Here is a 230,686-nt window from a genome sequence, read left to right on the forward strand (position 1 = left end):
AGCTTGCGCAAGTGCCGTTTCGGTGCGGTGCTGCTCGGTGATGTCCTCATGGGTCGCGACCCAGCCGTTGCCGGGCATTGGGCGATGCCGGATGCGCACGATGCGGCCGTTTGTCAGTTCGACCGTGGTGTCCGAATCCTCGGTGATGACGGGAGAACTGTTACGCCAGACCAGATAGTCTTCCTTGGACATCCTGGGGGCGCTGCCCACGGCATAGCGCAGATCGACGATGTCGTTCAGCTTCATGCCCGGATGGACGGCGTCCGGATCGAGGTCGTAGATCTCCAGGTACTGCCTGTTGCAGACGATCAGGCACTGGTCCTCGTCGAAGAAGCAGAGACCCTGTGACATGTTGTTGAGCGCCCGGTCGAAGCGCTCGGCCACGGCCATCGCAGTCTTCTCCGCAACGCGTGCGCGGTCTCCTTCCTCGGCCAGTCGGCCGTGAGTTCCGACGAGTTGAACGAAGGATCGGAAATTGGTGCTGATCATCCGTCCGAGCAGGAGGAGCAGCAGCAGCAGATTGATTCCCAGCGAGATCATCATGCCATCGCCCGAGAGCAGCAGCACAGTCGCGATCGGGGTGCCGGCGATAATCATCGTCAGGAGCGATGCGGGCGGAAAGCTGCCGAGGCAGTAGGCCGTGCCTACGCAGCCCATGAACACGAGCAGCGCGACCGGCGCGCGGAGCTCCGGTTCGACGACACCGAACAGCGCCAGGATCCAGAGCACGAAGCCCGTGTTGAGGACGATCGCGACGACACGGGTTCTGACGAGCTCGCGATAGGCGTGCTCGGGGGTGAATTCGGCGCCGCTCAGGCGAAGCCACTGGATCAGCCGGACCATGCAGATCGCGAGCAGTAGGGCCGGGACCGCAAACCGGAGCCACGGCGAAACGTTCGACGGGAGCACTAGTCCCACGCTGATGCTGTCGATCAGCAGGACCGCGTAGAGAACCGGAACCTGCTTGCGCAGCACGCGGAATTGCTCCACGAGCAGCGAACGACCGAGCGGATCGGTCGTGCTGCCCACGGAGAAGGCGGCGCGCATTCGAGAGAACAAGTCCATCGGGAAATCCCCAGCAGATCAACAGGCTAGGGACCAAGTGTCGAACGACACGTAAAGGTGGCGACCGCCCGCCGGACTAGATGATGTTTTGGTGACGTTGGTCTTAACGCGTCTGGCGCAATTGCGAAGGAACCGCTTCGCGAGGGTTGTTTCGGGCGGGCTCATCGCGCGGCCGATGCGGCTGCTGCGCCCGCTAGTTGCTGATCGGGGTCGAGAATGTTCTGAAGACAGGGTAGGCGGCCGCCGCTATCTACCAGGAGCGAGAGGCTGATGCGCGCGACCACGCCGGTCCAGGCGCGCTCTTCGCTGGCTGGATAGTTGATAGTGACCAGGCGAGCCGAATTGCAGCGGTCGTACCAAACCTTGTCGCCCTTGTAGCTGGAGAGCGCGAAGAAACGCGACGTCACCCGCTTGTACTGGATGCGCGCAGGCGGCCCCTTTTTCTAAAGGAAGGCTGCCGGTGAATCGTTGGAGACGTTCGGAGCAGCCTGTATCGTGATGTTGGCCCGGCCGTTGAAGGTGGAAAAAAGCTGCCCGTATCCGTCCGGCTTGCTCTCGGCTTCGGTGAAGATCCGTCCTTATGCCAATTCGGAAGCCGCGGCCCGCAAACTGGTGGAGTTGGCGACCGGTGTCGCGCCGGTCCAGGACGGTCGCATTCATATCGAAAATCAACGCACATTCCTGTTCGCGCTGAAGGCAACAGGCAGCAAGTTCGGCGCCTGCCTCGAGTTCGCCGGCGAGCGAGGCTGGGCTCGAACTGCACGAGAGCGGCACCTACGTGCGGATACTACCGCCAAGCATTAATCTGTTTCCGCGTCAGTAAAGCAGCAGCACCGGTAGCCACGCTGCCAGCGACGCACAGAGACCGATACCCAGATAAGGCAATGCAAGGCGCATCGGCATCCCTCCGAGACGCCAAAATACATCGCCGCGAGCTTCGCACATTCGGCGGCGACCGGCCACGAATCTCCAGTTTGCGTCGACAACGTGGAACCACCGGCATCGCAGGCCGATTGATAACCCGCCGAGCATCGCCGCCGATGCTGGCGGAGCGGCCCCGGTCTACTTGCCCCCAAGCCCCCCAACCGGGGCCGACTCTCCGACCCTAAAGAGCGGCATGTGAGGACTGCTATGCCAAAGTATTTTTTCCACGTTCATCATGGCCACACCGAGCTAGACGAAGAGGGCGAGGAGTTGCCCGACAAGCATGCGGCATGGCGGGAGGCGACGGTGACCGCGGGACAGATTCTGCAAGGCCTCGACGGCAGATTGCGCCCGCAGGAGGACTGGAGCATGGAGGTCGTCGACGAGTTTCAGAACCCGCTCTACACCCTGCGCATCAGCGCCGAGAAGCCGAAGTGACGAAGCTTGTGATAGTAGCGGCGATCGTTCTCACGGCGCTCATCGCGTTTTCGGTGTGGGTGATCGCGCTATGACCTTCGAGACATCGAGTTCTTCCAATCCGGTCGCCTGCTGGCATTCGCATGGCATGCCCGCCCCGCACTGACATCCCTTCTCATCCCAAGGCTGGAACGGGTGGTTTTCGCAGACCCAGCCCAAACCGAAGCAGATCTGACAATCTGGATCTATCAGGTGACCAACTCCAGCGAGCGGTCGGCACAAAATTTCTTGTAATCTCTGATGGCCGTGTTCGAAAGCATCAATACCCGACGCTCACCGCGACGAACCAGTTTTTCCACCGACTCCAGCAGAACCTTGCTCGCGACCGACGGATCGCCGAGGTCACCGGTGCGCTCAAGATAATCCCAGGCGATCTGAATCGAATTTTCCATGACGACGGGCAAAGGTTCACTCATCGAAAAGAAACAAGTCCGAGGCGGGCATGTTCCTCGGGGCTCCCGATTTGAACCCAAAGCCGGTCGTGCAGCTAGGTTGTACGCAGCTGGAAGTCGAACCTCACAGGCGTGCGAGGATGTCGGACAGCGTCAATGCGAACATCGCGGCCAGGAACACCAATCCTGCCATCGCGGCAAGCCGGATCAGGGGTCTGGCGGAGGCCAGCTCCATGAACAGCAGGACCACGAGCATCGATTTGGCGATCGCGATCACGATGCCGCTCGCTGTCGTTATCCGACCCATGGGAATGTATGCGGAGACGAGGCTGAGTAGCAGCAGCGCCATCAGCGCGGCCCAGATCACCAGATTTCGCGTCCACAGGCGGCGGACGGTAAGGCCCGATTTGTCTGGCTCGCTCACGACGAACGTCCCGGTAGATAGATCAGCGGATACAGGAAGATCCAGACGATGTCGACGAGATGCCAGTACAGCGCGGTGACCTCGATCTCAGGATTCTCCGTCACCGGAAGCTCGCGGCGGAGCAACACCCAGACCAGGCGGCCGACCAGCGCAATGCCGATCGACAGGTGGATGGCGTGGACCGACGTGACCAGCCAATAGAATCCAAAGAACAGCTGCGCTGCTCGCTCCGGTAGCGCAAATCCAGCGCCCGGGACCAGATGCTTGTCCATGTCTTCTTTGTATTCGAAGCCCTTGATGACGATGAAGGCGAGGCCGAGCAGCGCGGTCACCACCAGGCATGCGATCACCAGCCGCCGCAGCCGCGCGTAGCTCTCCGCCCCTTGCGCTGCGACCGCAATGGTGAGGCTGCTGGTCAGCAGCACTGCCGTGTTGATCGTGCCGTACCAGATGTTCGTCTCGCGGCCGGCCGCCGCGAACGCCGCCGGATGCTCGATCCGGCAGACCGAGTAGGTCAGCATCAGGGCGCCGAAGAACAGCGTCTCGCTGGCGAGGAATACCCAGATGCCGAACTTGCCGGCTTCGCGCTGGCGGCTGAAATCGACCCAGGGCTCTCGCAGCATTGCGGTTTCGTCACTCATTGCGTCTCTTTCGCGTTCTGCATTTCCGGCGGATCGGTTCCCGCCGACATGCCCTCGGCGTGATAGTCGTAAGGCGCCCGGTCGATCCGGGGCTGCCAGTCGAAATTCTTCGGCGGCGGCGGCGAACTCGTGGTCCATTCGAGGCCGGTCGCACCGAACGGATTCCGGCCGGCCTTGCCGCCGTAGAACAGCGACCAGGTGAGGTAGAAGAGCGGCAGCAGATAGGCGATGGCGAGCACCGCCGCGCCGGCGGAGGACATGACGTTGTAGATCTGAAATTCCGCCGGATAGGTGTGATAGCGCCTGGGCATGCCGAGATAGCCTGCGAAGAATTGCGGCAGGAATGTCATGTTGAAGCCGGCATACATCAGGATCGCGGCGAATTTCGCCCAGCTCTCCGGATAGCGCCGGCCCGTCACCTTCGGCCACCAGAAATGCATGCCGGCGAAGAAGGCCGAGACCGAGCCGCCGACCATGATGTAGTGGAAATGGGCGACCACGAAATAGGTGTCGGTGACGTGGACGTCAACCGGGATCGACGCGAGGAACAGCCCGGAGAGACCGCCGGTGGTGAACAATCCAACGAAGCCGAGCGCGTACAGCATCGGGGATTCGAAGCTGATCTGCCCGCGATAGAGCGAGGCCGTCCAGTTGAACACCTTGATCGCCGACGGCACGGCGATGATGAAGGAGAGGAACGAGAACACAAGGCTGGCGAGCGGCGACTGGCCGGAGACGAACATGTGGTGTCCCCAGACGAAGAAGCCGATGCCGGCGATCGCGAGCATGGCATAGACCATGAAGTCATAGCCGAAGATCCGCCGCCGCGCGAAACAGGGGATGATCTCGGACACCACGCCCATGGCCGGCAGCACCATAATGTAGACCGCCGGGTGCGAGTAGAACCAGAACAGGTGCTGGAACAGGATCGGATCGCCGCCGCGCGCGGGATCGAAGATCGGCAGGCCGAACACCCGCTCGGCGATCACCAGCAGCAGCGAGATCGCGAGCACGGGCGTCGCGAGCACCATGATCAGCGACGTCGCGTAGATCGCCCAGACGAACAGCGGCAGCCGGAACCAGGTCATGCCCGGGGCGCGCAGCATGTGGGTGGTCGCGATGAAGTTGACGCCGGTGGCGATGCTGGCGAAGCCGACCACGAACACGCCGGCGGCGGCGGCGAACACGTGGGTGTTGGAGAACATCGAGGAATAGGGCGTGTAGAACGTCCAGCCAGTGTCGACGCCGCCGGCGACGAGGGCATAGACGGTGAACGCGCCGGCCGCGATGGTCAGGTACCAGCTGAACAGATTGAGGCGCGGGAAGGCGACGTCCGGCGCCCCGATCATCAGCGGCAGCAGGAAGTTGCCGAGGGTGTTGGGGATCGACGGCACCAGGAAGAACCAGACCATGATGATGCCGTGGAACGAAAACAGCTTATTGTAACTGTCCGAGGTCATCAGCCAGCCGTTCGGCTGGAACAGCTCGAGCCGCACAGCGGTGATCGCCGCGCCACCGAGGAAGAAGAAGATGGTGATAGTCACCGCGTAGAGGATCGCGATGCGCTTGTGATCGGTGGTGGAAAGCCAGGACCACACCGTCGATCCGTGGCGCAGGTAATCCGGGCGCGGCGGCAGCGGCAGCTCTCCGGCGAGCAGGGAATCAGTCATTGGGCGGCTCCTCCCCGAGCGAGCGGATATAGGCGGTCAGGCTCTGAATCTCGCCGTCGTCGAGCAGCCCCTTGAAGCTCGGCATGATCGGCTCGAAGCCGGCGACGACGTCGCGCTTCGGCTGCAGGATGGAGTCGCGGAGATAGGCGTCGTCGGCGGTGACAGTGCGCCCGTCGGCGAGCTGGACCGCGCGGCCATAGAGGCCGGCAAGGCGCGGCGCGTGGACATTGGAGGATGTGGCGTGACAGCCAGAGCAGCCCTGCGAGACGAACAGCTTGGCACCTTCATGAGCGAGGTCGTCGCCTTCGGGTTGGCGGGTCAGCCATTTGGCGTAATCCTCGGGCTGCATGACGACGATCTCGCCACGCATCGCCGAATGGTTGGTGCCGCAATATTCGGCGCAGAGCAGCGGGAAGGTGCCGGTCTTGCTCGCCTCGAACCAGATGTCGGTATCGCGTCCGGGCACCACGTCCTGCTTGACGCGGAACGCCGGCGCGTAGAAGGAGTGGATCACGTCCTGCGAACTCATCAGCAGATGCACCGGCTCGTGCAAGGGAACATGCAGCGCGTTGATCTCGCGGGCCCCGTTCGCGTGCTGCGTCTTCCACATCCACTGCTTCGAGACCACATGGATCTCCAGCGCATGCGGCGGCGCCGCGAGGCTACTGAGGTCGGCGGAGGAGGCCCACCAGAACAGGAAGGCGAAGGTGAGGAGCGTCGCGAGCGTCCAGCCGATCTCGAACTCGCGGCCGAGAAACTCCGGCATCGGACCGCGCTTGGCCTTCGATCCGCGCCGGTAGCGCACGGCGAACAGCAGGATCAGCCCGAATACCAGCACGACGGTCGCCCCGGACAACGCGAGCAGCAGGTAGAAGATGTGATCCACCGTGACGGCGTGCGTGCTGGCCTCGGGCAGGCTGAACAGCGAGTTCATGCCGAAGCTCCGCGTCGTCTGCCGCGCACCAGCAACAGCCCGATCAGACCCGCCATCGCGGCGACCGTGGCGCCGCCGAGAAGCTGCAGGATCACCGCGATCCTGCTGGTGTAGATGCCGTGCACAGCATCGAATCCGTAGCATAGCAGTGCGATTCGGCCGGGGAGGCCGCCGATGCGGCCGTTGCCGGCCTCGAGCAGCGCGAGACGCAGATCGGCGGGCTGCAGCGCAAGGCTGGAGAGCGAGCGGACGACCCGTCCATCCGGTGCGAGCGTGACGAAGGCTGCCGGATGCGCGATGGCGTCACGGCTGCGGTCGAATGCGGTGTGATAACCAATGCTGTCGAGCAGTGTGCGGACGCTGCCGGGCGATCCGGTCAACACCGATGTCCCGGCCTGGCCGATCTGTCCCTCCGTGAAGCGCCGTGCGTCGTCGCGGCTGTCGCGCGGATCGATCCCGACGATGACGAGGCTGTAGTCGCGTCCCGCTGCGAGCCCGCTCTGCTGCAAGGCAGAACTCGCGATCGTCAGCGCCGGCCCGCAGATCTGCCGGCAGGTGAAGTCGGCCGGGATCAGCAGCGTCGGACGCCCGGCGACCGCATCGCCGATCGACACGGGACGGCCGTCGAGACCGGTGAATTGCAAGGCGAGTGGGACATGCGCATCGGCTCGCGGATCGAAGGCGACGCGCCCGATCTCCTGCTCGGTCAATCCGGCCCGCGCAAGCGCTGGCCACAGCACCAGCGAAAGAACGAGGAGAGCCCGCCTCATGGCTTGCCTCCGTCGGCAGGGGGCGGTTGAGCGTCGTGATCCCCGATCGCATCATAGGCATGCGGGCCACGGCCGGCGATGAGCTGCATCGCCTGATCGATCGGGATGCGCGCCTTATTGTGGTCGCGATCCACCCAGGCATAGCCGGAGAACCGGGCCTGCTGCTCGGCCTCGAAGCGCGCGAGGTCGGCCTGCGGCGATGTCTGCAACGCCGGCGCCGGAAACCGCCGCTCCGTGCGCGGGAGGAAGGCGCTTGGCACTTGGGCGTTCAGAAACAGCAAAAGTCCAGCGATAGCAGCCGCCACGAACAGCAGGAAGCCGCCGACGACGGCCAGGACGACGCGGTTGTCAACATCGGCCGGTTGCGGCAGCGCGCGATGTCCCATCTCCTCAACCGGCATGGCGCTTGCCTCCGAATGCGAGGCCTCGACCGAACAGCATGGAAGACGCGGTCAGGATGACGAGCGAACCCAGGCCGGCCAGGGCGACGGCGGGTTGCCGGGCAAACGCGGGCAGGATCAGCCAGGCGAAGTGCAGGCCGGTCCCGAGCAGCAGGAGAACACCGACGGCACGCAGGCCGGCACGGCTGGCGCGTACGCCCGCGAGCAGAAGCATCGTGAACGGCAGAACTGCCCCAATGACGAAAGTTGCGATCAGCACCGCAGCCCATGTGTCGGTGCCGCGCTTGAGGAACCACGCCGCCTTGTGCGGCAGATCGCCATACCAGGCGACCACGAACGTCATGTAGGTGAGATAGACAACGCCCAGCAGCGTGAGCATCAGCAGCTTGCCGATGTCGCTCCTCGCCCGGCCTGCGACATTGGCGATCCCGACGACGGCCAGCACGGCGAGCGCCGCCAGCAACTGCTGGATGGCGATCATCGATGCGAAGGCGGTGGACACGTAGTGCGGCTCGACCGACAGGAACCAGTCGATCGCGACCACGCTGATGGTGAGCCCGAAGAAGGCGAGGCCGAGCCCGGACAATAGCCTTCCGCCGAGGCCGGACGCAAAGATCACTGCCAGAACCGACCATCCCGCCAGGGTGATCACCGCCCGCAGGATGAAGGATGCCTGACTCAGATACCAGGCCGCGACATCCGGCTTGATCTCGCCGGGATCCGCAGCCCAAGGATAGACTGCCGGCAGTGTGGCGAGCACCGGAACGAAGGCGATGGCAACGAGCGGCATCATGGCGGCGAGCGGACGCAGGACCGGTGCAGCAGCGATGCCCCAGACCCCGCCGGTCAGGCGGTGGATCAGCAGCAAATTCATGCTGCCGACCGGGGCGCAGCTCCAGATGGCGAACGCCAGCAGCCAGCCCTGCAGCAGGGGTGGATAAATAGCCAGGCGCCCGAGAACGAGCAACAGCGCGGCCGTGAGCGTCAGCAGCGCAAGCCCGGCCGCCGCATGCCGGTTGCCGAATGCCGACAGAGTCTGCCTATGCGATGCCGCGATCATGGCAGCTTGCTCCTCAGCTGCGGGACCTCGGTCATATCGGTCCGCTGCGACTGCTGAAGCGCGCGGATATAGGCGATGATGGCCCAGCGGTCGCGCGGCTCGACGCGCGCGGCATAGGAATACATCGCGCCGTAACCGTTGGTGATCACGTCGAAGAAGTGCCGGGCGTCGGCGGCGCGCAGCCGGCTCGAATGAAACGACGGCGGGGCGGGAAAGCCGCGCTGCACGATCATGCCGTCGCCATGGCCGGAGAGTCCGTGGCAGGGCGAACAGTAGATGCCGAAACGCTCGCGGCCGCGCGCCAGCAGCGCCATGTCGACGGGCGGCGGCGTCGCGACCTGCCGCGCGCGATCGAGCTCGCCCTGCGCGATGGCGCCCTTCGGCGGGACCTGGGCCTCGGTGCCGTCCCTGAACAGCGCCGCCTTCGTAAACGTGCCGTAGCGGTTCTGCTGCGTCATCGAGTGGTCGCCGCAGCCACCGAGCGCGGCGGGCAGCATCATCAAGCAGAGCAGCCGGCGGATCGTCATGGCGCGCGCAGCTCCGTCACCACGACCGCGCCGGCCTCGGTGAGTACCGTCCGCAAATCTCTGGGATCGGCTTCGGAGGCGGCGACCAGGATGTAGCGATCCTGGGTCGCGCGCTCGAAACCCGGGATTTCGAACAGGGCATCGTGCAGCCGCGGCAGGCGGCACGACCGCAGAAAGGCGATCACGCCGGTGAGGGCGGCGGCAAACACGCCAACCTCGAAGGGGACCAGCAGGAACACCTGCCAGGAATTGAGCGGCCGGCCCCCGCTGTCGATCGGATAGTCGATCACGGCGCTGTACCATTGCAGGCCGAACGCGAAAGCGGCGGTCGCGAGCCCGCCGATCAGCATCGCCACCCTTATCCGCGAGCGATCGAGGCCGAGCTGTTCCGCCAGCCCTTCGATCGGGTAGGGCGTGAAGGCGTCCAGTGCGGCATGGCCCGTGCTCTTCACGCGCCGCAAGGCCGCTTGCAGTGTTTCGGCGTCGAGGAACTGCGCTACCAGCGTCGCGGTCATGCGGCGGCCTCCTCGTGGGCGAGTTCGCGCATGTCGAACATCGACACGCTCGGGATCAGCCGCATGAAGAGCAGGAACAGGAAGGCAAAGAAGCCGAGTGGCGCGATCAGGAAGCTCCAGTCCCAGAAGGTAAAATGGAAACTGCGCCATAGCGAAGGCATGTAGTCGTGCGACAGCGTATTCCAGACGATGAGGATACGCTCGAGCCACATTCCGATGTTGATCGCGATGGCGACAAGAATGAGCACCGGCAACGAACGTCGCGCGAACGGCCACCACAGGAGCTGAGGCACGAGGCAGTTGCAGGTCAGGAGCGCCCAGTACAGCGGCGCGTAGGTGCCGGTGAACTCGAAGCGCACAACGGCGCGGTCGGCATGCTCGCCGCCATACCAGCCCATGAACCACTCGGTCGCATAGGAATAGAACATCACGATGGAGGCCATCAACAGGATGCGGGCCATCGCGTCGAAATGCCGGGGCGTAATGATGGCCTGGAGGCCGAGCCCCCATCGGATCCCCGCTGCGAGCACGACGACCATCGCGAAGCCGGAATACATTGCGCCGACCACGAAATAGGGCGGGAAGATGCTCTCCTGCCAGCCGGGCATGAGGCTGGCGGCGAAATCGAGGCCGACGATCGAATGGACCGAACAGACCAGCGGCACGCCGAGCGCCGCCATCGTGCTGTGCAGCGTCTGGAGCCGCGACCATTCCCGCGCCGAGCCGCGCCAGCCCAGCGCGAATGCGCCGTAGACGAGCTGGGCCCCTCGCCGCGGCGCGCGGTCGCGCAGGGTGGCGAGGTCGGGGATCAGGCTGACGTACCAGAACAGGATCGAGAACAGCAGATAGCTGACGATGGCCCAGAAGTCCCAGACCAGCGCGCTGCGCCATTGCGGCCACAGCGCCATCGTGTTCGGATAGGGCGCGAGCCAGTAGGCATAGATCGGCCGGCCGAGATGAATGATCGGCATCAGCCCGGCGATCGCGACCGCGAATAGCGTCATGGCTTCCGCAAAGCGGTTGATCGAGGCTCGCCATCGCTGCCTGGTCAGCAGCAGCATCGCCGAAATCAACGTGCCGGCGTTGCCGATGCCGATCCACCAGACGTAATTGGCGATGGCAACGCCCCACACGATGGTGGAGTTGATGCCCCAGATGCCGATGCCGCGGTAGAACAGCCAGACGATCGCGACCAGCAGCCAGAGCACGAAGGGCAGGGTGGCGAGCAGCGCGAGCCACCACCGCTTGCCGAACCCGGTGAACAGCGGGTCGGCGATGGCCTGGGTGATCGCGACGTCGTCGGCGCGCTCCGCCGAAATCCAGCGATGCGCGGGCGGCTGTTGCGGCACGAGGACTTGGCTCATGTCTACTCCTCCGCGGGATTGCGCAGGTCGGCCAGATAAGTGGTCCGCGGCCGCGTGCCGAGATGCCCGAGCAGGGCATAGTGGCGCGGATCGGCCTTATCGCGATTGATCTCGGCATCGGTGTGGTTGAGGTCGCCAAAGCTGATGGCGCGCGTTGGGCAGGCGTTCTGGCAGGCGGTGCGCACCTCGTCCGGACCGAGCGTGCGATTCTCGCGCTCCGCGCTGCGCCGCGCGCCGCTGATCCGCTGGACGCAATACGTGCACTTTTCCATCACGCCACGGGCGCGAACGGTCACCTCCGGATTTTTTTGCCCGCGATAGGAGTCCGCGCCGAGATTAGCGTATTCCTCGCCGTCGGCGTAGCCGAAGAAATTGAAGCGACGGACCTTGTACGGGCAGTTCGCTTCGCAGAAGCGGGTGCCGATGCAGCGATTGTAGATTTGCCCGTTCAGGCCTTCATGGTCGTGCACGGACGCCGCGACCGGACAGACCGGTTCGCACGGCGCATGCTCGCAATGCATGCAGGGTACCGGCTGGAAGCCGAGCGGCCTCCCGTTCGCCATGCCATGATCGTAGGCATCGACGCGCATCCAGTGCATGTCGCGCCCCATCGCGATCTGCTCCGGTCCGACGACGGGAACGTTGTTCTCAGCCTGGCACGACACCACGCAGGCGTTGCAGCCGATGCAGACCGACGTATCGATCACCATCGCCCAGGCATGACCATCGCTCGACTGGATGGTCCGCGGCATCAGGCTCGGCGTGTCGTCCAAGGCTGCCGCGGCCGGCGTATGGCCGAGCTGGTACAGCGGATAGAGTTCGCGGACATCGTTCGGCGTCCGCACCACGTTTTGCGTGGTTAGGATCGGCTCCCGGCGTCCGCTTCGCGTGACCGAGACGCTTGGAATGCGCCAGCGATGCTCTCCGGTTCGCAGCGCATAGGCATTTGCGCCGACGCCGTCACCGATTGCGCCCGCCTTGTGCCGGCCCGCGCCGATCGTGAGCGTGCCGACCCCGGCTGCGGTCCCGGGCTCGGTCAGAACCGGCACGTCGAGCGTTCGATCGCCGGCACCGATCGTGACGATATCGCCGGAGGCGACGCCGAGTCTCGTCGCGTCGTCGGGATGCAGCGCGAGCGCATTGCCCCAGACCTGCTTGGTCAGCGGCTTGGGGCACTCCTGCAGCCACGCATTGTTGGCGAAGGAGCCGTCCCACAGGCAGGGATCGGGGCGCAGGATGAGAGTGATGCCGTCGGCATGCGTGTCCTGTGCTTCGCCGCCCGGCATCGGCGGTAGTTGCGGCGCAGCCACGGCGACGGCGGCGGCGCCGGGCCCGGCGATGACGCCGTCGTGCAGCGCCTGCTTCCACCACGCCTCGAAATCGCCGGTGGCCGCGCTTTGCCAGGTCTGCCGCACCAGGTCGTAGGCGCTCGCATCCTGCTCCCCGGCGAGCCAGGCCAGCAGCTCGTGGACGCCGTAGCTGCAGTAGAGCGGCCGGATCAGCGGCTGGACGATGCTCGCAGTGCCGTCGCTGGCGCGCAGATCCGACCAGGCTTCGAGCGCATGATGCTGCGGAACATGCCAGGTTGCGAGTGCCGCCGTCTCGTCGACATACTCGCCCATATGCAAACGGAACGGCGCCTGCTGCAGCCGCGCCCCGAATTGCAGATCGGCCGGCGCGTCATAAACAGGGTTCGCGCCGACGATGACAAGCTGGCGCACGCGCCCCGCCGCGAGATCGCCGGCGAGCTGTTCGAGGGTGGCGGCCTGCTGGCCCGACGGCGTGCGATCGATCGGCTCGATGAGACGGACTGGTGCATCGATCTGCGCGTTGATCCAGTGAACCAGCGCATGGATCTCCTTCGACAGCGTCGGTCCCGCCATGACGAGCGCTGCGCCCTTGTGGGCGCTGAGGTCCGTCGACATCTTGCGCAGCAGCGCGCGCTCGCGCTCGGGGAGCTCCGTTGCCCCTCGAGCTTCACCGAGCTCCCCCGCCAGACTCATCGCGAAGCGTTCGATGGCCTCGGGTCGCAGTGCCAGCCGCTGGTCGGCCTTGGCGCCTGTCAGCGTGAAGCCGCTTTCGAGGCAATAGAGACGCGAGAAGCTGTTGGCATCGCTTCGGCCTTCGGCGAAGCCGCGGCCGTGCCGGATCTGGTCGGGCCCGTGCCCGATCGGATCGGCATCCAGCGCAACGATCACGCGCGCCTTGGCGAGGTCGGCTACGCCGCGAAGCGGCCGGCCATGCGCGAGCTGGCTTCCCTGGCGCGCGTTGTCGTCGTCGGTCGGGTCGTAGGCGTGCCACGCCGCGGCGGGGAACGCCTGGAGCAGGGCATCGATCTGGCGGAGCGCGGTCGGCGATGTGGTGCGGCCGGTCAATAGCCGCAGGCCGTCGCCCTGACGATTGCGGGCGTCGGCGAGCTGGCTTGCCAGCGCACCTTGCAGCGCTTCGCGCGACGCAATGGCGCCGTCATGAAGGATGGTGCGCGAGCGGTCCGGATCGTAGAGCGACAGCACCGCGGCCTCGGCGAACACGTCGGTGGCGCCGAGACTGCCGGGATGGCGCGGATTGCCTTCCACCTTGATCGGCCGTCCGTCGATCGCGGTGACGATGACGCCGCGCCCTAGTCCGGCAAGTCCGAGCGTCGTCGCGAATTTCAGCGGCTCGCCGGGAACGATCCGCTCCGGCATCCGGATATAGGGGAGGATCTGCTGGTCCGGCTTGCTGCAGGCCGCGAGGCTGCTGGCCATGCTGGTCGCGAGCAGGCTGAGGGCCTGGCGCCGGTTGAGCTTGCTGCGCCGCGCCGGTTCGGGCCGCGTCGGCAGTTCGGTCAGCGGTGGCATATCGTGCAGTCCGTCAGATGGTCTGTGTGGATGTGATAGGTGGCGGCGAGCCTCGCGCCGGCCTCGGCCTGGTCCTTCGGGGCGTGCCAGTTGGGGTCGAACACCGCCTCGGTGGGACGCAAATGCGGCGCGGGGTTGCGATGGCAGTCGAGGCACCATTGCATCGTCAGCGGCGCCGCTTGCCGCATCAGCCGCATCTGTCCGACCTCGCCATGGCAGGTCGTGCAGCCGACGCCCTTGGCGACGTGAACCGAATGATCGAAATAGACGTAGTCCGGCAGCCGATGGACGCGCGTCCATGCGATCGGCTGGCCTTTGGCGAGGCTCTCGCGCACCGGCGCCAGCATCCGCGCGTTGGTCCAGATCTGCGAATGGCAGGTCATGCAGGTCTCGGTCGGCGGCATGCCGGCAAAGCGCGCCTTCTCGACCGAGGTGTGACAGTAGCGGCAGTCGAGCCCGAGCCCTGAGACATGATGCTCGTGGCTGAACGGCACGGGCTGGTTCCGCGTGACGTTCTGGTCGGTCGCATAGGGCGAGCGCATCAATTGATAGGACAGGCCGACGGCCAGCACCGGAGTCGCTCCAATCGCCGCGATCACCAGCATGGCGATCGTGTTCGCGCCGGGACGAAAAAGCTGCATCCGTCGGCCCCCTGCCGTAGCCGTGCCGTCACGCGCGAATGCGAACCGGGACCGATTTTGCCGCCGGCGTCTTGGAGTGCTTGTCGTGGTGCGACAGCGGGATCAGCGGATTCATTTCCGGGTAGTAGGCGCCGACGCAGCCGTCCGGCAGCTTGAACGGGGTCACCTTGAGCGGTCCCACTTCGCGCGCGACGCCGTCCTCGGCGTCGCTGACCAGCGAGACCATCTGGCCGTCCTGCAGGCCGGCGCGCGCGATCTCGTCCGGATTCATCAGCAGCACGTCCCGCGTACCCTCGATGCCGCGCAGGCGGTCGCTGTAGCCGTAGATGGTCGTGTTGAACTGGTCGTTGCTGCGCATGGTCAGCAGCCGGTAGCGGCCGGGCGCATCGGAAAAGCCGGTCGAGGTCAGCGTGTCCGGCACGGTGAACTCGGCCTTGCCGCTTTCGGTCTTCCAGATCCGTTCGCGGGCCGAGTTGCCGCGGTAGAAGCCGCCCGGCGTGAACATCCGCGCGTTGAAATCGTGGAATTCGTCCGGATAGGTTTCGGCGATCTCGTTGCGGATCAGGTCATAATTGCCGACCCACGCATCCCAGGTCAGCTTCGGGTAGGGCCGCAGCGTCGCCTTGGCAAGACCCGCCACGATCGCGACCTCGGATCTGAGATGCTCGCTCGCCGGTTTGCGCAGCCCGATCGAGCCCTGGATGCAGCTGAACGTGTCCTCCATGGTGACGGCCTGCTGCCCGCTCGCCTGGACGTCTTCCTCGGTGCGGCCGAGGCAAGGCAGCAGATAGGCGGCCTTGCCATGGATCAGGTGGCTGCGGTTGAGCTTGGTCGCGATCTGCACCGTCAGCTCGAGGTCGCGCCAGGCCTGCTCCATCTTGGCGCGTTCGGGAATCGCACGCACGAAGTTGCCGCCCAATCCGACGAAGGCCTTGACCTTGCCGGCGAGCACACCCTCGCAGGTCTCCACCGTGTTCATGCCCTTGTCGCGCGGCGGCTCGAACCCGAACTGCTTGGCGTATTTGTCGAGCGGAACCAGTTCGGGCTTTTCCGAGATGCCGACCGTGCGCTGGCCCTGCACGTTCGAATGCCCGCGCACCGGCGAGATCCCGGTGCCGTCGCGGCCGATATTGCCTTTCAGCAGCAGCATGTTGACCAGCATGGCGACGTTCTGGAAGCCGTGCACGTGCTGGGTCAGCCCCATGCCGTAGATCCCGATGACGCGGTCGGCCTCGACATAGACCTGGGCGGCACCTTCGATGACCTCCCGGCTGAGACCGGAGGCAGTTTCGATCTCGCTCCACGGAGTTGCCCGGACCTTGGCCTCGAACGCCTCGAAGCCCTGGGTGTGCTGTTCGACGAAGGGCGCATCGATGACGCGTTTTCCCTGCTGTTTGGCCGCATCGTCGGCGGCGAAGACGTGCTTGCAGATGCCGACGATGACCGCGATATCGCCGCCGACTTTCACCTGGTGATACTGGCTGCTGATCTGGGTGCTGTGACCCGTCAGCATTTCGGTCGGGCTTTGCGGATTGACGAAGAACTCCAGGCCCTTCTCGCGAACCGGATTGAAGGTGATGATCTGCACCCCGCGCTTGGCCGCGTCCTGCAGCGGATGCAGGAAGCGCGGGCTGTTCGATCCGGTGTTCTGTCCGAAGAAGAACATCGCATCGCAATTGCTAAGGTCGTCGAACACGACGGTCCCGACCCCGGCGCCGATCAGCTTCTTGAGCGCGACCGACGTCGTCTCGTGGCACATGTTCGAACTGTCCGGCAGGTTGTTGTTGCCGTAGACGCGCGCGAACAGGGCGTAGAGATAGGATGTCTCCAGGCTGGCGCGGCCCGACGAGTAGAACACCACCGACTTGGGATCGAGCGCCTTCAATTGCGTCCCGATCGCCTGAGAGGCTTCCTCCCAGGAGCAGGCGACGTATTTGTCGGTCGCGCTGTCGTAGCGCAGCGGATGCGTCAGCCGGCCCTGCTGCTCGAGGTCGTAATCGCTCCAGGCGAGCAGGTCGCTCACCGTGTGTTCGGCAAAGAAGTCCGGCGTGCAGCGGCGTGAGGTCAATTCCCAGAGCGTCGCCTTGGCGCCATTCTCGCAGAATTCGAATGCGTGATAGTCCGCCGGCTTGGCCCAGGAGCAGGACACGCACATGAAGCCCTTCGGCTTGTTCTGCCGGCGAAGCGTATCCAGTGCGGTCGGCGAATCCCATTCCTTGCCGAAGATCCGCGCGATTCCCTTGAGAGACCCCCAGCCGCCAGCCGGGCCGTCATATTCGACCGTTTCCGTTGCGTCGTTACCAGCTTCGTTGGATTGCACCATGGTCATGCTTCTCGTCGGGAAGTCGTCAGCCGCTTCGCCAACGTATGTTGATGGCTGCGGTTCCTCGGCATGAACTTTCTCTGGCGAGGCCGCGCGAGGACAAAATCCTCAATGCGGTCATAGAGATCGTTCGGATCAAGGGAAATTCGTCGGCGTGCCGGAACGAAAGTTTGCGCGCTGCCGTACGTTGATACGCGCCTGCAGCCGGCGGGCTGCGCCGATCATTCGTTCAGATGGCGCGAGCAGGGGAACCGCACGGAACCTGTGCCGCGCGGCAACGTTCTTCATGCGTGTCAGCGCGTCGCTGTCAAGCGACGTGAGCGGCTGCTCGATACAGATGAGCTTTGCCTGACACGGAAATGGGCCGGCGCACCGAGACGCCAGTGTTGGAGCGCGCCATGGACGATCGCTGTAGCCTCGACAAGCCCGAGCTGGTGTGGCGCGGGCGCGAGCCTGTGGCGTCGTCGCGCAGCGTCGCCGAGGAGCGGCCGGTCGCCCTCACGTTCAACGGATCGACTTACGCGGTGATGATGGCCTCGCCCGCCGATCTCCTGGATTTCGGCATCGGCTTCTGCCTGAACGAAGGCCTGGTGGAGACGGCGCGCGACATCCTCAGCATCGAAACCGTCGACCTCGCGCTCGGTTGCGAGGTGCGGATCTGGCTCGCGGAGGCCCATGCCGAACGTCTCGCCAAAAGGCGGCGCGCGATGGCGGGGCCGGTCGGTTGCGGCCTGTGCGGGATCGAAAGTCTCGAGCAGGCCTGCCCGCCGCCGGCGCGCGTTGCAGCCCCCGCCAAATTCCGTCCCGGTGATATTCTGAGGGCAATGGGCGCGTTGCGGCCGCTGCAGCGGCATCACCAGGCGACGGGTGCGATGCATGCCGCGGCGTTTTGGGACGGCAACGCAATCCGTATGGTGAGAGAAGATGTCGGGCGTCACAACGCGCTGGACAAGCTCGCCGGCGCGATCGCACGAGCCGGGCTGACGACCTCGCGCGGTGCCGTCCTGATGACCAGCCGGGTCTCCGTCGAACTGGTGCAGAAGGCCGCGCGCATTGGTGTGCCTCTTCTCGTTGCGGTATCGGCACCGACGTCGCTGGCGATCGAGACCGCCGAGCGCGCCGGCCTCACCTTGATCGGGATCGCGCGCGACGATGGCTACGAGATATTCAGCCACGCCGGCCGCTTGAAGTTCGAAGCAACGGAGCCTAGGGCCGAGCTCGAACGGCTTGCCCGCTGAACACCATTCGTTCGGTCTCGTACCGACTTCGCGGCTCGACCGATCTCGCAAGCGGAACGACCGAGGCGCATCGGCGCTATTGCTGGCATCCCATCCACAACAAGGAGACAGCGATGAAAACGACGCTTCTGGCGACCTTCCTGCTCACCGCAGCCGTATCCAGCCCGGTGCTTGCTCAAACGTCCACCAACTCGACGAATGTTTCGCAATCCACCGCGAGTTCGAACCAGAACCAGGCGATCGAGAAGATCCAGGACGACTTGAAGAAGGCCGGCTTCACCGACATCAAAGTCGTCGCCGAGTCCTTTGTCGTGCAAGCCAAGACCAAGGACGGTAATCCCATGGTCATGACCATCGGCCCTCACGGCATGTCTGTGTTCGAAGCGATGAACACGACCACGACGGGGTCGGGCTCCGCGAATACCCACAGCACGACCGGCTCCAGCACCTCGAACAACGGCAATACCTCGAGCAGCGGTACGGCTTCGAAATAGAGCCGGCGCGCCGGGCGCATGTCGCGGCGTTGTGAGGGCCGCCTTGGCAGCCCGAGGGAACCCGCCCCAGGTGGCTGCGTACTCTCCTTAGTCCCTCGTGGCGAACCGTCGCGGGGACCGGGGAGCAGCGACGATGCAGGACGGTCAGGCGGCAAGTTTGCTTTCAGGGTCGACCGAGGCCCTGGAAGTCAGGCCGCGTGCCGCCCAGAACCGGCTGCTGAGGTGCATCCCGGATGGCGAATTGACATTGCTTCGTTCGATCGCGACCGAGGTTGAGCTGAAGCCGCGTCAGGTCCTGCATCACTGGCGATTGCCGATGGACCACGTCTACTTCGTGGAGCGAGGCTTGATATCCGTGTCCGCGAAGGTCGAAGCCAATCGGTTCGTCGAAGCCTGGCTGGTCGGCTCCGAAGGCATGATCGGCGCGCCCTGCGTTTTGGCGCCGGAGGATCCGACGCCGCCGCACCGGCGCATCGTGCAGGTCGCCGGAACGGCGCTGCGCATTCCGGCGCAGACATTCGTTGCGGCGCTCGACGACCTCACCGTGCTCCGCAGCGTGATCCTGCGCTACGTCAACCTCGTCCTGTTCCAGACCTCGCAGATCGGCGCCTGCAACGCGCTGCATTCGGTGAAGCAGCGGCTCTGCCGCTGGCTCCTCGTCGCGGCGGCGGCGATGGACTCGGACGATCTGCCGATCACGCATGCGGTGCTGGCGCAGCTCCTTGGGATACGCCGGGCCAGCGTCAGCGAGTGTCTCGAGAGCTTCGAGCAGGCCGGGATCATCCGCAACGCCCGCGCCGCGATCCGCCTGACCAACCGCAGCGGCCTTCAGCATGTCGCGTGTTCGTGCTCCGGACTGATCCAGCGCGAATACGACCGGCAAATCGGCCGATTGATCGTACCCTCCGGCGTCCGACACCCGGATGGAAGCTGAACCGGCGGACGCTGAAAGGACCGCGGCCAGCGCTCCCTCCGAACAAGAAGGACGACCATGATCCCCGACTGGCTTCACGTCGTGACGCAGGTCTGCCTGCTCGCCGGGATCGCCTGCGCGATCGTCATCGCGGTCGACCTCGCGCGCCATCCCCAGCGCATGTGGATCATGAACGTGGTCTGGCCGGTGAACGCTCTGTTCGGTACCGTACTGACGTTGTGGTTGTACTATCGCTTCGGACGGCTCGCATCGCGCGTCGTAGACGATAGGATGCGCGGCGACAAAGGACGAAAGACGCCGTTTCCCGTCATGGTCGCCAAGGGCGCCATGCATTGCGGGGCCGGCTGCACATTGGGAGATCTCATTGCGGAAGGCCTTGCGCTGGTATTTCCGGTGATTGCGATCTGGGCGGGATGGAAGAGCCTGTTCACGGAGAAGATCTACGCGATCTGGGTGGTGGATTTCGTGTTCGCTTTCGTGATCGGCGTCGCCTTCCAGTACTTCACGATCAAGCCGTTGCGAGACCTCTCGCCGGGTGAAGGAATCGTTCAGGCGGTGAAGGCCGACGCGCTGTCCCTCACGGCCTGGCAAGTCGGTATGTACGGCTTCATGGCCGTCGCGCAGTTCGCGATCTTCCGGCACGCTTTCGGCGCGAAGCTCGAGCCCGTCATGCCCGAGTTCTGGTTCATGATGCAGATTGCGATGCTCGCAGGATTTGCCACGAGCTATCCCGTGAACTGGTGGCTCATCGCGACCGGCGTCAAGGAGCGCATGTAGCGGCGCGCTGCAGCTTAAAACGCGTTCACGTTGCAACGTTCATCGTCACGCGACGTTTAAAGCGCGTAGGTCGGCTGATCTGGAGCACATGTCATGAATGTCAGCGAGTTCGTATGGCATCGCCTGTCCGAGTGGGGCTTGAACCGCGTCTATGGTTATCCCGGTGACGGCGTGGGCGGGCTCGATGTCGCGCTCGAGCGGGCCGGCGACAAGATGGAATATGTCCAGGTCAGGCACGAGGAAATGGCAGCGTTCATGGCCTCGGCGCATGCCAAGTTCACCGGCCAGGTCGGCCTCTGCTACGCGACTTCAGGGCCTGGCGCGATCCACCTCCTGAACGGGCTCTATGATGCGAAGATGGATCATGTCCCCGTGGTGGCGCTGGTCGGCCAGCAGGCCCGCAGCGGCCTTGGGGCCAGCTATCAGCAGGAAGTCGACCTGCAGTCGCTGTTCACCGACGTGACCGAATATGTCGCGCTGGCGAGCGTGCCGGAGCAGGTGCGCCATCTGATCGATCGCGCAGTCCGCATCGCGCACGTCAAGCGCGCTGTCACCTGCGTGATCCTGCCCAACGATCTGCAGGAACTCGACTACAAGGACCCGCCGATGGCGCATGGCGCGACGCACACCGGCATCGGCTACGCCGGGCCGGCGAAGCTGCCCGACGAAAGCCTGCTTCGCGCCGCCGCCGACGTGCTCAACGGCGGCGAGAAGGTCGCCATGCTGGTCGGAGCGGGCGCATTGGATGCCACCGACGAGGTCTTGGCGGTCGCCGAGCGCCTGCAGGCCGGCGTCGCCAAGGCGCTGCTCGGCAAGGCGGCGCTGCCCGACGACCTGCCCTTCGTCACCGGCTCGATCGGCCTGCTCGGCACCAAGCCAAGCTGGGACTTGATGAAGAACTGCGACACGTTCCTGATGGTCGGATCATCGTTTCCCTACAGCGAATTCCTGCCGAAGCCCGGGGATGCGCGCGGCGTGCAGATCGACATCGACGGCAGCCGGCTGAGCCTTCGCTATCCGATGGAGGTCAACATGGTCGGCGACAGCGCGACCACGTTGCGCGCCTTGCTGCCGCTGCTCAGCCAGAAGAAGGAGTCCGCGTGGCGGCGTGGCATCGAAAGCGGCCTGAAGGACTGGTGGCAGACGCTGGAGGCGCGCGCGATGACCTCGGCCGAGCCGCTCAATCCGCAGCGCGTGTTCTGGGAGCTGTCGCCGCGGCTGCCGGACAACGCGATCATCACGGCGGATTCGGGATCCGTCGCGAATTGGTACGCACGCGATCTGAAGATGCGGCTCGGCATGAAGGCCTCGTTGTCGGGCGGGCTGGCCTCGCTCGGCGCGGGCACGCCCTATGCGGTTGCCGGCAAGATGGCCTACCCGGACCGCACCGTGATCGCCTGCATGGGCGACGGCGCCATGCAGATGAACGGCCTCAACGTGATGATCACGATCTCCAAATATTGGCGGAAGTGGTCGAACCCGCGCCTGATCGTGCTCGTGCTCAACAATCGCGATCTCAACCAGGTCACCTGGGAGGAGCGGGTCCAGCTCGGCGTCGGCAAGACCGAATCCACCCAGAGCATTCCCGACTTTCCCTACCACCGCTATGCCGAGTTGATCGGGCTGAAGGGTATCTTCGTCGATCATCCGGATCGCGTCGGCGCGGCGTGGGACGAGGCGCTGGCGGCGGACCGGCCTGTGATCCTGGAGGCCTACACCGATCCCAACGTGCCGCCCTTGCCGCCGCACATCACGCTCAAGGACGCCAAGAACTTCGTCAGCATGATTCCCTCCGAGCCTGAACTCGGCAGTGTCCTCAAGAACAGTGCCAAGGAGCTGCTGGCGAACGTCCTGCCCGGAAAGGAATGATCGTGTTGTCCGGCGCTCGCATCGACGGCGTCCGTGCCATGGCCTTCAGGATTCCGACCGACAGGCCTGAAGCGGATGGGACCATCAGCTGGGATTCGACGACGCTCGTCCTCGTCGAGGTGTCCGGCGGCGGTCGGATCGGCTTGGGCTACACCTACGCGAGCGCATCGCTGGTCGGTCTGATCAAGGGCAAGCTCGCCTCCGTCGTGACCGGCCTCGACGCCCTGCATCCGCCGGCCGTCTACGCGGCGATGATGAGTTCGGTCCGCAATCTCGGCCAGAAGGGGCTCGCGGCGACGGCAATCTCGGCGCTCGACAGCGCGATCCACGATCTGAAGGCCCGCCTGCTTCATCTGCCGTTGTTCGTGCTGCTGGGCGGCCTGCGCGATTCGGTGCCCATCTATGGAAGCGGCGGCTTCACCTCCTGTTCCAACGAGGAGCTTTGCCAGCAACTGGCCGGATGGGTCGCGCGCGATGGCTGCGCCTTCGTCAAGATGAAGGTCGGATCGAATCCTGCGGAAGATCCGGAACGCGTCCGCCTCGCCCGCGCCGCGATCGGCCAACGCGCGGCCTTGTTCGTCGACGCCAACGGCGCCTATGGCGTACGGCAGGCGCTGCAGCAAGCATCTCTGTTCGCCGAGCAGGAGGTTGCCTGGTTCGAAGAACCGGTCTCTTCCGACGACCTCGCCGGGCTTCATGACGTTCGCCGACGCGCGCCGGTTGGAATGGACATTGCGGCCGGCGAGTATTCCTACACGATCGACGATGTGCGGGGCATGTTGCAGGCCAGGGCCGTCGATGTGCAGCAGGCCGACGTGACCCGCTGCGGCGGCATCACCGCGTTCCTGCGGATCGCGGCGCTGTGCGAGGCGTTTCACGTCGACCTGTCTGGACACTGTGCGCCGGCGCTGCATCTTCACGTCGCCTGCGCCGCGGCGCGCCTGCGCCATCTCGAATGGTTTCACGATCACGTCCGCATCGAACACATGCTGTTCGATGGTGCACCGGTGCCGGCCGCCGGCCGCATCCGCCCCGATCCGTCGCGGCCTGGAAACGGCCTGACCTTTAAACACAAGGATGCGGCGCGCTATGCGGTGTCGGAGGCGGCATGACCGAGTTCGATACCGATCGCGGATCCCTCAACGCGGGCCTGGCTATCGCGGGTCTGTTAGCCGGCTCGGTGTTGCTGCTCGCGGCCGGCCGCGCGCCTGCAAACGGACATCGGAACGGACGCGCCGCAGCGCTGCCTCCGCGGCGCAGCTCGCGGAAACGCCCGACCGTCGTTGCCGCGCGGCGCCTGAACCGTGCGGCCGGCGTTCTCGCCGCTTCGGTGCTCGCCGACAGCAGTGTCGAGCACTACCGGGGCTCGTTCAAGAACAAGGCGATGTACACGCCGCTGATCGTCTCGGCATCGACTCTCGCCACCAGCCTGCACGGCACCGCCGACGCGCGACCGGCCGCCCATTGGTTCAGGGATGCGACCTACTTGACGGCCGCGGTGAGCGGCCTGATCGGGACCGGCTTCCACATCTACAACGTCGGCAAGAAGGTGGGCGGGTTCAGCTGGCAGAATTTCTTCTACGGCGCGCCGATTGGCGCGCCCATGGCGATTCTGCTGTCCGGCCTGCTCGGCTTCTGCTCGGAGCGCGTGCGCGAGAGCAGGAAAGGGACGCGGCCCGAGATTTTCCAATTGCCGGCCGGACGAACCATGGCAGCGGTGATTGGCGCGGGCCTGCTCGGCACCAGCGGCGAGGCGGGCCTGCTGCATTTCCGCGGCGCCTTCCACAACCCGTTCATGCTGCTGCCGGTGACGCTGCCGCCGCTGGGTGCGGCGCTGCTCGGCCGGGCTGCGCTAGCCGGTCCAGGGCAGCAGCATCGCGCGACGCGCTGGTGGATGCGCGTGCTGGCGGCGATGGGATTTGCCGGCGTTGGATTGCATGCCTACGGCGTGTCTCGCAACATGGGCGGCTGGCGCAACTGGAGCCAGAACATCCTCAACGGGCCGCCGCTTCCGGCGCCACCGAGCTTCGCCGGCCTCGCGCTCGCCGGCCTTGCTGCGCTCGAACTCATGGAGGACCATCCCGATGCATGATCGCGGCCGCCCCGAACCTCGTTATCCCGGCTACGATGTGCTGACCAAGCGTCAGGGACCGTCCTGGAATGAGCAGACCCGCCGCGTCGTGTCGCAGCGCCTTGCCGTGCCTGCAGAACCGAGATTCTTCACGCCGGACGAATTTCGCACCGTCGCTTCTGTGGCCGCGCGGATCGTTCCGCAGCCCGACGGGCGTCCGCCCGTTCCGGTCGCGGCGCTGATCGACGAGAAGCTGTTTCGTGGCGCCTCGGACGGTTATCGGCCGGAGGGCATGCCGCGCGAGCGCGAGGCGTGGCGGCAGGGATTGCAGGCGCTCGATGCGGAGGCGAAGGCGGCCTATGGCGCGGCGTTCCACGCCATCGGCGCAGCACGGCAGGATGGTCTCCTGGCCCGCATGCAGAGCGGCGACATGACTTCCCCGGCCTGGGGCCGCATGTCGCCTCAAGACTTCTTCAAGCGGCGCATGGCGCGCGACGTCGTGCTGGCCTATTACGCGCATCCGACCGCCTGGAGCGAGATCGGCTGGGGCGGGCCGGCAAGCCCGCGCGGCTATGTGCGCCTCGATTTCGATGAGCGCGATCCCTGGGAGGCGGCGGAAGCCGGAAGCGGCGATGCCGTGGAGGTGCGCCGGATCAATCGCCATGTCGGATAATCCGCAGCACACCCCGCGGGCGCGGCGCGGACGGGCGCCGGACGTGTTCCGGCCCGGCGGCTGGGTGCCGATGCGCGAGTATGGGGAAGACGAGACGGTCGATTTTGCCATCGTCGGGACCGGGGCAGGCGGCGGCACGCTCGCCTGCAAGCTGGCGGAATACGGCTTCTCCGTCGTCGCGTTCGACGCTGGCCCGTATTTCCGCCCGCTGGAGGATTTCGCGTCCGACGAGTCCGAGCAGACCAAACTGTACTGGACCGACGACCGCATCGTCGACGGCGCCAATCCGCTCCAGCTCGGCAGCAACAACAGCGGCAAGGCGGTCGGCGGCTCGACCGTCCATTTCGCGATGGTGTCGCTGCGCTTTCGCCCCGAATGGTTCAAGTCGCGCAGCCTGCTCGGCTATGGTGCGGACTGGCCGCTCGACTGGCGCGAGATGTGGAACTATTACCGCGAGGTCGAGCAGGCGCTGAAGATCGCCGGGCCCGTCAACTATCCCTGGGGCCCGCCGCGGCCGCGCTATCCCTATCGTGCGCATCCGCTGAACGCCGCGGCGCGCGTGCTCGCCAAGGGCTGCGAGGCGCTGGGCATCGGCTGGACGGAAACGCCGCTGGCTACGCTGTCGGCGCCGCGCGGGCTGGCTCATCCTTGCGTTTATCGCGGCTTCTGCGTCGCCGGCTGCTCGACCAACGCCAAGCAGAGCGCGCTGGTGACATGGATCCCGCGCGCACTGGCGGCCGGCGCCGAGATCCGCGATCTCGCGATGGTCGGCCGGGTCGAGGTCGATGCGGCCGGGCGCGCGACCGGCGTGCACTTCCATCGTGATGGCACCTGGCATTTCCAGCGGGCGCGGCATGTCGTCGTCGCGGGCTACGCGATCGAGACGCCGCGGCTGCTGCTGAATTCGACCAACGGACAATTCCCGGACGGTCTCGCCAACAGCTCCGGCCTGGTCGGCGAGAATTTGATGGCGCAGTCGAACCAGGCCGTCTGGGGCCTGATGGACCAGGAGATCCGATCTTACAAGGGGCCGCCCTCGCTCGCGATCACCGAGCACTGGAACTACGAGGACAAGGGCAAGGACTTCTTCGGCGGCTACAGCTACATGAGCCAGGGTCCGCTGCCCCAGCTCTGGGCCAACACGCAGATGGCCGCGCGCGGCCTCTGGGGTGCGCGTTTGATGTCCGACATGCAGAACTACAACCATGTCGCGGGGCTGAAGATCGTCGGCGAAATGCTGCCGCAGGAGAACAACCGGGTCACGCTCGCCGATGAGGTCGATCAATTCGGGCTGAGGATTCCGAGGGTCACCTATTCCTGGTGCGACAATGACAAGCGCCTGATCGCTCATGCTTTGAAGTTCATGACGCAGGCTCTGGAGGAGGCCGATGCACGCGACATCTGGACCCAGGAAGACGACACCTGCCATCTCAACGGAACGGCGCGGATGGGCAGCGATCCCGCGCGCAGCGTCGTGAACGCGGATTGCCGGAGCTGGGATATCCCCAACCTCTGGATCTGCGACGGTTCGGTGTTCCCAACCGTCGGCGGCGCCAACCCGTCACTGACGATCCAGGCCATCGCCTGCCGGACCGCAGATCGCATCCGGGATCTGGCCGGACGGGGAGAGTTGGATCAACCTGCAAGGAGACGCTATGCAGCACAAACTGCTCAATGACGGGCATAGTCAACGCACATTCGCGGTGGTGCTGGACACCGGCGATGATGTGCTGAAATCCCTGCAGGGCTTCATCGAAGATCAGCGCATCGCATCCGCGCAGTTCACGGCGATCGGCGCCCTCAGCGATGTGGTGATTAAATATTTCGATTGGGACACGAAGGCCTATCGCGACATCGAGGTTCGCGAGCAGATCGAGGTCGCGTCGCTGGTCGGCGACGTGGCCACCGCACCGTCGGGCAAGCCCGCCCTGCACGCCCACATCGTCGTCGGAAAGCGCGACGGCACGGCCATGGCCGGGCATCTCGGCACGGCCCATGTGCGGCCGACCCTCGAGATCATCCTGACCGAGAGCCCCGCGCATTTGCAGAAGCAGATGGACCCAACCACCGGGCTCGCCCTTATCCGCATGGAGCAGTGACATGAACCGGCTGCGGGTGATGGCGATCACCGGAGCGTCCGCCGGCGTCGGCCGTGCCATCGCGCACCGGTTTGCGCGGGAGGGCTGGCGTATCGGATTGGTTGCCCGCGACGTCGGCGCCCTGGAGGCGGTCGCGCGCGAGGTTCGCGAACTCGGCGGTTCGGCCGTCGTCGCGGCCGCGGATGTCGCTGATCCCACGGCTTTGTTCGCTGCGGCCGAAGCGATCGCCAAACCTTTCGGCGGCATCGACGTCTGGGTCAACGATGCCATGGTGACGATGTTTGCGCCGGTCTGGCAGATGACGCCGGAAGAGTTTCGCCGGATCACCGAGGTCACCTATCTCGGCCAGGTTCACGGCACCATGGCCGCGCTGCGCCACATGCGGCCGCATGACCGCGGCCACATCATCCAGATCGGGTCGGCGCTGGCCTATCGCGGCATTCCGCTGCAATCGGCTTACTGCGGCGCGAAGCATGCGATCCGGGGCTTCACCGATGCGGTGCGGACCGAATTGCTGCACGAGGGCAGCGCGATCCGGCTGACGATCATGGAATTGCCCGCGGTCAACACGCCTCAATTCGACTGGGCGCGAACGCGGATGCCGCGGCAGCCGCGCCCAGTCGCGCCGGTCTTCCAGCCCGAGGTGATCGCGCGGGCCGTGTTCGAGGCGGTGCGCCAGCCGCGCCGCGAAGTCTGGATCGGCACCAGTACGCTAAAGGTAATCCTCGGCAACATGCTGCTGCCGGCCTTCCTGGACCGCTATCTGGCCAAGGTGGCCTTCAAGGGGCAGGAAACGGCGCAGCCGGTCGGATCCGATCGCGCCGACAATCTGATGACGCCGGTCGCCTCACTGCATCGGACCCGCGGACGGTTCGGCAAGGAAGCGGGTGATCACGCGGTGGTGACGAGCGGCGGGGTCGCGCGGATCGCGCCGGTGCTGATCGGAGGGTGTGTTGCGCTCGTTGCCGGGATGCTCGCCGCGAGTACGGCGCAAGGGCGCGGTTCGAAGCAAGCCTTCGTGCGGCGAACGGTGCGTGACCGCTAACAAAGGTTAGCTCTGCACGCCGATATAGGAACGCGCCGCGCGGGACCGGTTTGTTGATACGAACAGCCCGCGCGCCCTGTCGGCTTTCGCGACCTCGCGCCCGGACGCTATCCCCGAAGCAACAATCAGGAAGGCGCACCATGCAAACCAAAGTCCGAAATCAGATCTCGAAGGGCGTCGTCGCCGTCGCCGGTGTCTGTCTCATGACGATTGCAGGCGCATCCGCCGCGCCGCAAGGCAAGGCCAGCAAGCACGATCAGCATTTCCTGGTCGAAGCCATCCAGGGCGACCTCTCCGAAGTGAAGGTCGGCCAGCTCGCCCAGCAGAAGGCGCAGAGCGACCAGGCCAAGCAGTTCGGAAAGATGCTCGAGCAAGACCACTCGGACAATCTGAACCAGGCGCAGCAGCTCGCCGACGCGCAGGGCGTTCAGGCGCCGAGCGAGCCGAACAGCGAGCAGAAGGCGATCTACGACAAGCTGAACGGGCTGCCGGCGCGCAATTCGATGCCGCCTTCGCGCGTAGCATGGTGAAGGACCACGAGGAAGACGTGCGCAAGTTTCAGAGGGAAGCAAAATCGCAGTCACCCGTCGCCGATTTCGCCAAGCGGACGGTTCCGGTGCTGCAAAAGCATTTGGAGACGGCCAAGTCCCTTCAGAAGAGCGCGTCCCGGTAGAGCTGGAAGACGTCGCTGCGATGACGTGAATCGCGATAAAGTTCGGAGATTTTCGTGAGCAGAATTCTCGTTATCGCATGCGCCTGGCTTGCGCTTGCACGGTCGGTGCCAAGGCGCAGCCGGCCGGGGGCGCCCCCAGCGGACGCGGAAGGCCAACGGACTGATCCGACGCTCTTTCGGCGACGACGTCACGGCCGTCGCCAACCTGATGGGCGATCTCGTCGGCTCATCCTTCGTCCGCCCGGAGTGGCGACCTCCAATCTCAATGGGCCGCCGCTCGCGACGCCACTGGCATCGAAATCGCCGGGGATGGCTCAAGTCGTGGTCTCGCAAGTTTCATCGGAGGAACTTACCGCCAAGCTGCGCATTTCTTGGGCATCAATGTCTCAAGGAAGGAAGCTCCATGGCAGAAGGATTCGCACAGACGGCGGCAAAGGAGATCGTCGAACCGTCGGTTGCCGGCGTGTCATGGGCAGCCGTATTGGCGGGTGCCGCGGCTTCGCTCGCCATAACCCTCGTCCTGCTGTCCTTCGGCTTGGGCATGGGCTTCGCGGTCGTGTCGCCGTGGGGCAATTCGGGCGTATCGGCGACGACGTTCAAGATCGGCACAGGCCTCTATTTCATCGTGATGGCGATATTGTCGTCCTCGATCGGCGGCTATCTCGCCGGGCGTCTCCGGACGAAGTGGGTCGGCGTCCACACGACCGAGGTCCTGTTCAGGGACACGGCCCACGGCTTCCTGGCCTGGGCGGTCGCATCCGTCCTCGGAGCGATGCTGTTGGCCTCACCCGCCACTACGCTTCTCGGCAACGCTCTCGACGGCGCCGCTCAGGGCGCGGCGAGCGCCGCGAACTCCGGACCGATGGCCGGTTACGTCGACACGCTGCTCCGTCCCAACGATCCGTCCGCACAGCCACAGGGACAATCTGATCCGCGGCCAGAGATGGTGCGCCTGCTGACTACCGACTTCCGTACCGGAAGCGATGTGAACGCGAACGACAGGGCCTACATCGCCAAAGTAGTGGCCGCGCGCACCGGCCTCAGCCAGGCCGATGCCGAGAAGCGCGTGAACGACGTCGTGACCCAAGCCAAGGCCGACCTCGATGCCGCTCGCAAGGCCGCGATGCAAACGGCCATCTGGCTGACGCTGTCGCTGTTCATCGGTGCATTTTCCGCGACTCTTGCTGCCACGGAAGGCGGCGGACTTCGCGACGGGACATGGGGGAAGAAACGCTCCGCGACCGCTCAATCATCACTGGCAATAAACTGAGGAGATAGAACTATGCCCATTTTGCTTTGGCTCGTCGGCATTCCGATCCCACTCATCATCCTGATTATGCTGCTTCGGTGACGTCACGGCCGTCGCGCGCTTTAGGCGTGCGGCGGCCGCCCTGTCCCCCTCGGGGCCTGCAACACGACGGCCGACGTTCAACACACTCCACGCCAGCGCCTGCGCCGGTCGTGAGCATAGAAGCTCATTGAACTCGGTGGAGATACTTTTGGACTTAATCATCGGACTTAGCCGCTTACGCCCTGAGCCGTTCCTGAAGAGCTCCGGAACGGGTGCGAAACACAGGCGTTGCGCGGCTACTGGCATGGGCGCACGGTTGTGCACATCACAGCCCAGTTCTGGCTACTGGCTGTGATGAGAACGCCGATAGCGCTCTGCCCTCTCGAGCAAGGGAGCAGCGCCATGCTGAAGCGGCGTCGTTTCAAGCAGACGAAATCGTTGGAAGAGCGGCTTGCCGGAGAGGCAAAACGCCTGCGCGAACAAGCCAGATTGCTTCCAGACGGGCCCGCACGCGAGCAAGTCATCCGGAAGGCCCGGCAATGTGAGACTGGCTCGCATATGAGCGGGTGGCTGAAGTCGCCTGGATTAAAGCCGCCCGGTTGAGGCCACTGAACCCAGCAACTGTTGCTCCAAGGGGGCGTTGACCCTCATGCAGAATCGTTCGGTCAGGAGTTCACTCTCATAGAAGCGACCTCTGATGCGGGGTCCACAACCGAGATTTGGCTTGCCCTGGCTAAGCCAAATCAGGCTGTGACGCTGGTCCTCGCGGCAGTTCCGGAGGGCTGGACAGCGCAAATACTCCCAGCCGTGCTTTCCGAAAAGCAGCAAAGGATGTTCGAAGAAGTCGAGCTCAAGCCGGGCGAAATCTTTAGGCTCTCGCACGAGTAAGCACACTTCGCCACCGATCACAGCTACTCGACCCAGGATCGAACTTCAGTCCCGGTTGCTTGGCGCGGCGCGGGGCCGCCCCGGCACACGGCTGGCGGCACGGCTATCATCGATAAGAACCGGAAATAAAATATGTCCGACAAGAGAAGACCCCCAGAGAGCGAGCAACAACCGTCGATCACCATGTCCGACGACGACAAGAGATCGGTGGGCGAGATGAGTTCCGGGTCCGCGAAGGTCGTCCACGAGGTAGTACGGCTGCAGGGAGACGAAGAACTCAGCCGACCTCTTCAATCGCTGATACTTTCCGGCTTTGCGGCTGGCGTGGCGATCTCCGCGTCGCTTCTGGTCGAGGCGTCGCTTCACATGCATCTGCCGAAAGCCGAGTGGGCCGACCTGGTTGTCTTCCTCGGCTATCCGGTTGGCTTCATCATCGTCATTCTGGGCAAACTTCAGTTGTTCACGGAAAGCACGGTGACGGCGGTCCTGCCGCTCGCAACCCATCCTACTTTTCGCAATCTGCGACGCCTGCTCCGGCTGTGGATTGCGGTATTCGTGGCGAACATGGCTGGCACCATGTTCGTCGCCTTCTTGATCGCGCGATGCATCGTCGTCAGGCCCGATCAGCTTGTCGCAGCCATCGAAGTTTCAACACCGATCATGGCCCACGATTGGCTAACGACGCTACTACTCGCCACACCGGCGGGCTTTCTCATCGCATCGATCGCCTGGACACTGCCGAACGCACGCGGCAGCGAGTTCTGGGTCATCCTGATCGTTACTTACGCGATAGCGCTGGGAGGGTTTAGTCACGTCGTAGCGGGTTCGGCAGAAGCCTGGTTGCTGATGCTAACCGGGCAGGCCACGATCGCCGCAACCTGCGGCTTTATACTTCCGGCTCTCCTCGGCAATCTCATCGGCGGGACCGGCTTGTTCGCTGTCGTGGCGCACGGGCAGGTCCGCAACGAAATCGAAACGGGAACCTGATCCAGATCGCGCCTCGCGCTTCACAGGGCTAAATCTACACATTTTTTGGCGAGCGTGAGGGTAAAAGGAACGAAACATCTGGAGGCAGAATTAGTCGCTGGACGCCGACTTGCGGCGGCGGCAGGCGGCCCCCGGAAACCGTTCAGTATGGAACGCTCCATAGTTGCGGTACTGAAATGAAATAGCCTTCGCAGCCGCAGCCATCTTCTCGGGCTAAACTAGAAGCACTCTTGCGATGATCTGGATCAATGCACTTCGGTCAGAGCGTTCGGTGATTGCGCTCTCGGGCCAATCGGCCAACGGGGTGGTGTTGATGAGGGAACCTCGCCACTAAGCGGTTCTTCTCCCTAACCTGAATGTCTTTTCCGTCAATGTACTGACGCGCTTTTTCGATGGCCTCTTGACCGTCAGCACACTTCAGCGGTTGCGGCGGTTGATAGATGTGGCCGTCGGCATCAACAAAGTAGATGAGGTAGGCTGGCATAGCCAAACTCCCGAAGAAGGCGGGAGCGCTACACTCTCAGTCACCGATAGCGGCCTAGGATGGGCGGTGATACGAAAACTGTAACACAATTAGCGAAGTTTGGACGAAATTTGTGCACTCACCTCTTCGGAAACTTTGGCCGCATTCCGCCGCGCTTACCGTAGTTTGACGGATGCGGCCGATGGTCTGGCCGTCTTCGAGGACCGTGAAAATCGTCGGGATCGCCGATTGCGCGGAGGGTGAGCATGGTGATTTACGTCAATGCTGCGCGGAGTTTGACTGCTGTTCGGATACCATCATAGCCTCTCATCGTCGCCCATGGCTGCTGCTTTCGGGGCAGGGCAATTGAAAGTGGTCGGCAGGGTCGCTGGTCATTTTGGGCGGACGCTGGCGGCCCCCCCTTGCGCCTATGCCGGGCGGACGGCGGATGAACCCGACGCCCGGCTCTGGCCCGTCCTTGATAGAACAGCGCCATGGCTTAGGTGAAGGGCTGGGGCCGCCCGCTCGATAACCCCATCAAGCTGCGCGGCCATTGCTGGCTGGCGACGATGAGCAAGCGTGCCGACGGCGACGTGACACTGCGACATCTTGCCGTCACCAATTTGGGTAGCAGGCAGTGCGGCGTTTGACCTGTATCAAATGCGGAGGCCTGCGCGCGCCACTAACGTGCTCGGCAGTTGCGCAGGAGTGAAGATCAAGGTCCTCCCTTAAGTAGGACTACCCCGCCCTTCATTCCTTTTCGCCGCTCGCAACGAGACCGGCTCATTTCAGCCGAAAGGTCGCCGACGCCGCTCGTCCGCTAGTTGAAATTGCGATCTCGAACTGAAAACACGGCGCTGCTCAGGGCGCGTAGACCAGCGAGCAGGGTTTGGGCATCCTCTCGGGCTGGAAGCACTCTTGCGATGATTTGGATCAATGCACTTCGGTCAGAGCGTTCGGTGATCGCTCGGCGAGTTTGCGCGTCAGCCAACGGTCAATGTAGTCCTTGAGATCGCCGACGCAGCGGAGGGTCCGTTTGGCCGACGATACTGCCGTCGAACTCAGAGCGGTCGTCCAACAACTTTTACGCGCAGACGATGACAAAAATCTTCGAGCACCGTCTGTAAATTTTCGTGCGCCACGAGCAGATCTTCCGCTTGTTGGCGCTCCGTCGTGCCAAAGCGGTGGCTATTGCGCATGCTTCTGACGCCGCTCACCTTCTCTCGGCCCTCTGCGACTTTCTTCTCGGCAAAGTCAAGATGCTCTAGATCATGCGCGAGCTTATGCAGCTCCGCGACCAATAGCGCGGTGATGTCCCGTCTCTTGTTAGGCGTCAGATCACTGCTGCTCAGAAGGCCAATGAAGTGATCGACGTTGGCTTTGGCAACAAATCGGTGCAATCGGACCCCCTAGTCCAAGCTCCAACTTTAGGCCCCATTTTGCAGCGGCCCCGGACGGCAGGAAATATATTTCTCGCGTATTCTCGTGCGCGTGAAAACAAACGGGCCGTGCGGGTGGGTCAGGGATGCTGCCTACCAAAGAGGCTGTCTTCGCCCCTGCGCAGTCGGCCGCGGCCCCCGCTATGTCCGGCAGTACTACGGCGGGGACGACGGGTACGTGGTCCGCCGAAGCTACGGCTACTATGGCGGCCCGGGCTACTACGATCGTGGCTACGGCTACTATGGCGGTGGCCCGAGCATCGGCTTCAGCTTCGGCACCCGAAGCTGGTGATCTCGAGAAGGGGCCGCTCTCGGAGCGGCCCCTTCGACGTCATCCTCGCTTTCGCGGAGAAGAGAGATTGTCTGCTGTTGCGAAGCTCCTGAACCAGAAGGAGCAGTTGCTCACGCGACTCGACAACAATCCGGGCCTGAACGAGCGCGCCGAAATCCAGGCGTTTCTCGCGAAGATCGAGACGGGGCTGAAGTTGGTGGGCAAACCAGGATTCCGCTGCTGCCGCGGCCGACGAATAGTGCTCGGCGAGCGATTTCCCTGAAGCTTTTCCGAAGGGCATCCTGCCGGGGATGAAGTCGGCCCCAGCTCTGGGGCTAGGGGGGCTATGAGCTGGGGCCAGTACGGGGTTCGCCCTGGGGCAGGGGCACTGGAAAAACTTGGCGCTGGCGCCTTCGTTCCTCGGTTCGGAGCGAACATTCGGTTGCCCGAGCAGCTTTCCGTGGCTCAAAGCGTCACCGAATGAAACTTCAAGACGCCTTACTTGCCGATCTTGCCCGCGACCTCTCGCGCTAACCGCTCAGCTCTGAGACGTCTGTGGTTTTCTTGAAACTCTGGATCGGCCTGGCTGTCCGCGATCGTTTGCCGAGCGCCATTCGGGTTTTGGGCCTTTCGGTCCGCCTCGTCGGCGACCTGCTGCTGGGCGGAGCGTTTCCGTTCGGTCATTACTATATCCCTACCCCCTTGGTCGGGGTCGTATCGCCTTGCAAGACGGACGCGACAATTAAAGAAAGGAGTCTCGTGTCACTTGGCGTAACCCTGTGATCGGAGCCACGCGATCCGACGCTCGCCATTTATCCATTCGTCAATTTCGGCTTTGCTCGTGAAGCCGGTGATTTCTCGGGGTTCTGCCCCCGGATACTCGGCAATAATTGTCCAGTCGCCCTCTGAGTTACGGAGTGGTTTGAAGCTCACTTTTACTTTTGCCATGCCGAACTATGCAGGAAAAGGCGCGAAAAGGGAACCTCATGTAAGCATTCAAGCAACTTGCGGCCACGGCCGGCAGTTATTGTTCTGTCGTGCAAATGAGGAGGCGTTTGCATCTCCGAGCATCTCGGGTCGCTCCCGTGATCAGTCATCGGGTTTGACCGGCTCTTAGCTAAGGAACAAATACACCAACCATGATGAGAAGAACCGGCAGCTTCTTCTTGAAGTCTCTCAACTGCTGATGTATGATCTCAACATCGATACTGGCCGAACAACTGTTCCGCTTTCGCCTCAGTTCCTGACGGCGCGCACGTTTCAGACATTCTCCAAACATCGACTAACCGGAAAGCTGGCCGCAAGTCCGCGCGCCAGCTCCTGCGCGTATGCGAAAGGAAGACCTGATGAATACAGGTACAGTGAAGTGGTTTAACACCCAAAAAGGCTTCGGCTTTATCCAGCCGGAAAACGGCAGCAACGATGTTTTTGTTCATATCAGCGCGGTCGAACGCGCGGGTATGGGCACTCTGAACGAAGGTCAGACGCTGTCTTACGACGTCGTCGCAGACCGTCGCACCGGCAAGTCTGCTGCCGAAAATCTTCGTGCTGCTTAGTTAAGCGCACGACAGACCTGTCGCTCTAGCCACGGATGTACTGGCTGAGCTTGTGGTCCTGCCCCGCGCCTGAGTCATCAGGGGCGGGGTTTTTGCTTCGCCTTCAAGCGTCTGTAAGCGGGCTTGTCGTGGCTTCTTTTCGATCGTCGGCCCCTGTGATCGCCTGGCTAGTAGACGAACAGATTGAAAAGGTGGGACCACGAGGCGTCTCTGTCTCGGACCTCAATGGGCTAGATCGAATTTCGAAGTGGCTTAATTTGTCTTTCGGGCGCATAACCGTGCATGCTCGAATCTCATCACCGATCCTGTCGGTGCGGCGCCGTCTATAGCCGAACTGAGGCAATAGCCCCCGGTAGGCAGATCGCCAGCTTCGAATGCGCGGTTTGCGGAGCGACCCTGGAATCGTGGAACACTGCTTGTGTGCCCACCTACAGGTTGATTGTCGGCCCCGTTCGGCATTCTCCGTCCGAAGGATGATTCAACGGGCAAATGAACCAACAGCCGGCGATCGCATTGGCCGTTCATGGCAGAGTCATTTGGCAACTCCTTTACAATCGTTGAAGTGAGGTCGGACGATATATCGACGGAGCCGATAAAGCAGCTTTGGATTGCGTTCGCCAAGCCAAGCCAGGCCCTGACTTTGGTACTCGCAGCCGTCCCTGAAGGCTGGACAGCTGAACTTCTGGCCCACCCCCTCACGCAACAACAGCAAAGGTTGTTCGAAGATCTAAAACTTGGGCCGGGGGATATTTACAGACTGCCAGAGTAGTGCACCGGCCGCTGGCGCTCTCGACATGTGACGCTGCAGCCTGCTGAGCCATCCTGGTCCCGCCGGCACGCGCGTCATTCCTTTGGTGATATCGCTCACCCCTTTCACCGGTTTGTTCCAGCTCTACAGGAAGCCATTCGCGAGTGCATTGGGCGGCGGTGCATCCGAAGAACGTGTCAGCGCAACGCAGGAGATTCAATGAGCATTGTAAAGCGGCATCTCGCCGAGCAAGAAGAGCGCCTGGTTCTAATCGAGGAAATTTGCATCGATAAAGGAGCGCTTGTCTTGGATACCGTCACGGACGAGGTCTACTTCTCTGCAGACGAAGAGGCTTACAAGAACGCGTACGTGACCGTGTTTCAGGCCTGGGCCAAGGGCACGATCAACGGCACAGCGGAACAGATATTCGAGGCTACAAAATCCATTCTTGAGGACTAGAGTATCCTTATTCGATATAAGAGCCAGAGGCGGAGCGACATATGCGTTACGTCCCACGCTCTACGCTAGAGCAGCCGCAACCTTGAGGTAACACATGCCATACGCTTATAGGCTAAATGAAGAGGTTCGCCACCAACCCCAAGGTCCGCAAGGACGTGCCACCATTGAACCGCCAGTGATTTACACCATCATCCAACATATGCCGATCGAGTCCGATGGACGAGTTAGATACCGCATCAAGTGTAAGTCGGAGAAAATCGAGCGGGTCGTTACGGAAGATCAGCTTTCGTATTTTCAATGATCTTCTGACCCGAAACCAACAATCCGACGAAAATGCGGACGATGGTTCGAACCGGATAAGCTGCCTCGCACTTGCTATTGTCGACCGGCGTCCGGGTTACCCGCTGGCAGCGGATGAACGTTGGATTCGCTTGGCAGGGGTCAGGAGGAAACATCTTACGACGGCGCGGATGAAGCAGACCGAAAGGCGCAAAACCCCGTTTGGTGAGCGGCAAACGATAGCGGACAGCACGACGATCCCGAGTTCCAGCAAACGATAAACGTCTCAGGGCTGAGCGCCTGGCGCGAGAGGCCGGGCTCAAAAGCAAGAATTGACCCAACCCATTCGAGCGAAGGATCCGATCGAAAAAGATGACAAAATTAGTTGGTGAATACGAACCGCCGAAACCAATCAGTAAAGCGGAGCGTGAAGCACGCAAGGCCTTCCGCCAAGTCGACGCGGAGAAGGCCATGTCCGAGCACGCGCTCGCCCAGAGGGCCTTTGCTCAGAATCGAGAGCGACTGAAGGCCGAGCGGCTGGCACGGGAAGCCGTAGCGAGCCCGGTGCCAAAGAAGCAACCCAAGGCGAAGAAGAAATGAACCCGCACGGACGGCTACAGGAGTCGACCTTGCTGGACTCTCGCTGAAGCTTTCGGCGACTTGGCGCCCATGGCAACGAAAAGTACCTCCAAGGAATAGTGAACCCGCCAATGTCAGCGTGGCTTTCGACGTAACCGAACGAAATCGAGCACAGCAGCGGGTGAGCTATCTCGCGAGTCATGATGCCCTCACTGAGCTCCCCAACAGGGCCGCTCTGGACGAGCAGCTCGGCACCGCTGTCGAGCGCGCGCAGATCACCGACGGCGCCTTCGCTGTGCTTTGCATCGACCTCGATCATTTCAAGGAGATCAACGACCGTTTCGGCCATGCCGTCGGCGACGCCGTCCTTCGCGAAGCCTCAAGGCGGCTGCAGGAGGCCGCGCAAGGGGCGTACGTGGCACGCGTCGGCGGTGACGAATTCATCGGGATCGCCGATCAGTTGCCACTACCAGCGACCGCCGAATTGCTCGCCAGGCGCATGCGGAAACAGTTCGAGCAACCGATCGAGGTCGAGGGTCATGCGCTGAAGATCGACCTTTGTGTCGGCGTCGCCCTGTATCCGAGAGATGCGGACAATGCTGTAGCGCTGTTGTCAAACGCGGATGCAGCGCTTTATCGGGCCAAGCACGAGGGCAGGGGTGCCATTCGCCTGTTCACCAGCGCCATGGACCAACAGCTGCGCAACCGCCGTGCGCTGGAGCACGATCTGCGAGGCGCTGTTGAGCGGGGGGAGCTATACCTGGAGTATCAGCCGCAGCAGGACCGCAACGGCTCTCTGATGGGCTACTGGTTCGCTGGCGGCATCCGGTGCGCGGCGTCATTCCACCTGGAGACTTCATTCCGATCGCCGAACAGAGCGGCACGATCGCGCAAATTGACGACTGGGTCCTTACGGAGGCTTGCCTGGAGGCGGCTTCCTGGGATCAGCCGCTACGGGTCGCGGTAAACGTCTCGGCCGCTCAGTTCCGGCGCGAAAACCTCGATCGGCAGGTCCGCCAGGGGCATGGGCTCGGAGTTCCGGTTCTCGCGGAAGGAATCGAGACGAACGCTCAGATGGCTCTCCTGGTTCAGGAGGGCTGCGACGAGATGCAGGGATATCTCATTGGTCGGCCGCGGAGCCTTCTACCGACGAGACAAATGAGGAATGCTTCAAGTCAAGCGCATCGTCGTGCAGCCGCTGCTGAGTGAAGGTCGTTTGCTGCTTGGCTCGTAAGAGTCGGCCGTGAATCAAGGGGCCAACGCAGCTTCGCAAGACCAGGACAGGATCCTTTCCAATCGTGCCTTACACTAGGCCCGCTTTTTCTCTCCCCCTGCGGCCGAAATGACGGCGACGATGACGAGGCCGGTTACCAAGAGCCGGATGCCGGCGCTGACTCCAAAAGTGTTCAACATGGTCAGAAGCAGGACGAGGAAGAGCGCCGCGCCCCATAGCCCCGTGACATTGGCTTTGCCGCCGGCAACCGAGGTGCCTCCGATCACGACTACGGCGACAGAGGCGAGCAGATATTCATTGCCGATGTCGACGTTCGCGCCCCGGAAATAACCGGCCAGCAATGCCCCGTCGAGACCGCCAAGCGTGCCCGACAGCGCGTAGGTGGCAAAGCGCACCCATCCGACCTGGATTCCCGCGAGCCTTGCTGCCCGAATGTTCTGGCCGATCGCCAGCACCGATCGGCCATAAACGGAGCGCTGCAAAGCAATGCCGGCGGCCACAGTGAACACCACCGTGAGAATGGCGAGCAAGGGAATGCCGAGGATTTGGATGTTCGTGAAATCGGCAAAGCCCGGCGGTGGCTTGATCTGCAGACCGCGCCCGTAGCTGATGTCGATCGATTGGATGATGAAGCTCGCCGAAAGCGTCGCGATGATTGGTGGGATGCTTAGCGCGCGGATCAGGAGGTAGTTGACGACCCCGATGGCGAGCCCGCAGCCGAGTGCGGCGGCAAGGCCGAGGGCGATCAGACGGTCATCGCCGGCCATCACGGTCATCGCCACCGCGCTGGAAAGCCCGATATTGGCCGGCAACGACAGATCAACGTTGCCGGGACCGAGCGTGATGACGAACATCTGCCCGATGCCGACCACCACCGTGAACACCGCAAGCGACAGCGCCGCGATAAGCATGCCACCAGCGCCATAGCCGCGAGTGAAGGTAATCGCCGCGATCCACACGACGGCCGCGCCGAGATAGGACCACATCCAGGGATTCGTGGACAGCCAACGGCGCACCGCCATCATTGCTCGACCTCCCTGCGGCTGATCAAAGCGCGCGCGGCGAGCACCACGATCAGAATGGCGCCGTTGGCGGCGACCTGCCAGTCCGGCGGAAGATGCATGAAGGTGAGAAGCGGGGAAGCCGCCAGCGCCAGCGTCAGCGCGCCGATCACGGCGCCGATTGGGGATACCCGTCCGCCGACGAATTCGCCGCCGCCCAGGATGACGCCCGCGATCGACAGCAGGGTGTAGCCGTTGCCGATGTTGGCGTCGCCGGACGTCGTGATGCCGATCAATGAGAGCCCCGACAGCACGCCGAACAGGCCGGCGCACGCGTAAAGTACGATCTTAGCCTTCAGCAGCGACCAGCCGGCGCGACCGATCGCGGCGGCGTTGCCACCAGATCCGCGCAGGATAGCTCCATAGGATGTACGCATCAGGCCGAAATACGTGACCGCAGCGATGATCAGCGCGGCCAGCACCGGAAACGGAACCAAGGGCGGCTTGGCGCTCATCGACGCCAACAGCCAGTCCGGCGCCCGACCGCCGGGCTTGGGCAGCAGAAGTACGGCGAGACCTTGCCAGACGAAGTTCATGCCGAGAGTCACCACGATCGACGGCAGGTTGCGCCAATAAATCAGCGCACCGAGCGCCGCATATACGCCGACGCAGCCCAACAGCGTGAGGGTCCCCAAGATCGGGGTGTCGCGCAGCCAGGTCGCCGTGACGCAGCCGACGAAACCCACGAAAGCGCCGATCGACAGGTCGAGGTCGTTGCCGGTAATGATGAACATCTGCGCGACCGTCGCCAGCGCGATCGGGATCGCCAGATTTAGCATTAGGGTGAAGCCGAAATAGCTGATCGCGCGCTGGTTCAGCCAGGCGATGGCCAGCAGCACCAGCACCAGCGACAGGGCTGGCAGCAACGCGCGCAGCAGCCGCGGTGAATCGGTCTTGCCGAAAGGCATGAATGCTGGGCGGGCCGCGACAATCGACTTGGCCGTCATCTCGGGTCGGCCCCGACGAAGGAGGACTGGATCACCTTTTCCTCGGTCAGCTCATCGCGGGCGAGGTCGGCGACGATAGCGCCATTGCGGAACACGTAGACATGGTCGCACTTCTTCAATTCGTCGGTCTCCGTCGTGTACCAGATGAAGGTCCGCCCGCCGCGCGCCTCCTCGCGAATGAGATCATAAACTTCGAGCTTGGTGCCGATATCGACGCCGCGCATCGGGTCGTCCATCAACACAATGCGCGCCTCCGACCCAAGCGCGCGTGCAAACAGCGCCTTCTGCTGGTTGCCACCTGACAGTGATAGAATGTTATTGTGGATATCGGGAGTGCGGATCTTGATCCTGTCGCGCCAGAAATTGGCCAGCTTGTCCTCCAGCCGGCGCGAAATCAAAGCTCCCTGGCGCAGCTTGCGCAATGAGCATATGCCGATATTTTCCGCGATCGACCATAAAGGGAAAATGCCGTCGGCTTGGCGGTCGCCGGCCACCAAAGCAACCGTTGCGTTGACCGCGACGCCTGGGCACTGGCGCGTCGCAGCCGCGAAAATTGTTAGCAGCAACTCGGTCTGCCCGTGGCCGGCAAGCCCGGCAAGGCCGATGATCTCTCCCTCGTGGGCTACCAAGTCTGTGGACCCGCCCTGCTGCCGCGGGCGCGCGCGAACATGCAGGCGAGTTTTCCCTCGCGCCAAACGGTCGCTGGCGTTCGCCTCGGTCGGGCGCGGTTCTGAGCCGCCCATAGTGGCTACCAGCCGGTTGCGGTCGAAGGCCTCGGCGCGATCAGCCGCGATGGTCCGCCCGTCACGCATTACCACGATCCGGTCACTGTTTTGCAGGACCTCGCCGAGCAGGTGCGAGATGAAAATGCAGCTGATGCCGTCGGCGACGGCCCGCCGCATGAAGGCGAGCAGTTGCCCGGCAGTGTGACTATCGAGCGAGGAGGTCGGCTCGTCCAGAATCACGAGACGCACCGGCTCATCGGTCGCAGTGAAGGCCCGCGCCACCTCGACCATCTGTCGGCGTGCAATCGGAAGATCCTGGATCAGGTCGGAGGGGCCGACGCCGTGACCCGGGAAGATCTCGTCGAGCTTGCTTGTGATCAGCGCGCCAGCCTTGCGACGCCAGTTGAGGCCGGTCAGTGCCGGATGAAACACCCGCGCGTTCTCGGCCACCGTCAGGTTGGGGCAGAGCGACAGCTCCTGGAAGACGCACCGGATGCCGAGTTGCTTGGCCCGCGCCGGCGAGTAGACGCTCTGCTCGTCGCCGCCAATGACCACGCGTCCACGATCCGCCGCGACAGTCCCTGCCAGTATATGCATCAGCGTGGATTTCCCGGCGCCATTGTGTCCGACCAGGCTGAGGCACTCACCACTCCGGACTGTCAGATCGACGCCATCCAGCGCACGGACGGCGCCGAAATGCTTTTCGACGCCGCCCAGTCTGACGATATCAGATTCTTCGAGGGTCATTCACTGCCTGCGAGCAGCCGTCAGCCATGGCCTCATCACTTCATATTGGCTTTAATTGCGTCGATGGCGTCCTGTTGGGAGTATTCGTGACTCGCGACACTGCCCTTCGGGATCTTCGGCAGTTCGGCTTCGAAGTCGGCCTGAGTGAAGGCGAGATAAGGCACCAGAAGATCGTGTGGAACCTTCTTGCCATCCAGCACCTGCTGAGCGACCCAAAATGCCAATGTCGATACGCCCGGTGCGATCGAGCCGGACCATGTCGTGTAACCGTCCTTGGCCTTCTGCTCCTTCCACCATTCCAGCTCGTCCTGCCGGTTGCCCATGATGATGGTTGGCCGCGGCTTGCCAGCCGCCGCGAAAGCTTGGGCCGCTCCGTAGCCGTCGCCGCCCTGGTCGACCACGCCGACGACCTCAGGCAGCGAAGGCAGCACGGTAGCAACCGCCTTTTGCGCCGTGGTCTGGTCCCAATCGCCAGTCACCGATCCGACGATCTTGAACTCTGGATGATCCTTGACCCCCTCCAGGATGCCGTTGTGGATGGCTTCGTCAATGGAGGTGCCAGCGAGGCCGCGGATTTCCAGGAGGTTTCCGCCCTTGGGCTGGAACTTCGCCATCTGCGCCACTTCCTGCTTGCCCATGTCCTTGAAATCCACAACGACACGGTAGGCGCAGGGTTCGCTGACGATACCGTCGAAAGACACGACGACGATGCCGGCGTCGCAGGCCTGCTTGATGGCGCCGTTGAGGGCGTCCGGCGAAGACGCGTTGATGACGATCGCGTCATAGCCCTGCAGGATCAGGTTCTGGATCTGCGCGGCCTGGGTCGGCACTTCCTTGTCGGCGGTGGTGAACACGTCCGCCGCGGCGACGGCCTTGTCCGCGACTGCTTTCTTCGTGACGATGTCATAGCTCTTGAGCATCGCTTGGCGCCAGGAATTGCCAGCGTAGTTGTTGGAGAACGCGATCTTTTTGCCGCTGGTATCGGCCAGGGCCGATCCGGCGAGGATCGCGCTGCCGATAGCTGACATGGCCGCGAGTCGGATAGCAGGTTTCATGGTTTCTCTCCCAAGTCATTGTTTGATATCGAAGACGAGAGACTGCACACGAAAGGCTGGCGGAAAAGCAAGTCCCCGCCCGAGTTCGCGCTTCCCTGTTAGTCTCATTTTCAGTGATCCTCCGTCAAATGGTAAGTCCCCCGCAGTGCGGCAATAATTTTGAGGCTGCGCTACCACCCGACACGGTTTTATGCGCTCGCCTACGCTCCTCTACGACGCCGGTGAATTAAGCCCGCGGCTGTCTATCGGGAGTTGCTTACGTCAAGGCGCTTCCATGCGCGATAACGCGAGCGCCATGGCCAAGTGAATCTCGACAACAGGGCGTTGCTCAATCGGGCGTTTCAAGCTGCCCGTGACGCTCTTTTTCATTTGGAAACACCAACCAACCTATTGAAATGACTGGATCGGGAATCGACCATTTCTTCCAAATGCGCTTTGAAATCGTTGAATAATCAAGCAGGTTTTGATTCCGCCATTCTGAGTTCGCTCGAGCCAATGGTTGGAACTGAAATCGAGAACTTGCGGCCAGCGGTTGGAAGACTGGCATTTGGAAAGGCGCCACTCGACCGAGGAGCCGGCCTCTGGTCTCAGAACGAACCCCCAGCGGGTGGTCCTCGGTGCCTATGTCGAAGCGGTCATGCCGACAAAGGGAAAACCTTCTCGTAAATTTTACATCGACGCACGGGCATGCGTGGACCGCGTAAGAACGGCGGCTTCTGGCGGGCTATCAAGGCATGAGGTCGGGAGTTATGCTGCCCTCCGGTAAGAGAACAGCGCCTCCACAGTAGTGGGTTTAGCCATGTAGCGGTCCAGGGACTCGAACCCCCGACAATTGCACCGGGTAGTGTCCGTGGCCCCAGTAGAGTGACAACGCTACCCCGCGTTGGCCTTCAGCCCCGCCGCCTGGATGCCCGCAACCGCACAGGCCTCGTCATTGTCCGAGGTGTCGCCGGACACGCCGACGGCGCCGAGCAAGCTGGTGCCGTCCATGATCAGCACGCCGCCGGGGACGGGCACCAGGGCGCCCTTCGCAATCGTGTTCACCGCATCGATGAAATACGGCTGCTCCTGCGCGCGTTGGAATAGGGCGCGCGAGCCGAGGCCCATGGCGAGCGCGCCATAGGCTTTGCCGTGGGCGATCTCGGCGCGCATCAGGCTGGTGCCGTCCTGTGCGGCTGCGATCTTGAGCACGCCGCGGGCATCGAGGACGGTGACGACGAGCGGCTTGAGCTTTAGCTCGCTCGCCTTGGCGAGCGCGGCGTCGAGAATTTTTCGGGCGGTGTCGAGCGTGAGGTCAGCCATGGCTAGTTTCCTTTGCAGCTGGAGAAATGGAATTGGTGTCGGCGCGATCGAGGCTCATCGCCAGCACGCGGGCGACGTGAAGCGCCTCGCGGTTAGCGCCGTCGTAGATCTGGTGGCGGCAGGAGGTGCCGTCGGCGACGATGAGCGTGGTCTGATCAGCCTTCCGCACCGCCGGCAGCAGCGATAGCTCGGCCATCTCGATCGAGGCGTCATAGGTGTCGGCGCCATAACCAAAAGCACCGGCCATGCCGCAGCAGCTCGACTCGATGGTCTTGACTTCGAGGCCAGGCACGAGGCGCAGCACCTGCTCGACCGGCTTGAAGGCGCCGAAGGATTTTTGATGGCAATGGCCGTGCACGACGGCCTTCTCAGCGACGCTGCCGAGCGGCAATTGCAGCCGGCCGGCCTCGGACTCGCGCACCAGGAATTCCTCGAAGGTGAGCGCGTGGGCGCTGACGGCCTTGGCGTCGTTGTCCTTGCGCAGCGAAGCCAGCTCGTCGCGCAGCGTCAGCAGACAGCTCGGCTCAAGGCCGACGATCGGCACGCCGCGCGCGGCAAAGGGCGCGAAGGCGGCGACGAGACGGTCGAGCTCGGACCTGGCTTCATCGACAAGTCCGGCGGACAGGAAGGTGCGACCGCAGCAGAGCGGGCGCCTGCCGCTGGCGGGTTTCGGTAGATGCACGCGATAGCCGCCGGCCGCCAGCACACGCAGCGCGGCGTCGAGGTTCTCTCGCTCGTAGATGCGGTTGAAAGTGTCGGCGAAGAGAACGACTTCGCGGCCTGCCGCTGATCCGACGCTGTCGGCGGGCGGCGCGAACACGTCGCTTCGGAAGGCGGGCAGGGCGCGACGGGCGCTGATCCCGGCGAAGCGCTCGAACAGCTTTCGCAGCAGCGGGCTTTGGTTGCGCAAGTTCGCAAGCGGCGCGAAGCGCGCGGCGAATCCGGCATAGCGCGGGAGGTAGCCGACCAGCCGATCGCGCAAGCTCAGGCCGTGGGAGGCGGTACGTGCCGCCAACACCTCGATCTTCATCTTGGCCATGTCGACGCCAACAGGGCATTCATGGCGGCAGGCCTTGCAGGAGACGCAAAGCTTCAGCGTCTCCATCATTTCGTCGGAGGACAGTGCATCAGGGCCGAGCTGGCCTGAGATCGCCAGCCGCAAGGTGTTCGCACGCCCTCGCGTGACATCCTTCTCGTTGCGCGTGGCGCGGTAGGACGGGCACATCACGCCGCCCTCGAGCTTGCGGCAGGCGCCGTTGTTGTTGCACATCTCGACCGCGCCCTGGAAACCGCCGCCGGCGCCGGGATAAGCGGACCAGTCGAGCTTCGTCTTCAGCTCGCCGACGCGATAGTCGGGCTTGAAGCGGAACAGCGAGCGGTCGTCCATTTTGGGCGCATCGACGATCTTGCCGGAATTGAGCACGCCGTCAGGGTCGAAGCGGTGCTTAACCTCGCGGAAGTCGGCGACGAGGCGCTCGCCAAACATCGTTTCGTGGAACTCCGAGCGCACCAGGCCATCGCCATGCTCGCCGGAATGCGAGCCCTTGTACTCGCGCACTAGCGCGAAGGCCTCCTCGGCGATGGCGCGCATCGCCTTGACGTCCTTTTCGAGCTTGAGATTCAGCACCGGGCGCACATGCAGGCAGCCCTCGGAGGCGTGGGCGTACATCGTGCCGCTGGTGCCGTGTTTGGCGAAGACCTCATTCAGCCGCGCCGTGTAGTCGGCGAGATGGGGCAGCGGCACGGCACAGTCCTCGACGAAGGAGACCGGCTTGCCCTCCTGCTTCATCGACATCATGACGTTGAGGCCGGCGGCGCGGAAATCGGCGATGCCGCTCTGCAGCGCCGGCTCTGATATCTCGACCACGCCGCCCCATTTGCGCGGTTCGTTATTCCAGCCGAAGCCGAGATCGCCCATCAGCTCGGTGAGCTGTTTGAGCCGCAGAAGATTGTCGGCCTGGTCCTCTTCCGCGAACTCGACCACCAGCACCGCATCCGGATCGCCCTTGATCGCGGCATTGATGATCGGCTTGAACATCGCGATGTCGCGGCCGAGCGCGATCATGGTGCGGTCGACCAATTCGACCGCGATCGGCTTCAGCTTGACCAGATGCTGGGCCGCATCCATCGCCTCGTAAAAGCTGCCGAAATGGCAGACACCGAGCGCCTTGTTCCGGATCACGGGCCACAATTTCAGCTCGACCTTGGTGGTGAAGGCGAGCGTGCCTTCCGAGCCGACCAAGAGATGCGCCATGTTGTTGCGCGCGTTGCGCGGGGTCAGCGCATCGAGATTGTAGCCGCCAACGCGGCGCTGCACTTTTGGAAAGCGCGCGGCGATCTCGTCGGCCTCGCGGGCGCCCAGATCGAGCATTTCGCGGAACAGGGCGCGCATGGTCTCGCCGGCGTCGCTGTCGGAGAGATCGCGCGAGACCTCGCCAAAACGACTCAGCGTGCCGTCGGCGAGCGAAGCCTCCAGCGACAGCGTGTTGTCGCGCATGGTGCCGTAGCGAAGCGAGCGGCCGCCGCAGGAATTGTTGCCGGCCATGCCGCCGATGGTGGCGCGCGAGGCGGTGGAGACGTCGACCGGAAACCACAGGCTGTGTTTCTTCAGCTGCCGGTTGAGGTCGTCGAGCACGATGCCGGGTTCGACCACGCAGGTGCGGCCCGCGACGTTGAGGGAGAGAATCTTGTTAAGGTGCTTCGAGAGGTCGACCACGAGCCCGTCATTGACGGTCTGGCCGCATTGCGAGGTGCCGCCGCCGCGCGGGGTGACCTTGATCCCCTCATCGCGCGCGATCGCCAGGGCTCGCAGCGCCTCGTCCATGGTTCTGGGCACGACCACGCCCGTGGGCACGATCTGGTAGAACGAAGCGTCGGTGGCGTAGCGGCCGCGGCCGAAGCCGTCGAACAGGACATCGCCGGTCGTTTCCGCGCGCAGGCGTCGTTCGAGCGAGGAGGCGTTTGTCATCCCTGATCCCGGACTGCCCCAGCGAGGCCCGACCTTGCTGAGTTATTCATTATTAACCATGACCAATTATATTATGAATTCAAAATGAGCAAGCCGGGTTCCGTTAAGGGGCCGCCGGCGCGTCCTCTTGGGGCTCGCCGAGGTGTTCGATCGCCGCCATCCGCTTGTTGCGCAGGTGCTGGAACAGGATGTCGCTGAGCTCGCTGGCGGCGCGGCGGCGCAGGGCATCGAGGATTGCCTCGTGCTCGCGCATTGCCTCCCCCCAGCGCTGCCGCTTGCGGGCGAAATTGGCGGAGTAGCGGACGCGGCGAATGCGGCCGGCGAAGTTGGCGTAGGCGGTCTTCAGTGTCTCGTTGCGCGCGGCCGCGACGATGCTCTCGTGGATGCGCTGGTTGGCCAGGAAATAGCCGTGCATGTCGCGGTGCAGATAGTGGCCGTACATCTCGTAGTGCAACTGCTCGATCGCGGCGATCTCTTCATCCGTTATGGCCTCGCAGGCCAGGCGCCCAGCGAGGCTTTCAAGGCCTGCCATGACGTCGAACAGCTCCTCCAGGTCGCGCTGGCTGAGTTGGCGCACGCGCGCGCCGCGGTTCGGCAGCAGCTCGATCAGCCCCTCGGCGGCGAGCACCTTGAGCGCCTCACGGAGCGGCGTGCGGGAGATGCCGAACATCTCGCAGAGCTGGCGCTCGGGTACGCGGGCGCCATCGGGAATGTTGCCTTCCACGACGTAGTCGCGCAGCCGCAGCAGGATCTCGCCATGGAGCGAAGCCTCCTGACGGTCGCCGCCATTTGCGGCAGAGGGGGTGATCGGAACCCCGGTGTCGGGAATCGTGGATTTCATTTGCAGCACATTAGTTTGCCCGCGGTATCGCGTCGACGCCCGCAATCGAATACCAAATTTTGATTGAAAGGACAAAAAATGAATGCAAAATAGCCTCCGAGCCGGCCAGAATCCGTCGCCAGGGAGGTTTTCATGCATCAGGGGCGCCATTTCCTTCAGATTCCGGGCCCGAGCCCGGTCCCCGAACGCGTCCTGCGCGCCATGGACATGCCTGTCATTGACCACCGCAGCGCCGAGTTCGGCGGCCTCGGCCGGACCGTGCTGGAGGGCAGCCAGAAGATTTTCCAGACCAAGGGTCCGGTCATCATCTTCCCCTCGTCGGGGACGGGCGCCTGGGAGGCTGCGATCGTCAACACGCTGTCGCCAGGCGACAAAGTGCTGATGGTCGAGACCGGCCACTTCGCCACGCTGTGGCGGCAGATGGCGGGCCGCTTCGGCATCGAGGTCGATTTCGTGCCGGGCGACTGGCGTCGCGGCGCTGACCCCGCCGTCATCGAAGCCAAGCTCATCGACGACAAGGCACGCGCCATCAAGGCCGTGATGGTCGTGCACAACGAGACCTCGACCGGTGCAACCAGCCGCATCGCCGAGATCCGCGCGGCGATTGATCGCGCGTCGCATCCGGCGCTGTTGATGGTGGACACCATCTCCTCGCTCGGCTCGGTCGATTACCGCCACGACGAGTGGAAGGTCGACGTCAGCGTCAGCTGCTCGCAGAAAGGCTTTATGCTGCCGCCCGGTCTCGGCTTCAACGCGATCTCCGAGAAGGCGCTGGCCGCATCGAAAACCAACAAGATGCCGCGCTCCTATTTCGACTGGGCGGAGATGCTCAAGCCCAACGCCAACGGCTTCTTCCCCTACACGCCGGCGACCAATCTGCTCTACGGCCTGCGCGAGGCGATCGCGATGCTGCTCGAAGAGGGGCTCGACAACGTGTTCGCGCGGCATCAGCGCCTGGCTGCTGCAACGCGCGCCGCGGTCAATCATTGGGGGCTCGAAGTGCTCTGCCAGGAGCCTTCAGAGTTCTCGCCGGTGCTCACTGCGGTGCTGATGCCGCCGGGCCATGACGCCGATCAATTCCGCAAGATCGTGCTCGAGAACTACAACATGTCGCTCGGCTCGGGCCTGTCGAAGGTTGCCGGAAAGGTTTTCCGTATCGGTCATCTCGGCGAATGCAACGCCTTGACGCTGCTCGGTGCGCTCACCGGCGTCGAGATGGGCCTGTCGGTCGCCGGCGTGCCGCACCGCTCCGGCGGCGTCGAGGTCGCCATGAAGCTGCTGGAGCAGCGGCCGCAGGGCAATGCATCGCCGCATCTGAAAGTGGTCGGTATTTAAACCGCGCAGGGACACGCGGGCCGACAATCATAAGAAGCGATCAGGGAGGGTGGAAATGAAAATCAGGTTCAAGGCCACGCATGTCGTGCTGGCGATGCTCTGCGCGATGTATTTCATCACCTATGTCGACCGGGTGAACATCGGCACGGCCGCGAGCGAGATCCAGAAGGAGCTGGGTCTGTCGAACAGTCAGCTCGGCCTCGTCTTCTCCGCCTTCGCCTATCCCTATCTTTTGTTCCAGGTGATCGGCGGCTGGGTCGGCGATCATTTCGGCCCGCGCAAGACGCTGTTCTGGTGCGGCATGATCTGGGCGGTGGCGACCATCTCGACCGGCTTCGTGCATGGGCTGGTCGCATTGTTCGTTGCGCGCTTCGGGCTCGGCTTCGGTGAGGGCGCGACGTTCCCGACCGCAACGCGCGCGATGCAATACTGGACGCCGGCGAACCGCCGCGGTTTTGCGCAAGGCCTGACCCATTCCTTCGCCCGGCTCGGCAATGCGGTGACGCCGCCGGTGGTGGCGCTGCTGATCCTCTGGCTGACCTGGCGCGGCGCCTTCGTCGTGCTCGGTCTTGTCAGCCTGGTCTGGGGCGTGATCTGGGTCTGGTATTTCCGCAACGAGCCGAAGGACCATGCTTCGATCACGCAGGCCGAGCTCGCCGCGCTGCCGCCGCGGCCATCAGGCGAGCGGCCGCGCGTGCCGTGGGGGCCGCTGTTCGGGCGGATGTGGCCGGTGACGCTGACCTATTTCTGCTACGGCTGGAGCCTGTGGCTGTACCTGAACCGGCTGCCGCTGTTCTTCAAGAACAACTACAATCTCGACATCAAGAACTCGGCGCTGTTCGCCTCGGGCGTCTTCTTCGCCGGCGTGATCGGCGACAGCGTCGGCGGCGTGATCTCGGACAAGATCCTCGACCGCACCGGCAATGTCCGCTTCGCACGACTGAGCGTCACGGTAACAGGCTTTGCGGGGGCGCTGCTCTCGCTGTTCCCGATCCTGTTCGTCCACGACATCACCATCGTGGCGCTGTGCCTGTCGGCCGGCTTCTTCTGCGCCGAACTCGTGATCGGCCCGATGTGGTCGATCCCGATGGACATTGCCCCGAAATACTCCGGCACCGCGTCGGGGCTCATGAACACCGGGTCAGCCTTTGCCGCGATCGTCTCGCCGCTGGTCGCGGGCTTCGTGATCGACGCGACCGGCAATTGGTACCTGCCGTTCCTGATGTCGATGGGGCTGCTGCTGCTCGGCGGCGTCTCGGCCTTCCTGATGCACCCGGAGCGCCCGTTCGCAGACGCAGAAGCCAGGTTGCCCGCGGGCAAGGTGGTGGCGGCGGAATAGGAGCGGCGGAGGCCCGCCGCTTATGCATGGGAGGAGCCTTAAGGAGAGGGGACAAGCCGGTCAAATGGTGCTATTCGGCGGCCACCAAAACAAGGCTAGACCGGGAAGGACGCCTATGACCGTGCATACTGGAAGGCATTTTCTTCAGATTCCAGGACCGACCAACGTGCCCGACCGCGTGCTGCGGGCGATGGACATGCCGACGCTGGACCATCGCGGTCCGGAGTTCGCCGAGCTCGGTTTTGCGGTCCTCGCCTCGATGCAGCGGGTATTCCGCACCAAGCAGCCCGTGATCATCTTCCCCTCGTCGGGCACCGGCGCCTGGGAAGCGGCCATGGTCAACGTGTTCGCTCCCGGCGACAAGGTGCTGATGTGCGAGACGGGCCAGTTCGCCGTGCTGTGGTGCGGCATCGCCGACAAGTTCAAGCTCGACGTCGACTTCATCCCGAGCGACTGGCGCCATGGTGCCGACCTCGCCGAGATCGAGAAGCGCCTTGCCGCCGACAAGCAGCACGCGATCAAGGCGGTCTGCGTCGTCCATAACGAAACCTCGACCGGCTGCGTTACGCCGCCTTTGGAGGTGCGCAAGCTGCTCGATCGCGTCAAGCATCCGGCGCTGTTGATGGTCGACACCATCTCCGGCCTCGGCTCGATGGAATATGAGCATGATGCCTGGGGCATCGACGTCTCGGTCGCCGGGTCGCAGAAGGGCCTGATGCTGCCGCCGGGCCTCGGCTTCAACGCCGTCTCGGAGAAGGCGCTCAACGTTGCCAAGACCAATCCCGGCATGCGCTCCTATTGGGACTGGCAGGAAGTCATCAGCTTCAACAAGCTCGGCACCTTCCCCTATACGCCGGCTACCAATCTGCTGTACGGCCTGCGCGAAGCGGTGAAGATGATCGAGGAGGAGGGCCTCGAGAATGTCTGGTCCCGCCACAAGCGCCACAGCGCGGCGACGCGCGCCGCGGCCAAGGTCTGGGGCCTGGAGACGCAGTGCGTGGATCCCGCCGCGCACTCGCCGGCGCTGACCGGCGTGCGCGTGCCTGACGGCTTTGACGCCGACGCCTTCCGCAAGGTGGTGCTCGAAAACTTCGACATGTCGCTCGGCACCGGCCTGAACAAGGTCAAGGGCAAGGTGTTCCGCATCGGCCATATCGGCCATTTCAACGACCTGATGCTGATGGGCACGCTCGCGGGCGTCGAGATGGGCCTGGATCTTGCAAAGATTCCGCACCGGAGTGGCGGCGTATTGGCGGCCATGGACGTCCTGAAGGGACGTGACGCGGTGCCGATGACGCAGGTGGCCTGAACTGACTTGGAAAGTGAAAGCGCGATGAACGTACCGACGACGACTAACGAAGACCTGCTCTACTCCGTCACGGACGGCATCGCGCGGATCACCTTCAACCGCCCCCAGGCGCGCAACGCCATGACCTTCGCCATGTATGACCGCATGGCGGAGATCTGTCTGGAGATCAACGCCGATCGTTCGATCAAGGCGCTGATCCTCACCGGCGCCGGCGACAAGGCATTTGCGTCCGGCACCGACATTTCCCAATTCCGCGCCTTCAAGACGGCGCAGGATGCGCTCGACTACGAGGCGCGGATCGACCGCGTGCTCGGCACGCTCGAACAGTGCCGCGTGCCCGTGATCGCGGCCATTGCGGGGGCCTGCACCGGCGGCGGCGCCGGCATCGCCGCCTGCTGCGATCTTCGCATCGGCACCGAAACGACGCGCATGGGGTTTCCGATCGCACGCACGCTCGGCAACTGCCTGTCGATGTCGAACATCAGCCGCGTCGTCTCGCTGGTCGGTCCCGCCCGCACCAAAGACCTGATCTTCAGGGCGCGTCTGGTCGAGGCGCAGGAAGCATTGTCGCTCGGCCTGCTCACCGAAATCGTGCCTGATGTCGAGACGCTGCAGCGCCGCGCGGATGAAACCGCAAAGCTGGTCGCGAGCCATGCGCCGCTGACGCTGGAGACGACCAAGGAGGCGGTGCGCCGCATCCGCCCCACGCTGTCGCGCGAACAGGGCGAGGACCTGATCCTCAAGGCCTATATGAGCGAGGATTTCCGCGAGGGCATGGACGCCTTCCTCAACAAGCGCACGCCGGTCTGGAAGGGCAAGTAACGCGCACTTCGTCAGCCGAAAGTCATATGCGGCGGAATGTCCGCCCGCTTGAACTCGCGCTCCTTAGTAAGCACAATGCCTCGATAGATTTCCCGGCAGAATAAAGCCAATAAGAACCAGGGGACGAAACTCGTGCGAATGCCATTGAAAGCCGTCGGAGCTGCGACGGCCTTGTTGTTGAGCGCGCCCGCCTTTGCCGGCTGGGAACCCACCAAGCCGGTCGAGATCGTGGTGGCGGCGGGCGCGGGGGGCGCCTCCGATCAGATGGCGCGGATGATGCAGGCCGCGATCCAGAAGAACAATCTGATGAAGCAGCCCATGGTGGTCTCGCTCAAGGGCGGTGCATCGGGTGCTGAAGCGCTGATGTACATGAAGTCCAACGAGGGCGATCCAAACAAGGTGCTGATCGCTTATTCACTGATCTACATGCTGCCGCTCTCAGCCAAGATCCCGTTCAACTGGCGCGAGCTGACCCCGGTCTCAGTGATCGCGCTCGACCAGTTCGTGCTGTGGGACAACAGCGCCGGCCCGAAGACGGTGAAGGAATTCGTCAAGGCCGCGAAGGCCGCGAACTCGCCGTTCAAGATGGGCGGGACCGGCTCCAAACGCGAGGATCATGTGCTCACCGTCTTCCTCGAGCAGAAGACCGGCGCAAAATTTTCCTATCTGCCCTACAAGTCCGGCGGTGAGGCCGCGACCCAGCTCGTCGGCAACCACACCGAATCCAACGTCAACAATCCATCCGAAAATCTCGAGGTCTGGCGCGCCGGGCAGGTGCGTCCGCTCTGCGTGTTCGACAAGGAGCGCATCTCCTATGCGGCCAAGGTGACGGACACGCAGTCCTGGGCCGATATTCCGACCTGCAAGGAGGAGGGCGTCGACGTCCAGTACCTGATGCTGCGCGCGATTTTCCTGCCCGGTAAAGTAACGCCGGAGCAGCAAGCGTTCTATGTCGAGCTATTCCACAAGGTGACACAGACCGCCGAATACAGGGATTACATGGAAAAGCAGGCGTTGAAGCCGATCTTCCTCACGGGCAAAGACATGGTGCAGTTCCTTGAAGAGGACGACGCCACCAACAAGGCGCTGATGACGGAAGCAGGTTTCGTCGCGAAGTAGCGGGTCTTCACCTCGCCCGCTTGCGGCGAGAGGTCGCTTCGCAGAAGCTCAGAAGCGATGCGGGTGAGGGCGACTCTCCCCGAGTCCCGCTGTCACCGTCCCCGTGGAGACTCCCCCTCACCCGAACCCTCTCCCCGTGAGCCGGTAGAGGGGAATTGGTCAGAGCGTTTGTTGAAATCCAATGTCCCGAACCGATCATGAAATCGTCGTCGACGATCCGACCGCACCTGAAGACGATTCGCCTTCGGTCGTCTCGTCCGACACGGTCGAAATTGTCGTGTGCCTGCTGCTGCTCGCGCTGGCCGCCATCCTCGGTTACGACAATTGGCGAACCGGCGCGTCCTGGGATTCGACCGGGCCCGAGCCCGGTTATTTCCCGTTCTATCTCTCCGTCATCCTGGGCGGCGGCAGCCTCTACGGCCTGATTGCCGCGCTCCTCGTGCGCCGCGCGGCCTCCGAAACTTTCGTCACGCGCGCGCAGGCACGCCGCGTGCTGGCGGTGTTCGTGCCGACGCTGCTGTTCTGCCTGGTGACGCAATTCCTCGGCCTCTATGTCGCGAGCTTCCTGCTGATCGCGGGCTTCATGCGGCTGATCGGCAAGATCGCGCTGTGGAAGTCGCTGCTCACCGCTTTCCTGTTCACTGCGATCATGTTCGTCACCTTCGACGTCGCCTTCGACGTCATCATGCCGAAAGGGCCGCTCGAAGCGGCCTTCGGCTACTAGGCGGCCCCCCGATGGAAGCTTTCGGTCTCCTGCTTCATGGCTTTGCCGTCCTGCTGACGTGGAAAACGCTCGTGCTGATGGTGGTCGGGCTCGTGCTCGGCGTCTTCGTCGGCGTGTTGCCGGGCCTCGGCGGTCCCAACGGCGTTGCCATCCTGTTGCCGCTCACCTTCACGATGGATCCGACCTCGGCGATCGTGATGCTGTCCTGCATCTATTGGGGTGCCCTGTTCGGCGGTGCGATCACCTCGATCCTGTTCAACATCCCGGGCGAGGCCTGGTCGGTCGCGACCACTTTCGACGGCTATCCGATGGCGCAGCAGGGCAGGGCGGCCGAGGCACTGACGGCGGCGTTTACGTCGTCCTTCATCGGGTCGCTGGTCGCGGTGCTGCTAATTACCTTCCTCGCGCCGATGATCTCGTCCTTTGCGCTGAAGTTCGGCCCGCCTGAGTTCTTCGCGGTGTATCTGCTGACTTTCTGCTCCTTCGTGGGCCTCGGGCGCGAGGCCAAGCACAAGACCGTCATCTCGATGTCGCTCGGCCTGCTGCTGGCCGGCGTCGGCATGGACACGGTGTCGGGCCAGCTGCGCATGACCTTCGGCTCGTCCGAGCTCTTGCGCGGCATCAACTTCCTCGTCGCCGTCATCGGTCTGTTCGGGATCAGCGAGATCCTGCTGACGATGGAGGAACGCCTGGCGCTGCGCGGCCATGCCGCGAGCATCTCGCTGCGCGTGGTGCTGAGCGTGTGGAAGGACTTGCCGAAATACTGGGTGACGCTGCTGCGCTCGTCCTTCATCGGCTGCTGGCTAGGCATCACGCCGGGCGGCGCGATCGCGGCGTCCTTCATGGGCTACAATCTGGCAAAACGCTTCGCCAAGGATCCGGCGAGCTTTGGCAAAGGCCGTATCGAAGGCGTGTTCGCGCCGGAGACGGCAGCACACGCCTCCGGCACCTCGGCGCTGTTGCCGATGCTCGCGCTCGGCATTCCCGGCTCCGGCACAGCCGCGATCCTGCTCGGCGGGTTGATGGTATGGGGACTCAATCCGGGCCCCTTGCTGTTCGTCGAGCACAAGGACTTCGTCTGGGGCCTGATCGCCTCGATGTATCTCGGCAATGTCGTCGGCCTCGTGCTGGTGCTGACGACAGTGCCGATCTTCGCCTCGATCCTGCGCGTGCCGTTTGCGGCGGTGGCGCCGATGATCGTGGTGTCCTGCGCCATCGGAGCTTATGCGATCCAGAATGCGATGTTCGACATCTGGCTGATGCTCGGCTTCGGTGTCGTCGGCTACGTCTTCAAGAAGATCGGCATTCCCTTGGCGCCGTTCACGCTGGCGCTCGTCCTCGGCAACCGCGCCGAAGACGCCTTCCGTCTCTCGATGATCGGCTCAGGCGGCGACCTCAAGGTGTTCTGGTCGAACGGCCTGGTCGGTTCGATCACGACGCTGGCGATTCTGCTGCTGTTCTGGCCCGTCATCGACGGGCTGCTCGCCCGCGTCGGCTGGACGAGGCGGACCAGCGCGACATCACGCTGACGCGGCAAAACAATCTTCTTTGGAATCAAGGGTTTGGTGCTCCGGTGGGGAGGCCCTTTTGGCTCGATTGTTCCCGATTGTTGCAGGCGCGGCACAGTCATCAGGCGCTTGTGATAGGAATGGCGGCGGCGATGTCGCTGTTTGCAACCGGCGCAATGGCGGCCGACCTGGCGGCGAGGCCCTACGTCAAGGCGCCCCCGATGGTCGATCCCGCTTTCAATTGGAACGGCTTCTATGTTGGCGGCAATGTCGGCTACAGCTGGGGCCGCGAGCGTGACGATGGCACGCTGACGGGTACGCAAAGTGTGCAGGTGTTCCGCACCGCTGGCCCCACTCCTGTCGGCGGCCCAGTCGTGACACCGCTGGCGGCGCAGACGATCTGGGGACGCTCTAACGTCAACGGCGTGCTCGGCGGCGGCCAGTTCGGTTACAACTGGCAGCAGAGCAATTGGTCGTGGGGTCTTGAAGCCGACTTCCAGGGCAGCGACGAGAAATCGACGAACAATATCTGCTCGGCGATCGGATGCCCCGCGGGCTCGGTGCTGTTTCCGGCCAACTACAACCTCGATTGGTTCGGCACTCTGCGTGGTCGCGTCGGTTGGGTCGCAACTCCGCGCGTGCTTCTCTACGCGACCGGCGGTCTCGCCTACGGACATCTCGGCGCGAGCGCGCCTGCCATGGGTCTCAGCTGGTGCGGCACCAAGGCCGGCTGGACGGTCGGCGCTGGCGGCGAGTTCGCGATCGATCGCAATTGGTCCGTGAAGGTCGAGTATCTCTACATGGATCTCGGCTCGTTCAACGGGGCGTCGACGGCGACGACGACCGTAGCGAACGCGCTCAACACGCCGACACCCGGTTTCAATACCGTCACCACGACCACGACGACGGGCAGTTTCGGCACGCGCTTCACCGACAACATCGTCCGCGTAGGCGTGAACTACCGGTTCTCGGGGCCGGTTGTAGCCAAGTACTGACGCCAAGTACTGAGGGTCTTCGACAGACCATTTGGAGGCCCGGCGTCTGCGCCGGGCCGCTTTGCTTTCGGGCTCGGCGGACGACCTTGATCTCTAGACCACCTTGGCGGCCCTGAGCGCGGCGATCTCGTCGGCGCCGAAGCCGAATTCCTTGAGCACCTCGTCGGTCTGCTCGCCGAACTCCGGCGGGCGCGCCACCATCCTGCTCGGCGTGCGCGACAGCGTGACGGGCTGGCCGACCAGGCGGATGTGGCGGTCCTCGTCGTTGGGCACGTCCTGCGCAATGCCGAGATGCTTGACCTGCGCGTCCTCGAACATCTGGTCGATGGCGTAGATCGGCCCGCAGGGAACGCCGGCCTCGTTGAACTCGCGGACCCAGGTCTCGGTCGACTTGGTCACGGTGCGCTTCTCGATCTTGGCGTTGAGCGCATCGCGGTTCTTGGAGCGAGCAGGGGCCGTCGCATAATCGGGATGAGTGTAGAGCTCGGGCGCGCCGATCGCATGCGCGCAGCGCTCCCAGATCCGTCCGCCCGTCGTGGCAATGTTGATGTAGCCGTCCGAGGTCTTGAACACGCCGGTCGGGATGCTGGTCGGATGATTGTTGCCGGCCTGTTTTGCCACTTCCTTTTCCATCAGCCAGCGCGCGGCTTGGAAGTCGAGCATGAAGATCTGGGCCTGGAGCAGAGAGGTCTGCACCCATTGGCCCTTGCCCGAGACCTCGCGCTCGAGCAGCGCGGTGAGGATGCCCATGGCGCAGAACAGGCCGGCCGTGAGGTCGGCAACGGGGATGCCTACCCGCATCGGGCCTTCGCCCGGCGCGCCGGTGATCGACATCAGCCCGCCCATGCCCTGCGCGATCTGATCGAAGCCGGGCCGCTTGTGATAGGGGCCATCCTGGCCGAAGCCGGAGATGCTGCCATAGACGATGCGCGGATTGATCGCGGCAAGGCTCTCATAGTCGATGCCGAGCTTCTTCTTCACGTCGGGCCGGAAATTCTCGACCACGACGTCGGCCTTGGCGGCGAGGCGCTTGAACACGGCAAGCCCGCGCTCGTCCTTCAGATTCAGCGTCATGGCTCGCTTGTTGCGGTGCAAATTCTGGAAGTCGGAGCCCCGCCGCGGCCCACCCGGCTGCTCGCCGCCGGCATCTTCCGTGAGCGCGTCGATCTTGATCACGGTCGCGCCCCAATCGGCGAGCTGGCGCACGCAAGTCGGGCCGGAGCGGACGCGGGTCAGATCTAGCACGGTGAAGCGCGAGAGGGCTTCGGAAGCGTGAGGGAAGGGCATCTAGGGTGGCTCCGGCAACAAACTGCGGCCCCACCATAGGGCCGAAAGATCATGCGGCAAGTGTCTGCCGGCGCAGCCAGCCATGCGCCGACTTTGCGAATAGCGGAACGAGCATCTGCGCGCGCCGCGCTGCTCCTCGATGACCAGCCGCTCTGGATTCCGTCACATCGCCGGACTAGTGTTGTCCGCATGTGGAAGGAACGCACGATATTTGTCAGCGGGTGCGATCGCGCGTCCCGGCGCCGCGACGGACTGCTGCGGTGGGCCGGATGCATTGCCGCGGTATTGCTGCTTCTGCCCGCGACCCCAGTCCAAGGCCAGTCGCTCGGCCAAGGCCTGTCAGCCTACCAGCGCCAGGACTATGTGACGGCCTCCCGCATCTTCATCCCGCTTGCCGAGCGCGGCAACGCCGCTGCGCAGACCTATCTCGGCTTCCTGTTCGAGACCGGCCGCGGCGTGCCGCAGAACTACACGGAAGCGGCGATGTGGTATCGGCGGGCCGCGGAGCAGGGCGACAGCCGCGCCCAATATTCGCTCGGCCTGCTCTATGACCGCGGCTTTGGCGTGCCGCGGGACGTCGTCGAAGCCTCCAAATGGCTGAACCTTTCGACCGCGGCATCGCCGCCGCGGGTGCGCGAGTCCCGGGCCCGGATCCGCGACGCCGTCACCACCAAGATGACGCGTGGACAGATCGCCCAGGCCCGCCTGCGGGCGCTGGAATGGGCGCCAAGCCGCGAGCACTGATGCCTGCGTGCCTCGGGCGTTAGCCGGGCCAGCCGCCGAGCCAGTTCAGATACCAGCTCTCGCACAACCAGCCGATCCAGATCGAGGGCGCGAGGAACAGCCCGAACGGCAGGAAGGCTGTCCCGCGCAGCGGTTTTCTTTGCAGCGCGGCATTGACGACATAGGCGCCGATCGCGAGCAGGGCGGCGAACTCGATCACCGCGGCTACCGTTGCAAGATCCAGCCAGGCGCCGCAGACGGCCGCGAGCTTGACGTCGCCGAGCCCGAGCCCGTCGCGGCCGCGCCAGCGCCGATAGGCCAGCATCAGGAGCAGGAGCGGAAGCGCCACGGCGAGGGCGCGCGCGACCGGCCAAAGCAGCGCCACGGCGCCCGCATCGGGCACCGCAGCGGCGCCGCGGAGCAATGCGAGCGCGAAGGCGGCTCCGCTCAGCTCGTTCGGGATCAGAAAGTGGCGGGCATCATGGGCGGCGATGGCGAGCATCAAGGCGGCGAGGAACGCACCATAGATGCCCTCCGCGGCGGGTGCCGTCACCAGGCTGGCCAACACGCCGACGAGCAGTGCGCAGCTGAGGACCAGCCGGGCGCGGATCCCGTCCTGCGCGTCGTCCGCGGCCACGCCGTCAGCGCGCCGCCCTGGGCGGGCTCACGGTGACGACGGGATTGCTGGTCCCGACCAGGTGGCCGTTCATCTTGCTGCGCATCTCCTCGGCGATGACATGCGCGTCGACGCCGTCCTTGATGACGGTCGGGCGGATGAACAGGATCAGCTCGGTACGGGCGCGCGCCTTGGTCTGATGCGAGAAGGCATCGCCGACGCCGGGAATGGAATCCAGGACGGGAATGCCCTGGCGCTGCTTGTTCTCGGTCTCGCTGATCAGGCCGGCGAGCAGCACCGTCTGCCCGCTGGTCACCGCGATCGAGCTCTTGACGCGACGCTGCGAAATCGTCGGCGTCAACGAGTTGGCGCTGCCGGCGGCCACGCTCGAGATCTCCTGCTCGATGTCGAGCACGACATTGCCATTGGCGTTGGCGCGCGGCAGCACGCGCAGGATGATGCCAGTGTTCTTGTAGTCGATGGTGTTGACCACGGTGTTGTTGGCGGTCAGCACGGTCGCGGTGCCCGTGGAGAACGGCACCTGGTCGCCGACCTGCAACGTGGCGGCCTGGTTATCCAACACCACCAATGACGGGTTCGACAGCACCTTGACGTCGGTGACGCCGTGCAACGCGTCGAGAATGACGCGCGGCGAGTTCTCGGAGCCGACCAGGAAGTTGAAGCCCGGCAGGACACGTCCGAGCAGCGCGCCGCCCGCGGCGTTGACGGCGTTGGACGCCGCTTCGACCGCACCGCTGCCGACTGACGCGGCATTGCTGACACCGGAGATGGTGTTGGAGATCGAGCCCTTCTGGCTCGCCAGGAAGAACTGCACGCCGTAGTTCAACTGGTCGTTCAGCGTCACCTCGGCAATCGTCGCCTCGATCGCGATCTGGCGCTGGGGCCGGTCGATCTGGCGGATGGTCTGCTCGACGATGCGCTGCGCGTCCTGGTTGGCATAGACGAGGACGGCATTGTTGGTGACGTCGGCGGTGATCCGGACGTTCTGGAGGATGGTGGTGATGCCGGACTTCGAACTGCTTCCGCCCAGTCCACCGAGGCTGTTGTCCTGCGCCTGCGCAGGCGTTGCCGATGCAGCCGGAGCGGGGCGGGCCCCGAGCGCGGATCCCGCAGGTCCGGTCACGGGCGTCGCCACGCCCGCCGCGGCGGTCGGCAACGCGCTGAGCGCGGCGACCGGATTGCCTGACGTCGACGTCGAAAGCCCCGCGCCGGGTGCGACCTGGCTCGACGCGCTGTCGAGTGAGGTGTTGCTCGTCGCGCTCTGGTTAAACAGCATGTCGTTCAACATCGAGACGACCAGCTTGGAATTGCCGTAGCGCAGTGGATAGGACTTCAGGTTCACACCGTCGGTGTCGGAACGGTCGAGCCGCGCGATCCAGGTCTGCGCGCGCTTCAGATATTCCGGCTTCTGGCTGACGACGAGGATCGAATTGAGCCGTGCGATCGGCTGCATCTTGATGACGTTCTGGCCCATCCCGCCTTCGCCCGAGTCCATGATCTTCTCGATCTCGGAGATCACGGGCTCGGGTGCGGAATTGTGCACGGGGAAGACGCCGACGGATTGTCCGCGCATCCAGTCGGCGTCGAATGACAGAATTGTGTCGACCGCCGTCGCGCGATCGGTCCCGCTGCCTGACACGATCAGGGTGTTGCGCGCATTGTCGGCGCGCATGGTCGACGCCTTCACGCCGAAGGCATCGAGCAGCTTGAAGATATTTTGCGCCGAGGTGTAGCGCAGCGGCACGACGGTGATGCCCTGGCCGGCTTCGGTGCTCGCCGAGCGGTCGATGCCGCCGGGGCCGGCCTCCGGCGCCGGCAGCAGCCGATAGCCGGTACGGTCGCGCACCAGCGCGACGCCGGACATGCGTAGCGCATTCTCCAGCACATAGACCGCGTCCGCCTTGGGGACCGGCCGCACCGAGGCGAGCGTCACGGTCCCCTGTACGCGGGGATCGATGGTGTAGCCGACGTTGAGAACGTCACCAAGAATGACCTTTGCGACGGTCGCCACGGGTGCGTTTTCGAAATTGAGGTCGTAGCCGCTGCCGCCGCCATCGTCGCGCTCGGCCAGCGCACCACCTTGTGGCGTTGCACCATCGCTCAGATAAATCGCAGGCCTCGACGATTTCGGCTGAGAGATGCCGCTGCTTGCCGTATCCGAAGGTTGGCGCGGCTGCAGATCGATGCCGCGGATCTTGTCGACAAGATCCTGGGCGCGCGGATCCTTAGGGTCAGCTTCGACCGACTGATCGGCGGTGACGATGCAGCCCGTGAGCAGGACCGCCGTCGACAGCAGCACGATCGTTCCAGTCAACGCTGCGCGGCGGCGCAAAAGCGGTCGGGCCACTTCGAACAAGATACGCCTGCCAACTCTGGAAGTGACTGGAAACAGCATCCGATCCCCCTTGGTTCGGACGCGCAATAATTTGCGCCACGATTATGTTTTTGCTAAGAAATAAGTCAAGGGCAAAGGACCGTCCGTGCCCCTAGAAGCTGTTGCATTCAAGTAACAAGGTCAACGTTGTGAATGCGATGCGAGACCGTTCCGCCGAAAGCTTCCGGCAGCTCCTTCTGGAAAAATACTCACTGCCGCCGCGCGCGCATGTCCGTGTGGAAAAGACGGCCAATCCGGCGCTGATACGTCCGTTACGCGAGTTTTGGGAGGCCACCGATCTGTCGGCGGCCGAATTCGCCGACGAGGTGTCGGATTATTTTGCCCTGCCGCGGCTAAGTCTTCCGCAACTGCTGACGACGACGCCTCGCCTCGAAGGTTTTTCGCGCCGATTCCTGCGAGAATCCACCATCTTTCCGTTTGGCGCGCCGGACGGCGGATTTCGCCTGGCCGTCGCCGATCCCTCCGATACGGCCGCTATCAGGGCTGCGGAAATCGTCTTCGGAACGCCGGTCGATGTCGTCGTGGCGTCATATGAGGACATTACCACGGTCCTCGATCAGCGGGCCGATGCCGACGATGCGAATGCAGACCAGGGCACCGGCCGTGCGGTGCAGTCCGACGACGACATCGAGAGCCTGCGCGACCTCGCCAGCGGCGCGCCGGTGGTTCGCGCCCTCAACGATCTCCTGGAGCGCGCGGTCGACCTGCGCGCCAGCGACATTCACGTCGAGCCGTTCCGCGCCGGGCTGGTAGTGCGCATGCGCGTCGACGGTCTCCTGCGCGCGCTGCCGTCGCCGCATGGCATCCCGCCACAGGCGCTGATCTCGCGCATCAAGATTCTGGCCAGCCTCAACATCGCAGAACGCCGCCTGCCGCAGGACGGCGCGGCGCGCGTGCGCGTCGGACGTAGCGAGCTCGACGTCCGCGTGGCCACCATGCCGACGCAGCATGGTGAGAGCGCGGTCATCCGCCTGTTGCCGCGCGACCGCGGACTGCTGGAGATGAGCAAGCTCGGGCTCGGCGCGCGCGACGAGAGTGTGATGACGCGGCTGCTCGCCATGCCGCACGGCATGATCGTGATCACCGGACCGACCGGCAGCGGCAAGACCACGACGCTTGCCACCATGCTGTCGATCCTCAACGAGCCGACGCGGAAGATCCTCACCATCGAGGACCCGGTCGAGTACGAGATTCCCGGCATCAACCAGTCCCAGGTCAAGCCGTCGATCGGCCTGACCTTCGCCTCCGCCATGCGCGCCTTCGTGCGTCAGGACCCCGACGTCATCATGGTCGGCGAGGTCCGCGACGCCGAGACGGCGCATATCGCGATCCATGCCGCGCTCACCGGCCATCTCGTTCTGACGACGCTTCATACCGAGACGGCGGCTGCGGCCGTGCCGCGTCTGATCGATCTCGGCATCGAAGGCTTCCTGCTCAAATCGACGTTGCGCGCAGTCGTGGCGCAGCGGCTGGTGCGCATGCTGTGCGACCGTTGCAAGGTGCCGCACGCGCTGACCGAGGCCGATCTCGCCAGGGACCCGCGCTTTGCCGTGATCGGCTTCAAGTGCGGCGAGGTCGTGCACGAGGCCGGCGGCTGCGAACGCTGCGGCGGCACTGGCTATCGCGGCCGAAACGGCGTATTCGAGATCCTCGAAATGTCCGACGACGTGCGTGCACTGATCGGGCCGCAGACCGACTCGCACTCTATCGACGCCGCCGCGATGCGCGGCGGCATGACGACGATGCTGGAGGATGCGGTCGCCAAATGCCGGGCCGGACTGACGACGGTGCCCGAAGTCTTCCGCGTCACGACGGTGCGCTAGGCCCAGGAACGCTAGACATAATGCCGAACTATCGGTACCGCGCCCTCAATGCCAACGGCGAACTGGTCTCCGGAGCCATCGCCGCGCCGGCGCCGGGCGACGTGGCGTCGCGGATCGAGCGGCTCGGCCTGGTGCTGGTGGACAATGTCACCCCCGAGGAGGGCGGTGCGGCGGGCAGCGTGCTCAGGCTGTTCAACAGGCCGAAGCCGGAAGACGTCACCGTTCTCACGCGCGACCTCGCGCTGCTGCTGCGCGCCGGCGCCCGCATCAATGACGCGCTCGAGCTGCTTGCGGCCGATCCGGATTTCGGACGGTTGCTGCCTGTTGTCGCCGACATCCGCGCGCGGGTCGTCTCCGGCGAGAGCTTTGCCGAAGCGTTGGCGCGGCATGAGGGATTGTTTCCGCCGATGTATATTGCGCTGGTGCGGGTCGGAGAGGCGTCGGGGTCGCTGGACCAGGTGCTGGAGGTGTTGTCAAGCGAACGCGCGCGCGCCGAAGCGCTGAGGCGGCGCCTGACCGATGCGATCCGTTATCCGCTCTTCGTGCTCGGCGCGGCCGGCTGCGTGCTGCTGTTCTTCCTGACATTCGTGCTGCCGCAGTTTGCCAGCGTCCTGCAGGATTTCGGCGCCAAGGTCGATCCTGTTGTCGGCGTGTTCCTGAACATCTCGACCTTCCTGCGCGGCAATTCGGAGATCGTGCTGGCCTGTCTTGCTGCGACTGTCGCAACGTTGTGGCTCGTGCTGCGGCAGGAGCGTGGCCGCCGCGGCTTGACCAATGCGTTTGTCCGGCTGCCCGCCATCCGCAACGTGATGGGCGCGTATCGTACGGCGCTGTTCTGCCGCAATCTCGGCCTGCTGCTCGGGAGCGGCGTCAATCTCACCACGACGCTGCGCATTCTCATTGACATGATGGCGACAACAGGGGCGTCCACGGTCTGGAGCGACGCCGCCGACCGCGTCCGCCACGGCTCGAAACTCTCCGATGCGCTTGCGGAGACGGAGGCGTTGCCGCCCATGGCGGTCCGCATGCTGCGATTGGGTGACGAAACCGGCCAGTTGCCGATGCTGTCAGGCCGTGTCGCCGAATTCTACGAATCGAAACTGCAACGCACGCTCGACCGCGCGGTCGGCATTGCCGGGCCCGCGGCGATCATTGCGATCTCGCTCGTCGTCGGCGGTCTGATCACATCGGTGATGACCGCACTGATGTCGGTGAGCCAGATCATCGGTTAGAGAAGGGAATGGGAGGCATGAAGTGACCAGACATCCACCGTCGAGGCGTCGTCCGCGGAGCGAGGCCCGCGGCGAGGCCGGCTTCACCCTGGTCGAGATGCTCGTCGTCATCACCATCATCGGCATGATCATGGCGCTGGTCGGCCCGCGCGTGCTGAACTATCTCAGCGAGTCCAAGGCCAAGGCGGCGAAGATCCAGATCGAAAGCTTCTCCAGTGCGCTCGACCTCTACTACCTCGATCTCGGCCGCTATCCGACCTCGAATGAAGGCCTCGCCGGACTGACGCGGAGCAACAACCAGGCCGGCTGGAACGGGCCCTACCTGCGCGGTGGCGTGGTGCCCAACGATCCCTGGGGCCACGGCTACGTCTATCGGTCACCGGGCGCGAGCGCCCCCTACGACATTATCTCGCTCGGATCAGACGGGCAGGAAGGCGGCAGTGGAACAGCAGCCGACATCGTCAGCGGCGCGCGCTGAACCTGATGGTGATGTGCAAGGCTGCGATCAGCGGGGCTTCGCGCTGATCGAGATCCTGTGCGTGCTCGCGATCATCGGCCTGCTCGCGGCGATCATTCTGCCGGCGATCCCGCACGCGACGACCCGCGCCAAGCTCGAAAGCTATGCGGTCGAGACCGCGGCGCTGCTCAAATCCGATCGCAACTCCGCGCTGCGTCGCCAGGTCAGGGTTGCAACTCTCGTCGATGCGGAGGCGCGCGCGATCCGCTCCGGCGTCACCGGACAGACCATCCGCCTGCCGCGCGATGTCGTCGTGCAGGCGACGCTGGCCTCGCGCTGCGCCGATCGCGCGACCGGGCGGTCGATCGACTTCTTTCCGTCGGGCATGTCGTGCGGCGGGACGATCGCGCTGGCGCGACCCGGCATGGGCTATGAGGTGCGGGTCAACTGGCTGACCGGAGGTGTCGAGATTGTCCCGCAGAAGCTGCTCTAGCGGCGCCGCCGGCTTCACCTTGATTGAGACGCTGGTCGCGCTCGCGATCATCGCCATCGTGCTTGGAACCATCGGCTCGGTGATCTCGGTCACGGTCAGGGGCACGCGCTCGATCGACCAGCGTCTGGCCCTGTCAGGCACGGCGGAGACATTGCTTGCAGACTTGCCCGCGCGCGGACTTCTCAAGCCCGGCCGTCTGAACGGCCAGCTGGCCGGGAGCCGTTGGCGCGTCGACATCACGCCGATGAACGTCGCCGGCGGCAATCCCGCCACCGACCGTTTCGTGCCGTTTGCGGTCAATCTGCGCCTCCAGGGCGCCGACGGCAGCGCGATGCAGGTGACGACGGTGAAGCTGGTGCCAAGGTCGACGCAATGACCCACGCAATGACCTGCGCAACGAAACGAATGACGCAACGCCTGCGCCGCGTGGTCGCCTCCGAGGCGGGTTTCACGCTGCTCGAAGTCCTGCTGGCGACATTGCTGATGACCGTGATCTTGGCCGCGCTCGCGACAGTCACGGCGCAGTGGCTGCCGAACTGGAATCGTGGCATCGCGCGGGTGCAGCGCGCGGAGCGTCTCGCCACGGGGCTCGACCGCATCGTTGCAGACCTCTCCGTTGCCGAGCAGATGACCATCAATGGCGACGCCAAGGTGCCGCTGTTCGATGGTGCCGAACTGTCGGTGACGTTTCTGCGTACCTCGCTCGGCCCGAGCGCCCGCCCGGGCCTGGAATTCATCCGCTTCATCGAGAAGGCCGACGCACAGGGGTTGGCGCTGGTCCGCGAGCGCGCGCCGTTCCAGCCGATGCCCAGCGACGGCCAGATCCGCTTCATCGACCAGGTGGTGCTGATCCGCGCGCCGTTCCGGGTCAGCTTCGGCTATGCCGGTCCTGATAGGACCTGGCAGCCGACTTGGCGCGGCCAGTCGCAATTGCCTGAACGCATCCGCATCACGGTGCGGGACGGCGCCTCCGGCCAGGTGCTGGCGGTGTCGGCGGCGACGGTACCGCATATCAATGCGCCCGCCGAATGCGCGCGGGCCAAGAATCCGACGACCTGCGTGACGGGCCCAAGGCCGCAGCAGGCACAGAAGCAGGAGCCGCAGCTGTGAGCGGCAGGGCTCAGGATCGGGCTGCAATTGGCGACGATCGCGGCTTCATCGTCATCGTGGTGCTCTGGATGCTGGCTGCGCTCGCCACGCTCGCGCTGATCTACCTGACCTATGTCACCAACACGGCGGTGACGGTGGCCGTGAACACCGACCGATTGCAGGCCGACGCGCTGATGAATGCGGGGCTCGAGCTTACGGCCTATCGGCTTACCGCGCAGAGCGAGGCGACGCGCTCGACCAGCGGCACCTTCAACGCCCGCGTCGGGGCAGGCCTGATTGCCGTGACGTTCCGCTCGGAGGCTGCGCGCATCGATCTCAACGCGGCGCCGAAAGCAATCTTCATTGGCCTGATGACCGGGTTCGGCGTGTCGGCGGCGGATGCGCCTGATTATGCCGACCGGATCCTGGCGTGGCGGACCTCGACGGAGCCCGGCCAGGACAATCCGGAGGACTCCTACTACCGCACGCTCGGCGCGTCCTATTTGCCGCGCCATGCACCGTTTCAGCACAGTGACGAGCTGTGGCTGGTGCGCGGCATTCCCCCCAACGTGATCGACCGCATGCTGCCCTTCGTCACGGTGTTCAGCAACATGCGCACCGTGAACGTGCTCGACGCCGCGCCGCAGGTGTTGGCGGCGCTGCCCGGCATGACCCCGGAGACCCTGCAACAGCTGCTGCGCGACCGCGCCGATCCCAGGGTCGACCCGCAATCGCTGGTCGGGCTCGCCGGCAGCGCGAGCGCGACGATCGAGGGCGCGAAGACCTACCGTGTGACTGTTGCAGCGGAAGCGCCGTCGCACCGGCGGAGTTCGGCCGAGATCGTCATCCTGCTTCTCGAAAGCGGCGATGAGCCCTATCGTGTATTGTCGTGGCACAACGCCTTTGATGGTTCCGCCGGAAAGCCTCTGTGAGATGAGTTCGCTCAGTTCCGTTCGCAACATTTTCGATGCCTGGACCGGCACGGTGGCGGGTGCCGCGGTCTCCGGACTGGAGCGGATGGTGTCGCCGCGCCTGATACGGCTGGTCGAGAGCGAGAGCGGCGCGTTCGCGCTGGAGGCCTCGAAGCCGGAGAATGCGCCCAAGGAGGTCGCGTTCGAGGACGGCAAGTTCACCGGCGCCAATCTCGCGCCAATTGTCCGCGGCTGCCGCGTCGAGATCGTGCTGCGGCCGGCCCGCTTCCTGTTCCGCCCGCTGGAGCTGCCGGCGCGCGCGGCCGATTTCCTCGACGGCATCGTGCGGGCGCAGATCGACCGGCTGACGCCGTGGAGCGCCGCGGAGGCGGTGTTCGGTTGCGACGCGCCGGTGGCGCAGGGCAGCGAGAGCATCACCACGATGATTGCGGCGGCGCCGCGCCTGATGGCGATGGGCTATGTCGGGGCGCTGTCCGGCTTTCATCCGTCCGCGATCGCGGTCCTGACCGAGGCGGCTGAAGGCGGCCGCATCAAAGTGTTCGAGCAGAAATCGCGTGGCGCGATCGATCCGGTGCGGCTCAGCCGGACCCTGCAAGTGGTGCTGGCCGTCGCCGCGGTCACCGCCCTGCTCGGCTCAGTCGTCGCAGGCTATCTGGCCGACAGTCTGAGTGCGCAGGAGAGCGAGCTCGAGCAGCAGATCACCCAGCGCCGCGCCGCGATCCGTGGTGCCGACGGCGGCGAGCGCTCGCCGCTGGCGTTGCTGGAGCGGCGCAAATACGAGACGCCGGCGAGCGTGGTCGTGCTGGAATCGCTGAGCCGGTTGTTGCCTGACCACACCTACGTCACCGAGATGCATCTGGCCGGTAACAAGCTCCAGATCGCCGGTATCACCCGCGATGCGCCCTCGCTGATCCCGCTGATCGAGCAGTCCCAGCACTTCACCCGCGCGACCTTCTACGCTCCGACGACGCGCAGCCCCTCCGATCCCGGCGAGCGTTTCCACATCGAAGCGCAGGTCGAGGCGAGGAACGCGCCATGACCAGCGCAATGAAGAGCGGCGTGAGCAGCAACGGGATCGCAAGCGGAAACGCGCTGGTGCGGTGGCTGAGCTCGCCGCCGATCGCGGTCACGCTCTATCTCGCGGTGACGGGCGCGCTGCTCCTGATGGCTGGGCTGTCGATCGCCGACGTGATCGCCCATCGCCAGGCCCTGGCGCAGACCTCCGACCTGCTCGACCAGCTGCGCGGTCGCAAGGGCGCCGCCAAGAACGCCGCGGCCGCCCTGGCCGAGCATCCCGGCACGCCATTTCTGGAAGGGCCGACGGTGACGGTGGCGGGCGCCAATCTGTTGCAGCGGGTTGCGGCCGCCGTGGGCGATCAGGGCGGCTCGGTGCAGTCCTCGCAGGTGGACGTGTCGGGTGCGCAGACCAAGGACGGCTTCGTCGGCCTTGTCGTCAGCTGCGAGCTCGAGCAACCCGCGCTGCAGAAGGTGCTCTACGACCTCGAAGCCGGGATGCCGTTCCTGTTTGTCGATCAGCTCGACGTCCAGGTGCCGCAGACCACGGCACTGAGCGATGCCCCGAGCGGCCGCGTCAGGGTGATTTTGGGTGTTTCCGGCCAGTGGCAGGCGGTGAAGTAGGAAGGCAGCTCACCACGAGTACTTGAACACGCCCTTGCCGGAGTAGCTGGTGACGTTGCCGGAGAACTCGCCGTCGAAAGTGCCGGCGATCGAGAAGCCGTTCAGCCATTTCATCTCGGCGCTGGCGCTCACCAGCGCGGAATCGGCGTCGACCCTGGCGCCGTTGACGACGAAGCTGGTGCCGGGCAGCGTCTGGAACAGCGCGGTGACGGCGCGGCTCGGATTGTAGTCGTGCGCCCAGGCGGCGCGGCCGCGCAAGGTCAGCACACCGTTCTGCATCGCATAGGATTTGTCGGTGCGCAGGCCGAGCTCCGAGCGGGTATCGGTCAGCGATTGCGAGGCGTAGTTCAGCGCAAACAAGCCGCCGCCATTGAGGCTTACTTCGAAATAATTGGGCAGGTTGAAGTTCGTGACCTGTGCGGCCGCGTAGGGCGTGAGGCCGACCAGCGGCGTGGTGAAGCGATAGCCGCCCTCGAAGCGCGCGGAGAACGTGTCGGCCTTGAATCGGGCCTGGAGCTGGTCCGCGCCGATCACGGTGCGGTTGGTGGTGACGTCGTGCCAGCCATAGGCGAGGGCGGCCGAGATATAAGCGGGTCCGAAATTGTGTCGGCCGTAAGCGCCGGCCTGGAACAGGTCGGCCGAGCCCGTACCCATCGCGTTGGCAAGCGAGTAGTTCAGCCCGCCGCCGCCGAGCGCAAAGCCGACCAGCGTATCCATCGAAATCCTGTAGTCGGCGCCGGCCGCGCCGCCCCAGACCCGTGCCGTCAGATCCTGCGAGCCGACCGCGGCATTGCCGCCGACCTGCGCCGAGCCGCCATAGCCGGCCGTCCAGACGCTCCAGCGATTGATCGGCTGCGAAGACAGCAGCGGCGCCTTGGTCGCCATCGCAAAGGCCTCGCGCTCGCGCGCGGTGGCCGGGCGCATCGAGGCATATGCGGATTCGTCATCGCTCTCAGCGAATTGCGCGACGCTGCCCGCCTTGGTGAAGCCGCTCGAGCGGCCCGCGATGGTCGGATCGAGCATCAGGTTGAGGAACTGGCCGTCGGCATTGATCGCGGACTGGATGATGCCGGTGCCCAGCTCGCCCGAGACGGTGGTTAGCCTGGACGGCGTCAGCGCGACGAAGGCCGCCGGGATGCTGCCGGTGGAATTGAAGAAGCTGGCAAGCGTGTTCGCGACGTTCTGCTGATTGACACTGAGGCCGCCGCCGCTTGGCGTGAAGTCGACGCCGATGTTGAGGAAGACGTTGTTGCCGACGTAGCTCAGCGTCGCGTTGATCGTCGGCATGTTGGAGACGACGGCCGGATTGAAGGTGGGGCCGCCGAGGCCGCCGGCGGCGGTCAGGATCGTGTACTGCTTCTTGACGCTGCCGGAGCCGAAGATCGCGCTCACCGTCGCGCCGCCGAGCGTGGCCGCGCCTGTGACGTTGGTGAGGCTGGCAGTGCTGGAGGAAACCTGCACCATATAGGTCGAGGCGGCGGTGAAGCTCAGCGACCCGTTGACCGCCAGCGTGCCGATCGCGCCCGCGTGGCCCGGCGCCAGCGTGCCGCCGGTGACCGCGACGTTGCCGACGGTGCCGGTGCCTGCGAGCGTGCCGCCGGCATTGACGGTGCTGGCGCTGACGATGGTGCCGTCGACCTGCAGCCTGCCGCCGTTGACAGTGGTCGCGCCGGTGTAGGTGTTGGCGCCGGTCAGGGTTTCCGTGCCGCCGGCCATGGTGAGGCCGCCGCCCGCGCCGCCGTCGCCGATGATGCCGGCGAAGGTGCTGTTGCCGCCCGTGATGGTCAGCGTGTCGGCGCCGAGATTGACGTTGCCCGAGCCCGACAGCGATTTGATCGAGGTGCCCGCGGCGAGGCCCGAGATGTCGAAGATGCCGTTGGCGATGACATTGCTCGAGGTCGCAATGCTGCCGTCGCTGCCGCCGTTGGTGAGATCGAGCTCGCCGCCAGCGGCGATGGTCGTGGTGCCGGTGTAGGTATTGATGCCGGAGAGCTGCTGCAAGGCGCCGTTCGCGATGACGAGGTTGCCGCCGGTGCCGCCCGCGATGCCGCCATCCTGGATCACGCCGCCGTACAAGCTGCCGGTGGTGATCGTCAGCGTCTTCGATCCCAGCGAAACGATGCTGCCGCCGGTGGCGGAGACCAGCGCGTTCGCGGTCGCGCCGGAGGTCGTCTGCGAAATGTCGAATGTCCCGCCAGCGCCTGGCGTGAACGTGACGCTCGCCGAGCTCGCGATCGATCCGCTGCCTTTCAAGGCCAGCGTCGCGCCCGCGTCGATCTGCGTCGTGTTGGTGTAGGTGTTCACGCCGGACAGCGTCTGCGTTCCGCCGAAGACCTCCAGCCCGCCCGTGCCCTGGATCACGCCGGCGAACTCGGTCGAGCCGTTGATGATGAACAGGCCCTTGGTGCCCAAATTGACGATGCCGCTCGAGCTGCCGACCAGCGTCGTGATCGGAGCGAATGACGGGGTGATCGCCGAGATATCGAAGATCGCGTTCACCGTCACGACGCTCGATGACGAGATGTCGGCGAAGCCCGACAGCGCCAGCGTGCCCGCCGAGACCGTTGTCGCGCCGGTGTAGGTGTTGGCGCCGGTCAGCGTCAGCGTGCCGGTGCCGACCTTGGTCAGGCTGCCGCCGGTGCCCGAGATCACGCCGTCGACCACGGTCGAGGTGTTGAGGCTGCCGGTGGTCAGCGTGTTGGCGCCGAGCACATAGTCGCCTGCGCCTTCGATCGAGCCCGCGGTCGTCCCGCCATTGGTCAGGCCGGAAAAGTCGACCGTGCCGCCGGCATTGGTGATGAAGCGTGCGTTGCCACCGCTCGCCGTGCCGCTGAAGGTCGTGGTGGCGAGATTGTTGGTCGTGATGGTGGAATTGCCCGCGATGGCGGAACCGTCGAAATTCAGCGAGCCGCTGTTGGTGATGCTTGAGGTGCCAGCGGTGGTGTTGTTGTGGAAGTTCAGCGTCGCGGATGCCGCGTTGATGATGGTGGAGCCGGCGGCCGTCGCGTTGCTGAAGAAGTCGATCTGGCCGTTCGCGTTGTTGGTGATTTGTGAGGTGCTAGCCGAGGCGAAATCCTCGAACGTCACGAAGCTGTTGTTGATAAGGGTGACCGTGCCGGCCGTGCTGTTCTGGATGAAGTTGACGGTGCCGCCGGTCGCGTTGGTGATGATCACCGCACCGGTGCCGCCACTCGCGGTGCTGCTCTGCTGAAACACCAGATTGTTGCCGGAGGTGACTCCGAAATTCTGCGTGTTGCCGGAATTGTTGATGATGCCTGTGCCGTTGACGATGAACGGGTTACCGACAGTGACCGAATAGGCCTGAGCGGTGCCGACGAACAGGATCGTGCCGATGATGACGATGCCGTTATTGTTATCTACGGCGGCGCTTCCGGTGGTGCCGAAGGTTGCGGTTCCGTCCGGCACGGCGGAACTCGACCAGTTCGCCGGATCGGTCCAGTCGGTGGTGGCGCCAACCCAGGTGCCGTCGACCGCGTGCGCGGCGACGACGCCGAGCGCGGTGGTCGCCAGCAGGGTCGCCAACGAAAGCTTGATGACCGCGCGCAGCCGGCCATCAATTCTTCCAGGCGCCATGATCGAACTGGCCATCGGCTCTTCACAAATCGCGAAAGCAAATCAGGAGCGACCGCGCCCCGGGGTAATGATCCCACGGCGTCGCGACCGGCCGCAATGAACGGGCATCAATTTGCCGGAAGTTCCCGCCGGTTTACTTTGCAATTTCAGCAATCGTGGCCATTGGGCAACACTTTTGGCGCATCGCAATATGACGAGGGCAGGAACCGGCGCGGAGCGGGTTGATGGCGAGGCCCATCAGAACTAGGTTGCTGCGACAAGGTTGTCGCGGACTGTTGCGGCTGCAAGGGACTTTCGATGTCGGGATGGCTGAGGTCGACAGGGGTCGCCGCGCTCTGCGCGGTGTTTGGCGTTGCCGGGGCCATCGCTGCGACCTCCTCGCGCATGGACATCCTGCCCGACGATGCCGCCGGCAGCCCCGCCGAGAGCGTTGAGGTTGGCGCGGTCAGGCCGATCGTCCGGGCCGAGCCGAATGCAAGCAAGCCGGCCCCTCGCGGCAACCCGCTGTGGTCGGTGCCTCTGTCGGCGCTCACAGTCACCCAGGAGCGACCGATCTTCTCGGCCACGCGGCGCCCGCCGCCGCGCGCGGTCGCAGCCGCCCCGGTCGACGAGGTTCGCGCGCCGCCGCCGCCAAGGCCGATCGAAGCGCCGCCGCCGCTGGCGCTGGTCGGAGCCGTGGTGGGCGGGGGCGACGCCATCGCGATCCTGGTCAACCGCACCGACCAGAAGGTCGTCCGTCTGCGCCAAGGCGAATCAGTCGGTGGTTGGTCATTGACCTCGGTGCAGCCGCGCGAAGTGACGTTCAAGCAGGGCGATCGCAGCGAGGTGCTGGCGTTGCAGCGCCCCGAGACCGCTCCCGCGGGATCGCCCGCAGCACCTGCGGATGGCGGCGGCAAGCTGACCATGCCGACCACGGCCTCTACATCGTTCGCACCCTTCATGCCGCACTCGACGCCGAAGAACGGCGAGTCGGACGGGCTCTGAGCGCTGAATCAGGTAGCGAAGGGGATTTCGGTCGTCATTAAGATGCCGACTTCCTGACGCCGTGCAACCGCAAATTAACCCCGAAGCGCTGATCCTTACGGCCGCCTAATAGGACGGTACCGGGGCGGGGAGGGTTCCGATCTTCTTCGCCTCCGCTCTTGGCCACAGCCGAACCACGTCTGGGACTGAAGGTGTTCGAGTCGAAGGATAGACGATGAGATCAAAATCTACGCCGGACGAAGTCTCCGACGATTCTTTATACACTGTCGTTGGCGACCGCATTCAGGGAAGTTATATCCCAGCGGCTTCGGAAGGCTCGGCGTCGGGAGGGACAACGACCGGCTCGGTCTTGTCGGTCACCGCGGGCGGAATCATCATCAATCTCGTTCTCGATGCTGCAGCGCAGGCTGCGCCGGCGAGTTTCAAAAGCGGCTTGCAGCAGGCGGTGGCGATCCTGGCTGCCAACATTACCGACAAAATCACCGTTAACATTAACATTGACTACAGTGGCACAGGGGGTGGTGCAGCGGCCGGACCCGACAGTGGACTTTACGAGAATTATTCGTGGGTTCACTCGGAACTGGTGAATCACGCCAGCCCAGGCGACACCGCGTTTAACAGCCTCCCGAGCGGGACAGCGATCCAGGGACAGTCGAACGTCGCTGTCTGGAATGCGCAGCTGAAGCTTTGGGGTGTGATTGGTGCCAACGACACGACGACCGACGATGCCAGCGCGTATTTTTCGACTGATATTAACTCAAATCTACTGGTTGGTGTCGCCCTTCATGAGCTGAGCCATGCGATGGGCCGTGTGCCATATGGGTCAGCCCCGGACGTCTTCGATTTCTATCGTTTCACCAGCCCCGGCGTGCATCTGTTTTCCGGCGCCCAGACCGCGCCGGCCGCTTATTTCTCGCTGGACGGGGGCAACACCAAGCTGGCGGATTACGGCCAGTCCTCCGATCCAAGCGACTTCCTGAACAGCGGTGTGCAAGGGCCCAACGATCCCTTCAATGAATACTATACCAGCAACACCATTCAGGGCCTGACGGCCATCGACCTGAAGCAACTCGATGCGTTGGGATTTCATGTGGCCGCCAGCACGCCGACGACGATCGAGGCCTATGGTGCGACCAGCCTCGTGCAGGCGGGCAATGGCTACTTCCTTAATCCGACCGTAGGCGGCACGGGGCCTGAGGTGATGTTGAGTGGCTCCCCCCTGATGGTAGATCAATTTTCGGGTTGGGCCCCGGTGGCGGCCGAAAAATTGTCGAGCGGCTATGAGCTTGCCATGAAGTCGAACTCCGGCCAGTTCATCATTTGGACGCTGGACGGCAACGGCAACTATCTAACGAATGCGGCGTCGGTGTCGGGTACAAGCACTACGCTAGAGAACCACGAGACGATCTTCCATCAGGATCTCAATGGCGACGGAATCATCGGAATTCCGGCGACCACGCCGTCGACCACGATCGAATCGTTCGGTGCAACCAGCCTGATCCAAGTGGGAAGCAATTACTTACTCAATCCGACCGCAGGTGGTTCGGGGCCCGAGGTGACGCTCAACGGCGCGGCCCTGATGGCGGGTCAATTTTCGGGTTGGGCCCCGGTGGGAGCTGAAAAATTGTTGAGCGGCTATGAGCTTGCCATGAAGTCGAACTCCGGCCAGTTCATCATTTGGACGCTGGACGGCAACGGCAACTATCTAACGAATGCAGCGTCGGTGTCGGGCACAAGCACCACGCTAGAGAACCACGAGACGAGCTTCCATCAGGACCTCAATGGCGACGGAATCATCGGAATTCCGGCAACCACGCCGTCGACCACGATCGAATCGTTCGGTGCAACCAGCCTGGTCCAAGTGGGAAGCAATTACTTCCTCAATCCGACCGCAGGTGGTTCAGGGCCCGAGGTGATGCTCAACGGCGCGCCGCTTGCCGCCGGACAGTTTTCGGGTTGGTCCCCGGTGGCTGCGGAAAAGACCTCAACAGGGTTTATTTTTGCGATGCATTCGAGCGGAGCCGATCAGTTCATCATCTGGACGTTGGACAGCAACGGTAATTACGTGACCAACACTGCGGCAATATTAGACTCGAGCGTCGCGTTGAAGAGTTACGAATCAAGCTTTCAGCAGGATCTGAACGGTGACGGAGTGATCTCGCCAGCTGCCGCGGCCAGCGGAGTGCACGACACTTCGGTCCACTACTCCGCAGATCTCATCCATTCAATTCTCAGCCAGCACTCGGGCTTCTTCCTGTCGTGACAGTCGTGGACGCAGACTGCCGTCCTAAGTGACTGCCGTCAGTTCTTGACCAGCGTGCCGGACCGGGTGAGCGTCTCGTACAGGAATTCAGCGATCCGCTGATTTGCCAGCTCGTTCGTATGGGCAAAATCAAGATAGATCGGCTCGGTAATGTCATCAAGCAGAGCAGTTGCATCAAATGCGATGACACCAGCGGATGTCAGAGATCCGGTGAGTGATTTGAATTCATCGTGAGCGGTGCGTAGAGCCGGTTCAGTACCTTCCATCGTGAGGAAGTGGTTCTGAACCAGGGAACGCTCGAAGTCGCGGAGTGGCCGCGCAAACAGGTCGGGCTGCAGGACGTGGACGAAGGCTGCGCCCTTCGAATGGACATAGGTGTTAGTTTCGAGCAGGCCTTGAAGCAGCTTCTCTCTCGATTGCACGGCCAGTGATTTGATCTGATCCGGGTGCTTCAGGTGTTCTGGAAGATAGTTCGTCGACTTCGCGTAGAGCCAATTGAAGAAACGACTATACCTCGCGAGATGTTCGAGTCCGGTTCTGTTGCGAGCGATGAAGTTGTCGAGATGTTTGCGATTCTCGCCGACGATCCACCCATCGAAATTCGCGTAAAAGACGCCCTGCATCGCATCGCCCGTACCGTCGTAGAACAGAACGATATCCTGCGGGCCGATCGTCAAGGTCTTCAGGCGCTCCAGCTGTTGGGCAACGTTGACGCCGGATGCGCCAAAATTGAGGACCTGAATTTTTGTGATTCCATGGTTCCTGAGAATCGCCTGAAGCCGGCTTGCTATTGTGAAGTCGTCAGGCACCTCGGCGTTGTAGATGGTCGAACTCCCGATCAAGAGAATTCGGCGCTCGACCGTGTCGGGAGAGCCGACAGTTCGCCTGATACCCTCACTTACGTTGAACCAACGGCCGCTATAGTCCCCGGGATATATGATCCTGGTGCCCTTCGGATTGATCCAATTCTGATGGGAGCGCGATTCCTCGATGAAGTCCTGCGAGAAGAATGGGGAATTCTTGTATGCGGGAGGACGGGAGCTTCGGTAGTCCCACACACTTGGTGGCACATACGGAAACAAGAGCCGCGCTACACCTTCGACACTCAAACCCAAAAACGCAAAGACGAAGAGCCATGCCGCGAGCAGCCGCGCTCCGGAATACAGGGCGCGTTTCGCGGTGCCGATGACGCTCCTGGTGGTGCCGTCCTTGCCCGCTTCAGTCGAGGTCGAAAGCATGTTCGTAATTCAACTTGAGGGAGGGATCCTGATCTTCCTTCTTCAAATAGGCATTGCCGACCACTAAGACCTCAATTTCTGATCCCATGAAGCATCGAAAAGCGTCGGTCGGACTGCAGACGATTGGTTCGCCTCGAACGTTGAAGCTTGTGTTCACGAGCAGTGGGCAGCCCGTAAGAGCTTTGAAGCGGGAGATCAGCGCGTGGTAAGGCGCATTCGTTTCACGATGGACGGTCTGGATGCGCGCGGAATAGTCGACATGGGTCACCGCCGGAACATCAGATCTCGGCACATTGAGCTTGTCGATGCCGAACAATGAGGCTTCGCTTTCGGTCATTTGCCGTCGGCACGAATTCACGACGTCGGCGACCAGAAGCATGTATGGCGAGTCGCAGTCGAGCTCGAACCAATCGGCCAAGTCTTCCCTGAGCACCGAGGGCGCAAAAGGACGGAAGCTCTCGCGATACTTCACCTTCAGATTGAGCATTTTCTGCATGGTCGGGGATCGTGGGTCGCCAAGGATCGATCTTCCGCCGAGGGCGCGGGGCCCGAATTCCATTCGGCCCTGCATCCAGCCCACGGCTTTCCCGTCGGCGAGGGCTTGAGCCGTGGCCTCGGTGATTTCCTCGTCGGTGAGGATAGAGAAGCGGGCCTGCGCGCTCTTCAGTTGTTGCTCAATTTCGCTTTGAGTGAATTCCGGCCCCAGATATGCGCCGCTCATGCCGTCCTGCCCGTTGGGCATGACGCGACGCGGCTGTCCCATGTTCAGGTGATATGCGGCCAGAGCGGTTCCGACCGCACCTCCGGCATCCCCAGCCGCGGGCTGGATCCAGATGTCGTCAAAAACCCCTTCCTTGAAGAGTTTGCCGTTGGCAACGCAATTGAGCGCAACGCCTCCGGCGAGACAGAGATTCCTGGCGCCGGTCTCTGTCCGGATGGACCGCGCGATCTTGAGTACGATGTCCTCGGTGACGGCCTGGATCGAAGCGGCCATATCCATGTGAAACTGAGTGAGAAGCTGTTCGGGTGTTCTCGTCGGCTGGCCAAACTGCTCTGCAAAGTGCTCGTTGGTCATCGTGAGCCCGGTGCAGTAGTCGAAGTACTTCTGGTCGAGCCAGAAGCTGCCATCCGGCTTAACATCGACGATGCGATCAAGGATCTGCTGCGCGTATTTTGGAACGCCGTAAGGTGCAAGGCCCATGACCTTGTATTCGCCGGAGTTGACCTTGAAGCCGAGATAGTAGGTAAAGGCCGAATAGAGCAGCCCGAGTGAATGCGGAAAGTGGAGTTCTTTCTGGATGGAAAGATCTTTCCCGCTCCCGATCGCCAGCGAGGACGTCGTCCACTCGCCGACGCCGTCCATTGTCAAGACTGCGGCGTCGACGAAGGGAGATGGATAGAAGGCGGATGCGGCGTGAGCGAAATGATGCTCGGAAAAGAGCAGCTTTTTCTGGTCGATGTCCGCATCGGCTATTTTGCGAAACTCGCGGAGCAGAAGGTCCTTCTGAAAAAGCTTCTCACGGAGCCACAACGGCATGGCTTTTCGAAAGGACGAAAAGCCTTTCGGTGCAAACGAGAGGTATGTCTCGAGCAGTCGCTCGAATTTTAGAAACGGCTTGTCGTAGAAGGAGATTGCGTCGAGCTCACCCAGCGAGCAGCCGGCGTGCCGGAGGCAGTAGTCGATCGCGTTCGAAGGGAACGAAGGGTCGTGCTTTCGCCGTGTAAAGCGCTCCTCCTGGGCCGCCGCAACGATGCGTCCATCCTCGACCAGTGCCGCGGCGCTGTCGTGATAGTAAGCAGATATGCCCAGAATCCGCATCGAGGAGGCGGCTAAAACAGGGCGTAGATGAACGGCGCGACGGCGCTCGTCTGACTGAGCACGATCAAACCGCCCAACAGCACCATCATGACCAGAACAGGGAGAAGCCAAAACTTCTTGCGCACGCGCAAGAATGCCCAAAACTCAGCCAGAAACGACAAGATGATCTCCTAGAACTGATGATGCATGCTCGCAGCGTCCGGCCCAGGAGGTTGGCGCGGTATCCAGTAGGAGGACTTGCTGGCGTCTTTCTTGACGCGAAGGAAGTCCTTGCCGAACCCGCGAGCCAGAAAACCGATCGGCGCGATGACGAGAAAGAACAAGATGCCGAGCGCGACAGGCGCAACGATCAGCGACAACAGATGGCCGAACTTCATCCACAGCCTGTTGAGCGGGGTGAGGCACGTGGCATTCAGGAGGCCGGCCACGCCAAAAATCACTGCAAGCGGCGCAACGACCATCCAGGCCGTTTTGCCCTGGTAGACAAGATGCCCGGCCCAGGTGGCAAACACGACGGCGAACACGAGCCCGAAGGATCGATTCGATGGAGTTCCGACGGCAAGACTCCGCGCGCCGAATTCGTGATGATTGCCGTTCGTCATTTGCCCAGCATGTTCGAAACAATGCGGGCCCTAGATACAGGCGTTTCACGTTGGTGGCAAATGAAAAGCAAATTCAATGGCTTAGAAGTCGAAATAGATGAATTTGGCGGAGCTGCCCTGGCTCAGCGCAATGGCCAGCGTGGCGAGCACCAGCAAGAGGGCCCACACGATGGATTTTGGCGTGGTCTTGAGCGCTAGCCGAATTCTCGCATGGCTATCAGAGGGGTGCGCGGCAAGGAACACGAGGATCAGGGCGATAGGGTAAGCATGCTCGGACAGGAAGGCCCAAGGGTCCGGCAAAGCTCCAGTGAAGGGGCCCGCAAGGATCTCCTTGGCCAATCCAAGGTTGGGAGACCGGAAGTAGATCCAGGCGATCGTCACGAGGTTGAACGTGACGAGGATGCCGACCCAGCGAGGCAGTTTGAAAGCGGGCCAATAGCGATTGCGCAAATGGTTTGCCGCAAGCCCGCAGCCATGCAGGCCTCCCCATATCACGAAGGTCCAGTTGGCCCCGTGCCAGAGGCCGCCCAACAGCATGGTGATCATGAGGTTGATGATCTGGCGGGAAAATCCGAACCGGTTGCCGCCGAGCGGGATGTAAAGATAGTCGCGCAGCCAGAACGACAGGGTGATGTGCCACCGGCGCCAGAACTCGACGATCGATCCCGAACTATAAGGAGATCGGAAGTTCTGCGGCAGGCGAATGCGCAAGAGATAGGCGAGGCCAATCGCCATATCGGTATAGCCGCTGAAGTCGCAGTAAATCTGAACCGAGAAGCCGTAGATCGCGAGCAGATAGTCCAGGCTGCTGTGGGGGCCGGGTGCGTAGACCGCGTCGACATAGGGCGCGATCGCGTCCGCAAAGATCAGCTTCTTGCAGAGACCGAGAACGAACAGGGCCGCCCCCAGCGTAAAGCGAGCATCGAACGCTCGCCTGACCTTTGAGAGTTGAGGCAGAAACTCGTTCGGGCGAAGAATCGGCCCGGCGATCAAATGAGGGAAGAACAGGACGTAACCGAGGATCTCGGTGAATTTGCGGACGGGAGGGAAGCGGCCTCGGTAAGTGTCGACTACATAAGCCGTGAGCGTGAACGTGACGAACGAGACTCCGAGAGGAAGCGCAAAGCGAAACCGGTCGTCAGAACCCTGCACGAACGCCCCGAGGACATCGTAGACAAGGAAGTGCGTGTATTTGAATGCAATGAGCGGAATGAAAAGCAGAATCAAAGTTGCCGCGAGGCGCCGCTTTCGACTTTCGGGTGCCTTGGCTCGCTCAATGAATAGCACGCCGCCCCAAGCGATCGCGCTCAGCAGGTAGGGCAACCAGATATACTCGACCTTCCACCAACCGTAGAAGATCGTGCTCCCGACGATCAAGAGGTAGAGACGATGGCGCGGCGGCGTCGCAAGATGAGCGCCGAAATACAACGCGAAAAAGACGCCGAAAATCGGATCGGAGAAAAGCATCTCGTTCGCGATTATGGATCGAGAACGGGGAGAACGGCGTCGGCCATCAACTTGTGACCGAGCGCATTGGGATGCGGATCGCCGGGCATCGCCCAGATCTGCTCGGGCGAGAGATTGCTCAGCGCCGGCAGAAGATCGACGTATTTGTAGCCATCGGCCCGCGCGATGGTCTTCATTTTTTCATGGATGAATCCGAACGGATAGTTCTTGAGATTGTGAACGTCCGGCATCATCGCGAAGTACAGGCGGATATTGTTCTTCTTCGCGTAGTCGGCGAGTTCGCGAAGCTGACGCTGCATTTCGACAAAGCCTGGCTGATCGTCGCGGTAGACATTTTGATAATGATCGATGAGCGAGGTTTCGCCGGATCTGTTCAAGACGCGATTTGCAGCGATCCAGATCGTCACCGCAAGTTCGCTGTTCCTCAAGAACCAGTTGCCGCCACTCGGGTCGAGTTGCTCCGCATCGCGAAGAAAGTATTGAACCACGATATCCGTCGGCTTCAGTCCTGCGAGCTCCGAGAAGAACCGTTGAACATATCGTTCGGCATTGTAATTGCCGACACCACCATTGAGGACGTCGACCTTCTCGCCCTTTTCGCGGAGCGCGGTCTGGACACGAGACGTGATCGTTTCGTTCTCCGGCACGCCCCAACCGAGGGTGATAGAGCCGCCCAGGAAGAGAATGCGGCGATCGACCTCATCGCGAGGCAATACGGGTCCACCGCGCAACTTCCAGTCGTTCGTCCGGATTTCCACGGATTGGAGTATCGCGGAACCGTTCTTGATGTGGTCATGCCCAAGTTCAGGCTGGGGGCTCGGAGTCTTCAGCTCTCGTGCGTAACGCCACATTTCGATATCGTAGTTCTTCATCGAGCTGTTCTTGAGGCGCAGGATGCCTTCGGCCGCGACGACGGAAACGAGCAATGAAAGGGCGAATGCGATTATCGAGAAGACGAATTGCTTGCGCATGCTTTAGAACCGTTGGGGAAATTCGCGGTTTCGCCGATCGCCGGCGAGCCTGATTTGCCCGCTAAGGTCGGAAGGCCCGCCGATTGGACCTGGACGTCGTTGCCAAGCTATCTATCCGCCCTGAGGAGCGCTTTCAATCCACAATCCCGTCGCGCTCCCCGGTAGTTCTCGCTATAGAGCCAGCTTGGATCCGTCAATCCGACGAGGATCGGTTTTGCAGTCGTGCCACTGCTGTGCGGCTCGCTCGTCTGCCAGGGAGGGGGCGTTTTGACCGACACGCAGATTGACCCGCCGGGCAGGACGGACAGCCCCGGACGCGAGAGTGGGCGCTTCTACCGGCTGATCCGCGGCTGGTCCGCAAACCTCGTGCAAATGCTGCTCGCTTTGACGCAGCAGCTTCTGCTGATCCCGACGTTCCTGCATTTCTGGAGCAGTGACACGCTCGCGGCCTGGCTCGCGCTCTATGCGGCCGGAAGCCTCGTCGTCGTCGCCGATGCCGGCCTGCAGCTTCGCGCCATTAACCGCTTTCTCGCGTTCAATGCCTGCGTCGATTGCGATGGACGCACGGCGCATTTCTACGCGCGCATGATGCGGCTCTATTCGGGAATCGTCGTGGGACTCGCCGTCTTGCTGATCGCGGGTGCTGAGCTGTTTCCGCCCGCGGCAGTCCTCGGGTTTCACAACACGCAGAGTTTCGATGTCGCGATGATTGTCATCACGGTCGGCACTCTGCTGGGTCTGCCGGCCAATCTCGTCTCCGGGCTCTATCGCGTGCGCGGCAAATACAGCCGTGCGGTGTGGTCGCAGAATGTCGGGCTGCTGGCCGGACAGATCGGGCAGCTTATCGCAGTTGCATGGCTCGGCAGCCTGCTTGCGGTCGCGATCACCTTCGTCGCGACGCAGATCCTGTTCGCGTTGTTCCTGATCGTGTACGACGCGCCACGCCAGCTGCCATTCCTGAAGCGCGGACGCGCGGCCGCGTCACGGTCCTGGCGATGGAATGCCGGGCAATTCCGCCTTGCGCTGCCGTTCGCCGTCGCCAATTTGACGGAGATCGCGCTCGCCAATGCGCCGATGCTGCTCGTCAGCGCGATGGTTGCCGATCGCGTGGCGGTCGCGCAATGGGGCTTGATCCGCGTCATCTCGAGCTTCCTGCGAGGCATCTGCATCCAGATGACATTGCCGATCGGCGCAGAGCTCGGCCACGATTTCGCGATCGGCGACATGGTGCGGTTGCGAGGCCTCTATGCCTACGGATCGCTGTTCATCACCGGGATGGCCAGCCTGATCGTTGGCGGGCTGTTGCCCTTTTGGTCGGACTTCTTCGCATTGTGGACGCATGGCAGCATTCCGAACGATGCCGCGCTCACCATCACGCTGCTGATAGGTTCGGCTGTCGTCGCGCCTTCTCTGGTGGCCCTCGGCTTCGCCAGTCACAGCAACCGGGGTGATCTGCTGGTACGGACCAAGGGTGTGCAGCTGGGCGTTTTCCTGGTGTTGTCGGCCGTGCTGATTCCCCGGCTCGGTCCGATCGGTGCCGCAATCGCGATCGTCGCGAGCGACCTGCTGACCCAGTTCGGAATCCTGACGCTCGTGATCGTGCGCGAGACGCTGTCGCATCCGGTCCGCCACATGCTGGTCCTGATCGCGACCATGGCCGCGATCATCCCGGGCGGATGGGGGCTTGGACTGGCGATCCGGGATATTGTGCCGGGAGCTGGGCTGCTGCGTTTCCTGGCGGAGTGCTTGATCTGGCTTATCGTCGTGGCCATCGCGGCCAGTCCGCTTCTGATGGAACGCGTGCGCGCGCGGGTGCTGGCAGCGGTGCCGAACTGACCGCTGACGGCAAAAGCTCGAAAACAACCCCTGCACAGTAGTCGTCGAGGGCGGAGGGAGGATTAGGATTTTGCGAAGTTGACTTGACTCGTCGGGCAAAACACCAGTAAGGATTGGACTTGGCAGGTTGGATCTGTGGGACGCAACTGATCCTAGCGACCGGGGTCTGGTTACCGGGCGGCCGCGTGCAAAACGCCGCTGGGTGTCGCCTAAACCTTCGTGCCGGTACCAGTTTCTCGATCGGCAAGTCTTGCGTCCGGTCCAATGAGATGGCATTGGCTAACTATCCCAACACGTTAGTGACCAAACCAGATAACACGACGTGGCTGCCAACGCAGGCTTCTACAACCGCACGCGATCGACTTGATGTTGATGTGCTGAACCACGGACCAGTCGCTCCGATGAAAATCGATAAATCGTTCAAGTCGCGCATCGCCAGGGCGGTTCGAGAAAGCCTCATTGCACGCAATGCTGCACATTTCGCAGAACTCATGCTTTTCGGATCTGAGATCCGAGCAGGGCTCGCGAAGCGCATAATATCCAGCTATTATTCGAGCGTTTTCCGGCGCCAATGGGCCTGGCAAGTCTATGGCGAGCCGCACTTCAGCATTCATGCGGGGGCTCTGTTCAGCTTGTTTGATGGTAATCTGAATGCCGGAGTATACTCGTTTACGCGCGCATTCCTTTCGGCTGAAATCATCCGCGATGGAGCTAAGGTACTTGACATCGGCTGCGGCGATGGAGCCTTGACAAAGCGCTTCTATGCGCCGAGAGCAGGTTACGTTGACGCCGTCGATATCGAAGACAGTGCGATCCAGTATGCGGTCAGGCACAACTCGGCGCCGAACATCAGCTATCGCCGGCTTGACGCAGTGATCGAGGCATTCCCTCGCTCAAGCTACGATTTGATCATCTTCGATGGCGCGATCGGTCATTTTACACGCGAAGGTTCGATGGAGGTACTGAAGAAGATCTCCGCTGCGCTGGCGCAAGACGGCATTTTTTGCGGCTCGGAAAGCCTCGGACCGGAAGGACAGGATCATCTACAGATATTCAACACGCAAGACGACCTGCGCGCCCTTCTTCGGCAGCAGTTCAAGCATGTTCGTATCAAACAACAAAAATATCCGTTGGCCTCGCTGGCCGGCGGGCGCATAGAGGCTTATTGGCGTTGTTCCAACGCCGACGGACGACTGGAAGAGCTTGACTGGCAGTGAGCGCAATGCCGGAGACCGTCCGGTGCGACCCTGATCGTGTTTGATCCGTCCAAGCAGGTGTTTTGGTAGCGCTTTTGGGTTGCGACCGTATTCCCCTTGGGCTAATCGTCGCGCTCGTAGGTTGTTTGGACGTCGTGGTGAGAACGTCTTGATGCGGGTCATGCGCAGATTCTGGGACTTGGCAAATTCGCGTGTGCGCGGCCTGTTGGCCCTGCCTCGTCAGATCGAGGATGGCAAGCTACTCGCTGCCAAGACTCTGAGCTTGCAACTTGCTTCGCAGGGCACGATTGACGATATTAGGGGCTCTGAGTTCAAAGTCTTCTCCCAGTTCGGCGAAGATGGCATCATACAATACCTGATCCGGCAAGCCCGCATCCCGGCCCATTGCCGAAGTTTTATCGAGTTCGGCGTCGAGTCCTACGACGAAGCGAACACGCGATTTCTGCTGGTGAACAACAATTGGCGCGGGCTCATTATCGATGGCGATCTGTCCAACGTACGCCGTGTGCGGAGCAGCTCGATCTATTGGCGCCATAATCTCGTCGCCGTCGATGCGTTTGTCGATGTCGACAATATCAACGGCATTTTCTCCGAAAACGGATTTGTCGGCGAGATAGGTTTGCTCAGCGTCGATATCGATGGCAACGATTACTGGGTCTGGGACAAGATCGAAGTCGTTAATCCCATGATCGTGGTGGCCGAATACAACAGCGTGTTCGGGCCGCGTCATGCCGTCACCGTGCCGTACAACAAGACTTTCGTTCGATCGCGCGCCCACAGCTCCAATTTATATTGGGGCGCTTCGCTAGGTGCATTGGTACAGCTTGGCGAACGCAAAGGGTACGCGTTTGTGGGATCCAACAGCGCGGGCAACAACGCGTTCTTTGTGCGTCGCGATTGTCTCAACGGCCAGCGGGTGTTAACGGCAGCGGAAGGGTACGTCGAGTCTCAATTCCGGGAATCCAGGGACGAGGCTGGCAGGCTCACATTCCTGTCGGGAGCCGCGCGGCTACGGGAAATAGGCAACATGCTCGTCTACGATGTCGAGCACGATTCCCTGGTTAAGCTCGGAGATCTGAATTGATTGCTGCAAGCGGAGTTGAGAGATGAAGTTCGAGGTAGTCGAGCACGAAGGCAGGCGTTACGCCGAAATCATCCGCGCCGGCACGACGGTAGACAAGAGCGTATTCTTTTCGCCGGCCGGTTCATCGTTCCAGTTCGGGCTGCTCGCCCACGGGCGCGATTTCGTCGAACCTGCACATTATCACCCCACGATCGAACGCAAGATTGACGATCTGCAGCAGATGTTCGTTGTCCAGAAGGGCGTTGTCGCGGTCGATTTCTTTTCTGACGGCGGGGTTCGCTTTCACGAGGTCGTGCTGCGGGTGGGTGACGCAATTCTCTTGATCCATGGCGCGCATTCGGTGCGCGTGTTGGAGGATATGCAATGTGTTAGTGTCAAACAGGGACCCTTCCTAGGCGCTGACCGGGACAAGGTCGAGATTGGTGTGCAACGATGATCCCCGTCTTTGAACCTCTCATCGGCGACCAGGAAATCACCTACGTCACGGACGCCCTTCGGCGCGGAGAGATTTCCGGCAATTTTGGTACCTATCTCGATCGGTTCGAGAAGGGTTTTGCCGAGTACTGCGGCTGCAAGCACGGCATTGCCGTCACGAGCGGAACGACCGCCCTGCATCTCGCGGTCGACGCGGCGGGCGTGGGGGAGGGGGACGAGGTGCTCGTCAGCGCGAGCACCAACATCGCCACCGCGCTTGGCGTGTACCACAATGGTGGCATGCCTGTGCCGGTCGATTCCGAGAATCTCACCTGGAATTTGGATCTCGACCTGATCGAGGCACTGATCACGCCCAGGACGAAGGCGATCATTCCTGTCCACCTATTCGGACATCCGGTTGACATGGACAGGCTGATGGAGATCGCAAAAAGGCACAACCTCGTGGTGATCGAGGATTGCGCCGAGTCGCACGGGGCCACCGTCAGAGGACGCATGACCGGGAGCTTCGGCAACATGGCGTGCTACAGCTTCTACGCCAACAAGGTCATCACGACCGGCGAGGGGGGCATGGTGACGACCAATGACGACGAGCTCGCCGAACGCCTCCGCCTTCTCCGAAATCTCGGCTTTACAAAGCCTCGGTTCCGTCACGAAGTCGCAGGCTATAATTTCCGCATGACGAGCTATCAGGCCGCAATGGGACTGGCCCAGTTCGAGAAAATCGAGCAGATCATTGCCGACAAGCGCCGGGTGGCGGCCGCGTATAATTCCCTGCTCGGGAAGGTGCCCGGTCTGCGCCTACCGGTCGAGTTGAATTGGGCGCGAAACGTCTATTGGATGTATGCGCTGACCGTCGAGCCCGAGTTCGGACTTACGCGCGACGAACTGGCAAGTAGGTTAGCCAAGGCCGGCATCGAGACCCGGACCTTCTTCTGTCCCATGAACCAGCAGCCCATTCTTAAGGAAATGCCTGGGTTCCAATCCGACGGCTGCCCCGTTGCCGACGGTCTTTGGGAGAGAGGCCTGTACTTGCCGTCCGCCCCGAGCTTGTCCGACGAAAAGCTCCAATACGTAACCGACGCCATCGTCAAAGCCAGAAGTTGAGAAAGTTGAATGCACGTCGGCGTCGTCCTGGGCGACATTGATAAACAGCTTGGCGGCGGGTTTACGTTCGTCCACGACGTGGTGGCCGCATTCTTGGAGCAGGCAGCGACAAGCTCGCATCGCTTCACGCTGTTCGCGCCAAGAGACTACGTGGAGGCGATGCGCGGAGAGCAGTTGGCGCCGAACGTCACTCTGATAGCGAACTGCAAGCCGGGTATCTTGGACAGGCATATTTCTCTGCTTCGTCACTATTGGCCCGTATTTGGATATTTTTGGAGATGGCCGAGCCGGTTCGAGCAGCAGATGCGCACTCTCGGGGTAGAGTTCGTCTGGCTCGCTGGGGGAAATCACGATACCTACGAGACTCCCTACGCGACGACGCTGTGGGATGTTCAGTACTTGACGCATCCGTGGTTACCGGAAATGAACCGAAACTGGCAGTGGGAACATCGGGAGCTCTTTTTTTCGAGACATCTTCGGCGGGCGACGTCGATCATCGTGGGGACAAAGATCGGCAAGGATCAGGTTACCCGGTACTGCGGCGTTCCGGAGGATCATATCGACATCCTACCGCATCCGACGCCCAGCTTCGCACTGCGAGCAGCCGAGCAGGAAAGTAAGCCACCGGCCAACCTTCCGAAGGACTTCATTTTCTATCCGGCTCAGTTCTGGCCTCACAAGAATCATGTGAACTTGCTTCGGGCGCTCAAGATTCTCGTCGAAACCGATCCTGATACGCCGACTCTCGTTCTCGTTGGATCCGACAGAGGCAATCGGGCGTTTGTCGAAAGCTGCGCCGCCGAACTCGGAGTCTCGCACAAGATTGTCATCCTCGGTTTCGTACCGACTGAGGACGTCGTTGGGCTGTACAAGCACGCCCGGGCGCTGGTCTATCCATCCTTTTCGGGTCCAGAGAACCTGCCGCCGCTTGAGGCGTTCGCGTTGGGATGTCCCGCTGTCGTTTCAAACTATCTTGGTGCCGAGGAGCAGCTTGGAGACGCCGCGCTTCTGTTTGATCCAATGGACCCTGCGTCCCTGGCGGATTCGGTCCGCAAGGTTCTGTCCGACGCGGAGTTGCGACGCAAACTCGTCGAGCGCGGCAAGGCTCGCGCGATACGGTGGACCGGCCGCGAGTTCGTTGCCGGCGTATTCAAGATATTCGACAGATTCGAGCCGCAGCGTCGTTGCTGGAAATGATCGAATCAGGCCCCCGGCCCAGCTTCAACGGATCGCCGTGGACGCGGTTCGCTTCGAGAATAGATAGGTCTCGGTCGTCGAATGGTGCCCAGTGATCTCGTGTAGATCATACGGAATACAGGGCCATTCACGCTGCAATCTGAGTCCCGCGTTTTCGCAAAGTTCGATCAATTCGCGCTTCTCGAAGACGATTTCGACGACCGGCGCACCGTACGCGTACTTAGTCAGAAAAATTGTGCGATGTTGGTGAACTGGCACAGTATGCAGAATGCAGAAGCGTGAGGCGACGCGCGCTGCTTCGCGAACCGCATCTTGATAGGCGAGAATATGCAACAGAGAGACGCCATTAAAAACGATCTCGAAGCTGCCGCTTGAAAAGGGCAGCATTGTTGCGTCGGCGACTTCGAAGGTGACCGACGGGTATCGCGCACGTGCGCGCGCGATCATCGCCTCGGAATAGTCCACTCCGGAATAGCGGAGTCTGTCGGGCAGCAAATGGGCAAAGATCTCCGAATAGTAGCCACTACCGCAGCCAACCTCGAGCACGGTCGGTGCTGCAAGCTTGGTCTCCTCAACGGCGGCCGCGGCGACCGCAAAATCGAGGCGGGCAGCGCCCCGCTTCATGGCTTGGATCAGATTCAGATAGGCGCGTTCCTGGCGCTGCACCGTGCGCGCGGCGAACCATCCCTCTGATGCAGTCGAGATTCTGCGAGCCTCGTCGAGGCCGCTGAGAACGCGGTAGTCGGTCGAGGTCAGGAATTGACGCCGCACAATCGGGATCGACCGGATGATGCGAGCACCGAGCCGTCTGGCGAGCGAACGTGGTTTCATCGGCTTGCCGGCAGGTCTGCGGCGAGCCGAAGAAGGGTCTGCACGCGTTGACGGTAGGTGTGCTGCGCCATGGTTCGGGCCTGACCGGCCCGGGCGATGGCTTGTCGCCGGTCTTCATCGTCGAGGGCGGCCTTGATCTCCGACAGGCAGTCTTCGACCGATGTCCACACGGCGACCTCGCGCCCAGGCTCGAACAGGCTGGGCAAGTTGTCCTTGGCATCGGTCAGTAGAAACGAGCCGACCCCCGTTGCCTCGAACAGCCGCATGTTGCCGGCTTCTCGGCCGGCCATATCGATGTGCGAGTTCAACGTCACGCGCGATGTTCTGAGAACCTGATACATCTCAACGCCCCACACCTCGCCCTGATAGCAGCGGTGCAGCGGCGAGGAAGCAGGGAGGGTGTGCAGTCCGCTGCCGTAGAGTTTCAGATCGTAGGTACGCGCGACCGCTTCGAGCTGCGCGACCCGCTGCTGGTGATCCGCCGACACGGCGCCGACGAAGGAGATGTCGATGCTGCGCTCGGGCGCCGGCGGAAGCACGTCGAGGATGTCGGGCTCGAAGGCCAGATGAAGCACTTCGGACCTGACGCCCGCGTTGCGGAACGTCCGAACGACTTGGAAGAGCTGCGAGATCATCAGATCATAGGCCGACCAGTCCTCGCCGCGCGAGGGAACGATACCGATCTGGCCGATCAGGATCGGGCGGCCGATGCCCTTGATCCGTCGCGCAAGGCGCGCATCGACGTGAAAGACGTCCTGGTTGAGCACCAAGTCAGGCCGGAATTCCTCGATCTGCGCCAGCAGGATCTTTTCCGCCTCGGCATCCAGCCGCGGGCTCAAGCCGACCTTGCGTGCGAGCGGCCTGAGGACGGGCTTGAACGGTGCGATTCCGCGCTGGAGCCAGTTGGGGATTGCTTGCCGCGGGGCGTCGGAGCCGGGCGCCGGCGGCCGCTCCACGGCGATGCCGTGCTCGCGCGCCCAGGCCGCCCACATCCAGGGATTGTTGACGTGAATGTCGGCGGCGACGTGTCCTGCGGCAGCGAAATTGCGCGAGTAGAAATCGGCGACGCCGAACAGGCTGGCATTTCGCGCCGCCATTTGCGTGGCGTAGGGCGTGCCGGCAAGCTCGGGATTGCGCTGATACAGCCACGCCACAAAGCGCGGATAGTCGGCGTTGAGGATGAGGACACGCACTGGCTTAGTTTAATCCCTTTGGCATGGACAAGGTCTATGCCATTAGCCGGGGTCTGATCAACAATGGTTCGGAACCGGGTGGAAGTGGCGACATCGATATGTCCGATCTCAAGGAAGGCTCAAGCGAGAAGCTCCGCGCGTCCGTTGGCGGCAGACGTCGTTCATCTGCCAGGCGCCGCTGGCGTAGTCGATTGACCGGGTTCGGCGGGGGCGGGTGGTCTTACAATCCAATATGCTCTACCATTGGTGTTGGGGTCGGAATTGTCGCTCGCCGAGAATAGGACGGTGCTGCCGTTCAGTCTCAGATGCGCGAACCGGCCGCCTCCGAGTGCGGCAATTTCGTCCGCGCTACTATGAGCCGGACCTAACCGCTTTCCGTTTTCGTAGAGCTCGATTGGAGAGCGATAGGGACGGTCTCCGGAATCGCCCAAATCATCAAACATCGAGTAGCGTTCGGTCCCGAACGCAAAGCTGGATGGGGAGCCCTGTCTCGAAAACGGCTTCCACAGCAGGACTTTTTCGCCGGGAACCGGGGGGCCTACTGTGAACTTTGGGTCAGGGCTGTACGAGATCGTTAGCCAGTAAGCCGTCGCGAAATATCCGAGAGCAGCGGCAATGACGGCTATCAGTCTCGATCGGGTGTTCCATGTCTTCATTGTGAGCAGTCAAGCATTACCCTTCATAGTCGACCTAACCCATCCGTACGCGCCATTCGCCGTGGCTCCGCGTATCGATTTGGCGCGTTGCTCGCGATAGGTCAATTGTTGGAAATATATCACAGATCCAAGCAGACCGGCTCGAACGCTGTTGCATTGTATTTCGGGAGGTGTATTTTATCTCTAGTTTTGGTTGTGCAGTATGCCATTTCCACCGGGAAGCCCGAGGTGCCTGACGAATTTGATCCGCGCATCGAGCCGGAAGCTCGGCGCATCGCGGACGAGATGGGAAATCCGAAAGTCACCGAAGTCGACTGGGACGTCTTCTTCGGTCGTCGCACCGGCGCTTTGTCGGTCGCTGCATCGAGCAAGATGCTATACGCGTATACGGCAGCTCGACTGGTTGCGCGGGAAGAGTTCTGATGCGCGCTTCTGCCTTCCTGATCGTGACCTTGATGATCTATCTTCCTGTTGCCTTTCTTCTCAGTCAGCGGCCGGGAGCTGACGCGAACATCCTGTCTGGACCGTTCGTTCAGTATGAAAATACGCATGCTTTTATAGTCCACCCTGCAATTCCCGGCGCCAAGCCGGATGACAAGGACAACATCGATCAATCGACCTTGCAATTGTATGAGGATGGAAAGCCGCTGGGGCCGGCGCACAGCGTCCATCGCGATGTCATGGTCGCCGGGCAGGGTCGCTATTCGTACTGGCGATACAACGGGACAATGCTGCTTTTTTCGACCAGCGACAACACCGATCCAAACACCAACGGGCGCACGTATAGCGTGGCTGACCCAAACGCGCCCGATCCGTACCGGGCGCAACGACGCGCCCACCAAGCTGGGGCGGCTCAAGCGTTTTCCGGTGAGCGCATTAAGTGATTACGCAACTGATGTCTTGAGATCAGCTTGAACAACGTGGCCGGTGTGAAACATCTCGCGAGGTGTCAAATACAGCAGCAGGAACAAAAGACCTCCGCCGTATGAAAGCATGACCGTCGTAAGCGGAACATTCATCAATGTCTGGGCAATGATAGCGCTCGAAATCAGGATGAACCGATCAGGCAATCCCGCCGAAAGGCGATTGCCGACAGCAATGACAAGGCCGCAGGCCAAGGCTGAAAATGGTGCGAACAGCGTGCCGACGGAGGCCACTCCTTCCGTCGCAAACAGCGACGCGTTGAAATAACCGCCGATACCGAAGAACTTGTAGATCACCACGCTCAGCGGCTCCGTGTAGGGACAGGACACGAGCGCCTTCACGAATTGCACCTGACAAAAGTAGGTGGATTCGTGGGTCGAGAAAAAATAGTTGTAATAGTCCATGGCGACCGAGGGAATCGCGATCATCCTGAAGTTGACCAATCCAAAATAGGTGATCGTGCCGTAATGCAACATGCCTTGGCGGACGAGAAAAAAAATCAAAAGCCCGAAAACGATCGGAGCGAAAACCGACAACACAACGGTGGACCTGGCGTCGATAAACCTCGAAACGACGGTCAGGCCAACGAGCCAGACCGGAGCAAACAGAGATGCCTTTGCGAGCGTGATTGGATAAATGAGCAAGATGAGAAATATGACCAGGCCCGCGCGCCAGAGATTCTTACGCAGCACGAAGCAGGCAAATGCGAACGGAAGCAGCGAGTTCGACGTAATGCCCAGGAGGTAGCTCACCGGCGTCGGGAACGCCAGTGCTTCGCGAAAGTCGTAAATTCGGTCGATGCCGACCATCCTGAAATTGTACCAAGCGCCAACCAGTATGACCGCCATTGATACCATGAGGATCAACGTCAGACCCCGGCTCGCGGTGCGCTCCGACAGGCGGACCAACCGAGGGAGGGGTTCGTTGATGAGCAAGGCGGGTAGCAGAAATGACAGGGCGGAGGCCGCCGCAGACAGGCCAGTCACCGCATGATTGTAGGGAAGGTCTGAGAAAGAGTTCAGCCACAGGTAGCCCAAGATCATGACGTAGAGGTAGAAGCCGATGGCATATCCAAGACTGAATCGGGCAAGGCCGAACAGGCAGGACGTGCAGGCAAAGAGCACTGTGATCGCCGTGGCGAGCCACAATGCACCGGAAAAATACCTGATGTGAAACTCGGGATAGAGGAGTGAGACGCAAGCGAGGGACAAGCAGCAGGTCGCACTGCAAGCGTACGCTAGGATGGCGATCTGCTTCGTATCGAGCTTGTAGTAGAGCGACATTTTTCCGTCAGTCAGTCCCCAAACACTCTGGCTAACTCAATTTGTGTGTGCTTTCAATCTGTTTCGAGTAGACGCCGCGTCGTGCGTTTTTCGCAAACACCGGCATTTTACACGCGTCCTGTTTGATGTAGTAGTATCCGGCGTTTTGATCGGTCAGGAAATCGCATGCTGGGAGCTACTTCTGTCAGATTTGGTCTGCTCGGGTGCGGGCGCATTGCCAAGCGCCATTCCGACCTTTTGGGTGGCAACCATATCGAGGGCGCGCGCCTCGTCGCGGTCTGCGATTCCGAGCGCGCCCGGGCGGACGCGATCGCCTCAAAGTTCAAGGTCGCCGCGCATTATGATCTCGATGACATGCTGGCGCGCGACGACGTTGACGCGGTCTCTGTGTTGACGCCGAGCGGGATGCATCCGCAGCACGCGATCGCCTGCGCGCGGGCGGGCAAGCATGTCGTGGTCGAAAAGCCGATGGCGCTGCGGCTGCAGGACGCCGACGACATGATCCGCGCCTGCGACGAGGCCGGCGTCAAGCTCTTCGTCGTCAAGCAGAACCGCTTCAACGTGCCGATCGTCAAGGCGCGCGAGGCGCTCGATGCCGGCCGGTTCGGCAAGCTCGTGCTGGGAACCGTGCGCGTGCGCTGGTGTCGCGACCAGGCCTATTACGACCAGGATGCCTGGCGCGGCACATGGGCGCAGGACGGCGGCGTTCTGACCAACCAGGCCAGCCACCACATTGACATGCTGGAGTGGTTCTTCGGCGACGTCGTGAGCGTTCATGCGCGCAGCACCACCGCGCTGGTGAAGATCGAGACCGAGGATACGGCGGTCGCGACGCTGAAGTTCCGCAGTGGCGCGCTGGGGATCATCGAGGCCACGACCGCCGTGCGGCCGGTCGATCTCGAAGGTTCGCTCTCGATCCTCGGCGAGAAGGGAACGGTCGAGGTCGGCGGCTTCGCCATGAACCAGATCCGGCACTGGTGCTTCGTCAACGAGCTGCCGTCGGACAAGGAAGTCATCGAGAAGTTCTCGGTCAACCCGCCGAACGTCTATGGTTTCGGCCACCAGGCCTATTATCAGCACGTCGTCGAGTGCCTCGTCGACCGGGGTGCTGCACTGGTCGACGGGCTCCAGGGCCGCAAGAGCCTGGAGCTGATCTCCGCGCTCTACGAATCCATCGAGACCGGGCAGGAGGTGCAGCTCCGCTTCATGCCCCGTCGCAGCCGCCTGGGTATCGCTTCGTGAGCGGCCCCGAGCGCCTCCAGATCGGGATCCGCGACGTCAGCTTCAGTGCCGGCGTCAAAATCGTCGAGCCCTGCAATCTCTATGGCTGCACGATCGGCGACGACTGTTTCATCGGGCCGTTCACCGAGATCCAGAAGGACGCCGTTATCGGTGCACGCACGCGTGTGCAATCGCACAGCTTCGTCTGCGAGCTCGTCAGCATCGGCGAGGATTGCTTCATCGGCCATGGCGTGATGTTCATCAACGACACCTTTGCGAGCGGCGGACCGGCCAGGGGGCGCAAGGAACTATGGCGCGAGACCAAGGTCGGCAACCGGGTGTCGATCGGCTCCAATGCGACGATCTTGCCGGTCACCATCGTCGACGACGTCGTGATCGGCGCGGGCTCGGTGGTGACAAAGGACATCGCCGTGGCCGGCACCTACGCTGGCAATCCGGCCCGACTCCTGACCTTGCGGAAGTGATTGATGGCGGTACCCTTCGCTGATCTCCAGCTCCAGTATCAAAACATCAAAGGCGAGATCGACGCTGCGATCGCCGCCGTCATCCGCGACAACGCCTTCATCCGCGGCCCCTATGTCGATGCGTTCGAGCGCGACTTCGCCAAGGCCGCGTCCGTGAAGCATTGCGTTTCCTGTGCCAACGGGACCGATGCGCTCTATCTCGCGATGGCCGCACTGAAGATGAGGCCGGGCGATGAGGTGATCACGACGGCGCATTCCTGGATCTCGACCTCGGCGATGATCACCCATGCCGGCGCGACGGTGAAATTCTGCGACACCGACGGGGCGACCTTCACGGTCGATCCAGCGGCAATCGAGGCTGCGATCGGCCCTCGCACCGTCGGCATCATCCCGGTGCATCTCTATGGCCAGCCCGCCGACATGGACGCGATCATGGCGGTCGCGAACAGGCATGGTCTGTGGGTGATCGAGGACTGCGCCCAGGCGCACCTGGCGCGTTACAAGGGGCAGATGGTCGGAACGTTCGGCGCGGCCGCGACCTATTCGTTCTATCCGGGCAAGAATCTCGGTGCGATGGGCGATGCCGGCGCCGTTGTCACCAACGACGCAGCCCTTGCCGAGCATATGACGAAGCTGGCGCGCCATGGCGGCCTGGTGAAGCACAAGCACGAGATCGAGGGCGTCAACAGCCGGCTCGATGGCATGCAGGCCGCGATTCTCTCGGCAAAGCTTCCGCATCTGGCCGCCTGGACCGAGGCGCGGCAGCGGGCCGCTGCGATCTATGATGCCGGCCTCAACCAGATCGAGGGCGTGAGCGTGCCGCAGGTCGCGCCCGGCCGCGATCACGTCTATCACCTCTACACCATCAGGCATCCGCGCCGCGACGCACTGGCGGCTCACCTCAACGCCAACGGGGTGCAGACTGCGATCAACTATCCGACCGCGCTGCCGCTGCTTCAGGCCTATGGGCGATTCGGTCACACCGCGGCGCAATTTCCGCATGCATATCGGGACCAGAACACCATCCTGTCGCTGCCGATTTTTGCCGAAATCACGCCGGCGCAGCAGGACAGCGTGATCCGTCTCCTGCGCGAATTTGCATAGCGCCGGGCAGGGCGCTCCGCTCGCGCGAGATTTGCTGATCCTTCTCAAAGACTTGTGGGCCCCGCCCGGTTGTCTTTTGTGTGCGCAGTTCCCGGTCCCTTGATGGGACCGCCGCGCATTCAAAACTGGCCTCCAGCGGCCGGAATGTTTAGAAGCGGCCGTATCAGGTCGGCAGGCGGGTCGGGTGGCCCGGCCAGAGGGGAACCAAAACTTTGCGAAAGGTACTTTTGACGGGGGCGGGCGGGTTCATCGGGTCGCACCTTGCGGAAGAGCTTGTCCGGCGCAATGTCGCGGTGCGTGCCTTCGTGCACTATAACAGCATGGGTGCGCATGGCTGGCTGGATTGCTCGCCGCCTGACATCAGGAAAGAGCTCGACGTCTTCGCCGGCAATGTGTGTGATCCCAACGGCGTGCGCACCGCCGTCAAGGGCTGCGACGCGGTGCTGCATCTCGCCGCGCTGATCGCGATTCCGTACTCCTATCATTCGCCCGACACCTATGTCGAAGCCAACATCCGCGGCACGCTCAACGTATTGCAGGCGGCGCGGGATCTCGGCGTCGAGAAGGTGATCCATACCTCGACCAGCGAGGTCTACGGCACGGCGCAATTCGTCCCGATCACCGAGGAGCATCCGCTCCAGGGTCAGTCGCCTTACTCGGCTACCAAGATCGGCGCCGATCAGCTCGCGCTGTCGTTCGAGCGCTCGTTCGGCACGCCGGTGACGGTGGTGCGCCCCTTTAACACCTACGGGCCGCGACAGTCGGCGCGCGCGGTGATCCCGACCATCATCACCCAGATCGCGGCGGGCGCGCGCAAGATCAAGCTCGGCAGCATCCATCCGACGCGCGACTTTAACTATGTCGCCGATACCGTCGGCGGCTTTTTGGCGGCGCTCGATTCCAAGGCCTGCGTCGGTGAAGTCATCAACATCGGCAGCGCTTTCGAGATCTCGATCGGCGACACCGCGCGGCTGATCGCCGAGCTGATGGAAGCCGAGATCGAGATCGAGCATGACGACGTGCGCGTACGCCCCGAGCGCAGCGAGGTCGAGCGGCTCTGGGCCTCCAATGCCAAGGCGCAAAAGCTGCTAGGCTGGTCGCCGCGTTTCGGCGGCGTCGACGGCCTGCGCGAGGGTCTGGAACAGACCATCGCCTGGTTCACCAAGCAGGAGAACCTGGCCCGTTATCGCGTCAATGCCTACACGCTGTGAGCCAGATGAACATGTCTTCCGCGCAAGCAAGCCAGAACCGTCCCGCCATGCTTGATCTCAAGCCGGTGCTTGATGCCGTCGATGCGGCGCTCGGAGCGGCGCAGCGCCCGGTCGAGCTGCATGAGCCGCGTTTCGGGCAGCGCGAGCGCGATCTGGTGCTCGACTGCATCGACACCAACTGGGTGTCGTCGGCCGGCAAATACGTTACCCGTTTCGAGGAGATGGTGGCGGAAGCGACCGGTTCGCGCCACGCGGTTGCAATCGTCAACGGCACGGCCGCGCTGCATGCGGCGCTGGTGCTCGAGGGTGTCGAGGCCAATGACGAGGTGCTGTTGCCCTCGATCACCTTCGTCGCCACCGCCAATGCCGTGAGCCATGCCGGCGCTGTGCCGCATTTTGTCGATTCGACCTGGGACACGCTGGGGCTCGACCCGCGCGCGCTCGAGGCGCACCTGGACGCGATCGCGGTGCGGCAGAACGGCGCCTGGGTGAACAAGCACACCGGCCGCCGGCTGCGCGCCATCGTTCCCGTGCACATTTTTGGACACCCCGTCGACATGACGGCACTCGGGGCCGTTGCTGCCCGCTACGACCTGACGATCGTGGAGGACGCGACGGAGTCGCTCGGCTCAACCCTAAACGGCAAGGGCTGCGGCACGTTCGGGCACTCGGCGGTGCTGAGCTTCAACGGCAACAAGATCGTCACGACCGGCGGCGGCGGCATGATCGTGACCGACGACGAGGCACATGCCCGCCATGCCCGCCACTTCACCTCGACGGCGAAGAAGACGCATGCCTGGGCTTTCGAGCATGACGAGGTCGCCTACAACTACCGTCTGCCCAACATCAACGCCGCGCTCGGCTGCGCGCAGATGGAGCGGCTGGCCGGGATGGTCGCGGCCAAGCGGGTGCTCGCAACACGCTATCTCGATGCCTTCAGCGATTTTCCCTGGGCGCGCATCTATCGCGAGCCGAAGGGGTCCGAGAGCAATTACTGGCTCAACACGCTGGTGCTCGACCGCGAATACGCCTCCGAGCGGGACCGCCTGCTCGAGGCCCTGCACGGCCACGGCATTCGCGCCCGGCCGCTGTGGACGCCGATGCACCTCTTGCCGATGTACCGCGACTGCCCGCGCGCGTCGCTCCCCGTCGCCGAGGACATGAATACCCGCTGTATCAACCTGCCGAGCAGTCCGTTCCTGGCCGAAAGCGCGAACGAGCGCTGATGTCCCGGATCGTTTTCTTCACGATTCACAGCACGACGGCCTGGTGGAAGTACCTGGCCTCGCGCATGAAGTTTGCCGACGCGGTCGTGCTCAGCGATCTGCGCGACGACGGCGACTATTCGCTGGTCGACGATTTTTACCGTTTCGCAGATCGGGGCGATGCCGCGGCCGCAGCGCTCGACCGGTTCGGCCAGGACGGATGCGCCGACATCATCCTGCGCTGCCGCGTGCTCAGGAGCATCGATCGCGATGTCGCGCTCAGGATGATCGGCGGCATGGCGCAGGCGATCGAGCAGGCTTTTGACAAGCTTGCCCCCGAGCTGGTCATGACGTTCACCATCGACCGCTACGTCATGGACGTGATGGCGCGCACCGCGCGGCGGCGCGGTATCGACTTCCTGGAGATGACAACCTCGATCATCCCGAATCAGGTGATGCTGATGCGGCGCGGAAAGCCGGTCTGGCTGCGCGAACCCTCCGCGGAGGACATTGACGCGGCAGTCGGTCAGCTTTGCAGGGAAGATTTCGCGCCGGCCTATGTGCGTGACGCCAAGCGCTTTTCGCTCGCCAGGTTCTGGAAGATTTTCGGTTACTATACTCTGCGCGGCGCCTTCTTCAACGTTTGGCGGTTCCTCAAGCGTGATCGCTACAACTGCCACTATCTCGACGCGCTGAAGCGGCTGAAGCACAAGGTGCGCCTGCGCGACGTCGCCGTGCTCGGCTTGCTCGATCACGGCTGGGACAAGCGGCTCACTGAGGTCGGGCGCGAGCGCCGGGTATTCCTCGGGCTTCAGCTCTTTCCCGAAGCTTCGATGGACTACTGGCTCGAATCGCAGGGCATGCTCGCGCATGACGACGTGCTGGTGCGCTATTGCGAGCTGCTCGGTCGTGCCGGCTACCGCATCTTCGTCAAGGACCATCCGCTGCAATTCGGTTTTCGTCAGCGCGAGCTGTTCGAGCGGCTGGCGAAGGTGCCGGCCGTGGTGCTGGTGCCTTACGACGTGCCTGCGAACCTGCTGATCGGGAAGTGCGCGGTGTCGGTCACGTTCACCGGCACGATCGGCTTTCAGGCGGCGCTGGCCGGATTGATTTCCGTCGCGACGGAGCCCTATTACGCTACCGGGCAGCACTTCCTGCACATTCGCGACACAGGCGAGATCGACGGTCTCGCCGAGCGGCTGGCGCGATGGCAATCCCCTGACGATCTCGCGACGACGCGTCGCGCGATCATGCGGCACCTGGCGTCGATCAGCGTCGAGGGCGACTATTTCGGCTGGCGCAAGTTCGACCCTGACAACGAGGCCCTGCGGGCGTCAGTCGAGCCGCTGGCGCGTTCGCTGAACGCGCATTTGCCGCGATTCATGAAGTCCTGCAAAGCCGTCGCTTGACGATCCCGCGGGGAGCGCACTTGCAACCGATGTCGTCATCCGGCGGAAATGGAAACAGCGCGATGCGACCTCGTCTGCTCGACCTCGTGACGCGTCCGGCGGTTGCCGGCACGGTCGCGGCGCTGGTGCTGCGCGCTCTGACGCTGGCGAGCCGCTTCCTGCTGTCGCTGCTCCTGGCGCGCATGTTGTCGCCCGCGGAGATGGGACAATATGGCCTGCTGACCGCAGCGCTGGCCTTCGCGCTTCTCGTGGTCGGTCTGGAGTTCTATTCCTACACCTTGCGCGAGCTGGTGCCGGCGAGCCTCGAGCAGCGCGCGCGCATCATTGCGGACCAGATGGCGCTTGGCGCGGTGGCGCTCCTCGCGATCGGCATCGTGGTGGCGGGCGCGATCGCCACGGGCTCCTTTCCGGCGCGCCTTGCGCCGTGGTTCATCCTGATCCTCGTCACCGAGCATGTTTCGCTAGAGGCGACGCGAATCCTGATCATCACCTGGCGGCCGGTGCGCGCCTATATCGGCGTGTTCCTGCGCGGTGGAATCTGGGTCTACGTGATCGCCGTGCTGATGTTCGCGGTACCCTCGACACGGATGCTGCAGACGGTTCTGATCTGGTGGGCCTTGGGCGGCGTGTTGTCGATCGGCTTTTCCGCGTTCTCGCTCGCCGAACTGCCGTGGCGTGAGCTTAGGGGCTACCGGCCGGATGTCCAGAATATCCGCGCGGGCCTTCGCGTCGCGCGTCCCTTCATGCTAACGGCGGCGGGAGCGCTGGTCATCTCTTATGTCGACCGCTTCGTCATCGACGTGTTCGTCGGCCGTGACGCGCTCGGCATCTACACGTTCTATTCCACGATTCTGATCGGGCTGTTGTCGCTGGGCGGCTCGGTGTCGCATCAGTTCTTGCCGAAAGTTATTGCAGGCTACGCGGCGGGCCCGGACGCCTACCGCGCGTCGCTGCGGTCGTTCTTCTGGTCGATGCTGGCGCTGGTTTCCGCGACCATGGTCCTATCTGCTTTCGCCATGGGGCCGATGCTGACGTTGCTCGGACTCTCCACCTATGCGGCGAACGTCGGCGTGTTCTACGCCATGCTGCCCGGGATATTCCTGCGTATGCTGGCGGATGTCCCCTCTTATGCGCTCTATGCAGCGCGTTCGGATAAATTTCTCCTTATCTGCAATCTCGGCTCGGCAGTGGTCTCGACGGCGTTGAACGTGGCGCTGATCCCCTTGCTCGGGATCTACGGTGCCGCGCTTGCCGGAGGAGTTGCCAGCGCCGCGCTGTTCATCTCCCTGCTGGGATTCGCCATCCACGGGATGCGGGGGAGTCTCAAGGAACAGGGTGCAACCGAAACCATCGGCCTTCCCACCGATCCGGACATGCCTTATCCGTGAGGACACGCTCGCGTAACTTGTCAGGGCAGTCTCATTTTCCAGCAGAAGGGGGTGCCTTTTGAGCGGTAATTTACAGCGGCGGCGCATTCCTTTGCTCGGCCTTCTCGCTTCGCCCGCCATTCTGATGACCGTGATCTGGCTCGGGGCGCTCCTCGCCGTCGCCGTCGGGCCGATCGACTATCCGGGGCAGCCGTCTGCGGCCGTGGTGACGCTGGTTGCGTTTGGGCTGGCGATCTTTCTCCTGTTCTATCAGGGGGGCAAGCTCGCCTTCGATCGTTGGTTTGCACGCAGGAAGGCTTCGCCGCCGCTCTCCGCGCGGACGCTCAATAACATCACCTCAGCCGCTTCACTGTTCGGCATCGTCGGCATCGCGCTGATGGCGCTTGATCGGACGCTCCTCAGCGGCGTGAGCAACAACAGCTATGCCGAGTTGCTGCGCTGTGCGCCGGAGCTCGTCGACGCGGTCGCGATCAAGCGCACGCCGCTGCTCTACGGTGGCTACGCGATGTTCTCCTTTGGCTTTGTTTCCCTGGTTCTGTTCCTGCTGAAGGGCGAGGAAATCAGGGGATGGGCCGCAGCGTTGGCCCAGCTCTCCATCGTCTGCCCTGTCGGTTACGCGCTGCTCTACTCGGGACGGATGCCGATCCTGTTCATCCTCGTTCTCGTGGCGATGGCGATGCTGGTGCGGCTTGCGCAGGGACGAACGCTGCTGCCGCGCGGCCATCATCTTCTGCTCAAGACCGGCATCGTCGTGGCATTGTTTGCGGTCTATTCCAGTGCGATCTGGACCACCAGGCAAAGCTTTTGCATCCGGATGTCGCCTCTGATCACCGAATTGCAGCAGGAGAAGGATCGCCGCGACACAGTTGTGGCGGCGCCGGGACCAGCTACAGCTGCACCGGTGGAAACTCCGCCGCCCAAGCCCAGTGAAATCATCTCGGCGGCTCAGCTGAACCAACGGGTTGCCGATGCGCAGGCGCTTCCGCCGCCGGCGGCCAGCGCAAGCTCAACAGAAGCTGTTCTGGCGATGATGCTCGAAGCCTGGAATGTGAAACCGCGCGGCTACGTGACCGCGGCGCTCGAGTCCAGCCATCTGTCGGCGCATGAAGCCATGATCGGCCTCAGCACCTACTTCTATCTGACCCATGGCGTGCGGACGGTCGATATCGTCTGGAAGGCCCGCGATAAATTCACGCTCCATTGGGGCGTGTACGAAGTCGGCGTGCTGTCGCCGCTGCTGCGGGTTTTCTTCCCGGCCAGTGATCACGTTCCGGCCATGGAGGCCGAACAGCGGGCGGCGCTGGTCTACGGCTTCTTTCCAAGCGCCTGGGCTGCAGCCTTCATCGATTTCGGCCTCGTCGGTGCGGTGATTTACGTGGCGATCTGGGGAGCGGTGGCCGGCTGGAGCGCGGCTGGAAGCAGGCATTCCAGTCTGATGACGCCCCCGCTGTTGCTCGTATTCGTTCTCGCCAGCATTCTTCTCAGCCCGGTTCAAGGCCCTCTAGGCATGGCCAATTCGGCGCTGGTGCTGATCTCGATGCTGGCGACCGGCCTGATGCTCGATCTGGCCAAGCTCCGGGCGCAGGCGCCGGAGGACGCTGGCAGGCTCTAGGTCGAAAGGCCGACGGTCTGATCTCAACGCGAGGAGGCGTTCCGCAGCCACGCGACGGTCGCAGCGACGCCTTCCTCCATGGTGCAGGGAAGCGGGCCGCAGACCGCTGCGGTCGGGCCGAGATCGAACTGGTATTGCGTCAGCACATTGTTGAGGCGGAATGAATTGAAGGGAAACCGCTTCAATCCGATCGCGTTGATCGCATCGCCGCAAAGTCCAAGCATGCGCGCGACACCGCGCGGCAAATGTGGAATCGTACGCGCGCCGAAGGCGCGCTGAAACGTGTCGCTCCATGCGATCAGATCGATCGGGGTGTAGTCGGCGAGATAGAACGTCCGGCGGTGCATCTGCTCCGCAGGCACGCTCAGGAGACGCCAATACTGGAACGCGATGTTGTCGATATAACTGTAGGATTTCCAGAGCGGACCATGTCCGACGTGGAAGTAGCGACCGCGTTCGATCATGTGCAGGAAGCGTTGGTAGTGCGCGCTCATGCCCGGTCCCCAGACGGTGGTTGGGCGTGCCAGGCACCATTCGCGGCCCGCGCCATCGCTGCCGCGGACGATCTCTTCGGTGCGCACCTTGCTCTTTCCGTACAGGGTGTCGGCCTTGTAATCGGTGTCGCTGGTCGGCACGTAGCCGACGCGGCAGACGAGCTGCGAGGAAGTCCATATCGCCCGCCGTACGGATGGCGTCCGCCGGATGGCCTCAACGAGATTTTCTACTCCCTCGATGTTGGCGGTATAGCCGGACAGGTCGGTCTTCTCGTCGAGATCGATGCGTGCGGCGAGGTGGACCACCGCGTCAGGTGCGGCGCCAGTCAGCGCTCTTGTCAGGCCATCGGCATCGAGGATGTCGCAGACGATGTCGGTGGTCTTGGCCGGAACCTTGTCGAGCCCCACGACGTCGCAATGTTCGGCGCGCAGCCGCCGCACCAGCGCCTGGCCGATGAAGCCCGAGCTTCCGGTCACGAGAACTTTCATGCTGATGTCGCTGTCTCTACCGACGGGGAGGTCGCTTGACCGGCTTGCCGGGCTGATCTACCAAACCGACCAGTCGATTGCAAACTGTGGCATATCCATTGTGCGTAGAGGCATTTTGCGATCGCGATCCTCCACCTCGGCTCTAACCCAATCGGCGCCCGCTTCATGAAGGCATTCGTCTCGGCCGCGTTTCAGGCCATCAACAACGCCCTGGAGCCTGTCGGGTTGCGCCTGATGCGCACCAATGCGCCGGTCAGGAATTTTGGCCTGTTCTTCAAACATCTGAAGTCGCTCGGTTTCGATATGAAGACGGTGATCGACGTCGGCATTGCCTTCGGCACATCGCCGATCTACGACGCGTTTCCGCGCGCCAAGTATTTTCTGGTCGAGCCGGTGGCCGAATGCCGTCCGATTCTCGAGCAGCTCAAGCAGCGGCTCAATGCCGAATACTTTCTGGTTGCCGCCGGCGCCGAGAATGGCGAGATCACCTTCAACGTCCACGACGATATCTCGGGCTCGAGCATTTTCGCGCAAGTTGAGGGCAAGGCCCTCGACGGCGAGGCGCGCAAGACGCCGATGAGACGGCTGGACTCGCTATTGCCAGAGGTCCTGGAGCACCCGGTGTTCCTGAAGATCGATACGCAGGGGGCCGAGATCGAGGTGTTGAAGGGCCTCGGCACGCGCATCAGCGAGATCGATCTCATGATCCTCGAGACCACGATGATGCCGATGCGGCATGGCATTCCGCAATTCGCGGACATCGTTCGCTTCTGCGACGACGCGGGCTTTGCGGTTTATGACGTGCTAGAGGGGCACATGCGCTCGCTCGACGGCGCGCTGGCCCAGATTGATCTGGCTTTCGTGCGCAAGGACAGTCCGCTGCGCAGTCAGACGGCCTATTTCACCCCCGACCAGCTCGCCGAATATCTCAAGCGTCCAAGCAAGCTGCGCGGCGCGTAGCCGGGTGGCGCGCGCACCGCGCGCCTCAGATCTCCGCGAGCAGGATGAACAGGCAGCGGCGCTCGCCCTTGTTGACCATGCCGCCGCGATGCATGCCGTTGCCGTCGAACAGCACGCAATTGCCGTAGTTCGAGGTTGCTGCGAAATGGCCCTCGCGCAGGCGCGCCACCTCTGGCGAGTTGTCGGGCAGGTCGCCGCCAAAATCGGCCTTCTTGCGCAGGAACGCCGGCAGCGCCATGAACTTCTTGCGCGCATCGGGCCGGCGGCCGGAGAATCCGGAGAAATCGTTGGTGCGGCGGGTCATGCCTTCGAACCAGCCGATCTTCGCATTCTGGCTGCCGCGGATGTAGCAGAACGGGCCGCCGTCCGGACCGATGTCATGGACGTAGATCGCACATTTCAGCATGCCATAGGTGGCGTCGATGTGCAGATAGCTGCCCCAGGGGTCGGCAAGCTGCGTATCCGGAAAGACCCGCTTCCAGAATGCGAGGTCCTGGTCGTTGATCTGCGCGTTGACGTGCTTCACGCCCGCAGGACGGCCGAGATAGGCGCTTGCCGCCTCCATGATGCCGTAACGCTTGAAAATGGATTCGACGGTCGTGAACGCCTGGGGATCGGCGGAGCGCGTGCACCAGTAGACGTTGTCGTCGAATCTGCGCTTCTGCGGTGGAATGTTAGCGCGGCGCTCGTCGAGCTTGGCGAAGCCCGGATTGGTCACGCTGCGGATCTGCTCGATCTCGTCGGGCGTGAGGTTCAGGCAGACAATGCCGTCGGACTTGATCTTGTTGAGCAACGCCGGGTTCGCCGGCTTCGCAGGACGACGTGCGCCGGTCAGCCAGCCGATCGCGCGGCTCGCACGGATTCTCCCGAACATCGAGATGTAGCGCAGCGCTGTCCGCGCATTGAGGCCGCTGAAACCGGCCTCCTTGGTGAGCAGCGGCATGTTGTCGTAATCGACGATGCGGCGAATGGTGACGAAGGCGAAAGTGCGCGCAAAAACGTTCAGGGCATAGAGCCGCTCACGCAAAGTCGGCTTCGGGAACATGCCGCCATAAGCCGGGTGCGCATCATAATCGATCGCAGGAAGCGTGTTGCCGCGATAGGGTGGAATCGGAAGTTCACCAATCTCGACGGCGCGCGTCAGCGGCGTCACGTCGGAAAGTGATTCGATCGTCGTCATGTCGCGTTCTCCCGGAACGAGCGCCAGTCGGCTCAAGCGCGCCCCGATCTATACAGCCTGGGGCGCTGCACAGGCAACAATGGACGGGACTTATACGGCCGTTCCGGGTGGTTCCGGCGTAGTCGCTAAATCATGGAAATGCTTGGGGAAAGCGCGCCGAAGTTCGATCTTTCGAAGGGTTCCAGCAATGGCCTCCGAGGCCCCGCCACGGCCGTAGGGCGGCTCGAGGCCCGGATCGGGCTGGAACCGGCCGTCGAAGACATGCTTGAGGCTTGCGAGAACGGCAGCCGAATCGGCCGGGCAGTCAATGATCGAGGCGGCGCGCAGCCGGCCCTTCTGGCGGTCGCCGATATTGATCGAGGGCACACCGACGGCCGGCGCCTCCAGGATACCGCTGGAGGAATTGCCAACCACGGCATCGGCGAGCCGCAGCGCAGCCCAGTAGCGTTCACTGCCGAGCGAGGCGAAAAGGTGAGCACGCCCGGGTCTCGCCGCGACAAAAGCCGAAATCGCGTCATCGATTGCGCGATAGCCGGGATCGGCGTTGACGCCGGTGAAGATGATGCTGCGGTCCTCGACCTCGGCAAGCGCGCCGAGGGTCGCGGCAAGATTGGCTGCGTCGGCCTCGGGCTGCGCGGTGTTCGGGTGCAGCGTCACCAGCAGGAAGCGCTCAGGTCCGCTGATGCCGAGGCTTGCGAACAAATCGGCACGGCTGAGCCGGGGTGCAACGGCTGCGAGATCGAGTCCGGGCGCGCCGACGTTGAAGACGAGATCGGGCTGCTCACCCATTTGAATCACACGCTGGCGATAGGGTTCGGCAGCGACGAAATGCAGGCAGGCCATCTTCGTGATGGCGTGCCGGATCGCGTCGTCGAATGCACCCGCGGTGATCTCACCGCCATGAATATGGGCGATCGCGATATTGAGCAGAGTTGCCGCAACCGCGGCGGCCAACACCTCGTAACGATCACCCAGTACGACAAGGATGTCGGGGGCGAGCTTCGGCAGCACCTCGGCAAATCCGGTCACGCCGATGCCGGTACCGCGCGCCACGGTCTCGGCGCGGTCGTCGGTGAGCGCGAGATCGACTTTCGCGGCGATCTGAAAACCGTCAGCCTCGATCGCCCGCCAGGTTTCGCCGAAGCGCGGCATCAGATGCATGCCGCAGGCGATGACGCTCAGCGCGACGTCGTCGGCCGCCTTGAGCTGCGTCAGGATGCCCCGCAGCAATCCGTAATCGGCGCGCGAGCCCGTGACGACGGCGATGCGGCGGCGTGCGCTCATGCTCGCTGCCGCCACGGCGAAGCATCGAGCATCCCGTGCTCGATGACGTAGGAAGCATAGGCGAGGTCGGCCGCGCTCTCGATCTCGATGGAATGCATACGATCCATCATGATGCCGTAACTCGCGGACGGATCGGCGTAGATCTTGCGATGCTTGCGCATCGCGTCCCAGCCGACAAGGTAGAGCGCGCCGTTCATGGTGACTTCGACGGCCTGATCCTGCCGCCGCTGCGCCGTCGTGGTCAGCATTTTCTCGACGATGCCGCCGATCGAGCCGTCCTTGCCGAGCGTCCCGACGAAGATCGAGGAGACCTCGGTCTCGCGCATGCCGACGACGAGGCTCGCCTTGCGTGCGGCGAAAAGTTCGACGGCCTCGTCAAAATGCGCTGGCGTGGCGAAGGGCGAAGAGGGTTCCAGCAGCATGATCGCGTCGTAGCACCGCTTCTCGTGCGTCTCGATCCAGTCCATCGCGTGCAGCACCACGTCGTTGGAGGAGGCGGTATCGGTCGCAAGCTCGGCCGGCCGCTCGAACAGCACCTCGGCACCGTGCCGTTCGGCTTCGGTCCGAATCTCGGCGCTGTCGCTGGAGACGATCAGGCGCGAGCAGTAGCGGGACCGCCGTGCGGAGATTGCCTTGTAACTGGTCAGGCTGAGGCCTCCGATCTCACGCAGATTCTTGCCGGGCAGACCCTTCGATCCACCGCGGCCGACCAGCAGGAACAATATCTCAGGCGTTTGCGTCATGGGCTCTCGATGATCCGGCTTCGGGGTCTTCGCGAATCGGCATGATTCGTCGTCCAGCGGGACACCTGCGGGGTCTTGGGGCACGCCGCGAGCCGCCCGCCTGCGTTGCTTTTACCAGCGTGCTCGACTAAGACAACCGCTTGATTGGCGGGCGATTTCGCTGCGCCGAGCGACGAAACCCCATGCACCGCCGAACCCTGATCATTGCTGAAGCTGGCGTCAACCACAACGGCGACCGCGCGCGCGCGATTGCCCTCGTGGAGGCCGCGGCGCGGGCGGGGGCCGACATCGTCAAGTTTCAGTCGTTTCGCGCCGACAAGCTCGCGACCGCCGAGGCCGCGAAGGCGAGCTATCAGCAGGCGACCACCGGCAAGGCGCAGTCGCAGCTCGATATGTTGCGCGCGCTCGAGCTCAGCGCAGACGACGAGGTCCAGATCGCGGCGGCCTGCGCTGCGTCCAACATTACGTATATGTCGACGCCATTCGACGCGGACAGCGCCACGCACCTGGTCCGCCACGTCGGGGTTTCAACGTTGAAGGTCGGCTCGGGCGACCTGACCAATGCGCCGTTGCTGCTGCATCTGGCGCGCTTCGGCTTGCCGATCATTCTGTCCACCGGCATGGGGACACTCGCCGAAGTGGAGCAGGCGCTCGGCGTCGTTGCGTTCGGCTATCTCCGTGATGCATCGGCGCGGCCGACGCCCGCGGATTTCGCAAATCTCCTGCTGGATCGGGCGACCTGGACCGAGTTGCGCGCAAAGGTCACACTGCTGCATTGCACGACGGAATACCCGGCTGATCCGCAATCGATCAATCTGCGCGCGATGGCGACGCTACGCGATGCGTTTGGCCTGCCTGTCGGCTTCTCCGACCACAGCCGTGGCATCCACATCGCGTCGGCTGCCGTGGTGCTCGGTGCAACCGTGATCGAAAAACATCTGACGCTCGATCGCAATTTGCCCGGGCCCGACCACCGCGCCTCGATCGAGCCGAACGAGATGGCGGCGATGATCGCCGCGATCCGCGACGTCGAAGCCGCGCTGGGCGATGGTCGCAAGGTGCCGGCGCCGGAGGAGATTCCAAACCGCGCGGTGGCACGCCGCAGTCTCGTCGTGCTGCAACCGGTGCGCGCAGGAGAACGCTTTACGGAAGGCAATCTCGGCGTCAAGCGCCCGGGCAGCGGCATTCCGCCGATCGAATATTGGAGCTATCTCGGCAAGACGGCGCAGCGCGATTACGCGGCCAATGAGGCGCTGGAGCTATGAGTCTGATCGTGCTTTGCGCCGGCGGTCATGCCCGTGTCGTCATCGAGGCGTTGCTGAGCCGCGGCATACGCCCCATCGCTGTGGCCGACGCCGCGCGCGTCGGCAAAGTTATTGGCGGCGTCCGGATCACGGCTTCGGACGACGACGTCCTGAAAATGTCCGCTGATGAGATCGCGCTTGCCAACGGTCTCGGCAACCGCGCCTCGCGCCGCGATTCCGGATTGTCCGACCGGCGAGCCCTGTTCGAGCGGTTCGCCGCGCGGGGCTACAGATTTCCGGTGATTGCGCATGCTTCCGCCGTAATCGCCTCCGATGCACAACTTGGCGACGGCGCGCAAGTGATGGCCGGTGCCGTGATCCAGCCCGCGGCGCGCATCGGGCAGAACGCCCTGATCAATACGCGCGCAGTGGTCGAGCACGATTGCGTTGTCGGCGATCATGCGCATGTTGCTCCGGGGGCGGTGCTGTGCGGGGGTGTGTCGGTTGGCGAGAGCGTTCATATTGGCGCCGGCGCCGTGGTGTTGGTCGGCGTCAAGGTGGGTGCCGGAGCCGTCGTTGCCGCGGGCGCGGTGGTTACAAGGGATGTCGCGGCCGGCGGATTCGCCGGCAACGAATAGGATGAGTTTGTCATGAAGGGTGCATTCGTCGTCGGTGAAGATACGCCATTGATCGAAACGCTGCGGCGGATCGATCAGGGCAATCTGCAACTCGCCATCGTCGAGCACGACGGCAGGATCGTCGGTACTGTCACGGACGGCGACGTACGGCGTGCGCTGCTTGGTGGGGTCAGCCTGGATGCTTCCGTCAGTCTCGTGATGAACCGGTCGCCGGTCACGGCCCCCGTCGGCATCTCGAATCCCGCTGCGCTCAATGTCATGCGCAAGCATTCCATCCATCAGCTTCCGCTCGTGGATACGGAGGGGCGGGTCGTCGAGGTCAAGCTGATCGACGACCTTGCGCTTGCGCAACAATCCGATCATTGGGTCGTGCTGATGGCCGGCGGCCTCGGTTCGCGGCTGAAGCCGCTCACAGACGACATTCCCAAGCCGCTGATCCGCGTCGGCGACAAGCCGATCCTGGAAACCGTGCTCGGCGGTTTCGTGAAGGCCGGCTTCGGCAAGTTCTTCATCTCGGTCAACTACAAGGCCGATATGATCCGCGACTATTTCGGCGATGGTTCGGCCTGGGGCGTGGAGATCGAATATCTCCAGGAAAGCGAGCGGCTCGGCACTGCCGGCGCCTTGTCGCTGCTGCCGGAGCGGCCGACGCAGCCGTTCTTCGTCATGAACGGCGATCTGCTGACGACGGTGAATTTCGAGCAGATGCTGAAATACCATAGGGAGCACCAGGCTTTCTCCACGGTCTGTGTGCGTGAGCATTCGGTGACCGTGCCGTTCGGCGTGATCGATTTCGACGACCATCGGCTGCTCGGCATCCGCGAAAAGCCGACGCAGAAATTCTTCGTCAATGCCGGCGTCTATCTGCTCGATCCCGGTGTGCTGGATCATCTCGATGCCAACGAGGCCGTCGACATGCCGACGCTGATCGCGCGGACCATCGCGAAAGACAAGCCTTCGGTCGTGTTTCCGCTGCGCGAGTACTGGATCGATGTCGGCCGCCTCGACGATCTGCAGCGCGCGTCCGACGAATTCCAGAGGATATTTGGATGAGCACCGAACGCTCGCTCCGCGAGATGATGTCGCTCGACGGCCGTGTCGCCGTTATCACCGGCGGCGCCGGTCACATCGGCCGCGCGATCGCGGCAGGTCTTGCAGAACTCGGTGCCACCATCGCGCTGGTCGATATCGCGGCGTCCGCGGGCACTGAAGCCGCGGCGAAGCTCGCCGCCGATCACTCCGTCAAGGCTGCGATGTTCGATTGTGATTTCGAGCAGGGAGACGCCGTGAAGGATCTGCCGCGCCGGGTGCGCGAGGCCTTCGGGGGCATCGACATCATCGTCAATTGCGCGGCATTTGTCGGCACCAGCGGGCTCGAGGGCTGGGCGGTCTCGTTCGAACAGCAATCGGATGCGACCTGGCGGCGGGCGATCGAGGTCAACCTCACCGCGCCCTTCGTGCTGATCCAGGCCGCGGCCGCGGACCTCGCGAAGTCGGGCCATGGCAGTGTGATCAATATTTCCTCGATCTACGGCCTCGCCGGGCCCGACTGGCGGCTCTACGAGGGAACGGCGCTCGGGAACCCGGCCGCCTATGCCGCGAGCAAGGGGGGGCTGATCCAGATGACGCGCTGGCTCGCCACCACCATGGCGCCAAAAGTGCGGGTCAATGCGGTCGCGCCCGGCGGGGTCTTCCGAGCCACGCCGGAGCCGTTTTTGAGCCGCTACGTGGCCCGGACGCCGCTTGCACGCATGGCTCGTGAGGACGATATGAAGGGCGCCGTGGCCTACCTTGCGAGCGACCTGGCAGCCTATGTGACGGGGCAGTGCATTGCGGTCGACGGGGGGTGGACGGCGTGGTAAGCCGACAGCAAATCATGCAATTGCGGGAATCTCTGAAATGTTGAGCTGTAGCAAGTGCTTATTGCCGGAAACGGCGGAGGCCACGTCGTTCGACGAAGCCGGTTCGTGCAGCGTCTGCGCCCAGATCGAGGTCCGTGACACCCAGATCAATTGGGACGAGCGCCACGCCCAGATGATGGAACTGGTTGCGCAATACCGCGACAAGGGTCTGTACGACTGCATCGTGCCCTATTCGGGAGGCAAGGACAGCGTTTTCCAGCTCTGGTACGTCGTCAAGAAGCTCGGTCTGAAGCCGTTGGTGGTGCGCTTCGACCACTGGTTCTACCGTCCGCTGATCGAAGAGAACAACACCAGCGTGTTCAAGCAGCTTGGCGTCGACGTTCTGAACTTCACGCCGAACTGGCATGTGGTGCGTGAGCTGATGCTGGAATCGCTGAAGCGCCGCGGCGACTTCTGCTGGCACTGCCACACCGGCATCTACGCCCACACCATGCAGATCGCGATCCGCTATGAGACGCCGTTGCTGTTCTGGGGCGAGAGTCTGGCCGAATACCAGTCGTTCTATTCCTACGACGAAATGGAAGAGGTCGACGAGAAGCGCTTCAACCGCGCAATGAATCTCGGCATCACCGCCGACGACATGTACGAATTCCTCGGCGGTCGCGTCGCCAAGCGCGACCTGTATCCGTTCGTCTATCCGCCGCGCAAGGAATTGATGCGGATCAAGTGCCGCTCGATCTGTCTCGGCAGCTACATCAAGTGGGACACCAAGAAGCACGTCGAGATCATCAAGCGCGAGCTTGGCTGGAAGGGCCAGGAAGTCGAGGGCATTCCCCCGGAGTACGATTACGAGAAGATCGAGTGCTTCTTCCAGGGCGTGCGCGACTATCTGAAGTACATCAAGCGCGGCATGGGCCGGACCAACCATCTTGCCAATATCGATATCCGTAACAAGCGCATGACCCGCGAGCAGGGCGAAGCGCTGGTGCGCGAGTTCGACGGCAAGCGGCCGCCGAGCCTCGATCTGTTCCTCGACTATCTCCAGCTCACCGAGGAGCAGTTCCTGGGCATCGCGATCAAGCACGAGGTCAGCCCGTGGCAGTTCTCGCCGAACACGGTCGAGCCGGGCCGCCGCATGCCCGACATGGACAAGTGGAACAACACGCAAGTGCCGTGGCCGAACCATCCTGGCGTTGAAATCGGCGGCGGCAAGGAATAGGCGAGGGTTGACGGGCGGCGCGGAGACCGCGCCCGGGGGAGCAGGCGATGTCAGGCGTAGCGATCGTCGATTACGGCATCAATAACGTGCGCTCGGTGAAGAATGCCGTCGAATATTGCGGCTTCGATCCGGTCGTGACTCATGATGCCGATGCGATCGCGGATGCCTCCCACGTCATCCTCCCCGGCGTCGGTGCGTTCGGCGATGCGATGAGCAACATCCGCGCCCGCGGCATCGATGAGATGCTGGAGCGCCAGGTTCGCGAGAAGGGCAAGCCCTTCCTCGCGGTGTGTCTCGGGATGCAGTTGCTTGCCAACACCTCCGAGGAGCATGCCGACGACTGCGTGGCACATCGCGGGCTCGGCTGGTTCGACGCCGACGTCCTGCGGCTGATGCCGAACGATCCTGCGCTGAAGATCCCACATATGGGCTGGAACATGGTTGCGAAGAAGCGCAACCATCCGATCCTCGCCAATATCCGCGAGAGTAATCTGGCGTTCTATTTCGTGCACTCCTTCGCGATGCGCTGCAGGGATGCGGGCGACGTGGTCGGCTTCGCCCAGTACGGCCAACCGGTGACCGCGATTATCGCGCGCGACAATATCGCTGCAACGCAGTTCCATCCCGAGAAGAGCCAGGACACCGGGATCGAGCTGATGAGCAATTTCCTGCGCTGGAATCCCTGAAGTCCTCGCGATGCTGAAGAAGCGCCTTATCCCAAAGTTCCTGCTGCGCGACGGCAGGCTCGTCAAATATACCCGCTTCTTCGAGAACGAGCGCGCCGCCGGCAACCCGGTGACGACGGCAAAAGTTTACAATGATTACGGCGTCGACGAGCTGATCGTTCTTGACATCGTGCCGAGCGCGGCCTCGCGCGGCCGCGTCGTCGACATCATCGAGCGGATGTCGGAAGAGATTTTCATGCCCTTCACGGTCGGCGGCGGGGTCAAGACACTCGACGACGTCAACATGCTGCTCCGCGCCGGGGCCGACAAGGTGTCGGTGAATTCCGAAGCCGTGCGGCGTCCGGACTTCTTGCGCGAGGCGGCGCGCACCTTCGGCGACCAGTGCATGACGGTGTCGATCGACTACAAGAGAATCAACCCCAACCACGCCAGCGTATTCATCAACGGCGGCCGCGAGCATGTCGCGCTCGATCCGATCGAATGGGCGCGGCGCTGCGAGGACCTGCACTGCGGCGAGGTGTTGCTCGGCTCGATTGATCGCGACGGCACCATGAGCGGCTACGATCTCGAACTGATCCACAAGGCGGCGAACGTCTTGAGCGTGCCGTTGATCGTCTCCGGTGGCTGCGGTTCGCTCCAGCATGCGATCGACGCACTCGAGGCCGGAGCGTCGGCGGTGGCGATCTCCTCGATGTTCCTCTTTACCGACCACAGCCCGATCAAGCTGCGTAGTCATCTGTTCTCGCGCGGTCTCGACGTGCGCGCCAGCTTCTCGAGCAGGAATTAGCGCCATGCAGCTTTCGCTGGCCCGCACGGATCTCGCCCTCTATGTGCGAAAGCAGTTCGAGAATCTGTTTCCTGATGGCGCCGACCTTGGCGACCTCCCGCAATTCGTTGATCTCGCGCTCGGCCGGATCGATCATTGTTTTTCGCGGGTGCGGCTGAAGGGGTTCTTTGCGAACGGCGAGGCGCGATTCTCGCACTGGCACTCCGACCAATATGCGATCTTCCTCTACTACCTTGCCAATTCAGCCTTTCGCAAGCGGCCCGGTCACCCCATCGCGGACAAGGCCTATGCGTTGAACAAGGCGCTGCACGCGCTTGATGCGTTCTACGAGGTCGAACTGCCCGACGTGTTCGCGGTTCAGCATCCGGTGGGCACAGTGCTTGGCCGCGCCAGCTATTCAGACTACTTCATTTGCTACCACAACTGCACCGTGGGCGCGAATCTCGATAACGACTACCCGTCGTTCGGGCGCGGCATCGTGATGTATGGCGGCAGCCGCGTCATCGGCAAGACTGCGGTGGGCGACAATTCCTTCGTCTCGACCGGCGCAATCGTGATCGACGGCGGCACGCTTGCCGCCGACAGCATCTTGCACGGCATCTATCCGAAGGCTGCCCGCTCGCCGACGTCGCGCAACGTGGTGCGCGATATCTTCGGGGTGACGACTTGATCAGGTCAGTCGCTTGAACCCGGAGTGCGCGACGGGGCCGCGCAGCAACTGCTTGACGGCCTTCTGATCGACCGCGGTGCGCAGCTCGCGGAATACCTCGGTGACCGTTTCCAGGTAACGGTCGACATGGGCGTCGCTGTGCGAATACATCGCGTAGAACGAGCCCGTGGCGAGGATGCCGCGGTCCAGCATCATCTGCGTGAACAGCGTGCGCACTTCCTGCGCGTCGGGCAGGGCGAAGGCGAAATGGCCGAGCGGCGAGATGCCGGAGACATGCAGCGGCAGGCCGGTGGCCTGTGAGGCCTCGGTCCAGCCCTTCTGGATCCGCGTGCCGATCCGCATCAGGTGTCGCGCGACGTTCTGCTCGCGATGCTTACGTAAGGTGGCAAGCGCCGCGGCCGGGCCGACGCGCTCGGTCCATGCCGTCGAGCTGACGAAGGTTTCCTGTGCGGCGTCCATCACCGAGGCGTGGCCGACGATCGCGGCCATCGGAAAACCGTTGGCGATGGCCTTAGCGAAAACGGCCATGTCGGGATCGACGCCATAGGCGAGATGCGCGCCGCCGGAATTGATCCGGAAGCCTGACGTCACCTCGTCGAAGATCAGGGCTGCGCCGCAGCGGTCCGCGAGTGCGCGGATGCCCTTGATGAAGGCCGGTTCGGGCTCGCTGGAGCGTACCGGCTCCATCACGATCGCGGCGAGCCGCTCGCCATGGGCGGCGACGATCGCCTCGATCTCGTTGAGCTTGTTGAAATGGAAGGGGTGCATCAAGCCGGCAAGACCACGTGGCACACCCTTGGTATCGAGGCCCGGCAGCAGATGACCATCGAGCGCGGTGGTCTCTCCGAGATTGGCGCTGAGATACCAGTCGTGCCAGCCGTGATAGCCGCAGAACGCTACCATGTCGCGGCCGGTCGCCGCGCGCGCGATGCGGACCGCTATCGCCATGGCCTCGCCGCCCGCGCGTCCGAACCGCACCATGTCGGCCCAGGGATGCAGCTCGACCAGAAGCTCGGCGAGCTCGATATCCTCGGCGCAATTCAAGGTCGACATCGAGCCCATGTCGATCGCGGACTTTACAGCGGCATCGACGTCGGGGTCGGCGAAGCCCAGGATGGTGGCGCCTATGCCGCAATAGCTCATGTCGAGATAGGTCTTGCCGTCGAGGTCGACGACCTCGGCGCCCTTGGCCGACTTGAAATAGGTCGGCCACTGGCCGGGCAGGAACATTTCCGGTCGCTTCGAGAGCAGCTGCGTTCCACCGGGCATGACCTTGCGCGCGCGTCGGTAAAGCGTTTGGCCGGTGCTCGACATGGGATTCTCCTGAGCGTAAAGGCATTTGGTGGATACCGCATGCCTCCCGCTCAAGCAAGGCACCGGGGGGACGATCGGTGAGCTCAGCGCCGCGCGCGAGTTAGTCCCGACCGCCGCTGTTCTGCTTGCCCGGCGCGCGACAGTGGCTCGCAGGCCATGGCATCGTGACCTCGCGTGTGCCCCGCGGCTTATCGCGACAGCAATATTGCGCTGTAGGCGAGCTTCCTTACCCGGCCGAGAGATGGTATCGTTGCGCTTGGATTTGGCCGCTGCGCCTTATCCATCTACACCGTCATCACGATAATCGCAAAAAGGGGTTTGCTCGCATCAAATCAATCCCTTGCGTCCTCGGTCGACGCCAAGGTCGAGGGATGATGAGGGTAAGTCCTGCTGCAAGTGAGTGGCGATATTCGGAAGCGTCGTTGCCCTGTCATGCAATGGAGGACGTAGATCTAGGAGCCGGAGGCGACGGTGGTGCGCCGACGACTGTGAAGCACTTCATACGTAAGCTGACCACCGGGGCTTTAAATTTCGGTCACAGAGATGGGGAGGACTTAATGAAAGTATTTTTGACCATTGTCGCGCTCGTCGTTTCTTGTTTCGTCTCAACAGTATCGTCCCATGCGCAGGCAACGCGAACCTGGGTTTCGGGTGTTGGTGACGACGCAAATCCTTGCAGTCGCACGGCGCCGTGCAAAACCTTCGCGGGGGCGATCTCGAAGACCGCAGCTGGCGGGGAGATCAGCGTTCTCGATCCAGGCGGATTCGGCGCCGTGACCATCACGAAGGCGATCAGCATCACCAATGATGGTGTTGGCGAAGCCGGAGTGCTGGTCTCGGGCACGAACGGCATCGTCGTTGCTGCCGGAGCAACCGATGTTGTGAACATTCGCGGCATCGTTATCGACGGCGTCGGTACCGGATTGTCCGGCGTTCTCGTAAATTCTGCAGCCTCCGTATTGGTCCAGAACTGTGTGATCAAGAATTTCGCCGGGGGTGGGACTGGAACTGGAATTACCTTTGCTCCGAGTGCGACAGCTCAGCTCTACGTCTCTGACACGGTTGTGTCCAATAACAGCGGAGGCATCAGAATCGCGACTGCGTCCGCCGGTGCGCATGGTATCCTGGCCGTGCTCAATCGGGTTCAGGTAGAGAACAGCGCGACCTTCGGCATCAAGGTCGACGGTACCACTGGTACCGGATCGATCAGTGCCACTGTGAGGGATAGCGTATCGGCCGGTAATCTCAGCAACGGCATATGGGCTACCGCTCCATCTGGCGCCTCTCCGATCCGCCTGCTTGTCGATCACAGTGCTGCCGTCAACAACGCGGGTGTTGGCATTCTATCCGACGGTCCGGCTACTCAGGTCATTCTGAACAATTCGGCGGTGACGGGTAACGTCACGGGCCTGAGCTTCACCAATAGCGCTACGATGCCATCACTCAAGAACAATGCCGTTGCAGGCAATCGCGGGACCGATGGAACTTCGTCGGGAGCTGTGACGCCTCAGTAGGAGTTTTTCACACCGGCGCCTCACGTGCGGTGCTGGCGGGATGCAATTGGTGAGGGGAAGTCGGCGCAACGCAACAATGGCTAGCGGCGGCGTTGCGCTTCATAAGGATTACGGGCGCCTGGATCGGTAACCCGATAGACGCGCCCGTTCGTGTTGGGGTCTGAGTTGTCGGAGGTCGAGAAGACAAGCGTCGGCGAATCTTTGCCGGCCTGAACGAAAGCATAGCGGCCGCTGCCCGACACGGAAATTTCGAATCGCGAGACATGCGCGGGCCCGAGCGCCTTGCCGTTCTCGGTCAGCTCTAGCGTCGCGCGTTCCGGGTCGGCCGGGACGTCTCCTTTTGCTCCCGCGATTTTGGGGTAAGTCACATAAGCGTTGCGACCAATTTAAATAAAAGGTCTGCGTAGCACGTCAGAGTCCGACGATGGCTTGTACGTTGCGTCCAGGTAGCATGCAATTGGAAGGTACGCCGCGGTAGCTCCTATCGCCACTAGGATGGGTCTCATACCGGTCGCGACTCTACTAAGGAACGCGTCAAGTTCATGAAGAGCTACATCTTCTGGTCCTTGCTGTCCATTTTCTCGACCAGGCCCGGTGTACTCACCGGCGCGCAGCCTGGCTGACATCGATCACCGCCTGACGGTAGCGAGCAAGGGCGACGTCCTCGCGATATTTCTCGGCGATGCCGGCCGCACGAATACCCTTCTCCATTGTGGCCTGCCGATCGCCGGCGGCCTGGCGAATCGCTCTCACGAGCTCGGCGGGGTTTTCGGGAGAAACGACCCATCCGATTGCCTCGTCGCCAAGCACGAGCGCGCCTTCGGAATTGGCCTCCGAGGCGACCACGATAGGACGCCCGATCGCGAGGATGTTATAGAGGCGGCTGGGGATCGAGACACCGGCGACATGCTGGCGATACGGAATAACCCAGAGATCGGCCGCCGACAGGAATTCCACAAGTTCGCCTTCGGGGACAGGTTTCATGATCGTGACATTCTCGAGAGGGTCCTTGGCATGGAGGTCGTGGAGCGTGGCCCAGCCCACGCCCCATCCCGAGAGCATGAAATGAATGTCCTTCCGGTCTCGCAACAGGCGGGCCGCTTCGAACACCGTGACGGGATCGTGTGTGAAACCGAGATTGCCGGATAGACCAACGATAAACCTGGAAGAGTCCGGTGCGCGGAATCGACTGGCCGGATCAATCTTGCGATAGCCGATCGGAATCATCGCCCAGTTCGGAATGTAGTGAAGCTGCTCCGCGACGACACCGGGGTATTTTTCGATTAAAGGCGGCACGTCGCGCCCGATTACGACGATCGCATCAAGGCGCCGGAACAGAAGCGTGTTGGCAAAGCGAATGAGGCGCACCGCCAGCGAAGTGGGGCGAACCATACCGGCGGCCTCGAGCGCTTCCGGATAGAGATCGTATATCAAGAGCATGGTCTTTGCTCCACGCAATCTGGCGGCGAGAAGCACGGTGTAGGGCAGGGTGAACGGCGTCGTGACGCAGAAGACGATGTCGCCCGACCTTGCCCGCCGCAGGACCGAGAAGAACATTTGGGCAGCAAGCAAGCAGATCGCGAGGGAGCGCTGGATGATCGCGGACTTGCGCGGATTCCAGCTCTTGATTTCGACGACCTCGGGCTTGCCGGCTTTGCCGTCCGCGCGCGAGCCTTGCGTCGCTGAGATCACAACGACCTGCCGATCTCTTGCGAGGCTCTCGGCGATCTTGCCGACATAAACTGCCGTCGTGGTCGTGTCGGGCGGATAGAACTGAGCCGCGATGATCAGCTTTGCGGAAGTGGCCATGTGCAAACGCGGTCCTCGGTCAGGCGTGCGGCTAAGGGCCGTGGGCCTGATCTTCCGCCAAATAGGCTCGGTAAGCACGGGCGATACCGTCCTTCAACGAAGTCGTTGCGCGCCAGCCGAGCTTGTCGAGGCGGCTGATATCGAGCAGCTTGCGGGGCGTGCCGTCGGGACGCGAGGAGTCGAAGGAGATCTCGCCGCGATAGCCGACGATCTCGGCGACCACGCGCGCGAACTCGGCAACGGCGATGTCCTCGCCGGTGCCGATGTTGATCAGGTCGCTGCCCGAGTAAGTCTTCATCAGGTGGACGCAGGCATCGGCCATGTCGTCCACACAGAGGAACTCGCGCCGCGGCGCGCCGGTGCCCCAGACCGCGACGGTCCTGGCGCCGGACAGCTTGGCCTCATGAAAGCGCCGGATCAGCGCCGCGACCACGTGGCTCAATTCAGGGTGATAATTGTCGCCGGGACCGTAGAGATTGGTCGGCATCACGCTGATGAAGTCGCTGCCATATTGACTGCGATAGGCCTCCGCCATCTTGATCCCGGCGATCTTGGCGATGGCATAAGGCTCGTTGGTCGGTTCCAGCGGACCTGACAGCACGACATCCTCGCGCAGCGGCTGCGGCGCCAGTTTCGGATAGATGCAGGACGAACCGAGGAACATCAGCTTCTCGGCCCGGTTCAGATGCGCGGCGTGGATCACGTTGGCGGCGATCGCGATGTTGTCGTAGATGAACTCGGCGCGCAGCGTGTTGTTGGCGACGATGCCGCCGACCTTGGCCGCGGCGAGGAAGATCACCTGCGGCCGCGCCATCGCGAACCAGTCGAACACGGCGGCCTGGTTGCAGAGATCGACCTCGCGCCGCTCAACGGTGACGAGCTTCACGTTCTCCCGCGCCAGCCGGCGCAGAAGCGCGCTGCCGACCATGCCGCGATGGCCGGCGACATAGACGCTTTTGCCCTTCAGCTCAAACGGTACGCGTGCCATTTGCAATGTCCCGTTTGGCCTCGGCAAGGTCGCCCGCCATCATCTCTTCGACGAGCTGCGCAAAGCTCCGCTTCGGTTTCCAGCCGAGCACCCTTTGCGCCTTGCTGGCGTCGCCGACGAGGAGATCGACCTCGGTCGGGCGGAAATAGGTCGGATCGATCCTCACCACCGTCTTGCCAGTCTTGGCATCGACGCCGGTCTCGTCCACACCTTTGCCGCGCCATTCGATGCGGCGGCCGACATAGGCAAAGGACAGCTCGACCATCTCACGGACCGAGCGCGTCTCGCCAGTGGCGAGCACGAAATCGTCGGGCTTGTCGGCCTGCAGGATCATGTGCATGCCCTCGACGTAGTCCTTGGCATGGCCCCAGTCGCGCTTGGCCTCGAGATTGCCGAGATAGAGCGTCTGCTCGAGCTCAAGCTCGATCCGGGCCACGCCGCGGGTGATCTTGCGGGTGACGAAGGTCTCGCCGCGAATCGGGCTCTCATGGTTGAACAGGATGCCGTTCGAGGCAAACATGCCATAGGCTTCTCGGTAGTTCACCGTGATCCAGTAGCCATAGAGCTTGGCGACGCCATAAGGCGAGCGCGGATAGAACGGCGTGGTTTCCTTCTGCGGGATCTCCTGCACGAGGCCATAAAGCTCGGAGGTCGAGGCCTGGTAGAACCGCGTCTCCTTCTCCATGCCGAGGATGCGGATCGCCTCCAACAGGCGCAGCACGCCGATGGCATCCGCGTTGGCGGTGTATTCCGGGCTCTCGAAGCTGACAGCGACGTGGCTCTGCGCCGCGAGATTGTATATCTCGGTCGGGTGGATCTGCTGCACCAGGCGGATCAGGTTGGTCGAGTCCGTCATGTCGCCGTAATGCATCAGGAACGGCACGTTGCAGACATGCGGATCCTGGTAGAGGTGATCGACGCGCGCGGTGTTGAACGAGGACGAGCGCCGCTTGATGCCGTGCACGACATAGCCGAGCGACAGCAAATGCTCGCTGAGATAAGCCCCGTCCTGCCCGGTCACACCGGTGATCAAGGCGACGCGCTGTTTGGAGTCTTGAGCAGTCATAGCTGTTTCCGGACCACGGCTTAGGATTGACGGGGTTGCGTATCCTACTTTTCCGAGCCTGTCTTGTTTTCCAACGCGGTTCGATCTCGACGTAAATGTACCCGTCTATTCAATGGGTTATAGGGTGTTGACTCGGAATTCTGGGGTGCGTGAGCTTGAGCTGGGCAACGAATCTGCCGGTTCCTGCAGGTCTCAGGCGAGCTTGAGAGCCTCGCGCACGAAGGTCGCGAGATTGCCTTCCTGAAATAACAGGCCACGGATGCCTGCAGCTCGCGCCGCTTTCAGGTCGCGCTCCTGATCGCCAATCAGGAAGCTCCTGTCGGTCGCGATGGGAAAGCGCTTCATGAGGTCAGTGATCATGCCAGGTCCCGGCTTTCGCCGGTCGCTGTCGCGTCGATAGCTCTCGACGAGGGCCTCGGGATGATCGGGGCAATATTCGAAGGCGTCGATATGGGCGCCAGCTGCGGCGAGCTCGTCGGCCATCCAGCGATGGAGGGCATGTATGTCGCTCTCCCCGTAGAATCCGCGGGCCACGCCGGACTGGTTGGTGACTACGAACGCGAAATAGCCGGCCTCATTGACGAGCCTGACCGCCTCGCGCGCACCGTCGATCCATTTGAACTTGCTAACCTCGAAGAGGTAGCCGACATCGTGATTTAGAACGCCGTCGCGGTCGAAGAAGACGGCCGGCCGGGTCGATGTCGTCATGGGGTGCCCAACAAATGTTTGCGGCCATTGTTCACCGTCCTGCAGGCGGCTTGTCAAGGATATCGGCGGCGTCGCACTACGTCGGTTCCGTCAGCATCATGGTGACGACCAGCCTGCGGCCGCTCCGTACCATGCCGCCGCGGTGGATTCCGAATGGGTCGAACAGGACCGCGTCGCCCTGGTCGCTGGTCACGCGCCATTCATTATCAAGGATGGCGTCGGCATATTCGCTGCCAGCGGGCAGATCGACTCCGAATGCGGCTTTGCGCTGCAGGAATTTTGGCAGCGCGTTGAAGAGCCGGCGGTTCTGCGGCTTGGTCGACGACAGGCCGGCATAATCGTTGGCGCGGCGGATGAGCCCGTCCCAGAAGTTGCGGCTCGCGCGATGTGTTCCGCGGACATAGGTGAATGGACCGTTGTCGGAGCCGACCTCGCTCACATAGATGATAAACTTGAGGAGGTTGTAGGTCGCATCGACGTGACAATAGTCGCACGGCGAGTCCACGACACCGACGTCGCGAAAATGATTGGCCCAGAAGGCGTCGCTCGGGTCGTTGATCTGGGGCACCACATGGGCGATCGCCACCGGACGGTCGAGATAGGCGCTAGCCGCATCGATGACGCCAAGCTCCGATCCCAGTTGGTTGAAATAGGCGTAGATCTCGGGAAAGACGTCCTTGTCGAGCCACAGCCGCGTCTCGTCGAAATGGCGTTGGTCCGGCGTCTTTTTCGCGAGCCTTGCCTCCAGCGTGCGGTAATGCGGCGCGAGCAGGTCTCGGACCTGGGCGAGCTGTTCCGCTGACAACCGCAAACCGGCGATGCCTTCGCGGTTCAGCGTCTTGAGCACGTTGGCACCGGCCGTCGTCCTCGGCTCCGCAGGCCGGCGCGTCAGCCGCCGCAGCTTCTGTGTCGCCACCAGCCGCAGATAGGTCGGCGAGCGCCGGACCAGCTCGGCGACCTTGTGCGATTTATCCTTGGGGCGCGGCAGATGCTCGTAGTCAGCCATCAGACGGGCCGTGATGATTGCCAAGCCCGATGCAAATTTCGCCAGTGCCGCGGCGCGTTCGCCGAGGCTTGGCTCCGGGAAAGCCGTGCCATACGCGGGGTGATTCGGATAATCGATGACTGGCAAATGATCGTACGAATATGGGTGCGATGTCATGGCGCCGCCTTTCCGATGAACCACTGGCTAGGATGGCAGGCGCCGTTCGTCATTGACGTCGATCAATGGCGACTCTCGTGATCGGCAGGGTAGCCGGAACAATCAAGCGGTCGACCGCTCGTCTGCAATCACTTTGCCGTCGTTCGGCAGCGCGCCGGGACTGACCAATTCGACATTGCCGCCGAGCTTCGTCACCGCGCGCAGAGTGCCGGCGACTTCCTCCTGCATGGCAACACTCGCAGCCGCCGTCTCCGCCTTCAACGTCATCGCGTCGGTCTCGCCCTCGCGGGTGACGACAAGACGCAGTCGTCCGAGCGCGGGATGGCGCTTGCCGATTTCGGCAATCTGCTCGGGGCGGACGAACATGCCCTTGACCTTGGTGGTCTGGTCGGCGCGGCCCATCCAGCCCTTGATACGCATATTGGTGCGCCCGCACGGGCTCGTGCCCGGCAGGGTAGCGGTGAGGTCGCCGAGCGCCAGCCGAATCCAGGGATGATGCGGATCGAGCGAGGTCACCACGATCTCGCCGACATCGCCCGGCGCCACCGGATCACCGGTGCCTGGTTTGACGATCTCCATGATCAGATCCTCGTTAACGACCATGCCGTCGCGCGCCCCGGTCTCAAACGCGATGAGGCCGAGATCGGCCGTGCCGAATGCCTGGTAGGCGTCGATGCCGCGCACCTTGATCTCGGCCTGAAGGGAGGGCGGGAATGCTGCGCCCGAGACCAGCGCGCGCTTGATCGAGGAGACGTCGCGGCCGGCCGTCGCTGCGGCGTCGAGCAGGATCTTCAGGAAATCCGGCGTGCCGCTGTAGCCAATGGGGCGGTAGGCCTCGATCAGCTCGAATTGCTGCTCGGCATTGCCGGGGCCGGCGGGAATCACGGCGCAGCCGAGTGCACGCGCCGAGGCATCGAAGATGAAGCCGCCAGGGGTGAGGTGGTAGCTGAAGGTGTTGAGCACGATGTCCTCGGGGCGGAACCCGGCGGCGAACAGCGCCCGCGCGCCGCGCCAGGGATCGGCCTGCCGCCCCTCCGGCTCGAAGATCGGTCCCGGGGAGGTGAACAGGCGCGCAAACGACCCGGGGGCTGCCGTCACGAAGCCGCCGAAGGGCTGGGACGCCTTGTGCAGGGCCGGCAGTTCCGACTTGCGCAGCACCGGCAGGCGCGCCAGCGCCGCCCTGGAAGTCAAAGAGGCCGGATCGATGCCCTTGAAACGTTCGGCATAGGCCGGTGCGGCCATGGCGCTGCGCAGCACGTCCGGCAGGCGGGCGAACAAATCGGCCTCGCGCGCCGCATGCTCGCGCGTCTCGAGGGCGTCGTAATGGGCGGTCATGGCAGATCTTTCCGGTTTGGCATCCGTTGCACGCCGCCGCTCGCATGGGTATCAGACGGCCATTGGTTGGGCGTGGAGAGAACGCGATGGCGGACGAGAGCATCATTCCGGCGGAGGAGGCGGCTGAGGTCGTCGCGCGACTGAAGCGCCGCATGATCGAGGATGCGATCCCGCTGTGGTCGACCGTCGGCTGGGACCATGCCACCGGCGGTTTCATCGACCGCCTGCACCGCGACGGCACAGCGGATGTGGCCGCGCCGCGGCGCGTGTTCGTGCAGGCGCGGCAGATCTATTGCTATGCCAAGGCGGCGCAGATGGGGTGGTATCCGCAAGGCCGCGCCATCGCGCTGAAGGGGCTCGAGCATATGCTTGCGAAGGCCAAGGCGCCCGACGGCAAGCCTGGCTATGTGCACCGGCTGACGCCAGAAAGCACGGTGCTGGATGCGCGCCGCGATGCCTACGACCACGCCTTCATTCTGTTTGCGCTGGCGACCGTCTATTCGCTCGATAAGGATGCGCAGGTGCGCGCCGAGATCGATGCGCTGCTTGCTTTCCTCGATGGCCATCTGCGCTCGCCGCATGGTGGCGTGCACGAAGGCCTGCCGGTGTCGCTGCCGCGCCGGCAGAATCCGCAGATGCATATGTTCGAGGCGATGATCGCGTGTTTCGACGCGACCCATGATCTGTCGTTCCAGAACCGCGCCGGCGAGTTCTTCGCGCTGTTCCTCGCCAATCTCTACGACAAGCGGACGCGCGCTCTCGGGGAATATTTCGAGGAGGATTGGTCGAAGATCGAGCCTGTCAGCGTCGAGGCGGGCCACCAGGCGGAGTGGGTCTGGCTGCTGAAAGGGTTTGAGCGCATCACGAGCTGTCCGACCGGACAGCGGCGCGCCGAGTTGCTTGCGACCGCGATGCGCTATCGCGATGCGGCCACCGGCTGTCTCGTCGACGAGGGGGACGATGCCGGCAACATCCGCCGCCCGACGCGCCGGCTGTGGCCGCAAACCGAGATTGCGAAAGCGTGGATCGCGCAGGCCGAGTCCGGCGAGGCGGGCGCGGCGGAGGAAGCGCGAGCGGCGCTGGTGCGGCTCGAACGGCATTATCTCAGCCATCCCGTGCGGGGCGGCTGGTATGACCAGTTCGACAGCGACGGCAAATCGCTGATCGACACCATTCCTGCGTCGTCGTTCTATCATGTTCTCTGCGCGGTCACGGAAGCGGAGCAGGTGCTGAGCTGAGTTTCACAGCCACCGTTTGCGCCGCTTGAAGCTCTTGAGGTTCTTGAAGCTCTTGCGCTGGTCGCCGGCGCCGCCGAGATAGAATTCCTTGACGTCCTCGTTGTCGCGCAATTCGTCCGCGGTGCCGTCGAGCACGACCTTGCCCTGCTCCATGATGTAGCCGTGGCTTGCCACCGACAGCGCGGCGCGCGCGTTCTGTTCGACCAGCAGGATGGTGACGCCGAGGTCGCGGTTGATCTTCTGGATAATAGAGAAAACCTCCTTCACCAGCAGCGGCGACAGGCCCATCGACGGCTCGTCCATCAAGATCATCTTCGGGCGCGCCATCAGCGCGCGGCCGATCGCCAACATCTGTTGCTCGCCACCGGAGAGATAGCCGGCAAGGCCCGTGCGCTCCTTCAGGCGCGGGAAATATTTGAAGACCATGTCGAGGTCGGCATCGACCTCGCGATCCCGGCGGGTGAAGGCGCCGAGCCTGAGGTTTTCCAGCGACGTCATGTCGGCAACGATGCGCCGGCCCTCCATCACCTGGAAAATGCCGCGGCGGACGATCTTGTCGGGATCGATGCCGGCGATGGCCTCGCCCTCGAACAGGATCTCGCCGCGCGTGACCTCGCCGTCCTCGGTCTTGAGCAGACCCGAGATCGCCTTCAGCGTCGTCGACTTGCCGGCACCATTGGCCCCGAGCAGCGCGACGATCGCGCCCTTGGGCACGTCAAGGCTGAGGCCGCGCAACACCAGGATGACGTCATCATAGACGACCTCGATGTTGCGCACGGCGAGGAGGGGCGCCGGAGCCACCGCGGTCGGCTTGGCGCGAGATGCTTCGAGGGTGTCGGTCATATTGTCTCCGCTGTCGTCACAGCTTCAATCCAGTCATTCCGGGCCGGTCCGCAGGACCGAACCCAGAATCTCGAGGTTCCGGGTTCGCCTCGTCGAGGCGCCCCGGAACGACGAACGGATCAGGCGCTCACCAGCCGAACCATTCCGGCTTGCGCGGCAGCTCGACCGACTTGACCTTCTCCAGCTTGATCGTGCCCTTGCCCATCAGGTCGTTGATGTCGCCATCGGTCGCGCCCGACACCTTCGTGCGATAGAGATCGACCTTCATGGTCCCGCGATGGTCCTTCTCGGTCCAAGTCGAGGGATTACAGACGCCTTCCATCCCTGATGGCACCCAGTCCTTCTTCTGGTAGAAGCCCTTGGCGACGTTCTCGCCGGTGGCACCGCCGTTCTTGGCCGCCCAGTCGAGCGCCTCCTTCATGTAAAGCGCCGAGCAGACGGCCGCGACGTAGTGCACGGGGCGGTAGATCTTGCCGGTGGGATCCGACATCTTGGAGATTTCCATCACCGTCTTCATGCCGGGCGCATCTCCGCCCCAGCTCACTGCCGTGCGGAGCGGAAACACCACGCCATCGGCAGCATCGCCGGCGGCCTTGGCGCCGCTCTCATCCATGCCCCAGACGTTGCCGAGGAACTGAACGTCCACGTTCGCCGCCTTGCAGGCTTTCAGCACCGACACGTTGGATTGGGGTGTGTTGCCGAGATAGGCATAGTTCGCACCGGAGCTCTTCAGGCTCAGGCACTGGCTGCTGTAGTCGCCGGGGCTGAGCGCGAACACCAGCGGCGGCAGCACCTCGAAGCCGAGTTCGGTGGCCAGCGCTTCGCCGGCGGCCTTCGGCGCGTTGGGGTAGGGATGGTTGGCGCCCATATGCACGTATTTTGGCTTGCCCGGCTTGCCCTTCGCCTTCCAGTCCTCGGCTGCCCACATCAGCATCGCGCGCAGCGCGTCCGAATAGGTCGGGCCATAGAAAAAATTGTAGGGCGCAGGCTTGGCCTTGCCGCTGCTGCCCTCAGGGTCCGTCAGGGCTGCGGCGTAGGAGCCTGACATATCAGGGATCTTGTCCTGGGCGAGGAAGCCGGTGAGCGCTTCGGTGTCCGCCGTGCCCCAGCCCATGATGGCTGCGACCTTGCTGTCCGGTGCCGACCATTTCTTGTAGAGCGCGATCGCGCGAGGCACCTGGTAGCCGTAGTCGTTGGTGTCGACGTTGAGCTGCTTGCCGCCGACGCCGCCATTCTTGTTGACCCAGGCGAAGGTGTCGGCAACGGCCTGACCGAACGGGGTGCCGACGTCGGCGGTGCCGCCCGAGCGGTCCTCGAGATGGCCGATCGCGATCTGCGCCTGCGCGCTTGCCGCAAATGAGGTGATCGCCAGTGCGAGTGCGGCGGTGCTCAAAAAGGCTTTTGTCTTCATTGATCGTTTCCTCCTGTTTTTGGTTGTTGAGATAGCCGCGCTCAATACGAGAACGGGTAGAGTTTCCAGTACGCCTTGATCTGTCGCCAGCGATGCGCGAGTCCGTCAGGCTCGAACATCAGGAATGCGATGATGATCACCCCGATCGCGATTTCGCGCAGGAAGGTGATGTTGTTGTTGAGCGACAGCGCCTGGTCGATCGCGCCGCCTTTCAGGGACAGGCTGATGAATTCCATCGACTCCGGCAGCAGCACCACGAAGGCGGTGCCCATCAGCGTGCCCATGATCGAGCCGGTGCCGCCGATGATGATCATGGCGAGGAACAGGATCGAGCGCTCGATGCCGAAACCTTCCTGTGACACGACGAGCTGGTAATGCGCATAGAGCGCGCCGGCGATTCCGGCGAAGAAGGCGGCGAGGCCAAACGACAGCGTGCGGTATTTGGTGAGGCTGATGCCCATGATCTCTGCCGAGAGATAATGGTCGCGGATCGCCACCAGCGCGCGGCCGTCGCGTGTGCGCATCAGATTGGTGACGAGGATGTAGCTCGCGAGTACATAGGCCAGCACGACGTAGAAATACTGCTTATCGCCGCGCAGCGTGTAGCTGAAGATCGAGAATGGATTTGCGCTCGCCGGCACGGAGCCGCCCGAGAACCATTCGGCGCGGGAGAAGAAGTCGAGCAGGATGTACTGCGCGGCCAGCGTCGCAATGACGAGGTAGAGCCCCTTCAGCCGCGCCGCCGGGATGCCGAAGATCAGCCCGACCAGCGCGGTGACGACACCGGCGAGCGGGATCGCGAAGAACACCGGGATCGGCGTGTTGTTGGAGATGTAGGCCGAAGTGAAGGCTCCGAGCAGGAAGAAGGCGGCGTGGCCGATCGAGATCTGGCCGGTGAAGCCAACGAGGATGTTCAGCCCCAGCGCGGCGATCGAAAAGATGCCGATCTGGATCAGGATGCTCAGCCAATAGCCGCTGAGAAATTGCGGCAAGAGGCAGAGCAACAGCACGCCAACAATCGCGAAGTTGCGGCTGGTCGTGGTCGGGAAGATCGTAGTGTCGGCCGCATAGGAGGTGCGGAAATCACCAGCGGGGATGAGGGCAGGGCCGGCCATGGATCAGATCCGCTCGATGTCGTGGGTGCCGAACAGACCGTAAGGCTTGATCATCAGCACGATGATGAGGACGTAGAACGGTGCGATCTCGTAGAGATTGCCCCAATGCAGGTACTGGCTGTCGACATATTGCGCGATGTTCTCGAGCAGGCCGATGATGATGCCGCCGAGCACCGCGCCGCCGACGGAGTCGAGCCCGCCGAGGATCGCCGCCGGAAACACTTTGATGCCGTAGGCGGCAAGGCCCGACGACACACCGTTCACCACGGCGACCACCACGCCTGCGACCGCCGACACGGTCGCCGAGATCGCCCAGGCCATCGCGAACACGCTCTTGACGGAAATGCCGAGCGACTGCGCCACCTGCTGGTTGAACGCGGTGGCCCGCATCGCAAGACCATATTTCGAGGCACGGAAGAACCAGGCCATGCCGATCATCATCGCGAGCGAGACGACGAGGCTCATGACATAGACGGTCTGGATCTGGAGGCCGAACAGGCCGACGGACTGGCTCTCGAACACGCGCGGGAACGGCTGCGGATTGACGCCGAACATCCATTTCAGCGTCGCCTGGAGCACGGTGGAGAGGCCGATCGTCACCATGATCACCGAGATGATCGGCTCGCCGATCATCGGCCGCAGGATGAGGACCTGGATCGCGATGCCGAAAACGAACATGAACACCAGCGTCATCGGCATGCCGATCCAGAACGGCACCTGATATTTGGCGAGCAGCGCCCAGCACACCCAGGCGCCGACCAGCAGCAGTTCACCTTGCGCAAAGTTGACGACCTGGGTGGCTTTATAAATCAGCACGAACGACATCGCGACCACGCCATAGAGCGTGCCGACCACGAGACCGTTGACCAGGAGCTGAATGAGGAAGGCGGTGTTCATGCTGGGATGCCCGCTGACAAATCCGGCGCACTCTTCCCCTCTCCCCTTGTGGGAGAGGGTGGCTTCGCGAAGCGAAGACGGGTGAGGGGTTGTCTCGGCAGTGACGGTGCGGAGAGAGGACCCCTCACCCCAATGAGGGTGTGGCTGATGGCGGTGATGCCCTCTCCCGCAGGGGGAGAGGGCGCATCGACTGACAGTGCATTCTCCGAGAACGACGTCATTCCGCAGCCTCCGCGATGGGGTCGCGGCCGCCGAGGTCCACCACACGCAACGTCGTGCGCACGCGTTGCGTGGTGCCGTCCTGGAAGCGGATCACGGTGTCGACGGGGATGTTGGCGTCGCCGCGGTAGATGGCGTCGATGATCCCGGCGTATTTCTCGTTGATGACGCCGCGGCGTACCTTTCGGGTGCGGGTGAGCTCGCCGTCGTCGGCGTCGAGCTCCTTGTAGAGCAAGAGGAAGCGCGAGATGCGCTGCGCCGAAGGCAGCGTGGCGTTCACCGTCTCGACTTCCTTCTGCAGCAGGGCATAGACCTCGGGACGCGAGGCGAGGTCGCTGTAGGTCGTGAAGGAGAGCCGGTTCTTCTCCGCCCATTTCGAGATGATGGAGTAGCGGATACAGATCATCGCCGCGAGCGCGTCGCGGCCGGCGCCCAGCACCACGGCTTCGGCGATATAGGGCGAGAATTTCAGCTTGTTCTCGATGAATTGCGGCGAGAAGCGCTCGCCGCGCGAGGTCTCGGCGAGATCCTTGATGCGGTCGATGACGACGAGCTGGCGGTCGGCGTTGAAGTAGCCGGCATCGCCCGAGAGCATCCACCCGTCCCTGATGTCGGCGACGCTCGCTTCCGGGTTCTTGTAATAGCCGAGGAACATGTTGGGGTGCCGCACCACGATCTCGCCGACGCCGTGGACGTCGGCATTGTCGATGCGGATCTCGACATTGTCGGCCATCGGCACGCCCGTCGTGTCGGGGTCGACCTTGCCCTCGGGGTGCAGCGTGTAGGCCCCGAGCAATTCCGTCTGGCCGTAGAGAGTGCGCAGCGGCACGCCCATGGCCTGGAAGAACTTGAAGGTATCAGGCCCGAGCGCCGCGCCGCCCGTCGCCGCCGAGCGTAGGCGCGTGAAGCCGAGCCGATCGCGCAGCGCACGGAACAGGATCGCATCGGCAAAGCCGGAGCGCTTGCCCTGTTCGAGTGCAGCGAGGCCACTGTTCATGCCGATATCGAACAGACGCTGCTTGAACGGCGTCGCATCCATCACCTTGGCGCGGACATCGGCGGCGATCGATTCCCAGACACGGGGCGCGAACAGCACGAACGTCGGCGCGATCTCGCGCAGATCGTTCATCATCGTATCCGGCTCTTCGACGAAGTTGATCTTCATCCGGCAGAGCAGGCCTTTGCCGAGCACATAGACCTGTTCCATGATCCAGGGCAGCGGCAGCACCGAGACATATTCGTCGTCGGGTCCCTTCGGATCGAAGGCGAGATAGGTCGCGCAATGGCCGAGCACGCGGCCGGCGGCGAGCATCGCGAGCTTTGGATGCGACGTGGTGCCCGACGTCGTGCAGAGGATCGCGACGTCTTCGCCCTTGGTGGCATCGACGAGCTTGTCGTAGAGCTCCGGCTCGCGGGTTGCGCGGGCACGGCCGAGTTCGGCGAATTTCTCCGCCGACATCAGGCGCGGGTCGTCATATTTCCGCATGCCGCGCGGGTCGGAATAGATGATGTGCTTGAGATCAGGCACGCGCTCGGCCAGGGCCAGCAGCTTGTCGACCTGCTCCTCGTCCTCGGCGAAGACGAGCTGCGCTTCGCCATAATTGAGGAGATAGGACGCTTCTTCGTCGAGAACGTCGCGATAGAGCCCGAGGCTCAGTCCGCCGATCGCATGGGTGGCCACTTCCGCCGCAACCCAGTCCGGCCGGTTGTCGCCGATGATGCCGATGACGTCGCCGCGGCCCAGGCCGAGCTGGATCAGGCCGAGTGCGAAGTCGCACACGCGGGTCTGGTAGTCGTTCCAGGTGAAGGGGCGCCAGAGGCCGAGATCCTTTTCGCGGAGCGCGATCTCGTTGCCATGCTCTTTGGCATTAAGCCGGAGCATCTTCGGGTAAGTGTCGGCCTGAGCGACGCGGGCTGCGTAATCCATCATGCCGCGCTCTCCTGCGCCGGCGGCGCATCGTCGGGGTCGACCAGCGCCTCGTCCTCTTCGCCGAGATAGGCGCGCTTGACGTGAGGATCGGCGAGCACGGCGGCGGGATCGCCTTCGGCGATCTTGCGGCCGAAATCCAGCACCATGACGCGGTGGGAGATGTCCATCACCACGCCCATGTCGTGCTCGATCATCACCACCGTCATGCCGAACTCCTCGTTGAGGTCGACGATATAGCGGGCCATGTCCTCCTTCTCCTCGAAATTCATGCCGGCCATCGGCTCGTCGAGGAGGATGAGGCGCGGCTCCAGCGCCATGGCGCGGGCGAGCTCGACACGCTTGCGAAGGCCGTAGGAGAGGGTGCCGGCGGTGGCCTTGCGCACCGACTGGAGGTCGAGGAAGTCGATGATCTCCTCGACCTTGCGGCGATGTTCGAGCTCTTCCTTGCGCGCGCCGGTCAGCCAGTACAGTGAACCGGTGAGGAAGTTGTTCTTCAAGAGGTGATGGCGCCCGACCATGATGTTGTCGAGTACGCTCATGTGGTGGAACAGCGCCAGGTTCTGGAAGGTGCGGCCGATGCCGAGCTTGGGGCGCGCATTCGGCGTCAGCCCCGTGATGTCGCGCCCCTGATAGAACAGATGGCCTTCGGTCGGCTTATAGCGGCCGGAAATACAATTCACGATCGAGGTCTTGCCGGCGCCGTTGGGGCCGATGATCGAGAACAGCTCACCCTCGTTAATGGCGAAGCTGACGTCGGTCAGCGCGCGAACGCCGCCGAACCGCAAGGACACGCCGCGCACTTCGAGACTGGTAGCCACCAAACAAATCCCTCCCGGTGATGGCGCATTCAGTGGCGCTCTTCGTCGGCTCATCCCGAGCAATCCTAGTACGGTCGTCCCAGTGAGGCCATGCAGCACATGGTCCCGACCGGACCCGCACCGCTTTCGCCCGTTTGGGATCAAAAGCCGCATCGCCCAAGGTGGTCCTCATTAGGGGAAAGCGCTATTTTGAAATGTCTCCGGCCTGACAATTCTGCGACAAAGTTTTTCGGGCGGCCGCGGTCTCCTTCTTTCGTAGGATGGTGGCCGGCACGATCATGTTGCAATGCAACAGAAGGATGGAGTGACGAAGCGGTGCGACTGGCCTCTCGATCATGATTTCAGAGGATCAACTGCGGCGCGTCGCCGCCTGGTCGCGCGAGCTCACGCCAGAGGAGATCGAAGTCGCCCGCGCAGGGATCAGCGAACGGTCCTACGGCACCGGCGAGACCGTGTTCATGCGCGGCGACAAATTTGACTATTGGGCGGGTATGGTGAGTGGCCTCGCCCGGATGGGCGGGGTGTCGCGCGACGGCAAGGAGACCAGCCTTGCCGGGCTCACGGCAGGCGCCTGGTTCGGCGAAGGCAGCGTGCTCAAGAACGAGCTGCGCCGCTACGACGTGGTGGCGCTACGCGACAGCCGCGTCGCTCTGATGGAGCGCTCCGCCTTCATGTGGCTGTTCGAGAACAGCGTCGGCTTCAACCGCTTCCTGGTGCGCCAGCTCAATGAACGCCTGGGCCAGTTCATCGGCATGCTCGAGGTCAACCGCACGCTGGATGCGACCTCGCGCCTCGCCCGCAGCATTGCCTCGCTGTTCAACCCGATCCTCTATCCGGAATCGACTGCGCATCTGGAGATCACCCAGGAAGAGATCGGGGCGCTCTCCGGCATGTCGCGCCAGAATGCCAACCGAGCGCTGAACCGTCTGGAGAAGGAGGGCCTGCTGCGCCTGGAGTACGGCGGCGTCACCATCCTCAATGTCGAGCGGCTGCGCGGGTATGGGGACTAGCGCGCATTGGCGGGCGCGTGCACCGGCCAGAGGTCGGCGCGCCAGCGGACGGCGATCGCCAGCATCGCGATGAAGCCCGCGGCGGCATAGAGCGACCCCGTCGCAGAATAGCCGATGAGGTCGATCAGGCTGCCGGCGGCGAGCAATCCGATCGGCAGACCGTAGATCACCATCATGCGCACCCCCATCACGCGGCCGCGCAGATGCGCGCTGGCCGTCCGCATCAGGATGACGGCTGCCGAGATCATCGACATGCTCTGGGCGATGCCGGCCAGCACCAGGCAGGCCATCGCCACTTGTATGGTCCTGATTTCGACGAACACAAGCAGCAGCGTGTACCAGGCGAGGGTCGCGCCGATCAGAAGCCGGGCGATGCGCAGGCCGCTGACCAGACTGAGCGTGATGGAGCCGATCAGAGAGCCCAGCGCGAAGCTTGCCGAGAGATAGCCGAGGCCGGTCTGGTCGGTATGAAAGATATCTCGCGCGATGTAGGGCAGCAGCCCGTTCGTCAACGGAAATGCGGTGAGATTGGCCAGAAATGCGACGCAAAGCGCGGCCAGCATGGCAGGCCCGTTCCAGGAATAGACGAGGCCTTCCCTGAGATCGCGCAGCAGCCGCGAGCCGGAATGGCTTTCCACCAGGCGATGCTCGGCGGATTTCGGCGGCCTGGTCAGGCAGAACATCAGACCGGCGGCCACGACATAGAGGCAGGCAATCACCACATAGACCTTGCCGATGCCGAAGGTGGCGAACAGTCCGGCTCCCGTCAGTGCGCCGGCGATGCGCGCGCTGTCCTGGGTCGTGCGTGACAGGCTGATCGCCCCCACCAGCAACTCGGCCGGCATGATGTCGGCGAGCAGCGCGCTGCGAAGGCCGAGATCCGAGGAGCGGATCAGGCCCATGATCGTCACGATGATCATCACCTTGAGCGGCGCGAGATGACCGGTCAGCGCCAGCACCATGATGGTCGAGGCGAGCACCGTATAGGTGAGACGCAGCACGACAAGAAGATCGCGGTGACCCATGCGATCACCGACCATCCCGAGCACCGGAGCGATCAGCGTTCCGACATATTGCAGCGAGGCGAGAACGGTCAGCAACAGCACCGAGCCTGTTTCGACCAGGATGTACCAGCCGAGCACCAGCGTCTCGATCTCGAACGCCCAGGAGGTGAGCAGATCCGACGGCCACTGAAAGCGATAGTTGCGGATGCGGAATGGTGCGAGCGCCGAGCGCCGTGCGGCTGCGCTCACAACGCGATGACGCGTGTCACGGCGATTCCCTGCCTATATTGTTTCTTCTTGCTGCCGGGCAAACTAGCGCTGGCAATGCTCGTGTCAATCGCGGCCACCGCGGGCCGCCCCGCGCTCGGCTTCTACCTCGCTGCGGCCTGCTGCTTCCGCTCGGACAGCGCCACGGCCATCGCCGAGATCAGCGGGCGCATGAAGAAGGCTTCATCGGCAGGCGATACGTCGGTGCGCAAACCATGCGCGGCAAGTTCGCCGGAGACGGCCGGTCCGACGGAGGCGATCAGTGTCCGCTCAAATCCCGTGCGCAGCTTCGCCTCGCTGCCATGCGCCTTGGCGGCCTCGATCAGCCGGCGGACCTGGCCGAGATTGGTCAACGCGATGGAATCGATTCGTCCCTCGGCCATCTCGTCGATGGCGGCAACGATATTGGCGTCCGCAGCCTTGGAGTCATAGGCATAGGGCAGCACCGTATCGACCTCTGCACCTTGCGCTGATAGCGCACCGGCCAGCGCGCTGTGGTCCTTGTCAGGATAAAGCTGGAGGCCGAGGCGATGCCCTTCCAAATCGAGCTTGCCCAGCATCTCGATCACGCCCTCGGTGGTCGGCCTCTCCGTGGTCTGCTGCGCCTCGAGCGAGATTTCGCGCAGCGCCTTGCCGGGCTTCGGCCCGCGGGTGAATTTTTGCGATTTCGCTAGCGCTGCGACAAAAGCCTGGTCGAGCCCGCGCGTGCGCGCGAGCTTCATGATCCGCCGCAGGCCTTCGCCGGTCATCAGCACGAGGTCGTCGAACGGCTTGTCGATGGCGCGGCGGATCCAGGCTTCGACCGGAGCCGGGTCCAGCGCATCCTGGATGGTGAACATCGGACATTGCACGACCTCGGCGCCTTGCTCGGCCAGGAGTTTTGAGAACTGCGCCTCCTCGCGGGTCTCCAGGATCAGGATGCGGGTGCCGTTCAATCGGTCGGCCATGGGCGTGCTCCGGTCAGTCCAAATCGCAATCGTCCGTTCATCCTGACTCCGTCGTCGGGATTGGCGCAAGGGGCGCCTCAGTGCTAGAGCAGGGCGCAAATCGCGGGTCGTTCCGCGCACCGCTGCCCAAACCTTCGTCAAGAGCCATCTCTTCAACAGCCATGCCCGATCATCAATACGTTCTGACCCTGTCCTGTCCGGATCGCCCCGGCATCGTCTCGGCGGTGTCGACCTTTCTGGCGAACTCCGGACAGAATATTCTCGATGCCCAGCAGTTCGACGACGTCGAGACCAAGAAATTCTTCATGCGCGTGGTGTTCACCGCGGCCGATCTCGCCGTGGAACTGGCCGCGCTGCAGACCGGATTTGCCGCGATCGCCGAGCGCTTCGGCATGGAGTGGCAGATGCGCGACCGCGCCGCGCATCGCAAGGTGATGCTGCTGGTGTCGAAGTCCGACCATTGCCTGGTCGATATCCTCTATCGCTGGCGCACCGGCGAATTGCCGATGACCTTGGCCGCGATCGTCTCCAATCATCCGCGCGAGGTCTATGCCGGGCTCGATTTCGGCGAGATCCCGTTCCACTATCTGCCTGTCACCAGGGAGACCAAGCGCGAGCAGGAGGCGCAGATCCTCGATCTCGTCGCCAGGACCGGGACCGATCTCGTGGTGCTCGCCCGCTACATGCAGATCCTGTCGGATGATCTGTCGGCCAAGCTGTCCGGCCGCTGCATCAACATCCACCACTCGTTCCTGCCGGGCTTCAAGGGCGCAAAGCCCTATCACCAGGCCCATGAGCGCGGCGTGAAGCTGATCGGCGCCACGGCCCACTACGTCACGCGCGATCTCGACGAAGGTCCGATCATCGACCAGGACGTCGAGCGCATCAGTCATCGCGACACGCCTGAGGATCTCGTTCGCAAGGGACGCGATATCGAGCGCCGCGTGCTGGCGCGCGCGATCCGCTATCACCTCGACGACCGTGTTATCCTCAACGGCCGCAAGACCGTGGTGTTCGTGGATTGATGGCTCTTCACCTCGCGGGGCGGGGGAGCTGGTTCCTCAGTGCACCGCGTCGCCCGATGTGGACCCGGTCGCGCCCTTCTGCGCCTGCTCTTCCTTATCGCGATCCGCTGCGGGCATCAGACGCTTGCGTTCGCGCTCCTTCATGTAGGCGTCGTATCGCGGTGTGCCCGGCCGGGGCGGGGCATCCGCCGGCAGGCCGCCGGCCCATTGCGGGATGTAATCGCCCATGCCGGCCGAAAGCTTTTCGTTGACCGTGCCGCAGCCGGACAGGCCCGTGGCGAGCGCGAGCAGGGAGACGATGGAACGGAAACGTGTGGGCATAGTCGGGTGCTGCAATCGGGACGAGAGACCGGGCGCCGGACGAGTGGCGCTATCGGAACGGTAGCCTTCAACAAGGTAAAATAGGCTTATTCGAGATAGGTATAAAAATACCTTGATATCGCAGGGCGGCTCTCCCCGATGTCTGGATTCTGCAAATGAAAGGCGAAATCCTCCATCCACGCCAGCGGACGCATTCCTAGACTGCGGCGGTCGGCTCGCGACAATCTGCTTGGCCGGCGCGAGGGCTTTTTCGTTGACAGCTCCATTTCATTTGTACAATCGTACAAATGCAAATGGAGCGAACTCGGGGCTCGGGTTACCCCGACGTTACCGCGACATCGCTTTCCAATGTTGGTTAACCGAACGCGCGGGCATTGCGCGGAATGGTCGCCAAACGTCCGATTGACAATGAGGGCGCGAAAGACGCCATGTGGCGCGCGATATCGCTCGTGCGTGGGTTAAAGTCAGGCAAGGACCGAGGCAATCGGTCCACCGCACAGAAGACCAGGAATGAAGGGGAGGGACATCTGATGTTCGAACGCAAAACGTTTTCTCGGGCGGCAGCCATTGCCGCCGTCGCGGGCCTTGCGGGCCTTGCACCGGCCAAGGCGGAAGACACCGTCAAGGTCGGCCTGATCCTGCCGATGACCGGCGGCCAGGCCTCGACCGGCAAGCAGATCGAGAACGCGATCAAGCTCTACATGCAGCAGAACGGCGACACCGTCGCCGGCAAGAAGGTCGAGATCATCCTCAAGGACGATGCGGCGATCCCGGACAAGACCAAGACCGCCGCGCAGGAACTGATCGTCAACGACAAGGTAAACTTCATCGCCGGCTTCGGCGTCACGCCGGCGGCGCTCGCCGCGGCGCCACTCGCAACGCAAGCGAAGATTCCGGAAATCGTGATGGCGGCCGGCACCTCCATCATCACCGAGCGCTCGCCCTATATCGTGCGCACGAGCTTCACGCTTGCGCAGTCCTCGACCATCATCGGCGACTGGGCGGTGCAGAACGGCATCAAGAAAGTGGCGACGCTGACCTCCGACTACGCGCCCGGCAACGATGCGCTGAACTTCTTCAAGCAGAATTTCACTGCCGGTGGCGGCGAGGTGGTCGAAGAGGTCAAGGTGCCCCTGCAAAATCCTGACTTCGCGCCCTTCCTCCAGCGCATGAAGGATGCCAAACCCGACGCGATCTTCGTGTTCGTGCCGGCGGGCCAGGGCGGCAATTTCATGAAGCAATATGCCGAGCGCGGTCTCGACAAGGCCGGCATCAAGGTGATCGGGCCGGGCGACGTCACCGATGACGATCTCCTCAACAATATGGGCGACGCGGTGATCGGCACCGTGACCGCACATCTCTATTCCGCGGCCCATCCCTCGCAGATGAACAAGGACTTCGTGGCAGCGTACAAGAAGGCCTTCAACAACCGTCCCGGCTTCATGGCGGTGAGCGGCTATGACGGCATCCACCTCATCTACGAAGCGCTGAAGAAGACGGGTGGCGATACCGACGGCACCAAGCTGGTCGAGGCCATGAAGGGGCAGAAGTGGGAAAGCCCGCGCGGCCCGATCTCGATCGATCCGGAGACCCGCGACATCGTCCAGAATATCTATATCCGCAGGGTCGCAAGGTCGAAGTCTGACGGGGAGCTCTATAATGTCGAGTTCCAGGTCTTCGAGGCCGTCAAGGACCTCGGCAAGACCAAGAAGTGATCCGCGAACGCGGGCCATCCCGGGGCGCGCTTAGCGCGAACCCGGGATCTCGAAATTGATGAAACGGATTCCGGGGTCAGCGCTGTGCGCTGCCCCGGAATGACGAGCGCCTATCAGGATCGATCCACATTCGATGACCTCAATCCTCACCAACCTGTTCGATGGCGTGGCCTACGGCATGCTGCTGTTCGTGCTCGCCTGCGGGCTCGCGGTCACGCTCGGCCTGATGAACTTCGTCAATCTCGCCCACGGCGCCTTCGCCATGGCCGGCGGCTATGTCTGCATGCTGCTGGTGAACCAGCACGGCTGGCCGTTCTTCGCGGCATTGCCGCTCGCCTTCGTCTCGTCCGCGGTGATCGGCATCGTGCTCGAGCGCACGCTTTATCGCCACCTCTATGCACGCAGCCATCTCGACCAGGTGCTGTTCACGATCGGCCTGACATTCATGTCGGTCGCGGCCGTGGACTACATCCAGGGCTCCTCCCGTGTCTTCATCAATCTGCCGGCGGCGCTGCAGGGCCAGTTCGATGTGCTCGGGGTCGGCATCGGCCGCTACCGGCTGATGATCATCGTGATCTGCGGCCTGCTCACGATCGGTCTGCAGATGGTGCTGGCCAAGACCCGCTTCGGCAGCCGTCTGCGCGCCGCGGTCGATGATCCCCGCGCCGCCAGCGGTCTCGGCATCAATGTGCCGCAGGTGTTCGCCTTCACGTTTGCGTTCGGATGCGGCCTTGCCGGCCTCGGCGGCGCGCTGAGCGCGGAGATCCTCGGCCTCGATCCGTATTTCCCGCTGAAGTTCATGATCTACTTCCTGATCGTGGTCACCGTCGGCGGCTCGTCCTCGATCACAGGCCCGTTCCTGGCCTCGCTGCTGCTGGGTATCGGTGACGTCGCCGGCAAATATTACGTGCCGAAGATGGGACCCTTCGTGATCTACACCATGATGATCGTGATCCTGATCTGGCGCCCGAACGGCCTGTTCGGCCGCACGGCCGCGCGTTGAGCTTGCCGATGAGTGCTTCTTCCGACGTCGGTTATCACGCCCAGCGGCACGCGCGCTGGCACTATGGCGAAGCAGCCTTCTGGCTCGTCGTGCTCGCCTGCGGCTTCCTGTTCCCCACGCGCTATCTGATCATGACCGACATCCTGCGGTTGGCGCTGTTTGCGATGTCGCTCGATCTGATCCTCGGCTATGCCGGCATCGTCTCGCTCGGCCACGCAGCCTTCTTCGGCGTCGGCGCCTATGCCGCGGGACTTCTTGCGCTTCATGGCGTCATTAACGAGCCTGTGCAGGCGCTGATCGCGGCGGGTCTTGCCGCGATGGTGCTCGGCTTCGCCACCAGCTTCCTGGTGATCCGCGGCGTCGACCTGACGCGCCTGATGGTGACGCTGGGCATCGCGCTGCTGCTGGAGGCGCTCGCCGAACGCTTCTCCAACATCACCGGCGGCACCGACGGCCTGCAGGGTATCGAGATGCAGCCGATCCTCGGCCAGATCCCGTTCGACATGTTCGGCAAGGCCGGTTTCTTCTATTCGCTGGTCGTGCTGTTCGTGCTGTTCCTGCTCGCGCGCCGCATCGTGCATTCCCCGTTCGGCCTGTCGCTGCGCGCGATCAAGAATAACCCGCTGCGCGCCGCCGCCATCGGCATTCCCGTCAACCGCCGCCTGATCGCAATCTATACGCTTGCGGCGTTCTATGCCGGCATCGCAGGGGCGCTGTTCACCCAGACCACCGCGATCGCCTCGCTCGATGTGTTCGCATTCGATCGCTCGGCCGATCTGATGCTGGTGCTCGTCATCGGCGGCACCGGCTATCTCTATGGCGGCCTGATCGGCGCGGTGATCTTCCGCATGCTCCAGGAAGTGTTCTCCACTATCACCCCGCAATATTGGCAGTTCTGGATCGGACTCGTGCTGGTCGTGATCGTGCTGGTTGGTCGCCAGCGGCTGCACTATGGCGTGCTGTTCCTGCCCAATTTGCTGATCAAACAGATTGCGGGACGCAAGGCGGTTGTATCAGTGCCGGAGAGCGACGCATGACCATCGCGCTCGAAACCCAGAACCTCGAAAAGACTTTTGGTGGCCTGCGCGTCACGCGGGATCTTTCGCTCAAGATCGAGCAGGGCGCCCGTCACGCGCTGATCGGTCCGAACGGCGCCGGCAAGACCACTGTGATCAACCAGCTCACCGGCGTGCTCAAGCCGAACTCGGGTCGCATCCTGCTCGTAGGCCAGGACATCACCGATCTGCCCGTGCACAGGCGCGTGTTGCGCGGACTGTCGCGCACATTCCAGATCAACCAGCTCTATCCAGATCTCACGCCGCTCGAGACCATCGGCCTTGCCGTCTCCGAGCGCCTCGGCCATGGCGGCGACTGGTGGCGTCGGATGGGCACGCGCAGCGACGTCAACGGCGAGATCGCCGATCTCCTGACGCGCTTCCATCTGCTCGATGTCATGAACGAGCAGACCGTGACGCTGCCCTACGGCAAGCAGCGCCTTCTCGAGATCGCGGTTGCGATCGCCGCCAGGCCGCGCGTGCTGCTGCTCGACGAGCCCGCCGCCGGCGTGCCGGAGAGCGAGCGCCACGACATTCTCGCGGTCGTCGGCAGCCTGCCGCGCGACGTCACCGTGTTGCTGATCGAGCACGACATGGACCTCGTGTTCTCGTTTGCCGACCGCATCTCGGTGCTGGTCTCCGGCGCGTTGCTGACCGAAGGCCCGCCCGAACAGGTCGCGCGCGATCCACAGGTGAAGGCGGTCTATCTCGGCGAGGAGGCGGTCAATGTCTGACCTGCTCGCAATCGACCAGCTTCGCGCCGGCTATGGCGAGGCGGTGGTGCTGCCGAAGATGACGCTGAACCTTGCCGAAGGGCAGGTGCTGGCGCTGCTGGGACGCAACGGCACCGGCAAGACCACGCTGATCAACTCCATCGTCGGCGTCACCCGCCGTTTCTCGGGCTCGGTCGCGCTCGCCGGCACGGATGTCACGAGCTTGCGGCCCGACCAGCGGGCGCGTGCCGGCATCGGCTGGGTGCCGCAGGAGCGCAACATCTTCCGCTCGCTGACGGTGGAAGAGAACATGACCGCGGTGGCGCAGCCCGGTCCCTGGACCGTCGAGAAGGTCTATGAGATGTTCCCGCGGCTGAAGGAACGGCGCAGCAATTTCGGCAACCAGCTCTCCGGCGGCGAGCAGCAGATGCTGGCGATCGGCCGCGCGCTGACCCTCAACCCGAAGGTCCTGCTGCTGGACGAGCCGACCGAGGGCCTCGCCCCCATCATCGTCGAGGAGCTTCTGAAAGCGATCGGGACCATTACCCGGGCCGGCGGCATCTGCTCGATCATCGTCGAGCAGAACGCGCAAAAGATTCTGGGGCTCGCCGACCGTGTTGTGATATTGGAGCGCGGAACGATCGTCCACGACGCCCCGAGCGCCGCGCTGAAGGCCGACCCGTCGGTCCTGGAGCGCCACCTCGGCGTCGCAGGGGCGGCGGCCCACTAAGAAATATCTTGGGAGTTAAGAAATGCAGCGAACCAAAGCCCCCTTCCGTGCCGACGAGGTCGGCAGCCTTCTGCGCCCTGCCAAGATCAAGGAGGCACGCGCGAAACTCGAGAAGGGCGAGATCTCGGCCGACGATCTGCGCAAGATCGAGGACATGGAGATCGAGAAGGTCGTGCACAAGCAGGCCTCGGTCGGCCTGAAGCTCGCGACCGACGGCGAATTCCGTCGCTCCTGGTGGCATTTCGACTTCCTCGCCAAGCTCACTGGCTGCGAGCTGTTCCACCCCGATACCGGCATCCAGTTCGCGGGCGTGCAGACCCGTCACGACGCGGTGCGGGTGATCGACAAGCTCGATTTCCCCGACCATCATCCGATGCTCGACCACTTCCTTTTCCTGAAGAAGGTCGCCGACCAGGCCCACGTCACCGCCAAGATGACGATCCCCTCGCCAGCCGTGCTGCACTTTCGCGGCGGCCGCAAGGCGATCTCCAAGGACGTCTATCCCGATCTCGACGCCTTCTACGAGGATCTCGGCAAGACCTACCGCAAGGCCGTGAAAGCGTTCTACGACGCGGGCTGCCGCTATCTGCAGTTCGACGACACCGTGTGGGCCTATCTCTGCTCGCCCGACGAATTGCAGAAGGCGCGCGAGCGCGGCGACAATCCGGACGGTCTCCAGCAGATCTACGCCCGCATCATCAACTACGCGCTGGCCGAGAAGCCGGCCGACATGGTGGTGACGACGCATGTTTGCCGCGGCAATTTCCGCTCGACCTGGATTTCCTCGGGCGGCTACGAGCCGGTGGCTGAGACCATGCTCACCGGCACCAATTACGACGGCTATTTCCTCGAATACGACAGCGACCGCGCCGGCGGCTTCGAGCCGCTGCGCTTCTTGCCCAAGGGCAACAAGGTCGTCGTGGTCGGCGTCATCACCTCGAAGTTCGGCGAGCTCGAGAAGAAGGACGACATCAAGCGTCGTCTCGAAGAGGCTTCCAAGTTTGCGCCCCTGGAGCAGCTCGCCCTGTCGCCCCAGTGCGGCTTCGCCTCGACGGAAGAGGGCAACATCCTCTCCGAGGAAGAGCAGTGGGCCAAGCTGAGCCTTGCGGTCGAAATCGCGAAGGAAGTGTGGGGCAACTGACGAGTATTGTCATTCCGGAGCGATGCGAAGCATCGAGCCCGGAATCTCGAGATTCCGGGTCTGGTGCTTTCGCACCATCCCGGAATGACGACGCGCTAGCGAGTCCTCACTTCTCCGCCAGATAGACCTCGCCCAGCAGCGAGGAGTTCGACCACGGCACCTGCTTGTTCTTCGTGGTCGAGACCACCTCGGCCCGTACCCGCGTCAGCATCTGCTGCACTTCGAGGCCCGGCGTGCTGAGATGGCGGGACAGCGCAGCGGAGAAGGGGGAGTTGGCGCCTTCGCCATCGAGCGCGACCTGGCCCGGCGCGGTCGCGAATGCGATCAGGGTGCCGGCGCCTAGCGTTGCACCGGACCCGAGGCTCGACGGCGCAGCGAGGCCCGAGGCGCCTTCAATGCCACGACTTCCGCCAGCGTTTGCGACCTGCTGCGCCATCGGGTTGTTGCGGCAGGCATCGAAGATCAGGATGTTGGTGCGAACCTGGTCGTCCAGGCCCGCCATGATCGTGTCCATGTCGATCATGGCCTCGGTGATGCTGCTGCCTGGCTTCAGCGCGACGTCGACGGGAATGAGATAGTTGCGGCTGTCGATCTGCACGCCATGGCCGGCATAGTAGACCAGCGCCACCTGCGCCCGTGCGGCCTCGCGCAGGAAGTCGCGCGTCATCTTCTGCATCGCGGCACGGTCGAGGTCGATGCCCTCCGACACGGTGAAGCCGATGTCGCGCAGGCTCTTTGCGACCGCGCGCGCGTCGTTGGGTGGGTTGGGCAGCGCCTTCACATGCGCATAGGCACCGTTGCCGATGACCAGCGCCATGCGGCTGCCGCGAACGGCCGGTGCAAGCGAGGGCACAGGAGACGGTGCAGGTGCCGCGCCCGTCTGCTGCGGCGTCGGCGCTGCCGCCGGTTGCGTCATCGGGGATGGTGCATCGCGCGGGATCGGCGCGGCTGCGTCCGTTACCAGCGACAGCCGCACCTTTGCGGTGGCCTGATTGGCCTTGCTGACGGCATCGGAAGCCACGATCGCCAGCGTCGCGTTGTAGTCCTCGCGCGCGTGGGCGTAGTCGCCTCTCGCTTCATAGGCCATGGCGCGATGGGTGTAGCCAGAGATCAGCACGCTGTTCGGCGGCGTCATGATGTTGACGGGCGGCTTCTCCTTGGCGAGCCGGATCGCCTCGCTGCCATCGGCAATGGCGCGATCGAGTTCGCCCTTGGCGCGCCAGATCGAGGTGCGGCTGATCAGCGGCTGCGGCAACGTCGGATCGAGCCGGATCGCCTGGTTGATGTCGGCGAGCGCGCCGTCGAGATCGCCGAGCGCCTCTTTCGAAACGCCGCGGTTCAGCAACGAGAACGCCGATTTCGGATCTGCCTTGATTGCGGCATCGTAGTCGGCAATCGCCTTGGCGTAGTCGCGCTTGCCGCGCCAGGCATTGCCGCGATTATGGAAGATGCTGGCGCTCGGCGGGCCGAGCTTCAGCGCATCGTCGAAATCGGCGATGGCAATGTCGTAGTCGCCCTTGTCGTAATAGGCCGAGCCCCGCAAGTTGTAGACCGGCTGGCTCGGCTGCAGCCGGATCGCCTCGGTGGTGTCGGCGATGACCTTGGCGTAGTCGCCCTTCTTGTTCCAGCCGACCGCGCGCCAGAAATAAACCGTCGCGAGCTGCTCGCCCTTGAAAACCTTCAGGGCGATGATCTTGGCGCAGGCGTCGACCATCTGGTCCGCCGGCGTGGTCTCGGTGGTGCAGAGCGGCCCGAGCTGGCTGCGCGACTGGGCGGAGCAGGGTGCCGACCAAAGGGTCGCGGCGAGCAGGGCGAGCGCGACGAGCAGGCGGCTCATGGGTAATTCCTTGAGGAGACGTGCTTGTTTGTTGTCCGGCGGCACGTTGGGGTTCACGGGCGCGTCATCGGGTTTGGGGTAAAGCAGGCGGCGGTATTCCCTCGGTGGGCAGATTTTGCTAGGAGACAGGTCCCAACTTTCCTGCCCACCGCTCTCCCATTCATGAAGAACGACGAAATCCTGAGCCAAATCACCGAGTTCTGCCGTAAGGCGGACATGGCGGAATCAACGTTTGGCCGGCGGGCGGTGAACGATGGGAAGCTCGTGCATCGCCTGCGCGAGGGCAAGCGCATCACCATCGACACGCTGGAGCGGATCCAGGCCTATATCGCGGCATCGACGACCGGTGGCCTGCCGCCGCCGCGGGGGCTTCAGGTCCCCCCGGAAAAGCGCGATCCGCGCGGCAATTTCCGCTTCTTCGAGAACCGGCAGAAATATCTGCTGTTCGTCCACACCTGCAGTGAAAAACGGGTGGTCGCCGACCGGGTGGCGCTGGAGCTTTCCACAATCCATCCGCGGCCCCCGGCGCTGCGCATTTTCGATGCCGGGGTCGGTGACGGCACGGTGCTGGCGCGCGTGCTGCGCGCCACGCACCAGCGCTACCCGCACATGCCGTTCTACGTGGCCGGCAAGGAGCTCAGTCTCGAGGATCTGCGCCTGACGCTCGAGAAGGTGCCGGACCGCATTTTCGAGCACCCGGCATCGGTTTTCGTCTTCACCAACATGTTCTATTCCGAGGCGCCCTGGCTCACGCCGGCATCGCCTGCCGCGGCTGCTGCGACCGTCTGGCACGAGGTGCCGCTGAGGGGCGCCTCATCGGGCGAGTTCGAGCAGCAGATCGCTGAGCTACGGCCGTTCCTGGAGCAGAATTGGCGTGCCGCGATCAGCCCGCGTACGGCGATGCCGCTCTATGAGCGGCCGGTCGTGCTCGTGCTCTACCGCGACGACCACCGATTCCTGCTCGATTCGACCATTCCAAGGCCCGGGCAGACCGAGGCCAATTTTGACCTCGTCATCGCATCCCAGCCATACCGGGCCCTGTCCTCGGTCAATTTTCGGGCCAAGCGGATCATTGCACCGCTGGCGCGGGCGTTGCGGCCGGGCGGCCGCCTGATTGGAATCCACTCTCATGGCCACGATCCCGGCATGGAAATGATCCAGGCCATCTGGCCCGGAGAAAACCCTTTCTCGGTGAGCCGTCATGAGCTATTGCGCGCCGTTAAGTATGAGCTCGGATCGTTGGGCCGAGACCTAAATTTTAATGCTTATGCGGATAACCGTTCGATCTTCAGGTATGATATGGAAGCGCTGCCCAACGAGGTGACGGGTACGATCGGGACCTCGACGGCCTTTGCAGCGTGGAATGCGGCGGTGTATGTCGCTCAGATTGAGGACGACCGGTTGACAGATATGACTCAAAACGGCCGCACTCTGGATGCCGCCAGGGATGTGCTGCGGAAGTACAACGGGCTCTGGTTTCTCGACGAATCCTACGTCATCTCGCGCCGGCGTGATTGACATAATCCAACTGTAAACATCGCAAACGTCCGCCGGTAGCGGTGGAACAAGGGGTTTCTTGATGCGCGCGTCCTATCTCTTCACCAGTGAGTCCGTGTCCGAAGGCCACCCGGACAAGGTCTGTGACCGGATTTCCGATGAAATCGTCGACCTGTTCTACCGCGAAGGGCCGAAAGCCGGCATCGATCCGTGGGCCATCCGTGCCGCCTGCGAGACGCTGGCGACCACCAACAAGGTGGTGATTGCCGGTGAGACCCGCGGCCCGAAGTCGGTCACCAACGAGCACATCGAAAGCGTCGTGCGCGCGGCGATTAAGGACATCGGCTACGAGCAGGAAGGCTTCCACTGGAAGACCTGCGACATCGAGATCCTGCTGCACCCGCAGTCGGCCGATATCGCGCAGGGCGTCGATGCGCTGCAGCCGGGCGAAGTCAAGGAAGAAGGCGCTGGCGACCAGGGCATCATGTTCGGTTACGCCACCAACGAGACCCCGGACCTGATGCCGGCACCGATCTTCTACGCCCACAAGATCCTTCGCCTCATCTCCGAGGCCCGTCATTCCGGCAAGGAGAAGGTGCTCGGCCCCGACTCCAAGAGCCAGGTCACCGTGCAGTACGAGAACGGCAAGCCGGTCGGTGTGCGCGAAATCGTGGTCTCGCACCAGCATCTGGTTCCGGACCTCACCTCGAACCAGGTCCGCGAGATCGTCGAGCCCTATGTGCGCGAGGCGCTGCCGAAGGACTGGATCACGCCGAAGACCATCTGGCACATCAACCCGACCGGCAAGTTCTACATCGGCGGCCCTGACGGCGACTCCGGCCTGACCGGCCGCAAGATCATCGTCGACACCTATGGCGGTGCGGCCCCCCACGGCGGCGGCGCGTTCTCCGGCAAGGATCCGACCAAGGTCGATCGTTCGGCTGCCTATGCGGCGCGCTACGTCGCCAAGAACATCGTTGCCGCCGGTCTTGCCGACCGTTGCACGCTGCAGCTCGCCTACGCCATCGGCGTGGCGCGCCCGCTGTCGATCTACATCGACACCCACGGCACCGGTAAGGTGTCGGAGGACCAGCTCGAGAAGGCCGCCGCCAAGGCGATGGACCTGACCCCGCGCGGCATCCGCAGCCATCTCGACCTCAATCGCCCGATCTACGCGCGTACCTCGGCCTACGGCCATTTCGGCCGCACGCCTGATAACGAGGGCGGCTTCTCCTGGGAGAAGACTGATCTCGTCGAGCAGCTGAAGCGCGCGCTCTGATTCTTGTGCGTCATTCCGGGTTCGTGCGCGAACCCGGATCCTTAAATCCTCACGTCGCTAGCCCGGGGCGCCTCTTCGAGGTGTCCCGGACTGCCCGTTCAACAACAGGACACTCGCAATGAACGCGAAGCCCGGCTTCACCGATTACATCGTCAAGGACATTTCGCTCGCCGATTTCGGCCGCAAGGAACTCTCGCTCGCCGAGACCGAGATGCCCGGCCTGATGGCCACCCGCGAGGAGTTCGGCCCGAAGCAGCCGCTGAAGGGCGCGCGCATCGCCGGCTCCCTGCACATGACAATCCAGACCGGCGTGCTGATCGAGACGCTGGCAGCGCTCGGCGCCGACATCCGCTGGGTCTCCTGCAACATCTATTCGACGCAGGACCACGCCGCCGCGGCGATCGCGGCCGCCGGCATTCCCGTCTTCGCCGTCAAGGGTGAGACGCTCAAGGACTACTGGGATTACACCGCAAAGCTGTTCGACTGGCACGGCGGCGGTCACCCGAACATGATCCTCGATGACGGCGGCGACGCCACCATGTACGTCCATCTCGGCCTGCGCGCCGAGAAAGGCGACACCGCGTTCCTGGACAAGCCAGGCTCGGAAGAAGAGGAAGTCTTCTTCGCGCTTCTGAAGAAGCAGCTCAAGGAGAAGCCGAAGGGCTACTTCGCCGCGATCGCCGAGAGCATCAAGGGCGTTTCCGAAGAGACCACCACGGGCGTGCATCGTCTCTACGACATGCAGAAGGCCGGCACGCTGCTGTGGCCAGCCATCAACGTCAACGATAGCGTCACCAAGTCGAAGTTCGACAACCTCTATGGCTGCCGTGAATCGCTGGTCGACGGCATCCGCCGCGGCACCGACGTGATGATGTCGGGCAAGGTCGCGATGGTCGCGGGCTTCGGCGACGTCGGCAAGGGCTCGGCCGCCTCGCTGCGCCAGGCCGGCTGCCGCGTGATGGTGTCGGAAGTCGATCCGATCTGCGCGCTGCAGGCTGCGATGGAAGGCTACGAGGTCGTGACCATGGAAGACGCCGCGCCCCGCGCCGACATCTTCGTCACCGCCACCGGCAACAAGGACATCATCACCATCGAGCACATGCGCGCGATGAAGGACCGCGCCATCGTCTGCAACATCGGCCACTTCGACAACGAGATCCAGATCGCGGGTTTGCGCAATCTGAAGTGGACCAACATCAAGCCGCAGGTCGACGAGATCGAGTTCCCCGACAAGCATCGCATCATCATGCTGTCGGAAGGCCGGCTCGTGAACCTCGGCAACGCGATGGGCCACCCGTCCTTCGTGATGTCGGCGTCCTTCACCAACCAGACGCTGGCGCAGATCGAGCTGTTCGCCAACAACAAGGACGGCAAGTACAAGAAGGAAGTCTACGTGCTGCCGAAGTCGCTCGACGAGAAGGTCGCGCGCCTCCACCTCGCCAAGATCGGCGTCAAGCTCACCGAGCTCCGCAAGGACCAGGCCGATTATATCGGCGTGAAGCAGGAAGGTCCGTACAAGTCGGACCACTACCGCTACTGATCGGCAAACCTATTGATCAACAACGCGAAGCCCCGGAGCGATCCGGGGCTTTGTTGTTTCGGCGCATGGAATTCAACCCGTTTCGCGGTTTCCGCACGGCTGATTGCCGATTGACGCCCAGCGGCGACGGGCCGACAATCCCCGGTGGTGGAGGAAACCATGCAACAAGAACATTTCGACGTGCTGATCGTGGGTGCGGGGCTATCAGGCGTCGGCGCGGGCTATCATCTCCAGACCAAGTGCCCGGGCAAGAGCTACGTCATTCTGGAGGGGCGCGACTGCATCGGCGGCACCTGGGACCTGTTTCGCTATCCCGGCATCCGCTCGGACAGTGACATGTTCACACTCGGCTATTCCTTCAAGCCGTGGACCGATCCGAAAGCGATCGCCGACGGGCCGCAGATTCTGAACTATGTGCGCGAGACCGCGGCCGAGAACCGCATCGACAAGCACATCCGTTACCGCCACCGTGTCAAGCGCGCGGCGTGGTCGACGAGTGATGCGCGGTGGACCATCGAGGCCGAGCGCATGGCGGGCGAGGACGCCACGGAGCTCGTGCGCTTCACCTGCAATTTCCTGTTCATGTGCGCGGGCTATTACAAATATGAGGCGGGCTACACGCCGGAGTTCGCGGGCGCAGCTGACTTCGCCGGCCGCATCGTGCATCCGCAGAAATGGACCGAGGATATCGACTACGCCGGCAAACGCGTCGTCGTGATCGGCTCGGGCGCGACCGCGGTGACGCTGGTGCCGGAACTCGCGAAGAAGGCTGCGCAGGTCACCATGCTGCAGCGTTCGCCGACCTATGTGGTGTCGCGTCCGGCGCAGGATCCCGTCGCCAACAAGCTGCGACGAAACTTGCCGGCGCGGCTGGCCTATCATTTGATCCGCTGGCGCAACGTGATGTGGGGGATGTTCTTCTTCCAGCTCAGCCGGCGCAAGCCGGCGAAGGTGAAGAACCTGATCCTGACGGGCGTGAGAGCCGCGCTCGGGCCGGATTACGACATCGCAACCCATTTCACGCCGCGCTACAATCCCTGGGACCAGCGGCTTTGCCTCGTGCCGGACGGGGATCTCTTCAAGGCGATCCGCGAAAAGCGCGCCGCCGTGGTCACCAACGAGATCGACACGTTTACGCATGACGGCATCCGCCTCAAGGACGGCAGCGAGCTTGCCGCGGACATCATTGTGACAGCGACGGGCCTGGTGCTCCAGGTCGTCGGCGGCCTCGAGGTCAGCGTCGACGGCCGCGCCGTCGATTTCGCCAAAACGCTCACCTACAAGGGCATGATGTATGCCGACGTGCCGAACATGGCATCGGCCTTCGGCTACACCAATGCGTCCTGGACGCTGAAATGCGACCTCACTTGTGAATATGTCTGCCGGCTCATCAACTACATGGAGCGACACAATTTCCGGCAAGCCGTGCCGCACAATGACGATCCTGATATCACCGCACAGCCGTCGCTGGATTTTACCTCGGGCTATGTGCAGCGCTCCATCGCGAAAATGCCAAAGCAGGGCTCGAAGCGGCCGTGGCGGCTGTACCAGAACTATGCACTCGACATCGTTTCCTTGCGCTTCGGCAAGATCGACGACGGCGTGATGCGGTACTCCTGATCGCCGGCGGGCACTCGCAGCCCCGCCGCAATGGTGCCGGCAATGTTTAGCGATGCCGTCGGAGTGAGTGCGAACATACGCGCCGCATTGAGTGGCGGCTGATATACGCCAAGGGGCGACCCTCTACGTGTCGCGGCCATTGTCGATCCGGAACAGCTCGCCTCTATATGCACGCCGGCTAATGTCAGTGGCGAATGTGGGATCCCGCAATGCATCACTCCGGCCGTCGCGGGCTACGGCTTCTTCGTGGTTTAACCGCGATGTTCATTCGTCGCCTTGTTCTCGTGTTCTTGCTTCCGGCCCGGGATACCCGGTTCTCGCAGCGGCCAAACGAAAGATTTTTCAACACTATCGCGGCGACTCGACCATCTGTTATCGCCGCCGAGTTGAGTTCGAGTGCATGGTGGGATTAGCTTAACTCGTTCTCCATCAAACCGGCAGAAGCTCAAAGTTACTACAGGATCGAGTGAGGACCATCCCATGCATCTCCAGAAACGGATACTTATCACAGGCGGTTCGGGATTCCTCGGCTCCCATCTGTGCGAGAGGCTGCTGGCGACGGGAGCGGAGGTCATCTGCCTTGACAACTTCTTCACCGGAACGCGCCGCAACATCGAGCACCTGATTGGTCAGACCCGCTTTGAGCTCATCCGTCACGATGTGACGTTTCCGATCTATCTTGAAATTGATGAGATTTATAATCTCGCGTGCCCAGCGTCGCCCGTGCACTACCAGCACGATCCGGTACAGACGACGAAAACGAGCGTACATGGGGCGATCAACATGCTTGGCTTGGCCAAGCGTACCAAAGCCAAGATTCTTCAGGCCTCCACTTCTGAAGTTTATGGAGATCCTAGTGTCCATCCGCAAAACGAGGAATATTGGGGCAACGTAAATCCCATCGGGATGCGCTCCTGCTATGATGAAGGCAAGCGCTGCGCCGAAACCCTATTTTTCGACTATCGGCGTCAGCACAAGTTGCGGATCAAAGTTGCGAGAATCTTCAACACTTATGGTCCTCGCATGCATCCCAATGACGGACGCGTCGTATCGAACTTCATTGTTCAGGCGCTGCGAGGTGAAGACATTACCGTCTATGGGGATGGATCTCAGACTCGCGCGTTTTGCTACGTCGATGACTTGATCCATGGGCTCGTCAGTTTGATGAACACCGATGATCGAGTTACTGGACCAATCAATATCGGAAATCCGGCAGACGTTTCGATGCTTGAGCTTGCAAATACCATAATCAATATGACTGGATCATCCTCCAAGATTGTGCACCTTCCTTTACCGGCCGATGATCCGCGTCAACGACGTCCAGACATTACGAAAGCGAAGCTGGAACTGGCCTGGGAGCCGAAGACGCAGCTTCGCGAAGGGATTGCGAGGACGATTGCCTACTTTGAAAAGCTACTCAAAGAACTGCCGTAGTTTGTCCGACCTGTACCAGAACTATGCGCTCGACATCGTTTCCTTGCGCTTCGGCAAGATCGACGACGGCGTGTGCGGTACTCCTGACCGCGCCGCCTGCGGTCACGCCTTGCGCGTCGTGAGCACGAGGCCAAGGTCAATCGCGAGCGCCAAGATCGCGGCGCCGCCGCCGAGAGCGAACAGGACGAGATAGTCGCCGCCGGTCTGCGCATAGATCCAGGAGAAGCCGTAAGCCGCAGCCGCCTGGAACAGCGCAAAGCTGGTGGTGGCGTGGCTCCATGTCGCACGCTGCTGCTCGCTGGAGTGCGGAACAAGCTCATGGATGCGGCCGAGCACCAAGGGCACGATGCCCGGCGTGAAGCCGCCGACCACCACGCTCGATACGATCAACGACACCGGTGCTGTGCTGACGGTGGGCAGCAGCACGGCGGCTGCCTCGATCAGAAAGGCTGCGCGCAAGGCCGGGCCGAATCCGGAGCGGTCGCCGAGATGGCCGGTGACGAGCGGGCCTGCGATCGCGCCGAGGCCGTACAGTACCCAATAGCGTGATCCCGCCGCAATGCCCTGGCCAAGGCCACGCGCCACGAAATCGACGATGAAGACCATGTGCGGCACCAGCGCGACCGCGTTGAGCCCGTACTGGATCAGGAGCGCCCGGGCGGCCGGCGAGGTGTGACGCCGTTTTGTGTGGTGCGAGGACGCAGTATCGCCCCTGGCTTCCGCGGGCCAGTTCGACCAACTCAGGAGTGTGAGGACGGCAGCGAGGACGCCAAGGCTATACCAGCTCTGCGGCAAACCCTGTTGCAGCAACAGCGGCACCAATGTGCCCGATGCAGCCACGCCGAGCCCAACGCCCGCAAAGATCACGCCACCGATGATGCCGCGCCGGCTGGTCGGGGTGTGTGGGAGGATTACAGAAGCAGCCAGCACCATGATGATGCCGCCGGTGAGACCCGAGAGGAAGCGCCAGGCGAAGAACCAGATGAAAGACACCGGAGCAGAGCTGGCAAAGAAGGAGAGGGTGGCGAGCACCATCATTGTCCGTAACGCTCGGATCGCCCCGATGCGGGCGGCGACAGCTCGCGCCGCGAGTGTGCCGGCGAGATAACCGGCAAGGTTCGCGGCACCGAAATAGACGACGTCGGAGGCACTGAACCACTTCGTTGCAATCAGCGCCGGGATCAACGGCGTGTAGGAAAAGCGGGCGAAGCCAAGCCCGACCAGCGATGCGGCGAGGCCGGCGACGGCATATCGCCAAGTTGACTGTGACGCCGTGCCCGGCCGCTGCTCCGGCCGGACGTGGTGATTGGTATCTGCATTGAGTTCGGTCATGTCATCCTCATGCGCGGCTCAGTGGCCGGCGCTCTGGCCGCCGTCGACATGCAGGATCTCGCCGGTAACGAAGGACGCACCCTCCAGATAGAGCACGGCATCGACGATGTCGGACATCTCGCCCATGTGGCCGACCGGGTGCATCGCGCCGTACTGCGCGTGCGTCGACACCGGGTGCATCGGCGACTTGATGATCCCTGGCGCCACCGCGTTCACGCGGATGCCGCGCCTGGCGTATTCGATCGCGAGCGACCTGGTCGCGGCGTTGAGGCCGCCCTTGCTCAGCGAGGCTAGCACTGAGGGCACGTTCGAATTGGCATGGTCGACCAGCGTGGTGGTGATCTGGACGACGTGGCCAGACCCCTGCTTCTCCATCTCGGCGATCGCGAGCTGGGTGATATTGAAGAAGCCCGCGACGTTGGTGCCCATCACAGACGCGTAATCCTCGGCGGTATACTGCGTGAACGGCTTTGCGACAAAGATGCCGGCATTGTTGACCAGCGTATCGACGCGGCCGAAGCGGGCGACGGCCTGCGCAACCACGCGCTCGGCGGTTGTCCGGTCGGCGATGTCGCCGGGAACGGCCAGAACTTCGTCGTCGCCCGACGGCTTGATCGACCTTGCTGTGGCGACCACACGATAATTGCGATCGCGAAAGCCCTGGACGAGGGCGGCGCCGATGCCCTGCGACGCACCGGTGATGATGGCAACCTTCTGCTCGATACCCATGACGGGCTCCTCTTGTTGATCCGTGCCAGCGCTCGCCGGCTTGGGCTCAGAAATAGGCCACGGCGGCCCGGCTGCGAATGCGCACTGTCCGGCAGACACTCTTTCGCGTCGCGTACGAATGCCCGGCCGGCAGCTGGCGGGAGTTGTCGCGGTTGGGGCAAACGCCTAGCTTGCCGGTGGAATTCAGAAGGGCCGCGGGAAAGCATGGATCGTCTGGATGCGATGAAGGTATTTGTCCTCGCGGTGGACGAGGGGAGCCTTGCCGCCGCCGGCCGCAAGCTTGGCCGTTCGCCTGCGGCGGTCAGCCGAGCCATCGCCTTTCTCGAAGAGCGGGCGGGCGCCGAGCTGCTGCATCGGACCACGCGATCCATCAAGCTGAGCGAGGAGGGCGAGCGCTACGTCGCGGTCTGCCGCCGCGTGCTGATCGAGCTGGAAGAAGCCGACGACATTGCAGCCGGTCCGCGCACCGCGCCGCGCGGCCTGCTCACGATCACCGCGCCGGTGGTGTCAGGCGAGATGGTGTTGCGGCCGATCCTCGATGCGTTTCTGGACGCCTATCCGACGGTGTCGGCAAAGCTCCTGCTGTTCGATCGCGCGGTCAGTCTGATCGATGAAGGCGTGGATGTCGCGCTTCGCATCGGTCCGCTCGCGGACTCGGCGATGGTCGCGACGCGGATCGGCAAGGTCCGCCGTGTCGTCGTGGCAGCTCCCCGCTATCTCAATCAACACCCCCGGATCGAAGAGCCCGGCGATCTCGCCAAGCATCAGGTCGTGGCGATGGCCCATCTTCCCAATTCGTGGACGTTCAAGCCGCCGAAAAATTCGTCGGCGCCTCGCACGGTTCAGTTCACACCGCGTCTCACCGTCAGCAGCACCTACGCGGCCGTGGCTTCCGCCGTCGCCGGGCGCGGCGTGGCGCGGATGTATTCGTATCAGGTTGCCGAGCAGGTGGCGCGCGGCGAGCTCGAGATCGTGCTTGCCGGTGACGAGGATCCCGAGATGCCGGTTCACCTGATCTGTCCGCAGGGACGGCTCACAGTGTCGAAGGTGCGGGCTTTCACCGACTTCGCAGTCCCGCGGCTCAGGAAGCAGTTCGCGCTGCTCAAGAAGAGTCTCGGTGCGCGCTAGACCTCGCGGACACGGCGCGGCAGCCAATGCGTTGTTTCACGTATACGGCCGCCCGGCTGAATCGGCGATGGTTCCCAAACGGTTAACGCCGATTTAACGGATGAGTCCTAGCCTGTCTCGGCCGGGGTTACTCGCAAGGCCGAGGTGAGCCCAATGGAAGCCCAGAAGATCGCGGTCGACGCTGTCGTCGCGCTGACCGATTGCGACCGCGACGCCGTAATTGCATTCATCCGCCGGCTCTATCTCGCCGGCGTCACGGATCCCAAACGCCTGACTTTCAAAGGTCTCCAGGCGCTGTCCCGGGCGTGATTCGGCTCGTTTTGGTCCGTTTTTGCCCCGGTTCCATCCCCAACCTCTCCCGAGCGTGACCGCAACTCCCCGGTGAATATCTTGCTGGTGAAGGCGCCGCGGGTTACACGACACCTAGCTGGATCGCTCGGGATTGGGGAAATGTTGAAACAGCTTTTTGCGCCGCAACTCGTCATTCTGTATATGCTTGTGGCATCTACGATTTACGTTCACTTCCGCGGCAAGCAGCGGCTGCGCTTTGCGCGCCAGCTCGGCGATCACTCGACCTATCTCGCGCCCTACAATGTGCTGATGTATGCGGGCTCGGCAGTGCCGAACAAGCCGGTGATCTCGGTTGAGCAGTTTCCGGAGCTGAAGCCGCTCAGCGAGAACTGGGAGACCATCCGCGACGAGGCCGTGCGCCTGTTCGACGAGGGCTTCATCCGCGCCGCTGCCAAGAACAATGACTGGGGCTTCTACTCATTCTTCAAGAGTGGCTGGAAGCGATTTTACCTGAAGTGGTACGACGACTTCCTGCCTTCGGCGAACGCGCTGTGCCCGAAGACGGTGGAGCTGCTCAAGTCGATCCCGAGTGTGCACGGTGCGATGTTCGCGATGCTGCCGCCGGGCGGCAAGCTCGGCGCTCATCGCGATCCCTTCGCCGGCTCGCTCCGCTATCACCTCGGTCTCGTCACGCCGAACTCGAACAAGTGCCGCATCCTCGTCGACGGCGTCGAATGCGTCTGGCGCGACGGTGAAGCCTTCATGTTCGACGAGACCTTCATCCACAGCGCCGAGAACCAGACTGATGTCAACCGCATCATCCTGTTCTGCGACGTCGAGCGCCCGATGAAGTACGGCTTCATGACCGCGATCAACCGCTGGGTCAGTCATCACATCGTCAAGGCGTCGGCGACCCAGAACGTCGATGGCGAGCATGTCGGCGCGCTCAACAAGGTGTTCGGCAAGCTCTACGAGATCCATCTCGGCAGCCGCAAGGTCAAGGAATGGAACCGCAACGTCTACTACACGCTGAAATATTCGCTGACGGCGCTGGTTCTCGGCCTCATCGTGTTTTCGGCGCTGAAGTGATGTAGGTGGGGCGGATTAGCGACTTGTGCGCCGTAGCTCGAAGAGCGAAGGCGAAAGCGCAATCTGCCCACCATTCTCCGCACTCATCTGGCAGCGAACGCTACGAGCTGAACGCCAGCGGAGCCAAGGACAGTGGCAAGAACGTAGCGTGTTGCCGTTTGCGAGAGCCATCGCAACCCTATCGTGGTTCCAGCTATCGCGCCGGCGAGCGCGCCCAGTGCATACAGCCAAGTTTGGGATGACGGTACCTGTCCAACGTGGATCGCCCCGACCAATCCGATGGCGGAGTTTCCGAGGATGAAAGGCGCGGAGAGCGCCGCGGTCTGTTTGGGTGATGCCCAGCGCATTCCAACCAAAATGGGAGCTAGGAACACGCCACCGCCAACGCCGGTTAGCCCCGAGATGAAGCCGACGCCGGCGCCCGTCAATATTGCGGCCCCGAGTGGCGTGGCTCGATCCGGCAAATCTTCGTTTCTCCGTCCGATCACCAGGACGATAGCGGCGAGCAGGAGCACGATTCCCGTGATGGTGTGGTAGATATCATCGGCCAGAACGATGGATGCGCCCGCCAGAGTGGTTGGCAGTGAGGCGATCAGAAGTGGCTTCAGCTTGGCCCAGTCGATATGGCTGCCGCGATTGAATAGCCACGTGGAATAGGTAGCCGCAACGATATTGAGCAACAGGGCAGTTGGCCTCATCTCGTTTGGGGGAAACGAGGCAAAGGCCATGAGCGCAAGAAATGCTGTTCCGCCCGCTTGACCTACTGTCGCATAGAGAAGCGAAATTGCAGCGAAGAATGCCGTCAGCATTTTCTAGTGATGATGCCTGTGTCCTTCGGAACCGATGGGGTGCTGATAACCTCGCAGTTCGGCATATCGCTGCATTTGACTCTGATTGAGCAAAGCTGCGGTCGTCAGGTGATATTTGAGGTGGCTTTCACGCAGCTGCGCCTGGGTTTCGGAAATGGCAGCGATGGTGGCTTTGAGCGATTCCGGTGTCACCGCACGAGCCGAGAAAAGCTGATCCAGTTCCCTCTCTTGCTCGACGAGCTTGTTGCCTAGCGGGACCGTCTCTTGCTTCATGGCGTCGTAGAGTTTCTGAACTCGAAGACGTTGATCCGAAGTCAACTCAAGGCGATCACCGAGTTCGAGAACATGGCTCGGGCCGGGGTATCCATTTAGTTCAGCGGCCAGCGCCAAGCCCATTCCGCGTCCGCTCAGCAGATCGTCGATCTGCTGTCGCGACAGCGCCTTGACGGGACGTTGCTCAAGACCGGCATAAGGCTGGTCCGACTGCGCGTCGGCAGCATTGCACATGATGACAAGCGTGGCCGCAAGCAGAAGGCGTCTCATGAGTCTCACTCCGTAAGGTCGGCCGGTTTGCTGATCGATTTCCGCCGGTGCTATCGATGCAGCATATCTTGCTGGACGGTTCGTCCCGTGGCAACAAGATTGCCTGAGCGAGTTGCCAAATATGGAGCAGGCAATGGCCCCGCTGCCACTTGCGAACACCGAGATCGTTCAATTCTTTCGGCAGTGGCTGGAGACCTTTGCGGGCTATGTCCGCGAGGTCGACTACGCCTCGGCTCGGCCGCTCTTTCACCCAGACGTACTCGCCTTCGGCACGCACAATGACGTCATCCCGGGGCTTGATCAGTGGGTCACTACGCAATGGAATAGCGTCTGGCCGAAGACCACGGACTTCCGCTTCGTGCTCGACCAGACCTCGATCCTCGCGTCGGCCGACGGCACGATGGCGACCGTGATCGCACCATGGACGAGCTCAGGCTATCATCCCGATGGCAGCGCGTTTCCGCGCCCTGGCCGCGCGACCATGATCTTTTCGCGGAATGGCGATGGCTGGCTGTGTTCACTCTCACATGTCGCTCAATCGCGGTGTGCCGCAGGCGAGCCACGCGAATCGGCCGGTGAAAGCCTGGTAGAAAGATCGAACTAAAAAGGGCCCCGGACAATGTCCGGGGCCCTTTTGATTTCGGGATGTTGGAGGCCTATTCCGGCTGGCCGATCGAGACCTTCAGCGTGCCGACGCCGTCGACGCCGCATTCGAGCTTGTCGCCAGGCTGAAGCTGCGACACGCCGGCCGGCGTGCCCGTCATGATGATGTCGCCGGCGGCGAGCTTCACCTGCTGCGAGAGCTGCCAGATGATTTCAGGCACGTTCCAGATCAGCTCGGTAAGGTCGCCCTTCTGCGCTTCCTTGCCGTTGACAGTGAGCCAGATCTTGTCTTTCGAGGGATGGCCGATCCTCGAGGCCGGCTGCACCGCGGAGCAGGGCGCCGAACCATCGAACGACTTGCCGATCTCCCATGGACGCTCCTTCTTGCGCGAGGCGATCTGGAGGTCGCGGCGGGTCAGGTCGATGCCGACGGCATAGCCGTAGACGTGATCGAGCGCCTTGTCGGCAGGGATGTTCAGCCCGCCGCTCTTCATCGCGACGACGAGCTCGACCTCGTGATGCAGATCCTTGGTCAGCGGCGGGTAGGGAATGGTGGCGCCATCGGGCACCAGCATGTCGGCGTGCTTGGCGAAGAAGAACGGCGGCGCGCGTTCGTCATTGCCCATCTCGCGGATGTGCTCGAGATAGTTGCGACCGACGCACCAGATGCGGCGCACGGGATAGCGGCCGCTCTCGCCGACGACAGGGAGCGAAGCCTGGGGCGGAAGCGGGATCACGTAGGAGGCGGCGTTCATGAGGCGGTCTCGCTGCTCTTGAGGTGGAAGGAACTCTATGCGGTTGCGCTGATCGGCGCCAGCGCCAAGCCTGTGTCGTGGTTTTGAAGGCGGAAGAACGAAGCATAGCGGCCCGAGCGGCGCAGCAAATCGTCATGCCGGCCCTGCTCGACAATCTCGCCGCCCTCGACAACCAGGATCGCATCGGCGCGCATGATGGTGTGCAGGCGGTGCGCGATCACGATGGTGGTGCGGTTCTGGCAGAGATGCTCGATCGCCTCCTGCACCTGCCGTTCGGATTCGGAATCGAGCGCGGCGGTTGCTTCGTCGAGCAGGATGATCGACGCGTTCTTGATCAGCGCACGCGCCACCGCAACGCGCTGGCGCTGGCCGCCGGAGAGCTGCGTGCCGTGCTCGCCGACCGGCGTGTCATAGCCGAGCGGGAAGCTCATGATGAATTCATGCGCGCAGGCGGCCTTTGCGGCGTCGATGATCTCGTCCTCGCTTGCGCCCGGCTTGCCGAAGGCGATGTTGTTGCGGATGGTGTCGCGGAACAGATAGACGTCCTGGCCGACATAGGCGGTCTGGGCCCGCAGCGATTTACGCGAGATCGCGCCGATCGACTGGCCGTCGATCATGATGTCACCTTGCGTAACCTCGTAGAAGCGCAAGAGCAGCGCCAGCACGGTCGACTTGCCGCCGCCGGAGGGGCCGACCAAAGCGGTGACCTTGCCGGGCTCGGCAACGAAGCTCATGCGGTTGAGCACCGTCTCGCCATTGCGATAAGAGAAGCTGACGTCACGCAGCTCGATGCGGGCGTCGGAGAGCTTCAGCGCCGGCTTGTCGTCGTCGGAGTGCTCGCTGGCGGGGCTGTCGACGACTTCGAGCAGCATGCGCGCGCCGACGAGCTGGCTGTTCAAATCGATGTTGAGCCGCGCCAGCCGCTTGGCCGGCTCGGTCGCCATCAGGAACGCCGTCATGAACGAGAAGAAGGCGCCCGGCGTGGCGTTGAGCGCGACCACGCTGTAGCCGCCGTAAAGCAGGCAGCCGGCGACCGCGAAGCCGCCGAGCATCTCCATCAGCGGATTGGAGCGGTTGGCGACGCGGGCCATCTTGTTGGCGTTGCGCTCGACGATCGCGATGTTCTCGTCGATACGCTCCTGCATCGTCGCTTCGAGCGTGAAGGCCTTCACGGTGCGGATGCCCTGCAGCGATTCCTGCATCGTCTCCATGATGTCGGCGGTGCCGGTGAACTGGTTGTAGGCAAGGCCCTTGATGCGCTTGACCAGCTTGCGCAGCACCAGCATCGCCGGCGGCACTGCGACGAGGCCGATGAACGACATCAGCGGGTCCTGCCACACCATCACGCCGATCATGGCTACCAGCATCAGGAGGTCGCGGCCGATGGCGTTGACCAGCATGTTGAGCACGTCGGTGATCGACTTGGCGCCGGCTGTGAGCCGCGCCAGGAATTCGGACGAATGCCGCTCGGAGAAGAAGCCGATGCTCTCGCGCATCAGTTTTGCGAACAGCTGGCGCTGGTTGTTGGCGAGGATGGCGTTGCTGATCTTGGTCAGGATCACCATGTGGCCGTAAGTCGCCACGCCTTTGATGAACAGCAGAATCACCGTGATGCCCGAGAACATCGCGATGCCCGGGATGTTCTTGTCGACATAGGCCTGGTTGATGACCTGGCCAAGCACGTAGGTCGCGCCCGCGGTCGCGCCCGCGGCAGCCGCCATGAACGTGAAGGCAATGAGGTAGCGCCGCCAGTAGACGACCCCCTGTTCCATGACCAGGCGGCGAATGAGGACCATCGCCGCATAGGGATCGTCGGTGATTTTCTTTGGAAACTGGGCCATCCGTAGTCCATTGACGGCGCAGGGAAAAGCCTGCCCGCGCGTCAGGGATCGAATGGCCTCTGTGCCCGCTAAAGCTCCGCTTTTCAAGCCCAATTAAGGGCTTGCACAGGATGCGATTTTAGGCCGAGACGGCGTGGCGGAGCTCGCCGTGGCGCTCCCGGAACAGCTTGTCCTCCCAGGCCAGCGCGTGGGCCGCGATGGTCTCGAGGTCCTCGTATTGCGGCTTCCAGTCGAGCAGGCCGCGGATGCGGCTGGTGTCGGCGACCATGGTCATGATGTCGCCGGGCCGGCGCGGGGCGTATTGCACGGCGAAGCTGCGGCCGGACACCCGGCGCACGGCGTCGATGGTCTCCAGCACCGAATAGCCGCGGCCATAGCCGCAATTCAGCGTCGTCGAGGCGCCGCCGTTGCGCAAATAGGCCAGCGCCGAGCGGTGCGCCTGCGACAGGTCGGTGACGTGGATGAAGTCGCGAATGCAGCTGCCGTCGGGGGTTGGATAGTCGGTGCCGAACACGTCGATCTTGGCGCGCTGACCGGTCGCGGCCTCGACCGCGATCTTGAGCAGATGCGTGGCGCCGACGGTGGCAAGGCCGATGCGCGCCTGCGGATCGGCGCCGGCGACGTTGAAGTAGCGCAGGGTCGCGTACTGCATGCCGTAGGCGGCGGCGACGTCGTGCAGCATGATCTCTGTCATCAGCTTCGACGAGCCGTAAGGCGACAGCGGCCGGGTCGGCGCATGCTCGGGCACGGGCACCTGGTCCGGGTTGCCGTAGACGGCGGCGGTCGAGGAGAAGATGAAACGGCTGATGCCGCGCTTGACTGCGACATTGAGCAAATTGCGCGCGGTGGTGAAGTTGTTGCGGTAATAGCCGAGCGGATCGCGCATCGAATCCGGCACGACCACGGAGCCCGCGAAATGGATGATGCTCTCGATGTCGTGCTGGGCGATCACGCCCTCGAGCAGATTCTCGTCGCCGGCATCGCCGATGAACAGCGGCACGCCCTCGGGCAGATAGGCGGAGAACCCGGTGGAGAGATCGTCAATCACGACGACGTCCTCGCCGGCTTCCGCCAGCGCCAGGACCGTGTGACTTCCGATATAGCCGGCGCCGCCGGTGACTAGCACAGTCATGGTCTCACCCGTCATCGATCAACGCGCCAAGTTAACGTTTGCGCGGTGAAGAGGGGGTTTCGGCCCGGCTGAACTGGTCACTATGCTTAATGTTGCGTATAGGGGACGCACCAAACGGAGCATGACGTGGCGAATTCCCCGGACGATCTGCAAGTGATCGTGCCAAATCTGCACAGGCGCTATTCCGGGGTCACCGCGACCAACCGGATGGTGGCGCCGCGGCTGGCAAAGCTCTTTCGTGCCGGCTGGTTCGGCTCCGATGCGCCAGAGGGGATTGCGCGGCTCGGCAGCGGCGATGTCCTTAAGCTGTGGCGCCGCAAGCGGCCCTTGATCTGGCACGCGCGGCGCAACAACGAGATGATCGCGGGCGTCTTGCTGCGCGCGCTGGGCTGGCCGCTCAAGCTGGTCTTCACCTCGGCGGGGCAGCGTCATCACACCTGGATCACGCGCTGGCTGCTCCGCCAGATGGACGCGATCATCGCAACCTCTGACATCTCCGCCTCGTTCCTGAAAGTGCCATCGACGGTGATCCCGCACGGCGTCGACACCGACGTCTACACGCCGCCGGCCGATCGCGCTGCGGCGTTCGCGGAAAGCGGTTTGCCCGGTCGATACGCCGTCGGCTGCTTCGGTCGCGTCCGGGCGCAGAAGGGCACTGATGTGTTCGTCGATGCGATGTGCCTGACGCTGCCGCGCTATCCTGACTTCACCGCTGTGATCGTCGGCCAGGTCACGGCCGAACAGACGCCGTTTGCGAACGACCTGAAGAAGCGCATCGAGGCAGCTGGCCTGCAATCGCGAATCGTCATCACCGGCGAGCTTCCCATCGAAGAGGTGCAGCGCTGGTATCAGCGGCTGACGATCTACGCCTTCACCTCGCGCAACGAAGGTTTTGGCCTGACGCTGATCGAAGCGATGGCGACCGGTAGTGCGCTTGTTGCCGCGCGTGCAGGCGCCGCGACGCTGGTGGTCGAGGATGGTGTAAGCGGCGTGCTGATCCCGACCGGCGATGCGGAGGCGCTGGCGGCGGCGCTGGAACCGCTGATGCGCGACGTCGCTGCAGCGACGGCGATGGGCGAGCGGGGGCGGGCTCGGGTGCTCGAGAAGTTCAGCCTCGATGCCGAGGCGGCCCGGATCGGCGAGATCTATCGTCCGCTGCTCTGAGCCGCTTTTCCAAAAAGCGAAAACAACCCATGCACAGTAGCCGGCGCAGATGGCTTGTCGGACGCGCACGGCCGAAATGCTGATTTTACGAAATTTGTTTGACCTGTCGGGCAAAACAGGTGTAGATTGGCATCATCCCAAAATCACCGCCGACATTTCGCCGGCGTGCCGGGCGCGCGAATTTCGGCGAACCCAATCGTCACGCTTTGATCAAGCCGGCATCTCGCGGCTAGACCTCTTCCGGGCCTTCTGCCGCAGGAAGCTGACCTCGAGCTCGTCGCCGTTGACGCGGTCGAGCTGGCATCGCCGGTAGGCAAGTCCGGTCGAGGAAAGGAGAAGGAAGAACTCGGTCAGCGCCAGGCCCTCAATCGACGTCTCGACGCGAAGGGTGGCGTCGCTTTCCGATACGTCCTTGACCAGGCAGGGGCGGCGCCAGGTGCCGTCGATCGCCATCATCTGCGCCGACAGCGGCCGCTCGAACGAAACGCGCTGGCTCTCGCGCTCTTTCTCCTTGGGCATGCTTACTGCTTCATCTGCGGCTGCGAATGCCGGCCTGCGAGTCCTGGCGCGGCATGCGGCACCGGATGAAGCCTGCGCTCGTAGGTGTCGGCAAGATTGAGCAGACGCTTCCTGGTGAACGGGTCCGCTTTCGCCGCGAGCTCGCGGATGTCTTGAGCGCGCCCTTTGATGAAGTCTTCGTCCATTGGCTTTTTCCCCTGAAGCGAGAGGATGCCAATTCTTCCCGAGGGTGTATTCAACATAAGTTAGGTTCGGCGCGACGTCCGGCAAAAGCCGTCGATCGCTCAACTCTCAGCCTGCTTGCCAGCATCGCTCAGCACTTGCTGCGCAATCCCCACCACCTCGCTCGCTGCGATGTCCCGCATGCAGCGATGATCGTTCATCTTGCAGACCGTGCTCTGGCAGGGTTGGCACGACAGCACGCTTTTGGTCTGCACGACCGTTGCGGCAAGGCCGTTCAGTGGCGCCCAGAGATAGGGGCTGGTCGGGCCGAAAATGCCCATGGTGGGCGTGCCCAGCGCGGCCGCGATATGCATCAGACCGGAATCGTTCGAGATGGCGACGCCGGCCGCCGCCATGGCGAGGACGCCGTTGCGCAAATCGTTGCCGGTGAGGTCGCGCACGCCGGGGCCGCCTGCGGTCCCCGGGCCGCCGGCTGCGACGATCTCCTGGGCGAGGCCCTTTTCGGCGGGGCCGCCGACCACCCAGACTTCGAGGCCACGCTCGACCAGCAGCCGGGCGGCCTCGGGATAGGAGGTCCATCGCTTGGAGACGCCGACCGAGCCGGGGGCCAAGGCTACGGCGGCGCCGCTACTCAGGCCGTTGGCCTGGCGCCAGCGGGCGATCTCCTCAGGCGGAACCCGCAATTGCGGCACCGGCCATTCCGGAGGCAGCGGCGCGCCGTCCGGCTGCGCCAAAGCGGCATTCTCGTCGATGAAGCGAGGAAGCTTCCGCTCGCCCCAGCGCCATCGATTGATCAGTCCGAACCTGAATTCGCCGACCCAGCCGACCCGTTCGGGGATGCCGGCCAGCGTCGGCGCAATGGCGGCCTTCCAGGTGCGGGGCAGCACCAGGGCCGTGCCGTAGTTCCGCTCGCGCAGGAGCTTGGCGAGGCCGAACTGGCGGCGCAGCGCCAGGCGGCTGCGGGGCAGGTCCCAGACGATGCCGGCGCGCACGCCGGGCATGTAATCGACCAGGGGGGCGCAAAGGGGCGTGGTGAGGAGATCCACCGGCCGGTTCGGCCATCGCTCCTTCAGGACCCGGACCACGGTGTGATTCCGGACGAAATCGCCGATCCACATATAGGGGACGATCAGAATCGGGCGCGTGTCGTCCCGTTCCTCATTACCGCCAAACTGCGAATCTATATTCATTCGTTAATCGGACCGCGATGCTCTCGATGCGGCGGTTCGGTAGCCGCTCCGGGCCGGCAGGTAAAGTCGGGAGAGGGCGAGTCCAAATGCGTTCGCCCAAAATGCTTACACTTTGGCAGATGATGCGCTACGGCAGGTATCGGGCCGCACAAGATCGGGCAGGGTGGTTGGAATGTTGCTGGTGACCGGCGGGGCCGGTTTTATCGGATCGAATGTCGTCGCCGCGCTCAACGATTCAGGCCGCAGCGACGTCGTGGTCTGCGATCTCCTCGGCAGCGACGGCAAGTGGCGCAATCTCGCCAAACGGCAGCTTGTGGATATCGTGCCTCCGGCCGAGCTCCCCGACTGGCTGAAGGGCCGCAAGCTGGATGCCGTGATCCATCTGGGGGCGATTTCCGAGACCACCGCGACCGACGGCGATCTCGTGATCGAGACCAATTTCCGCTTCTCGATGCGCCTCTTGGACTGGTGCACGGCGGGTGCGGTGCCGCTGATCTACGCGTCGTCGGCCGCGACCTATGGCGATGGTGCGGAAGGTTTTGACGACGATGCCTCGGTGGCGGCGTTGAAGAAGCTGCGGCCGATGAATCTCTATGGCTGGAGCAAGCAGCTGTTCGATCTCGCGGTCGCCGAGCGCATCGCGCGGGCTGAGAAACTGCCGCCGCAATGGGCCGGTCTGAAATTCTTCAACGTGTTCGGCCCCAACGAATACCACAAGGGCTCGATGATGAGCGTGCTGGCGCGCCGCTTCGACGACGTCAAGGCGGGCCGCGTGGTGCAGCTGTTCAAGTCGCATCGCGACGGCATCGCCGACGGTGACCAGCGCCGCGATTTCATCTATGTCGACGACGTCGTGCGCGTCATCCTGTGGCTGCTGGCGACGCCTGCTGTCTCCGGCCTCTTCAATGTCGGCACCGGCAAGGCGCGCAGCTTCAAGGACCTGATGCTGGCTGCCTATGCCGCGCTCGGCACAAGGCCCAACATCGACTATGTCGACATGCCCGAGCAGATCCGCGGTGCTTACCAGTATTTCACCGAGAGCAAGGTCGATCGTCTCCACCGCGCCGGCTATAACGGCGGCTTCACGACGCTCGAGGACGCGGTGAAGGCCTATGTCGGGGACTATCTCGACCGGCCCGACCGCTTCCGTTAAGGCCATTTGACCATGCCGACGCCGATTCTCGATTTCGATGCCCTCACGCAAGCCATCTCCGGCCGCACGGTGCTCTGCATCGGCGACATCATGCTGGACGAGTTCGTCTATGGCGAGGTGTCGCGGATCTCGCCCGAGGCGCCGACACCCGTCATCGCGGCCCAGCGCAGCGAGATCCATATCGGCGGCGCCGGCAACGTCGCGCGCAACATCGCTTCGCTCGGCGCGCGCTGTGTCTTCGTCGGCCTCGTCGGCGAGGATGATGCCGGCAGGCAGCTCGCCTCCGCAATGGCAGGCTATGCCGGGATCGAGAGTGCGCTGGTGTGCGACCCGTCACGGCCGACCACGCGCAAAGTCCGCTTCGTCTCTGAGCATTTTTCCACGCATATGCTGCGCGCGGATTGGGAGCAGGCGTCAGCTGCCTCCGATGAGGTCGAGACCTGGCTGATCGAGGCGATCCTGCCGCAGATCGCGCGCGCCGATATCGTGCTGCTGTCCGACTACGCCAAGGGCGTGCTGACCGCCCGCGTGATCCGCCACACCATCGATGCGGCGCGGGCTGCCGGCAAACCGGTGATCGTCGATCCCAAGAGCCTGAACTGGGCGATCTATCGCGGCGCGACGCTACTCACGCCCAACCGCAAGGAATTTGCGGAAGCGACCCGCAGCCGCGCCGACACGCCGCAGAGCATCGTCGATGCCAGCGAGGACGTGATACGGCTCGCCGATTGCGAGGCGATCCTGGTCACGCAAGGCGAGCACGGCATGACGCTGGTGCCGCGCCATGGCGAGGCCGTCCACGTTCCAGCCTTCCCGGTGAAGGTGCGCGACGTCTCCGGGGCCGGCGACACCGTCGCCGCCGCGCTCGCGGTGTCGATCGCGGCCGGCGCGGATTGGGATACGGCGCTGCGCATCGCCAGTGCCGCGGCCGCGGTGGCGGTCGGCAAGCAGGGCACCGCCAGCGTCAGCGTCGATGAGCTGCGCCGAAAGATCCTGCCACATGCCACACTCGCGGCCGAGGAGAAGGTCATCAGCGCGCCCGGTCAGCTCGAGGCCCAGCTTGCCGAATGGAAGCGGGAGGGTCTGCGCGTCGGCTTCACCAATGGCTGCTTCGACATCCTGCATCCCGGCCACGTCAAGGTGCTGACCGCGGCGCGCGCCGCCTGCGACCGCCTCATCGTCGGGCTGAACAGCGACGCCTCGGTACGGCGGCTCAAGGGCGCCGATCGCCCGGTCCAGGACGAGCGGGCGCGGGCGGAGGTGCTGGCCGCGCTCGAAGCGGTCGATCTCGTCGTCATCTTCGAGGACGACACGCCGATCGACCTGATCGGGCGGATTACGCCGAGCGTGCTGGTCAAGGGCGGTGATTACACCCGCGAGCAGGTGGTCGGTCACGAGGTCGTCGAGGCCGCCGGGGGAACGGTCGTGCTGGTCGACATCCTCAAGGGATTCAGCACGACCGCGCTGGTCCATCGTGCGCGCGGAGGCACCGAGTGACGGCACTTGCAGGGGAGACGACCGCCCAGATGCTGTGGCGGCGCTTCAGTAGTCCGGTCGCCTGGAGCGAGACCGTCGACCTGTTCGCGATCCTCACGGTTGCCTCGCTGCCGTGGTCGACCTCGCTTGCGGCAATCTTCAACGCCGCGTTCCTGGTCTGCATGGTGCCGTTCCTCGACATCAAGGCATTCCTGCAATCGCTGACGCGTCCGATCTGCGCGGCGCCGATCGCGCTGTTCGTGCTCGCGCTGGTAGGAACGTTGTGGTCGGACGCGACCTGGGGCGCGCGCCTCTATGCGCTCAGTCCCACCGTCAAGCTGCTGGTGCTGCCCGTTCTGCTCTACCATTTCGAGCGCTCGCCGCGTGGAAGCTGGATCTTCATCGCATTCCTGGTGTCCTGCGCACTGCTCTCGATGATGTCCTGGCTGGTCGCCTTCTATCCCAATCTGACGCTCAAGCCGGACCATCTCGAGCGCGGCATCTTCGTCAAGAACTACATCGACCAGAGCCAGGAGTTCACGCTTTGCGCGGTTGCGCTGGCTTATCCGGTCGGGCTGCTGCTGCGCGAGAAGCGCTACTGGCTTGCCGGATTGCTGACGGCGCTGGCGCTGAGCTTCTTCGTCAACATGGTCTTCGTGGTGGTGTCGCGCACCGCGCTCGTCACCGTTCCGATCATGTTCGGCGTGTTCGCGCTGCTTCATTTGAGATGGCGCAGCATCGCGGTTGTCTCCGTCGCCCTGATCGCCGGCGCTGCGATCGCCTGGCAAGCCTCGCCGCAATTGCGCAAGACCGCGGACACGTTTTCGCGGGACTACCGCCTTTACACCCAAGAGAGCGTGCCGACGTCCATCGGCGAGCGCCTCGAATATTGGCGGCATGCCGTTCAGTTTTTTGCGGAAGCCCCGCTTGTGGGACACGGTACCGGTTCCTCGCAGGGGCTGTTCGAGAGAGCCGCGAAAGAGCCCTCATGGGTTCTGGGCGTCCGGGTCTTTCCGAATCCGCATAACCAGATGCTGCACGTCGCCATCCAGTGGGGGATCATCGGCGTCGTCGTTCTCTACGCGATTTGGATCCTGCATCTGCTGCTGTTTCGCGGCGACGGGCCGGCCCATTGGATCGGCCTTCTGATTGTGGTGCAGAACGTCTTCACCTCGCTGTTCAACTCCCATCTGTTCGACTTTCACGAGGGCTGGATCTACGTCATCGGCGTCGGCGTTGCCGGCGGCATGGTGATCCGGGCACAACGGGAGGGCGCGAAGGTGGGGAAAGCGAGTTCCTGAGCCGTGGGGGCTGGCACCCTCTAGGTCGCAAGGCTTCTGCCGGCGAGTCTTGTGCTGGCAAGTCTTCTGCTAGCAAGTCTCGCCGAGATGGGCTATCAGCGCGGCAGGTTACACTAATGGGATAATCATCGGTCGGCGGATGACGCGGCTTTCGCATCTTTCTTTGCGCAATTTCATGATTGCGCTCCACGACCTGCTCGCAACGACAGCGGCGTTGTTCGCGGCGTTCTATCTGCGTTTTGAGGGGGCGGACGGCTTCTATGACCGTTTGCCGCTGCTATTCCAAATCCTACCGTACTTTCTCGCCTTCAGCGTGGTCGTGTTCTTCATTTTCAACCTGACCACCACCAAATGGCGCTTTATATCGCTGCCGGATGCGATGAACATCGTCCGCGTCGCTAGCGTGCTGACAGTTGCCTTGCTGGCGCTGGACTACATCATTGTTGCTCCCAATGTCCGCGGGGCCTTCTTCTTCGGCAAGGTGACGATCGTTCTCTACTGGTTCCTGGAGATCTTCTTTCTCAGCGCCTTGCGCATGGCCTATCGTTACTTCCGCTACACGCGGGTGCGGCGTCATGCTCGCGCGGAGGATGCCGCGCCGACGTTACTGATCGGCCGCGCTGCAGACGCCGAGGTGCTTCTGCGCGGTATCGAGAGTGGGGCGATCAAGCGGATCTGGCCGGTCGGCGTGCTGTCACCGTCGGGCTCGGATCGCGGCCAGTTCATCCGCAACGTTCCGGTGCTGGGCGGCGTCGATGACATCGAGGACGTAGTTTCCGATTTCGCCAAGCGCGGCAAGCCGATTGCACGCGTGGTGATGACGCCGTCGGCGTTCGAGCCGGAAGCGCATCCGGAATCGATCCTGATGCGGGCGCGCAAACTGGGCGTGATCGTCAACCGCATGCCCTCGCTCGAGAGCGGCGACACGCCGCGCCTGACCGCTGTCGCGGTCGAGGACCTGCTGCTGCGGCCGAGCGAAAAGATCGACTATGCGCGCCTCGAAGCCCTGATCAGGGGCAAGGCGGTGATCGTCACCGGCGGCGGTGGTTCGATCGGCTCGGAGATCTGCGAGCGTGTCGTCGCCTTCGGCGCCGCGCGCCTGTTGATCCTGGAGAATTCCGAGCCGGCGCTCTATGCGGTCACCGAGGCGCTCGCCGCGCACGACGCGGGTGCTGCGATCGAGGGGCGGATCGCCGACATCCGCGACCGCGAGCGCGTGATGCGCCTGATGGCCGAGTTTAAGCCCAACATCGTGTTCCACGCCGCGGCCCTCAAGCATGTGCCGATCCTCGAGCGCGACTGGAGCGAGGGCGTCAAGACCAACATCTTCGGCTCGATCAACGTCGCCGACGCGGCGCTCGCCGCCGGCGCCGAAGCCATGGTGATGATCTCGACCGACAAGGCGATCGAGCCGGTGTCGATGCTGGGCCTCACCAAGCGTTTCGCCGAGATGTACTGCCAGGCTCTCGACCATGATCTTGCGGCGGGGGCTGCCGGTGCCAAGCCGCCGATGCGGCTGATCTCCGTCCGCTTCGGCAATGTGCTGGCCTCGAACGGCTCGGTGGTGCCGAAGTTCAAGGCCCAGATCGAGGCCGGCGGCCCTGTCACGGTGACGCATCCCGACATGGTCCGCTATTTCATGACCATCCGCGAGGCCTGCGACCTCGTCATCACCGCAGCGACGCACGCGCTCGGGACGCATAGTCACGACGTCTCGGTCTACGTTCTCAACATGGGCCAGCCGGTGAAGATCGTCGATCTCGCCGAACGCATGATCCGACTCTCCGGCCTGCAGCCTGGTTACGACATCGAGATCGTGTTCACGGGGATGCGGCCGGGCGAACGCCTGCACGAAATCCTCTTTGCGTCGGAAGAGCCGACCCGCGAGATCGGCGTCGCCGGCATCATGGCGGCGCAGCCGAACGAGCCGCCGATGCAGACCCTGCGCAAATGGATCGCAGCGCTCGATCAGGCCATCGCGCGCGACGACCGGGCGACCATCAGGACCATCCTCAAGGACGCGGTCCCTGAGTTTGGGTCAACCGCGGCCTGAGCATGCAGTCGCAAGGCCAGATCGTCGTCGCGAGCCAGCATTATCCGCCGGATCAGAGCACGACCGCGGCGATTATGGCGGAGATCGCCTGCCGCCTCGCATCCGACCATGAGGTCGTGGTGCTGTCGGGCTCATCAGGCGCGCTGCCGGCCTCGCAGATCGGCCCGGGCAAGCCGCGCGTCGTCGCTATCAAGAACCGCATGGCGGGAAAGGCGGCGCTGGTCCGGCGCGGCATCTCAGAGCTGCTGTTCGTGCTGCGCATCTTCGTCGCTCTGCTGCGGCGCTTGCAGCGCGGCGACGTCGTGCTCACGGTCACCGCGCCGTTCATGCTGCCCTACGCGGTTGTGGCCGCGGCGTGGCTGAAGGGCGCGCGCTCGGCGCTGATCATGCACGATCTCTTTCCCGATGTGCTTGTGATGGCCGGTCTCTTGAAGCCGCGCTCGATCATGGCGGGTGTGATGCGCGCCGCCAACAGCCTGATGTTTCGCGCCCTCAATGCGGTGGTGACCATCGGTCGCGATGCCGAAGCGCCGCTGCTCAGCTATGCCGGCATGACGCGCAACAAGATCCGCTTCATCCCGAACTGGGCGACGCTGGTGCCGGCGGTGCGGCCGGTGACATCAGACAATCCATTCCGCAAGCCTCTTGCGGCCCGTTTCGTCGTCGGGCTCTCTGGCAATCTCGGCTTCACCCACGATCCGGAGATCGTGTTCGAGGCGGCGCGCCTATTGAAAGACGAGCCGGATATTGGCTTCCTGCTCTCCGGCTGGGGCATTGGCTTCGAGCGGCTGAAGCAGTTGCAGGCCGAAGCGAACCTGCCCAATGTCGGCTTCGTGGCACGGGTGGAGGATTCCGAGCTCGAGGCCTTCCTGGCTGCGGCCGACCTCTGGATCATCCCCTACCGGAAGGACGTAGCCGGGGTGTCGGTACCGAGCCGTTTCTATAATCTGCTGGCGGTCGGCCGTCCGGTCGTGCTGGTCTCGGAGCCCGAGGCCGAGGCCGCCCTGACGGTCGTGGAGAGCGGCCTCGGCTGGGTCGTGACGCCGGGCCACGCCGATCAGCTCGCCGCCGCGATCCGCACGGCGTCCGCTTCCGGCGACGGCGCCATGGCTGCGCGCGCGGTGAAAGCGGCATCGGGGTTCGATCGCGGCGTCGCGATGAACGCCTATGCCGCCATGATCGACGACTTGTTGCGCAACCCGAACCTTTCGGAGCAACGATGAGCAAGAGCAGGCCGCTTGTGTTGGTGACGGGAGCGAGTGGCTTCGTCGGTCGTCACGTCGTGCCCGACCTGGAGCGCGAGGGATGGGCGGTCCGCCGCGCGGTCCGCAGCCCGCAAGGGCAAGGCGACGAGGTCGTCATCGAGAGCATCGGCCCCGATACCGACTGGACCGCCGCGCTCGACGGCGTCGATGCCGTCGTTCATCTCGCCGCCCGCGTGCATCACAAGCACGAGAAGCACGCGGTCCAGCTCTACCGCAACGTCAACATCGCCGGTACGCTGCACCTGGCGCGCTCTGCGGCAATGGCGGGTGTGCGCCACTTTATCTTTGTTAGCACGGTTCTGGTGCATGGCCGCACCAACGAGGGCCGTGCCCCGTTCAGCGAAGACGACATCCTGACGCCGCGCGGCCTCTACGGCATGTCCAAGGCGGCGGCCGAGGCGGGCTTGAGGACGCTCGCACGCGACAGCCAGCTGAATATTTCGGTGATAAGGCCGCCGCTGGTCTATGGCGCGGGTGCCAAGGGCAATTTCGCGCTGCTGACGCACGCGGTGAACCTGGGATTGCCGCTGCCCTTTGGCTCGATCCGCAACCACCGCGCCTTCCTGGCGGTGCAGAACCTCTCATCCTTCATCCTGCGCCGGCTTGGCAATACCGATCCCGCGAGCAATTTCGAGGTCTTCCTGGTGGCCGACAAGGAGCAGGTCTCGACGCCCGAATTCATCGAGCGCCTGGCCATGGCGTCGGGCAAGAATCCGAGGCTGTTCGGCATGTCGCCGGAGCTGCTGAGCTCGCTGCTCGGCCTGCTCGGCCGGCAGGACACTCATGACAGCCTGATCGGCTCGCTCGAGCTCAACGTGTCCAAGGCGATCGCAACGGGATGGCAGCCTTCGGTGACGCTCGACGAGGGCCTGCGGCTGGCGCTGGCAGCTCAGGACGCCTGAGGGCGGGAGAACCGCAGCAGTACGAAGGCGATCGCGATCGCGGCCGCTAGCAGCGCGATCAGCGTGACCGTCACCGAGCCTGATCGGACCGTGAGAAGCGCAAGGGCCGCCAGCACGAGGTTGAGGACAAAGACTTCGCCGACGACACGAGGAACCGAAAAACCGTTGTCGGTGGCGCGCTGGTAGAAATGCGAGCGATGCGCCGACCAGAACTGCTCGCGTCTTGCGATCCGCCGGAACAGCGTGATGGTGGAATCCGCGAGATAATAGGCCGGCAGTAGCAGCGCCGCGGCGGCCTCTCCGTGCCAGGCGAGCTCCAGCAGGCACCATCCGAGTAGCAGGCCGATCGGCAGGCTGCCGACATCGCCCAGGAACACCTTTGCGACCGGCTTGTTGAACGGTGCAAAGCCGAGCACGGCACCGCAGAGTGCCGTTGCGATAAGCGCGGCCGGCCAGGAGAGATCGCCGAGCCATCCGAGCAGCGCCAGCGACGCAGTGACCGGCACCACTTCGGCAACCGTCATCAGGTCCAGCCCGTCCATGAAGTTGACAAGGTTTACAAACCAGACGCCCGCGAGCAGGATGAGCCCGCGCTCCAAGGCGAGCGGCAGCGTCGGCACGATGCGCGCGGTCTCGGGCGCGGTGAACACCACGGCGCCGACGCAGGCGGCCTGCAGCACGAGCCGCACCAGCACCGGCAGGGATACGATGTCGTCCGCGAAGCCGACCAGCGCGATCACGATGGTCGCAATCACCAGCGCTGGCGAGATCGCAACGCCCACCCACGCCGCCAAGGCGGAAGCGACGAGCAGCGTTGCTGCTATCACCGCGATGCCTGCACCCTGCGGCGTCGGGATGCGGTGCGAGGAGCGCGCGTTCGGTCGCGCGAGAGCGTAGCGCTGGAGCAAGGGGCGGCTGGTCCAGGTGATCAGCGCCGAGATCAGCGCGGCGATCGCAATGGCGAGCACCGACGGCATGATGGTGAGCGCGCTCACTCCGGAACCCCGAGCTGCGCCGAGCCCTGCGCGGCTTTTTCCGCGCTGAGGATCCAGACCAGGCCGCCGACGGCGCCGACGATGAAGAAGACCGCGCCGAACAGCAGCGAGACATTGACGCCTTCATTCGCGGCAAGTCCGGCGAAGCCGAAGGCCAGCCCCATGGTGGCCTCGCGCACGCCCCAGCCGGCGATCGAGATCGGCATCAGGGTGATCAGCATCACCGGCGGCACCAGCAGGAAGACCTGGGCGAAGCTGACGGGTGCTGCGATCGACTGCACCACGCACCAAGCAATGACGGCAGTGAGTACGTGAACGAGCAGCGACAGGATCGCCACCCTCGGACCGCGCGTCGGGTTGAAGATGACGCGATTGGCGATCACGGCGCAGGCGTGGAGGTGATGGGTCGCCCACCAGGTTTTCAGCCACGACCATCTCAGCGCGCCAAAGATCAGGAAGCCGATGCCGCCGGCGAGCGCGGCGAGGTCGACCAGCAACAGCGCCGAGCGGCCGTGCGGGTCGGTGATCAGCTGATAGCTCCAGGGCAGGCTCGCGACGATGAGGATCGCCAGCGCGATCAGGCCGATCGCACGATCGACGAAGATCGAATAGGTCGCCGCGCGCCATCCGGCGCCGGCGCGCGCGACCAGCCACAGCCGCACCGCGTCGCCGCCGATCGCGGACGGCAGGGTTTGGTTGAAGAACGAGCCGATCACGTTGTAGCGCATGGCGCGGCCGAGCTCGATCGGCGCGCCGCATGCAGCGCTGACGTCACGCCAGCGCAGCACGCCGACGAAGATCTGCAGGAATGTCACCGCGATCGCCATGTCGATCCAGAGCAGGCTGGACACGGTGAAGCGCGAGACCAGCTCGGTCAGGTCGACCTTGCGCAATGCCAGGTAGAGCAGCGCCGCGGAGATCAGGATTTTGGCCGTCGACAGCAGGATTCGGCGCATCTCGCCCGCATGAACAGGGGTTGGCGAAGGTTGAGGTCACCCGACGCCAGGCGCCGAATTCGGCCGCTTTGGTATGGTTTTGGCGCCAATCTTGCAATAGCTCTGTTGAGTTCTCTTGCAATCGCCCTTGAGCTCCTGCGGCGGCTCTTTACCGTTAAAGTTGCTGGCTATTGCGGCCCCCTCGGGGCGACGTCTAAAGAGACTGATATTGCCAGTGTGGCGAAGCATGTCCTCGGTTTTGCTTTGGGAAAAGGATGACGGATCAGGCGATTTTGGTCACGGGAGCCGCCGGCTTCATCGGCTTTCACGTCGCCCGGCAGCTCCTGGCCGAGGGCAGGCCTGTCGTCGGATTGGATAATCTCAACACCTATTATGATCCGGCGCTGAAGCAGGCGCGGCTGGCGCTGTTGCGGAGCGAACCCGGTTTCTCCTTCGTGCAGGCCGATCTTGCCGATCGCGAGGCGATGGCGGCGCTGTTTGCGCGACATCGATTTGCCAAAGTCGTGCATCTGGCGGCCCAGGCCGGCGTCCGCTACTCGATCGACCAGCCCCACAGTTACGTCGATTCCAATCTCCAGGGCTTTCTCAACGTGCTGGAGGGCTGTCGGATCAACGGGTGTCGTCATCTTGTCTACGCTTCGTCATCCTCCGTTTACGGCGCGAACACGAAACTGCCGTTTTCCGCGCAGGACCGGACCGATCATCCCGTGAGCTTCTACGCTGCGACCAAGAAGGCGAACGAGGTGATGGCGCAGTCCTACAGCCATCTGTACCGGCTGCCGGTCACCGCCTTGCGCTTTTTCACCATCTACGGCCCATGGGGACGGCCTGATATGGCCATGTTTCTGTTCGTAAACGCCATCATGGCCGGCAAGCCGATCCGGCTCTTCAACCATGGCAGGATGCGCCGCGACTTCACCTATATCGACGACGTGACCCGTGTCGTGTCCAAACTGATCGATCTTGTGCCTGTAGACAATCCGGCTGCCGCAAATGCGCCGTCTCGAGTCTACAATGTCGGAAATCACCACCCCGAAGAGCTGATGCATGTCGTCGGACTTCTGGAGCGGGAGCTGGGTCGGACGGCGATCAAAGAATTGCTGCCGATGCAGCCGGGAGATGTGGTGGAAACGTTCGCGGATGTCGAGGATTTGATGCGCGACACCGGCTTTGCACCGTCAACGCCGATCGAGCGCGGGGTCCACAATTTTGTCACCTGGTATCGCGACCACTACAAGGTTTGAAACGACGATGGACAAACGCATTATCCCCCTGATCATGTGCGGTGGTGCCGGCACGCGGCTGTGGCCGGCTTCGCGCGAGGTGCGCCCGAAGCAGTTCCTGCCGCTGTTCGGCCCGCGCTCGACCTTCCAGGACACGCTGCTGCGTGTTTCGGACGCGTCGCTGTTCGACCGCCCTGTGGTCATCACCAATGCGGCCTACCGCTTCATGGTGCTGGAGCAGCTCGCCGAGATCGGCATCGAGGCCGACGTAATCCTCGAGCCGATGCGCCGCGACTCCGGTCCGGCGATTGCCGCCGGCGCTGCATTCGCGCAAAACCGCACCAGTGAAGCGATCGTGCTGGCGCTCGCCGCCGATCACGTGGTGCAGGACAATGCCGCCTTCGTCGCGGCCTGCCGCGAGGGCCTCGTGGCTGCGAGCACGGGACGCATCGTCACCTTCGGCGTCAAGCCGGAGCGACCGGCGACCGAATACGGCTATATCAGCCCGGGCGAGGTGATCTCTGGCGAGGTGCACGCGGTCGCGCGCTTTGTCGAGAAGCCGGATGCGGTGAAGGCCGCGGATTACGTCAGTTCGGGCTATCTCTGGAACAGCGGCAACTTCATGTTCCCGGCGGCGCTGTTGCTCGACGAATATCGCAAGGTCGACGCGGCGAGCGTGGAGGCGGTCTCCAACGCGGTCACTAACGCCGGCCGCGATCTCGGCTTCGTGACGCTGGAGCCGCAGGCTTTTGGCGCGGCGAAGGCGATCTCGATCGACTACGCCGTGATGGAAAAGACCTCGCGCGCGGCGGTCGTGCCGGTGTCGTGCGGCTGGTCCGACGTCGGCTCCTGGCGCGCGGTGTGGGAATTGTCCGACAAGGACGCGCAAGGCAATGCGGCCCACGGCACTGCCGTGTTCGAGGATTCACACAACTGCAACGTCACGACCGACCATGCACTGGTGGCGCTCGAAGGCGTCGACGATCTCGTCGTCGTCGCGACCGCGGACGCGGTGCTGGTCTCGCGGCAGAAGGATGCCAACGGGCTGAAGCGTCTCGTCACCAAGCTGAAAGCAGTCGCGCCGAAGGTCACCGAGGAGCATCTCAAGGTGCATCGTCCCTGGGGCAGCTATCAGTCGGTCGACAATGGCGAGCGTCATCAGGTCAAGCGCATCGTTGTGAAGCCGGGCGGGCGTCTGTCGCTGCAGAAGCATCACCATCGCGCCGAGCACTGGATCGTGGTCCGTGGCGCCGCCCGCGTCACCGTGAACGAGACCGTGAAGACGGTGCACGAGAACGAGTCCATCTACATCCCGATGGGCGCCGTGCACCGGATGGAGAACCCCGGTAAAATCATGCTGGAACTGATCGAGGTCCAGACCGGGTCCTATCTCGGGGAAGACGACATCATCCGGATTGAAGACGACTATCAAAGGTCGTAACCAGCGAATTCCGAATCACGTGATCCGGGCCTGAAAAGCCTGCTTTCTGCGGCCTAAGGCCCGGAGAACGTGTAACTTTTTGAATCAAATCGTGTCCGGGCAGTTTGGCCGGCATTCGCCACAACTGTGGCACCCGTGCTAGAAGCGGCCCGGGGATTTGCGTTGAATCGGGGTTTGCTCAGATGAGTTCCATGGGATCACAGCCGGCAAAGGCCGGCCTGCGCGTTGGTGTCATCGGCGCCGGCGTGATGGGCAGCAACCATGCGCGGGTGCTCGCCGGTCTGCCCGGCGTCAGCCTGGTCGGCGTGGTCGATCCTTCGCCGGCGCATCGCGCGCGGGCGACCGAGCTTGCCGATTGCAACAGCTTCGAGACGCTCGACCAACTCCTCGCCGAGGGCGTCGATGCCGTCACCATCGCGGCGCCGACCCATCTGCATCACGAGGTCGCGCTCGCTTGCATCGCCAAGAACATCCACGTGCTGGTCGAGAAGCCGATCGCCTCCACGGTGAAAGAGGGCCGCGACATCGTCGCCGCCGCGCAAAAGGCCGGCGTCACGCTGATGGTCGGTCATGTCGAGCGCTTCAATCCAGCCGTTGCCGCAGTCAAGCAGGCGATCGCGGGCGAGGACATTCTCTCCATCGCGATCACGCGCGTCGGCCCGTTCCCGCCGCGCATGTCCAATGTCGGCGTCGTCATCGACCTCGCCGTGCACGACATCGATCTGATCCGCTGGTTCACCGAATCCGACATCGTCGAGGTGCAGCCGCAGCTGTCGAGCGCAGTCGCCGAACGCGAGGACATCGCGCTCTTGCAGTTCCGCACCGCCAATGGCGTGCTTGCCCACATCAACACCAACTGGCTGACGCCGTTCAAGGCGCGCAGCGTCACGGTCGCGACCCGCGGCAAATACGTGATGGGCGATCTGTTGACGCGCCAGGTCACCGAGTGCTTCGGCTTCAAGCCTGACGGCAGCTACTCGATGCGGCATCTGCCCGTCGGCCATGACGAGCCGCTGCGGGCAGAGCTGATCGCCTTCCTCAAGGCGGTGCGCAATGGCGAGACCCCAGCAGTCACCGGTGATGAAGGCGTCGCCAGCCTCGAGATCGCGACGCAGTGCCTTGAGACGCCGTCACGGCCCGCAGCAACATCGCCCGCCCGCAAGGGCCCGCGCCGCGTCGCCGGCTAACACCCATTCCATGTCGACCAGGCAAGAAGGCGCCAAGAACCAGGCGAAGAACCAGACCATGAACCAGCATCTGCGTTCCGAACCCATTCCCTTCATCGACGTCGCCTCGCAGCGCGTCCGGCTTGGCGCCTCGCTCGATGCGGCCGTCAAGCGCGTGATGGATCATTGCCAGTTCGTCAATGGCCCTGAAGTTTTCGAGCTCGAGAAGCAGCTTGCGGCCTATTGCGGCGCCAAGCACGTGGTGACCTGCTCCAACGGCACCGATGCGCTTCTGATGGTGCTGATGGCGAGGAACGTCGGGCCCGGCGATGCCGTGCTGTGTCCCTCCTTCACCTTCATTGCGACCGCCTCGCCCGCGGCAAGGACCGGCGCGACGCCTGTCTATGTCGACGTCGATGAGACGACTTTCAACATGGACCCGGAGTCGCTCAAGCGCGGCATTGCGGCCGCGCGCAAGGCCGGCTTGAAGCCTGTCGCGGTCATTCCGGTCGATCTGTTCGGACAGCCTGCCGACCACGATGCCATCGCCGATATCGCCGCGGCCGAAGGCCTCTTCATCATCGATGACGCCGCGCAAGGTTTTGGCGCAAGCTACAAGGGACGCAAGCTCGGCACCTTCGGGCTCGCCACCACGACCAGCTTCTTCCCGGCAAAGCCGCTCGGCTGCTTCGGCGACGGCGGCGCGATTCTGACCGATGACGACGAGCTGGCGGCGACGCTGCGCAGCATCCGCGTGCACGGGCAGGGCGTCGACAAATACGACAATATCCGCCTCGGCCTCACTGGCCGGCTCGACACCATGCAGGCTGCGATCCTGATCGAGAAGCTGAAGATTTTTGACGACGAGATCGCCGCCCGCAACAAGGTCGCCGAGCGCTATGCGCGCGGCGTCTCCAACGTGGTCACCGTGCCGCGTCTGGCGCCCGGCAATACCTCGGTCTGGGCGCAGTACACGATCCGGCTGCCTGAAGGTACCGACCGCGACGGCTTCGCCGCCGCGCTGAAAGCCCAGGGCGTGCCGACCGCGGTCTATTACGGCAAGTCGATGCATCAGCAGTCCGCCTATAAGCAGTATCCGGTCGCCGAGGGCGGCCTGCCTGCCTGCGAAAGCCTGTCGCAGGACGTCATCAGCCTGCCGATGCACGCCTATCTGACCGAAGCCGATCAGGAACGAATCATCGCCGCCGTGCACGGCGCGCTCGCGGGGTGATTTCTTCCCCTCTGCCGCACTGTCGCTTCACCTCTCCCGTCGGGGAGAGGTGGACACCGAGCAAGCCTCTTTTTTGATTCCATTGCAGTTCAGAGGCTTATCGGTGGGCCGATAACACTCTAGAACAGACGCATGCTCGGACGCATCTTCACGGTCGGTGGTTACACGCTGCTCTCGCGGCTGACGGGGTTTGCCCGCGACATCATGCTCGCGGCGATCCTCGGCGCCGGCCCCGTGGCCGACGCCTTTTTCGTGGCGCTGCGGCTGCCCAATCATTTTCGCGCAATCTTCGCCGAGGGCGCCTTCAACGCCGCCTGGGTGCCGGCCTATGCGCATGTCCACGGCGAAAAGGGGGAGGGGGCGGCACACCTGTTCGCCGACCGCATCTTCACGCTGCTGTTGGCCTCGCAGGTGGTGCTGCTGATCGTCGCCTGGCTGTTCATGCCTCAGGCCATGAGCCTACTTGCGCCCGGCTTTTCGGACGACGCCGAGCAGCGCAAGCTCGCGATCGAGCTGACCCGGATCACCTTTCCCTATCTGCTGCTGATCACGCTGGTGACGCTCTATGGCGGCATGCTCAACGTGATGCAGCGCTTTGCCAGCGCGGCGGCCGCGTCGATCTTCCTCAATGTCGCGATGATGATGACGCTGGCGGTTGCCGTCTGGTTTCCGACCGCTGGCCACGCCGCGGCCTGGGGCGTCCTGATCTCGGGCTTCCTGCAATATTTCCTGCTCGCCGGCGATCTCGCGCTTCATGGCGGCCTGCCGCGCTTTGCGCCGCTCAAGCTCGATGAAGACGTCCGCAGCTTCTTCAAGGCGCTGGGTCCCGCGACACTGGGTTCGATGGGCACGCAGGTCGCGTTGTTCGCCGACACCATCATCGCGACCTTCCTGCCGGCAGGCGCACTCTCGGCGCTGTATTATGCCGACCGTCTCAATCAATTGCCGATCGGCGTCATCGGCATTGCCATCGGCACGGTGCTGCTGCCGGAGATGTCGAAACGGATCACGGCCGACGACCATGACGGCGCGATGAAGGTGCAGCGCCGCGCTTTCGATTTCACGCTGTTGTTCTCGATCCCGTTCGTCGCGGCTTTTCTCACCGTGCCCGACGAGATCATGCGCGCGCTGTTCGCCCGTGGTGCGTTCTCCAAGGCCGATGCGGTTGCCGCCGGCGGCACGCTTGCGGCCTATGCCATCGGCCTCATTCCGTTCGTGCTGATCCGCAGCGCGGTCGCGACCTTCTACGCGCGCAAGGATACCGCAACGCCAGTCCGCGCCTCGCTGACCGGCATTGCGGTCAACGTCGCCCTGAAGGTGGCCTTGATGGGATCGCTGGCCCAGATCGGCCTTGCGCTCGCGACGGCCGTCGGCGTCTGGACCAATCTCATGTTGGTGCTGTTCTTCGCCGTGCGGCGCGGCTTTCTCGTGCTCGACCGGGCGTGGCTGATGTCACTCGGCAAATTCCTGCTGACCGGGATTATCCTCGCGGCTGCGTTATGGCTGATCGCACGTGTCAGCGGACCTTCGCAAGGTGCGATGCGCTTCCACGATGAAGTGACTCTGGTGCTGTTGGCCGTCGGGGGCACCATCGTTTACGCGCTCGCGGTCCTCGTGCTGTTCGGCCGCAGATGGCTGGTCTCGCTGGTGCGCGGCTAGGCGCGAGCGAGCGAATGGCCGGCCTTCAACTCGCCAGTTTTCTTTCCTTGGCGAACGGGCTGAGACCGAGCCAGGTTTGCATCGAGGATGCGATTTGCCGGTCGCCGGTCAGAATCATCCGACGATTGCCCACGGCCGCCCGGACCGTGTCGAGCCCCATCCAGATTGCGGTCATGCTGCGCAGATCGACGGAAATATAGAGGTCGACGTCAAATCCGGGATCGATCGAGCACAGGTCGACGCCTTCCTCGGGATCGACGATCAGCCACCAATGTCGTTGCGTCGCTGAAAGCTCGGGATAGACAAACTGAATGATGTTTCGCCGCCTGGGCATCGGCGTTGGATTCAGATTTCGCCGCATATCCCACATCAGCAGTTGAACGTCGAGGTGCTGGAGCGACAGGTCGGCCTTGATCCGGCGTTGGCCCCAGATTCCAAATCCTTCGACGATGGGAGTGAGTTCACGTCCCGCCGGCGTCAGCCGATATTCATGGACGCCAGGCTCCGAAACCAACGCTTCCCGCGCGACAATCCCCGCAGACTCGAGATCCTTGAGCCGTTGGGATAGCAGTGCGGGCGACATTCGGGGGACACCACGGCGCAGATCGTTGAACCGCGTCGAGCCGGCGATCAGCTCTCGCAGTAGCACCACAGTCCAGCGTGTACACAAAACCTCGGCGGCCATTGCGACGGGACAGAACTGCTTGTAGCTGCCAGCAGCCATGTTCTCTCTCCTTGTGGACCATTTGCGAACGTACTGCGGAATTCGCTCGGGCTTCCAGTTCAAAATCTGTACCGGCATCGATTCAGTTCGTGAACTAGTGGCGCGCAGAAGGCCCTTGCTAACCCTCAGCAATGCGGACTTGGACCGCTCCACCGGGCTCAAAGGGCCGTCGCGATGCGTCGGCCAGGAGCCTTATGGCATCAACTCACAATGACAAGGTAATTGCGATGATAAAGATTTTCGGCAGGCCCAGGCTCTCCCTGGCGAGCGCTGCGATGTTCGGCACGGTGTTGCTCCACTCGGGCACGGCATCCGCCGTTACAGCCACGATCACCCGTAGCGTTGACGTGCGGGCAACTGCCCAGGACGTTTGGTCGCTGATCGGGCCGTTCTGCGCGATCAGGGATTGGCTGCCTCCGGTGGGGCAGTGCATCGAGGATGGCAAGGCGCCATCGACGCGCATTCTCGTCACGAAGGACGGAAAGGCGGCTTTCGTCGAGACGCAAGTCGCTCGGAATGAAGCCGAGCGCAGCTACTCCTACAAGTTTCTGACGAGCCCTCTTCCCGTCTCGAACTACACCGCAACGATCAAGGTGACTGCGAAAGCCAATGGATCATCCACCGTCACCTGGAACGGCTCCTATACTCCCGAGCGAGGGCAAGAGAAGGCCGCGAGCGAAGCATTGCTCGGGGTCTATGACGCGGGGCTTGCCGAAATCCAGGCAAGGTTCGCGAAATAAGGCCGAAGCTTCAGACGTTCAGCAGACCAGATCAAGGAGATCAACATCATGACAAGTTACAACGGCAAGTGCTTTTGCGGCGAGGTTGAAATCGAAGCGGAGGGAGCACCGGAGGCAATGGGATATTGCCATTGCTCGTCGTGCCGCTCCTGGTCGGCCGCCCCGGTGAACGCATTCACATTGTGGAAGCCGCAGAACGTGCGGGTGACCAAGGGCGCCGAATTCGTCGCCACCTACGCACAATCGGAGCTAAGCCATCGGCAATACTGCAAGCGCTGCGGGGGGCATCTGATGTGCGACCATCCGCCGCTTGGGCTGGTCGACGTGTATGCAGCCACATTACCAACGCTGAAGTTCGCGCCGGGCGTGCACGTGAATTATTCCGAGACGGTGTTGCCGATCAGGGATGGCCTACCGAAACTGAAGGATTTTCCGGCCGAGTTCGGAGGCTCAGGTGTCGCCGTTTCTGAATAGCCCTCTGGTCTGGACGTTGATCGCGCTGATCTTGTCCATGGCCGGAATCCTTCATGACCTCTGCTGAGCTCCTTTCGCAGGAGAGCGGCTGTCTTGTCGGTCGGCGATCTCCTTTCCGCGGCATGCGGCCGCGGAAAGAAGGCTTGCCTTGATCTGTCCCTGCAACGCCATTTTGGATGTTCGCGAACACCTGTCGCCACTCGCCTGAAAGGAGTGCTTGGCTCCCATGCATCTCTTGATTTCGCGCGATTGTCGTGCTATTGGCCGCGCATGATTAAATGCTCGCGCAAAGTCAACTTCAACCACATGACCCGCTTCGGCTGGGCCGTGGAAGGAGTCGTGCGCTAGCAATTCGACGACGACATCTTTTCCACCAGGCCCCGCCGGCATCGGACGGGGCCTTTTGTTTGGTCACGCTCCCTGCCGGCACAACAGCAGGAGCGTACGATGCCACCACAACTAACGGATATCTCACCCGGAATTGGGGGCGAGGCCGCAAGGCGCGGCCTTAGTCTCTCGATCGTGCAGGCGAAGGGCGCGATCGACCATGCGTTGGCGGAGCGCCTCAAGGCGTCCGCCAAGGCGCTGGACGAGGAAGCTGCCGGACCAACGGCAGCATCGACGCCAAGCCTCCTCGGACTGCTCAAGCGAGCCTGGCTTGCGTCTCTGGCACGGCGCCAGAACCCGCAGCTCACCTTGCAGGACCTGAGCGACAGGGAGCTCATGGATATCGGCCTGACGCGCGGGGAGGTCGACTACCTCTCGCCCCAGCGAGCGATCGATACGCTCAGGGATAGCACGATGTATCTATGGAGCCGCCGTGGGATGTAATCGATCACGCGTCAGAAGCGGACGTGCGCTTGACCAACGCGCATGGCCGCTTCTGATGAGCGAAGAGGCCTGATGCGTCAGGCTCCGTGAATAAGACGTTGATATTGCTTTTGACGGGGCGCCTGAAAATGCAGGTTAGGCTGGCTCAAATCGCGGATGCAGATCGGGCAGTCGACGTCGTGCGGCGGTCAATCCAGGAGTTGTGCGTGTCCGATCACAGGGGTGACGCGGCTACTCTTTCGATGTGGCTCAGCAACAAGACGGTGGACAACATGCGGCGATGGATCGCCACTCACGCTGTTCATGTGGCCGTCGACGATGAGCAGATAGCCGGGGTTGCGTCCGTTCGGTCAGATGGATTTATATTGTTGAACTATGTGGCGCCCGAGGCAAGATTCAAGGGAGCGAGCAAGTCGCTGCTGAGCGATATCGAACTCTGGGCATCACGTCGTGGCCTCGAATGGCTCGGACTCGACACCACGGCCGCCGCGCTCCGCTTCTACCTGTCGAGTGGCTGGACCATGATCGGGCCGCCGCAGCCTGGGTTCGGGGTGACGATGAGGCATCCGATGCGCAAAGAGGTGAGGGGCGCGCAGAGGGCGTGACGTCTTGGTTTGTGTCATTCGAGCGGCGGCAAACGCTATGTCAGGCTCCGGATCATCGATCTTCACATGGAAATGACCGCGCTGCGGCCGTTCCGTCCGATCCCGCTCTGAGGAGCGGGCCACGGGACGATTTTTCGCGGGTCTCACCGGCCTAAAGCCGTTTGCACTGCCTCTTTTTCCACGGCAATATGCCGGCAAAACAACCATAGGACGGGACAAGACAATGGCAGCCCCCATCAAGTTCGGCGTCGGCCAAAGCGTGCTTCGCAAGGAGGACGACGCGCTGATCCGCGGCAAGGGCCGCTATACCGACGATTACGCGCCGCAGGCCGTGCTGCGCTGTCTGGTGCTGCGCTCGCCGCATGCGCATGCAAAGTTCACCATCGATGCCGGCCGCGCCCGCACCCTCCCGGGCGTTGCACTGATTCTGACCGCTGCCGAGGTTGGCGATCTCGGCAATCTGCCCTGCCTGTTCAATTTGGAGACCGATCCGTTCACCGGCCCGCCTTACCCAATCCTGGCCAAGGACCAGGTGCGGCATGTCGGCGATGCGGTCGCCTTCGTGGTTGCCGAGACCATCGACCAGGCGCGCGACGCGATCGAGGCGATCGAGGTCAAATGGAGCCCGCTGCCGGCGGTGACCGGCGTCGTCAACGCCATCAAGAAAGGCGCACCGCAGGTCTGGCCGGACAAGCCGGGCAATGTGCTGTTCGACGTCTCGATCGGCGACAAGGCGGCGACTGAAGCCGCATTCGCCAAGGCGCACGCGGTCGCCGAAATCTCGATCGTCAATCCGCGCGTGGTCGCGAGCTTCATGGAGACGCGCGCGGCGGTCTGCGAATACGACGCCAAGAACGATCATCTGACGCTGACCGTCGGCAGCCAGGGCAGCCACCGCCTGCGAGACATCCTCTGCCAGAACGTGCTCAACATCCCCACCGACAAGATGCGGGTGATCTGCCCCGACGTCGGCGGCGGCTTTGGGACCAAGCTCTTCCCGTATCGCGAATACGCCTTGATGGCCGTCGCAGCGCGCAAGCTGAAGAAGGCCGTCAAATGGTCGGCCGATCGCTCCGAGCATTTCATGGGCGACGCGCAGGGCCGCGACAACGTCACCACGGCCAAGATGGCGCTGGCCGAGGACGGCAAGTTCCTGGCGATGGACTGCGACCTGATCGGCGACATGGGCGCGTACCTCTCGACCTTCGGGCCCTACATCCCGCATGGCGGCGCCGGCATGCTGCCGGGCCTCTATGACATCCAGGCCTTCCATTGCCGGGTGCGCACCATCTTCACCCACAGCGTGCCTGTCGATGCCTATCGTGGCGCGGGCCGACCCGAGGCCGCCTATGTCATCGAGCGCCTTGTCGATGCCTGCGCGCGCAAGCTCGAGATGACGCCGGACGCAATCCGCCGCAAGAATTTCATCCCGCCGAAGGCGCTGCCCTACAAGACCGCGACCGGCAAGGTCTACGATTCCGGCGACTTCGCCGCGCATCTGAAGCGCGCGATGGAGATCGGCGAGTGGAAGGAGTTTTCGAAGCGCGCCAAGGCGGCCAAGAAGCATGGCCTGATCCGCGGTATTGGCCTTGCAAGCTATGTCGAGGTCTGCGGTGTGATGGGTGAAGAGACGGCCAATGTCCGCCTCGACCCCAACGGCGACGTCACCGTCCTCATCGGAACGCAGTCGAGCGGGCAGGGCCACCAGACCGCCTACGCGCAGATCGTCGCCGAGCAGTTCGGCGTTGCGCCGGAGCGCGTGCACGTCCGCCAGGGCGACACCGCGGAGATTGCGACGGGCCTCGGCACCGGCGGCTCGGCCTCGATCCCGTCAGGCGGCGTCAGCGTCGAGCGCGCCACACGCGATCTCGGCCAGAAGCTCAAGGAGATCGCGGCGCAGGCGCTGGAAGCGAGCGCCGGTGACCTCGAGATCACCGACGGCATCATCAGGATCGCCGGCACCGACCGCTCGATCTCGTTCGCCGACGTCGCGAAGCGCGCGGGCGCCGATCCGTCGAAGCTCAATGGCAGCGCGACCTTCGCCAGCGCCGACGGCACCTATCCCAACGGCACGCATCTGGCGGAGGTCGAGATCGATCCGGCCACCGGCATCATCAGAATCGTCAACTACGTCATCGTCGACGATTTCGGCAAGACGCTCAATCCGCTGCTCCTGGCGGGCCAGGTCCATGGCGGCGCCATGCAGGGCATCGGCCAGGCGCTGATGGAACAGGTGGTCTATGGTGCGACCGACGGCCAGCTGATCACCGCCACCTACATGGACTATGCGCTGCCGCGTGCGGCCGATGGTCCCGCCTTCGTGTTCGAGACCAACAACATTCCCTGCACGACCAATCCAATGGGCGTGAAGGGCGCGGGCGAGGCCGGCGCGATCGGCTCCTGCCCGGCCGTCGTCAACGCCATCGTCGACGGGCTCTGGCGCGAGTACAAGATCGACCACATCGACATGCCGGCAACGCCGGAGCGGGTGTGGATCGCGATCAACGAGCACCACCGCCGCCACAGCCTGTAAGGCTGCCGCCCGGCTCCGCGGGAATGAACGGCCCGCGGCCGGGTTCTAACCCCTATGGTTTCCCCCAAACCGACTTGCGAGCCGGAGTAATAAGCCTATGAAACGAATCCTTGTTGTCGCGGGCACCCTGCTTCTGGGTGCAGGCGCCGTGATGGCGCAGCAGGAGGTCGCCGTCCAGCAGGACAATCTGATGCGCTCGCAGGCGAAGAGCATGTACGGCGTGATCCTCAAGATGACGAAAGGCGAAATCCCCTACGATCAGAAAGCCGCCGACGCGGCGATCGCCAGCCTCGAGGCCGACGTCGCCAAAATCGCAAAGACCTTCGAGGTCAATCCCAAGCAGGACGTGGTCAACGCCAACTATGGTTCCTCGCCGAAGGTCTGGCAGAACAAGGCCGATTTCGACTCCAAGATCCCGCCGGTGCAAAAGGCGATCGCCGACGTCAAGGGCAAGATCAAGGACGTGGCAAGCCTGAAGGCGGCCTACGCCGCGATGAACGATCGCTGCAACGACTGCCACGAGACCTATCGGCTGAAGCTGAAGTAGCTGCTGCGAGCGCGTCACTACAAATTCGGTGTCATCGCCCGCGAAGAAGGCGGGCGATCCAGTATGCCGTGCTAGCGCAGGGGACGTTTGACGTCTCTGGAATACTGGATTCCCCGCTTTTGCGGGGAATGACAGCGGTGGGTGCCGTAAATTCCGTTCGCGCGCCCTGACGGATCGCCGTCAGATGGACTATGTTTGCTCGCGCCGTCGGCGTTGATGTCTCACGCTGTTCAGAGTTCCGACCCGCGGCGAGGAACTGCATTAAAAGCGAGACAGGCCATGGCAAAACCGTTCCCGTCGAAAACCCATATCGGCAACCATATGCTGCATCCGGAAACGCTGATGCTGACCTATGGCTATGATCCGCAGCTGTCGGAAGGCGCCATCAAGCCGCCGGTGTTCCTGACCTCGACCTTCGTTTTCAAAACGGCAGAAGACGGGCAGGACTTCTTCGATTACGTTGCGGGCCGCCGCGAGCCGCCAGAGGGCATGGGGGCGGGCCTGGTCTATTCGCGCTTCAACCATCCCAACAGCGAGATCGTCGAGGATAGGCTCGCGGTCTATGAGCGCACCGAGAGCTGCGCGCTGTTCTCGTCAGGCATGGCGGCGATCTCGACGACGATTTTGGCGTTCGTTCGCCCTGGCGACGTCATTCTGCACTCGCAGCCGCTTTATGGCGGCACTGAAACCCTGCTGACGAACACACTGTCGCGCTTCTCGATCGGCGCGGTCGGCTTTGCCGACGGCATCGATGAGGCGGTGGTCAACCAGGCCGCGGAAGAGGCGATGCGTCGGGGGCGGGTTTCGATGATCCTGGTCGAGACGCCGGCCAACCCGACCAATGGGCTGGTCGACATCGCACTGATGCGCCGCGTCGCCGACAGCATCGGCAAGGCCCAAGGCCACACGCCGATCATCGCCTGCGACAACACGCTGCTCGGCCCGGTATTTCAGCGGCCGATCGAGCATGGCGCTGACATCTCGCTGTATTCGCTGACCAAATATGTCGGCGGCCATTCCGATTTGATCGCGGGGGCGGCACTCGGCACAAAGGCGGTGATGAAGGGCATCAAGGCGCTGCGCGGCGCCATCGGCACCCAGCTCGATCCGCATTCCTGCTGGATGATCAACCGTTCCCTGGAAACCTTGAGCCTGCGCATGGAGAAGGCCAACAGCAATGCGCGCCTCGTTGCGGATTTCCTGCGCGACCATGCCAAGGTGGCGAAGGTCCACTATCTCGGCCATCATGCGGAGACCTCGCCGGCAGGGCGCGTGTTCGCGCGGCAATGCCTGGGCGCGGGATCGACGTTCTCGTTCGACATCGTCGGCGGCCAGGCGGCGGCAGAGAAGTTTCTCAACGGCCTGCAGATCTTCAAGCTCGCGGTTAGCCTTGGCGGCACGGAATCATTGGCGAGCCTGCCGGCGACGATGACCCATTCCGGCGTGCCCGCCGATATTCGCCGCAAGATCGGCGTGCTCGATTGCACCATTCGCCTGTCGATCGGCATCGAAAATCCGTCCGATTTGATCGCCGATCTCGAGCACGCGCTCAGCGGGGCTTAGGCGGCGGCTTCAAAGCGGATTGGACGCGCGACATGCCGACATGATCGCCGCAGCCGCCTCGTTGGACTGGGCACCCGAGAGCTGGCGCACGAGGCAGACATAGTAGCCCTTGCTGGATGCGTTCAGCAGGGACTCGCCGTTGACCACGAGCCAGTTGCAGGCCGAACGAATGTGTTGGACCGCAAGCGGCGATCGCGTATCGCGGATGGCCGTCAGCTCGCATTGCGCCTGCCGTTCCATGTCGGTTTGCGCGGCGGCGATCTCGGCCGATGACAGCAGCATTGCTGCGGCAATCACAAAGGCTGCCAACGGGCGAGCTGCGTTGACGGACGCGACGTGTGTCGGCATATTCCGTTGCATCGATGCGTTCGTCATGAACCGCTCCCGGCGCCGCGACGGGTGGCGCGCTCGGGTATTCTAGCTTGGCAGCCTGATTGGTTCTATCCGGGCCGTGCGATGCCATGTGGGCCGTCCGGAATCGAAAAGGCCGGACGCTTCCCGCGCCCGGCCTTCGCGAAAAGTTACGCTAAAACTTACTTGGTCACCTGGCCGCGGATTTCGCCGCCCGGGTTCGCCGCGGTGTGAATGTTGACGTAGAGCTTGCCGGCGAGGAGATCGGAGGCCTGCGCGTCCGTCAGCGTCGCCGAGCCCTCGGCCGGGCTTTTGGCGATGCCAGGGATCGGCACCGCGACGCCGGCGTTCTTGCCGACCTCGGCGGGGCCGTGGAAGTGGGCGGCGGTGGCCGGGCCGGAGAGGCCGGAATAGCTCACCTTCCAGGACAGCTTCTTGGTGGCGGCATCATAGTCGAGATCGGCGGTCCCGGTGGCGCTGCTGGTGGTGGCGGGGACTTCGGATTTGCCGTCCAGTGTCGCCTTCAGCTTCTCCGCGCTGGCCGGGCCTGCGAATGCGACGGCGGCTCCGAGTGCCAGCGTGGCAAAAAGCGCTTTGTTCATGGGTCTCTCCCTGTTGACGCCTGATTGCTGTCAACTTGCAAACAGTGCGGTTCCGACTTTATTCCCGGATTCCGATCAAACCACCTAAATTATTCGTGGCTGGAGCGGCTACGGGATGATCCGTAAATACGCTCGAGCTCAAAGGGATCCTGAATGCTGCGACGAACAATTTCCGTCTTCCTGGTTGCCGTTGTCGCAGCCTTTGCCGTCTATTGGTGGCTGACCGCGCCGACCGCCTTGGCCTTGCCGGCGCCGACGCGCGCGCCCGATCTTGCCAATGGGCAGGAGCTGTTCAATGCCGGCGGCTGCTCGTCCTGCCACGCCGTGCCCAATCAACCGGATCGTTTGAAGCTCGGCGGCGGCCTCGCGCTCGGCTCGCCGTTCGGGACGTTCTATGCGCCGAACATTTCCCCTGATCCTACCGACGGCATCGGCCGCTGGAGCGAGGCCGATTTCGTCAATGCGGTGATGCGCGGCATTTCGCCTGAGGGCACGCACTACTTCCCGGCGTTTCCCTACACGTCCTACCACATCGCCAAGGTCGACGACGTCCGCGATCTCTTTGCCTATCTGAAGACATTGCCGCTGGTCGCGGGTCGCGTGCGCGACCACGATCTGCCGTTTCCCTTCAACATCCGCCGCAATGTCGGCATCTGGAAATTGCTGTTCATGGATGTCAGGCCGTTCGTGCCGGCGGCGATGCATCCGGCAGAGTGGAATCGCGGCGCCTATCTCGTGAACGGTTTTGGCCATTGCGCCGAATGCCACAGCCCGCGCAATGTTCTGGGCGGCGTCATCAGCTCGCAGCGCTTTGCCGGCGGCCCCAATCCCGAAGGCGAGGGCTGGGTGCCGAACATCACCCAGAAGGGCATCGGTGACTGGAGCGAGAAGGATATTGCCGACTTCCTCGAAACCGGCGACATGCCCGAGGGCGACAGCGCATCGGGCGCGATGCGGCCGGTAATCAAGAACCTCGCGCAACTGAAGCCGGAGGATCGCGCCGCGATGGCCGCCTATCTGAAGTCGTTGCCGCCGGTCGACGGCCCGACGCCGCCCAAGCGCAAGGAAGGCGGCGGCTGAGCGCGCCCGGCTAGCCGGTGCCGAACGCCTTGAAGGTGATGATGGTGAGCGTGTCCTGGATGCCGGGCAGCACCTGCACCTTCTCGTTGACGAAGTGGCCGATGTCGGTGTCCTTGTCGACATAGAACTTCACCAGCAAATCGTATTGGCCGGCGGTGGAGTAGATCTCGGAGGCGATCTCGGCTTCGGCAAGCGCATTGGCCACCGTGTAGGACTGGCCAAGCTTGCATTTAATCTGGACGAAGAAAGGAACCATTGCAGTCAACTCCGAAGACATATCTTGTCGCTAATAGGCCAAAACCGGCCCCATTTAGCAAGCGGGCTGGCCGACCGCCAGACACCGGTCCGCGGCTTTACGACGTCACCGCCGCTGCCGCAAATGCATCCCTGAGCCGCTGGGCGAGCTCGGTCTTGCGATAGGGCTTGGTCAGGACGACGGCCTCAGCTTGCGCGCGGCCCTGCTCGACCAGGGTTTCCAGCGCATAGCCCGAGGTAAACAGCACCGGCAGGCCGGGACGAATACGACGGGCCTGATCGGCGAGCTCCCATCCACTCATTCCGCCGGGCATGACGATATCGGTGAACAGCATATCGATGCCGGGGTCGGCGCGCAGCCGCTGCAGGGCCTCCTTGCCGTTGACGGCGGCGACGACGCGATAGCCGAGGGCCTCCACGCGGAGGATCACCGAGAAACGCACGAACGGATCGTCCTCTGCGATCAGGATGGTCTCATGGCCGCGCGGCGCGGCTTCGTCGTTCTCGGGCATTTCGGCCACGGTTTGTCCGGCGCCGACGCGCGGCAGGTAGATCCGGACCGTCGTCCCAAGACCCTGCTCGCTATAGATCGAGACATGGCCGTCGGATTGCTTGGCGAAGCCATAGATCATGCTCAGCCCGAGGCCGGACCCCTTGCCGACTTCCTTGGTGGTAAAGAACGGCTCGAAGGCGCGCTCGATGACCTCAGGCGTCATGCCTTCGCCGTCATCAGTCACCGAGATCAGGGCATAGCTGCCGGATGCGACCTCCGGGTGAAGCGCGCGATAGTCCTCGTCGATTGCGGCGATCTCCGTGCTCAGCGTCAAATGCCCGCCTGATGGCATCGCGTCCTGCGCGTTGAGCGCCAGGTTCAGCACGGCGGATTCGAGCTGGGCGCGGTCCGCAAAGGCCTGGATGGTGCCGGAACCGAACGTCGTCCTGATCTCGATGTTCTCGCGCAAGGTGCGCTTGAACAGCTTGAGCATGGACAAGATCAGCTCGCGGCAATCGATCGTGCGCGGCTGGAGCAATTGACGACGGCTGAACGCCAGCAGCCGCTGCGTCAGTTCCGCGCCGCGTTCGCCGGACTCGCAGATGTCGTCGGCAAATTGCCGCAGATCGGGCCGCGCCTTGAGCTGCTCGCTGAGGTGCTCGGCGTTGCCGATGATCACGGTGAGGAGATTGTTGAAGTCGTGGGCGATGCCGCCGGAGAGCTGGCCGACCGTCTCCATCTTCTGCGCCTGCTGGAGCTGCTGCTCGGTCAGCTTGCGCGCGGTCAGGTCGTGAACGATGCCGACGTAGATCAGCTCGCCATCCTGCCAGGCCTGGCCGACCGACAGGTCCATCGGGAAGGTCGATCCGTCCTTGCGCAGGCCGGCGGTCTCCCCGGTTGCGAAACCCGGCGCACGACCGGTCGATGAGGGCCTCTTCTCGTCAGCCATCAGCATACCGATGTCGAGATTCATGACCTCGTCGGCGCGATAGCCGAACAGCCGTTCGCAGGCGGGGTTGAACAGCAGAATGCGGGCTTGTGCGTCGAACAGGATGACGCCGTCGACCGCGGTCTCGACGATGGCGGTGAGACGCGTCATGCTCTCGCGCATCGCGCGCTGGGCCTCGCCCACCTGTTTCAACAGCTGGGTCGCATCGCGGCTCTTGATCTCCTCCACCTCGAGCGCGGCCTGGACTTTTTGCAGCTCGAACGGGGAAGGGATCGTCAGGATTTTCGGCAGCAGGGGCCAGAGCGCGGCCGCGGTGAAGATCGACGCGACGGCGGTTGCCGCCTTGACCAGGCCCTCGATGCCATAGATCGGCACCCAGAGCGTGTAGATCGAGAGCATATGCGTCAGGCCGCAGGCCAAGATGAAGATCGCGAACGCCCAGAACACCCAGCCGAACTGGAGGTCACGCCGCTTGGTGACAAGGATCGCGAGTGCGAACGGAATCGAGAAATACGCCGCCGCGATGGCGGCGTCCGAGACGGCGTGGAGCCAGATCAGCTCGGGCTCCCACAGCAGGCAGATGCCGTGCGGTGAGAACATCGAGGAGTCGAGGATGCGTTCGAAATAGGCCCACATGATTTATTCCCAAGAGGATTGCGGGCCGAGGCCGGCCCGCAATTTGGCTGGACGAATCCATCTCCTAACGTGTCATTCGCACAGTTGGCCGCCAAGGCCGGGCGATGCCGAGGTCATATTTTCGCAGGGTATGCCCGCTTCCGGGACGACAGGGCTGCGCGGCTTTGTTCTGCCTGATTCGCCGGCTTGCTGGGGCTGCGGGGGCGCGCTAGGACAGGGCATGTGAGGACGGATCATGGCCGTGGTTTCTTCAAACAAGCGTATCCTGCGATGACCACGCCCGTGGCGCTCACCATCGCCGGCTCGGATTCGAGCGGCGGCGCCGGCATTCAGGCCGACCTGAAGACGTTTGCCGCGCTTGGCGTCTATGGCGCGTCCGCGATCACGGCGCTGACGGCGCAGAACACCAAGGGCGTCACCGGCATTCATGCGGTGCCCGCAGCGTTCGTCACCGCGCAGATCGATGCCGTGTTTTCCGATCTCGATGTTGGCGCGGTGAAGATCGGCATGGTGGCGCAGGCCGCGAGCATCGATGCGATCGCTTCTGCGCTGGCGCGCTGGAAGCCTCGTCATGTCGTCCTCGATCCCGTGATGGTCGCAACATCAGGCGATCGCCTGCTCGCCGCAGAGGCCGTCGCGGCGTTGCGCACCAAACTGATGCCGCTCGCCTCAGTGATCACGCCAAATTTGCCGGAGGCAGCCGCGCTGCTCGACGAGCCGATCGCGCGAAGCGAGGCCGAGATCGAAAGCCAGGGCCGCCGCCTGCTGTCTCTCGGCTGCCGCGCGGTCCTGATCAAGGGCGGGCACGGCGAGGGGGCGGAGAGCACCGACTATCTCGTGGGTGCGGACACCACGATCGCGCTTGCCGCGCCGCGCGTCGCCACCCGCAATACCCACGGCACCGGCTGCTCGCTGTCGTCAGCGGTGGCGGCGGGCCTCGCCAAGGGCGAGGATCTCGAGACGGCCGTACGCAATGCCAAGAGCTGGATCAGCGCGGCGATCGCTTCTGCCGACCGTTTCAGCGTCGGTCACGGCCACGGGCCGATCCATCATTTCCACAAGTTTTACTGACGCCGGCGTCTTTGCTGGCGCCGCCAGTCCGGCCATTAACCAATTTGGCCGTGGTTCCCGGCTCTTGCGAGCCGTCATTGCCTGACCATGTCGCCTGATTGTCGCATGTGACTGATATTCGCGGGGAGGGCGAGGCAAGGTTCGATTCGTATCTGAGGGTGCCTCAAGGGTTCAATCGGTCATCCCCCTGTCACGGGACACAGTTACAGGCTGGCGCATGGGAAGTTACGATGTGAGTGACGAGAGCCCGGAGCGGCGCTTTCGCACGTTGTTCATCTCCGACGTTCATCTCGGAGCCCGCGGCTCTCAAGCCGACCTCTTGCTGGACTTCCTGCGCTACCACGATGCCGACACGATCTATCTTGTCGGCGACATCGTCGACGGCTGGGCGTTGAAATCGAGCTGGCACTGGCCGCAATCGCACAACGATCTGGTCCAGAAGTTGCTGCGCAAGGCGCGCAAGGGCGCCAAGATCATTTACGTGCCCGGCAATCACGACGAGTTCCTTCGCAACTATTACGGCACCCATTTCGGCGGCATCGACGTCGTCGAGAACACGGTACACACCGGCGCGGACGGCAAGCGCTATCTCGTCATCCACGGTGACATCTTCGACCTCGTGGTGCAGAACGCGCGCTGGCTCGCCCATCTCGGCGACAAGGCCTACGATTTCGCGATCCAGATGAATCGCTTCGTCAACTTCTTCCGCCGCCTGTTCGGCGTTCCCTATTGGTCGCTGTCGCAATGGGCCAAGCAGAAGGTGAAGAACGCCGTCAACTATATCGGCGCGTTTGAGCAGGCACTGTCCGCCGAAGCGCGGCGCCACGACGCCGACGGCGTGATCTGCGGCCACATCCACTATGCCGTGATCCGCGACGAGAACGGCATCCGCTACATGAACTGCGGCGACTGGGTCGAAAGCTGCACTGCGCTGGTTGAGCACGACGACGGCCGTTTCGAGATCATCACCTGGGCGGATCATCTGCAGAAGCCGGTACAAGTGCCGCAGGTGGCAGCAAGGGCGGCCTGATGCGCATCCTGGTTGCGACCGACGCCTGGCACCCGCAAGTCAACGGTGTGGTTCGGACGCTGACCAAGCTCGCTGACGCCGCCAAAGGGCTTCAAATCGAAGGTCGCGGTGTCGAGTTCACGTTCCTGACGCCGCAATCGTTCCGCACCTTCGCGATGCCGAGCTATCGCGACGTGCGGCTGGCGATGCCGCGCCCGGCGCGCATTGTAGAGCTGATCGAGGAAGCGCGGCCCGACAGCATCCATATCGCGACCGAAGGGCCGATCGGCCTGATGGTCCGCCGCTATTGCCGCCAGCGCAAGCTGCCGTTCACGACCAGCTTCCACACGCGATTTCCCGAATATGTCCGCGCCCGCGTGCCGGTGCCGGGGTCGCTGATCTGGCGGGCGCTACGCCGTTTCCACAGCCCGAGCCGGGCCGTGATGGCGGCGACGCCCGCTTTGGCCCGGGAGCTCAGTGAGCGCGGCTTCGACAATGTCGTGCTGTGGCCGCGCGGCGTCGACACCCATCTGTTCCATCCCCGTGCCGTCGATCTTTGCCTGCCGGCGCCGATATTCCTCTCGGTCGGCCGCGTCGCGGTGGAGAAGAATCTGGAGGCGTTTCTCGACCTCGATCTGCCCGGCACCAAGGTGATTGTCGGTGACGGCCCGGCGCGCAACGTGCTGGAAGAGGCCTATCCCGACGCGATTTTCCTCGGCGAAAAGCACGGCGAGGAACTGGCGGACATCTATGCGGCGGCCGACGTCTTCGTGTTTCCGAGCAAGACCGATACGTTCGGCCTGGTCCTGCTCGAGGCGCTCGCGAGCGGCCTGCCGGTCGCGGCCTTCCCGGTGAAGGGCCCCCGCGATGTCATCGGCGATGCGCCGGTCGGCGCGTTGGACCATGACCTGGGTAACGCCTGTTTCGCCGCGCTCGACATTTCCAGGCAGGCCTGCGTCGAATTTGCCGCCGCCTACACATGGGAGGCCTCGGCGAGGGCCTTTGTCGACAGTATCCGCGCAGTCGGCGCGGTGCTGCCCGGCCTGGACGGGGTGGAACAGGCGCGCTTCGTGGCCTGACCCAGCGGGAAAAATCCTCGCGCGGAGGTGTCTTGCCCGCGCCACATCCCGCGCGATAACATCCCGCCATGTCCGAACAGCCCCTTCCGATCGGCCCCGCCGATATCGACGCCGCAGCGCGCGTGCTCGCGCCCTTCGCCGTCCGCACCCCGCTGTTGTCCTTTCCCGTGCTCAACGAGCGCGTGGGCGCAAAAGTGTTCCTGAAGCCGGAGATGCTCCAGCGCACCGGCTCCTTCAAGTTCCGTGGCGCCTTCAACAAGGTGTTCTCGATCCCGCAGAACAAGCGCGCCGGCGGCGTCGTCGCGTTCTCCTCGGGCAACCACGCCCAGGGCGTGGCGGCGGCTGCAAAAATCCTCGACATGCACGCGACCATCGTGATGCCGGGGGACGCGCCGCTGTCGAAGCGCGAGCGCACCAAATCATACGGCGCGGAGGTCGTGCTCTACGACCGCTACAACGACGACCGCGAGGCGATCTCGCGCGGCATCGCCGAGAAGCGCGGCGCGACATTGGTGCGGCCCTATGACGATCCCTTCGTGATCGCAGGCCAGGGTACCGCCGGCCGCGAGATCGCGGAGGACATGGCAGCGCTCGGCCTCTCACCTGACATCGTGGTGGCGCCGGCCTCCGGCGGCGGCCTGATCGCGGGCGTCGCTACCGCCGTGAAGGCGCGTTATCCGCAAGCCCAGATCGTCGTAGCTGAGCCGGAAGCGTTCGACGATCACGGCATCTCGCTGACTGCAGGCCATCGCGAGCCGCATCCGCCGGCGGGCCGCACCATCTGCGATGCACTGATGGCGTTGATCCCGGGCGAGATGACCTTTGCGATCAACAGCAAGCTGCTGGCGCGCGGCGTGACGGCGTCGGACAAGGAAGTCGGCGCGGCGGTTGCCTTTGCCTATCACGAGCTGAAGCTTGTGGTCGAGCCAGGCGGCGCAGTTGGCCTTGCTGCGCTGCTTGCGGGACGTCTGGATGTTGCCGGCAGGAACGTCGTCATCGTCCTCTCCGGCGGCAATGTCGATGCGGATTTGTTCGCCGAGCTGGTGGCCTGATTTTCCGGGAGATTGTGACCGCTGAACAGCCTCGTTCTGGAGACCCGCGAGGGCCAAGTAGAGATTTTCGATGAGCCGACATATTCGTTCGGTTCAGCCGATAATCTGCGAAAGTACGATGCGGAGATCAGCCTTGACGACGCTCATCTCAATTCCGTTCACGGAGCAAGAGTCGACGGGAAGTGGTCCGTGATCGTTGGCGCCAGCGGTGGATTTTCCGGTGTCCATCAGCACTCCGCTGTCGAAGTCGACGGTCGTCTATATCTCGCGGTCGGTGACCGAGTGGTCTGCCTAAACCTTGGAACAGGTCTGATGGAGTGGTCGCGGCGCGTTGATCCGGCAACTTGCTTCGGGGTCTATTGGGATCGCCCTCACGAAGCGCTCATATCTCACGGTGAGGTACAGATTTCTCGTTTGTCTCTGGTGGGCGACGAACTCTGGAGCGCGATAGGCGCCGACATTTTCTCGGAAGGGTTCAGATGTTTGGCTGAAGGCATCGAAGTCGTAGATTTCAATCGCTCAGTGTACCTTTTTGACTATCGCAGCGGTGCGGTTCTGGCCGGCCCGTAAAGTACGTGCCGCGAACATGCAGAAGGGGCAGAGCGTTCCGCTCTGCCCCTTTGTCGTTCGTTGCCTGCCGCGATCAATGCATGAAGCTGCGGTGGTTGTTGCCGCCGTTCATCGCGGGCGACTGGTTCATCGACTGGCGGAAGTTGTTGTTGCCGCCACCGTTCCCCATCGCATTGAACTGCGGCCGATTGTTCTGGACTTGCGCCTTGTTCACCGGGTTGTTGTTGAGCTTCACGACGCCGCTGTTGACGCGGATCGGCTGGTTCTGGGGCTGAACATTCGTGGTCTTCACGTCGGTGGTCTTGACGTCGACGGTCGAACCGGTCTTGCCTGTAGTCACCGGCATGCTCACGATCTTGCCCGCCGGGCCAGCATTGTTGTTGCCCGTGTTCGGCGTGGTGTTGGTCACCGGCAGCGTCACGATCTTGCCGATGCCGTTATTGTTCGTGGTGGTGTTGGTCGGCGCGGGCAGGGTGATGATCTTGTTGACGGTGCCATCGACGGGCTTCTGCACGACCGGCAGGTTGGCGTTCATCGGCAAACCATTGCCCTGCTGCATCAGCGGCATGTATTTGGGCTGGCCGAGATTGCCCATCTTCAAGGTCGGGGCGACGTTCTGCGGCGCCAGGAACTTGGTTGCCTGCATCAGCGGGATGATCTTCGGCTGCGTCTCGAGCTTCAGCGCGGCTTGCGCATAGGGGCTGTTGCCGTATTTGCTATAGAAGGCCTGGTAGCCGATCGGCGAGTTCAAGAGCACCGCTTCGTGCCAGGCCTGCGAGATCAGCAGGTTCGCCAGCAGCCAGCGGATGTGATCGCACAGCGGGTCGTGCGGATACATCGCGACGAACTCCTGATAGTACTCCGGCCTGCCCTCCGACAGCACGTAATCATAGGCCTGGCGCGCCGAGCGGCTCGGCAGGTTGGAGGCCATCTGCACCACCGGCGCATGCACCGGCGCGCGGTTGGCGGCCACGGCGGTGTCGCCGAAGAAGGTGAAGTCGGAGGTGAGCGAGGAGCTCTCCCAGGGGACTTGCGCGCCGCTGGTGGTCTGGTTCACCGCGAGCCGCACGCGCTTGAACAGCTGCTCGATCGGCACGTTGGGCTCGCGCGCTACGTTCAGGAAGGCCTGCGTATAGGGGCTGTGGCCGTTGTTGCCGTCGAGCGCTTCGGCGCCCGGCGCGGTCGAATAGCCGACGATCGAGCCGTTCGGCGCATCGACGATGGCCAGGCCGCGGCCGGCGTCGTTCACGTTGGGGAACGGATTGTTGCGGCAGGCGTCGAGGACGACGATGCGCATCCGGCTCGGGATCGTCTCGAGCGTCGACATCACGTCGACTAGACGGACGGAGTCGTTGACGAGCTCGGTCTGGTTCGAGACTTTCGCGTCGACGGGAACGAGATAGTTCTCACCGGCAAGCTGCACGCCGTGACCGGCGTAATAGACCATCGCCACGGTGTTCGGACCGCGCGCGGACACTTTTGCTGAGAAATCCTGCACCACGCGCAGCATGTCGTTCTGGCCGAGGTCGGTGGCCGAGATCACCTCGAAGCCGGCCGAGTTGAGGAACTGCGCCATCGACTGGGCGTCATTGTCGGGATTGGCGAGCTGCGGCGCGTTCCGGTAGTTCGAATTGCCGATCACCAGCGCCACCCGCTGCTCCGGGCCTTGCAGCGCAGTCGGGGCAGGCACGACGGGGGCAACTTGCGCGGAAACAGGGCCGCAGGCGAAGCCGAACAGGCTTCCCAGCAGGCCGGCAGTCATCAAGGCGGATTTCAGGCGGAACATGGCGTGCTCCTTTGGCACTCATCTCGATGCGAGATTGGTTGCGAGGAAGCTAGGTCGCGTTCGAAGCCGCGGTCCGTGATCGCGATCACCCTGGACGGGGCGTGATCTAGGTCACGCAAGGCGTCGGTGCACTAGGGGAAGCTGCGGACGACCTCAATTTGCCCGACGATCGCGGCATTGAAGGCATCGAGGTCCTCGGCCGGAATCCAATACTCCAGGTGCGAGCGGCCGCCAGCCTCCTGCACGTTGTACTTCGCAATGAAACTGCGCTTGACCGCGAAGCGCGTCACGTAGCCCACGCCGCTCGCCGGAACGTTCCAGTCGCGCGCGATCTTGATCGCATAGTCCTCAGTCAGCACCGGATAGAAGATCGGCTGGTCCCGCAGGCGTGGCGGAAACGCGCGCATGCCGGATTGCTGGATCAGCTCGAGCTCTTTCGGGCCGACAGGGCGCCAGAGGGTGAGCGTGTGTTCCCTAGGGGACACGAGCGCGCTCTTACGAGAAGAACGCGATCTTCTCGGCCTGGCTCATGCGGCGGATTGGCGCGAGTGCGTCGTTGGCGGCGGGGCGGGGCTTTTGCACGATGCCGCTGGCGAGGATGGTGGCGCCGAGCGAGGGCTCGGGCAGGGGGGAGGGCATCGGCAGCCCCGCGCTGGGGGCTGCGTCGAATGACATCGCGGCGGCCATGGCGGGGGCCGGCTGCTCCATCACTTCGGCTGCGGCTTCCGCAATGGCATCGGTGAGGCGCGCCAGCGATTCCATCGCGATCGGGGCTTCGACGATAGACTCCTCGACGACGGGCTCCTCGACCTCAGGCTCCTCGACCTCAGGCTCCTCGACATGGGGCGCGATCCATGCCTGCTCGGCGACCGGTTCCGCGATCTCTGCGACCATCGGTTCCGGCAGCGACTCCGTCACGGCTGCTGCCATCTCGGCGGGCTCGACGATCGCGTCGAACTCCGGATCGGGCGCGGCCATCGCCAGCGCGATGGCGTCGAGGATGGCGTCGTCCTCGGCTTCCGCGGCGGCATCGAGCGAGAATTCGTCGGTGATCTCGGCGACGTCTGTGGGATCGGCGAGGCTGTCCTCGACGGCCGTAAAAGTCTCTTCGACGGCGGTGTGGCTCTCGACGATCTCGAGCGCGATCGCGACGTCCATCGTCGCGTCCTCGGTGATGCCGCTGATGTCGGCGGATGCCTCGGGCTCGGGAGCGATCTGCTGCGTCTCCGCAAAAGCCACGGGTGCTTCGCTCGCCATCGCGGTGGGCGCTTCGGCCATTGGCGCTTCCGCCACTGGCGGCGCTTGCGGTGCGGGCGCCGGAGCCCGCTGTACCGAGCCTTGCCGCGCCGCGATGCCGTCCATGTCGGTCTGCTCGACCCGGTCCTTGAGCAGATCGAACGCGGCCTTGAGGTCGCCGCGCGGATCGATGGCCGACACCTGGGCGCAGGCCGCTTCGATCGAGGCGAGCTGCGAATCAATCAGGTCGCAGATTCGCCCGTCGGCGCCGATCTCGCGCCAGCGCCACGAGATCTCCTTGATGATGCGCACGCCGCGCGGGATCGGCGCGAGGCTGTTCTCGATCGCGGCGGGATCGAACGCCTTCCCGGCTGCGCTTTCTGCGTCCTCGACCGCGCGGCGGATCGCGACCAGCGCTTCGGGCAGGCGATCCTCGACGACGGGTTGTCGCTGTGCTGCAAGGGTTTCTTCGATTTTTGCGACCGCGTCGAGCACCATGCGCGTGTCGGCATTGCGGTTGCGCTTGGCGTATTCGCCGAGGAACCAGCGGCCGCGCGCGGTCTCCATGAAGGCTTCGCGGATCGCGTCGTAATCCTGCTCGTTCGGCTCGGCCGCGCGGGCAGACATGGGCGAGAGGGCGAATGCTTCGTTGGCCATGACAATCTCGTCGCGCAAATCACCGCGCGTTACTGTAACGATCACCACGATATCGACCGAATCGCAATTGGTTTGATGCCTCCCGAATCACAAATCCCCACGCCAGCAGCGATCAAGCGGCGATTCGCCGTCAGTCTCGCGCTGTTCTACGGCACGTCGTACGGTGTCCTGGGCACCCATCTGCCGTTCTTCACGGTGTGGCTGAAAGCCATCGGCATCGAGCCGGGCTGGATCGGAATCATCAGCGCCGTGCCCGCCGTCACGCGCTTCACGACGCTGCCTTTCGTGACCAGCCTCGCCGAACGGCGCCGCGCATTGCGCGGCGCGATGCTCCTGACGGCGTCGGCCACCGCGCTCTGCTTTGTGCTGGTCGGCACCCAGCGGCAGCCTTCGCCGCTGCTCGTGCTCTACATCGTGACCTGTTGCTGCTGGACTCCGCTGACGCCGCTCACCGATGCCTATGCGTTGCGCGGCGTCGCCCGCTACAAATTCGATTACGGGCCGGTGCGGCTCTGGGGATCGGTCGCGTTCATCCTCGGTGCGCTCGCTTGCGGGCTGTTGATCGACGTGATCGCAGCGCGCCAGCTCATCTGGATCATCGTCGCGATGGCGACGATCTCGGCCCTGACAGGGCTTTCGCTGCGGCCGCTGGCGGATGTGCCGCGAACGTCTGGGGTGGCGGAGGCCGGCAAGCCTCTGCTGCGCGATGTTGGCTTCCTCGCCATCATTGTCTCGTCCGCGTTCATCCAGTCCAGCCACGTCGCCTATTACACCTTCGCCTCGATCAACTGGCAGAGCCACGGTCTTGGCGGATTGACCATCGCGGGGCTGTGGACGCTTGGCGTCTGTGCCGAGATCGTCGTCTTCGCGGTGTCGCCGCGCTTTTCGCTGCATCCCTCGCTGCTGGTGGTGATCGGGGGCTTGAGTGCCGTATTGCGCTGGTCGATCACCGCGCATGAGCCGCCGATCGGCCTGCTCGCGATCGCGCAGCTCGGACATGGCCTGAGCTTCGGCCTGACCCAGGTCGGCGTGATGACTCTCCTGGTGCATCACGTGCCTCCCCGTCAAATGGCGCGGGGACAGGGATATTATGCGGCGATCGGCGGGCTGTTGAGCTCGGCGACGTCGATCATCTCGGGCGCGATCTACGCACGTTACGGCGAGGGGCTGTACTACGTCATGGCCGCGATGGCCGCGGCCGGTGCCGTTCTGATCTGGTCGGCGCGCCATCGGCTCAAGGATCAGCCCCACAGCGCGACGTCGGGCGGATAGACCAGGCTGCCGTCGTAACGAAGCCCATGATCGCGGTCGCGCGCCAGCAGCAAGGGACCGTCGAGATCGACGAAGCGCGCCTGCGGCGTCACCAGCATGGCAGGCGCCATCGACAGCGATGTCGCGACCATGCAGCCGATCATGATCTCGAAGCCGAGCGCCTGCGCCGCATCGGCCATGGCGAGCGCTTCGGTGAGGCCGCCGGTCTTGTCGAGCTTGATGTTGACGGCGTCGTAGCGCGCGCGGAGTGGCGCCAGCGAGTGGCGGTCATGCACGCTCTCGTCGGCGCAGACCATCAGCGGCCGCTTGACCCGCGCCAGCGCCTCGTCCTTGCCCGCCGGCAGCGGCTGCTCCACCAGGGTGACGCCGACGGCGGCGCAGGCGGCGAGGTTGGCTTCCAGATTGGCCTCGCTCCAGGATTCATTGGCATCGACGATCAGCTCGGATTCGGGGGCGGCCTTGCGCACCGCCGCGATCCGCATCGCGTCGCCATCGCCGCCGAGCTTGATCTTCAGCAGCGGCCGGTGCGCCGCCTTGGCGGTCGCCGCCGCCATGGCCTCCGGCGTGCCGAGCGAGATCGTGTAGGCGGTGGTGCGCATCCCCGGCTCCGGGCGGCCCAGCAGGTTCCAGGCCCGCTGGCCGGCCGCCTTAGCCTCTAAGTCGATCAGGGCGCAATCCAGCGCATTGCGGGCAGCGCCCGGCGGCATGGCGGCCTGGAGGGCCTGCCGCGTCAGCCCGCCCGCCACGGCGGCCTGCATGGCCTCGATGGCTACAACGGCCGCCTCGGGGGTCTCGCCATAGCGGGGATAGGGGACGCATTCGCCGCGGCCGGTCAGGCCGTTCTGGCTCAGTTCGGCCACAACGGTCGCCGCTTCCTTCTTGGCGCCCCGGCTGATGGTGAAACTGCCGGCGATCGGAAACCGCTCGATTCGCCCGGCAAGGGCAGGAACTTTGCTGGAAGTCATTTTGAACTCTGGCGAAATCTGAACCTGCTGGTTACCTCTAGCAACTAATATTAACCAGTTGGGGATACCTTTTCTGGGTAAGGGCGCGTGCGCAACGATCTGATTTCCCCCGCCCTGGCATGGGAGCGGGCACCTTGAGCGGCGATCCGAAACTGGAACGGATTGCCAAAGGCAATGCGCTGGCCCTCTGCGCCACCGGAACCTGGACCGCGAGCTTCGCGCCGGCCCTGGAGCGGATGGTGGCCGACGCCGAGAAGCTCGCCGGCAGCCCCCAAAACATCTTCATCGACGTCTCCGAGGTCGCCAAGCTCGACACCTTTGGGGCCTGGCTGATCGAGCGGCTGCGCCGCAGCCTGACGAAAGGTGAGGTCGAAGCGCAGATCGCCGGGCTGTCCGCAAACTATTCGAGCCTCGTCGATGAGGTGCGCCGCGTCAGGGCGACCCCCGTGGTCGAGACCTCAGCGATCACCATCACCGGCATGCTGGAGCAGATCGGTCGCGCCGTGGCCGGCGTCGGCGGCACCTTTGCCGGCCTGATCGACATGTTAGGCGCGGTGCTCGCGGCGGGCGCGCATGTGCTGATCCATCCGCGCTCGTTCCGCCTGACCTCGACCGTGCATCACATGGAGCAGGTCTGCTGGCGCGCGGTGCCGATCATCGTGCTGATCACCTTTCTGATCGGCTGCATCATCGCCCAGCAGGGCATCTTCCATTTCCGCCGCTTCGGCGCCGATATCTTCGTCGTCGACATGCTCGGCGTCCTGGTGCTCCGCGAGATCGGCGTGCTGCTGGTCGCGATCATGGTCGCCGGCCGCTCGGGCAGCGCCTACACCGCCGAGCTCGGCTCGATGAAGATGCGCGAAGAGATCGACGCGCTGCGCACCATGGGCTTCGACCCGATCGAGGTGCTGATATTGCCGCGCATGCTGGCCTTGGTGCTGGCGCTGCCGATCCTGGCGTTTCTTGGGGCCATGGCCGCGCTCTATGGCGGCGGCCTCGTCGCCTGGCTCTATGGCGGCGTCGATCCCGAAGCGTTTCTGCTGCGTCTGCGCGATGCCATCTCGATCGACCATTTCATCGTCGGCATCGTCAAGGCGCCCGTGATGGCGGCGGTGATCGGCATCGTCGCCTGCGTCGAGGGACTTGCCGTGCAGGGCAGCGCGGAATCGCTCGGACAGCACACCACCGCTTCGGTGGTGAAGGGCATCTTCTTCGTCATCGTGATGGACGGCGTGTTCGCCATCTTCTTCGCCTCGATCGGGATGTGACGATGGCGCAAGACACTCAAAACGCGATCCAAAGCCCCATCATCCGCGTCCGCGACATCACCGTGCAGTTCGGCAGCACGCGCGTGCTCGATGGCCTCAACCTCGACGTCAAGCGCGGCGAGATTCTTGGATTTGTCGGTCCCTCAGGCGCGGGCAAGTCAGTGCTGACGCGCACGATCATCGGTCTCGTGCCGAAGGTCGCGGGCAGCATTGAGGTCTTCGGCGTCGACCTGGATTCCTCCAACACGTCGCAGCGCCGCAATGTCGAACGGCGCTGGGGCGTGCTGTTCCAGCAGGGTGCGCTGTTCTCATCGCTTACCGTGCGGCAGAACATCCAGTTTCCGATGCGCGAGTACTTGCGCGTCTCGCAGCGGCTGATGGACGAGATCACCATGGCCAAGCTCGCCATGGTCGGCCTCAAGCCTGAAGTGGCCGAGCGTTTCCCCTCGGAACTCTCCGGCGGCATGATCAAGCGTGTCGCGCTTGCCCGCGCACTGTCGCTCGATCCCGATCTCGTGTTTCTCGACGAGCCGACCTCCGGGCTCGATCCGATCGGCGCCGGCGACTTCGACGAGCTGGTCAGGACGCTGCAGCGGACTTTGGGGCTGACCGTTTTCATGGTAACCCACGACCTCGACAGCCTTTACACAGCTTGCGACCGCATCGCCGTTTTAGGGAACGGTAAGATCATTGCGGCAGGGTCGATTGCCGACATGCAGGCCTCGCAGCATCCCTGGCTGAGGCAGTATTTCCATGGCAAGCGCGCCCGCGCAGTGATGAGTTGAGTAGCCGGAGCACCTGATGGAAACGCGGGCAAATTACGTATTGATCGGATCCTTCACGCTGGCGGTGATCGCAGCTGCGATCGGCTTCGTGCTCTGGTTCCAGTCGCTGCACACCACCAAGCAGCGCAGCCCCTTCCGCGTCGTGTTCGAGGGCCCTGCGGCGGGCCTGCGCAACGGCGGCAGCGTCAATTTCAACGGTATCCGGGTCGGCGAGGTGGTCTCGGTGAAGCTCGACAATCCGCGGCGGGTTGTCGCACTCGCCATGATCGAGAACAACACGCCGCTGCGCAAGGACACCCTGGTAGGCCTCGAATTCCAGGGCCTGACCGGTGTCGCCGCAATCTCGCTCAAGGGCGGTGAGGAGGCCGCGCCTCCGCCGCCGCTCGACGAGGACGGCATCCCGACGCTGACGGCGGATCCGAACAAGCTCCAGGACGTCACCGAGGCGATCCGCGGCACGCTGCAGAACATCAACAAGATCGTCGCCGACAATCAGGAGTCGGTGAAGAACTCGCTGAAGAATCTCGAGACGTTCACCAATTCGCTCGCGCGCAATTCCGAGAAGATCGATGGCGTGATGGCCAAGGTCGACGGCGTGATCGTCAAGGCCGACAACCTCATGCTCGGCCTCAACACGCTCGCCGGCGGCAAGGACGGCGGCGAGCTGTTCCTGACGGTGAAATCGATCCGCGAGCTCGCCGAGGATTTCGACAAGCGCTCCGGCGCGCTGATGACCGATGGCCGCCGCACCCTCGGCGACATCAGCCGCGCCGTGAACAATTTCGACCGCAACCCGACCCGCGTGCTGTTCGGCGCCAGCAACAGCAGTGCGCCGGCAGCCGCACCGCCTCCGGCCGAGGCTCCGAAGCCGGCACCGGCGAACGAGCGCAAGCGGCAGTAGGCGTCGAGCGTTCTAGCTTCCGTCAGTTCCCTGCATCGGTATCCATCGGAAGTCGATATCATCGGCTTCGATCACCCATACGAATGCTTTGCATTGGGCGCGATAGGCCCACTCAATCTCGTGGATCAAGTGACCGCGATCGGAGATGCGAAATTCGTCGTAGCGCCAATCACCGTGCGACGGCGCATCGGGCGAAGCTCACGGAGTGAGTAAGCATACACGGTCGGATACCTAATCTCGATGTGTCCATCCTTGTAGGCGCCGAGCAAGCGAAGCGCGATCGAACAGGATCGTTGACGAGGCTGGGAGCCCGGCCTCTCCAATACTTGCAGCGACTCCAGCCAGGCATCATGCGGACAGCGGTGATCCCTCGTATGGTAGAACCAGTCCGAAGTTGCGAGCTCATAGGCGCGAGGCGGGAACGCCGCTTGGTTTTCGGCGAGATAGGTCTGGTACCGCTCGAACGCACGTTCTGCTTCAGGATATTCATCGTCGCGCCCGTCGTCCGAGAGAATGAACACCATTAGCCGGTTCCTATCAGATCCCTTTCGTTCAAGATAAATCAGACACCGTAGGTCAAATGCCCGACTAGTCGGCCTTGCGCTCTCGCAGCGGGTTCACGAATTTCAGTCCCGCGAAATCTTTCTCGTTGTCGGTCGCAACAATGCAGTCATTGGCCTCGGCCACGGCGGCGATGATCATATCGAGAGCGCTGCGGGGCCTGCCGGTGGTGGTGCCACGCGCCATGAGGCGCGCCCAGACTAGGCTTGCTTGCTCGTCGAAAGCCAGCACGCGCCCCGCGAAAAGCGATGGCGGCCCTTCAGGACCTGCAAACCAGGCCTCTAATGCGCTCCGTTTTTTCCCCGCTGGTTTTTCCAGGATACCTTGCCGGATTTCTCCGATCGTTAAAGCGGAGACGAACAGATCATCATCGTTCTGTGCGGCCAGCCACGCCAGCAGCGTTGGCGACGGGCGCGGTGTCGTGACGTTGCTGATGATGTTGGTGTCGAGGACGTAGCGTGTCACAGGTCGACCTTGCGACCCGTTACGCGCGTGCGCTTGACCTCGAGATCGGTCCCGACAAGCGGCGAGCGTCGCAGCGCGGCAAGGATGCCGCCCTTCCTGGGAAGTTCCGTTGCCATCGTTTGATGCAGTGTGGCGCGTAGTCGTTCGGCGTCGGCGCCATCTTCGGCGAGTTGCTTGGCAAGGGACCGGATCAATTCGCGATCGGTATCGAGCCCGAGCACCTCGAATCGTCCCATGCCACGCTTGGTCAGGCGGGCTCGGTAGTTTTGAAGTGCTCTTTTTTGGGCTGTGTCGGCCAAGGGCCGTCCTCCAAGTTCTATTTCTGGATATATATCCTGAAATAGGTCGGAATGCAAACTGATCCAGCGTTGGCGCCCATACGAAAGTATGGGGGGCTGGCCGCGCCAAGGTAGGGGGAGGGGCTGGCGGGTGATCTCAGCTATATCGCGCTTAAGGCGCGCTTCACGAAAAGCGCGTCGACTTCACTCACAGGGGAGGACAGAGCGTGATACGTCTGCTGCTATTGTTGCCGTTCATCGGCCTGATGATCGTGCCGTTCTACAATATCCGGGAGCCCCTTCTGTTCGGCTTCCCGTTTTTCTATTGGTATCAGCTCGCCTGGGTGCCGCTGACCTCGCTGCTCACCTACATCGTCTACAGGAGCGTGCGTCGTGCTGGCTAATGTCGATAGCGCGGCCTTCGCCGTATTCCTCGCTTTGTTCATCCTCGTCACCGGCATGGGCTTCGTCGCCGCGCGCTGGCGCAAGCCGGAGACGCTCGCCCATCTCGACGAGTGGGGCCTCGGTGGCCGCAAGTTCGGGACCTGGATCACCTGGTTCCTGGTCGGCGGCGATTTCTACACCGCCTATACCGTGATCGCGGTGCCTGCCCTGGTTTACGCGGTCGGCGCCTACGGATTCTTCGCGCTGCCCTACACCATCATCGTCTATCCCTTCGTGTTCGCGGTGATGCCGGTGTTGTGGAAGGTCGCCAAGGAGCGCGGCTATGTCACCGCCGGCGACGTTGTGCGCGGTGCCTACGGCTCGCGCGGGCTCGAACTTGCGGTCGCCGCAACCGGCGTGCTGGCGACGATGCCCTACATCGCGCTCCAGCTGATCGGCATGGAAGTTGCGATCAAGGCGCTCGGGCTGAGCGGCGAGGTGCCGCTCGTTCTGGCCTTCCTGGTGCTGGCGCTCTACACCTATTCGTCGGGCCTGCGCGCGCCTGCGCTGATCGCCTTCGTCAAGGACATCATGATCTACATCGTGGTGATCGCCGCGATCGCGATCGTGCCGTCCAAGCTCGGCGGTTATGGCGCGATCTTCAACGGGGCGGATGCAGCGTTTGCGGCGAAGGGCTCGGGCGGTATCCTGCTGTCGCCGGCGCAGATCGTGCCTTACGCCTCGCTGGCACTGGGCTCGGCGCTCGCCGCCTTCATGTATCCGCACACGCTGACCGGCATCTTCGCGTCGTCAGGCGGCAACACCATTCGCAAGAATGCGATGCTGCTGCCGGCCTACACGCTGCTGCTTGGCCTGCTGGCGCTGCTCGGCTACATGGGCCACGCGGCGGGGCTGAAGCTCGCGAGCAACAATGACGTCGTGCCGGAGCTGTTCAAGACGCTCTTCCCGAGCTGGTTCGCGGGTTTTGCCTTCGCCGCGATCGCGATCGGTGCCTTGGTGCCGGCAGCCGTCATGAGCATCGGCGCTGCCAACCTGTTCACCCGCAACTTCTGGAAGGTGTGGGTCGATCCGAAGGTGACGCCGGCCGGTGAGGCCAAGGTTGCCAAGATCACCTCCATGCTGGTGAAGGTCGGCGCACTGCTCGCCATCCTCCTGATGCCGACGCAGTTTGCGCTCGACCTGCAACTGCTTGGCGGCCTCTGGATCCTGCAAACGCTGCCGGCGCTGGTGTTCGGTCTGTATCTGAACCGGTTCTCGAGCACGGCGTTGCTGGCCGGCTGGGCCGTTGGCCTTGCGGGCGGATCGTGGCTGGCCTGGTCGGACGGCTTGAAGCCGCTGCACGGCATCGACTTCGGCGCCGGCAAGGTCGCGATCTACACCGGCGTGCTGGCGCTTGCGCTCAACATCGCCGTCGCGGTCGTGGTAAACGTCGTGCTCAAGGGCCTGCCGCAGGCCCGCCTGTCGCGCGAGGCGGCCTGACGTCAACCCTGGATCGGCGGCCGGACACCCGGCCGCCGATCCAAAAGTGCCTTCCACGCGATTGAAAACGCTTTAGAGCTCTCCGTTCCGATCGTATCGGAACGGAGAGCTCTGGATTCTTGTTTTTGACGCGTTTTCTTGCCGCGAACCGGTGTCCACTTCGCTGGAAAACGCTCTAATATCCGCCCGCGTTCCGCCCCCTCGATAAGCGGGCGGATCGGTCTTGAGTGAGGATATCTTGCAGGCGTGGTTCGTTCTCGCGGTCGCAGCCGGTTATGTGACCACGCTGTTCCTGATTGCCTGGTGGGGCGATCGGCGGAGCGTGGACGGACCGCTGGTCTCGCCAAAATCCTGGGCGGCCGCGGTCAGCTATTGCCTGACACTTGCGGTCTACAACACCTCCTGGAGCTTCTACGGATCGGTCGGCCGCGCCGCCATCAGCGGACTGGACTTTGCCACGATCTATATCGGTCCGACGCTGGTGCTGCTGTTCGGCCGGAAGCTGCTCGCCAAGGTGATCGCGATTGCGAAAGCGCAGAATGTCACCTCGATCGCCGACTTCATCGCCGCGCGCTACGGCAAGAGCCAGGCGCTTGCCGCCTTCGTGACCCTCGCTTCGCTGCTCGGCGTGCTTCCCTATATCGCGCTTCAGCTCAAAGCCGTTGGCAAAAGCTTTGACTATCTGATCCTGCAGCCTGAGCGCGCCGGCGGCGAGGCGCTGCGGTTCTGGCAGGACTCGGCCTTTGGCGTCGCCGCGTCGATGGCGCTGTTTGCGATCGTGTTCGGCGTTCGCCACGTCCATGCCAGCGAGCATCATCGTGGCTTGATGCTGGCGATTGCGTTCGAGAGCGTGGTCAAGCTGGTCGCATTCCTTGTGGTCGCGCTGTTCGTGCTGTTTGGGCTCTCGGGCGGACCGGCCGCGCTGCTGTCGCAGTTCACTTCGGATCCGCAACTGGCTGGAATCCTCGCCTTCGATCCCGCCCAGCCGGTCTGGCCCTCGACGATCGTCATCTCGGCGATTGCCTTCCTGTGCCTGCCGCAGGCGTTCCACGTCGCCGTCGTCGAGAACGAGAGTCCTGGTCATACGCGCACCGCAGCGTGGCTTTATCCAGCCTATCTTGTGCTGTTCAGCCTGCTGATCCTGCCGATCGCCGCCGCCGGCCTTGCGAGGTTCGGTGCGATGATGGACCCCGACACCTACGTCATCTCGCTGCCGATCGCGGCGGATGCGGGCACCATCAGCCTGATCGCCTTCCTGGGTGGGCTATCGGCCGCCACCGGCATGGTGATCATGACCTCCGTCGCGCTGAGCACCATGCTCTGCAACGACGTCATCATGCCGCTGTTGCTGCGCTCGCGCTTCTTTGGCCTGCGCGCGCAAAGCCGGCAGGTCGCCTCGGTGCTGATGACAGTGCGCAGGCTCTCGATCCTCGGCATCCTGCTGCTGGCCTATCTCATGCACCGCCTGGTCAACCAGGCCTATCCGCTCACCGTGATCGGTCTGTTGTCGTTCGTCGCGGTCGCGCAATTCGGTCCGGCGTTCGTCGGTGGCCTGTTCTGGCAGCGCGCCAACAAGATCGGTGCCTCGATCGGAATCGCCGTCGGATTCCTGATCTGGGCTTATACGCTGCTGCTTCCCTCGGCCGCGCCGCTGTGGCCCGCCTTCGCGGAGATCGTTCGCCACGGCCCGTGGCAGCTCGGCTTCCTCAAGCCGAACGCGCTGTTCGGCCTCGAGGGGCTCGATCCGATCTCGCATGCGACGCTGTGGAGCCTTGCCGCCAACCTCATCGGTTTCGTCGCGTTTTCGCTGCTGGGGCGGCAAACCACCGTCGAGCGCAACCAGGCCGCGGCATTTGCCGACGGTGTCGTCCGCGACACCGTGCCAAAACTGTCCTCGCGCGTGGTGGTCCGACTTGACGATCTTCGTGCGCTCGCCCGGCGCTTTGTCGGTGCGGAGCGCGGCGAGGCGGCTTTTGACGGCTATCTCGCCGCGCGCATGTCGGGCACTGGGCCGCGCCTCGATCCGTCCGGCCTCGTCGATCTCGAATCGATCCGCTTCACCGAAAACCTGCTCGCCGGCGCGATCGGTGCTGCGTCGGCACGCGTGGTGATTGCGGCCTCGCTGGAAGGGCATTCGCTGTCGCGGCGGGCGGCGATGGCGATGCTGGATGAGGCTTCGGAAGCCCTGCGCTTCAATCGCACTCTGCTGCAAAGCACGCTGGAGAGCGTGCCGCAGGGCATCTGCGCGTTCGATGCCGATTTCAACATCACGGCCTGGAACGGGCGGTTCATCGCGCTGCTCGACCTGCCGTCGGATTTCGTGCGCGTCGGCCTTCCGCTCTCCGAGCTCATTGCCTTCAATGTCGAGCGCGGCGAATACGCCGCGTCCGAATTCGCGGCGCTCCTGGTCAATCGCGACGTCGCGAGCCAAAGCTGGCCCTATCTCTACGAGCGCAAGCGGCCGGACGGCACGGTGCTTGAGATCGTCTACGATCGCGCCGCCGAGGGCGGTTATGTCTCGACCTACACCGACGTGACCGAGCGCCACCGCGCTGCGGAGGCGTTGCGGCACGCCAACGAGGATCTCGAGCTGCGTGTCCGTGAGCGGACCGAGGCGCTCGAGCAGGCCAAGGCGGAGGCCGAGCAGGCCAATCTCGGCAAGACCCGCTTCCTGGCGGCGGCGAGCCATGATCTGCTGCAACCGCTGAACGCGGCACGTCTGTTCCTGTCGGCGCTCGACGAAAGCCTGCACGCTTCTTCGCACGCTGGTGTCACTGAGAAGGAACGAACTCTCGCCGGTAGTGCCATCACGGCGCTGCGCTCGACCGAGCATGTCCTCGACAGGTTGCTCGACATCTCCTCCTATGATGCCGGCGCTGTCAGTGCCGAGCCATCAGACTTTCCGATCGCCGATCTGCTCGTGCAACTGAACGTGGAATTCTCCGCGATGGCGCGCGAGCGAGGGCTCGTCCTCCGCGTCGTCGATTGCCAGCTCGCTGTGCGCAGCGATCCGCACTTGCTGCGGCGGATCCTGCAGAACCTGCTGTCGAATGCGCTGCGCTACACGCCCAGAGGACGCATCCTGCTCGGCTGCCGGCGACGCGGCGGCGATCTGCGCATCGAGGTCTGGGACACCGGTGTCGGCATCGCTGCCGCAGACCAGAAACGGATCTTCGAAGAGTTCCAGCGCCTGGCACCCGGATCGGAGAAGGGGCTGGGCCTGGGGCTTGCGATCGTCGATCGTGTCTCCCGGCTGCTAAGTCATCCCGTCGACCTCCGTTCGCGTCTCGGTCACGGTTCATGTTTTGCCGTCACGGTGCCGCTTGCGCGCGGCCCGGGAACGTCGCTCCAGCGCAAATCGGCGGACGCTGCGCCGGATGTGACAGAGCGGCCGCTGACGATCCTGTGCCTGGACAATGATGCGACTATCCTCGATGGGCTGACGGCGGTGCTCGGCGGCTGGGGTCATCGCGTCATGGTCGCGACCGATGCCGCCGGCGCAATGGCGGCGGCCGCAGCGAGCCCGCCCGACGTCGTGCTGGTCGATTATCATCTCGATGGGGAACGCACCGGCTTGGACTTTCTCGACGATCTCAGGCAGACATCGGGCCGCGGCACCTGCGCGCTGGTCGTCACAGCAGATCGCAGCGAGGCTGTCCGCACGGCGGCGAAGGCACGTGGCTGCGAGGTGCTTTCCAAGCCGGTCAAGCCGGCGGCGCTGCGTCGCTTCCTTGGCGGCGAAGCCTTGAGCCGGCAGTTCGGGACCAAACAGGGAGCCTCATCAGCGTGACCATGCGCATCCTTATCGGCGATGATCATCCGCTGGTGCAGGCTGCGCTCCGCAGCGCGCTGTCGACCGTGCTGCCCGACCTCGACATCATCGCCTGCCAGTCCCTCGACGAGGCGATCAGCGTGCTCTCGGCGCAGTCGGACGAGATCGACCTCATCCTATGGGACCTGACGATGCCGGGGATCCAGGGATTTGCCGCGCTGTTCATCCTGTCGGCGCAATTCCCGACGGTGCCGGTTGCGATCATCTCGGCGCGGCAGGACGCGGCCACGATCCGGCGCGCCATCGCCTATGGCGCGTCCGGCTACATCCCGAAATCGCTTGGTCTGCCCGAGATGGCGGACGCGATCACGAAGATACTGGCCGGTGAAATCTGGATGCCGCCCAATGTCGGCGGCCGCGGTTCGATCCAGAGCGCCGATGTCGAGCTTGCCGCGCGCATGGCCTCGCTGTCGGCGCAGCAGCTGCGCATTCTGGCGATGATCGTCGAGGGCAAGCTCAACAAGCAGATCGCGGGCGAGCTCGACATCGCCGAGCAGACCGTGAAGGGACACGTCTCCACGATCCTGCGCAAGCTCGGTGTCGGCTCGCGGACCCAGGCCGCGGTCCTCGCCGAGCGGCTGTCGTTCGGGCAGCCCGGCGGGAGCTGATCTCGCAAGGTCAAAAGCAAAACGGAGGCCGAGAGGCCTCCGTTCTTATTCGTCATCGCTGGCCTTGCCGCTTATCCCAGCCGGCCCGCCGCATGTGCCAGCAGCGTGTAGACCAGACCCGTCTCCGAGGTCAGGTGGCTGCGCAGCTCCTGCGGGCCGCGGCCCTCGCGGGCGACTTCGTCGAGCAGGCGTTCAAACTCGCTGATGTAGCGGTCGACCGTGCCCTTGAAGTTGCGGTCGGCGCGATATTTGCGGGCGACCTCGTCGAAGGCTTTCTGGCCGGCGGGGGTGTACAGGCGCTTGGTGAAGGCCTTGTTCTCGCCGCGCTGGTAGCGGTCCCACATCTCGGCGGCGAGGTTGCGGTCCATCAGTCGGCCGATATCGAGCGACAGCGATTCCAGCGGATTGCTGCTGGCTTGCGGGGCCTGCGGCTGCGGAACGGGTGCAGCCTGGCGGCCACGCGGGGCCTCACGTCCGGTCGGAGCCGCCTGGTTGGCGTCCGTGCGGTTGAGCAGATCCGACAGCCAGCCGTCGCGGCCCTGGTCGTTGCCACCAGGAGCGACCGGCGGGGCCTCGGTACGGCGCGAGGAGGCGGGCATGCCGAGGTCCGGCGGCGGCAGCGTCGAGGCGCTGCCGGTGTCGCGCATGCGGGTCTCGGTGCCACGGCCGCCCACAGACGCCATCACCGGCTCTTCCTGGCGCTGGACAGCGACGGAGGCGCGGCCCGCGGTGGTGACGTCGAGGCCGCGGCCGTGCTGGGCCACGATGCGGTTGAGCTCGGCGAGCGCCTCGATTTGGTCGACGATCACCTTGCGCATCTGCGCGGTGCTCTCGGCGGCCTCCTGCGGCATCTCGAGCACGCCGCGGCGCAGCTCGTTGCGGGTAGCTTCGAGCTCGTTGTGCATCTCGAAGGCCATCTGCTTCATGCTGGCGACGAGGTTGCCGAACTTCTCGGCCGACTGCTTGAACATCGCATCCGCCTCGTCGGTGGTCTGGCGGTAGATGTCGTGCATGGCCTCGATGGTCTGGCGGTGTTCCTCTTCGGACGCCGACCGCACAGCCTCGAACTGGCGGGTGATCGCGGCTGAGCCTGCACCGGCGGTCTCGGCGACCACGCGGGCGATGTCGCGGGCACGCTCTTCGGCCGCAGCGAGCGACTCATCGAGCAGCCCGGTGAAGCGCGACAGGCGCTGGTCGAGATCGGCGGTGCGCAAGTCGATGGTGGTGACGAGCGATTCTAGCGCCGCCTTGCGTTCGGCAAGCGAGGCGGTGGTGTTCTTGTTGCTCTGCTCGACGACCTGCGCGGCATCGACCAGCGCCTTGCCATGCGCGTCGAACTGGGTCGACAGCTCGCCGAGGTCCTGGAGCGCCCGCGTGGTCTTCGTGTTGAAGACGTTGAGCTGGTCTTCCAGGTTCTGCGTCGCCGCGCCGTTGCGCGAGGTGACGTCGTTCATCGCCGAGACGAAGTCGGCGACACGCGTCACCAGCGCCCGCTCCAGCGAGTTGAGGTTGTCGTGCGCACCGGTCAGCACCTCCTGGAGGAGGATGTTGCCTTCGCGCAGACGCTCGAACAGGGCGACCGTGTCGGTGCGCAGGATCTTGCTGGTCTCCTGCATCTCGGTGACGGCCGCGATCGAGACCTGGCGCGACTGGTCGATCGCCGCGCGCGAGGCCGATTCGAGGTCCTTGAGCGACTTGCCGACCGCGCTGGTCGCGATCTCGCTCGCCGCGTTGATGGTGCGGGCGACTTCGTTGCCGTTGCCCATCATGGTCTGTGAGAAGGCCTGGCCGCGCGTCTCGATCGACTTTAGCGCGTCCGAGGTGACGCGGTCGATGTCGAGCGTGAGCTGGCTGGTCTTCGAGCCGATCGCGTCCACGAGCGAGCCGCGCTTGGCGTCGATCATGTTGGAGAGGCGGTCGGCCTGCTGCTGCACATAGGTGACGATCTCGTCGGTCTTGCCGGTCATCGCCTGGCCGAAGCTCGAGCTGGCGGCGAGCACCGAACGCTCGACGTCGGCCGAGCTCGACTTGACCCGCGAGCTCGCCTCGTTGGAGGCGGAGATCAGCGCGTTCTGGGCGTTGAGCGCGCTGGTCTGGATGTCGTTGGTCGCGTTCGACGTGGCCGTGCTCAGCGCGCGCTCGATCTCGGTCGAGATCGTGCGGATCTGGCTTGCGGCATCCGCCGAGGTCGAGGTCAGCGAGGTCTGGGCCTCACGGGCGCTGTTGAGGATGGTCGAGGCGGTGTCGGCGCCGACCGCGGTCAGCGTGCGTTCGATATCCGTCGTCAGCGACTTGATTTGGCTCGCCGCGTCGGTCGAGGCGGAGATCAGCGTGCCCTGGGCTTCGCGCACGCCGCTGGTGAGCGCCTCGATGGTGGCGCCGCCGGCGGTCGCCAGCGCGCGCTGCATCTCGGCAGCGAGCGAGCGGACCTGGCCGGTCTGTTCCGCCGAGACCGAGAGCAGAGTGCTCTGGGCGTCGCGGGCGCTGGCCGTGATCGTTTCGGCGGTGCTCTGGCCGACCTGCGACAGCGAACGATGCACTTCGGCCGCGAGCGACTTGACCTGGCTTGCCGCCTCCGACGACGCGTTGACCAGGGTGCTCTGGGCCTCGCGCGCGCCGGCCAAAATGCTCTCTGCAGTCGAGGTGCCAGCCATGGAGAGCGACCGCTGCACGTCGGCCGTAAGAGCTTTGACCTGGTTTGCCGCATCCGCAGATCCGGCGACGAGCGTGCTCTGGGCCTCGCGCGCACCACTCATGATGCTCTCGGCCGTCGATGTACCCGCCATCGAGAGCGAACGCTGCACGTCGGAGGACAGGGCCTTGATCTGGTTGGCGGTCTCGGTCGAGGCCGCGATCAGCGTGCTCTGCGCATCACGGGCGCCGGCGGTGATCGATTCCGCCGTCGAGGTGCCGGCCAGCGAGAGCGAGCGCTGTACGTCGGCGGTGAGCGTCTTGACATGGTTGGCCGCGTCCGAGGACGCCGTGACGAGCGTGGTCTGCACCTCGCGGGCGCCGGCCAGGATCGAGGCCGCGGTGGCCGAGCCGGCTGCGGACAGCGTGCGCTCGACGTCGGCTGCGAGGCCCTTGATCTGGTTGGAGGCATCGCCTGAGGCCGCAACCAGCGACGACTGTGCTTCGCGGGCGCTGGTGAGGATCGAGTTCGCGGCACCGGTGCCGACCGCAGTCAGCGCGCGCTCGACCTCAGCCGAGGTCATCTTGAGCTGGGCGTTGACGTCGGAGGAGACCGTCATCAGCGACTGCTGCGCGGTGCGCGCACCGGTCTGGATCGTCTCGCTGGTGTTGACCACGAGGTTGGTGAGCGAGCGCTCGGCGTCTTCGACATGCGAGCGGATCGCGGTCGAGATCATCTCGGCGCGGGACATCATGTCCTCGCTGGCCTGACGGCCGCTGCTCTCGATGCGGCCGGCGACGGCCTCGACACGCGAGCCGAGCAGGTCCTCGAACTGCGCGACGCGGACGTCGATGTCGCTCGCGACCGAACCGACCTTGGTTTCGATCGCCTGCTGGATGTCCTGGAAGCGTGCCGTGACCGTGTCGGTCAGGTGCATGCTGCGGCCGTCGATGAGTTCGGCAACGCTGGTGATGCGGCGGTCGACCGCGTCGATCGCCTGCGCGGTGCCGTCCGTCAGCGTCGAGGTCAGCAAAGTGAGGCGGGTGTCGATCGACTGCACCGCCTGCGAAGCGCCGTTGGTCAGCGCGCTCGTCAGGTAGGTGAGGCGGCTGTCGACGGACTCCAGCGCCTGCGATGCGCCGCTGTTGAACGTCGTCGTGAGGTGCGTCAGCCGCGTATCGATCGCCTGGATCGACTGCGAAGCCCCGTCGGTCAGCGTCGTCGTAAGGTTGGTCAGGCGCGAGTCGATGGATTCGAGCGCCTGTGCCGCGCCGCCGGTGAGCGTCGTCGTGAGGTTGGTCAATCGCGCGTCGATCGACTGGATCGCCTGCGTCGCACCGTCGGTCAGCGTCGTCGACAGCGTGTTGAGACGTCCGTCGATGGTCTCGGTGACGGACTTGGCACGGGCGTCGAACGACTGCTCGAGCGCGCCGACGCGGCCGCCGAGCTGCTCGTCGAAGGTCTTGATGTGGCCTTCGATCGTGCCGTCGAGGCTGGCGATCTTGCCGTTCAGCGAGGCGTCGAAGTTGGACACGCGTTCGCCGATCGTGGTCTCGAACTGCACCAGGCGCTGGTCGAGAATGGCCGTGATCTCGCCGCCGTTGGAGGTGAAGCGGGTGTCGAAATTCTCGACATAGGTCTTCAGCGACTCATGGATGTCTTGCGTGCGCTGGCCCATGCGCTCGACGATCTCGCCGCCGAAGGTCTTCACGGTGCGATCGAACTCGGAGATGTGGCGCGTGATCAGGGCGCCCAGCGTGCCGGAATCGCGGGCGAACTTCTCGACCAGCTCGGTGCCCTGGTTCTTCACCAGTTCGTCGAACGCGCTCATCTGCAGCGACAGCGAGTCGTGCGCGGTCTCGGTCTGGCTGACGACCTTGGCGACGAGGGTGTTGACGGTGGCGTCGAGCGCCTCGCTCGCCTTGTCGCCGGAGGTCATGATCTGGCCGGCGAGGCGGTTGCCGGCGTCGTCGATCTTGGCGGAGATGTCGTTGGAGCGCAGCTCGAGCTCGAGCAGCAGCGAGTCCGACGAGTTCTTCAAGCTGTCGTGGACCTGCTCGGTACGCTCCGAGATGCCGTCGACGATGGCGGCGGAACGCTGCTCGAACTCGCCGGTGATGCGGTCGATGCGCTCGTTCAGCATCTCGTGGACGCGGTCGGCGAGGTCGACGAATTCGTCGTGGACGTGACCGGTCTTGAAGTTGAGGCTGGTGGTCAGCCGCTCGCTGGCGTCGAGCACCGCGCGCGTGGTCTCGGCGCTGGCCTCCTCGAGCCGGTCGAGCAGGTCGCCACCGCGCTCGCCGAGCGCCAGGATCATGTTGTCGCCGGCATGGCTCAGCGCGCCGGTGATGTGGGCGCCGCGCTCTTCCAGCGCGCCGGTGATGGATTTCGCGACCTCGTCGACGCGCGAGGCGATCGCGTCCGAGATCAGCGCGATGTCGTGGCGGAGGTCGATCTGCACGCCCGAAATGGCGCTGCGGACCTGCTCGGCCTGGCCGACCAGGTTGTCGCGCTGATGCGCGATATCCTGCAGCAGGGCGCGGATACGGACTTCGTTGTCGGAATAGGCGCGCTCGAGTGCGGCAACTTCGTTGGCGACCAGCGTCTCGAGCTCGCCGGCGCGTGCGATGGCGCGCTCGATGCCGTCGCCCATCGCCGCGACCTCGCGGCGGATGGCCTGGCCGACGGTGACCATGGAATCCGACGCCGAGCCTTCCGGCTCGGAGAAGCGGATCGCAACTTGCGCCATCGCCTGCGCGACCTGGCTCATCTGCTGGCCGCGCCAGACCAGGCTCGCGAGGAAATAGAACAGCATGATCGGCGCGAAGAACATCGTGGCGAGGCCGGCGATCGCCAGCACGCCGCCGCTCTCGCCCATGGCGGCCCGGATCGAGGGCAGGAAGCCGACCGTCAGCGCGGCGCAGGCCGCCAGCCAGACGACGGTGAAGATGGTCGCGCCGGTGTAGATGTTGCGGGCAGGGCGGCCCGTCTGCAGCGACTGCAGCAACTGGCCGATGGTCTCTTGGTCGTCATTGGCGGCGCGGCGCGAGGCGCGCGGTTCCTCGATGGAATCGATCACGGCGCGCTCGTTGGCGGCAGGCCGCGGCTCGAAGGCCGGCTCGTCGAACACGGGCGGCGCGGGCGGTGCGACCGGCGGTGCCGTTTCGTTGCGCATCGATGCGCTGCGGCTGGTATCGGCAGCCGTATCGCTGATGTTGAGGGCTTCCTGGATCGCAGAAAGCGCAACTTCTGTGGGGTCTTTGACCTTTTTGGGAGTATTGGCCATGTTCAGTCCGAGCCCTCGTTACTTTTACGCGTCCCCCCGCGAGCCCTGCGCGCTGCGCAAGTTCACAGACCGGATCATGCCGCTTGCGCGGATCTCCGAGCCATCCCCACCCGGACGGCTTGTCCGCCAATTTCCGCAACATCCTATTGGCAGAGCGTCGCGAATGAAATGCCCGCGATTAAGACATTCTTAATCATCGTTAACAGGAATGGCCCGTAACACCTTAGGCCTAAATGAAATTCTCCACCGGACTCGGTGGATTGCGGCAACTTTTCGTCCAGAAACGGGCGGATTTGCGTAAAACGGCCTAAACACTTCGTTAACCATTTCCGTGCTTCGGTTGCGAGGAACCGCCGGACCGGCGGACCATCGCGCGATGCCGGGGCCTGCGCCATGACGCCTGAACTGCAACGGATGGACTGGATGCCCTCGCCCCCGCTTGCACCCATCGACAGCCCGCTTGACCTCGACCACCTTTCGCGCATGACGCTGGGCGACGCCGAGCTTGAGCAGGAAGTGCTGGCGATGTTCGCCGAGCAGGCGGTCCGCCTGATCGCGGCAATGGCCGCGCTGCCGGCGGAGACCGGCGCGCTCGCGCACAAGCTGAAAGGCTCGGCGCGCGGGATCGGCGCGTTCGCGGTCGCCGATGCCGCCGCCAGCCTCGAAACGGCGGTCCGGATCGGCCGCAACCAGCCACATGCCCTTGCCGCGCTGAAAGAGGCGGTCGCCGAGGTTCGCGCGGCCATTGCGACGATCCTCAAGCACTAAAGCCGGGGTCTCCAAAGGGCCGTGGTCTGCGCACTAGCGCGGCCCGGAGCGACCCGTTATAGGACAACCCGGACCCTCCTTTTTCCCCAGATCGCGGCAGCACGAGAACACATGGCCAAAATTCACTTTGTCGATCACAAGGGCGAAACCCGCACGGTGGACGTCGAGAACGGCGCGACCGTGATGGAAGCCGCTATCCGCAACAGCATTCCCGGCATCGAGGCCGAGTGCGGCGGCGCCTGCGCCTGCGCGACCTGCCATGTCTATGTCGACGAAGCGTGGCGCGAGAAGGTCGGCAGCCCGACGCCGATGGAAGAGGACATGCTCGACTTCGGCTTCGACGTGCGCCCGAACTCGCGCCTGTCGTGCCAGATCAAGGTCTCCGACGAGCTCGACGGGCTCGTGGTGTCGACGCCGGAACGTCAGGCCTGATCGCCCGAATTAAGTGCTCGGCAGCGCGACCTCGATGCCGCGCTTGTGCCAGGGCTTGAATTTCGCGATCACCTCTGCGGTCAGCGGCGCCGGCCGCCGCGTCGCCTCGTCGAGCAGAACGCCGACTGACGTCGCCGACGCGATGCACTTTCCATGCGAGAACACGACCTGCTCGAAGGTCACTGACGTGCGTCCGAGCTTCACGACGCCGAGACCGAGCTCGATCGTGCCCGGCCAGCGTAGCTCGGCGCGGAAATGCATGTCGAGCCGCACCATGATCCAGGCGAAGCCCGGCGGTGTCAGGCCGTATTCGGGGAGCTTCATCAGGGTGACACGGCCGGTCTCGAAATATGTGGCGTAGACCGCGTTATTCACGTGCTGGTTGGGGTCGAGATCGCCGAAGCGGACGTTGTCGCTGAGGCGAAAAGGGAAGTCCTCCAGGCGCGGCGTCGTTTCGAGGCGGCTTGGTGCGTTCACCGATTGATCTCCGTCAAATCCAACCTCGTTACAGCCCAGTTATTTTGGCCCGGCAAGTGGTGTGCTTGCGGGGCGCTCCCGCTTTTATGCCTTCCCTGATCCATCCCCGTTGGTTAGACAGGCAGGGTTCCTCTGCCCATAGGGCGCCGTCCAACCGATAACGACCGATAAAGAGACGACATGAGCGACGTGATCAAAACCGATGTGCTGATTATTGGCGCTGGCCCCTGCGGTCTGTTCGCCGCCTTCGAGCTTGGCCTTCTCGACATGAAGGCGCATTTCGTCGACATCCTCGACAAGGTCGGCGGCCAGTGCGCCGAGCTCTATCCGGAAAAACCGATCTACGACATTCCAGGGATTCCGCAGGTGTCGGGGCAGGGCCTCACCGAGGCGCTGATGGAGCAGATCAAGCCGTTCCATCCGACCTTCCATCTCGGCGAGATGGTCGAGACCGTGGAGAAGATCGGCGATCCCGCGTTCCGCTGCACCACCGACACCGGCAAGGTGTTCGAATGCAAGGTGGTGGTGATCGCGGCCGGCGGCGGCTCGTTCCAGCCCAAGCGTCCGCCGGTGCCCGGCATCGAAGCCTATGAAGGCACCTCGGTGCACTACGCCGTACGCAAGATGGAAAATTTTCGCGACAAGAACGTGCTGATCGTCGGCGGCGGCGATTCCGCGCTCGACTGGACGCTCAACCTGCATCCGCTGGCCAAGCGCGTCACGCTGCTGCATCGTCGCGACGATTTTCGCGCCGCGCCCCACAGCGTCGAGCAGATGCGCGCGCTGGTTGCCGACGGCAAGATGGATCTGCGCCTGGGCCAGGTCACAGCGCTGTCAGGTGCTGATGGCCAGCTGACCGGCGCCACGGTCAAGGGCAACGACAACAATGTCAGCGAGATCGCCTGCGACACCATGCTGCCGTTCTTCGGACTGACCATGAAGCTTGGTCCGGTTGCGAACTGGGGCATTGCGCTGGAGAACAATCTGGTGCCGGTCGAGACGTCAGCGTTCGAGACCAACGTGCCCGGCGTCTTCGCGATCGGCGACATCAACACCTATCCAGGCAAGATCAAGCTGATCCTGTGCGGCTTCCACGAGGGCGCACTGATGTCGCAAAAAGCCCACCGCTACGTGTATCCGGAGAAGCGGCTCGTGTTCCAGTACACGACCTCGTCCTCCAGCCTGCAAAAGAAGCTCGGTGTCAACTAGTGGCACCGGTGTCGGACGCGTGACCTCCCATAGTTCTGGTGCTGGAATCGTTCGCGAAATCGCCGTAGTCTGCGGCCAATCCGGTCTTGGCAAGCAAGGTGTTTGGCTTAGCAAGGTGATGATAATGCGGAATCCTTTTTCGAGCTTTCGGCTGCTCTCGCTTCTGACGCTCGCTGTCGCCCTGGCGATTGGCGCGGCGAAGCCGGCCGCGGCGCAAGCGCCGGCTCAGCAGCCGACCGCAGCGGGCCTCTGGCAGAAAGTCGAAGACGGCAGGCCGGTGGGCTGGTTTCTCTTCATCGATCACAACGGCATCTTCGAAGGCGTCATCGCGAAGACCTTCCCCCGTCCCGGCGACAATCCGAACGAGGTCTGTGCGAAATGCACTGACGATCGCAAGAACCAGCCGGTGCTCGGGCTCTCGTTCATCCGCGACATGAAGCGCGACGGGCTGAAGTATGAGGGCGGCAACGTGGTCAATCCGCGTGACGGCAACATCTGGAAGGCCAAGATGACGGTCAGCCCGGACGGACAAACGCTGACCATGCGCGGCTTCCTCGGCATATCACTGTTCGGCAAGGACGAGACCTGGCAGCGTCTGCCGGATGCCAACATGGCTGAGGTCGATCCCGCGATCATCGCCAAATATCTTCCCGCACAAGCCGCCGCGACCAAGCTGCCGCCTGCATCTGCCAAGAAGGGGGGCGCGGGGATGATGGCGCCGGCAGCGAAGAAGTAGGTTAGCCGCGCGGCTGTTGCGGCCGCTGTCTCACACATCACTGCCAATTCTGTAGGCGAGCGCATTCGTCGAAAGGCCAATGCCGGCTACGGCTCCGCCAGTAGTTCCCCGGAATGCGCCCTGGCGCTGGATTTGCATAGCTGTCGGCAAAGCCGCTGGGGGAACGAGTCGTCGTTTTTACGCCTGTTCAAGGGCGTGAGCGGCCTTGTCTGTCCCTCGTGGCGCGATTCGACCGCGAGAGACGATATGAGACTTGCAAGACCGTGTACGGCGATAGTGCCGGGACTGCTCCTGCTGCTGGCGACATCGGCGCTCGCGCGCGATGACGGCCGCTATGCCAACTCGCCGCTCAAGCCGTGGTTCGAGAGCCTGCGCAGCGAGTACGGACAGTGCTGCTCGGACGCCGACGGCTATGTCGTTGCCGATGTGGACTGGGAGTCCGACAAGGGACACTACCGTGTGCATCTCGACGAGGAGTGGGTCGTCGTGCCCGACGGCGCAGTCATCACCGAGCCGAACAAGATCGGGCGCACGATGGTGTGGAAGCATTATATCGATGGCCACCCGCGCGTGCGATGTTTCATGCCGGGCAGCATGACGTAAAAATGCCCACGGCGCCCGCGACTGGTGCGGGCGCTGCGATGAAAGCGAGGCTTAGCGCGCTTCGCTGTCGGAGGTCGTGCTGGCGAACCGCTTCACGCGTGGTGACAGCACCGACATCTGTGCGGGCGAGGCGGGCATTCCGGCGACGATCATCATGGGCGCGGTCGATTGCTCCTCGACACCGGCGCCGCCGAGCACCTGCACTTGCGTCGCCGAGATCGGAAACGACTTCACTTCGTAGGAGGGAAGCTCGCCGGCAAATGCGCCGGCTGTGCTCGCAATCATCGCGCCTGTCACGGTAATCATCGAGAGAATACGCATTTCAAAATCTCCGTTGAAGATATCAATCGGAGGTTTGGTCGTGGCACCACTGCGATAGGTTCGCTTGTGTGCGAACATTCGATCACTGTCGCTGGATAAATTTGGTTGCGCGACACGGCGGAATGAAACGAGGAGGAAATTTTCCGCGCCAATGTTTCAGGACGGCTTCGCGAAAGACGGATGATCCTGCTCTACGCGTCGAGCCTGGACTCTCGCACCACTGCGGGCTTCGACCGCTCGCGGGCGCGGCGCCGGTTCACGTCACCGGCGCCGGATTGAACAGCGTGAGATCGTTGTGGATGCCCCAGCGGTCGGACCACGGCTTGGTGCGGCCGGAGGCGACATCGAGGATCAGGCGGAACAGGTCCCAGCCGGTTTCCTCGATGGTCTTTGCGCCGGTGGCGATACCGCCCGCATCGAAATCGATCAGGTCCTTCCAGCGACGGGCGAGCTCAGTGCGGGTCGCGACCTTGATCACGGGCGCAGCCGCGAGGCCGTAAGGCGTGCCGCGGCCGGTGGTGAACACCTGCAGCGTCATGCCGGAGGCGAGCTGGAGCGTGCCGCAGATGAAGTCGGAGGCTGGCGTTGCCGCGAACAGCATGCCCTTCTGCGTCGCCTTCTGGCCGGGCGACAGCACACCGGTGATGGCTGATGAGCCGGACTTGACGATCGAGCCCAGCGACTTCTCGACGATGTTGGCGAGGCCGCCCTTCTTGTTGCCGGGCGTGGTGTTGGCGCTGCGATCGGCGCCGCCCCGGGCGAGATAAGAATCGTACCAGGCCATCTCGCGTACCAGCGC

At 63.5% G+C, this 230,686-nt stretch carries 213 protein-coding genes and 2 pseudogenes (1 of these 215 cut by a window edge); 124 read left to right on the top strand and 91 right to left on the bottom strand.

Going from position 1 to position 230,686, the window contains the following annotated elements; genetic code table 11:
- Together XI06_RS02195 and XI06_RS43430 are read right to left on the bottom strand one after the other, a co-directional pair.
- Positions 1-1,065 (bottom strand): PAS domain-containing protein (locus XI06_RS02195; protein ID WP_271604569.1); only part of this gene is annotated, 1,065 nt, incomplete at its 3' end.
- A gap of 161 nt (positions 1,066-1,226) precedes the next feature.
- The gene (locus XI06_RS43430) at positions 1,227-1,472 is read right to left on the bottom strand and encodes a hypothetical protein (RefSeq protein ID WP_333909304.1); all 246 of its coding nucleotides are present in this window, start codon (positions 1,470-1,472) and stop codon (positions 1,227-1,229) included.
- Positions 1,473-1,533: 61 nt separating this feature from the next.
- Here XI06_RS43430 and XI06_RS02205 point away from each other — a divergent pair, with 61 nt between their 5' ends.
- Together XI06_RS02205 and XI06_RS02210 are read left to right on the top strand one after the other, a co-directional pair.
- Complete coding sequence (locus XI06_RS02205; protein ID WP_333909305.1) at positions 1,534-1,869, top strand: hypothetical protein; 336 nt, start codon at positions 1,534-1,536, stop codon at positions 1,867-1,869.
- A 327-nt stretch (positions 1,870-2,196) separates the two neighbouring features.
- Positions 2,197-2,427: a DUF6894 family protein gene (locus XI06_RS02210; protein WP_237864875.1), complete on the top strand. Its 231-nt coding sequence runs from the start codon at positions 2,197-2,199 to the stop codon at positions 2,425-2,427.
- Positions 2,428-2,654: 227 nt separating this feature from the next.
- On the opposite strand, the gene XI06_RS02215 is transcribed toward XI06_RS02210, so the two are convergent.
- From XI06_RS02215 to XI06_RS02280, 14 genes are all read right to left on the bottom strand, one after another.
- A complete protein-coding gene (locus XI06_RS02215) occupies positions 2,655-2,870 on the bottom strand; it encodes a hypothetical protein (RefSeq protein WP_271604570.1) in 216 nt (71 codons plus the stop codon).
- A gap of 112 nt (positions 2,871-2,982) precedes the next feature.
- Complete coding sequence (locus XI06_RS02220) at positions 2,983-3,282, bottom strand: cytochrome C oxidase subunit IV family protein (protein WP_128962275.1); 300 nt, start codon at positions 3,280-3,282, stop codon at positions 2,983-2,985.
- The gene (locus XI06_RS02225) at positions 3,279-3,923 is read right to left on the bottom strand and encodes a cytochrome c oxidase subunit 3 (RefSeq protein ID WP_128962274.1); all 645 of its coding nucleotides are present in this window, start codon (positions 3,921-3,923) and stop codon (positions 3,279-3,281) included. The genes XI06_RS02220 and XI06_RS02225 overlap by 4 nt, the downstream gene beginning before the upstream one ends.
- Entirely contained in the window at positions 3,920-5,593 is a 1,674-nt protein-coding gene (locus XI06_RS02230; protein ID WP_237864872.1) for a cytochrome c oxidase subunit I, read from the bottom strand. The genes XI06_RS02225 and XI06_RS02230 overlap by 4 nt, the downstream gene beginning before the upstream one ends.
- On the bottom strand, positions 5,586-6,527 hold the full coding sequence (gene coxB, locus XI06_RS02235; RefSeq protein WP_128962272.1) for a cytochrome c oxidase subunit II: 942 nt from the start codon (positions 6,525-6,527) through the stop codon (positions 5,586-5,588). Before coxB ends, XI06_RS02230 begins: the two co-directional genes overlap by 8 nt.
- The gene (locus tag XI06_RS02240; protein WP_237864871.1) at positions 6,524-7,297 is read right to left on the bottom strand and encodes an SCO family protein; all 774 of its coding nucleotides are present in this window, start codon (positions 7,295-7,297) and stop codon (positions 6,524-6,526) included. Before XI06_RS02240 ends, coxB begins: the two co-directional genes overlap by 4 nt.
- On the bottom strand, positions 7,294-7,698 hold the full coding sequence (locus XI06_RS02245; protein WP_237873106.1) for a hypothetical protein: 405 nt from the start codon (positions 7,696-7,698) through the stop codon (positions 7,294-7,296). The genes XI06_RS02240 and XI06_RS02245 overlap by 4 nt, the downstream gene beginning before the upstream one ends.
- Positions 7,688-8,758 (bottom strand): hypothetical protein, encoded by a 1,071-nt coding sequence (locus XI06_RS02250; RefSeq protein ID WP_237873105.1) that lies wholly within the window; start codon positions 8,756-8,758, stop codon positions 7,688-7,690. Before XI06_RS02250 ends, XI06_RS02245 begins: the two co-directional genes overlap by 11 nt.
- The gene (locus XI06_RS02255) at positions 8,755-9,279 is read right to left on the bottom strand and encodes a c-type cytochrome (protein WP_237873169.1); all 525 of its coding nucleotides are present in this window, start codon (positions 9,277-9,279) and stop codon (positions 8,755-8,757) included. The genes XI06_RS02250 and XI06_RS02255 overlap by 4 nt, the downstream gene beginning before the upstream one ends.
- Positions 9,280-9,281: 2 nt before the next feature.
- A complete protein-coding gene (locus XI06_RS02260) occupies positions 9,282-9,800 on the bottom strand; it encodes a DUF3341 domain-containing protein (RefSeq protein ID WP_237864868.1) in 519 nt (172 codons plus the stop codon).
- The gene (gene nrfD, locus XI06_RS02265; RefSeq protein ID WP_237873104.1) at positions 9,797-11,164 is read right to left on the bottom strand and encodes an NrfD/PsrC family molybdoenzyme membrane anchor subunit; all 1,368 of its coding nucleotides are present in this window, start codon (positions 11,162-11,164) and stop codon (positions 9,797-9,799) included. The genes XI06_RS02260 and nrfD overlap by 4 nt, the downstream gene beginning before the upstream one ends.
- 2 nt (positions 11,165-11,166) lie before the next feature.
- Positions 11,167-14,004 (bottom strand): 4Fe-4S dicluster domain-containing protein, encoded by a 2,838-nt coding sequence (locus tag XI06_RS02270; protein WP_237873103.1) that lies wholly within the window; start codon positions 14,002-14,004, stop codon positions 11,167-11,169.
- Positions 13,992-14,645: a cytochrome c3 family protein gene (locus tag XI06_RS02275; RefSeq protein ID WP_128962265.1), complete on the bottom strand. Its 654-nt coding sequence runs from the start codon at positions 14,643-14,645 to the stop codon at positions 13,992-13,994. The genes XI06_RS02270 and XI06_RS02275 overlap by 13 nt, the downstream gene beginning before the upstream one ends.
- A 28-nt stretch (positions 14,646-14,673) precedes the next feature.
- On the bottom strand, positions 14,674-16,968 hold the full coding sequence (locus XI06_RS02280; protein WP_271604702.1) for an FdhF/YdeP family oxidoreductase: 2,295 nt from the start codon (positions 16,966-16,968) through the stop codon (positions 14,674-14,676).
- A gap of 398 nt (positions 16,969-17,366) precedes the next feature.
- Between XI06_RS02280 and fdhD the strand changes: the two genes are divergently transcribed.
- From fdhD to XI06_RS02355, 14 genes and pseudogenes are all read left to right on the top strand, one after another.
- Positions 17,367-18,206: a formate dehydrogenase accessory sulfurtransferase FdhD gene (fdhD, locus tag XI06_RS02285; RefSeq protein ID WP_237873102.1), complete on the top strand. Its 840-nt coding sequence runs from the start codon at positions 17,367-17,369 to the stop codon at positions 18,204-18,206.
- A 113-nt stretch (positions 18,207-18,319) separates the two neighbouring features.
- On the top strand, positions 18,320-18,700 hold the full coding sequence (locus XI06_RS02290) for a hypothetical protein (RefSeq protein WP_128962263.1): 381 nt from the start codon (positions 18,320-18,322) through the stop codon (positions 18,698-18,700).
- A gap of 133 nt (positions 18,701-18,833) precedes the next feature.
- The gene (locus tag XI06_RS02295; RefSeq protein WP_237873101.1) at positions 18,834-19,634 is read left to right on the top strand and encodes a Crp/Fnr family transcriptional regulator; all 801 of its coding nucleotides are present in this window, start codon (positions 18,834-18,836) and stop codon (positions 19,632-19,634) included.
- Positions 19,635-19,691: 57 nt separating this feature from the next.
- The gene (locus XI06_RS02300) at positions 19,692-20,411 is read left to right on the top strand and encodes a DUF4396 domain-containing protein (RefSeq protein ID WP_237891497.1); all 720 of its coding nucleotides are present in this window, start codon (positions 19,692-19,694) and stop codon (positions 20,409-20,411) included.
- 93 nt (positions 20,412-20,504) lie between these two features.
- The gene (locus XI06_RS02305; protein ID WP_237873099.1) at positions 20,505-22,280 is read left to right on the top strand and encodes a thiamine pyrophosphate-requiring protein; all 1,776 of its coding nucleotides are present in this window, start codon (positions 20,505-20,507) and stop codon (positions 22,278-22,280) included.
- Positions 22,277-23,392: an enolase C-terminal domain-like protein gene (locus XI06_RS02310; protein ID WP_237873098.1), complete on the top strand. Its 1,116-nt coding sequence runs from the start codon at positions 22,277-22,279 to the stop codon at positions 23,390-23,392. Before XI06_RS02305 ends, XI06_RS02310 begins: the two co-directional genes overlap by 4 nt.
- Complete coding sequence (locus XI06_RS02315) at positions 23,389-24,372, top strand: hypothetical protein (RefSeq protein ID WP_237873097.1); 984 nt, start codon at positions 23,389-23,391, stop codon at positions 24,370-24,372. Before XI06_RS02310 ends, XI06_RS02315 begins: the two co-directional genes overlap by 4 nt.
- Positions 24,365-25,024, top strand: coding sequence for a gluconate 2-dehydrogenase subunit 3 family protein (locus tag XI06_RS02320; RefSeq protein WP_128962258.1), 660 nt, complete (start codon positions 24,365-24,367; stop codon positions 25,022-25,024). Before XI06_RS02315 ends, XI06_RS02320 begins: the two co-directional genes overlap by 8 nt.
- The gene (locus tag XI06_RS02325) at positions 25,014-26,702 is read left to right on the top strand and encodes a GMC family oxidoreductase (protein WP_237873096.1); all 1,689 of its coding nucleotides are present in this window, start codon (positions 25,014-25,016) and stop codon (positions 26,700-26,702) included. The genes XI06_RS02320 and XI06_RS02325 overlap by 11 nt, the downstream gene beginning before the upstream one ends.
- Positions 26,680-27,123 carry a PPC domain-containing DNA-binding protein gene (locus tag XI06_RS02330; protein WP_128962256.1) on the top strand — a complete coding sequence of 148 codons (444 nt, stop codon included), beginning with the start codon at positions 26,680-26,682 and terminating at the stop codon, positions 27,121-27,123. The genes XI06_RS02325 and XI06_RS02330 overlap by 23 nt, the downstream gene beginning before the upstream one ends.
- Position 27,124: 1 nt before the next feature.
- Positions 27,125-28,168 (top strand): SDR family oxidoreductase, encoded by a 1,044-nt coding sequence (locus tag XI06_RS02335; RefSeq protein ID WP_237873094.1) that lies wholly within the window; start codon positions 27,125-27,127, stop codon positions 28,166-28,168.
- Positions 28,169-28,371: 203 nt separating this feature from the next.
- Positions 28,372-28,841: pseudogene (locus XI06_RS02340) on the top strand (DUF4142 domain-containing protein).
- 403 nt (positions 28,842-29,244) lie between these two features.
- Positions 29,245-30,111: a hypothetical protein gene (locus XI06_RS02345; RefSeq protein ID WP_237864859.1), complete on the top strand. Its 867-nt coding sequence runs from the start codon at positions 29,245-29,247 to the stop codon at positions 30,109-30,111.
- Between the two features lie 1,041 nt (positions 30,112-31,152).
- Entirely contained in the window at positions 31,153-32,007 is an 855-nt protein-coding gene (locus tag XI06_RS02355) for a formate/nitrite transporter family protein (protein ID WP_237873093.1), read from the top strand.
- 259 nt (positions 32,008-32,266) lie between these two features.
- Here the strand turns inward: XI06_RS02355 and XI06_RS02360 are convergent, their stop codons facing one another.
- Positions 32,267-32,491, bottom strand: a complete 225-nt coding sequence (locus tag XI06_RS02360; protein ID WP_237873092.1) for a hypothetical protein — start codon at positions 32,489-32,491, stop codon at positions 32,267-32,269.
- Between the two features lie 1,040 nt (positions 32,492-33,531).
- The gene (locus XI06_RS02365) at positions 33,532-33,870 is read right to left on the bottom strand and encodes a hypothetical protein (protein ID WP_237864856.1); all 339 of its coding nucleotides are present in this window, start codon (positions 33,868-33,870) and stop codon (positions 33,532-33,534) included.
- A gap of 398 nt (positions 33,871-34,268) precedes the next feature.
- Here XI06_RS02365 and XI06_RS02370 point away from each other — a divergent pair, with 398 nt between their 5' ends.
- Positions 34,269-34,463 (top strand): hypothetical protein, encoded by a 195-nt coding sequence (locus XI06_RS02370; protein WP_237873091.1) that lies wholly within the window; start codon positions 34,269-34,271, stop codon positions 34,461-34,463.
- Between the two features lie 215 nt (positions 34,464-34,678).
- Here XI06_RS02370 and XI06_RS02375 read toward each other — a convergent pair whose 3' ends face one another.
- Both XI06_RS02375 and XI06_RS02380 read right to left on the bottom strand, forming a co-directional pair.
- Complete coding sequence (locus XI06_RS02375) at positions 34,679-34,864, bottom strand: hypothetical protein (protein WP_128962250.1); 186 nt, start codon at positions 34,862-34,864, stop codon at positions 34,679-34,681.
- Between the two features lie 78 nt (positions 34,865-34,942).
- The gene (locus XI06_RS02380; protein WP_237873090.1) at positions 34,943-35,128 is read right to left on the bottom strand and encodes a hypothetical protein; all 186 of its coding nucleotides are present in this window, start codon (positions 35,126-35,128) and stop codon (positions 34,943-34,945) included.
- 398 nt (positions 35,129-35,526) lie between these two features.
- Here XI06_RS02380 and XI06_RS02385 point away from each other — a divergent pair, with 398 nt between their 5' ends.
- The 5 genes from XI06_RS02385 to XI06_RS02405 all read left to right on the top strand — a co-directional run bounded on the left by XI06_RS02385 (position 35,527) and on the right by XI06_RS02405 (position 39,010).
- Positions 35,527-35,736, top strand: a complete 210-nt coding sequence (locus tag XI06_RS02385; RefSeq protein ID WP_128962248.1) for a cold-shock protein — start codon at positions 35,527-35,529, stop codon at positions 35,734-35,736.
- A gap of 967 nt (positions 35,737-36,703) precedes the next feature.
- On the top strand, positions 36,704-36,943 hold the full coding sequence (locus XI06_RS02390; protein ID WP_237873089.1) for a hypothetical protein: 240 nt from the start codon (positions 36,704-36,706) through the stop codon (positions 36,941-36,943).
- Between the two features lie 651 nt (positions 36,944-37,594).
- A complete protein-coding gene (locus XI06_RS02395) occupies positions 37,595-37,822 on the top strand; it encodes a hypothetical protein (RefSeq protein WP_237864854.1) in 228 nt (75 codons plus the stop codon).
- A 118-nt stretch (positions 37,823-37,940) separates the two neighbouring features.
- On the top strand, positions 37,941-38,768 hold the full coding sequence (locus XI06_RS02400; protein ID WP_237873088.1) for a diguanylate cyclase domain-containing protein: 828 nt from the start codon (positions 37,941-37,943) through the stop codon (positions 38,766-38,768).
- Positions 38,666-39,010: an EAL domain-containing protein gene (locus tag XI06_RS02405; protein ID WP_271604703.1), complete on the top strand. Its 345-nt coding sequence runs from the start codon at positions 38,666-38,668 to the stop codon at positions 39,008-39,010. The genes XI06_RS02400 and XI06_RS02405 overlap by 103 nt, the downstream gene beginning before the upstream one ends.
- Before the next feature lie 99 nt (positions 39,011-39,109).
- On the opposite strand, the gene XI06_RS02410 is transcribed toward XI06_RS02405, so the two are convergent.
- The 8 genes from XI06_RS02410 to XI06_RS02445 form a co-directional block, all read right to left on the bottom strand.
- Positions 39,110-40,057, bottom strand: coding sequence for an ABC transporter permease (locus tag XI06_RS02410; protein ID WP_237873162.1), 948 nt, complete (start codon positions 40,055-40,057; stop codon positions 39,110-39,112).
- Positions 40,057-41,004 (bottom strand): ABC transporter permease, encoded by a 948-nt coding sequence (locus tag XI06_RS02415; RefSeq protein ID WP_237873161.1) that lies wholly within the window; start codon positions 41,002-41,004, stop codon positions 40,057-40,059. Before XI06_RS02415 ends, XI06_RS02410 begins: the two co-directional genes overlap by 1 nt.
- Before the next feature lie 35 nt (positions 41,005-41,039).
- Positions 41,040-42,515, bottom strand: coding sequence for a sugar ABC transporter ATP-binding protein (locus XI06_RS02420; protein ID WP_237864852.1), 1,476 nt, complete (start codon positions 42,513-42,515; stop codon positions 41,040-41,042).
- Positions 42,516-42,550: 35 nt separating this feature from the next.
- Positions 42,551-43,570, bottom strand: a complete 1,020-nt coding sequence (locus tag XI06_RS02425; protein ID WP_237873087.1) for a substrate-binding domain-containing protein — start codon at positions 43,568-43,570, stop codon at positions 42,551-42,553.
- A gap of 328 nt (positions 43,571-43,898) precedes the next feature.
- Positions 43,899-44,117, bottom strand: a complete 219-nt coding sequence (locus XI06_RS02430; protein ID WP_237873086.1) for a hypothetical protein — start codon at positions 44,115-44,117, stop codon at positions 43,899-43,901.
- Between the two features lie 326 nt (positions 44,118-44,443).
- Positions 44,444-44,872, bottom strand: a complete 429-nt coding sequence (locus XI06_RS02435; protein WP_237873085.1) for a GlcG/HbpS family heme-binding protein — start codon at positions 44,870-44,872, stop codon at positions 44,444-44,446.
- Positions 44,865-47,840: an FAD-binding and (Fe-S)-binding domain-containing protein gene (locus XI06_RS02440; protein ID WP_237891496.1), complete on the bottom strand. Its 2,976-nt coding sequence runs from the start codon at positions 47,838-47,840 to the stop codon at positions 44,865-44,867. Before XI06_RS02440 ends, XI06_RS02435 begins: the two co-directional genes overlap by 8 nt.
- 103 nt (positions 47,841-47,943) lie before the next feature.
- Entirely contained in the window at positions 47,944-48,681 is a 738-nt protein-coding gene (locus XI06_RS02445) for a GntR family transcriptional regulator (protein WP_237891509.1), read from the bottom strand.
- 132 nt (positions 48,682-48,813) lie between these two features.
- On the opposite strand from XI06_RS02445, the gene XI06_RS02450 reads away from it, so the two are divergent.
- The 8 genes from XI06_RS02450 (at position 48,814) to XI06_RS02485 (ending at position 57,832) form a co-directional block, all read left to right on the top strand.
- On the top strand, positions 48,814-50,016 hold the full coding sequence (locus XI06_RS02450; RefSeq protein WP_237891495.1) for a pyridoxal-phosphate-dependent aminotransferase family protein: 1,203 nt from the start codon (positions 48,814-48,816) through the stop codon (positions 50,014-50,016).
- Positions 50,017-50,071: 55 nt separating this feature from the next.
- A complete protein-coding gene (locus tag XI06_RS02455) occupies positions 50,072-51,355 on the top strand; it encodes an MFS transporter (RefSeq protein WP_271604572.1) in 1,284 nt (427 codons plus the stop codon).
- Positions 51,356-51,470: 115 nt separating this feature from the next.
- The gene (locus XI06_RS02460) at positions 51,471-52,664 is read left to right on the top strand and encodes a pyridoxal-phosphate-dependent aminotransferase family protein (RefSeq protein WP_237891493.1); all 1,194 of its coding nucleotides are present in this window, start codon (positions 51,471-51,473) and stop codon (positions 52,662-52,664) included.
- 24 nt (positions 52,665-52,688) lie between these two features.
- Positions 52,689-53,486 carry an enoyl-CoA hydratase/isomerase family protein gene (locus tag XI06_RS02465; RefSeq protein ID WP_237891492.1) on the top strand — a complete coding sequence of 266 codons (798 nt, stop codon included), beginning with the start codon at positions 52,689-52,691 and terminating at the stop codon, positions 53,484-53,486.
- Between the two features lie 138 nt (positions 53,487-53,624).
- The gene (locus XI06_RS02470) at positions 53,625-54,605 is read left to right on the top strand and encodes a Bug family tripartite tricarboxylate transporter substrate binding protein (protein WP_237891491.1); all 981 of its coding nucleotides are present in this window, start codon (positions 53,625-53,627) and stop codon (positions 54,603-54,605) included.
- A 181-nt stretch (positions 54,606-54,786) separates the two neighbouring features.
- The gene (locus tag XI06_RS02475; RefSeq protein ID WP_237873076.1) at positions 54,787-55,329 is read left to right on the top strand and encodes a tripartite tricarboxylate transporter TctB family protein; all 543 of its coding nucleotides are present in this window, start codon (positions 54,787-54,789) and stop codon (positions 55,327-55,329) included.
- A gap of 11 nt (positions 55,330-55,340) precedes the next feature.
- Positions 55,341-56,858: a tripartite tricarboxylate transporter permease gene (locus tag XI06_RS02480; RefSeq protein ID WP_237891490.1), complete on the top strand. Its 1,518-nt coding sequence runs from the start codon at positions 55,341-55,343 to the stop codon at positions 56,856-56,858.
- A 131-nt stretch (positions 56,859-56,989) separates the two neighbouring features.
- On the top strand, positions 56,990-57,832 hold the full coding sequence (locus XI06_RS02485; protein ID WP_271604573.1) for an outer membrane protein: 843 nt from the start codon (positions 56,990-56,992) through the stop codon (positions 57,830-57,832).
- A 93-nt stretch (positions 57,833-57,925) separates the two neighbouring features.
- On the opposite strand, the gene XI06_RS02490 is transcribed toward XI06_RS02485, so the two are convergent.
- Entirely contained in the window at positions 57,926-59,119 is a 1,194-nt protein-coding gene (locus XI06_RS02490; protein ID WP_271604574.1) for a CaiB/BaiF CoA transferase family protein, read from the bottom strand.
- 285 nt (positions 59,120-59,404) lie between these two features.
- Here XI06_RS02490 and XI06_RS02495 point away from each other — a divergent pair, with 285 nt between their 5' ends.
- Positions 59,405-59,863: a tetratricopeptide repeat protein gene (locus XI06_RS02495; protein ID WP_237891487.1), complete on the top strand. Its 459-nt coding sequence runs from the start codon at positions 59,405-59,407 to the stop codon at positions 59,861-59,863.
- Positions 59,864-59,882: 19 nt separating this feature from the next.
- On the opposite strand, the gene XI06_RS02500 is transcribed toward XI06_RS02495, so the two are convergent.
- Together XI06_RS02500 and gspD are read right to left on the bottom strand one after the other, a co-directional pair.
- Complete coding sequence (locus tag XI06_RS02500) at positions 59,883-60,479, bottom strand: prepilin peptidase (protein ID WP_237891486.1); 597 nt, start codon at positions 60,477-60,479, stop codon at positions 59,883-59,885.
- Positions 60,480-60,483: 4 nt separating this feature from the next.
- A complete protein-coding gene (gspD, locus tag XI06_RS02505; RefSeq protein WP_271604575.1) occupies positions 60,484-62,874 on the bottom strand; it encodes a type II secretion system secretin GspD in 2,391 nt (796 codons plus the stop codon).
- Positions 62,875-63,011: 137 nt separating this feature from the next.
- Between gspD and XI06_RS02510 the strand changes: the two genes are divergently transcribed.
- Genes XI06_RS02510 through gspM form a run of 9 tightly spaced genes read left to right on the top strand, consistent with a single transcriptional unit; the run spans position 63,012 to position 70,538 of the window.
- Positions 63,012-64,697 (top strand): GspE/PulE family protein, encoded by a 1,686-nt coding sequence (locus XI06_RS02510; RefSeq protein ID WP_249802151.1) that lies wholly within the window; start codon positions 63,012-63,014, stop codon positions 64,695-64,697.
- A 20-nt stretch (positions 64,698-64,717) separates the two neighbouring features.
- The gene (locus tag XI06_RS02515) at positions 64,718-65,929 is read left to right on the top strand and encodes a type II secretion system F family protein (protein ID WP_237891484.1); all 1,212 of its coding nucleotides are present in this window, start codon (positions 64,718-64,720) and stop codon (positions 65,927-65,929) included.
- Between the two features lie 22 nt (positions 65,930-65,951).
- A complete protein-coding gene (gene gspG / locus XI06_RS02520; RefSeq protein ID WP_271604576.1) occupies positions 65,952-66,407 on the top strand; it encodes a type II secretion system major pseudopilin GspG in 456 nt (151 codons plus the stop codon).
- Complete coding sequence (locus XI06_RS02525; protein ID WP_271604577.1) at positions 66,370-66,879, top strand: prepilin-type N-terminal cleavage/methylation domain-containing protein; 510 nt, start codon at positions 66,370-66,372, stop codon at positions 66,877-66,879. Before gspG ends, XI06_RS02525 begins: the two co-directional genes overlap by 38 nt.
- On the top strand, positions 66,848-67,255 hold the full coding sequence (locus tag XI06_RS02530) for a PulJ/GspJ family protein (protein WP_271604578.1): 408 nt from the start codon (positions 66,848-66,850) through the stop codon (positions 67,253-67,255). Before XI06_RS02525 ends, XI06_RS02530 begins: the two co-directional genes overlap by 32 nt.
- 29 nt (positions 67,256-67,284) lie before the next feature.
- Positions 67,285-67,989, top strand: a complete 705-nt coding sequence (locus XI06_RS02535; protein WP_271604579.1) for a general secretion pathway protein GspJ — start codon at positions 67,285-67,287, stop codon at positions 67,987-67,989.
- Entirely contained in the window at positions 67,986-68,900 is a 915-nt protein-coding gene (locus XI06_RS02540) for a general secretion pathway protein GspK (RefSeq protein WP_271604580.1), read from the top strand. Before XI06_RS02535 ends, XI06_RS02540 begins: the two co-directional genes overlap by 4 nt.
- 1 nt (position 68,901) lies before the next feature.
- Positions 68,902-69,939: a PilN domain-containing protein gene (locus XI06_RS02545; protein WP_271604581.1), complete on the top strand. Its 1,038-nt coding sequence runs from the start codon at positions 68,902-68,904 to the stop codon at positions 69,937-69,939.
- Positions 69,936-70,538: a type II secretion system protein GspM gene (gspM, locus tag XI06_RS02550; protein WP_271604582.1), complete on the top strand. Its 603-nt coding sequence runs from the start codon at positions 69,936-69,938 to the stop codon at positions 70,536-70,538. The genes XI06_RS02545 and gspM overlap by 4 nt, the downstream gene beginning before the upstream one ends.
- Before the next feature lie 9 nt (positions 70,539-70,547).
- On the opposite strand, the gene XI06_RS02555 is transcribed toward gspM, so the two are convergent.
- The gene (locus XI06_RS02555; RefSeq protein ID WP_271604583.1) at positions 70,548-74,147 is read right to left on the bottom strand and encodes an autotransporter outer membrane beta-barrel domain-containing protein; all 3,600 of its coding nucleotides are present in this window, start codon (positions 74,145-74,147) and stop codon (positions 70,548-70,550) included.
- A 282-nt stretch (positions 74,148-74,429) separates the two neighbouring features.
- Here XI06_RS02555 and XI06_RS02560 point away from each other — a divergent pair, with 282 nt between their 5' ends.
- Together XI06_RS02560 and XI06_RS02565 are read left to right on the top strand one after the other, a co-directional pair.
- Positions 74,430-75,116: a hypothetical protein gene (locus tag XI06_RS02560; protein WP_271604584.1), complete on the top strand. Its 687-nt coding sequence runs from the start codon at positions 74,430-74,432 to the stop codon at positions 75,114-75,116.
- Between the two features lie 214 nt (positions 75,117-75,330).
- Complete coding sequence (locus XI06_RS02565) at positions 75,331-77,379, top strand: NF038122 family metalloprotease (protein ID WP_271604585.1); 2,049 nt, start codon at positions 75,331-75,333, stop codon at positions 77,377-77,379.
- A gap of 38 nt (positions 77,380-77,417) precedes the next feature.
- On the opposite strand, the gene XI06_RS02570 is transcribed toward XI06_RS02565, so the two are convergent.
- The 6 genes from XI06_RS02570 to XI06_RS02595 all read right to left on the bottom strand — a co-directional run bounded on the left by XI06_RS02570 (position 77,418) and on the right by XI06_RS02595 (position 83,476).
- Positions 77,418-78,617: an SGNH/GDSL hydrolase family protein gene (locus tag XI06_RS02570; RefSeq protein WP_271604586.1), complete on the bottom strand. Its 1,200-nt coding sequence runs from the start codon at positions 78,615-78,617 to the stop codon at positions 77,418-77,420.
- A complete protein-coding gene (locus tag XI06_RS02575; protein ID WP_271604587.1) occupies positions 78,598-80,436 on the bottom strand; it encodes a carbamoyltransferase family protein in 1,839 nt (612 codons plus the stop codon). The genes XI06_RS02570 and XI06_RS02575 overlap by 20 nt, the downstream gene beginning before the upstream one ends.
- A gap of 11 nt (positions 80,437-80,447) precedes the next feature.
- Positions 80,448-80,597 (bottom strand): DUF5989 family protein, encoded by a 150-nt coding sequence (locus XI06_RS02580; protein WP_271604588.1) that lies wholly within the window; start codon positions 80,595-80,597, stop codon positions 80,448-80,450.
- 9 nt (positions 80,598-80,606) lie between these two features.
- Positions 80,607-81,038, bottom strand: a complete 432-nt coding sequence (locus tag XI06_RS02585) for an SxtJ family membrane protein (protein WP_271604589.1) — start codon at positions 81,036-81,038, stop codon at positions 80,607-80,609.
- 81 nt (positions 81,039-81,119) lie between these two features.
- A complete protein-coding gene (locus XI06_RS02590; protein WP_271604590.1) occupies positions 81,120-82,505 on the bottom strand; it encodes an MBOAT family O-acyltransferase in 1,386 nt (461 codons plus the stop codon).
- A gap of 11 nt (positions 82,506-82,516) precedes the next feature.
- Positions 82,517-83,476, bottom strand: a complete 960-nt coding sequence (locus XI06_RS02595; RefSeq protein ID WP_271604591.1) for an SGNH/GDSL hydrolase family protein — start codon at positions 83,474-83,476, stop codon at positions 82,517-82,519.
- 267 nt (positions 83,477-83,743) lie between these two features.
- Between XI06_RS02595 and XI06_RS02600 the strand changes: the two genes are divergently transcribed.
- The 6 genes from XI06_RS02600 to XI06_RS02625 all read left to right on the top strand — a co-directional run bounded on the left by XI06_RS02600 (position 83,744) and on the right by XI06_RS02625 (position 90,349).
- Positions 83,744-85,312, top strand: a complete 1,569-nt coding sequence (locus XI06_RS02600; RefSeq protein WP_271604592.1) for a hypothetical protein — start codon at positions 83,744-83,746, stop codon at positions 85,310-85,312.
- Between the two features lie 275 nt (positions 85,313-85,587).
- Entirely contained in the window at positions 85,588-86,529 is a 942-nt protein-coding gene (locus XI06_RS02605; protein WP_271604593.1) for a class I SAM-dependent methyltransferase, read from the top strand.
- 148 nt (positions 86,530-86,677) lie between these two features.
- The gene (locus XI06_RS02610; protein WP_271604594.1) at positions 86,678-87,613 is read left to right on the top strand and encodes a hypothetical protein; all 936 of its coding nucleotides are present in this window, start codon (positions 86,678-86,680) and stop codon (positions 87,611-87,613) included.
- Between the two features lie 22 nt (positions 87,614-87,635).
- Positions 87,636-88,049 (top strand): hypothetical protein, encoded by a 414-nt coding sequence (locus XI06_RS02615; protein WP_271604595.1) that lies wholly within the window; start codon positions 87,636-87,638, stop codon positions 88,047-88,049.
- Complete coding sequence (locus XI06_RS02620) at positions 88,046-89,152, top strand: DegT/DnrJ/EryC1/StrS family aminotransferase (RefSeq protein ID WP_271604596.1); 1,107 nt, start codon at positions 88,046-88,048, stop codon at positions 89,150-89,152. The genes XI06_RS02615 and XI06_RS02620 overlap by 4 nt, the downstream gene beginning before the upstream one ends.
- A 9-nt stretch (positions 89,153-89,161) precedes the next feature.
- The gene (locus tag XI06_RS02625; RefSeq protein ID WP_271604597.1) at positions 89,162-90,349 is read left to right on the top strand and encodes a glycosyltransferase family 4 protein; all 1,188 of its coding nucleotides are present in this window, start codon (positions 89,162-89,164) and stop codon (positions 90,347-90,349) included.
- A 24-nt stretch (positions 90,350-90,373) separates the two neighbouring features.
- Here the strand turns inward: XI06_RS02625 and XI06_RS02630 are convergent, their stop codons facing one another.
- Positions 90,374-91,180 carry a class I SAM-dependent methyltransferase gene (locus XI06_RS02630; RefSeq protein ID WP_271604598.1) on the bottom strand — a complete coding sequence of 269 codons (807 nt, stop codon included), beginning with the start codon at positions 91,178-91,180 and terminating at the stop codon, positions 90,374-90,376.
- Positions 91,177-92,373 carry a CgeB family protein gene (locus tag XI06_RS02635; protein ID WP_271604599.1) on the bottom strand — a complete coding sequence of 399 codons (1,197 nt, stop codon included), beginning with the start codon at positions 92,371-92,373 and terminating at the stop codon, positions 91,177-91,179. The genes XI06_RS02630 and XI06_RS02635 overlap by 4 nt, the downstream gene beginning before the upstream one ends.
- Positions 92,374-93,257: 884 nt before the next feature.
- Between XI06_RS02635 and XI06_RS02640 the strand changes: the two genes are divergently transcribed.
- Together XI06_RS02640 and XI06_RS02645 are read left to right on the top strand one after the other, a co-directional pair.
- Positions 93,258-93,452, top strand: a complete 195-nt coding sequence (locus tag XI06_RS02640; RefSeq protein ID WP_271604600.1) for a hypothetical protein — start codon at positions 93,258-93,260, stop codon at positions 93,450-93,452.
- Entirely contained in the window at positions 93,452-93,913 is a 462-nt protein-coding gene (locus XI06_RS02645; protein WP_271604601.1) for a hypothetical protein, read from the top strand. The genes XI06_RS02640 and XI06_RS02645 overlap by 1 nt, the downstream gene beginning before the upstream one ends.
- On the opposite strand, the gene XI06_RS02650 is transcribed toward XI06_RS02645, so the two are convergent.
- On the bottom strand, positions 93,914-95,236 hold the full coding sequence (locus tag XI06_RS02650; protein ID WP_271604602.1) for a hypothetical protein: 1,323 nt from the start codon (positions 95,234-95,236) through the stop codon (positions 93,914-93,916).
- Positions 95,237-95,401: 165 nt separating this feature from the next.
- On the opposite strand from XI06_RS02650, the gene XI06_RS02655 reads away from it, so the two are divergent.
- The 8 genes from XI06_RS02655 to XI06_RS02690 all read left to right on the top strand — a co-directional run bounded on the left by XI06_RS02655 (position 95,402) and on the right by XI06_RS02690 (position 104,871).
- Positions 95,402-96,478, top strand: a complete 1,077-nt coding sequence (locus tag XI06_RS02655) for a Gfo/Idh/MocA family protein (RefSeq protein ID WP_271604603.1) — start codon at positions 95,402-95,404, stop codon at positions 96,476-96,478.
- A complete protein-coding gene (locus tag XI06_RS02660; RefSeq protein ID WP_271604604.1) occupies positions 96,475-96,942 on the top strand; it encodes an acyltransferase in 468 nt (155 codons plus the stop codon). The genes XI06_RS02655 and XI06_RS02660 overlap by 4 nt, the downstream gene beginning before the upstream one ends.
- A 3-nt stretch (positions 96,943-96,945) precedes the next feature.
- Entirely contained in the window at positions 96,946-98,046 is a 1,101-nt protein-coding gene (locus XI06_RS02665; RefSeq protein ID WP_271604605.1) for a DegT/DnrJ/EryC1/StrS family aminotransferase, read from the top strand.
- A gap of 212 nt (positions 98,047-98,258) precedes the next feature.
- The gene (locus XI06_RS02670; protein ID WP_271604606.1) at positions 98,259-99,257 is read left to right on the top strand and encodes an NAD-dependent 4,6-dehydratase LegB; all 999 of its coding nucleotides are present in this window, start codon (positions 98,259-98,261) and stop codon (positions 99,255-99,257) included.
- Positions 99,258-99,262: 5 nt separating this feature from the next.
- Positions 99,263-100,483: a LegC family aminotransferase gene (locus XI06_RS02675; RefSeq protein ID WP_271604607.1), complete on the top strand. Its 1,221-nt coding sequence runs from the start codon at positions 99,263-99,265 to the stop codon at positions 100,481-100,483.
- On the top strand, positions 100,483-101,871 hold the full coding sequence (locus tag XI06_RS02680; protein WP_271604608.1) for a hypothetical protein: 1,389 nt from the start codon (positions 100,483-100,485) through the stop codon (positions 101,869-101,871). Before XI06_RS02675 ends, XI06_RS02680 begins: the two co-directional genes overlap by 1 nt.
- A gap of 62 nt (positions 101,872-101,933) precedes the next feature.
- Complete coding sequence (locus XI06_RS02685; protein ID WP_271604609.1) at positions 101,934-103,259, top strand: lipopolysaccharide biosynthesis protein; 1,326 nt, start codon at positions 101,934-101,936, stop codon at positions 103,257-103,259.
- 91 nt (positions 103,260-103,350) lie between these two features.
- Positions 103,351-104,871: a hypothetical protein gene (locus tag XI06_RS02690; protein ID WP_271604610.1), complete on the top strand. Its 1,521-nt coding sequence runs from the start codon at positions 103,351-103,353 to the stop codon at positions 104,869-104,871.
- A gap of 23 nt (positions 104,872-104,894) precedes the next feature.
- Here the strand turns inward: XI06_RS02690 and XI06_RS02695 are convergent, their stop codons facing one another.
- Positions 104,895-105,854 carry an NAD-dependent epimerase/dehydratase family protein gene (locus tag XI06_RS02695; RefSeq protein ID WP_271604611.1) on the bottom strand — a complete coding sequence of 320 codons (960 nt, stop codon included), beginning with the start codon at positions 105,852-105,854 and terminating at the stop codon, positions 104,895-104,897.
- Positions 105,855-106,019: 165 nt separating this feature from the next.
- Here XI06_RS02695 and XI06_RS02700 point away from each other — a divergent pair, with 165 nt between their 5' ends.
- On the top strand, positions 106,020-106,814 hold the full coding sequence (locus XI06_RS02700) for an FkbM family methyltransferase (RefSeq protein ID WP_271604612.1): 795 nt from the start codon (positions 106,020-106,022) through the stop codon (positions 106,812-106,814).
- A 25-nt stretch (positions 106,815-106,839) separates the two neighbouring features.
- On the opposite strand, the gene XI06_RS02705 is transcribed toward XI06_RS02700, so the two are convergent.
- The 3 genes from XI06_RS02705 to XI06_RS02715 form a co-directional block, all read right to left on the bottom strand.
- A complete protein-coding gene (locus XI06_RS02705; RefSeq protein WP_271604613.1) occupies positions 106,840-107,994 on the bottom strand; it encodes a hypothetical protein in 1,155 nt (384 codons plus the stop codon).
- A gap of 90 nt (positions 107,995-108,084) precedes the next feature.
- Positions 108,085-109,278: a UDP-N-acetylglucosamine 2-epimerase gene (neuC, locus tag XI06_RS02710; RefSeq protein WP_271604614.1), complete on the bottom strand. Its 1,194-nt coding sequence runs from the start codon at positions 109,276-109,278 to the stop codon at positions 108,085-108,087.
- Positions 109,275-110,021, bottom strand: coding sequence for an acylneuraminate cytidylyltransferase family protein (locus tag XI06_RS02715; RefSeq protein ID WP_271604615.1), 747 nt, complete (start codon positions 110,019-110,021; stop codon positions 109,275-109,277). Before XI06_RS02715 ends, neuC begins: the two co-directional genes overlap by 4 nt.
- Before the next feature lie 182 nt (positions 110,022-110,203).
- On the opposite strand from XI06_RS02715, the gene neuB reads away from it, so the two are divergent.
- From neuB to XI06_RS02755, 8 genes are read left to right on the top strand one after another with little or no spacing between them, the layout of a single operon-like run.
- Complete coding sequence (gene neuB / locus XI06_RS02720) at positions 110,204-111,286, top strand: N-acetylneuraminate synthase (protein WP_271604616.1); 1,083 nt, start codon at positions 110,204-110,206, stop codon at positions 111,284-111,286.
- Positions 111,283-111,903, top strand: a complete 621-nt coding sequence (locus XI06_RS43655; protein ID WP_442869404.1) for a NeuD/PglB/VioB family sugar acetyltransferase — start codon at positions 111,283-111,285, stop codon at positions 111,901-111,903. The genes neuB and XI06_RS43655 overlap by 4 nt, the downstream gene beginning before the upstream one ends.
- A 48-nt stretch (positions 111,904-111,951) precedes the next feature.
- Entirely contained in the window at positions 111,952-112,956 is a 1,005-nt protein-coding gene (locus tag XI06_RS02730; protein WP_271604618.1) for a nucleotidyltransferase family protein, read from the top strand.
- Positions 112,953-113,765 (top strand): SDR family oxidoreductase, encoded by an 813-nt coding sequence (locus XI06_RS02735; RefSeq protein ID WP_271604619.1) that lies wholly within the window; start codon positions 112,953-112,955, stop codon positions 113,763-113,765. Before XI06_RS02730 ends, XI06_RS02735 begins: the two co-directional genes overlap by 4 nt.
- 37 nt (positions 113,766-113,802) lie before the next feature.
- Complete coding sequence (locus XI06_RS02740) at positions 113,803-114,984, top strand: N-acetyl sugar amidotransferase (protein ID WP_271604620.1); 1,182 nt, start codon at positions 113,803-113,805, stop codon at positions 114,982-114,984.
- A 47-nt stretch (positions 114,985-115,031) separates the two neighbouring features.
- Positions 115,032-115,670 (top strand): imidazole glycerol phosphate synthase subunit HisH, encoded by a 639-nt coding sequence (hisH, locus tag XI06_RS02745; RefSeq protein WP_271604621.1) that lies wholly within the window; start codon positions 115,032-115,034, stop codon positions 115,668-115,670.
- 10 nt (positions 115,671-115,680) lie between these two features.
- Positions 115,681-116,457, top strand: a complete 777-nt coding sequence (locus XI06_RS02750; RefSeq protein WP_271604622.1) for an imidazole glycerol phosphate synthase cyclase subunit — start codon at positions 115,681-115,683, stop codon at positions 116,455-116,457.
- Between the two features lie 4 nt (positions 116,458-116,461).
- Complete coding sequence (locus tag XI06_RS02755; RefSeq protein WP_271604623.1) at positions 116,462-117,127, top strand: hypothetical protein; 666 nt, start codon at positions 116,462-116,464, stop codon at positions 117,125-117,127.
- Here the strand turns inward: XI06_RS02755 and XI06_RS02760 are convergent, their stop codons facing one another.
- Positions 117,128-118,441 carry an aminotransferase class III-fold pyridoxal phosphate-dependent enzyme gene (locus tag XI06_RS02760; protein ID WP_271604624.1) on the bottom strand — a complete coding sequence of 438 codons (1,314 nt, stop codon included), beginning with the start codon at positions 118,439-118,441 and terminating at the stop codon, positions 117,128-117,130.
- Positions 118,442-118,998: 557 nt separating this feature from the next.
- Here XI06_RS02760 and XI06_RS02765 point away from each other — a divergent pair.
- On the top strand, positions 118,999-119,955 hold the full coding sequence (locus XI06_RS02765; RefSeq protein ID WP_271604625.1) for a NosD domain-containing protein: 957 nt from the start codon (positions 118,999-119,001) through the stop codon (positions 119,953-119,955).
- Positions 119,956-120,035: 80 nt separating this feature from the next.
- Here XI06_RS02765 and XI06_RS02770 read toward each other — a convergent pair whose 3' ends face one another.
- The 7 genes from XI06_RS02770 to XI06_RS02800 form a co-directional block, all read right to left on the bottom strand.
- Complete coding sequence (locus tag XI06_RS02770) at positions 120,036-120,323, bottom strand: hypothetical protein (RefSeq protein WP_271604626.1); 288 nt, start codon at positions 120,321-120,323, stop codon at positions 120,036-120,038.
- A gap of 232 nt (positions 120,324-120,555) precedes the next feature.
- A complete protein-coding gene (locus tag XI06_RS02775; RefSeq protein ID WP_271604627.1) occupies positions 120,556-121,764 on the bottom strand; it encodes a glycosyltransferase family 4 protein in 1,209 nt (402 codons plus the stop codon).
- A 31-nt stretch (positions 121,765-121,795) separates the two neighbouring features.
- Positions 121,796-122,752: a GDP-L-fucose synthase family protein gene (locus XI06_RS02780; RefSeq protein ID WP_271604628.1), complete on the bottom strand. Its 957-nt coding sequence runs from the start codon at positions 122,750-122,752 to the stop codon at positions 121,796-121,798.
- A complete protein-coding gene (gene gmd / locus XI06_RS02785) occupies positions 122,733-123,818 on the bottom strand; it encodes a GDP-mannose 4,6-dehydratase (protein WP_271604629.1) in 1,086 nt (361 codons plus the stop codon). The genes XI06_RS02780 and gmd overlap by 20 nt, the downstream gene beginning before the upstream one ends.
- Before the next feature lie 192 nt (positions 123,819-124,010).
- Positions 124,011-124,526 carry a D-glycero-alpha-D-manno-heptose-1,7-bisphosphate 7-phosphatase gene (locus XI06_RS02790; RefSeq protein ID WP_271604630.1) on the bottom strand — a complete coding sequence of 172 codons (516 nt, stop codon included), beginning with the start codon at positions 124,524-124,526 and terminating at the stop codon, positions 124,011-124,013.
- 76 nt (positions 124,527-124,602) lie between these two features.
- Positions 124,603-125,688, bottom strand: a complete 1,086-nt coding sequence (locus tag XI06_RS02795) for a hypothetical protein (protein WP_271604631.1) — start codon at positions 125,686-125,688, stop codon at positions 124,603-124,605.
- A gap of 102 nt (positions 125,689-125,790) precedes the next feature.
- Complete coding sequence (locus XI06_RS02800) at positions 125,791-127,023, bottom strand: phenylacetate--CoA ligase family protein (protein WP_271604632.1); 1,233 nt, start codon at positions 127,021-127,023, stop codon at positions 125,791-125,793.
- An 86-nt stretch (positions 127,024-127,109) separates the two neighbouring features.
- Between XI06_RS02800 and XI06_RS02805 the strand changes: the two genes are divergently transcribed.
- Positions 127,110-128,261 (top strand): AGE family epimerase/isomerase, encoded by a 1,152-nt coding sequence (locus tag XI06_RS02805; RefSeq protein ID WP_271604633.1) that lies wholly within the window; start codon positions 127,110-127,112, stop codon positions 128,259-128,261.
- Positions 128,262-128,264: 3 nt separating this feature from the next.
- Here XI06_RS02805 and XI06_RS02810 read toward each other — a convergent pair whose 3' ends face one another.
- From XI06_RS02810 to XI06_RS02835, 6 genes are all read right to left on the bottom strand, one after another.
- Complete coding sequence (locus XI06_RS02810) at positions 128,265-129,104, bottom strand: ABC transporter ATP-binding protein (RefSeq protein WP_271604634.1); 840 nt, start codon at positions 129,102-129,104, stop codon at positions 128,265-128,267.
- A gap of 127 nt (positions 129,105-129,231) precedes the next feature.
- The gene (locus tag XI06_RS02815) at positions 129,232-130,515 is read right to left on the bottom strand and encodes an ABC transporter substrate-binding protein (RefSeq protein WP_271604635.1); all 1,284 of its coding nucleotides are present in this window, start codon (positions 130,513-130,515) and stop codon (positions 129,232-129,234) included.
- Positions 130,516-130,556: 41 nt separating this feature from the next.
- On the bottom strand, positions 130,557-131,630 hold the full coding sequence (locus tag XI06_RS02820) for a branched-chain amino acid ABC transporter permease (protein ID WP_271604636.1): 1,074 nt from the start codon (positions 131,628-131,630) through the stop codon (positions 130,557-130,559).
- Between the two features lie 3 nt (positions 131,631-131,633).
- Complete coding sequence (locus XI06_RS02825) at positions 131,634-132,527, bottom strand: branched-chain amino acid ABC transporter permease (protein ID WP_237865070.1); 894 nt, start codon at positions 132,525-132,527, stop codon at positions 131,634-131,636.
- A 217-nt stretch (positions 132,528-132,744) separates the two neighbouring features.
- Complete coding sequence (locus tag XI06_RS02830) at positions 132,745-134,676, bottom strand: long-chain fatty acid--CoA ligase (protein WP_271604637.1); 1,932 nt, start codon at positions 134,674-134,676, stop codon at positions 132,745-132,747.
- Positions 134,673-135,494 (bottom strand): ABC transporter ATP-binding protein, encoded by an 822-nt coding sequence (locus tag XI06_RS02835; RefSeq protein ID WP_271604638.1) that lies wholly within the window; start codon positions 135,492-135,494, stop codon positions 134,673-134,675. Before XI06_RS02835 ends, XI06_RS02830 begins: the two co-directional genes overlap by 4 nt.
- A gap of 335 nt (positions 135,495-135,829) precedes the next feature.
- Between XI06_RS02835 and XI06_RS02840 the strand changes: the two genes are divergently transcribed.
- Positions 135,830-136,504 (top strand): Crp/Fnr family transcriptional regulator, encoded by a 675-nt coding sequence (locus XI06_RS02840; RefSeq protein ID WP_271604639.1) that lies wholly within the window; start codon positions 135,830-135,832, stop codon positions 136,502-136,504.
- Here the strand turns inward: XI06_RS02840 and XI06_RS02845 are convergent.
- Both XI06_RS02845 and XI06_RS02850 read right to left on the bottom strand, forming a co-directional pair.
- Positions 136,501-137,757, bottom strand: a complete 1,257-nt coding sequence (locus XI06_RS02845) for an MFS transporter (protein ID WP_271604640.1) — start codon at positions 137,755-137,757, stop codon at positions 136,501-136,503. The two genes, XI06_RS02840 and XI06_RS02845, sit on opposite strands and share 4 nt — an antisense overlap.
- 122 nt (positions 137,758-137,879) lie before the next feature.
- Positions 137,880-138,722, bottom strand: coding sequence for a uroporphyrinogen-III synthase (locus XI06_RS02850; RefSeq protein ID WP_271604641.1), 843 nt, complete (start codon positions 138,720-138,722; stop codon positions 137,880-137,882).
- 161 nt (positions 138,723-138,883) lie between these two features.
- On the opposite strand from XI06_RS02850, the gene purU reads away from it, so the two are divergent.
- On the top strand, positions 138,884-139,747 hold the full coding sequence (purU, locus tag XI06_RS02855) for a formyltetrahydrofolate deformylase (protein ID WP_271604642.1): 864 nt from the start codon (positions 138,884-138,886) through the stop codon (positions 139,745-139,747).
- Between the two features lie 36 nt (positions 139,748-139,783).
- On the opposite strand, the gene XI06_RS02860 is transcribed toward purU, so the two are convergent.
- A complete protein-coding gene (locus XI06_RS02860; protein WP_271604643.1) occupies positions 139,784-140,068 on the bottom strand; it encodes a hypothetical protein in 285 nt (94 codons plus the stop codon).
- Between the two features lie 530 nt (positions 140,069-140,598).
- On the opposite strand from XI06_RS02860, the gene XI06_RS02865 reads away from it, so the two are divergent.
- The 6 genes from XI06_RS02865 to XI06_RS02890 all read left to right on the top strand — a co-directional run bounded on the left by XI06_RS02865 (position 140,599) and on the right by XI06_RS02890 (position 146,425).
- Positions 140,599-141,783, top strand: a complete 1,185-nt coding sequence (locus tag XI06_RS02865) for an ABC transporter substrate-binding protein (RefSeq protein WP_271604644.1) — start codon at positions 140,599-140,601, stop codon at positions 141,781-141,783.
- 133 nt (positions 141,784-141,916) lie between these two features.
- Positions 141,917-142,786, top strand: coding sequence for a branched-chain amino acid ABC transporter permease (locus XI06_RS02870; RefSeq protein WP_271604645.1), 870 nt, complete (start codon positions 141,917-141,919; stop codon positions 142,784-142,786).
- 8 nt (positions 142,787-142,794) lie between these two features.
- On the top strand, positions 142,795-143,823 hold the full coding sequence (locus tag XI06_RS02875) for a branched-chain amino acid ABC transporter permease (protein WP_271604646.1): 1,029 nt from the start codon (positions 142,795-142,797) through the stop codon (positions 143,821-143,823).
- A complete protein-coding gene (locus XI06_RS02880) occupies positions 143,820-144,575 on the top strand; it encodes an ABC transporter ATP-binding protein (protein WP_271604647.1) in 756 nt (251 codons plus the stop codon). The genes XI06_RS02875 and XI06_RS02880 overlap by 4 nt, the downstream gene beginning before the upstream one ends.
- Positions 144,568-145,284, top strand: a complete 717-nt coding sequence (locus XI06_RS02885) for an ABC transporter ATP-binding protein (RefSeq protein ID WP_237891346.1) — start codon at positions 144,568-144,570, stop codon at positions 145,282-145,284. Before XI06_RS02880 ends, XI06_RS02885 begins: the two co-directional genes overlap by 8 nt.
- 22 nt (positions 145,285-145,306) lie before the next feature.
- Positions 145,307-146,425, top strand: a complete 1,119-nt coding sequence (locus XI06_RS02890; protein ID WP_271604648.1) for a cobalamin-independent methionine synthase II family protein — start codon at positions 145,307-145,309, stop codon at positions 146,423-146,425.
- A gap of 106 nt (positions 146,426-146,531) precedes the next feature.
- Here the strand turns inward: XI06_RS02890 and XI06_RS02895 are convergent, their stop codons facing one another.
- On the bottom strand, positions 146,532-148,262 hold the full coding sequence (locus tag XI06_RS02895; protein ID WP_271604649.1) for a caspase family protein: 1,731 nt from the start codon (positions 148,260-148,262) through the stop codon (positions 146,532-146,534).
- A gap of 162 nt (positions 148,263-148,424) precedes the next feature.
- Here XI06_RS02895 and XI06_RS02900 point away from each other — a divergent pair, with 162 nt between their 5' ends.
- The 5 genes from XI06_RS02900 (at position 148,425) to XI06_RS02920 (ending at position 155,632) form a co-directional block, all read left to right on the top strand.
- On the top strand, positions 148,425-149,780 hold the full coding sequence (locus tag XI06_RS02900; RefSeq protein ID WP_237873255.1) for a hypothetical protein: 1,356 nt from the start codon (positions 148,425-148,427) through the stop codon (positions 149,778-149,780).
- 61 nt (positions 149,781-149,841) lie between these two features.
- Positions 149,842-151,038, top strand: coding sequence for a methionine adenosyltransferase (metK, locus tag XI06_RS02905; protein ID WP_237865050.1), 1,197 nt, complete (start codon positions 149,842-149,844; stop codon positions 151,036-151,038).
- Between the two features lie 118 nt (positions 151,039-151,156).
- Positions 151,157-152,578, top strand: a complete 1,422-nt coding sequence (gene ahcY / locus XI06_RS02910) for an adenosylhomocysteinase (RefSeq protein ID WP_237865049.1) — start codon at positions 151,157-151,159, stop codon at positions 152,576-152,578.
- Positions 152,579-152,737: 159 nt separating this feature from the next.
- Entirely contained in the window at positions 152,738-154,198 is a 1,461-nt protein-coding gene (locus XI06_RS02915) for a flavin-containing monooxygenase (protein ID WP_271604650.1), read from the top strand.
- Positions 154,199-154,678: 480 nt separating this feature from the next.
- Positions 154,679-155,632, top strand: a complete 954-nt coding sequence (locus XI06_RS02920) for a UDP-glucuronic acid decarboxylase family protein (protein ID WP_271604651.1) — start codon at positions 154,679-154,681, stop codon at positions 155,630-155,632.
- Between the two features lie 102 nt (positions 155,633-155,734).
- On the opposite strand, the gene XI06_RS02925 is transcribed toward XI06_RS02920, so the two are convergent.
- Together XI06_RS02925 and XI06_RS02930 are read right to left on the bottom strand one after the other, a co-directional pair.
- A complete protein-coding gene (locus XI06_RS02925; protein WP_271604652.1) occupies positions 155,735-156,964 on the bottom strand; it encodes an MFS transporter in 1,230 nt (409 codons plus the stop codon).
- An 18-nt stretch (positions 156,965-156,982) separates the two neighbouring features.
- On the bottom strand, positions 156,983-157,693 hold the full coding sequence (locus XI06_RS02930) for an SDR family NAD(P)-dependent oxidoreductase (RefSeq protein WP_271604653.1): 711 nt from the start codon (positions 157,691-157,693) through the stop codon (positions 156,983-156,985).
- A 204-nt stretch (positions 157,694-157,897) separates the two neighbouring features.
- Here XI06_RS02930 and XI06_RS02935 point away from each other — a divergent pair, with 204 nt between their 5' ends.
- The 3 genes from XI06_RS02935 (at position 157,898) to XI06_RS02945 (ending at position 160,201) form a co-directional block, all read left to right on the top strand.
- Positions 157,898-158,821, top strand: a complete 924-nt coding sequence (locus XI06_RS02935; protein ID WP_271604654.1) for a LysR family transcriptional regulator — start codon at positions 157,898-157,900, stop codon at positions 158,819-158,821.
- Between the two features lie 153 nt (positions 158,822-158,974).
- Positions 158,975-159,130 carry a hypothetical protein gene (locus XI06_RS02940; RefSeq protein ID WP_014493894.1) on the top strand — a complete coding sequence of 52 codons (156 nt, stop codon included), beginning with the start codon at positions 158,975-158,977 and terminating at the stop codon, positions 159,128-159,130.
- 141 nt (positions 159,131-159,271) lie between these two features.
- The gene (locus XI06_RS02945) at positions 159,272-160,201 is read left to right on the top strand and encodes an aspartyl/asparaginyl beta-hydroxylase domain-containing protein (protein WP_271604655.1); all 930 of its coding nucleotides are present in this window, start codon (positions 159,272-159,274) and stop codon (positions 160,199-160,201) included.
- Between the two features lie 83 nt (positions 160,202-160,284).
- On the opposite strand, the gene XI06_RS02950 is transcribed toward XI06_RS02945, so the two are convergent.
- Positions 160,285-161,010 (bottom strand): sulfite exporter TauE/SafE family protein, encoded by a 726-nt coding sequence (locus tag XI06_RS02950; protein ID WP_237865041.1) that lies wholly within the window; start codon positions 161,008-161,010, stop codon positions 160,285-160,287.
- A gap of 3 nt (positions 161,011-161,013) precedes the next feature.
- Complete coding sequence (locus XI06_RS02955; protein WP_237873247.1) at positions 161,014-161,553, bottom strand: Spy/CpxP family protein refolding chaperone; 540 nt, start codon at positions 161,551-161,553, stop codon at positions 161,014-161,016.
- 133 nt (positions 161,554-161,686) lie between these two features.
- On the opposite strand from XI06_RS02955, the pseudogene XI06_RS02960 reads away from it, so the two are divergent.
- Positions 161,687-162,143, top strand: a pseudogene (locus tag XI06_RS02960) (YybH family protein).
- Positions 162,144-162,209: 66 nt separating this feature from the next.
- Here the strand turns inward: XI06_RS02960 and XI06_RS02965 are convergent.
- The 3 genes from XI06_RS02965 to galE form a co-directional block, all read right to left on the bottom strand.
- Positions 162,210-162,911: a fumarylacetoacetate hydrolase family protein gene (locus tag XI06_RS02965; protein WP_271604656.1), complete on the bottom strand. Its 702-nt coding sequence runs from the start codon at positions 162,909-162,911 to the stop codon at positions 162,210-162,212.
- Positions 162,912-162,946: 35 nt separating this feature from the next.
- Entirely contained in the window at positions 162,947-164,752 is a 1,806-nt protein-coding gene (locus XI06_RS02970) for an ABC transporter ATP-binding protein (RefSeq protein ID WP_271604657.1), read from the bottom strand.
- 118 nt (positions 164,753-164,870) lie between these two features.
- Positions 164,871-165,884: a UDP-glucose 4-epimerase GalE gene (gene galE, locus XI06_RS02975; RefSeq protein ID WP_271604658.1), complete on the bottom strand. Its 1,014-nt coding sequence runs from the start codon at positions 165,882-165,884 to the stop codon at positions 164,871-164,873.
- Between the two features lie 126 nt (positions 165,885-166,010).
- Between galE and XI06_RS02980 the strand changes: the two genes are divergently transcribed.
- Complete coding sequence (locus XI06_RS02980; RefSeq protein WP_271604659.1) at positions 166,011-167,048, top strand: glycosyltransferase family 4 protein; 1,038 nt, start codon at positions 166,011-166,013, stop codon at positions 167,046-167,048.
- Positions 167,049-167,258: 210 nt separating this feature from the next.
- Here the strand turns inward: XI06_RS02980 and XI06_RS02985 are convergent, their stop codons facing one another.
- From XI06_RS02985 to waaF, 3 genes are all read right to left on the bottom strand, one after another.
- A complete protein-coding gene (locus XI06_RS02985) occupies positions 167,259-167,567 on the bottom strand; it encodes a PilZ domain-containing protein (protein WP_271604660.1) in 309 nt (102 codons plus the stop codon).
- Positions 167,568-167,569: 2 nt separating this feature from the next.
- Positions 167,570-167,752 (bottom strand): hypothetical protein, encoded by a 183-nt coding sequence (locus tag XI06_RS02990; protein WP_271604661.1) that lies wholly within the window; start codon positions 167,750-167,752, stop codon positions 167,570-167,572.
- Between the two features lie 99 nt (positions 167,753-167,851).
- Positions 167,852-168,940, bottom strand: a complete 1,089-nt coding sequence (gene waaF, locus XI06_RS02995; protein WP_271604662.1) for a lipopolysaccharide heptosyltransferase II — start codon at positions 168,938-168,940, stop codon at positions 167,852-167,854.
- A gap of 172 nt (positions 168,941-169,112) precedes the next feature.
- On the opposite strand from waaF, the gene rfaD reads away from it, so the two are divergent.
- The 6 genes from rfaD to XI06_RS03025 all read left to right on the top strand — a co-directional run bounded on the left by rfaD (position 169,113) and on the right by XI06_RS03025 (position 177,090).
- On the top strand, positions 169,113-170,093 hold the full coding sequence (rfaD, locus tag XI06_RS03000; RefSeq protein WP_271604663.1) for an ADP-glyceromanno-heptose 6-epimerase: 981 nt from the start codon (positions 169,113-169,115) through the stop codon (positions 170,091-170,093).
- A gap of 12 nt (positions 170,094-170,105) precedes the next feature.
- The gene (rfaE1, locus tag XI06_RS03005) at positions 170,106-171,590 is read left to right on the top strand and encodes a D-glycero-beta-D-manno-heptose-7-phosphate kinase (RefSeq protein WP_271604664.1); all 1,485 of its coding nucleotides are present in this window, start codon (positions 170,106-170,108) and stop codon (positions 171,588-171,590) included.
- Entirely contained in the window at positions 171,587-172,870 is a 1,284-nt protein-coding gene (locus XI06_RS03010; protein ID WP_271604665.1) for an O-antigen ligase family protein, read from the top strand. Before rfaE1 ends, XI06_RS03010 begins: the two co-directional genes overlap by 4 nt.
- A 139-nt stretch (positions 172,871-173,009) precedes the next feature.
- Complete coding sequence (locus tag XI06_RS03015) at positions 173,010-174,923, top strand: SDR family NAD(P)-dependent oxidoreductase (RefSeq protein WP_271604666.1); 1,914 nt, start codon at positions 173,010-173,012, stop codon at positions 174,921-174,923.
- A 2-nt stretch (positions 174,924-174,925) separates the two neighbouring features.
- A complete protein-coding gene (locus XI06_RS03020) occupies positions 174,926-176,146 on the top strand; it encodes a glycosyltransferase family 4 protein (RefSeq protein ID WP_271604667.1) in 1,221 nt (406 codons plus the stop codon).
- Positions 176,143-177,090: an NAD-dependent epimerase/dehydratase family protein gene (locus XI06_RS03025; RefSeq protein ID WP_271604668.1), complete on the top strand. Its 948-nt coding sequence runs from the start codon at positions 176,143-176,145 to the stop codon at positions 177,088-177,090. The genes XI06_RS03020 and XI06_RS03025 overlap by 4 nt, the downstream gene beginning before the upstream one ends.
- On the opposite strand, the gene XI06_RS03030 is transcribed toward XI06_RS03025, so the two are convergent.
- Both XI06_RS03030 and XI06_RS03035 read right to left on the bottom strand, forming a co-directional pair.
- Positions 177,078-178,067: an MraY family glycosyltransferase gene (locus XI06_RS03030; protein ID WP_271604704.1), complete on the bottom strand. Its 990-nt coding sequence runs from the start codon at positions 178,065-178,067 to the stop codon at positions 177,078-177,080. The two genes, XI06_RS03025 and XI06_RS03030, sit on opposite strands and share 13 nt — an antisense overlap.
- A 14-nt stretch (positions 178,068-178,081) precedes the next feature.
- On the bottom strand, positions 178,082-179,041 hold the full coding sequence (locus tag XI06_RS03035; protein WP_271604669.1) for a lysylphosphatidylglycerol synthase transmembrane domain-containing protein: 960 nt from the start codon (positions 179,039-179,041) through the stop codon (positions 178,082-178,084).
- 254 nt (positions 179,042-179,295) lie between these two features.
- Between XI06_RS03035 and XI06_RS03040 the strand changes: the two genes are divergently transcribed.
- From XI06_RS03040 to murJ, 5 genes are all read left to right on the top strand, one after another.
- On the top strand, positions 179,296-180,285 hold the full coding sequence (locus tag XI06_RS03040) for an NAD-dependent epimerase (RefSeq protein ID WP_271604670.1): 990 nt from the start codon (positions 179,296-179,298) through the stop codon (positions 180,283-180,285).
- Positions 180,286-180,292: 7 nt separating this feature from the next.
- Entirely contained in the window at positions 180,293-181,705 is a 1,413-nt protein-coding gene (locus tag XI06_RS03045; RefSeq protein ID WP_271604671.1) for a mannose-1-phosphate guanylyltransferase/mannose-6-phosphate isomerase, read from the top strand.
- 182 nt (positions 181,706-181,887) lie between these two features.
- Complete coding sequence (locus tag XI06_RS03050) at positions 181,888-182,892, top strand: Gfo/Idh/MocA family protein (RefSeq protein WP_237873226.1); 1,005 nt, start codon at positions 181,888-181,890, stop codon at positions 182,890-182,892.
- Between the two features lie 10 nt (positions 182,893-182,902).
- Complete coding sequence (locus XI06_RS03055) at positions 182,903-184,102, top strand: DegT/DnrJ/EryC1/StrS family aminotransferase (protein WP_271604672.1); 1,200 nt, start codon at positions 182,903-182,905, stop codon at positions 184,100-184,102.
- 132 nt (positions 184,103-184,234) lie between these two features.
- On the top strand, positions 184,235-185,761 hold the full coding sequence (gene murJ, locus XI06_RS03060; protein WP_271604673.1) for a murein biosynthesis integral membrane protein MurJ: 1,527 nt from the start codon (positions 184,235-184,237) through the stop codon (positions 185,759-185,761).
- A 25-nt stretch (positions 185,762-185,786) separates the two neighbouring features.
- On the opposite strand, the gene XI06_RS03065 is transcribed toward murJ, so the two are convergent.
- Positions 185,787-186,485: a winged helix-turn-helix transcriptional regulator gene (locus XI06_RS03065; protein WP_271604674.1), complete on the bottom strand. Its 699-nt coding sequence runs from the start codon at positions 186,483-186,485 to the stop codon at positions 185,787-185,789.
- Positions 186,486-186,712: 227 nt separating this feature from the next.
- Between XI06_RS03065 and XI06_RS03070 the strand changes: the two genes are divergently transcribed.
- The 7 genes from XI06_RS03070 to XI06_RS03100 all read left to right on the top strand — a co-directional run bounded on the left by XI06_RS03070 (position 186,713) and on the right by XI06_RS03100 (position 193,778).
- Positions 186,713-187,225, top strand: coding sequence for an SRPBCC family protein (locus XI06_RS03070; RefSeq protein WP_237873221.1), 513 nt, complete (start codon positions 186,713-186,715; stop codon positions 187,223-187,225).
- 48 nt (positions 187,226-187,273) lie between these two features.
- The gene (locus XI06_RS03075) at positions 187,274-187,699 is read left to right on the top strand and encodes a GFA family protein (RefSeq protein ID WP_237873220.1); all 426 of its coding nucleotides are present in this window, start codon (positions 187,274-187,276) and stop codon (positions 187,697-187,699) included.
- Positions 187,700-188,146: 447 nt separating this feature from the next.
- Positions 188,147-188,530, top strand: a complete 384-nt coding sequence (locus XI06_RS03080) for a DUF1127 domain-containing protein (RefSeq protein ID WP_237891318.1) — start codon at positions 188,147-188,149, stop codon at positions 188,528-188,530.
- A gap of 206 nt (positions 188,531-188,736) precedes the next feature.
- On the top strand, positions 188,737-189,135 hold the full coding sequence (locus XI06_RS03085; RefSeq protein WP_237891317.1) for a GNAT family N-acetyltransferase: 399 nt from the start codon (positions 188,737-188,739) through the stop codon (positions 189,133-189,135).
- A 223-nt stretch (positions 189,136-189,358) separates the two neighbouring features.
- A complete protein-coding gene (locus XI06_RS03090) occupies positions 189,359-191,668 on the top strand; it encodes a xanthine dehydrogenase family protein molybdopterin-binding subunit (protein ID WP_271604675.1) in 2,310 nt (769 codons plus the stop codon).
- A gap of 97 nt (positions 191,669-191,765) precedes the next feature.
- Complete coding sequence (locus XI06_RS03095; RefSeq protein ID WP_271604676.1) at positions 191,766-192,215, top strand: c-type cytochrome; 450 nt, start codon at positions 191,766-191,768, stop codon at positions 192,213-192,215.
- Positions 192,216-192,494: 279 nt separating this feature from the next.
- On the top strand, positions 192,495-193,778 hold the full coding sequence (locus tag XI06_RS03100; protein WP_237891314.1) for a cystathionine gamma-synthase family protein: 1,284 nt from the start codon (positions 192,495-192,497) through the stop codon (positions 193,776-193,778).
- A 9-nt stretch (positions 193,779-193,787) separates the two neighbouring features.
- On the opposite strand, the gene XI06_RS03105 is transcribed toward XI06_RS03100, so the two are convergent.
- Together XI06_RS03105 and XI06_RS03110 are read right to left on the bottom strand one after the other, a co-directional pair.
- Positions 193,788-194,153 carry a VF_A0006 family four-cysteine protein gene (locus XI06_RS03105; RefSeq protein ID WP_237891313.1) on the bottom strand — a complete coding sequence of 122 codons (366 nt, stop codon included), beginning with the start codon at positions 194,151-194,153 and terminating at the stop codon, positions 193,788-193,790.
- A gap of 158 nt (positions 194,154-194,311) precedes the next feature.
- Complete coding sequence (locus tag XI06_RS03110) at positions 194,312-194,731, bottom strand: CHRD domain-containing protein (RefSeq protein ID WP_237865006.1); 420 nt, start codon at positions 194,729-194,731, stop codon at positions 194,312-194,314.
- 153 nt (positions 194,732-194,884) lie between these two features.
- Between XI06_RS03110 and XI06_RS03115 the strand changes: the two genes are divergently transcribed.
- Entirely contained in the window at positions 194,885-195,811 is a 927-nt protein-coding gene (locus tag XI06_RS03115; RefSeq protein WP_237865005.1) for a c-type cytochrome, read from the top strand.
- 10 nt (positions 195,812-195,821) lie between these two features.
- Here XI06_RS03115 and XI06_RS03120 read toward each other — a convergent pair whose 3' ends face one another.
- Together XI06_RS03120 and XI06_RS03125 are read right to left on the bottom strand one after the other, a co-directional pair.
- Positions 195,822-196,067, bottom strand: coding sequence for an Lrp/AsnC ligand binding domain-containing protein (locus XI06_RS03120; RefSeq protein ID WP_018642903.1), 246 nt, complete (start codon positions 196,065-196,067; stop codon positions 195,822-195,824).
- A gap of 97 nt (positions 196,068-196,164) precedes the next feature.
- Positions 196,165-198,144 carry a PAS domain S-box protein gene (locus tag XI06_RS03125; protein ID WP_237891311.1) on the bottom strand — a complete coding sequence of 660 codons (1,980 nt, stop codon included), beginning with the start codon at positions 198,142-198,144 and terminating at the stop codon, positions 196,165-196,167.
- 270 nt (positions 198,145-198,414) lie between these two features.
- Between XI06_RS03125 and thiD the strand changes: the two genes are divergently transcribed.
- The 5 genes from thiD to XI06_RS03150 all read left to right on the top strand — a co-directional run bounded on the left by thiD (position 198,415) and on the right by XI06_RS03150 (position 202,925).
- Complete coding sequence (gene thiD / locus XI06_RS03130) at positions 198,415-199,215, top strand: bifunctional hydroxymethylpyrimidine kinase/phosphomethylpyrimidine kinase (protein ID WP_237891310.1); 801 nt, start codon at positions 198,415-198,417, stop codon at positions 199,213-199,215.
- 217 nt (positions 199,216-199,432) lie between these two features.
- Positions 199,433-200,245 carry a UDP-2,3-diacylglucosamine diphosphatase gene (locus XI06_RS03135; protein ID WP_237865002.1) on the top strand — a complete coding sequence of 271 codons (813 nt, stop codon included), beginning with the start codon at positions 199,433-199,435 and terminating at the stop codon, positions 200,243-200,245.
- Positions 200,245-201,303 carry a glycosyltransferase family 4 protein gene (locus XI06_RS03140; RefSeq protein WP_237865001.1) on the top strand — a complete coding sequence of 353 codons (1,059 nt, stop codon included), beginning with the start codon at positions 200,245-200,247 and terminating at the stop codon, positions 201,301-201,303. The genes XI06_RS03135 and XI06_RS03140 overlap by 1 nt, the downstream gene beginning before the upstream one ends.
- 68 nt (positions 201,304-201,371) lie before the next feature.
- The gene (locus XI06_RS03145; RefSeq protein ID WP_237865000.1) at positions 201,372-202,355 is read left to right on the top strand and encodes a threonine/serine dehydratase; all 984 of its coding nucleotides are present in this window, start codon (positions 201,372-201,374) and stop codon (positions 202,353-202,355) included.
- Between the two features lie 189 nt (positions 202,356-202,544).
- Positions 202,545-202,925, top strand: coding sequence for a hypothetical protein (locus XI06_RS03150; protein WP_237864999.1), 381 nt, complete (start codon positions 202,545-202,547; stop codon positions 202,923-202,925).
- 73 nt (positions 202,926-202,998) lie between these two features.
- Here the strand turns inward: XI06_RS03150 and XI06_RS03155 are convergent, their stop codons facing one another.
- The 3 genes from XI06_RS03155 to XI06_RS03165 form a co-directional block, all read right to left on the bottom strand.
- Positions 202,999-204,711, bottom strand: a complete 1,713-nt coding sequence (locus XI06_RS03155; RefSeq protein ID WP_237873210.1) for a caspase family protein — start codon at positions 204,709-204,711, stop codon at positions 202,999-203,001.
- A 131-nt stretch (positions 204,712-204,842) separates the two neighbouring features.
- Complete coding sequence (locus tag XI06_RS03160) at positions 204,843-205,136, bottom strand: hypothetical protein (RefSeq protein ID WP_442869408.1); 294 nt, start codon at positions 205,134-205,136, stop codon at positions 204,843-204,845.
- Positions 205,137-205,206: 70 nt separating this feature from the next.
- Positions 205,207-206,604 (bottom strand): hypothetical protein, encoded by a 1,398-nt coding sequence (locus XI06_RS03165; protein WP_271604678.1) that lies wholly within the window; start codon positions 206,602-206,604, stop codon positions 205,207-205,209.
- Positions 206,605-206,679: 75 nt separating this feature from the next.
- On the opposite strand from XI06_RS03165, the gene XI06_RS03170 reads away from it, so the two are divergent.
- On the top strand, positions 206,680-207,876 hold the full coding sequence (locus tag XI06_RS03170) for an MFS transporter (RefSeq protein ID WP_237864995.1): 1,197 nt from the start codon (positions 206,680-206,682) through the stop codon (positions 207,874-207,876).
- Here XI06_RS03170 and dgcA read toward each other — a convergent pair.
- Complete coding sequence (dgcA, locus tag XI06_RS03175; RefSeq protein WP_271604679.1) at positions 207,846-208,841, bottom strand: N-acetyl-D-Glu racemase DgcA; 996 nt, start codon at positions 208,839-208,841, stop codon at positions 207,846-207,848. The genes XI06_RS03170 and dgcA overlap by 31 nt on opposite strands.
- A 134-nt stretch (positions 208,842-208,975) precedes the next feature.
- On the opposite strand from dgcA, the gene XI06_RS03180 reads away from it, so the two are divergent.
- Genes XI06_RS03180 through XI06_RS03190 form a run of 3 tightly spaced genes read left to right on the top strand, consistent with a single transcriptional unit; the run spans position 208,976 to position 211,795 of the window.
- A complete protein-coding gene (locus XI06_RS03180; RefSeq protein ID WP_237864993.1) occupies positions 208,976-210,109 on the top strand; it encodes an MlaE family ABC transporter permease in 1,134 nt (377 codons plus the stop codon).
- Between the two features lie 2 nt (positions 210,110-210,111).
- Entirely contained in the window at positions 210,112-210,894 is a 783-nt protein-coding gene (locus XI06_RS03185; RefSeq protein ID WP_237864992.1) for an ABC transporter ATP-binding protein, read from the top strand.
- Positions 210,895-210,910: 16 nt separating this feature from the next.
- The gene (locus XI06_RS03190) at positions 210,911-211,795 is read left to right on the top strand and encodes an MlaD family protein (RefSeq protein ID WP_237864991.1); all 885 of its coding nucleotides are present in this window, start codon (positions 210,911-210,913) and stop codon (positions 211,793-211,795) included.
- Between the two features lie 125 nt (positions 211,796-211,920).
- On the opposite strand, the gene XI06_RS03195 is transcribed toward XI06_RS03190, so the two are convergent.
- From XI06_RS03195 to XI06_RS03205, 3 genes are all read right to left on the bottom strand, one after another.
- A complete protein-coding gene (locus tag XI06_RS03195) occupies positions 211,921-212,319 on the bottom strand; it encodes a hypothetical protein (RefSeq protein WP_237891306.1) in 399 nt (132 codons plus the stop codon).
- A 64-nt stretch (positions 212,320-212,383) separates the two neighbouring features.
- A complete protein-coding gene (locus XI06_RS03200) occupies positions 212,384-212,821 on the bottom strand; it encodes a type II toxin-antitoxin system VapC family toxin (protein ID WP_237891305.1) in 438 nt (145 codons plus the stop codon).
- Positions 212,818-213,057, bottom strand: a complete 240-nt coding sequence (locus XI06_RS03205; protein WP_237891364.1) for a hypothetical protein — start codon at positions 213,055-213,057, stop codon at positions 212,818-212,820. The genes XI06_RS03200 and XI06_RS03205 overlap by 4 nt, the downstream gene beginning before the upstream one ends.
- A gap of 269 nt (positions 213,058-213,326) precedes the next feature.
- On the opposite strand from XI06_RS03205, the gene XI06_RS03210 reads away from it, so the two are divergent.
- From XI06_RS03210 to XI06_RS03225, 4 genes are all read left to right on the top strand, one after another.
- Entirely contained in the window at positions 213,327-213,503 is a 177-nt protein-coding gene (locus XI06_RS03210) for a DUF3311 domain-containing protein (protein WP_237864987.1), read from the top strand.
- The gene (mctP, locus tag XI06_RS03215; RefSeq protein WP_237864986.1) at positions 213,493-214,983 is read left to right on the top strand and encodes a monocarboxylate uptake permease MctP; all 1,491 of its coding nucleotides are present in this window, start codon (positions 213,493-213,495) and stop codon (positions 214,981-214,983) included. The genes XI06_RS03210 and mctP overlap by 11 nt, the downstream gene beginning before the upstream one ends.
- A 223-nt stretch (positions 214,984-215,206) precedes the next feature.
- Complete coding sequence (locus XI06_RS03220; protein ID WP_442869405.1) at positions 215,207-218,773, top strand: hybrid sensor histidine kinase/response regulator; 3,567 nt, start codon at positions 215,207-215,209, stop codon at positions 218,771-218,773.
- Positions 218,770-219,423, top strand: a complete 654-nt coding sequence (locus XI06_RS03225; protein WP_237873202.1) for a response regulator — start codon at positions 218,770-218,772, stop codon at positions 219,421-219,423. The genes XI06_RS03220 and XI06_RS03225 overlap by 4 nt, the downstream gene beginning before the upstream one ends.
- A 71-nt stretch (positions 219,424-219,494) precedes the next feature.
- Here the strand turns inward: XI06_RS03225 and XI06_RS03230 are convergent, their stop codons facing one another.
- Complete coding sequence (locus tag XI06_RS03230) at positions 219,495-225,341, bottom strand: negative regulator of septation ring formation (RefSeq protein WP_237873201.1); 5,847 nt, start codon at positions 225,339-225,341, stop codon at positions 219,495-219,497.
- Positions 225,342-225,734: 393 nt separating this feature from the next.
- On the opposite strand from XI06_RS03230, the gene XI06_RS03235 reads away from it, so the two are divergent.
- Positions 225,735-226,109 (top strand): Hpt domain-containing protein, encoded by a 375-nt coding sequence (locus XI06_RS03235; protein WP_237864983.1) that lies wholly within the window; start codon positions 225,735-225,737, stop codon positions 226,107-226,109.
- Between the two features lie 111 nt (positions 226,110-226,220).
- Complete coding sequence (locus XI06_RS03240; RefSeq protein ID WP_237864982.1) at positions 226,221-226,541, top strand: 2Fe-2S iron-sulfur cluster-binding protein; 321 nt, start codon at positions 226,221-226,223, stop codon at positions 226,539-226,541.
- A gap of 9 nt (positions 226,542-226,550) precedes the next feature.
- On the opposite strand, the gene XI06_RS03245 is transcribed toward XI06_RS03240, so the two are convergent.
- Complete coding sequence (locus tag XI06_RS03245; protein WP_237864981.1) at positions 226,551-227,018, bottom strand: acyl-CoA thioesterase; 468 nt, start codon at positions 227,016-227,018, stop codon at positions 226,551-226,553.
- A gap of 180 nt (positions 227,019-227,198) precedes the next feature.
- Here XI06_RS03245 and XI06_RS03250 point away from each other — a divergent pair, with 180 nt between their 5' ends.
- The 3 genes from XI06_RS03250 (at position 227,199) to XI06_RS03260 (ending at position 229,566) form a co-directional block, all read left to right on the top strand.
- Positions 227,199-228,227: an NAD(P)/FAD-dependent oxidoreductase gene (locus XI06_RS03250; RefSeq protein ID WP_237873199.1), complete on the top strand. Its 1,029-nt coding sequence runs from the start codon at positions 227,199-227,201 to the stop codon at positions 228,225-228,227.
- A gap of 124 nt (positions 228,228-228,351) precedes the next feature.
- Positions 228,352-228,963, top strand: coding sequence for a DUF2147 domain-containing protein (locus XI06_RS03255; protein WP_237873198.1), 612 nt, complete (start codon positions 228,352-228,354; stop codon positions 228,961-228,963).
- A gap of 246 nt (positions 228,964-229,209) precedes the next feature.
- A complete protein-coding gene (locus XI06_RS03260; RefSeq protein WP_237873197.1) occupies positions 229,210-229,566 on the top strand; it encodes a hypothetical protein in 357 nt (118 codons plus the stop codon).
- 51 nt (positions 229,567-229,617) lie between these two features.
- On the opposite strand, the gene XI06_RS03265 is transcribed toward XI06_RS03260, so the two are convergent.
- Together XI06_RS03265 and garD are read right to left on the bottom strand one after the other, a co-directional pair.
- Positions 229,618-229,887 (bottom strand): hypothetical protein, encoded by a 270-nt coding sequence (locus XI06_RS03265; RefSeq protein ID WP_237873196.1) that lies wholly within the window; start codon positions 229,885-229,887, stop codon positions 229,618-229,620.
- A gap of 256 nt (positions 229,888-230,143) precedes the next feature.
- A protein-coding gene (gene garD / locus XI06_RS03270; protein WP_271604680.1) for a galactarate dehydratase crosses the window boundary here: on the bottom strand, positions 230,144-230,686 show its final stretch. The gene runs 999 nt beyond the window's last position; only the last 543 of its 1,542 coding nucleotides appear in the window; its start codon lies beyond the right edge, outside the window — the gene reads right to left on this strand; it ends in the stop codon at positions 230,144-230,146.

The sequence above is a fragment of the Bradyrhizobium sp. CCBAU 11434 genome (assembly GCF_028128895.1).
In the GTDB taxonomy this organism is placed as follows: domain Bacteria; phylum Pseudomonadota; class Alphaproteobacteria; order Rhizobiales; family Xanthobacteraceae; genus Bradyrhizobium; species Bradyrhizobium zhengyangense.

Coding starts and splice junctions, on each gene's coding strand:
- XI06_RS02680 (WP_271604608.1), top strand. CDS start 100,483: ATGTCCCGGATCGTTTTCTTCACGATTCACAGCACGACGGCCTGGTGG.
- XI06_RS03105 (WP_237891313.1), bottom strand. CDS start 194,153: ATGACGAACGCATCGATGCAACGGAATATGCCGACACACGTCGCGTCC.
- XI06_RS02820 (WP_271604636.1), bottom strand. CDS start 131,630: ATGGCCGGCCCTGCCCTCATCCCCGCTGGTGATTTCCGCACCTCCTAT.
- XI06_RS02875 (WP_271604646.1), top strand. CDS start 142,795: ATGAGTGCTTCTTCCGACGTCGGTTATCACGCCCAGCGGCACGCGCGC.
- XI06_RS02850 (WP_271604641.1), bottom strand. CDS start 138,722: ATGGCCGACCGATTGAACGGCACCCGCATCCTGATCCTGGAGACCCGC.
- XI06_RS03020 (WP_271604667.1), top strand. CDS start 174,926: ATGCAGTCGCAAGGCCAGATCGTCGTCGCGAGCCAGCATTATCCGCCG.
- XI06_RS02230 (WP_237864872.1), bottom strand. CDS start 5,593: ATGACTGATTCCCTGCTCGCCGGAGAGCTGCCGCTGCCGCCGCGCCCG.
- XI06_RS02705 (WP_271604613.1), bottom strand. CDS start 107,994: ATGACGACGATCGAATCACTTTCCGACGTGACGCCGCTGACGCGCGCC.
- XI06_RS02630 (WP_271604598.1), bottom strand. CDS start 91,180: ATGAAACCACGTTCGCTCGCCAGACGGCTCGGTGCTCGCATCATCCGG.
- ahcY (WP_237865049.1), top strand. CDS start 151,157: ATGAACGCGAAGCCCGGCTTCACCGATTACATCGTCAAGGACATTTCG.
- XI06_RS02805 (WP_271604633.1), top strand. CDS start 127,110: ATGGCGGACGAGAGCATCATTCCGGCGGAGGAGGCGGCTGAGGTCGTC.
- XI06_RS02655 (WP_271604603.1), top strand. CDS start 95,402: ATGCTGGGAGCTACTTCTGTCAGATTTGGTCTGCTCGGGTGCGGGCGC.
- XI06_RS02950 (WP_237865041.1), bottom strand. CDS start 161,010: ATGCTGACGGCATTCTTCGCTGCAATTTCGCTTCTCTATGCGACAGTA.
- XI06_RS02560 (WP_271604584.1), top strand. CDS start 74,430: ATGTCGGGATGGCTGAGGTCGACAGGGGTCGCCGCGCTCTGCGCGGTG.
- XI06_RS02280 (WP_271604702.1), bottom strand. CDS start 16,968: ATGGTGCAATCCAACGAAGCTGGTAACGACGCAACGGAAACGGTCGAA.
- XI06_RS02685 (WP_271604609.1), top strand. CDS start 101,934: ATGCGACCTCGTCTGCTCGACCTCGTGACGCGTCCGGCGGTTGCCGGC.
- XI06_RS02535 (WP_271604579.1), top strand. CDS start 67,285: ATGACGCAACGCCTGCGCCGCGTGGTCGCCTCCGAGGCGGGTTTCACG.
- rfaD (WP_271604663.1), top strand. CDS start 169,113: ATGTTGCTGGTGACCGGCGGGGCCGGTTTTATCGGATCGAATGTCGTC.
- nrfD (WP_237873104.1), bottom strand. CDS start 11,164: ATGAGCCAAGTCCTCGTGCCGCAACAGCCGCCCGCGCATCGCTGGATT.
- XI06_RS02750 (WP_271604622.1), top strand. CDS start 115,681: ATGCTGAAGAAGCGCCTTATCCCAAAGTTCCTGCTGCGCGACGGCAGG.
- XI06_RS02760 (WP_271604624.1), bottom strand. CDS start 118,441: ATGTCGAGCACCGGCCAAACGCTTTACCGACGCGCGCGCAAGGTCATG.
- XI06_RS02590 (WP_271604590.1), bottom strand. CDS start 82,505: ATGCTTTTCTCCGATCCGATTTTCGGCGTCTTTTTCGCGTTGTATTTC.
- XI06_RS02240 (WP_237864871.1), bottom strand. CDS start 7,297: ATGAGGCGGGCTCTCCTCGTTCTTTCGCTGGTGCTGTGGCCAGCGCTT.
- XI06_RS03110 (WP_237865006.1), bottom strand. CDS start 194,731: ATGAACAAAGCGCTTTTTGCCACGCTGGCACTCGGAGCCGCCGTCGCA.
- XI06_RS02565 (WP_271604585.1), top strand. CDS start 75,331: ATGAGATCAAAATCTACGCCGGACGAAGTCTCCGACGATTCTTTATAC.
- XI06_RS02585 (WP_271604589.1), bottom strand. CDS start 81,038: ATGACGAACGGCAATCATCACGAATTCGGCGCGCGGAGTCTTGCCGTC.
- XI06_RS02775 (WP_271604627.1), bottom strand. CDS start 121,764: ATGGCCACTTCCGCAAAGCTGATCATCGCGGCTCAGTTCTATCCGCCC.
- XI06_RS02385 (WP_128962248.1), top strand. CDS start 35,527: ATGAATACAGGTACAGTGAAGTGGTTTAACACCCAAAAAGGCTTCGGC.
- XI06_RS02335 (WP_237873094.1), top strand. CDS start 27,125: ATGAACCGGCTGCGGGTGATGGCGATCACCGGAGCGTCCGCCGGCGTC.
- XI06_RS02930 (WP_271604653.1), bottom strand. CDS start 157,693: ATGGGTATCGAGCAGAAGGTTGCCATCATCACCGGTGCGTCGCAGGGC.
- XI06_RS02955 (WP_237873247.1), bottom strand. CDS start 161,553: ATGAGACGCCTTCTGCTTGCGGCCACGCTTGTCATCATGTGCAATGCT.
- XI06_RS02275 (WP_128962265.1), bottom strand. CDS start 14,645: ATGCAGCTTTTTCGTCCCGGCGCGAACACGATCGCCATGCTGGTGATC.
- XI06_RS02460 (WP_237891493.1), top strand. CDS start 51,471: ATGACCGTGCATACTGGAAGGCATTTTCTTCAGATTCCAGGACCGACC.
- XI06_RS03255 (WP_237873198.1), top strand. CDS start 228,352: ATGCGGAATCCTTTTTCGAGCTTTCGGCTGCTCTCGCTTCTGACGCTC.
- XI06_RS02430 (WP_237873086.1), bottom strand. CDS start 44,117: ATGCCAGTCTTCCAACCGCTGGCCGCAAGTTCTCGATTTCAGTTCCAA.
- XI06_RS02555 (WP_271604583.1), bottom strand. CDS start 74,147: ATGGCCAGTTCGATCATGGCGCCTGGAAGAATTGATGGCCGGCTGCGC.
- XI06_RS03165 (WP_271604678.1), bottom strand. CDS start 206,604: ATGGCCAACGAAGCATTCGCCCTCTCGCCCATGTCTGCCCGCGCGGCC.
- XI06_RS02250 (WP_237873105.1), bottom strand. CDS start 8,758: ATGATCGCGGCATCGCATAGGCAGACTCTGTCGGCATTCGGCAACCGG.
- XI06_RS02595 (WP_271604591.1), bottom strand. CDS start 83,476: ATGCGCAAGCAATTCGTCTTCTCGATAATCGCATTCGCCCTTTCATTG.
- XI06_RS02345 (WP_237864859.1), top strand. CDS start 29,245: ATGGCAGAAGGATTCGCACAGACGGCGGCAAAGGAGATCGTCGAACCG.
- XI06_RS02915 (WP_271604650.1), top strand. CDS start 152,738: ATGCAACAAGAACATTTCGACGTGCTGATCGTGGGTGCGGGGCTATCA.
- XI06_RS03035 (WP_271604669.1), bottom strand. CDS start 179,041: ATGCGCCGAATCCTGCTGTCGACGGCCAAAATCCTGATCTCCGCGGCG.
- XI06_RS02355 (WP_237873093.1), top strand. CDS start 31,153: ATGTCCGACAAGAGAAGACCCCCAGAGAGCGAGCAACAACCGTCGATC.
- XI06_RS02780 (WP_271604628.1), bottom strand. CDS start 122,752: ATGGCACGCGTACCGTTTGAGCTGAAGGGCAAAAGCGTCTATGTCGCC.
- XI06_RS03125 (WP_237891311.1), bottom strand. CDS start 198,144: ATGTGGGCCTATTTCGAACGCATCCTCGACTCCTCGATGTTCTCACCG.
- XI06_RS02860 (WP_271604643.1), bottom strand. CDS start 140,068: ATGCCCACACGTTTCCGTTCCATCGTCTCCCTGCTCGCGCTCGCCACG.
- XI06_RS02625 (WP_271604597.1), top strand. CDS start 89,162: ATGCACGTCGGCGTCGTCCTGGGCGACATTGATAAACAGCTTGGCGGC.
- XI06_RS02300 (WP_237891497.1), top strand. CDS start 19,692: ATGATCCCCGACTGGCTTCACGTCGTGACGCAGGTCTGCCTGCTCGCC.
- metK (WP_237865050.1), top strand. CDS start 149,842: ATGCGCGCGTCCTATCTCTTCACCAGTGAGTCCGTGTCCGAAGGCCAC.
- XI06_RS02665 (WP_271604605.1), top strand. CDS start 96,946: ATGGCGGTACCCTTCGCTGATCTCCAGCTCCAGTATCAAAACATCAAA.
- XI06_RS43655 (WP_442869404.1), top strand. CDS start 111,283: ATGAGTCTGATCGTGCTTTGCGCCGGCGGTCATGCCCGTGTCGTCATC.
- XI06_RS03080 (WP_237891318.1), top strand. CDS start 188,147: ATGCCACCACAACTAACGGATATCTCACCCGGAATTGGGGGCGAGGCC.
- XI06_RS02475 (WP_237873076.1), top strand. CDS start 54,787: ATGTCCCGAACCGATCATGAAATCGTCGTCGACGATCCGACCGCACCT.
- XI06_RS03015 (WP_271604666.1), top strand. CDS start 173,010: ATGACGCGGCTTTCGCATCTTTCTTTGCGCAATTTCATGATTGCGCTC.
- XI06_RS02935 (WP_271604654.1), top strand. CDS start 157,898: ATGGATCGTCTGGATGCGATGAAGGTATTTGTCCTCGCGGTGGACGAG.
- XI06_RS03230 (WP_237873201.1), bottom strand. CDS start 225,341: ATGGCCAATACTCCCAAAAAGGTCAAAGACCCCACAGAAGTTGCGCTT.
- fdhD (WP_237873102.1), top strand. CDS start 17,367: ATGGACGATCGCTGTAGCCTCGACAAGCCCGAGCTGGTGTGGCGCGGG.
- XI06_RS02810 (WP_271604634.1), bottom strand. CDS start 129,104: ATGACCGACACCCTCGAAGCATCTCGCGCCAAGCCGACCGCGGTGGCT.
- XI06_RS02735 (WP_271604619.1), top strand. CDS start 112,953: ATGAGCACCGAACGCTCGCTCCGCGAGATGATGTCGCTCGACGGCCGT.
- XI06_RS03055 (WP_271604672.1), top strand. CDS start 182,903: ATGTCGACCAGGCAAGAAGGCGCCAAGAACCAGGCGAAGAACCAGACC.
- XI06_RS02470 (WP_237891491.1), top strand. CDS start 53,625: ATGCCATTGAAAGCCGTCGGAGCTGCGACGGCCTTGTTGTTGAGCGCG.
- XI06_RS02965 (WP_271604656.1), bottom strand. CDS start 162,911: ATGAACGCCGCCTCCTACGTGATCCCGCTTCCGCCCCAGGCTTCGCTC.
- XI06_RS03240 (WP_237864982.1), top strand. CDS start 226,221: ATGGCCAAAATTCACTTTGTCGATCACAAGGGCGAAACCCGCACGGTG.
- XI06_RS02740 (WP_271604620.1), top strand. CDS start 113,803: ATGTTGAGCTGTAGCAAGTGCTTATTGCCGGAAACGGCGGAGGCCACG.
- thiD (WP_237891310.1), top strand. CDS start 198,415: ATGACCACGCCCGTGGCGCTCACCATCGCCGGCTCGGATTCGAGCGGC.
- XI06_RS02510 (WP_249802151.1), top strand. CDS start 63,012: ATGCGAGACCGTTCCGCCGAAAGCTTCCGGCAGCTCCTTCTGGAAAAA.
- XI06_RS02695 (WP_271604611.1), bottom strand. CDS start 105,854: ATGAAAGTTCTCGTGACCGGAAGCTCGGGCTTCATCGGCCAGGCGCTG.
- XI06_RS02375 (WP_128962250.1), bottom strand. CDS start 34,864: ATGACCGAACGGAAACGCTCCGCCCAGCAGCAGGTCGCCGACGAGGCG.
- XI06_RS02970 (WP_271604657.1), bottom strand. CDS start 164,752: ATGGCCCAGTTTCCAAAGAAAATCACCGACGATCCCTATGCGGCGATG.
- XI06_RS02245 (WP_237873106.1), bottom strand. CDS start 7,698: ATGCCGGTTGAGGAGATGGGACATCGCGCGCTGCCGCAACCGGCCGAT.
- XI06_RS02570 (WP_271604586.1), bottom strand. CDS start 78,617: ATGCTTTCGACCTCGACTGAAGCGGGCAAGGACGGCACCACCAGGAGC.
- dgcA (WP_271604679.1), bottom strand. CDS start 208,841: ATGACTTCCAGCAAAGTTCCTGCCCTTGCCGGGCGAATCGAGCGGTTT.
- XI06_RS03140 (WP_237865001.1), top strand. CDS start 200,245: ATGCGCATCCTGGTTGCGACCGACGCCTGGCACCCGCAAGTCAACGGT.
- XI06_RS02450 (WP_237891495.1), top strand. CDS start 48,814: ATGCATCAGGGGCGCCATTTCCTTCAGATTCCGGGCCCGAGCCCGGTC.
- XI06_RS02445 (WP_237891509.1), bottom strand. CDS start 48,681: ATGAAATCCACGATTCCCGACACCGGGGTTCCGATCACCCCCTCTGCC.
- XI06_RS02815 (WP_271604635.1), bottom strand. CDS start 130,515: ATGAAGACAAAAGCCTTTTTGAGCACCGCCGCACTCGCACTGGCGATC.
- XI06_RS02305 (WP_237873099.1), top strand. CDS start 20,505: ATGAATGTCAGCGAGTTCGTATGGCATCGCCTGTCCGAGTGGGGCTTG.
- hisH (WP_271604621.1), top strand. CDS start 115,032: ATGTCAGGCGTAGCGATCGTCGATTACGGCATCAATAACGTGCGCTCG.
- XI06_RS03100 (WP_237891314.1), top strand. CDS start 192,495: ATGGCAAAACCGTTCCCGTCGAAAACCCATATCGGCAACCATATGCTG.
- XI06_RS02360 (WP_237873092.1), bottom strand. CDS start 32,491: ATGCCAGCCTACCTCATCTACTTTGTTGATGCCGACGGCCACATCTAT.
- XI06_RS03115 (WP_237865005.1), top strand. CDS start 194,885: ATGCTGCGACGAACAATTTCCGTCTTCCTGGTTGCCGTTGTCGCAGCC.
- XI06_RS02480 (WP_237891490.1), top strand. CDS start 55,341: ATGGAAGCTTTCGGTCTCCTGCTTCATGGCTTTGCCGTCCTGCTGACG.
- XI06_RS02330 (WP_128962256.1), top strand. CDS start 26,680: ATGCAGCACAAACTGCTCAATGACGGGCATAGTCAACGCACATTCGCG.
- XI06_RS02790 (WP_271604630.1), bottom strand. CDS start 124,526: ATGACGACATCGACCCGGCCGGCCGTCTTCTTCGACCGCGACGGCGTT.
- XI06_RS02210 (WP_237864875.1), top strand. CDS start 2,197: ATGCCAAAGTATTTTTTCCACGTTCATCATGGCCACACCGAGCTAGAC.
- XI06_RS02295 (WP_237873101.1), top strand. CDS start 18,834: ATGCAGGACGGTCAGGCGGCAAGTTTGCTTTCAGGGTCGACCGAGGCC.
- XI06_RS03250 (WP_237873199.1), top strand. CDS start 227,199: ATGAGCGACGTGATCAAAACCGATGTGCTGATTATTGGCGCTGGCCCC.
- XI06_RS02315 (WP_237873097.1), top strand. CDS start 23,389: ATGACCGAGTTCGATACCGATCGCGGATCCCTCAACGCGGGCCTGGCT.
- XI06_RS02575 (WP_271604587.1), bottom strand. CDS start 80,436: ATGCGGATTCTGGGCATATCTGCTTACTATCACGACAGCGCCGCGGCA.
- XI06_RS03025 (WP_271604668.1), top strand. CDS start 176,143: ATGAGCAAGAGCAGGCCGCTTGTGTTGGTGACGGGAGCGAGTGGCTTC.
- XI06_RS02435 (WP_237873085.1), bottom strand. CDS start 44,872: ATGGCTGACCTCACGCTCGACACCGCCCGAAAAATTCTCGACGCCGCG.
- XI06_RS02865 (WP_271604644.1), top strand. CDS start 140,599: ATGTTCGAACGCAAAACGTTTTCTCGGGCGGCAGCCATTGCCGCCGTC.
- XI06_RS03045 (WP_271604671.1), top strand. CDS start 180,293: ATGGACAAACGCATTATCCCCCTGATCATGTGCGGTGGTGCCGGCACG.
- XI06_RS02320 (WP_128962258.1), top strand. CDS start 24,365: ATGCATGATCGCGGCCGCCCCGAACCTCGTTATCCCGGCTACGATGTG.
- neuB (WP_271604616.1), top strand. CDS start 110,204: ATGCACCGCCGAACCCTGATCATTGCTGAAGCTGGCGTCAACCACAAC.
- XI06_RS03095 (WP_271604676.1), top strand. CDS start 191,766: ATGAAACGAATCCTTGTTGTCGCGGGCACCCTGCTTCTGGGTGCAGGC.
- XI06_RS02455 (WP_271604572.1), top strand. CDS start 50,072: ATGAAAATCAGGTTCAAGGCCACGCATGTCGTGCTGGCGATGCTCTGC.
- XI06_RS03190 (WP_237864991.1), top strand. CDS start 210,911: ATGGAAACGCGGGCAAATTACGTATTGATCGGATCCTTCACGCTGGCG.
- XI06_RS02895 (WP_271604649.1), bottom strand. CDS start 148,262: ATGAGCCGCCTGCTCGTCGCGCTCGCCCTGCTCGCCGCGACCCTTTGG.
- XI06_RS02515 (WP_237891484.1), top strand. CDS start 64,718: ATGCCGAACTATCGGTACCGCGCCCTCAATGCCAACGGCGAACTGGTC.
- XI06_RS02945 (WP_271604655.1), top strand. CDS start 159,272: ATGTTGAAACAGCTTTTTGCGCCGCAACTCGTCATTCTGTATATGCTT.
- XI06_RS02700 (WP_271604612.1), top strand. CDS start 106,020: ATGAAGGCATTCGTCTCGGCCGCGTTTCAGGCCATCAACAACGCCCTG.
- XI06_RS02390 (WP_237873089.1), top strand. CDS start 36,704: ATGAGCATTGTAAAGCGGCATCTCGCCGAGCAAGAAGAGCGCCTGGTT.
- murJ (WP_271604673.1), top strand. CDS start 184,235: ATGCTCGGACGCATCTTCACGGTCGGTGGTTACACGCTGCTCTCGCGG.
- XI06_RS03090 (WP_271604675.1), top strand. CDS start 189,359: ATGGCAGCCCCCATCAAGTTCGGCGTCGGCCAAAGCGTGCTTCGCAAG.
- XI06_RS02395 (WP_237864854.1), top strand. CDS start 37,595: ATGACAAAATTAGTTGGTGAATACGAACCGCCGAAACCAATCAGTAAA.
- gmd (WP_271604629.1), bottom strand. CDS start 123,818: ATGACTGCTCAAGACTCCAAACAGCGCGTCGCCTTGATCACCGGTGTG.
- XI06_RS02990 (WP_271604661.1), bottom strand. CDS start 167,752: ATGGACGAAGACTTCATCAAAGGGCGCGCTCAAGACATCCGCGAGCTC.
- XI06_RS02890 (WP_271604648.1), top strand. CDS start 145,307: ATGCAGCGAACCAAAGCCCCCTTCCGTGCCGACGAGGTCGGCAGCCTT.
- XI06_RS02465 (WP_237891492.1), top strand. CDS start 52,689: ATGAACGTACCGACGACGACTAACGAAGACCTGCTCTACTCCGTCACG.
- XI06_RS02830 (WP_271604637.1), bottom strand. CDS start 134,676: ATGATGGATTACGCAGCCCGCGTCGCTCAGGCCGACACTTACCCGAAG.
- XI06_RS02765 (WP_271604625.1), top strand. CDS start 118,999: ATGAAAGTATTTTTGACCATTGTCGCGCTCGTCGTTTCTTGTTTCGTC.
- XI06_RS03065 (WP_271604674.1), bottom strand. CDS start 186,485: ATGGCTGCTGGCAGCTACAAGCAGTTCTGTCCCGTCGCAATGGCCGCC.
- XI06_RS02800 (WP_271604632.1), bottom strand. CDS start 127,023: ATGACCGCCCATTACGACGCCCTCGAGACGCGCGAGCATGCGGCGCGC.
- XI06_RS02290 (WP_128962263.1), top strand. CDS start 18,320: ATGAAAACGACGCTTCTGGCGACCTTCCTGCTCACCGCAGCCGTATCC.
- gspD (WP_271604575.1), bottom strand. CDS start 62,874: ATGCTGTTTCCAGTCACTTCCAGAGTTGGCAGGCGTATCTTGTTCGAA.
- XI06_RS02650 (WP_271604602.1), bottom strand. CDS start 95,236: ATGTCGCTCTACTACAAGCTCGATACGAAGCAGATCGCCATCCTAGCG.
- gspM (WP_271604582.1), top strand. CDS start 69,936: ATGACCAGCGCAATGAAGAGCGGCGTGAGCAGCAACGGGATCGCAAGC.
- XI06_RS02415 (WP_237873161.1), bottom strand. CDS start 41,004: ATGCCTTTCGGCAAGACCGATTCACCGCGGCTGCTGCGCGCGTTGCTG.
- XI06_RS03265 (WP_237873196.1), bottom strand. CDS start 229,887: ATGCGTATTCTCTCGATGATTACCGTGACAGGCGCGATGATTGCGAGC.
- XI06_RS02755 (WP_271604623.1), top strand. CDS start 116,462: ATGCAGCTTTCGCTGGCCCGCACGGATCTCGCCCTCTATGTGCGAAAG.
- XI06_RS02620 (WP_271604596.1), top strand. CDS start 88,046: ATGATCCCCGTCTTTGAACCTCTCATCGGCGACCAGGAAATCACCTAC.
- XI06_RS02420 (WP_237864852.1), bottom strand. CDS start 42,515: ATGACCCTCGAAGAATCTGATATCGTCAGACTGGGCGGCGTCGAAAAG.
- XI06_RS03205 (WP_237891364.1), bottom strand. CDS start 213,057: ATGGGACGATTCGAGGTGCTCGGGCTCGATACCGATCGCGAATTGATC.
- XI06_RS03120 (WP_018642903.1), bottom strand. CDS start 196,067: ATGGTTCCTTTCTTCGTCCAGATTAAATGCAAGCTTGGCCAGTCCTAC.
- XI06_RS02615 (WP_271604595.1), top strand. CDS start 87,636: ATGAAGTTCGAGGTAGTCGAGCACGAAGGCAGGCGTTACGCCGAAATC.
- XI06_RS02920 (WP_271604651.1), top strand. CDS start 154,679: ATGCATCTCCAGAAACGGATACTTATCACAGGCGGTTCGGGATTCCTC.
- XI06_RS02380 (WP_237873090.1), bottom strand. CDS start 35,128: ATGGCAAAAGTAAAAGTGAGCTTCAAACCACTCCGTAACTCAGAGGGC.
- XI06_RS03170 (WP_237864995.1), top strand. CDS start 206,680: ATGCCTCCCGAATCACAAATCCCCACGCCAGCAGCGATCAAGCGGCGA.
- XI06_RS03030 (WP_271604704.1), bottom strand. CDS start 178,067: ATGCCGTCGGTGCTCGCCATTGCGATCGCCGCGCTGATCTCGGCGCTG.
- XI06_RS02985 (WP_271604660.1), bottom strand. CDS start 167,567: ATGCCCAAGGAGAAAGAGCGCGAGAGCCAGCGCGTTTCGTTCGAGCGG.
- XI06_RS02925 (WP_271604652.1), bottom strand. CDS start 156,964: ATGACCGAACTCAATGCAGATACCAATCACCACGTCCGGCCGGAGCAG.
- XI06_RS03260 (WP_237873197.1), top strand. CDS start 229,210: ATGAGACTTGCAAGACCGTGTACGGCGATAGTGCCGGGACTGCTCCTG.
- XI06_RS03155 (WP_237873210.1), bottom strand. CDS start 204,711: ATGTTCCGCCTGAAATCCGCCTTGATGACTGCCGGCCTGCTGGGAAGC.
- XI06_RS02440 (WP_237891496.1), bottom strand. CDS start 47,840: ATGACAAACGCCTCCTCGCTCGAACGACGCCTGCGCGCGGAAACGACC.
- XI06_RS02225 (WP_128962274.1), bottom strand. CDS start 3,923: ATGAGTGACGAAACCGCAATGCTGCGAGAGCCCTGGGTCGATTTCAGC.
- XI06_RS02490 (WP_271604574.1), bottom strand. CDS start 59,119: ATGCCCTTCCCTCACGCTTCCGAAGCCCTCTCGCGCTTCACCGTGCTA.
- XI06_RS03145 (WP_237865000.1), top strand. CDS start 201,372: ATGTCCGAACAGCCCCTTCCGATCGGCCCCGCCGATATCGACGCCGCA.
- XI06_RS02425 (WP_237873087.1), bottom strand. CDS start 43,570: ATGAAACCTGCTATCCGACTCGCGGCCATGTCAGCTATCGGCAGCGCG.
- XI06_RS03070 (WP_237873221.1), top strand. CDS start 186,713: ATGATAAAGATTTTCGGCAGGCCCAGGCTCTCCCTGGCGAGCGCTGCG.
- XI06_RS02410 (WP_237873162.1), bottom strand. CDS start 40,057: ATGGCGGTGCGCCGTTGGCTGTCCACGAATCCCTGGATGTGGTCCTAT.
- XI06_RS02545 (WP_271604581.1), top strand. CDS start 68,902: ATGAGTTCGCTCAGTTCCGTTCGCAACATTTTCGATGCCTGGACCGGC.
- XI06_RS03040 (WP_271604670.1), top strand. CDS start 179,296: ATGACGGATCAGGCGATTTTGGTCACGGGAGCCGCCGGCTTCATCGGC.
- XI06_RS02900 (WP_237873255.1), top strand. CDS start 148,425: ATGAAGAACGACGAAATCCTGAGCCAAATCACCGAGTTCTGCCGTAAG.
- XI06_RS03075 (WP_237873220.1), top strand. CDS start 187,274: ATGACAAGTTACAACGGCAAGTGCTTTTGCGGCGAGGTTGAAATCGAA.
- XI06_RS02795 (WP_271604631.1), bottom strand. CDS start 125,688: ATGACATCGCACCCATATTCGTACGATCATTTGCCAGTCATCGATTAT.
- XI06_RS02675 (WP_271604607.1), top strand. CDS start 99,263: ATGAACATGTCTTCCGCGCAAGCAAGCCAGAACCGTCCCGCCATGCTT.
- XI06_RS03195 (WP_237891306.1), bottom strand. CDS start 212,319: ATGGTGTTCATTCTCTCGGACGACGGGCGCGACGATGAATATCCTGAA.
- galE (WP_271604658.1), bottom strand. CDS start 165,884: ATGACTGTGCTAGTCACCGGCGGCGCCGGCTATATCGGAAGTCACACG.
- XI06_RS02260 (WP_237864868.1), bottom strand. CDS start 9,800: ATGACCGCGACGCTGGTAGCGCAGTTCCTCGACGCCGAAACACTGCAA.
- XI06_RS02270 (WP_237873103.1), bottom strand. CDS start 14,004: ATGCCACCGCTGACCGAACTGCCGACGCGGCCCGAACCGGCGCGGCGC.
- neuC (WP_271604614.1), bottom strand. CDS start 109,278: ATGAGCGCACGCCGCCGCATCGCCGTCGTCACGGGCTCGCGCGCCGAT.
- XI06_RS02325 (WP_237873096.1), top strand. CDS start 25,014: ATGTCGGATAATCCGCAGCACACCCCGCGGGCGCGGCGCGGACGGGCG.
- XI06_RS02885 (WP_237891346.1), top strand. CDS start 144,568: ATGTCTGACCTGCTCGCAATCGACCAGCTTCGCGCCGGCTATGGCGAG.
- XI06_RS03050 (WP_237873226.1), top strand. CDS start 181,888: ATGAGTTCCATGGGATCACAGCCGGCAAAGGCCGGCCTGCGCGTTGGT.
- XI06_RS02485 (WP_271604573.1), top strand. CDS start 56,990: ATGTCGCTGTTTGCAACCGGCGCAATGGCGGCCGACCTGGCGGCGAGG.
- XI06_RS02870 (WP_271604645.1), top strand. CDS start 141,917: ATGACCTCAATCCTCACCAACCTGTTCGATGGCGTGGCCTACGGCATG.
- XI06_RS02880 (WP_271604647.1), top strand. CDS start 143,820: ATGACCATCGCGCTCGAAACCCAGAACCTCGAAAAGACTTTTGGTGGC.
- waaF (WP_271604662.1), bottom strand. CDS start 168,940: ATGAATATAGATTCGCAGTTTGGCGGTAATGAGGAACGGGACGACACG.
- coxB (WP_128962272.1), bottom strand. CDS start 6,527: ATGAACTCGCTGTTCAGCCTGCCCGAGGCCAGCACGCACGCCGTCACG.
- XI06_RS02715 (WP_271604615.1), bottom strand. CDS start 110,021: ATGACGCAAACGCCTGAGATATTGTTCCTGCTGGTCGGCCGCGGTGGA.
- XI06_RS02825 (WP_237865070.1), bottom strand. CDS start 132,527: ATGAACACCGCCTTCCTCATTCAGCTCCTGGTCAACGGTCTCGTGGTC.
- XI06_RS02940 (WP_014493894.1), top strand. CDS start 158,975: ATGGAAGCCCAGAAGATCGCGGTCGACGCTGTCGTCGCGCTGACCGAT.
- XI06_RS02840 (WP_271604639.1), top strand. CDS start 135,830: ATGATTTCAGAGGATCAACTGCGGCGCGTCGCCGCCTGGTCGCGCGAG.
- XI06_RS02645 (WP_271604601.1), top strand. CDS start 93,452: ATGCGCGCTTCTGCCTTCCTGATCGTGACCTTGATGATCTATCTTCCT.
- purU (WP_271604642.1), top strand. CDS start 138,884: ATGCCCGATCATCAATACGTTCTGACCCTGTCCTGTCCGGATCGCCCC.
- XI06_RS03185 (WP_237864992.1), top strand. CDS start 210,112: ATGGCGCAAGACACTCAAAACGCGATCCAAAGCCCCATCATCCGCGTC.
- rfaE1 (WP_271604664.1), top strand. CDS start 170,106: ATGCCGACGCCGATTCTCGATTTCGATGCCCTCACGCAAGCCATCTCC.
- XI06_RS03235 (WP_237864983.1), top strand. CDS start 225,735: ATGACGCCTGAACTGCAACGGATGGACTGGATGCCCTCGCCCCCGCTT.
- XI06_RS02310 (WP_237873098.1), top strand. CDS start 22,277: ATGATCGTGTTGTCCGGCGCTCGCATCGACGGCGTCCGTGCCATGGCC.
- XI06_RS03135 (WP_237865002.1), top strand. CDS start 199,433: ATGGGAAGTTACGATGTGAGTGACGAGAGCCCGGAGCGGCGCTTTCGC.